Genomic DNA, 176370 nt, shown 5'->3' with positions numbered 1-176370 from the left:
CATTAATGTTGTCTGACCCACCGCCTTCGCGAGCAAGCCCGCTCCCACAGATCATGTCCTGCTACCCTTGCGCAAAATTCCCGACCGAGAGGCCCCATGGCCCTGCCAAGCCGCCATTCACTCTTCCCATTCCTCAGCTGGCTACCTCGGCAAACCCGCGCCAGCGTCGGTCGTGACCTGATTGTCGGCCTCAGCGGCGCGATTCTGGCGTTGCCGCAATCCATTGCCTACGCGCTCATCGCTGGTCTCCCACCGGAATACGGCCTGTACGCCGCAATCATCCCGGTGCTGATCGCCTGCCTCTGGGGTTCGTCGTGGCATTTGATCTGCGGTCCTACAGCGGCCATCTCGATTGTCCTGTATGCCAGCGTCAGTCCTCTGGCCGTTCCGGCGACGCAGGACTACGTCACCGTGATCCTGTTGCTCACCTTACTGGCCGGCATCTTTCAATGGCTGCTGGGTTTGCTGCGATTTGGCGCGCTGGTGAATTTCGTCTCGCACTCGGTGGTACTCGGCTTCACCCTGGGTGCTGCCGTGGTGATTGCCATCGGTCAGTTGCCTAACCTGCTGGGACTGGACTTGCCCAGCCAAGCCACCGCGCTGGATAGTTTCATCACGTTATTGCGCCATCTCGGCGAAATGGACAAAGCTTCGCTGGCGCTGGGGCTGGCAACGGTGGTGGTGGGCGTGACCCTCAAACTGTGGTTGCCACGCTGGCCGACGCTACTGATCACCCTGATCCTTGGCGGATTGCTGGTCTGGCTTTGGCCGTCGATGTTCGGCCATGTGCAACTGGTCAGCGCCTTCACCGGCAAGCTGCCGCCTTTCAGTCCGTTGCCGCTGGATCTCGATCTGATCCTGCGCCTGCTGCCCAGCGCCGTGGCGGTTGGCATGCTCGGGCTGGTCACCAGCCTGTCGATTGCCCGCTCGATCTCGGCTCGTTCGCAGCAATTACTCGACGCCAACCAGGAAGTTCGCGCCCAGGGCTTGTCGAACATGGTCGGCGCGTTTTTTTCCGGATCGCTGTCGGCCGGCTCTTTCACTCGCTCAGGCCTGAGCTATGAAGCGGGCGCTTGTTCGCCACTGGCCGGGATTTTTTCGGCATTGTGGGTTGCGCTGTTCGCGATCTTCGGCGCGAGCCTGATCGCGCATATCCCGATTCCGGCCATGGCCGGCAGCATTCTGTTGATCGCCTGGGGCCTGGTGGACCATCGCGGCATTCGCGCGTTGTTGCGGGTCAGCCGCGCCGAGTTCGTGGTCATGGCGCTGACCTGCGTCGCTACGCTGCTGCTGGAATTGCAGACGGCGATCTACGCCGGCGTACTGGCCTCGCTTTTTTTCTATCTCAAACGCACATCGCAGCCATGGGTGCAGCATGTACGTGATGGCGAGGAGGACATTCTGCGGGTCGGCGGTTCGATCTTTTTCGGTGCCAGCCACTACCTGCAAGTACGCCTGCAACGCATGCACGGCGCGCGCGTGGTGATCGAGGCGCAGCAGATCAACTTCATCGATTACTCTGGGGTGGAAATGCTGCACCAGGAGGCGCGACGATTGCTGCGCCAGGACCGCAGCCTGACCTTGCGCCGGGCCCGGCCGCAGGTGGTGGAAGAGCTGAGGAAGCTGGAAGGGGCGGAGAAATGCCCGATCCGGTTTGAGGATTGAGCCGAAATCGGTGTCGCGCCATTCGCGAGCCGGCTCGCTCCCACAGGTTCTTGGTGACCCCCTGTGGGAGCGAGCCTGCTCGCGAAGCTTTTAAAGGGCCAACTGCCGACGCAACTCAGCGAGCACCGGCGCTGTATCCGGTCGCACGCCGCGCCACAGGAAAAACGCTTCCGCGGCCTGCTCGGCCAGCATCCCCAAGCCATCCATAACCACCGCAGCCCCGTGTTCGCTGGCCCAGTGGCAGAACGAGGTCGGCTCCTTGCCGTACATCATGTCGTAGCACACCGTTTTGCCCGGTTCGATCAGGCTCGGCGCAATCGGCGGCACATCGCCCGTGAGGCTCGCGGAAGTCGCGTTGATGATCAGGTCCACCGACTCTTGCAACCAGTCGTAGCCACTGGCCGAGACCGGCCCCAGATCGCAGAACAGTTCAGCCAGCAACTCGGCCTTGTCCACCGTACGGTTGGCGATGATCACCGAAGCCGGTTGCTCGGCCAGCAGCGGCTCCAGGGCACCGCGCACCGCGCCGCCAGCACCAAGCAACAGGATGCGTTTGCCCTTGAGGCTGAATCCGGCGTTGACCGTCAGGTCCCGCACCAGCCCGGCACCGTCGGTGTTGTCGCCCAACAGACTGCCATCGGCCAGTTTGCTCAAGGTATTGACCGCACCGGCGCGCTGCGCCCGCGCCGTCAGGCTGTTCGCCAGCCGGTAGGCCTCTTCCTTGAACGGCACCGTCACATTGGCGCCGCGTCCTTCAAGGAAAAACGTCCGGGCACAGGTGGAAAAGTCGTCGAGTGGCGCCAGCATTGTGTTGTAGTCCAGCTTTTGCGCGGTCTGCTCGGCGAACAGGCGGTGGATCAACGGTGATTTGCTGTGGCCAATCGGGTTACCGAATACGACATAACGGTCCATCAGGATTCCTCGTTCAAGCTTCGGCCAACCAATCGCGGTCCTGCAGGAAGTACTCGGTCAGGCGCGCTTCTTCGCTGCCAGGCTCGGCCTTCCAGTCGTAGCCCCAGCGCACTTGCGGTGGCAGCGACATCAAGATCGACTCGGTACGCCCGCCCGATTGCAGGCCGAACAACGTGCCGCGGTCGTAGACCAGATTGAATTCAACGTAGCGGCCACGGCGGAACTCCTGGAACTCGCGCTGTTTAGCCGTGAACGCGTCGTTCTTGCGACGCTGCACGATCGGCAGGTAAGCATCGATGTAGGCGTCACCGATGGCACGCATGAAGGCGAAACTGGTGTCGAAATCCCACTCGTTCAGGTCGTCGAAAAACAGCCCGCCGATGCCACGCGGCTCGTGACGATGCTTGATGTGGAAGTAGCTGTCGCACCAGGCCTTGTAACGCGGGTAGACGTCCGGGCCGAACGGCGCACAGGCCTGCTCGGCGATGCGATGCCAGTGGATGCAGTCTTCTTCGTTACCGTAATACGGGGTCAGGTCGAAGCCGCCGCCAAACCACCAGACCGGTTCTTCACCTTCTTTTTCAGCGATGAAAAAGCGCACGTTGGCGTGGGAAGTCGGCACATGGGGGTTGTGCGGGTGAATCACCAGCGACACGCCCAAGGCTTCAAAACCACGACCCGCCAGTTCCGGCCGGTGGGCGCTGGCTGAGGGTGGGAGACCGCTGCCAAAGACATGGGAAAAGTTCACGCCACCCTTTTCAATCACCGTGCCGTTTTCAATCACGCGGGTGCGACCGCCACCGCCGGCCGGCCTGGTCCAGGCGTCTTCAACGAATTGCGTGCCACCGTCTTCGGCCTCCAGGGCGGCGCAGATACGGTCTTGCAGGTCGAGCAGGTAGGCTTTTACGGCCTCGGTGCGGGTCGTCATGTCATCACCTTGAATCGGGCAAAACTACGCGGCGCTCCATTGGAGCGGGGGGCAGCGCAAATGGGCCCGTAGCATACCATCGCAAGTCCACCCGTCGCAGTTGACGAAGATCAAGCTTAGGAGTCCGATAGGGCGCTTGGTAAAACGACCTATGGAGAGTTCCGATGGCAAAGCGTATCCAGTTCCGCGCCCATGGCGGCCCCGAAATGCTCGAGTATGTGGATTACCAACCCGCCGAGCCAGGTCCGAAGGAAGTGCGCGTAACCAACAAGGCCATCGGCCTGAACTTCATCGACACCTATTACCGTAGCGGCCTGTACCCGCCGCCATCCCTGCCATCGGGCCTCGGCTCGGAGGGTGCAGGCGTGGTCGAGGCGGTCGGCAGCGACGTGTCCCGCTTCAAGATCGGCGATCGCGTGGCCTATGGCAGCGGCCCTCTGGGCGCCTATAGCGAAGTTCATGTGTTGCCCGAGACCAATCTGGTGAAACTGCCGGACGCCATCAGCTTCGAACAGGCCGCTGGCGTGATGCTCAAGGGCCTGACCGTGCAGTACCTGCTGCGTCAGACTTATGAACTCAAGGGTGGCGAAACCATCCTGTTCCACGCCGCAGCCGGCGGGGTAGGCTCACTGGCCTGCCAATGGGCGAAGGCCTTGGGCGTGAAGCTGATCGGTACGGTCAGTTCGGCCGAGAAAGCCGCACTGGCCAAGGCCAACGGTGCTTGGGCGACCATCGACTACAGCCATGAAAACGTCGCCCAGCGCGTGCTGGAATTGACCGACGGCAAAAAAGTCCCGGTGGTGTACGACGGCGTTGGCAAGGACACCTGGCTGACGTCACTCGACAGCGCCGCACCGCGTGGCCTGGTGGTGAGTTTCGGCAATGCGTCCGGCGCGGTCGACGGCGTGAACCTGGGGATCCTGGCGGGGAAAGGCTCGCTGTACGTGACTCGGCCGACCCTGGGCACTTATGCGAACAACGCCGAGAACCTGCAACGCATGGCCGACGAGTTGTTCGAGATGATCATCAGCGGCAAGCTGACCGTGGACATCAGTCAGCGTTTTCCACTGGCTGACGCGGCGAAGGCGCAGACCGAGTTGTCGGCACGGCGTACGACGGGTTCGGTTGTTCTGTTGCCCTGAATGGGTAGTTGACTGGTAGGGCCCCTTCGCGAGCAAGCCCGCTCCCACACTGGATTTGTGAACGACAAAGATCCAGTGTGGGAGCGGGCTTGCTCGCGAATGAGGTCAACCCGGTCTCAATCCGGGCGCACAACCTTGCCGGTCGCCAGATCGCGAATCACGCTCGGGTTCTTGCGCCCGCCCAGATTGCCACCCAGTACCAGATCCAACTGCCCACGGAAGTACTGCTCGACGCGAAGCCGCGTGCGTGCCGCCGGGCGTCCCTGCGGGTTGGCTGACGTCGACACCAGCGGCCCGACCAGTGCGCACAAGTCCCGCACCAGTGGGTGATCGCTGACCCGCAGCGCCACGGTTTCATGCACACCGGTTATCCACTGCGGCAGCAGGTTCTGGTGCGGCACCAGCCAGGTGTTCGGTCCCGGCCAGGTACTGGCCATGCGGTCCATCCACAATTCGGGGAAGTCTTCGAAGAGGAAATCGAACTGACGGATGTTGTCGGCGACCAGGATCAGCCCTTTATCCTCAGACCGCCCCTTGATCAGCAGCAGACGCTCCACCGCTTCCTCGTCCCACGGGTCACAACCCAGGCCCCAGACTGCTTCGGTTGGGTAGGCAATCACCGCCCCGGCGCGAATTGCTTGCGCGGCTTGTTGCACACGCCAACTGTTGACCATGAAAAACTCTCCAGAATAAGGCTCTGCGCAGTTTACCGATCTTGTTTATAAAACCTAGCTCACCCGTGCAAACCAGCGCCCGCTTTCGCAAATAGCGCGACCGTCCATTTCCAGTTCCGTCAACGCCGCCAGCACTTTCGGTAAGGCCCAGCCGCTTGCGTCGGCCAACGCTTCACTGGTCAGAGGTGCGGCATGCAGCAACTTCAACAGGGGGTGAGTCGTTTCAGGGGTAAAGGATTCTGTGGATAACGGCAGTCGTTGCCAGCCGCGCAAGGCTTCGAGGATATGTTCGATGGTTTCCACCAGCACCGCACCGTCACGGATCAACTGATGGCAGCCGCGGGCACCGGGATGATGGATCGACCCGGGCATCGCAAACACCTCGCGCCCCTGTTCCGCCGCCAGCCTCGCGGTGATCAGTGAACCGCTGGCGACACTGGCTTCGACCACCAGCACCCCGAGGGACAAACCGCTGATGATCCGGTTGCGCCGGGGGAAGTTGCCGGCGCTGGGACCTGCATCCAGCGGAAACTCCGAAAGTACCGCGCTGCCCGAGGCGATCATGGCGTCCGCCAGGCGTCTATTGCGCTGTGGATAAAACTTCTCGAGCCCCGTGCCGAGCACACCCACCGTTTGCCCGCCGACGTCGAGCGCGGCCTGGTGTGCGGCAGCGTCAATGCCCAGGGCCAGGCCGCTGGTAATGACAAAACCAGCACCCGCCAGGCTGCGGGAAAACGCAGCAGCGGTGTCCATCCCCGGCCGGGAAGCGCGACGGCTGCCAACCATCGCCAGTTGTGGTTTTTCCAGAATGCCGGGATCGCCGGCGACAAATAACAGCGGTGGTGCATCGCTGATTTGTGCCAGCAGCGCCGGGTAGTCCGGTTGGTCCCACATCAGCAAATGCTGGGCCGGATGCTCCAGCCAGGCCAATGCATGACTAGCGCCGTCACGGATCTCAGCGCTACGCCTGGCCTCGGAACAGGCCAGTGGCAAACCCAGCGCGCGCCAGGCACTGGCCGGTGCACTGAGGGCTTTGGATGCCGAGCCGAAGGCTTCGAGCAATTTCCTGAAACGCGCCGGGCCGAGTTCCGGCAAACGGTGCAGACGTAAACGAGCTTCCAGTTCCGCGGGGGAAACCGGTGTAACGGCAGGCAGCGACATGGATCATCCTTGATCGTTATGAGCACCCGTACAAACGGGAATAAGCTGTGGATAACTCTGTTGGTAACTTGTGAAACACTCTTACGGATTTCGTACCTTATCCATCACCGACAGCGAGCGCGAAGCGCTGAGCACCAACCCATAACTGAGTTTGTCGTAGGTACGGAAAACCATCAGCAGACCGGCGCGTTCATCGGGAATTTTCAACGGCTGACCGGTGATCCGGTCCCGCACTGTTTCACCGGTTTTCATCACTGCCAGCAGATTGCCTTCGACCAGACCGTCGCGCTGCCCCTTGTTCAGCGTAACCACGTCCAACTCGCCGATCTGCGTGACCCCGCGCGGAACATCGATAATCAGACCGTTGATTTCGTGGCTCGGCGCCCTAGGCGTGAAGGTCGAGTTGATCGCGTGCTCTTCACCGCTGAACAAACGATCGCCGAGGCGGACCTCCTGGGTCGTGCGTTGCAACTCCAGAGTGGCGACGTCACCTTCGATGGCCACGACATCGCCGCCGCCGATGTCGTCGGCGTTGATCCCCAGGATTTCCTTGCTCTGCGGATCGGTGTAGACCTTGCCTTGGCGGAAGATACCGTAAGCCGGTTGCGCCGGATCGAAATGGCCACGGGCAAAGATGCGGTCACCCGCGCCGCTGAGCACCCGTTCGGAATCACCAGCGACGATGTAAGGCGCCTGGGTGAAATCCTCGGCCTTGTCGACGATGCGGTTGCTCAGCAGAAAGCTGTTGATCGATTTCAGCGCAATGCCGGGGATAACCTCGGTCACCGGGCTGCTGCGAACCTGAGGCGACAGCTTTATGGTGGGAATATCTTCCCGAAGTTGCACCTGCCCGTACGCCCAACCTGCCGAAGCCAGGAGCAGCAGGGCGAGTAGTGATTTCCTCATGCGGTGAATCCCTTTATTATGTGCATTCGCGTGAAACGCCAGAGCCGTCAGTGGCTCGCTCCCGGCATGCTTGTCAAAACTTGCTTGTCAACAGAAGGGAGCTACGTTTTACAACGGTAGCCTGCATTTCTTCGGACCCGCCAGGCCATCGACCCGACCTTACTTCACACGTGCACTGATCAAGCTTATGGCCATTTTAAACATCCTCGAATTCCCTGATCCGCGTCTGCGCACTATCGCCAAGCCAGTGGCCGTAGTGGACGACGAAGTGCGTCAGTTGGTCGACGACATGTTTGAAACAATGTATGAAGCGCCTGGCATCGGCCTCGCCGCTACCCAGGTCAACGTGCACAAACGTATCGTCGTGATGGACCTCTCCGAAGACCGCACCGAGCCTCGAGTGTTCATCAACCCCGAGCTCGAACCGCTGACCGACGACATGGGCCAGTACCAGGAAGGCTGCCTGTCGGTGCCGGGCTTCTACGAAAACGTCGATCGCCCGCAACGGGTCAAGGTCAAGGCACTGGACCGCGACGGCAAGCCCTACGAACTGATCGCCGAAGATTTGCTCGCGGTGTGCATCCAGCACGAATGCGACCACCTCAATGGCAAATTGTTCGTCGATTACCTGTCCACGCTCAAACGCGACCGCATCAAGAAGAAACTGGAAAAGCTTCATCGCCAGAACGCCTGATGCCCATCTTCAAAGGCTTGCTGCGGCAAGCCTTTTTCTTTTCAAGAGACGTCACCCATGACTGAGCCACTGCGCATTGTCTTTGCCGGCACCCCGGAATTCGCCGCCGAACACCTCAAGGCCCTGCTGCACAGCCCTTACGAGATCGTCGCGGTCTACACCCAACCGGATCGTCCGGCCGGTCGCGGGCAAAAACTGATGCCGAGCCCGGTCAAGCAGCTTGCTCTGGAGAACAACATCCCGGTGCTGCAGCCGCCAACCCTGCGCAACGAAGACGCACAAGCCGAACTGGCCGCGCTGGAACCGGACTTGATGGTAGTGGTCGCCTACGGCCTGATCCTGCCGCAAGTGGTGCTGGATATTCCGCGCCTGGGTTGCATCAACAGTCACGCCTCGCTGTTGCCGCGCTGGCGCGGTGCGGCGCCGATCCAGCGTGCCGTGCAAGCAGGTGATGCCGAAAGCGGCGTGACCGTGATGCGCATGGAAGCCGGCCTCGACACCGGGCCGATGCTGCTTAAAGTCACCACGCCGATCAGTGCCGAAGACACTGGCGGCAGCCTTCACGACCGTCTGGCCGAAATGGGTCCACCGGCCGTGGTTCAGGCGATTGCCGGCCTCGCCGCGGGTACGCTGGAAGGCCAAGTGCAGGACGACAGCCTGGCCACCTACGCGCACAAATTGAACAAGGACGAAGCTCGCATCGACTGGACTCGTCCGGCGCTTGAACTGGAGCGTCTGGTGCGTGCCTTCAACCCGTGGCCGATCACCCACAGCACCTTGAATGGCGAAGCACTGAAGGTGCTGGCTGCCAACCTCGCCGAAGGCAAGGGCGCCCCGGGTGAAATCCTCAGCGCCAGCAAGGACGGTCTGATCGTCGCGTGCGGCGAGCAGGCCTTGTGCCTGACCCGTCTGCAATTGCCCGGCGGCAAGGCGCTGAACTTCAGCGACCTGTTCAACAGCCGCCGCGAGAAATTCGCCACCGGCACCGTCCTCGGTCAAGCGGCGGACGCTCAATGAATCCGCGTCTGGCCGCCGCCAAGGCACTTGCCGCTGTCCTGAACGGAAAAGCCTCGCTCAACAGTTCGCTGCCGACGCAGTTAGACAAGGTCGAGGACCGTGATCGCGGCTTCACCCAGGACCTGGCGTTCGGCACCGCACGCTGGCAGCCACGTTTGTCGGCGCTGGCGGCCAAGTTGCTGCAAAAGCCATTCAAGGCTGCCGATGCCGATGTTGAGGCGCTGCTGTTGGTCGGCCTCTATCAGTTGCTCTACACCCGCGTCCCGGCCCATGCCGCGATTGGCGAGACGGTCGGTTGCGCCGACAAGTTGAAAAAGCCGTGGGCCAAGGCCTTGCTCAATGCGGTTCTGCGTAACGCTCAGCGCGAAAGCGAAACGATTTTCGCCGAACTGGAACGCGATCCGGTGGTGCGCACCGCCCACCCACGCTGGCTGCAGAAATCCCTGAAGGCGTTCTGGCCAGAGCAATGGGAAGCCATCTGCGCCGCCAACAACGCGCATCCGCCAATGATCCTGCGGGTCAACCGTCGCCATCACAGCCGGGATGCCTACCTCGGTTTGCTGACCGACGCCGGTATCGCCGCCACACCCTGTGTCTACAGCCGTGACGGTATCGTGCTCGAAGCCGCCGCCGACGTGCGCAGCCTGCCGGGTTTCGCCGAGGGCTGGATCAGCGTGCAGGACGAAGCGGCGCAACTGGCCGCTGATCTGCTCGATCTGGCACCGGGCCAACGGGTACTGGACGCCTGCTGCGCACCCGGCGGCAAGACCTGCCATATTCTCGAAGCCGAACCAAAACTGGCCGGAGTGGTGGCGGTAGACCTGGAAGCCAAGCGCCTGGTGCGAGTGCGGGAAAACCTCGAACGCCTGAAACTGAGCGCCGAACTGATTGCCGCCGACGGCCGCGACACGCAGGCGTGGTGGGACGGCAAGCCATTCCAGCGCATCCTGCTGGACGCACCATGCTCGGCAACGGGCGTGATCCGTCGTCATCCGGACATCAAGCTGACCCGCCAGCCCGACGACATCGCCGCGCTGGCGCTGCTGCAAGGCGAGCTGCTCGACGCCATGTGGAACACCCTGGAAGTCGGCGGCATTCTGCTATACGCCACCTGCTCAACGCTGCCGACCGAGAACACCGAAGTCATCGAAGCGTTCCTCGCCCGCACGCCGGGCGCCCGTGAACTGGACCTCGCCACGACGGCCGGCATCAAGCAGCCCCATGGTCGCCAGTTGCTGGCCCAGGAAGGCGGCCACGACGGGTTCTACTACGCCAAGCTGATCAAGATCGCCGCCGCGCGCGGTTAAACGGATTCAATGGAGTGACTGGATGAAAATCATCATCCTCGGTGCAGGGCAGGTCGGCGGTTCGCTGGCGGAACACCTGGCCAGTGAAGCCAACGATATTACTGTGGTCGACACCGATGGCGAACGCCTGCGCGACCTTGGCGACCGCCTGGACATCCGCACGGTGCAGGGCCGCGGTTCGTTTCCGACCGTGCTGCGTCAGGCCGGCGCCGACGACGCCGACATGCTGGTCGCCGTGACCAACAGCGACGAAACCAACATGGTCGCCTGCCAGGTCGCCCATACCCTGTTCCACACCCCGACCAAGATCGCCCGGGTTCGTGAGGCCGCGTACCTGACCCGCGAAGAGCAGTTGTTCCAGAATGAAGCGATTCCGGTGGACGTGCTGATCAGCCCGGAACAAGTGGTGACCAACTACATCAAGCGCCTGATCCAGCATCCCGGCGCCCTGCAGGTAATCGACTTCGCCGAAGGCAAGGCGCAACTGGTGGCGGTGCGGGCGTACTACGGCGGGCCGCTGGTGGGCCAGCAACTGCGACAGTTGCGTGAACACATGCCGAACGTCGAAACCCGCGTGGCCGCCATTTTCCGTCGCGACCGGCCGATCCTGCCCCAGGGCGATACCGTGATCGAGGCCGACGACGAGGTGTTTTTCATTGCCGCCAAAGCGAACATTCGCGCGGTCATGAGCGAAATGCGCCGTCTCGACGAAACCTATAAACGCATTGTCATCGCCGGTGGCGGGCAGATCGGCGAGCGTCTGGCCGAAGCCATCGAAAGCCGTTATCAGGTAAAGATCATCGAGATGAACCCGGCACGCTGCCGTCACCTCTCGGACCACCTCGACAGCACCGTGGTTTTGCAGGGCAGCGCCTCGGACCGCGACCTGCTGATGGAAGAGAACATTGCCGACGCCGACCTGTTCCTCGCCCTGACCAACGACGACGAAGCCAATATCATGTCTTCGCTGCTGGCCAAGCGCCTCGGTGCGAAGAAGGTGATGACCATCATCAACAACCCGGCCTATGTCGATCTGATCCAGGGCGGCGACATCGACATCGCCATAAGCCCGCAACTGGCCACCATCGGCACCTTGCTGGCCCACGTACGCCGTGGCGACATCGTCAGCGTGCACTCGCTGCGCCGTGGCGCGGCAGAGGCCATCGAGGCGATTGCCCATGGCGATGCGAAATCAAGCAAGGTGATCGGCAAGGCCATCGAGAACATCGGCCTGCCGCCGGGCACCACCATCGGTGCGATTATCCGCGACGAAGAAGTGATCATCGCCCACGACGACACCGTGATCGAAGCGGGCGACCATGTGATTCTGTTCCTTGTGGATAAAAAACATATTCGCGATGTGGAGAAGTTGTTCCATGTGGGGTTGAGCTTCTTCTGATCCGGATTTAGCGCTGGCCTGCCTTTGTAGGAGCGAGCTTGCTCGCGAAGAACCCGAGAGCGACGCGGGGTGTCTGGTTTCCTGCATTATCGTTGACGACCATCGCGAGCAAGCTCGCTCCTACAACAAATCAACGCCTGAAATGCTTCAGGCAAGGAATCCACCGATGATCGAATCCCTGGAAAAAATGCTCGCCAAGGGTGTGGATAACGCTTTGCTGCGCTTCGGCCTGGGCAAGGGTTATCTGGATCTGGGGGAGAACGCCAAGGCGGCGGAGCATTTTCAGCGCTGCGTCGAATTCGATCCGAAGTATTCGGCGGCGTGGAAACTGCTGGGCAAGGCCCATCTGGCGCTGGCGGACTTTGCGGCCGCGCGGCAGGCCTGGGAACAAGGCCTGGAAGCCGCTCGCAACCATGGCGACAAGCAGGCAGAAAAGGAAATGACGGTGTTTCTGAAAAAGCTGGATCGCTCCGTTCAGAGATAGCGCAAGCCAATCCCTTCGGCATCCACCAACACCACTTCCATGCGTACCCGCGGTGCGCCTGTGGGTAAGTCTTGCACCCGCCCGTAGACCACCGCGCCCCGGGGCAACGCCGACAGTTTCGGATGCTTGACGTAAACCCCGGTGGTCGACAGGTTGCGCGTCTGGCCCAGGCATTCGCCGATGTTTTCGTGACTGATCTTGATGCGGAATGACTTGCGGTGTTCGGACATCTTCTGCGCCCTTTGATGAACGGTTGTGGATAACCCCCGATCCCAGGGTTATCCACAGATCATGCCAATTGAATCAATACCAGCGCTCTTCACCCGGTGGCCGCTTCTTGAAGCGCTTCATGCTCCACATGTACTGGCTCGGATAGGCCCCGACATAACGCTCGACCACTTTACTCATGGCCGCACAGGACTCCGCCGTATCGGTGCTGTACATGGCCTCTGGCGCGGCTTCGAGGATCACTTTGTAGCCTGAACCGTCGGGCAGGCGCAGGGCATGCAGGAACACGCCGACCGCTTTGCCACCGGCGAGCATGTTCGGCACGAATTTGCTGGTCAGTGCCTGGGTGGCGAAGAACGGCACGAAGATCCCGGCGGATTCGGCCGGTTCCGGGTCAGCGGGAATGCCCACTGCACCACCTTTGCGCACTTCCTTGATGACGCTGAGGATGCCTTCCTTGGTGGAAGCAGCGACCTTGTTACCCAGTTGCACCCGTTGCTTTTGCAGCAACTCGTCCACCGCCTTCAATTTTGGCGGGCGGTAGAAAATGATCGGTTTGCACTGGCTGCAATAGAAGTGGTTGAGCACCTCCCAGTTACCCAGGTGGCTGGTGATGCCAACCACGCCTTTGCCGGAGGCGAGGGCGTCCTTCAAAATGTCGAGGCCTTCGACCTCGCGCACCAGGTCGATGGAGCGCTGGGCCGGCCAGATCCAGGCGCAGGCGCTTTCGGTCAGGGACTTGCCGATGTCTTTAAGGCTCTGTCCGACTAAACGTTCGCGCTCGGCGGGGTCCATGTCCGGAAAGCACTTGGACAGGTTGATCCGTACCACGTCGCGGGAACGGTTCGGGGTTTTCCACATGACCCAGCCAATCGCCGAGCCCACGGCCTGCACGGACCGCCACGGAAGCAAGGCAAACAGCCGCAGAGCGCCTACCAGCAAGGCGCCTTTCAACTTATCCACAGGTCACTCCTGATCTTGTGCTGTGCGCGAGGCGGCCATTCTAACCGCCGTTCGCCAACTGCGCGTAGCGGTCGCAGTCCCGAGTGTGATCCATGACCATGCCCGAGGCCTGCATCAGCGCGTAGCAAATGGTCGGCCCGACGAACGTGAAACCGGCTTTTTTCAGGCCTTTGCTCATTTCCACGGCGGTTGGCGTCACAGCCGGGACTTCGCTGCGGTCCTTGAAATGATTGATCACAGGCGTGCCACCGACGAACGACCAGAGAAACGCCACCGGGTCCTCAAGCGCCAGCCAGGCCTGGGCATTGCGCCGGGCCGCGTTGAGCTTGAGGCGGTTGCGGATGATGCCCGGATCGAGCATCAGTTCGTCGATTTCGGCATCGCTCATCTGCGCCACGCGCTGGACATCAAAACCAAACATCACCTGACGATAATGCTCGCGTTTGCGCAGCACGGTGATCCAGGAAAGCCCGGCCTGGAACCCTTCGAGCAAAAGCAACTCGAACAATCCCTGCGCATCGCGTAGCGGCGTGCCCCACTCCTGATCGTGATAAGCCATGTACAGCGGATCTTCGGAACACCAAAAGCAGCGTGGCATAAGGCTCCAGGGGGCGTGCGCAGCAATGAATCGGGTATACTCCCGCTCTTTAAATCGCAGCCCAAGAAACAGGTGAATTTCGTGAGCCAGCCTACGCCAGCCGTGCGTACCTTCCAAGACTTGATCCTCGCCCTCCAGCAATACTGGGCCGAGCAAGGTTGTGTGGTACTTCAGCCCTACGATATGGAAGTAGGCGCCGGCACTTTCCACACCGCTACATTCCTGCGCGCCATTGGCCCGGAAACCTGGAACGCCGCCTACGTGCAGCCAAGCCGCCGCCCGACTGACGGCCGCTACGGCGAAAACCCGAACCGTCTGCAGCACTACTACCAGTTCCAGGTGGTCCTGAAGCCGAACCCGGACAACTTCCAGGAACTGTACCTGGGCTCCCTCAAGCACGTCGGCCTGGACCCGCTGGTCCACGACATCCGCTTCGTCGAAGACAACTGGGAATCGCCGACCCTCGGCGCCTGGGGTCTGGGCTGGGAAGTCTGGCTCAACGGCATGGAAGTGACGCAGTTCACTTACTTCCAGCAAGCGGGCGGCATCGAGTGCTACCCGGTGACCGGCGAGATCACCTACGGCCTCGAGCGTCTGGCCATGTACCTGCAAGGCGTGGACTCGGTCTACGACCTGGTCTGGGCTGACGGTCCGTTCGGCAAAGTGACCTACGGCGACGTGTTCCACCAGAACGAAGTGGAGCAATCGACCTACAACTTCGAACACGCCAATGTCGACAAGCTGTTCGAACTGTTCGATTTCTACGAAAGCGAAGCCAAGCGCCTGATCGAGCTCGACCAGCCGCTGCCGTTGCCGAGCTACGAAATGGTGTTGAAGGCTTCCCACACCTTCAACCTGCTGGATGCGCGCCGGGCAATCTCGGTGACCGCGCGTCAGCAATACATCCTGCGTGTACGCACCCTGGCGCGTTCCGTTGCGCAAGCCTACCTGCTGGCTCGTGCCAAGCTGGGCTTCCCGATGGCGACCCCGGACCTGCGTGACGAAGTACTGGCCAAGCTGGAGGCTGCACAATGAGTGCTCTGGATTTTCTGGTTGAACTGGGCACTGAAGAACTGCCACCCAAAGCCCTGAACACCCTGGCCGAGGCGTTTCTTGCCGGTATCGACAAGGGCCTGCAAGCTGCCGGCCTGAACTACGAGACCAAAACCGTTTATGCCGCGCCGCGCCGCCTGGCTGTGCTGATCACCTCGCTGGCCACCCAGCAGCCGGATCGCAGCATCAACCTCGATGGCCCGCCACGTCAGGCTGCATTCGATGCCGAAGGCAACCCGACCCAGGCAGCACTGGGTTTTGCCAAGAAGTGCGGCGTCGAACTGAGCGAAATCGATCAGAGCGGCCCGAAACTGCGCTACAGCCAGAGCATCGCCGGCAAGCCGACCGCGAGCCTGCTGCCGACCATCGTCGAAGATTCGCTGAACGACCTGCCGATCCCGAAACGCATGCGCTGGGGTGCGCGCAAGGAAGAGTTCGTGCGTCCGACCCAATGGCTGGTGATGCTGCTCGGTGACCAGGTCATCGACTGCACCATCCTCGCCCAGAAAGCCGGTCGCGATTCCCGTGGTCACCGCTTCCATCACCCGCAAAGCGTGCGTATCGGTTCGCCGTCCAGCTACCTGGCCGACCTGCGTGCCGCCTACGTGCTGGCCGATGCCAACGAGCGTCGCGAGATCATCAGCAAGCGCACCGAAGAGCTGGCCACCCGTCAGGAAGGCACGGCAATCGTTCCGCCGGCCCTGCTCGATGAAGTGACTGCGCTGGTCGAGTGGCCGGTGCCGCTGGTGTGCTCGTTCGAGGAACGCTTCCTCGACGTGCCGCAGGAAGCCCTGATCACCACCATGCAGGACAACCAGAAGTACTTCTGCCTGCTGGATGCCGACGGCAAGTTGCTGCCACGCTTCATCACCGTGGCCAACATCGAAAGCAAAGACCCGCAGCAGATCATCGCCGGTAACGAGAAAGTGGTTCGCCCACGCCTGACCGACGCCGAGTTCTTCTTCAAGCAAGACAAGAAGCAGAAGCTCGAAGACTTCAACCAGCGCCTGCAGAACGTGGTGTTCCAGGAAAAACTCGGCAGCGTCTACGACAAGGCCGAGCGTGTTTCCAGACTGGCTGCGTTCATCGCTCAACGCATCGGCGGCAACGCCGCGTGGGCCGCTCGTGCCGGCCTGCTGTCCAAGTGCGACCTGTCGACCGAAATGGTCGGCGAGTTCCCGGAGATGCAAGGTGTCGCCGGTTACTACTACGCCCTCAACGATGGCGAGCCGGAAGATGTCGCCCTGGCCCTGAACGAGCAGTACATGCCGCGTGGTGCCGGCGCTGAATTGCCGTCCACCCTGACCGGTGCGGCCGTGGCCATCGCCGACAAGCTCGATACGCTGGTCGGTATTTTCGGCATCGGCATGCTGCCGACCGGTAGCAAGGACCCGTATGCCCTGCGCCGAGCGGCACTGGGCGTGTTGCGCATCCTGATCGAGAAACAACTGGACCTGGACCTGACCGAGGCCGTGGCTTTCGCCGTGGATGCGTTCGGTACCAAGGTCAAGGCTGCCGGCCTCAATGACTCGGTGCTGGAGTTCATCTTCGACCGTCTGCGTGCCCGTTACGAAGACGAAGGCGTCGATGTCGCCACCTACCTGTCGGTGCGTGCCCTGAAGCCAGGCTCGGCCCTGGACTTCGACCAGCGCGTGCAAGCGGTAGAGGCCTTCCGCAAATTGCCGGAAGCCGCTGCCCTGGCCGCGGTGAACAAGCGTGTGTCGAACCTGCTGAGCAAGGTCGAAGGTTCGGTGCCTACAGTCGTGGAAGCCAAGTACTTCGACAATGCCAACGAGTTCTCCCTGTACTCGGCGATCCAGCAGGCTGACCAGGCTGTACAGCCAATGGCCGCCTCGCGTCAGTACAGCGAATCCCTGGCACGCCTGGCTGCATTGCGCGAGCCGGTGGATGCGTTCTTCGAAGCCGTGATGGTCAACGCGGAAGACGCAAAAGTCCGCGCCAACCGTTATGCATTGCTGGCGCGTCTGCGTGGGTTGTTCCTCGGCGTCGCCGATATTTCGTTGCTGGGGTAAGACTGTTTGAAACTGCTGATTCTCGATCGGGACGGGGTGATCAATTACGACTCCGACGCTTACATCAAGTCGGTGGAGGAGTGGATTCCACTCCCCGGTTCGATCGAAGCCATCGCGCAGTTGAGCAAGGCCGGCTGGACGGTAGCAGTCGCTACCAACCAGTCGGGCATCGCTCGCGGCTACTACGACCTCGCTACCCTGGATGCCATGCACGAGCGCTTGCGCGCGTTGGTGGCGGAGCAGGGTGGTGAAGTCGGCCTGATCGTCTACTGCCCCCACGGGCCGGACGAAGGCTGCGAATGCCGCAAGCCGAAACCCGGGATGTTGAAAAGCATCGCCGCACATTACAACGTATCGCTGACTGATCTATGGTTCGTCGGCGATAGCCTTGGTGACCTGGAAGCCGCTAAAGCCGTCGATTCACAGCCAGTTTTGGTTAAGACCGGAAAAGGCGAAAAAACCTTGGGCAAGACCTTACCGGCAGGCACCTTGATTTTTGACGATCTGGCGGCGATTGCCGCAGAACTTATCCACAATTAGAGCGTTTTCGAGACTCCTGACCAGGGAGTGATCGGAAGTGCGCTTTATATAGACGGGCAAAGCCCGCACGGTAACCGTCACCATGTCGATACTGCAGGCCATCAGAACCTTCCTCTTTTACCTGCTGCTGGGCACCAGCTCCTTGCTGTGGTGCAGCCTGAGTTTTTTTATCGCGCCGTTTCTGCCGTTCAAGGCGCGCTATCGCTTCATCAACGTGTACTGGTGCCGCTGCGCCTTGTGGCTGAGCAAAGCGTTTCTGGGTATCCGCTACGAAGTGAAGGGTGCCGAGAACGTCCCTAAACGGCCTTGCGTCATTCAGTCGAACCACCAGAGCACGTGGGAGACGTTCTTTCTCTCTGCCTACTTCTCGCCGCTGAGCCAGGTGCTCAAACGCGAATTGCTCTATGTGCCGTTCTTCGGTTGGGCCATGGCCATGCTGCGACCGATCGCCATCGATCGCGACAACCCGAAAGCCGCACTCAAGCATGTGGCGCAGAAGGGCGATGAGTTGCTCAAGGACAATGTCTGGGTGCTGATCTTCCCCGAAGGCACGCGCGTTCCTTACGGCACCATCGGAAAGTTCTCGCGAGGTGGCAGTGCATTGGCGGTCAACGCAGAATTGCCCGTGCTGCCGATTGCGCACAACGCCGGCAAGTTCTGGCCGAAAACTGGTTGGGCGAAGAAGCAGGGCGTCATCACCGTGATCATTGGCACACCGATGTATGCCGAAGGCACCGGACCACGAGCCATTGCTGAATTGAACGACCGGGTCCAGGCCTGGAACGAGCAGATGCAACGGGAAATGGGCTCACTGCCACCGGCTCCGCAAGCACCGGTTTCAAACGACCAGGTGGCTGTCTGAGATTCTGTGGATAACCTGTGTACCGTTTCCTTTAAAACCGTCGTTATTTGTACGTAACTTTATGATTTTTTTACATATTTCTTAGAATGATAAATCCCATAAAAACGTGCATAAGTTTTTTTTGGACGTAAAAAAACCGGCTGATATAGCCGGTTTTTTTATGCCTGTAATGTGGATGTTTCAGGCGGTGTACAAAACGAGTCGAGAGTGAAACAGGTGGGGAAAAATCAAAAGATCGCAGCCTTCGGCAGCTCCTACAGGGATATCAATTTCTGCCTGTAGGAGCTGCCGAAAGCTACGATCTTTTGACCTCAACAAATAAAAAGGCCAACGCAAGAGCGTTGGCCTTTTGTATGGCGGGGCGACCGGAATCAGAAGTCCAGGTTAGACACCGCCAGGGCGTTGCTTTCGATGAAGTCACGACGAGGTTCGACCGCATCACCCATCAGGGTGTTGAAGATCTGGTCCGCGCCAATGGCGTCTTCGATGGTCACTTTGAGCATGCGGCGCGAGCCCGGGTCCATGGTGGTTTCCCACAGCTGATCCGGGTTCATCTCGCCCAGACCTTTGTATCGCTGGATGGTGTGACGCTTGGTGCTTTCGGCCATCAACCACTCAAGGGCTTCCTTGAACTCGGTGACCTGCTTCTTGCGCTCGCCACGCTGGATGTACGCGCCGTCGTCCAGCAAGGTGCTCAGTTGAGCGCCCAGGGAAACCACGGTCTTGTAGTCGTTGCTGCCGAAGAAGTCGCGGTTGAAGGTGACGTAGTTCGACAGGCCGTGGGAGATCAGTTCGACCTCTGGCAGCCAGACGTTACGTTCACGATCTTCACGCAGGCTGGCCTTGTAGACCAGGCCCGACTTCTCGACGGTGCGCAGACGCACTTCGTACTGGGCCAGCCAATCCTGCATCGCTGCGTGATCGGACAGTTGATCCATGCTGACCGCCGGCAGGTAGATGAAGTGCTCGGTCAGTTCCTGTGGGTACAGGCGCGACAGACGCTTGAGGGTCTTCATGACCAGACGGAAGTCGTTCACCAGACGCTCAAGGGCTTCGCCGGAGATACCCGGTGCTTCCTCGTTCAGGTGCAGGCTCGCATCTTCCAGGGCCGACTGCGTCATGTACTCTTCCATGGCGTCGTCGTCTTTGATGTATTGCTCTTGCTTGCCTTTCTTCACTTTGTACAGCGGCGGCTGGGCGATGTAGATGTAGCCACGCTCGATCAGCTCCGGCAACTGACGGAAGAAGAAGGTCAGCAGCAAGGTACGGATGTGCGAACCGTCGACGTCAGCATCGGTCATGATGATGATGTTGTGATAGCGCAGCTTGTCGATGTTGTACTCTTCGCGACCGATGCCGCAGCCGAGCGCGGTGATCAAGGTGCCTACTTCCTGGGAAGAGATCATCTTGTCGAAGCGAGCCTTCTCGACGTTCAGGATCTTACCCTTGAGGGGCAGAATCGCCTGGGTCCTGCGGTTACGTCCCTGCTTGGCAGAGCCGCCCGCGGAGTCACCTTCCACGAGGTACAGTTCGGACAGGGCAGGGTCCTTTTCCTGGCAGTCCGCCAGTTTGCCCGGCAAGCCGGCGATGTCCAGCGCGCCTTTGCGACGGGTCATCTCGCGGGCCTTACGTGCCGCTTCACGGGCACGGGCCGCGTCGATCATCTTGCCGACGACCAGCTTGGCTTCGTTCGGGTTTTCCAGCAGGAAGTCGGAGAAGTACTTGCCCATTTCCTGTTCGACCGCGGTCTTCACTTCGGAAGACACCAGCTTGTCTTTGGTCTGGGAGCTGAACTTCGGATCCGGTACCTTCACCGAAATGATCGCGGTCAGGCCTTCACGGGCATCGTCACCGGTAGTGGCGACCTTGTGCTTCTTCGCCAGGCCTTCTGCTTCGATGTAGGTGTTCAGGTTTCGCGTCAGTGCAGAACGGAAACCTACCAGGTGAGTGCCGCCGTCGCGCTGTGGAATGTTGTTGGTGAAGCACAACAGGTTCTCGTTGAAGCTGTCGTTCCACTGCAAGGCGATTTCTACGCCGATGCCGTCTTCACGCTGGATGTTGAAGTGGAACACCTGGTTGACCGGGGTCTTGTTGGTGTTCAGGTATTCAACGAACGCACGCAGGCCACCTTCGTACTTGAACAGCTCTTCCTTGCCGCTGCGCTCGTCCTTGAGGACGATGCCGACACCGGAGTTGAGGAAGGACAGTTCACGAATCCGCTTGGCCAGGATGTCCCAGCTGAAGTGGATGTTCTTGAAGGTTTCGCTGGAAGCCTTGAAGTGGATCTGCGTACCGGTGGTTTCGGAGTCGCCAACGATTTTCATCGGCTCTTGCGGAACACCGTGGACGTAAGTCTGTTCCCAGATCTTGCCACTACGGCGAACGGTCAGGACCAGCTCTTCCGACAGGGCGTTAACGACCGACACACCCACACCGTGCAGACCGCCGGAAACCTTATAGGAGTTGTCGTCGAATTTACCGCCGGCGTGCAGCACGGTCATGATGACCTCGGCTGCCGAAACGCCTTCTTCTTTGTGTACGTCTACCGGGATGCCACGGCCGTTGTCGCGAACGGTGATGGACTCATCCGGGTGGATGATGATGCTGATGTCGTCGCAGTAGCCGGCGAGCGCTTCGTCGATCGAGTTATCGACCACCTCGAACACCATGTGGTGCAGACCGCTGCCATCGTCGGTATCACCAATGTACATACCGGGACGTTTGCGTACGGCATCCAGGCCTTTCAGCACTTTAATGCTCGTTGAGTCGTACGTATTTTCTTCGCTCAATGCCTTCACTCCCGATGGTCGTGGGTCTGGGTGATACGGCCCTGTTCCACGTGGAACAGAGCGACTGGCGTTTCCGTCTGCCAGCCTTCCCTCAATAATTCGTGATCTACACAGGTGATAAATACCTGGCAGCGTAAGTCTTCCAACAAGCGGCAAAGCGCGCGACGGTGGTGCTCGTCCAGCTCGGACGGCAAGTCATCCACCAGATAAATACACTGACCGCGTCGAGCCTGGCTGACCAGGTGCCCCTGGGCAATCCGCAATGCGCAAACCACCAACTTCTGCTGGCCACGGGACAAGATGTCCGCGGCGTTGTGTGCGCCCAGTCTGAGACGCAAATCAGCACGTTGTGGTCCGGCCTGGGTATGCCCCATCTGCTGGTCCCGCTGCAGAGACCCGGCGAGCACAGCACTCAGTTCACGGTCCTTGTCCCAGCCGCGGTAATAGCTGAGCGTCAAGCCTTCAAGCTCAACCAGTTCGCTCAAGGTTTGTTCAAAGACTGGTTTCAAGGCTTTGATATAAGCGCGGCGGTATTCATCAATTTCAGCGCTGGCCTGGCACAGTTCCCTGTCCCAAACCGCTTGCGAAACGGCGTCAAGTGTACCATGCCGCAGCCAAGAGTTTCTCTGGCGCAGGGCCTTCTGCAGGCGCTGCCAGGTTGACATGAAGCGCGGTTCCACGTGGAACACGCCCCAGTCGAGAAACTGTCGGCGAATCTTCGGCGCACCTTCCAGCAATCGAAAGCTGTCAGGATTGATCAGTTGCAATGGCAGGATTTCCGCCAGTTGCGCGGCGCTGCGCGCGTTCTGTCCATCGATACGGATCTGGAATTCGCCTTGGCGATCCCGCGAAATGCCCAGGGCGCTGTGCCCACCCTCAGCCAGTTCAACCTGGCCAAAGACCGTGCATGCCAGTTGCTCGTATTGAATGACCGGCAATAGCCGGGTGCTGCGAAACGAACGGGCAAGCCCCAGCAGATGGATGGCTTCCAGAACACTGGTTTTGCCGCTGCCGTTGGCGCCGTAAAGGATATTGATGCGGGGGGAGGCGGAGAAGGTCACCGGGTGCAGATTGCGCACCGCGGTGACCGAGACGCGACTTAAGGACATCTAGCTTCTGCTGGGCATGATTACAGACGCATCGGCATGACAACGTAGGCCGAGTCGTCGTTATCCGATTCCTGCACCAGCGCACTGCTGTTGGAGTCGGACAGGATCAGACGAACCTGCTCGGTGGTCATCACGCCCAGCACGTCGAGCAGGTAGCTCACGTTGAAGCCGATTTCCAGAGAGCCACCGTTGTATTCGACGCCCACTTCCTCTTCCGCTTCTTCCTGCTCCGGGTTGTTCGCCTGGATCTTCAACTGACCGCTGGCCAGTTGCAGACGGATACCACGGTACTTCTCGTTGGACAGGATCGCGGTACGGCTGAACGCTTCGCGCAGCGCCTGGCGATCGCCCAGTACCAGCTTGTCGCCGCCTTTTGGCAGAACGCGTTCGTAGTCCGGGAATTTGCCGTCGACCAGTTTCGAGGTGAAGGTGAACTCACCGGTGGTGGCGCGGATGTGGTGCTGACCCAGAACGATGCTGACATTGCCATCCGGCTCGGTGAGCAGGCGTGCCAGTTCGAGGATACCTTTGCGCGGTACGATCACCTGGTGACGATCCGGTTGACCGATATCGGCCTGCATCGAGCACATGGCCAGGCGGTGACCGTCGGTGGCCACGGCGCGGATCACACCAGCGGAAACTTCCAGCAACATGCCGTTGAGGTAGTAACGCACGTCCTGCTGGGCCATGGCGAAGCTGGTGCGCTCGATCAGACGGCGCAGCTTGCTTTGCTCCAGGCTGCAGGTCAGCGAGCCCGGGCCTTCTTCCACGGTTGGGAAGTCGTTGGCCGGCAGCGTCGACAAGGTGAAGCGGCTACGGCCGGCCTTGACCACAAGCTTCTGCTCATCGACCTTGATGTCGATCAGCGCATCGTTTGGCAGGCTCTTGCAGATGTCCATCAGCTTGCGCGCAGGCACGGTGATGGAACCCGGATCCGCCGGCTCTTCGAGTTGAACACGACCAACCAGCTCGACTTCCAGGTCGGTACCGGTCAGCGACAATTGCTGGCCTTCGACAACCAGCAGCACGTTGGAGAGCACCGGCAAGGTCTGGCGGCGTTCGACGACGCCTGCGACCAGTTGCAGGGGTTTCAACAGGGCTTCGCGTTGAATGGTGAAATGCATGGTCTAGTCCCTTGCCTTAATTAGCTGCGCTGGTGTTCATCAAGTGGTCAGTGTACGCAGCAGGTTCTTGTAGTCCTCGCGGATGTCCGCGTCGGATTCCTTAAGTTCGTTGATCTTGCGGCAGGCGTGCAAAACAGTCGTATGGTCGCGGCCGCCAAACACGTCGCCGATTTCCGGCAGGCTGTGGTTAGTCAACTCTTTGGACAAAGCCATTGCAACCTGACGCGGACGTGCGACCGAGCGAGAACGACGCTTGGACAGCAAGTCGGAGATCTTGATCTTGTAGTACTCGGCGACGGTCCGCTGAATGTTATCCACAGAGACCAGTTTATCCTGCAACGCCAACAAGTCCTTCAGGGATTCGCGAATCAACTCGATGGTGATATCGCGCCCCATGAAGTGCGAGTGGGCGATCACGCGTTTGAGCGCGCCTTCCAGCTCACGGACGTTGGAGCGAATACGCTGGGCAATGAAGAACGCGGCGTCATGCGGCAGCTCGACTTTGGCCTGATCGGCCTTCTTCATCAGGATCGCCACGCGGGTTTCCAGCTCCGGTGGCTCGACCGCTACGGTCAGGCCCCAGCCAAAGCGGGATTTGAGGCGTTCTTCAAGGCCTTCGATTTCTTTCGGGTAGCGGTCACTGGTGAGAATGACCTGCTGGCCACCTTCGAGCAGGGCGTTGAAGGTGTGGAAAAACTCTTCCTGGGAACGCTCTTTACGGGCGAAGAACTGAATGTCATCGATCAGCAACGCATCCACCGAACGGTAGAAGCGTTTGAATTCGTTGATCGCATTCAGTTGCAGGGCCTTGACCATGTCCGCCACGAAACGCTCGGAATGCAGGTACACCACCTTGGCGTTCGGGTTCTTCTTTAATAGGTGGTTACCCACAGCGTGCATCAAGTGGGTTTTACCCAGGCCAACGCCACCATAAAGGAAGAGCGGGTTGTAACCGTGCTTGGGGTTGTCAGCCACCTGCCAGGCGGCGGCGCGTGCCAACTGGTTGGATTTACCTTCGACGAAATTCTCGAAGGTAAAGGTGCGGTTCAGGTAACTGGTGTGCTTGAGCGCACCTTCGACTTGCACGGTACGTTGCTCGGCACGAACCGGGGCCTGTTGCGAACTGGCGCCGGCCATCGGATCGAAGCTGTCACGGGAAGGTTCTTCCTCGGTGACCTCGGCCATTTTTTGCGTGGTGCGCTTGGTCGAAGCCGCAGCAGGTGCTGGCGGCGGCGGACTGGCGGGTGTTTGAGCAGCCTGGGCCTGGGAAGCGGCGGCTGCCAGGGGAGCATTTGGCGCGGCACGCGGTGCCGAACTGCGTTTGCTGCCTATTAATAAGGAAAGCGCAGGCGCCATGCCATTGCCGTGCTCATCGAGCAATTCGAGAACACGCCCCAGGTACTTTTCGTTGACCCAGTCCAGAACAAAACGATTGGGTGCATAGACACGCAACTCGTCGCCTTCGGCTTCGACCTGTAGTGGACGGATCCAAGTGTTGAATTGTTGGGCAGGCAGTTCATCGCGCAGAAGCTCCACGCACTGCTGCCAAAGTTCCACTGACACGGATATCCCCTAAGTTGAAAGCCGGTGAGGCAAAAACAAGCGGCCATTGTAGCGACCAGACGCCGACTTATCCACACGAAGGTGGTTCATCGACCAAGAAGAATCGCCGTTTCATACGCAAAAAAGACGACCAGTGGTCTGTGCATAAGCTCTGTGGATAACCGGGGTTAAGGTCATTGCACAAGTGGGGGCGAAACTCGGTGGATAACCGGCCTGTGGATAAACCGGCTTTCCACACACAGGTTATCCGATAGCGCAGCACAGGCTGAACACGGTTTTCCACTGTAGTTGTCATTCTCTGTACAGCAGGTAAAACAAGGGATAAAGGCACTTATCCACAGAAGGGTGCGGGCCTAGCTTTTATAAGCTTTACAGAAAAGCTTTAAATACTTTCCTTTCTTATTTTTATATTTACCCGCGGTTCGTTCAGCGCAAAACGCCTGGAGATCTATTTATAAGGAAACGCTGGTTGGAAATTGACCTGAAGGCTTGCTTTCTCTAGAATCCCCGGTCTCTTAAAACGGGGGCCATTCCGGCCCGTTGTGGACGAACCAGGTAACACGACAATGAAACGTACTTTCCAACCAAGCACTATCAAACGCGCTCGTACCCACGGTTTCCGTGCTCGCATGGCTACCAAGAACGGTCGTGCCGTACTGTCGCGTCGTCGCGCCAAAGGTCGTGCGCGTCTGGCAGTTTGATAAGCCGGCACTGGAGGTGAGTCAGGACTTCAGTCGGGAAAAGCGTCTGCTTACTCCCCGGCATTTCAAGGCAGTCTTTGACTCCCCTACCGGCAAGGTTCCGGGGAAAAATCTCCTGCTCCTTGCGCGCAACAACGATCTTGATCACCCCCGTCTCGGGTTGGTTATCGGGAAAAAGAGCGTAAAGCTCTCCGTCGAGCGCAATCGCCTCAAACGTCTGATGCGCGAATCGTTTCGTCTGAACCAGGATTCACTGGTCGGCTGGGACATTGTTATCGTCGCGCGCAAAGGTTTGGGTGACGTAGAAAACCCCGAATTGATTCAGCATTTCGGCAAACTCTGGAAACGCCTGGCTCGCAGTTCGCCGGTACCAGCAGTCAAAACCGAAACTGTAGGGGTAGACAGTCCAGATGCGTAAACTGGCACTCGTTCCGATCCAGTTTTATCGCTATGCCATTAGTCCCCTGATGGCCAGTCACTGTCGTTTCTACCCCAGTTGTTCCTGCTACGCGTTAGAAGCCATCGAAAATCATGGCCTTCTTCGCGGTGGCTGGCTGACCTTTCGTCGTTTAGGTCGCTGTCATCCGTGGAATCCCGGTGGTTATGACCCGGTTCCACCTATCCCTACCTCCCGTTCTTCTTCGATGGCCGAGTAATCATGGATATCAAACGCACGATCCTGATCGTCGCCCTGGCAATCGTGTCCTACGTTATGGTTCTTAAATGGAACCAGGACTATGGTCAGGCTGCCCTGCCGACTCAGAATGTTGCCACCAATACGACTGCATCGAGCCTGCCGGATACGGCATCTGGCTCCAACGCTTCCGCCAGTGACGACATTCCACGTGCTGCTAGCGACACCAGCGCACCTGCCGAAACACCGGTGGCTGTGAGCAAGGACCTCATCCAGATCAAAACGGATGTACTGGACCTGGCTATCGACCCACAAGGTGGTGATGTTGCTCAGTTGACCCTGCCGCTGTATCCGCGTCGTCAGGATCACCCGGAAATTCCGTTCCAGCTGTTCGATAACGGCGGCGAACGTACTTATCTGGCACAAAGCGGTCTGATCGGCACCAACGGTCCGGATGCAAATCCGGCCGGTCGTCCGGTTTATTCCTCGGAGAAGAAGGTTTATCAACTGGCTGACGGTCAGGACCAATTGGTCGTGGACCTGAAGTTCAGCAAGGACGGCGTCAACTACATCAAGCGTTTCACCCTGAAACGCGGCTTGTATGACGTAACCGTTTCCTACCTGATCGACAACCAGAGCGCCCAGCCCTGGACTGGTGCGATGTTCGCCCAGTTGAAGCGTGACGCCAGCGCCGATCCTTCGTCGACCACGGCCACCGGCACCGCGACTTACCTGGGCGCCGCCCTGTGGACAAGTTCGGAGCCGTACAAAAAAGTGTCCATGAAGGACATGGACAAGGCGCCGCTGAAAGAAACCGTCACTGGCGGTTGGGTTGCCTGGTTGCAGCACTACTTCGTGACCGCATGGATTCCGGCCAAGGGCGAAAACAACGTCGTCCAGACCCGTAAAGACAGCAAAGGCAACTACATCATCGGCTACACCGGCCCATCGATGAGTGTTGCCCCGGGCGCCAAGGCCGAGACCAGCGCTGTTCTGTACGCCGGCCCGAAAAGCCAGGCCGTGCTGAAAGAGTTGTCCCCAGGTCTGGAACTGACCGTCGACTACGGCATTCTGTGGTTCATTGCCCAGCCAATCTTCTGGTTGCTGCAACATATCCACGCGCTGGTCGGTAACTGGGGCTGGTCGATCATCTTCCTGACCATGCTGATCAAGGGGATCTTCTTCCCGTTGTCGGCTGCCAGCTACAAATCCATGGCGCGCATGCGTGCAGTGGCACCAAAACTGGCCGCGCTGAAAGAGCAACATGGCGATGACCGGCAGAAAATGTCGCAAGCCATGATGGAACTGTACAAGAAAGAGAAGATCAATCCGCTGGGTGGTTGCTTGCCAATCCTCGTGCAGATGCCGGTTTTCCTCTCGCTGTACTGGGTTCTGCTTGAAAGCGTTGAAATGCGCCAGGCGCCGTTCATGCTGTGGATTACTGACCTGTCGATCAAGGATCCGTTCTTCATTCTGCCGATCATCATGGGTGCAACCATGTTCATCCAGCAGCAGCTGAACCCGACTCCTCCGGATCCGATGCAGGCGAAGGTCATGAAAATGATGCCAATCATCTTCACCTTCTTCTTCCTGTGGTTCCCGGCGGGTCTGGTGCTGTACTGGGTAGTGAACAACGTATTGTCGATCGCCCAACAGTGGTACATCACTCGTAAGATCGAAGCGGCTGCCAAAGCAGCTGCCTGATTTACACTGTGGATAACCACTCAAGACGCCCCCTAGTGGGGCGTTTTGCTATCTGTCACTTTTGTCTGGATACCGGTTTATGAGCGTTCCTCGTGAAACCATCGCCGCCGTCGCCACCGCTCAAGGTCGTGGCGGTGTAGGCATCGTGCGTATCTCCGGGCCGTTGGCCAGCGTTGCGGCCAAGGCTTTCAGTGGTCGCGAGCTCAAGCCGCGATTTGCCCACTACGGTCCCTTTTTTGGTGAACACGACGAGGTGCTGGACCAGGGCATCGCGCTGTATTTTCCGGGGCCAAACTCGTTTACCGGCGAAGATGTACTGGAACTCCAGGGACATGGTGGCCCGATTGTTCTGGATATGTTGCTCCAGCGCTGCCTGGAACTGGGTTGCCGGCTTGCCCGGCCGGGGGAATTCAGCGAGCGTGCGTTCCTCAACGACAAGCTTGACCTGGCCCAGGCGGAGGCAATTGCCGACCTGATTGAAGCCAGTTCTGCCCAGGCTGCGCGAAATGCGTTGCGCTCCCTGCAAGGTGCTTTCTCGTCACGTGTGCATAACCTCACCGAGCAATTGATCGGCCTGCGCATCTACGTCGAAGCGGCCATCGATTTCCCGGAAGAGGAAATCGACTTCCTCGCCGATGGCCATGTCCTGAGCATGCTCGACAACGTGCGTGACGAGTTATCCACTGTCATGCGTGAAGCCGGGCAGGGTGCTTTGCTACGTGACGGCATGACCGTGGTCATTGCCGGTCGTCCGAATGCCGGTAAATCCAGCTTGCTCAACGCACTGGCCGGGCGCGAAGCGGCCATCGTGACTGAAATCGCCGGCACTACCCGTGACGTACTGCGTGAACATATCCACATCGATGGCATGCCGCTGCATGTGGTGGATACTGCCGGTCTGCGCGATACCGATGACCATGTGGAAAAAATCGGCGTGGAACGTGCCCTGAAAGCCATCGGTGAAGCGGATCGGGTACTGCTGGTGGTCGATGCCACCGCACCGGAAGCCCTCGATCCGTTCGCACTGTGGCCGGAATTTCTCGAAACCCGTCCCGATCCCGCGAAAGTTACCCTGATCCGCAACAAGGCCGACCTTACGGGCGAAGCCATTGCCATGGAGATCAGCGACGACGGCCACGTCACCATCAGCTTGAGCGCCAGGTCCGGAGGTGTCGGTCTGGAGCTGCTGCGTGATCACCTCAAGGCCTGCATGGGCTACGAGCAAACGTCCGAAAGCAGCTTCAGTGCTCGCCGGCGCCACCTTGAAGCGTTACGTCATGCCAGTGCTGCCCTTGAGCATGGTCGTGCCCAGTTGACCCTGGCCGGTGCTGGCGAGTTGTTGGCCGAAGATCTGCGCCAGGCTCAGCAGTCGCTGGGAGAAATCACCGGCGCCTTCAGCTCTGACGATCTGTTGGGGCGAATTTTCTCCAGCTTCTGTATCGGCAAGTAGCCCTCCTGGAATTCACAGACAGGCCGTTCGTGCCTGTCTGCTCTCTCTTTTTCTGAATAAACCCTCCAGTGCCGAGCGGACTTTGCCTGCTTGAGCGGAATTCTCGTGCCTGAATTTCGGGCAAACGACACTTTTCTGTGGATTAAGCCCTGTGAATAACCGCCGCTAAGGTCAGTTGATAACAGGGCCTGAAAACTGAACATAACCGCCTCTGTGGATAACCAGCCCTTTCATCCACAGGCTTACACCGGTTATCCAAGGGCCTCATTGGCACATGAACACAGGGTTTTGAATCGCTGTACATATTGAAAATAAAGGCCTGTAGAGATCTATCCACAGAAAGGCAGGTGCATAGAAATAAACATAAAAACAAAGATTTAATAAATTTCTCTCTTTTTAATTTCTATAACTCCGACTTTTCCACAGTTGGTTAAATTTTGTGCAAAGGGTTCTTTAGGAAGGGCGAAGTCCCTATACTTGTCGACCAGGTCCGAAAACCTGAGCTCAAACTATTCCTGAATTACCTACTTAAGCAGGCACGAGGTGCGTGGTGGATTTCCCTTCCCGTTTTGAAGTGATCGTCATCGGCGGCGGTCATGCCGGTACCGAGGCAGCACTGGCCTCAGCACGTATGGGGGTGAAAACCCTTTTGCTGACGCATAACGTGGAAACCCTCGGTGCCATGAGTTGCAACCCGGCCATTGGCGGGATCGGCAAAAGCCACCTAGTCAAGGAAATTGACGCCCTCGGCGGCGCGATGGCCATCGCTACCGATAAAGGCGGCATCCAGTTTCGTGTGTTGAACAGCCGCAAAGGCCCGGCCGTGCGTGCAACCCGCGCACAGGCCGACCGGGTTCTGTACAAGGCAGCTGTCCGCGAAATCCTGGAAAACCAGCCGAACCTGTGGATATTTCAACAGGCCGCTGATGACCTGATCGTCGAGCAGGAACAAGTGCGCGGCGTAGTGACCCAGATGGGCCTGCGTTTCCTCGCCGACTCGGTGGTTTTGACCACAGGCACCTTCCTCGGTGGACTTATCCACATTGGTTTGCAGAATTTCTCCGGCGGCCGTGCCGGTGATCCTCCGTCGATTGCCCTGGCTCACCGTCTACGTGAATTGCCTTTGCGGGTCGGTCGCCTGAAGACAGGTACGCCGCCGCGTATCGACGCCCGTTCTGTGGATTTCTCGGTGATGACCGAGCAGGCCGGCGATACGCCGATCCCGGTGATGTCGTTCATGGGTTCCAAAGAGCAGCATCCACGGCAGATCAGTTGCTGGATTACTCATACCAACGCCCGTACCCACGAGATCATTGCGGCGAACCTCGACCGTTCGCCGATGTATTCCGATGCAGGCGAGATCGAAGGCATCGGTCCGCGTTACTGCCCGTCGATCGAAGACAAGATTCATCGCTTTGCCGACAAGGAAAGCCACCAGGTCTTCATCGAACCGGAAGGTTTGACCACGAACGAGCTGTACCCGAACGGGATATCCACATCCTTGCCGTTCGATGTGCAATTGCAGATCGTGCAATCGATCCGAGGCATGGAAAACGCACACATCGTGCGCCCGGGCTACGCCATCGAGTACGACTACTTCGATCCGCGCGACCTGAAGTACAGCCTGGAAACCAAAGTGATCGGCGGTCTGTTCTTCGCCGGGCAAATCAACGGCACGACCGGTTACGAAGAAGCCGGCGCCCAGGGTTTGCTCGCCGGAACCAACGCGGCACTGCGCGCGCAGGGCAAAGACGCCTGGTGCCCGCGTCGCGACGAGGCCTATATCGGCGTGTTGGTCGACGACCTGATTACCCTCGGCACCCAAGAGCCGTACCGGATGTTCACCTCCCGCGCCGAATACCGTTTGATCCTGCGCGAAGACAACGCCGACCTGCGCTTGACCGAAAAAGGTCGCGAACTGGGCCTGGTGGATGACGTGCGTTGGGCGGCTTTCTGCAAAAAACGCGAAAGCATCGAACTGGAAGAGCAGCGCCTGAAAAGCACCTGGGTTCGCCCGGGCACCGAACAGGGCGATGCGATTGCCGAAAAATTCGGCACGCCGCTGACCCACGAATACAACCTGCTGAATCTCTTGAGCCGTCCGGAAATCGACTACGCTGGTCTGATCGCCGTGACCGGAGGTGGCGCAGAAGATCCACAAGTCGCCGAACAGGTCGAAATCAAGACCAAGTACGCCGGCTACATCGATCGTCAACAGGATGAAATCGCCCGCCTGCGCGCCAGCGAAGACACCAAATTGCCTGTGGATATCGATTACACGAATATTTCCGGTCTCTCCAAAGAGATCCAGAGCAAGCTCGGTGCGACCCGCCCTGAAACCTTGGGCCAGGCCTCGCGTATCCCGGGCGTAACGCCGGCAGCCATTTCGCTGTTGATGATTCATTTGAAAAAACGCGGCGCGGGCCGTCAGTTGGAGCAAAGCGCTTGAGTTCGTTGGTCACTTCGCAACATGCAGAAGAGTTATCCACAGGTGCCCGCCAGCTTGGCGTCACGCTGACAGAAACCCAGCACGCGCAACTGCTGGATTATCTGGCCCTGTTGATCAAATGGAACAAGGCTTACAACCTCACCGCCGTGCGTGATCCGGACGAAATGGTCTCCCGTCACCTACTCGACAGTCTGAGCGTGATGTCATTCATCGAAAACGGACGCTGGCTCGACGTTGGTAGTGGCGGCGGCATGCCCGGCATTCCGCTGGCTATCCTGTTTCCCGAGTCCCAGGTGACGTGCCTGGACAGCAACGGCAAGAAAACCCGCTTCCTGACCCAGGTCAAACTCGAACTCAAACTGGATAACCTGCAAGTTATCCACAGTCGCGTCGAAGCGTTCCAGCCTGCCCAGCCCTTCAACGGGATCATTTCCCGGGCTTTCAGCAGCATGGAAAACTTCAGCAACTGGACTCGTCACCTCGGCGACGCCAAAACACGCTGGCTGGCAATGAAGGGCGTTCATCCGGCCGATGAGCTGGTAGCATTGCCGGCAGACTTCCACCTCGATAGCGAACACGCCCTGGCCGTACCTGGTTGCCAAGGCCAACGCCATCTGCTGATACTGCGCCGCACGGCATGATTGGGAACACAAGCAAGAATGGCTAAGGTATTCGCGATAGCGAACCAAAAAGGTGGCGTGGGCAAAACCACCACCTGCATCAACCTCGCAGCATCCCTGGTCGCGACCAAGCGCCGGGTGCTGTTGATCGACCTCGATCCACAGGGCAACGCCACCATGGGTAGCGGTGTGGATAAACATGGTCTGGAAAACTCGGTCTACGACCTGTTGATCGGTGAGTGCGACCTGGCCCAGGCCATGCACTTCTCCGAACACGGTGGTTACCAGCTGTTGCCGGCCAACCGCGACCTGACCGCGGCCGAAGTGGTGCTGCTGGAAATGCAGATGAAGGAAAGCCGTCTGCGCAGCGCGCTGGCGCCGATCCGGGAAAACTACGATTACATCCTGATCGACTGCCCGCCGTCGCTATCGATGCTGACCTTGAACGCACTGGTTGCCGCCGATGGGGTGATTATCCCCATGCAGTGCGAGTACTTCGCACTCGAAGGCTTGAGCGACCTTGTGGATAACATCAAGCGTATCGCTGAACTGCTCAATCCGAACCTCAAGGTCGAAGGCCTGCTGCGGACGATGTACGACCCGCGGCTGAGCCTGATGAACGATGTTTCGGCGCAGCTCAAGGAACACTTCGGCGAACAGCTCTACGACACCGTCATTCCGCGCAACATCCGTCTGGCCGAAGCGCCAAGCTACGGCATGCCGGCGCTGGCGTACGACAAAGCGTCGCGAGGTGCCGTTGCCTATCTGGCATTGGCGGGCGAAATGGTTCGTCGTCAACGTAAAAACTCACGCATCGCCGCCGCTCAGGCAACTTAAGGAATCCCCATGGCCGTCAAGAAACGAGGTCTCGGACGTGGACTGGATGCTCTGTTGAGTGGTCCGACTGTCAGCTCGCTGGAAGAACAAGCGGCGCAAGCCGATCAGCGTGAGCTGCAACACCTTCCCCTGGATCTGCTCCAGCGCGGCAAATACCAGCCGCGTCGTGACATGGACCCGCAGGCGCTGGAAGAACTGGCGCAGTCGATCAGGGCCCAGGGTGTCATGCAGCCCATCGTGGTTCGCCCGATCGGTAGCGGTCGTTTTGAAATCATTGCGGGCGAACGTCGCTGGCGTGCCAGCCAGCAGGCGGGGCAGGAAACCATCCCGGCGATGGTTCGCGATGTACCCGATGAAACCGCGATCGCCATCGCCCTGATCGAGAACATCCAGCGCGAAGACCTGAACCCGATTGAAGAGGCGGTGGCCCTGCAGCGTTTGCAGCAGGAGTTCCAGCTGACCCAGCAACAGGTCGCCGAGGCCGTGGGCAAGTCCCGGGTGACCGTGGCCAACCTGTTGCGCCTGATTTCCTTGCCGGAAGTCATCAAGACCATGTTGTCCCACGGCGACCTGGAAATGGGTCATGCCCGTGCTTTGCTCGGTTTACCGGAAAATCAACAGGTTGAAGGGGCGCGACATGTTGTCGCACGCGGGCTGACCGTGCGCCAGACTGAGGCACTGGTTCGCCAGTGGTTGAGTGGCAAACCGGAGCCTGTGGAACCCCAAAAAACGGACCCGGATATCGCCCGCCTCGAACAGCGCCTGGCTGAGCGCCTAGGCTCTGCGGTGCAGATCCGCCACGGCAAGAAGGGTAAAGGGCAGTTGGTGATTGGCTACAACTCCCTGGATGAGCTTCAAGGCGTACTTGCACATATTCGCTGAAACATTTCCTCATGTAGCGCGCAGTCGGAAATCACTACCTGACAGTTGAATAGGGGCAGAACCGCCCCTATACTCTGCGCGCATTTTGTCGGCACAAATTATGCCAAGTTATTGAATTCTGGCAGCCGACCATTGGAGAGCAAAAGTGATGGAAACCCGCACGCCAAACCGCTTGCCCTTCCATCGCCTGGCAGTTTTTCCGGTGTTAATGGCTCAATTTGTCGTTTTGCTCATCGCTGCTTTGGCGCTCTGGCAATGGCGGGGAGTCGTTGCCGGGTACTCGGGACTTTGCGGAGGCCTGATAGCCTTGCTGCCCAATGTTTATTTCGCTCACAGGGCATTTCGGTTTTCCGGCGCCCGAGCAGCCCAGTCCATCGTCCGGTCTTTTTATGCCGGCGAGGCAGGCAAACTGATTTTGACGGCAGTGCTGTTTGCACTGGTGTTTGCAGGTGTGAAGCCATTGGCGCCGATTGCAGTATTCGGTGTCTTCGTGCTGACTCAGTCAGTCAGCTGGTTCGCTCCCCTGCTGATGAGAACAAGACTTTCGAGACCTTAGGGCGTTTGAGGCAACCATGGCAGAAACAACCGCTTCGGGCTATATCCAGCACCACTTGCAGAACCTGACCTTCGGTCAGCACCCAACCGGCGGCTGGGGCTTTGCCCACACCGCAGCAGAAGCCAAGGAAATGGGCTTCTGGGCTTTCCACGTCGATACCCTCGGCTGGTCGGTCGCATTGGGTCTGATCTTCGTTCTTCTTTTCCGCATGGCGGCAAAGAAAGCGACCTCGGGTCAGCCAGGTGCTTTGCAGAACTTCGTTGAAGTATTGGTCGAATTCGTCGATGGCAGCGTGAAAGACAGCTTCCATGGCCGTAGCCCGGTGATTGCACCGCTGGCACTGACCATCTTCGTCTGGGTGTTCCTGATGAACGCCGTCGACCTGGTACCGGTCGACTGGATTCCTCAACTGGCCATCCTGATCTCCGGCGACGCACACATCCCGTTCCGTGCCGTGTCGACCACTGACCCGAACGCGACCCTGGGCATGGCGTTCTCGGTTTTCGCACTGATCATTTTCTACAGCATCAAGGTCAAGGGCCTCGGCGGCTTCATCGGCGAGCTGACCCTGCACCCGTTCGGCAGCAAGAACATCTTCGTTCAAGCCCTGCTGATTCCGGTGAACTTCCTGCTGGAATTCGTGACCCTGATCGCCAAGCCGATCTCCCTGGCTCTGCGTCTGTTCGGCAACATGTATGCCGGCGAACTGGTCTTCATTCTGATTGCTGTGATGTTCGGCAGCGGTCTGCTCTGGCTCAGCGGCCTGGGCGTCGTTCTGCAGTGGGCGTGGGCTGTGTTCCACATCCTGATCATCACCCTGCAGGCGTTCATCTTCATGATGTTGACCATCGTCTACCTGTCGATGGCGCACGAAGAAAACCATTAAGACCAGTCTCGACTAGTCTGATGTCCTTCCCGGTCAAACGGGAAGGGGCTCTTCACGGGGCCTCTGAAACGATTTGTTTTACCGCTTTAAATTAAAAAAACCTAAACCATACGACGTAAAAGTCGGGAGGAAAGATGGAAACTGTAGTTGGTCTAACCGCTATCGCTGTTGCACTGTTGATCGGCCTGGGCGCACTGGGTACCGCAATTGGTTTCGGCCTGCTGGGCGGCAAGTTCCTGGAAGGCGCAGCGCGTCAGCCAGAAATGGTTCCAATGCTGCAAGTTAAAATGTTCATCGTTGCCGGTCTGCTCGACGCCGTAACCATGATCGGTGTTGGTATCGCTCTGTTCTTCACCTTTGCGAACCCGTTCGTTGGTCAGATCGCTGGCTAATTACTCGGATCTTCCGGGTAATTTGGTGTGATGGACAACGTAACTGCGAGGTGTTGGCGTGAACATTAATGCGACCCTGATTGGCCAGTCCGTTGCGTTCCTGATTTTTGTACTGTTCTGCATGAAGTTCGTATGGCCTCCGGTCATCACGGCTCTGCACGAACGTCAAAAGAAGATCGCTGATGGTCTGGACGCTGCCAGCCGAGCAGCTCGCGACCTGGAGTTGGCCCAAGAAAAAGCGGGTCAGCAACTGCGCGAAGCGAAAGCTCAGGCAGCTGAAATCATCGAGCAAGCCAAGAAACGCGGTACCCAGATTGTCGACGAAGCCCGTGAACAGGCTCGCGTCGAAGCTGACCGTGTGAAGGCTCAGGCTCAGGCCGAGATCGAACAGGAACTGAACAGCGTCAAAGACGCGCTGCGCGCCCAAGTGGGTAGCCTGGCCGTTGGCGGTGCTTCGAAGATCCTGGGCAAAGCAATCGATCAAAACGCGCACGCAGAGCTGGTTAACCAACTGGCTGCTGAAATCTAAGCGAGGGCGATCATGGCAGAACTGACCACGTTGGCCCGACCTTACGCTAAGGCGGCCTTCGAGCACGCTCAGGCCCACCAGCAACTGGCCAATTGGTCAGCCATGCTCGGCCTGGCAGCAGCGGTGTCGGAAGACGACACCATGCAGCGCGTGCTCAAGGCCCCGCGACTGACGAGCGCAGAAAAGGCCGCCACGTTCATTGACGTGTGCGGCGACAAGTTTGATGTAAAGGCACAGAACTTCATTCACGTCGTTGCCGAAAACGACCGTCTCCCGCTGTTGCCGGAGATCGCCGCTCTGTTCGACCTGTACAAGGCCGAGCAAGAGAAATCGGTAGACGTTGAAGTGACCAGTGCCTTCGCATTGAACCAAGAACAGCAAGACAAACTCGCCAAGGTTCTCAGTGCACGACTCAACCGGGAAGTGCGCCTGCAAGTCGAGGAAGATTCATCCCTTATTGGGGGTGTTGTCATCCGCGCCGGCGACCTGGTTATCGATGGCTCGATTCGCGGCAAAATCGCGAAACTTGCCGAAGCATTGAAATCTTGAGTTTGAAGGGGCAGCAGAGCAATGCAGCAACTCAATCCTTCCGAAATAAGTGAAATTATCAAGGGCCGCATCGACAAGCTCGATGTGACCTCCCAAGCCCGTAACGAAGGCACTGTCGTCAGCGTATCTGACGGCATCGTGCGGATTCACGGTCTGGCCGACGTAATGTACGGCGAGATGATCGAGTTTCCGGGCGGCGTCTTCGGTATGGCCCTCAACCTGGAGCAAGACTCTGTAGGTGCCGTTGTATTGGGCGCATACCAGACTCTGGCTGAAGGCATGAGCGCCAAGTGCACTGGCCGCATCCTGGAAGTTCCGGTTGGTAAGGAACTGCTGGGTCGCGTAGTCGACGCACTGGGTAACCCAGTTGACGGCAAAGGTCCGCTGAACAACACCGAGACCGACGCGGTCGAGAAAGTTGCTCCAGGCGTGATCTGGCGTAAGTCGGTAGACCAGCCTGTACAGACTGGCTACAAGGCTGTCGATGCCATGATCCCTGTCGGCCGTGGCCAGCGTGAGCTGATCATCGGTGACCGTCAGATCGGTAAAACCGCTCTGGCGATCGACGCGATCATCAACCAGAAAGACAGCGGCATTTTCTGCGTATACGTAGCGATCGGTCAGAAACAATCGACCATCGCCAACGTTGTTCGCAAGCTGGAAGAAAACGGTGCACTGGCTAACACCATCATCGTTGCAGCGAGCGCTTCGGAATCTGCAGCACTGCAGTTCCTGGCTCCGTACTCCGGTTGCACCATGGGCGAATACTTCCGCGACCGCGGTGAAGACGCGCTGATCGTTTATGACGATCTGTCCAAGCAAGCAGTGGCTTACCGCCAGATTTCCCTGCTGCTGCGCCGTCCACCAGGCCGTGAAGCTTACCCAGGCGACGTGTTCTATCTCCACTCCCGTCTGCTGGAGCGCGCATCCCGCGTTTCGGAAGAGTACGTAGAGAAGTTCACCAACGGCGCAGTGACCGGCAAAACCGGTTCCCTGACCGCACTGCCGATCATCGAAACCCAGGCTGGCGACGTTTCCGCGTTCGTTCCGACCAACGTGATTTCCATCACCGACGGTCAGATCTTCCTGGAATCGGCCATGTTCAACTCGGGCATCCGCCCTGCAGTGAACGCCGGTGTTTCGGTATCCCGTGTGGGTGGTGCCGCTCAGACCAAGATCATCAAGAAGCTGTCCGGTGGTATCCGTACCGCTCTGGCTCAGTACCGTGAACTGGCGGCATTCGCCCAGTTCGCTTCTGACCTGGACGAAGCGACCCGTAAGCAACTTGAGCATGGTCAGCGCGTTACCGAGCTGATGAAGCAGAAGCAATACGCGCCAATGTCGATCGCCGACATGTCGCTGTCGCTGTATGCCGCTGAGCGTGGGTTCCTGACCGACGTTGAAATCGCCAAGATCGGCAGCTTCGAACAAGCGCTGATTGCTTACTTCAACCGCGATCACGCCGACTTGATGGCGAAGATCAACGTGAAGGGTGACTTCAATGACGAAATCGATGGCGGCCTGAAAGCCGGTATCGAGAAGTTCAAGGCCACCCAAACCTGGTAAGCCGCAGCGGGAGCCTAGCGGCTCCCGCTTGCTAACCTGATAGGTGTTACATGGCAGGCGCAAAAGAGATTCGCAGTAAGATTGCGAGCATCAAAAGCACGCAAAAGATTACCAGCGCCATGGAAAAAGTGGCGGTCAGCAAAATGCGCAAGGCACAAATGCGCATGGCTGCTAGCCGTCCTTATGCGGAGCGCATCCGCCAGGTTATTGGCCATCTGGCCAACGCTAACCCGGAATATCGCCACCCGTTCATGATCGACCGTGAAGTAAAGCGTGTCGGTTATGTCGTAGTGAGCAGTGACCGTGGTCTGTGTGGTGGCTTGAACACCAACCTGTTCAAGGCTTTGGTCAAGGACATGGCGGTAAACCGCGAAAACGGCGTCGAGATCGATCTGTGTGTAGTTGGTAGCAAGGGTGCGGCTTTCTTCCGCAACTTCGGCGGTAACGTCGTTGCAGCTATCAGCCACCTGGGTGAAGAGCCGTCGATCAATGATCTGATCGGCAGCGTCAAGGTGATGCTGGATGCCTACCTGGACGGCCGTATTGACCGCCTGTCCGTGGTGTCCAACAAGTTCATCAACACCATGACACAACAGCCTACCGTGGAGCAGTTGATTCCACTGGTGGCAACCCCGGATCAAGAACTCAAGCACCACTGGGACTATCTCTACGAACCGGATGCCAAGGAGCTGCTCGACGGCTTGATGGTCCGTTACGTGGAGTCGCAGGTCTACCAGGCGGTGGTCGAGAACAACGCGGCTGAACAAGCTGCGCGGATGATCGCGATGAAGAACGCTACCGACAACGCCGGTGATTTGATCAGCGATTTGCAGCTGGTCTACAACAAGGCGCGTCAGGCTGCGATCACCCAAGAGATCTCGGAAATCGTCGGCGGCGCTGCCGCGGTTTAACGGTTCAAATATTCAGAGGATCCAGCTATGAGTAGCGGACGTATCGTTCAAATCATCGGCGCCGTTATCGACGTGGAATTCCCACGCGACAGCGTACCGAGCATCTACGACGCCTTGAAAGTTCAAGGCGCCGAAACCACTCTGGAAGTTCAGCAGCAGCTGGGCGACGGCGTGGTTCGTACCATTGCGATGGGCTCCACCGAAGGCTTGAAGCGCGGTCTGGACGTCAACAACACTGGCGCAGCCATCTCCGTACCGGTCGGTAAAGCGACCCTGGGCCGGATCATGGACGTACTGGGCAACCCGATCGACGAAGCTGGCCCGATCGGCGAAGAAGAGCGTTGGGGCATTCACCGTCCTGCGCCAACCTTCGCTGAACAAGCCGGTGGCAACGAGCTGCTGGAAACGGGCATCAAGGTTATCGACCTGGTTTGCCCGTTCGCCAAGGGTGGTAAAGTCGGTCTGTTCGGTGGTGCCGGTGTAGGCAAGACCGTAAACATGATGGAACTGATCCGTAACATCGCCATCGAGCACAGCGGTTATTCCGTGTTCGCCGGTGTGGGTGAGCGTACTCGTGAGGGTAACGACTTCTACCACGAGATGAAGGACTCCAACGTTCTGGACAAAGTGGCACTGGTTTACGGTCAGATGAACGAGCCGCCGGGAAACCGTCTGCGCGTAGCACTGACCGGCCTGACCATGGCCGAGAAGTTCCGTGACGAAGGTAACGACGTTCTGCTGTTCGTCGACAACATCTATCGTTACACCCTGGCCGGTACTGAAGTATCCGCACTGCTGGGCCGTATGCCTTCGGCAGTAGGTTACCAGCCGACCCTGGCTGAAGAGATGGGCGTGCTGCAAGAGCGCATCACTTCGACCAAGCAAGGTTCGATTACTTCGATCCAGGCGGTATACGTACCAGCGGACGACTTGACCGACCCGTCGCCAGCGACCACCTTCGCCCACTTGGACGCCACCGTCGTTCTGTCCCGTGACATCGCTTCCCTGGGTATCTACCCGGCGGTAGACCCACTGGACTCGACTTCGCGTCAGCTGGACCCGAACGTGATCGGCAACGACCACTACGAAACCGCTCGCGGTGTTCAGTACGTGCTGCAGCGTTACAAAGAACTGAAGGACATCATTGCGATCCTGGGTATGGACGAGCTGTCGGAAGCCGACAAGCAGTTGGTAAACCGTGCTCGTAAGATCCAGCGCTTCTTGTCGCAGCCGTTCTTCGTGGCTGAAGTCTTCACCGGTGCATCGGGTAAATACGTTTCCCTGAAAGACACCATTGCTGGCTTCAAAGGCATCCTCAACGGTGACTACGACCACCTGCCAGAACAAGCGTTCTACATGGTTGGCGGCATCGAAGAAGCGATCGAGAAAGCCAAGAAACTGTAATCCCGGCGCCCGGCAACGGGCGCTAATTTAGGTTGAGGCAATCAGATGGCTATGACAGTCCATTGCGATATCGTCAGCGCGGAAGGGGAAATCTTTTCCGGTCTGGTCGAGATGGTGATTGCGCACGGTGCACTGGGTGATCTTGGTATCGCCCTGGGTCACGCGCCGCTGATCACTAATCTGAAGCCAGGTCCGATCCGCCTGGTCAAGCAGGGCGGGGAAGAGGAGGTGTATTACATCTCCGGTGGTTTCCTCGAGGTTCAGCCGAACATGGTCAAGGTACTTGCCGACACCGTGCAACGTGCTGCCGATCTGGATGAAGCCTCCGCTCAGGAAGCCGTTAAGGCTGCCGAGAAGGCCTTGCATGAACGTGGCGCTGAATTCGATTACGGTTCTGCTGCCGCACGTCTGGCCGAGGCTGCAGCCCAGCTGCGCACCGTCCAGCAGATCCGCAAGAAGTTCGGCCACTAAGGTTGCGCTTGTTGTGCGATTGATTAAAAAGGGTAGCCTCGGCTACCCTTTTTTCTTTTCCGTTTTTTACAACCTGGTCGCAGCCGCTGACCACCCAGGATTGGTAGCCAGTCATGTCACTTGAAATCGTTATTCTCGCTGCTGGCCAAGGCACGCGTATGCGTTCAGCTTTGCCGAAAGTTTTGCACCCGATTGCCGGCAACTCCATGCTCGGCCATGTTATCCACAGCGCCCGGCAACTTGATCCACAGCGCATTCACGTGGTGATCGGCCACGGCGCCGATGCCGTGCGCGAACGTCTGGCGGCGGATGATCTGAACTTCGTCCTGCAGGATAAGCAGCTGGGTACCGGTCACGCCGTTGCTCAAGCCGTGCCGTTCATTCAGTCCGACACCGTGCTGGTGCTTTATGGCGATGTGCCGTTGATCGAAGTCGATACCCTGCAACGTCTGCTCAAGCAGGTGGGGCCAGAGCAATTGGGCTTGCTGACCGTAGAGCTGGATGACCCGACCGGTTACGGCCGCATTGTTCGTGATGTGCAGGGCAAGGTCACGGCCATTGTCGAGCAGAAAGATGCCAATGAAGCCGAGCGCAAAATCACCGAAGGCAATACCGGCATTCTGGCGCTGCCTTTTGCCCGTCTTGGCGACTGGATGAGCCGTCTCTCCAATAACAACGCCCAGGGCGAGTACTACCTGACCGACATCATTGCCATGGCCGTGAGCGATGGTCTGGTGGTGGCCACCGAGCAACCGCACGACGCCATGGAAGTGCAGGGCGCCAACGATCGCAAGCAGCTTTCCGAACTGGAACGGCATTATCAATTGCGCGCCGGTCGTCGTTTGATGGCTCAAGGTGTGACGCTACGTGACCCGGCTCGTTTCGATATCCGCGGTGAAGTCACAGTTGGCCGCGACGTGCTGATCGACATCAACGTGATCCTCGAAGGTAAGGTCGTCATCGAAGACGACGTGGTGATCGGCCCGAACTGCGTGATCAAGGACAGCACCCTGCGCAAAGGCGTGGTCATCAAGGCCAACAGCCATATCGAAGGTGCCATCCTGGGTGAAAGCAGCGACGCCGGCCCGTTCGCTCGTCTGCGTCCAGGCACCGTGCTGGAAGCCCGCGCGCATGTGGGTAACTTCGTCGAGTTGAAAAACGCGCACCTGGGCGAAGGCGCCAAGGCCGGTCACCTGACTTATCTGGGCGATGCCGAAGTGGGCGCGCGCACCAATATTGGTGCCGGCACCATCACCTGCAACTACGACGGCGTCAACAAGTGGAAAACCGTGTTGGGCGAAGATGTGTTCATCGGTTCCAACAACTCGTTGGTGGCGCCTGTGGATATCCTCGACGGCGCGACCACAGCGGCTGGTTCGACCATTACTTCGACTGTGGATAAATCCCAGCTGGCCATCGGGCGTGCTCGCCAGAAGAACATCGATGGCTGGAAGCGGCCGGAGAAGGTCAAGAAGGGCTGAGTTATCCACAATCCTCTTTGTAGGAGCGAGCTTGCTCGCGATGATTCCAAGAGCGGCGCATTTTTCCAGAAAGAATGCATTGTCGTTCACGCCCATCGCGAGCAAGCTCGCTCCTATAAGTTATCCACAGGTCTTTTCATCACTCCGCGCTTGACGAAATTTCGCCGATAGGTTTTGATTGCTTCCGTTATCTTTCGAATCGAAACTTACCAAGTCATGTCGAAGCGCAACACACCTCAACGTCGCCACAACATCCTCGCCTTGCTCACTGAGCAGGGCGAAGTCAGTGTGGATGAGTTGGCCAAGCGCTTCGAAACGTCGGAAGTTACGATTCGCAAGGATCTGGCGGCACTTGAAAGCAATGGTCTGTTGCTGCGTCGTTACGGCGGGGCGATCACCATGCCCCAGGAACTGGTGGCCGATCTTGGTCAGCCGGTTTCCAAGTACAAACAAGCCATCGCCCGTGCCGCCGTCGCGCGGATTCGCGAGCATGCGCGCATCATTATCGACAGTGGCAGTACCACCGCTTCCATGATCCCGGAACTCGGCCAACAACCCGGCCTGGTGGTGATGACCAACTCGCTGCATGTCGCCAATGCCTTGAGCGAACTTGAGCATGAACCGGTGCTGTTGATGACCGGTGGCACCTGGGACCCGCACTCCGAGTCTTTCCAGGGGCAGGTTGCCGAGCAGGTATTACGCTCCTACGACTTCGACCAGCTGTTTATCGGCGCCGATGGCATCGATCTGGTTCGCGGTACAACCACCTTCAACGAACTGCTCGGACTGAGCCGGGTCATGGCCGAAGTCGCCCGTGAAGTCGTCGTGATGGTGGAGGCCGACAAGATCGGCCGCAAGATTCCCAACCTGGAGCTGCCCTGGAGCAGCGTCCATACCCTTATTACCGATGAACGCCTGCCGCTTGAGGCTCGCGCTCAGATTCAGGCCCGCGGCATCAATTTGATATGCGCGGCTGTCAGTCAGGAGAAATAGCATGTGTGGAATTGTCGGCGCAGTCGCAGAACGTAACATCACCGCCATCCTCGTCGAAGGCCTGAAACGCCTCGAATACCGTGGGTATGACAGCGCTGGCGTGGCGGTCTACACCAACGATGAAAAACTCGAGCGCCTGCGTCGTCCGGGCAAGGTCAGTGAGCTGGAGCAGGCATTGACCACCGAGCCGCTGGTCGGTCGCCTGGGCATCGCCCACACCCGCTGGGCTACCCACGGTGCACCGTGCGAGCGCAATGCCCACCCGCATTTCTCCGGTGACCTGGCGGTGGTGCACAACGGCATCATCGAAAACCACGAAGCCCTGCGCGAACAACTAAAGGCCCTGGGTTATGTGTTCACCTCGGACACCGATACCGAAGTCATCGCCCACCTGCTGAACCACAAACTCAAGGATCTGAGCGACCTGACCGTGGCCCTCAAGGCAACTGTCAAAGAACTGCACGGTGCTTACGGCCTGGCAGTGATCAGCGCCAAGCAACCTGATCGTCTGGTCGCGGCCCGCAGCGGCAGCCCGCTGGTGATCGGCCTGGGCCTTGGGGAAAACTTCCTGGCCTCCGACCAGTTGGCCCTGCGTCAGGTCACTGACCGCTTCATGTACCTGGAAGAAGGCGATATCGCCGAAATCCGCCGCGACAGCGTGCAGATCTGGGACGTTGACGGCAAGGCTGTCGAGCGCGAAGCCGTGCAATATCGCGACGGTGCCGAAGCCGCTGAAAAGGGCGAGTTCCGCCACTTCATGCTCAAGGAAATCCACGAGCAACCGTCCGTGGTGCAGCGCACCCTGGAAGGTCGCCTGAGCCAGAACCAGGTACTGGTACAGGCATTCGGTCCACAGGCGGCCGAGCTGTTTGCCAAAGTGCGCAACGTACAGATCGTCGCGTGCGGCACCAGTTACCACGCCGGCATGGTCGCGCGTTACTGGCTTGAAGAGCTGGCCGGCATTCCTTGCCAGGTCGAAGTCGCCAGCGAATTCCGCTACCGCAAGGTGGTGGTGCAGCCGGACACCTTGTTCGTGACCATTTCCCAGTCCGGCGAAACCGCCGACACCCTGGCCGCGCTGCGCAACGCCAAGGAGCTGGGCTTCCTCGCCAGCCTGGCGATCTGCAACGTCGGCATCAGCTCGCTGGTGCGTGAGTCCGACCTGACCCTGTTGACCCAGGCCGGCCGCGAAATCGGCGTGGCCTCGACCAAAGCCTTCACCACGCAATTGGTCGGCCTGTTGTTGCTGACGCTTTCCCTGGGCCAGGTTCGTGGCACTTTGGCCAAAGACGTAGAAGCGACCCTGGTCGAAGAACTGCGTCGTTTGCCAACCCGCCTGGGCGAGGCGCTGGCCATGGACAGCACTGTGGAAAAAATCTCCGAGCTGTTCGCCGAGAAAAACCACACGCTGTTCCTCGGTCGTGGCGCGCAGTTCCCGGTAGCGATGGAAGGCGCACTCAAGCTCAAGGAAATCTCCTACATCCACGCCGAAGCCTACCCGGCCGGCGAGCTGAAACACGGCCCGTTGGCGCTTGTGGATAACGACATGCCCGTGGTGACCGTGGCGCCGAACAACGAGCTGCTGGAGAAGTTGAAGTCCAACCTCCAGGAAGTCCGCGCCCGCGGTGGCCAGTTGATCGTCTTCGCTGACGAGAAGGCCGGCATGACCAACGGTGAAGGCACCCACGTGGTGCACATGCCGCACATCCACGACATCCTGTCGCCGATCCTCTACACCATCCCGCTGCAGCTGCTGTCGTACTACGTCGCCGTGCTCAAAGGCACCGACGTCGACCAGCCGCGCAACCTGGCGAAGTCGGTTACTGTGGAATAAGTTATCCACAACGAAAAAAACCTGTGTGGCGTCTTAAAAACTGATCACCGCCTGCGTGGGGCGGTGATCAGGAGCGCTATAGTCTGTCAGTACAGCACTCAACCGATCGTAACCGCACTCAACCCTAAGATTTCATAGTGGTTACGACCATCATGTGAGCCGAAAGTCGATCCAGCCACCTCCCTGAGGTTATCCACCTCAGGGAGTTTTTTTTAAGCTACTGAGCTTCATGGCCAAAGGCGGTCAAGCTCGAATGCTCATTAGTGACTCAATTGCTTAACCGCGATTGAAATCATCTGGCAGGTGAAAGCTCAAACCCTCAAGGATTGAATCCGCAAATGCAAGGTGGCCTGGAGACTCGGAGGCGGTAACGTCCGCTGCTGTAGGACGATTGAAAATAACATGGTAGTTCTCCGGATTTTCATACAGTTTGTTAACCTTACTGAGGCTAACCGAACCTTCCAATTTTCCAGTATCGCTTACTTTTAAAGTTACAGCTCTCGCTCGCTCTAGCACAGTCAACGCCCATTCGGCTTTAGCCAAAACGGCCTCGCGGGCGTGGTAAATAGTACAAAGGACCGGACTACGGAAGCTCTCTGCTTGGCAGACTTTCTCAGCGGCCTCGTAATAAATCCGCCCTTTTTCTAGGGCACCCATGCGATAACACAACATTCCGTAGTTCGCGAGTGCCTGAGCTCGATTGGGACCACCTTCCTTTAGTTCTTCGTCGAAAAGTGACATCCATCCTGCTACTTTGTCCACGTCGCTTTGCGTTGGGCAAAGTGGGTTGATCAAGGCCAACTGTGCGTATGCGCGATTGAGCTTCAAGATCGAATTGCTTGGGTTCGCGATTAATCCTCGGTCCGTAATTCGAATAATCTGTTCATATCGGTCATCCAAGGATGCGATGTAGCTTGCTAAGACAGGTGGTTTGCTAGAAAAAGGTTCGGCCTCTAACCAGTCCAAAGAATGATTGATCGCTGACTCTGCTTCTCCGAGGATGTAGCTTTCCCTCGCTTTTGCCTCATAGGCAATCTCCAGACTCTGAACTTGTAAATGAGATGCCGATTTTATGTCGTGTGTCTGCTCTACCCAGAGGGCCTGAGCGAGGGTATTCCGATTCGGATCAAGCAGCGAATCTCTAAAGTATTTCCTCGCCCGCTTCATCGCACCGCTTTCGATTTCAAGCGTGCCTAAGGAGCTTGCGAGCTCAGTAGTGTGGCGAGGATGCAGGCCCAGTTCTTGAATTCGTCTTGCGGCCGACAAATTTCGACTTGTTCTTCCGATTAGCTGAGATACCGACAATTCCGCCGAGGCAATCCACGGGTCATGCTTGAGTCCGGGATGTCGCGCAAGTACGGAATGTGATCGATCGAATTCCTCGAGATGGATGTACAACCTTGAGGCGACTCGTGAAACCCATCGATGACCAGGAGAAAGGCCCAATGCAACTGACATGGCGCGCTCTGCGGGCTGGCCTTGACCTAGCGATATATATTCCCGTGCCAAATCTACCCACGCCAAAGTGTTACTCGGGTTGATACGAAGGCTATTTCGAATTCCTGCAATGCGGGTCCTAGCATCCGCTATCTGGGGTACGTCCTGCTCTTGATTGAGTACCTTTCGTGCCATGGAAAGCACGGATTTTGGTAAGCTTCCATCCTCAATAATCAACCTAGAAGCGGCGATTGTTCCTTCACGATTATCTTCTAATTTTGCAGCGTTTAAGAGCTCGACAGCAGTGCCTACACGCGGTGATTGTGTAAGCTCCTCCATCAACCGTCCAGAATGCGAAACCGTAGTGGTTGGGTGTTTGAGCGGTTTAATGGCCGAGTTCTCAGCAAGTGAGGAGGCCAGCTTGGATGGGTCCCAGATCGGGATCACTTTCCTGTCAGATTCTTCCTTACCGAAACTCATACTCGCTGCCTTCTGGCTTCTAAAATCACTTGTTTTTCCGCAGCAGTTCGCAAATTTTCCAGAGCACTGACAAAACGATTCAAGCCTAGTCCCAGATGATCACCTTTTCCGAGCAACTTTTTTGCGCCTCGTTTCGAGTAGTCGGGATGCGAGCATTGGGTGATCAGGTCCACTGCCTTGTCCGCTGCCCAGTCAGGCAGCGTGGCTTTACAATTCTGCAAGCCTTCATAAAACGCTGCCACCAAATACGGTAGTGCTTGGGCGTAGCTACTTTCCCCTTGCTGGTTAGGAAACCAATGTTTGGGACCAACAGATTCGGGCAGTCGTTCTTTGATCATGGTGTTGACAGTGATCCCAAACAGAAGAAAACAGACGAGTGAACCAAATTGGTAAAGGTCAGCTCGTTGCCTGCGATCTATCCACTCATTGGGAGTGTACCCATACAGCTGTTCAGGAGGAGCGTAACTGTAATCGCCGGCGATGCTTTCTTGTTCAAAGGCGCCTCTACCGAATCCTTTGATGGTCGCGCGTCCCAAATCGCCCACCTTTGCACCGAACCGGCTGAAGACCATAACGTTTGAGGGCTTGAGGTCCTGGTGACTAATGTCTTCTTCGTGCAACTGGCCAATTCCTAAAAGCACATCTTTTAGGTAGCTAAATTTTTTCGCGTAATCGTCCGTCGAGGCTTGTTTTATATGGCTACGGACATCCCCGCAATCGGCCAGCTCTAAAATCAAGTAAGCGACACGTGGCATATGGTCTTCTGGCTTACGATCTACCTTGACACTGCCATGACCAAGGATGGTTACGACCTGGCGCATCCTACTCTTGGCACAAAGCTCGTTAAGCTGCCTTTCATCACCAAAGGCCTGCGTCGCACGATTAATACTGTCAAGGAAGTCATTGTCGCCATCATCCTTAATGACACTGTCGAGATCGAGGGCTTTGAGGAAGGCCACCGCGTCCCCCCTTCGAACGCGGTATGAAACTGAAAAGGTACCGCCAGTGCTATCCTCATTTTTGCTGGCTCGACCAACAGCAAGAAGCTCTTCCACAACCCAGCCGTCGGACAGTTCCAAACCTTCCAAACGGGTTGCAGGGGTATCCAGCACTACAGGCTCTTGCATTTTGCCACCGCGAAAAATTTCTGATTAGAGAGCTACCGAGTCACAGTCTGTTCCGCGTGCTCAGTTGATTCAGGATGCCTGTAAATCTATAGCAGATAGCCAGTACATAGAATACACTCCAGCCCTAAATTTGATTGAATCGAACTCTGTTAGCCGCCGCCAGCATGTCGGCATCGCTTCAAGTGGAAAGATCATCTCATCGCGCTCTTTAGCCTCATTGCAATAAGCCAAGGCCATAACTATGGAAAGTAGACGTTCAGTTTTTCTCGCTTTTCAAGGCGGTGGCGCAAAAGGCGTAGTTCACGCGGGGGCATTGCTTGCGATCAATGATCTTGAACTTGACATCAAAGGGGTTGCTGGTACGTCTGCTGGATCGATGATCGCTGCGCTCATTGCCGCGGGATACACCGGTAAGGAGCTCGTGGACCCAGAAGGCGAAACTCACTTATTTCAGACAATCACCCCTCAGTTTGGAATTAATCGCGCGACAGACATCTTCTCGAAAGGAGCATGGCTTACTCTCAAATTTGGTCGTGCCTTGCCCGATTTTTTTCGAGGTATCAAGAGTTTTTACCTGAACAAGGTAGCACCACGTCTCAGCTTTCTGCCTCGTGCGCCTTGGGCAGGCATCGCTTTGGCGCTTTTTTTTGTAGTGCTGGCTACTTGCCCAACAATCTCCCAATACATTGCCATCCTCTCTACAATTGGAGTGATGGCGTTGTGCTTCGTCGTTCGATGGATATCGAGGGGGATTTCAACAGTTGAAGCGGTACGTCGACTCATCGACGGAGCTATTCGAGTTAAGCTGGGCGTTGATAAGGAAAGCATTACCTTCCGTGATCTTAAAGCCCATGGAGGGCTGCCCCTCAAAATTATCTCAACGAACATTCTTGGTGAATGCTTGGAGCTGTTCTGCTTTGAGCGGACACCTGATACGCCTGTCGCCGATGCGGTTGCCGCCTCAATATGTCTTCCTGTCATATTCAGCCCCTGGCCATTGAAGTTCAGGCGTGGCACTGAAAGCTTGGATCGGAATATTTCGGGCAGTTTTTTTGACGGCGGACTTATGTCCAACCTACCAGCGTGGCCATTTGACGAAGAGCGATTAATCTACCCTGGAACTACAACAATCGCCTTAGGAATCAGTCCGAACGTCATTCCTACCTCAAAGGTTAAGGCTAAACATTGGTTAGGTTCTGTGATCAACGCTATTGTTTCGGGTACCGGTGAGATCCATACCCGGGCCGTCGGTCGGATTATTAAAATTCCTCTCCGCTGCCGCCTTGGGTTGCTGGATTTCGATGCACCGATTGGCGAGATATACGATGAGGTTCTGCGATCCCGAAACCAAGTGACGCATCAACTTCGTCGAGAGCTGACGACCTACCCAGATTTAATAGACGATGCCACTACCGTTTTGCAGGCGGGGGTGATCGCACAGCTCGCGGAGTATCATGGTCGGTGGTACAGCGAGCCTTTAGCACATCACACAATTCGCGTCGCGATTGGTGCGCAGCGTGCTGGAGCGATGAATAGTTTATCTCTGGTTTCCGGGGCCGGCTTTCTAGACCACCATCCAGACAACAAAATCACCTTGCCTCTTAGCGGCTCGGCGGCAGGCATAGCTTGGTCTGACGGCGCGGTAGCGGGGACGCTCCCTTGGGATGAAGGTATGGCAATGCACGCGCTTGACCGGATGTGGGAACCGGTTAAGTGGTTTATGTGCTTTCGAGTTTGGCCCCGTGATTGGCTACCGATAGCCAAAGTCCTAACGCCGCGTCCGAAACCGCCGTTCCTCGACAAAATGCACGGGGAGATGGCGAAAATAAGACCAATTGTTATAATCATCGACGGAACCATGCCTTTGGATGATTCCCTCGAACACGCTTACGACGACATATTGGAATGCCTCGCACGCATTCAGGAGTCGGCGGTCGAATACTTACGGCAGAGAGACCTCGATTTCATTCTGCAAGGATCAAACTCATGGCTATAACCCTTTATGTTGGTGGTAAATCGGTTTATTCGAAGAAGGAGAAGCCGTCCGATGAGTACGTGCTGGATCCTATATTCGAGGAAGCAGCCCTTGCTAGCGAATTCCAACAGAGCCATCTGCGCGAATTTCTGATTGAGCGCGAACAAGAACGGGCGCAGAAGAAAAGCAAGCGCGCTGAAGCCGGTCGTGAGCATGGACACTACAGAGCTTGAACCACAGGTTTCTTTCCTTGCAGATGATCAAGAAAAACCGCCACAGATAGTGGCGGTTTTTTTTGCAGAAGCGGAGTTTCTCGTCGGTGTGATTACCGAGCTCCCCCGCACAGGCGGGTATCCCCGTCGAACCTACCAAGGCTTCTTGAGCAATCGCTTCTTCGAATCCACCCGCTTGCGATTTGCGAAGACATGTTGATAGAAAACACAGATTGTGCGCGTGACTGTTTCCGCCGACGCCGAATTGACCTAGTTACCAAGATTTGCTGACCCATTCTGATTTTCTAGCGATCATTGTCTGTACTGAATTTATGCTGGTTTGGAGATGGTTCAGTTTTATCTCGGTATGTGGGCCAAAAAAGGCTTCGGCAACACACTCACAATCACAGTATTTTGAGCCGCCAATTAGCCAGGCCTCAGGGGACGAAACCGACACCAGTTGCGCTACATACCGGTAGTTTTCGAACGAGAGTTTGACTGCACCGGTCAATTCGCCCCGCTTCAACGTTTGTGACAATCTTTATTGTTTCGTCACAAACCCCTTTTCAGGTTTTTTTCGTTTCTAGGAGAGCGTAATTCGCCGTTGCCGCCGCGTGTCCAGCAAATACACCATCACACAGGCATACAAAGTCACCAGAATGAACAACCCCATGCGGATGGCGAAGGCGGTGTAGACGTCCTTGCCCGCGGCGCTGTCCTGTACCGATTGGCCGAGCAGAATGATCAGGGTCGCCATACTGTTTAGCCAGAAACTCGGTGGTTGTCGGGTTTTGGCCAGGCCGTAGAGTTTTCTGGCCGCCAGTAAACCGAACAGCAGCATCCACAGAAAAAACATCCACAGATTCACGAACAGGCTCAGCGCGCACCAGAAAAGGATCGCCATCAAGCCGCCGAGCAGGGTCGAGCCGAGTAATTCCTGGCCGGCGTTGCGGGCGCTGGTTGCGCAGCTCTGTTGGCCGAGGCTGACGGCTTTCATGATGATCGGCAGATAGCTGGCCGGGTCGATCATGGCCAGCAGGAACGTCGGCAGCACCACCAGCGTGGCCCGTAGCGCCAGCCAGCTGCTTTCGGTGGGCGTAAGGTTCGGGCCGGGCTTGGCCGGTGGGGCGCTGGCGGGGTCGGGAAACAGCCAATGGCTGATGGTCAGTGTCGTGACGGCCAGGAACAGGCCCTTGACCAGAGCCACGATCACCTCGAGTGCCAGGGCGAATTCAGCGGTTCCGGCGGCACTGATCAAGGTCAGGCCCACCACCAGGAACGTCGCCACCAGTGCATTGCCACCGCGCAGGCCGTAACCGAAAGCCAGGAACAGGCACAGTCCGACCAGCAGCACACCGCTGAACGGGTAGTAACGCAGCAGGGGGATCAGCAGCAGGCCGGTCCCGGTGGTCAACATCAGGATCAGGATCAGCCCCAGGCTGGCCTTGAACGGCAACGGCCGGTTCATCGCAGCCAGCATCATCAGCGCCAGCATCGGCGCGAGGAACGGGATGGGCAGGGCCAGACCGAAGCTCGCCGCCAGGCACAGCGCCGTACCGAAGCCCAGGCGCAGCGCGCGCTGAACCCGGGCCGGGCGCTCAATACGCATAGGACATCCAGCTCATCAGGCGCAGAAACACGCGCCCTAGAATATTCAGCGGGTTGCCCTCGCTCGGGAAGGCCATGACTTCGGCCTGTCCGCCGGAGCGGATGCCTTGTGGACCGGTCAACTCACCGGGTTCGAACTCGATGATGACCGGGAAGCGCTGGGCCGGGCGGAGCCAGTCGCGACTGTTCTCCACCTTCGGCAGGCTGCCCGGCTGGGTGGTCTGGCCGATATCGACGCCATAGCCGACGCTGCGCACATGGCCTTTGTAGATTTTCCCTGGCAGGGCGTCGAGGACGATGGACACCGGCGTCCCGGGCTGGACACTGCCGAGGTTGTTTTCGGTCATGTCGGCGCTGATCCACACGTCGTGGATGGCGATCAGGGTCATCACCGGTGCACCGGCGGAGGCGAACTGGCCGACATCGGTACGCAAATCGGTGATCAGGCCGGCCGAACGTGCATGGACCTTCGTGTTGCTCAAATCCAGCTCGGCTTTTTCGAGGTTGCTGGCGGCGCTGAGCAACTGGGCGTTTTCGTCTTCGTTACCGCCTTGTTGTTCCCGCGCACGTTGCACTTCGGCCTTGGCCGCAGCGACCTGACTGATGGACTCTTCCAGGGTGGCGCGGGAGATCTCGAGGCGGCGCAGCGAGATGGTGCCCGGGTCTTCGCGATACAGCCGCTCAAGCCGCTGGCTATCCTGGCGAGCCTTGAGCTCATTGGCCTGGGATGCGCGCAGGGACGCTAACTTGGAGTCGACGCCAGCCGTATTGGCGCCCACCTGGCGACGTGTCGACTCAAGGTCGGCGCGGGCGCGATCGACGGCAATCTGGTACTGCTCCGGATTGACTTCAAACAGCAATTCGCCAGCCTTGACGTCCTGGTTGTTGCGTACGTGCACCTTGGTCACCCGGCCGGATACCTCGGCCGCCACCGGCACAATGAAGGCCTGTACCCGTGCCTGTTGCGTGTAGGGCGTGTAACGGTCGGCCATCAGGTACCAGACCAGGCTCAGGATGATCAGCAGTACTACCCAGTTGATGGCTTTTCTGGCCGGGTCGGCGGCGGGTGCCGAGGTGTTCTCGGCGGCCGGTTGTGGGCTGTCAGTCATGGGCACTTTCCTTCGGTTCGTCGAGCAGGTCGCCCCAATCGGTCCGTTGTTGCATCTGTTGGCGGGTGGCCGGGTCGATCATCGGCTGGTCGCTGTACCAGCCACCGCCCAGCGCCTTGTACAGGGCGATCAGGCTGTTGACGGCAGTGCCACGGTTGACCAGGTAGATATCCTGCTGGGCAAACAAGGCGCGCTGTGCATCCAGCACACGCTGGAAATCCGAATAGCCTTCGCGGTACTGGGCATTGGCCAGGGTCACCGAACGTTCGGCGGCCACCGATGCATCGCTGAGGATCCGGTCACGCTCCAGCGCCTTGATCAAACCGGTCGCGGCATCGTCAGCCTCGCGAGCAGCCTGGCGTACGCTGTCCTGGTAGATAACGATCAACTGCTGCAAGCGCGCATCCTGCACGCGGACGTTGTTGGTGATTCGGCCATGATCGAAGATGTCCCAGCGCAGGCTGGGGCCGGCCACCATGTCGAGGGTATTGGATGCGCCGTTGAGCGAACTGGCAGACCAGACGATGCTGCCCAGCAGGCTGATGGAGGGGTACAGGTCAGTCTCGGCCACACCGATCAACGCCGACTGCGCCGCCACTTGCAGCTCGGCCGCACGAACATCGGGACGCCGCACCAGCAGATTCGCCGGTACATCCTGCAGCACCGCCGTATCGAGCAATGGCACTACCCCGGTGTAGCGATCCAGGTCAGGGATGGAGCCGGGTGGCTGGCCGATCAGGGTGGACAATGCATTTCGCAAGCTCGCCACCTGGCTCTCGAAATCCGGGATGGTACTGAGGGTGCCCAGGTACTGGGTCTTGGCCTGTTGCAGGTCGAGTTCAGCCTCGGCCCCGCTTTTGAACAGGCGCTCGGTAATCTCGTAGCTGCGTTTTTGCAAGGCGGCGTTACTGCGGGCGATGGCCAGGCGTGATTCGGCGGTGCGCAAGGCGTAGTAGTTTTGCGCAAGTTGCGCGTGCAAGAGCACCAGGGCATTTTCATAGTTGGCCTGGGCGGCAAACCAGGACGCGTCGGCCGATTCGATGGCACGGCTGAAACGCCCCCAGAAATCCAGCTCCCAGCCGATATCGAAGCCGACACTGTGTTGCCAGAAATGCGTGTCCTGGGGGTTGGCACCGCCCGACTGTCGACGGTTCAGGTACAGGCTGTCGGCGCTGGCCTGCTGCAATTGTGGGTAGCGCCCACTCAGGGCGATGCCCAATTGCGCTCTCGACTCCATGACCCGCAGGCCGGCGACCTGCAGGTCGGGGTTGTGGGCATCGGCTTCGGCCATCAAGTGGTCCAGCACCGGGTCGTTAAACACGCGCCACCATTGGCGGCTGTCAGGTTGCGCGTGTTGTTGGCCGGCGAGCTCCAAGGCCGGGCTGTTCCAGTGATCGACCCAAGGCTGGGCCGGCGACTGGAAATCCGGGCCCAGTTGCACGCAGCCCCCCAGAAAGGCGGTCCCACAGAGCAGCAGCCGGCTGATGCGAGCAGGACGTGGCATCAAGCGAAAACTCCTCAGAGGGGACGCTGATCGTTCATGGTCCCGATTTGCGGTGTCTCGTTCAACGCCTCGATCTCTGGTGTTTCGTTCATTAGTTCGGCAGACGGTTGGTCCTGGACCCATTGCCAGAACAGCTGGTAGCCCACCGCCAGCGCCACCGGGCCGATGAACAAACCAATGAAACCACCACTGACCATGCCGCCCAGGGCGCCAATCAGAATCACCGGCATGGGGACATCGACGCCGCGGCCAAGCATCAACGGTTTGAGGACGTTGTCGGCCATCCCGGCGATAAGGCTATAGATGCCAAACACAACAGTGGCCAAGCTCGTCCCTTCGGTGGCGAAGACATAAGCGATCACCGGAAGGGTCACCAGCAGCACCGGCAATTGCATGATCCCCATCAGCAGCGCAACCATCGCCAGCAGTCCGGCACCGGGGACGCCCATGAGCACGAAACCCACACCGACCAGCAACATCTGAATGAACGCGATGCCTACCACGCCCTGGGCCACCGCGCGGATGGTTGCGGTGCAGAGCTCGGTGATGCGTGGGCCGCGCTCCGGTCCGGAAAGGCGTGAGGTGATGGCCAGGGCGCTTCTTTCGCCGTTTTCGCCATAGGCCATGAACACGCCGGCAATGATCAGGGCGCCGATGAACAACAGAAAACCCACACCAACGTCGGCCATTTTGCCCAACAAGGTCAGGCCGATGGACTTGATGTAGGGCATCAACTTCATGAGCACGCTGCTCATGTTGGTGGCGGCCTGCATCCAGTAGTCGTAGAGCGGCTGGCCAATGAGCGGCAGCGACGCGATTTTTTCGCTGGGTAGCGGAATATGCAGCGTATCGGACTTGAGGATCGCCAGGGTGCCCTGGATCGATTCACTGATCGAGGTGCCCAGCAGGTAGATTGGCACCATCAGCAAGGCCAGGGCGACCACCACGATCAGGGTGGCAGCGCGACCGTCCTTGTTGACCACCTTGCGCTTGATCAGTGCATGCAGTGGATACAAGGTGATCGCCAGAATCAGTGCCCAGAGCATGAGGTTGAGGAAGGGGTGGAAGATCTGGAAGCAGAACAGTACCAGCACCGTAATCAGCCCGGCGCGTATCAGTACATCGAGCAAACCCCCGGACAGTGCTCTAGCGGAAATGTTAGTGCGCAACATTTTCGAACTCCTTGCGGTGTCACCAGGTTAGCCAGCCATTTAAAGTTCACTCTTCCCTACCGGTGAATCTTGAAAGCGGGATCGATGGACCGTCGTTCCAGCGTCAACAACTAACGCCTTCTTTCATGTAGGGAAAATTCAACGAGGTACCTACTAAAACTCAATAGGTAACAGGGTGGCTTGTAGTATAGGAGCAGTCGAATATTCCGCCTGATTACTCAGGCTGGAATTCTGCCGCTGTGGATAGTGTCCGCTGACGAACCCATGCCGCAAGGGAATGGGGAGTGGAGCCAAAGGCGCTTTTTCCCGGTCTGGCATTAGCCGCTTCAGCGGGCGGGGCCGGATCATTGCGGACAGTCGCACCCGTCGCAAGAAAATAACCCTCATTAATTATCAATAATCCCCGGTCCGCTCTTTGTGGGGGCCACGCTTCGTTTTTACAGTGGAGGCGCTAGAGTGCAGTAGCCCGTTGATTTAGTTGATGGTCGGGTGCCCAGCCATGTTGTTGGGCGCCCACGCTTAACATCCCGGCCTTCGGTTGTGATTTATCTATCTGAAATGAGGACATGCCCATGGACCGCTTCCAGGAAATGCAGGTCTTCGCTGCCGTCGCCCAGGACCAGGGTTTTTCGGCGGCGGCACGGCGTTTGGGGCTGTCGGCGGCCAGTGTCACCCGAGCAGTGGCGGCGCTGGAGCAACGTATTGGCACACAACTGCTCACGCGTACGACGCGCAGCGTGTATTTGAGTGAGGCCGGTCAGCGATATCTGGAGGACTGTCGGAGAATTCTCGCCGAGGTGCAGGAAGCGGAGGACTCGGCAGCGGGTAGCCATATCCATCCTCGTGGGCAACTGACCATCACCGCACCGGTCTTGTTTGGCGAACTGTTTGTCACGCCGCTGATGGTCAGCTACCTGACGCAGTTCCCCGAGGTCTGCATTAACGCGCTGCTGGTGGATCGGGTGGTGAGCGTGGTCGAGGAGGGCGTCGATGTGGCCATCCGTATCGGCGAGCTACCCGACAGCAATCAGCATGCAATCCGCGTCGGTGAGGTGCGGCGGGTGATCTGCGCCTCGCCTCAGTTTCTGGCCAGCCATGGTCGGCCCAGACATCCACAGGAACTGGCTCAGGCGCCGATCATTGCGACATCGGCCATTGGCCAGCTCAGGAGTTGGCCATTCATTGAAGACGGCGAAACCCTGAGTGTGCGGGCTGAACCGCGACTGGTGGTGACGGCGAATCAGGCTGCCATCACGGCAGCCAGTCTGGGGTTGGGGTTCACGCGGGTGCTGTCTTATCAAGTGGCGAGCAAGGTGGCTGCCGGTGAGCTGGAGATTGTTCTGGCTGACTTCGAACTGCCGCCACTACCCATCCACGTGCTCTATCAAGGCGGGCGCAAAGCCCCGGCCCGGGTGCGCAGTTTTGTGGATTTCGCGGTCAAGACACTGCGCGAGCACCCGTCGCTTGAGCGTTGAGTTATTTCACCCAGTGAAATAATGGATTGCGTTTGCTGGTGATTCTGTTGTTTTGCTTGTGAGTGGAAGATACGACCCACCGGCGCTGGCCTTCCTGAACAGCACCACTGACCCGAGGTGTCGACCATGCAAGCGATCAAACTCTACAACTTCCCACGTTCCGGCCACGCGCATCGAGTCGAGTTGATGCTGTCCCTGCTGAAATTGCCGACCGAATTGATCTTCGTTGACCTCGCCAAGGGTGAACACAAGCAACCGGCGTTCCTGGCGCTCAATGCATTCGGTCAGGTGCCGGTCATTGATGACCAGGGCGTGGTATTGGCCGACTCCAACGCGATTCTGGTGTATCTGGCGCAACAGTACGGCAACGGCCGTTGGCTGCCGGCTGATCCGGTGGGGGCGGCCAAGGTCCAGCGCTGGTTGTCGGTGGCTGCCGGCCCGATTGCCTTCGGTCCGGCCCGGGCCAGGTTGATCACTGTATTTGGTGCGCCTTACAACGCTGAAGAAGTGATTGCCTACGCCCATACCGTGCTCAAGGTGATCGATCACGAACTGGCCGATACAGCGTATCTGGTCGGCACTGAACCGACGATTGCCGACGTCGCCGCCTACAGCTACATCGCCCATGCGCCGGAGGGCAATGTGTCGCTGGACGAGTACCCCAATATTCGCGCGTGGCTGGCCCGTATCGAAGCCTTGCCAGGTTTTGTCGGCATGCCGCGCACCGTCGCCGGCCTGCAAAAAACAGCCTGATGCTTGCGGCCCGGTGTTGCCGGGCCGCCCCGATCTGCGCCAGTGGCGCAAGGGAGAAGCCGTATGGACCGTTCACCCTGGCATGCCGGCGAGAAACAATTGCAGGCGCATGTGGGCGTTGCCGAACGAATGGAAATTTTCGGTCGTAAGGTGATTCGCAACGAGATGCCGGACCAGCACCGCACCTTCTATCAGCAGTTGCCGTTCATGCTGTACGCAGCGGTAGATACCGACGGTCATCCCTGGGCCAGCATCCTTGAAGGTCAGCCCGGATTCGCACACTCGCCAGCACCTGGCTTGTTGCAGTTCAGCAGCCTGCCTGCCTTTGATGATCCCGCGCAGTTGAGTGATGGCGCGGCCATCGGCCTGTTGGGTATCGAGTTGCATACCCGCCGTCGCAACCGCATCAATGGACATGTGCGCGCCATGACGACCGGCGGTTTCGCGGTGACGGTGGATCAGTCCTTCGGCAATTGCCCGCAGTACATTCAGTTGCGCCAGTTTCGTTCGGTGCCGCTGACCGAACCTTCGACGCGAGTCGCGCAACATTTCAACGAACTGGATGACGCGGCCAAGGCCATGATCGCCGAGGCGGACACGTTCTTCGTTGCCAGTTATGTGGAGGTCGACGGCGAGCGCTCGGTGGATGTATCACACCGTGGCGGTCAGGCCGGTTTCGTACACGTGGAAGGCAATCGCCTGACCATTCCGGACTTCGCCGGCAACCTGCATTTCAACACCTTGGGTAACCTGCTGCTCAATCCCCGGGCCGGGTTGTTGTTCATCGATTTCAATACCGGGGATTTGCTGCAGCTCAGCGGGCGCACCGAAATCATCCTCGAGGGCCCGCAGGTCGAGGCGTTCCAGGGAGCCGAGCGCCTGTGGACAATCGAGGTCGAACACGTCGTACGTCGCCCCGCCGCCCTGGCGTTACGCTGGCGCTTCGACGGCGTATCACCCACCAGTTTGCTCACCGGCACCTGGGAGCAGGCTGCGGCGCGTTTGCAGGCCAAAGCCCTGGGCGATCAATGGCGGCCGTTGCGGGTGACGCGCATTGAAGCGCAAAGCCACAGCATTCGCTCGATTTACCTGGAGCCCGCCGACGGAGCCGGATTACCGCTTTTCCAGGCCGGGCAGCATTTGCCCCTGCGCTTCAACATTGACGGTGAAGTGCACATCCGCACGTACAGTTTATCGAGCGCCCCGTCCGATGATTTTTTCCGCATCAGCGTGAAGCGCGACGGGCGGGTCTCTACCCATTTGCATGAGCGGATTCGGGTCGGCGACCTGTTGGAGGCGCGGGCGCCGCAAGGGCATTTCACCGTGGCGCCCCATGAGCGTCGGCCATTGGTGTTGCTGGCGGCCGGGGTGGGTATCACGCCGCTGTTGTCGATGTTGCGCGAGGTGGTTTACCAGGGATTGCGCACCCGCCGTATCCGCCCGACGTGGTTTATCCAGAGTTCGCGCACGCTGGCCGACCAGCCGTTTCGCGGCGAACTGGATCGCTTGCTCGACGATGCCGGTGACGCGGTTCGGGTGGTGCGTGTGCTCAGCCAACCGGAAGCCGAGGCGGTGCAAGGAGCGGACTTCGACCTCAGTGGACGGATCGACGTCGCGCTGCTCAAGGAGCTGCTGACAGTCGAGGACTACGATCAGCCGGACTTTGTCGTCTGTGGCCCCGGAAGTTTTACCCAGGCGCTGTACGACGGCTTGCGCGAGCTGGACATTCGCGACTCGCGGATTCACGCCGAAACCTTCGGCCCGTCCACCTTGCGCCGGCGTCCGGACCCCGATGCGGTGGTCATCGAGCAACCACCTGCCGCCACTACGTCGGTGCCCGTGGTGTTCCAGCGTTCGGCCAAGGAAGCGCGCTGGCAGCCGGAGGGCGGCAGTTTGCTGGAGTTGGCGGAAAGCCGTGGCCTGCGCCCGGAATTCAGTTGTCGCGGCGGCTCCTGTGGCACCTGCAAGACGCGCCTGGTCAGCGGTCAGGTGCATTACCCACTGCCGCCAGCGGAGGTGCCGGATGACGGACAGGTGCTGATTTGCTGTGCGATTCCGGCGCAGGGAGCGCAGCCGTTGGTGCTCGATATCTGAAGGAAGATTACCGCTGAACATTGCCCGCCGGTCGATGGCTGGGTAGGGTAGTGGGCAGAACGAAAAAGGGCCGCAGAGGCTAAGACCATTCGGTCAAGCCCGCTCCCACAAGGTTTGCAGCCCTTTCTGCATTTCAGGAACAGGCGTTTCAATGGTTTTTTTCACTCGCTCGATCGCCTTGCTGCTGGCGCTGGTGCTGACCGCCGGATGCGAAAGGCACGACGCACCGCCGCTGGATCAGCAACTCTACGTCTGGCAGCGGCAGTGGACGCCGGCCCACGACGCTGCCCTCAGGGAAAGCCGTGCCGACTTTTCAACGTTGCGGGTGCTGGCCTTGCAGGCCTTCCCCGAGGCCGGCTGGAGCCGCGCCCGCATTGATCCGGTATTGCTCAGGCACGATGGCCGGCCGGTGATTGCGGTGGTGCGCCTGGACGGGCAGCTCAAGGCACTCGATCAGGAAGAGGTTGCCGCGCAGATCCGCCAGGTCATCAGTGACTGGCAGGGGCAAGGGTTGAACCTCGCTGGCGTAGAAATCGACCACGATGCCGGTAATGCCCGGTTACCTTCGTACCGCGAATTTCTCGCGCATGTGCGTGAAGCATTGCCGACTTCGCTGCCGCTGAGCATCACGGCGTTGCCGTCCTGGCTCGACAGTCGCGAACTGCCGGCGTTGTTATCCACAGTCGACAGCAGCGTGTTGCAGGTGCACGCAGTGAGCGATCCGCGTCGTGGCTTGTTTGATGCCGATCAGGCCCGGCAATGGGCGAAGGCCTGGAGCCGTGTCACGACAAAACCGTTCTATCTGGCGCTGCCGGCCTACGGCGTGGCGTTGCTGACGTCGACGGACGGCGCACCGGTTGTGGAAAGTGAAGTGACGCTGGAGCGCGAAGGTCTGCGCCGGGAGTTACTCGCCGATCCGCAGTCGCTGCGCACCCTCGGCACCCAACTGCGTGCCGATCCACCCGAGCATCTGGCGGGCTTGATCTGGTTTCGCCTGCCATTAGCCAACGACCGCCGGGCCTGGAGCCTGACCACCTTGCGCGCCGTGGCGCGTGCTGATGTCCTCGACAGTCAGTTGACGCTGCAACTCTCGGCCGACAATGGCCTCTATGACATCGGCATCAGCAACCAGGGCAACCTCGACAGTGCCTGGCCCGAACGCCTGACACTCGCGGTCAGCGGCTGTGAAGGGGCCGATGCCTTGGCCGGTTACGCGTTGCAACAGCGACCGGATCTGCTTACCTTCACCCGCCTGCGCGATGGCCGGATTCCGGCCGGCGGACAGCGTGCCATCGGTTGGGCTCGCTGCGCACACATTGATCAAGGAGGTTCGAATGTTCACCCGTAACTGGCCGCGTCATTTGCTTTGCCTGAGCCTCAGCCTGCCGCTGGGCTCGGCGCTGGCCTGCGGCCCGGACTTCCCCATGCGCCTGCTGGACAATCGTGGCCAGTCGCTGGCGGAACTGCCCGAAGGCAACTTCAGCTTTGAAATCAGCCGCCTCGGCCACGCCATCAACGGCTTGAAGAACGTCACCTCTGGCGCCGACTACAGCGATCAACCTGACGCAGTAGCGCTACGGGATCAAGCCGAGCAGGCGGGACTTTCCGCTGAGCAACAAGTGCTGGTGAAACACCTGCGCGGCCTGACGGATGCTCATCAGGTTGAAACCGAAGGCGCGCAACTGCCGCCCGAGATCAGCTGGTACCTGGCCGGCGCTGTGGCATTTGGCGCGGGTGATAATGCCTTGGCCGCCGGGTATTTCAAGAAAGTGCTGGCCTTGCCTGCAGAGCAACGGGCTTCGCGCAGCACCTGGGCGGCTTACTCGCTGGGGCGCGCGTTGTTCGCCATGAGTGCTGAAGCCGATGCGGCGCCGGATCTGCTCGTACAATCGGCCAAGGCCTTCGAGCACACCCGGCAGCTGAGTATCGACGGCTTCAGCGATCCGCTGGAACTGGGCGTCGCGAGCCTCGGCGAAGAAGCCCGGGTCGTGCGCGCTGCCGGCGACTGGAACCGTGCCATCGAACTGTACGCCACGCAGAATCTGCACGGTTCCGCGGTGGGCTATTCCTCGTTGAAGCTGTTGATGGCGGACCTGATGACGCTGCCGGATGATCAAGTGGCCGAGTTGCTCAAGGGCCGGCCCGTGCAGCAGTTGGTGACCGCGTCCTTGATCAGCCGCTTGGGCTGGTCGTTTGGCGAGCAACCACCGAACGAACAGAAAATGATCAAGCTGTTGCAAAACAGCACGCGCGGAAGTCTCGAAAACGCCGACCGCCTGGCGGCGATGAATTATCAACAGGGCGATTACGCCAGCGCCAAGGCGTTCCTCGAGCATGCCGGCGATGGCGGATTGGCCTGGTGGCTACGGGCAAAACTGGCGGTGCGCGACGGCGACAAAACCGCGGCCGCCGCAGCCTATGCCAAAGCGGCCCAGGCCTTCCCGAAGAATGAATCCTGGGGCGAGCGACGCACTCCGGACTACGACTACGAAACGCTTCAGCCCAAATGCCGGGTCGAGGGTGAAAGTGCGATCCTCGCCCTGCAACGCGGGGATTACCTGCAAGCCTTCGATCAGCTGTATCGCAGCCAAAGCATTTACTGGTTCGACGCCGCCACTGTTGCCGAGCGCGTGTTGACCCTCGAAGAACTCAAGCACTACGTCGACACCCAAGTGCCGGCCCCGCCACCGCTCACCCAGCAGGAACGTGACAACTACGTGCCCTTGCCAGTGGCAGCGAGCCTACGCAATTTGCTGGGGCGGCGTTTATTGCGCGAAGGCCATTACGAGCAAGCGCTGGCGTACTTCGATAATGACGGCTTGCGGCACAAGGCCAGGTTGTACGGCGAGCAACGCCAGGCGGCAGATTCAGCCTGGTGGCCGACCCGTCGCACCGCTGCACTGTTCAATGCTGCATGGACGGCGCGTGAGTGGGGCATGGATATCCTGGGCTACGAAATGGCGCCGGATTACGCCACGTTCGGCGGCAATTACATCCTTGAAAACGCCGAACTCAAGGTCGGTCCATTGATGGCCGAGGACGAAGTGAAGCGTCAGCAGGCCAGCGCCGCCCAGCCCGATCAGCGTTATCACTATCGCTTCGTGGCCACGGCGCTGGCGAGCAGGGCGGCGGATAACTTGCCTCACACCAGTCAGGCGTTCGCGGCGGTGCTGTGCGAGGCCTCGGGGTGGAACAGCAGCCTTGAAGAGCAAAGTGCGATTTATCAGCGTTATGTCAATGAAGGGCCTTACGTGGAATGGGCCGCCGACTTCGGCCACCAATGCCCGTACCCCGATTTCGAGAACGCCGACAAGCGCTACGTGACTCAAGTCACCGACGCAGCGCGTTCGGCCTTGCGCCCGTACAAGACGCCGTTGCAGGTCGGTAGCGTACTGGCGTTCGCGGCCGCCGCGCTGTGGCTGTTCAAGCGTCGTCGCCGCAAGGCGCCCTGAGGTTCAAGCCTGTTGCACAAAGGTCAGCCGCACGGCGAAACCGATCAACAGGCTGCCGAACAACCATTGTTGCAGGCGCTGGGCTGAAGGGCTGCGTTGCAGCCAGCGGCCGAGTGCCGCGCCGATCAGGGCGTAAGCGCTGTCGAACAACAGACCGACACTGACCAGCACCACGCCCAGGGTCGCAAACTGTCCGAGCACCGGCCCGGCCTGTGGGTTGATGAATTGCGGCAGCAGCACCGAGCAGAACAACAGTGCTTTGGGGTTGAGCAGGTTGGTCAGCAATCCGCGCCGGATGGCGATGCTCCAGCGCGGTTTTTCGCCGGTTGTGTCGGCGCTTCCGAGGTTCGGCAGCATCGTGGTTCGCAGGCACTGAATGCCGATCCACAGCAGGTACGCGGCGCCTGCCAGTCGCACCACATTGAATGTCCAGGGCGCCGCCTTGAACAGTGCCGCCAGCCCCAGCGCCGCCAGTCCCACGTGACAACCCCGGGCGATGCCCAAACCCACGGCGGTGGCCAGCGCGGCACCTTTGCCCTGGCGGGCACCCGTCTGCAACAGCAGGATCATGTCAGGCCCCGGCAACAGATAGACCACCGCCAGCGCCATGAAAAACATCCAGAGTCCGTCCACGTTGCACCCCCATTCGTTGTCGATTCGGTCGTGCCAGTCTAGGGCCGGAGGGCAGGGCAGGTGCTTGCGTTGTCAGCTTCTATCGGGAGCTGTATTGGCATAATCTGCCACTTTCTTTCGCATACACCATCGGAATCTGCCAAATCATGAAACTCGACGCCTACGACCGCAAGATTCTTGCCGCACTGCAACGGGACGGCCGCCTGAGTAATGTGCAACTGGCAGACGAGATCGGCCTGTCGGCATCGCCTTGCTTGCGCCGGGTACGGATGCTTGAAGAGGCGGGGGTGATTCGCGGCTACCAGGCCAATCTGGATCGAGACGAAGTGGGGTTGGGGCTGACGGTGTTTGTCGGGGTCAAGGTCGAGCGCCATAACGATGAACAGGCCGAAGCCTTTCGCCTGGCGGTGACGGCATTGCCCGAGGTGATTTCGGCGTTCCTGGTATCAGGGGAGTCGGATTTTCTGTTGCAGGTGGTGGTGCCGGACTTGCGTGCCTATGACCGGTTTCTCACCGGGCGTTTGTTGAAACTGCCGGGTGTGAGCGACATCCGCAGCAACTTTGCGATTCATACGGTGAAGGCGCCGGGGGCGTTGCCGCTGGAGCATTTGCCGCTCTAAACCGAGTCGCCTGATTCGCGAGCAAGCCCGCTCCCACATTTAATTTGTGGCGCACACAAAACCAATGTGGGAGCGGGCTTGCTCGCGAATGCTATAGATCAGTCACTGCAACGCTTCAAGTCTTACATCTGAGTCGCCATCCCCTCCACATTCATCGCTGCCTGGCGCAACGCCTCGGAGCGGGTCGGGTGTGGGTGGCAGGTCAGGGCGATGTCTTCGGCCGAGGCGCTGAATTCCATGGCCACGCAATACTCGCCGATCATTTCGCTGACGCTCGGGCCGACCAGATGCACGCCGAGGATTTCGTCCGTGCGCTCATCGGCCAGCACTTTGGCGAAGCCTTCGGTTTCATGGTTGATCTTCGCCCGGCTGTTGGCGGTGAAGGGAAACTTGCCCACCTTGTACGCACGGCCTTCGGCCTTGAGCTGCTCCTCGGTCTTGCCGACGCTGGCCAGTTCCGGCCGGGTATAGACCACGCTGGGAATCAGGTTGTAGTTGACCTCGCCAGCCTTGCCGACGATCTGTTCGACGCAGGCCATGGCTTCGTCCTCGGCCTTGTGCGCGAGCATAGGGCCGGAGGTCACGTCACCAATCACCCAGACTCCGGCGGCCTCGGTGCGATGCCCCTTGTTGGCGAGCATGCCGCGCTTGTCCGTGGCGAGGCCGACGTTCTCCAGGCCCAGGCCCTGTGTATAAGGTCGGCGCCCGATGGCCACCAACACATAGTCCGCTTCCAGTAACTCGGCAGTGCCGCCTGCGGCAGGCTCGATGCTGAGCTGTACACCGGTGGCGGAGGTGGTGGCGCTGGTCACTTTCGAACTCAGCTTGAAGCTCAAGCCTTGCTTGCTCAGGGAGCGCTGCAGGGTTTTGCCGGCTTCGATGTCCACGCCGGGGCAGATCCGGTCGAGGAACTCGACCACCGTCACCTGTGCACCCAGGCGTCGCCAGACCGAACCCAGCTCCAGGCCGATCACGCCAGCGCCGATCACCACCAGATGCCTGGGTACCTCGGTCAGTGACAGAGCGCCGGTGGAGTCCAGGATGCGTTTGTTATCGATGTCCACGCCGGGCAGGGGAGTGGGTTCGGAACCGGTGGCGATGATGATGTCCCTGGCGCTGAGTTCGGTCTTGCCGCCGGCGCTGTCGGTCACCGTGACTTTGCCCGGCCCGTCGATGTGGCCCCAGCCCTTGATCCAGTCGACTTTGTTCTTGCGGAAAAGAAACTCGATGCCCTTGGTCAGCCCGGTAACGCTTTCATCCTTTTGCTTCATCATCTGGGCGAGGTTGAGGCTGGGCTTGACGTCGATCCCCAGATTGGCGAATTCCGCGCCCATGGCCGCGTCGTACAGTTCGGAGGCATGCAGCAATGCCTTGGATGGCATGCAGCCGACATTCAGGCAGGTGCCGCCGAGTGTGGCGCGCCCTTCCACGCAGGCCGCCTTCAGACCCAGTTGTCCGGCGCGGATCGCCGCGTTGTAACCACCGGGGCCACCGCCGAGTATCACGACGTCATAAGTGCTCATGGATGTACTCCTGGATCGAAAGGGGATGGGTAAAAGTAGTTCCTGAATAATATTACGAACGTAATATATGAGCGCCGCAACCTTTCGGTCAAGGCTTCAGGTTAGCGACAGGTTGGGCATCTTTAGATAGCGCGCTTGAATACGGAAATTTCACTATTTCCGTTATATCGTAACGAATTGTCCTGTAAGCGAAGACGCTCTGGGGTGGTATGCAAGTCGATCTCGATGTTGATGAAACGCCGCTAGCCGGGTTGCCGCGCTTTCAGCAGGCGTTCATTCAAGGGCGGCGTTTGCGCCAGTTCGCCATCGGTGCGGGCGTACTCGCCACCGTGGGTGCGTTGCTGGCGTTTTTTGCCGGGCTGTTCGCCTCGAAAACGTTGTGGCCAGCGTTGTTGCTGAATTTGAGCGCTGCGTTTGTGGTGCTGATAGCGGGCTTGCAATCGGCCGGGTGGGTCGCCCAATGGCGTGCCCGCGCGATGAATCCCGTGGCGCCAGTGATCGTTGTCGAGGAGTCTGCCGAGCCTTTGGGCTGGTATGAACGTTTGCTGGACCGGATCAGTCGGCAATCGCACAACCTGCTCGGGCAAATTGGCGCGCCGACGCTGTGGCTTGGCGGTTGGGCGTTGTTGGCGGTGTTGGGTGTCGAACAGGCCTGGGACCTTTCGTTACCCCCGGCAGGGCTGGGGCTGGCGGCCACTGTCGGGGCGGCGTTCTCGTTGCTGTTGGCCTTCGGCCTGTTGGTGATGGAGCGTCATCTGGCGCAGGAAAACACCACGCAATGGCCTGAGGCCGCCGCGTTGGCGCAATTGACACGTGTGCCGATCATCAGCCTGCTACTCGCTGCGTTTTGTCTGTTGTTTGCCGATGAATCGTCGGTATGGCCCGTACGTCTGGCGGTGTTGTCCGGACTGCTGCCTGGGTTGGTGGCGGCAGAGCTGTTGCTGCGTGCGGTGTTGTCATTGTTCAGTCCGCGCCGCGAACGCCTTGAGCCGGAGCTACTGGCGCGCAGCTTTGTCGCCGATATGCTGCGCTGGCCACCACAGCCATTGCTGGCATTGCAGCACGAATTACACAACCGCTTCGGTATAGATCTGCGGCAGATATGGGCCTTCACTTACATGCGTCGGGCGTTCCTGCCGGTTTTGGGGGTGGTTATGCTGGTTGGCTGGTCGCTGACGGGCATTCACGAAATTGCGCTGCAAGGGCGTGGCATTTATGAACGATTCGGCAAGCCGGTGGAGGTGTTTGGCCCGGGTTTGCATCTAGGCCTGCCTTGGCCATTGGGCCGGGTGTTGAGCGTCGAGAATGGCGTGGTGCACGAGTTGGCCACCAGTGTTGGCGAAACCACGCCCCCTGCTCAAACCGACCCTGCCGAAGGCCCGGCCCCGGCAATTGCCAATCGCCTGTGGGACGCCAGCCATGTGAACGACAAATCCCAAGTGATCGCCAGCAGCCGAGCCGACAGGCAGAGCTTTCAGATCGTCAACATGGATGTGCGCTTCGTCTATCGCATTGGTCTGAGCGATGAGGCGGCATTGGCCGCGACCTATAACAGTGCCGATGTGCCGATGTTGATTCGCAGCACGGCCAGCCGAATTCTGGTTCACGATTTTGCCTCGCGCACCCTCGACGGTTTACTGGGTGAGGACAGGGTAGGGCTGGCGGAAGAAATCGGCCGCGCCGTACAGGCGGACATGAAAAAACTCGACAGCGGCGTGGAAATTCTCGCCACGGTGGTCGAGGCGATTCACCCGCCGGCTGGTGCCGCCAACGCCTATCACGGCGTGCAAGCGGCACAGATTGGGGTGCAAGCCTTGATTGCCCGTGAGCGCGGTGCCGCCGCCGAAGCCACTCACCAGGCGCAGTTGCAGGCCAGCATCGCCCGCGATCAGGCGACGGCCAGCGCCCGTGAAATCAATGCTGGCGCCCAGGCTGCGGACCTGAAATTCAACGCCGAGCAGAAAGCCTATGCCAGCGCTGGCCAGGCCTTCGTGCTGGAGCAGTATTTCAGTCAGTTGTCCCAGGGTTTGGCCAACGCCAGAATGCTGGTGCTCGATCATCGTCTGGGCGGCAGCAGCAATGCGCCGACCATCGACCTCCGTACTTTCACGCTGCCGGTTGACCCCGCGCCGTCGCGTAAAACCGTTCAGCCAGGAGCTGCCAATTGAGCCAGTCCCATACGCACGATCACGATGACCTCAGCGGCCACGATCACGGCCATGGTGGGCATCACCATCACCATCATCACCACGGCGATCCGCAGGAGGCCGGTCCATTCCCGTGGCGCCGTATGGGCTGGGCGGCATTGCTGGTGGCGTTTGCAGTCGCCGCCGCGAGCCTGGTGCAGGTGCGTTCGGGAGAGGCCACGGTGATCACGCGCTTCGGCAACCCTTCCCGGGTCTTGCTGGAGCCGGGGCTGGGCTGGCGTTGGCCAGCACCGTTCGAGGCGGCGATCCCGGTGGATTTGCGGCTGCGCACCACATCCAGCGGTTTGCAGGATGTCGGCACCCGGGACGGTTTGCGCATCATCGTTCAGGCCTATGTGGCGTGGCAGGTGCAGGGCGATCCGGACAATGTGCAACGCTTCATGCGTGCAGTACAGAACCAGCCTGATGAGGCTGCGCGGCAGATTCGTACCTTTGTCGGCTCCGCGCTGGAGACCACCGCCAGCAGTTTTGATCTGTCGAACCTGGTCAATACCGATGCCAGCCAGGTACGCATCGCCGATTTCGAAGCGCAACTGCGCAAGCAAATCGATCAGCAGTTGCTCAGCACTTATGGCGTGCGCGTGTTGCAGGTCGGCATCGAACGACTGACGCTGCCTTCGGTAACGCTTACCGCGACCGTCGACCGGATGCGCGCCGAGCGTGAAACCATCGCCACCGAACGTACGGCCATCGGCAAGCGTGAAGCCGCACAAATTCGTTCTGCCGCCGAACGTGATGCGCGAATTGTGCAGGCTGATGCCACAGTGAAAGCGGCAGATATCGAAGCGCAATCACGCGTCGAAGCGGCGCAGATTTATGGTCGCGCCTATGCGGCGTCGCCGCAGCTTTACAATCTGCTGCGTTCGCTCGACACCTTGGGCACTGTGGTGACCCCGGGCACCAAGCTGATTCTGCGTACCGATGCCGCACCGTTCCGAGTGTTGGTCGACGGTCCGCCGAGCCTCGACAACACGTCCGGATCGCAGCCATGAGTTTGGTTCCACGTGGAACAAATGAGTTGAGCAGCCCCTGGATTCAGGCCGGGCGCCTGGCGTTTATTGCGTTGTATGCGGTGACGGTGTTGGCGGCATTGGCCTGGGCGTTTTCCAATGTACGGCAGATCGATCCACAACATCGCGCCGTGGTTTTGCATTTCGGCGCGCTGGATCGCATTCAGAATGCCGGGCTGCTTCTGGCTTGGCCGCAACCCTTCGAGCAGGTGATTTTGTTGCCGGCGGCGGACCGGGTGATCGAGCGTCGAGTGGAAAGCCTGTTGCGCAGTGATGCCGCGACGCAGGCTGATCGCGTGGCCAGTTTTGCCACGCCCATCAGCGATGCCCTCGCAGGCTCCGGCTATCTGCTAACGGGTGACGCCGGCGTGGTGCAACTCGATGTTCGGGTTTTCTACAAGGTCACCGAGCCCTATGCGTTTGCGCTTCAGGGCAAACATGTGTTGCCGGCTCTGGATCGGCTGGTGACCCGCAGCGCGCTGGCGCTCACGGCCGCACGGGATCTGGACACCATTCTGGTCGCTCGTCCGGAACTGATCGGTGCCGATAGCCAGGCGGCGGAACGACGCGAGCGCTTGCGCGGTGATCTGGTGCAGGGCATCAATCAACGGCTGGCCGAACTCACAGCAACAGGGCAAGGCTTGGGCATCGAAGTGGCACGGGTCGATGTGCAATCGAGTTTGCCAAGTCCTGCGGTTAACGCTTTCAACGCGGTACTGACCGCCAGCCAGCAAGCCGACAAGGCCGTTGCCAATGCCCGCACCGAAGCCGAGAAACTGACACAGACCGCCAACGAGCAAGCCGACCGTACGCTGCAAGTGGCCCATGCCCAGGCGAGTGAACGGCTGGCCAAAGCGTCTGCCGATACGGCTACCGTAATGAGCCTGGCCAAAGCCCGGCAGCAAGGTGTCGACCCGCAGATGTTGCTGCGCATTTATCGCGAGCGCATGCCGAAAATTCTCGACCAGGCAGGTTCCGTCACCACGGTCGATCCCAAAGACGATTCCCGCCTGATCATTCAGGGAGCTGCACAATGACCGCTCAAACCGCCGCCGCACCGAGCCTGTTGTCTTCGGCCGAACAGCGCCGCGCCGCACGCCAGTTGACCCTGGCCATGCTCGCATTGGGCCTGCTGGCGCTGGGCCTGATCTGGCGTTGGCTGGCGCCAGAGCAGACCGGTGTCAGTCAATTGCTGCTGGGGTTTGCTTCGTTGCTGGTTGCTGTACCGGTCATGCGCTCGGCCTGGTACAGCCTGCGTTATCCAAGCCTGCACGGCATCACCGATCAATTGATTGCCCTGGCCATGCTGGGTGCCTGGGCCACCGGGGATCTGCTGACGGCGGCCCTGTTGCCGATCATCATGATCTTCGGCCATGTGCTGGAGGAGCGCAGCGTGATCGGCTCCCAGGAGGCGATTCACGCCCTCGGCAAACTGACCCGCAGCCACGCACGCAAGATTCAGGCGGACGGCTCCATCATCGAAGTCGACAACGGCACGCTCAAGGCCGGCGATCGGGTCGAGGTGCGCGCCGGGGACCGGGTACCGGCGGATGGCCGGGTGTTGTCCGGCCAGGCCAGTCTGGACACCGCCTCCATTACCGGCGAATCGGTACCGATGGAGGTCGGTGTCGGCATGTCGGTGTTCGGTGGTGCGATCAACCTCGATGGTCTGCTGCGAATCGAAGTGACCCGCACCGGCCATGAGTCGACCCTCGGCAAAGTGATTGCCCTGATGCAAAACGCCGAGCGTTCGAAGCCGCCCATTACCCGTTTGCTGGAGCGCTACGCCGGCAGCTACATGGTGCTGGTATTGCTGCTGGCGGCCGTGACCTGGTTCATCACCAACAACGCCCAGGCGATGCTCGCGGTGTTGGTGGCGGCCTGTCCTTGTGCGCTGGTGTTGTCGGCGCCGGCCACGGCGATTGCGGGTGTGGCGGTGGCGGCACGCCACGGGATTCTGATCCGCAGTTCCGCATTCCTCGAAGAGTTGGCGGACCTGACCTCGCTGGTGGTCGACAAGACCGGGACGCTGACCTTCGGCACCTTGCGTCTGCAATCCATCGACAGCCCGCTGGAGGATCGCAGCCATGTGCTGACGCTGGCGGCGAGCCTAGGCTCGGCCAGCAGCCATCCGGTCAGCCGCGCCCTGGCGGGGTTGGTGGCCCAGGAAGATTTTCTGCTGCTGACCGACATTCATGAACGCCAGGGCCTGGGTGTGGTGGCGATGACGGGGCAGGGCGAAGCGGCGCTCGGCCGGCCGGAGTTGTTTGCGCAGCTGGGCATCAGTACAACGGCAGTTCCCGATCACGATGGTCCGATTGCCGGGCTGACGCTCAATGGGGAGTTTCTTGCCTGGCTGTTGCTGGCCGACAGCGTCAAACCCGAGGCGCAGTTTGCCTTGGGTGAGTTGCGTGAGTTGGGTCTGGGTCGCCAGTTGTTGCTCACCGGCGATCGACACAGCGTCGCACAGACGCTCGCCCGGGATGTCGGAATCAGCGACGTCGAAGCGCAAGCCCTGCCTGAAGACAAACTCAACCGCGTGCTCAAGGAAATCGACAGCGGCTTCCGGCCGATGGTGGTCGGCGATGGCATCAATGATTCACTGGCCCTCAAGGCGGGTGTGGTCGGTGTGGCCATGGGCGCGGGCGGTGCAGACATCGCCCTGGCATCGGCTGACATCGTGCTGATCGGCAGTGACCTGCGTCGCCTCGGCACCTGCGTACGCCTGAGTCGGCAGTGCCGCCAGACATTGCAGGTCAATGTGATCATCGGGCTGGGCTGGACCCTGGCGATTGTGGCCTTCGCCGCATTCGGCTGGCTCGGCGCTGCCGGGGCGATGATTGCGGCGTTGCTGCATAACTTCAGCACGTTGTTGGTGCTGGGCAATGCCGGTCGATTGCTGCGGTTCCAGGAGCCGTTGCTCAAGCTCAAGGACGAAACCTGAAGGCGAATGCTCTAAACCGGGCAATCACAGGTCTTAAACTTTTTAGAACTGTGCGCGCGGTTCGTAGTCATTGGAGATGAGGGCGCATCATTTTGTGCGTTCGCGGCGGTCGGTTCTGACGTCGCGAATCATTGAAAATGGCTATTAATTCGATAGCCAGCTATTTTTCAAGGATGGTCTACCCTCTGATCAGACGTCTGAAACAAGGGGGATTCTCCATGCTCGCGCAACTTCCACCGGCCTTACAGAATCTGCAGTTACCGCTTCGCCTGAGACTCTGGGACGGCCATGAATTCAATCTGGGGCCGACGCCCAGCGTCACGATTGTGGTCAAGGACCCGCAACTGGTCTCCCAGTTTACCCATCCAAGCCTGGATGCCCTCGGTGCTGCTTTTGTCGAAGGCAAACTGGAGCTCGAAGGCTCCATCAGCGATGTGATCCGCGTCTGTGATGAATGGAGCCAGGCGTTGCTGGACGAAGACGATGACAATCAGCCTGTTCGTAGCGTTCACGACAAAGATACAGACGCCAAGGCGATTTCCTACCACTACGACCTTTCCAACGCGTTCTATCAGCTGTGGCTCGACAGCGACATGGCGTATTCCTGCGCTTACTTCGAGACCGGCAGCGAAAGCCTCGAGCAGGCCCAGCAAGCCAAGTTCCGTCATTTGTGTCGCAAGCTGCGCCTGCAACCCGGCGAATATCTGCTGGATGTTGGGTGTGGTTGGGGCGGATTGGCGCGTTTTGCTGCGCGAGAGTTTGGCGCGAGAGTGTTCGGTATCACCCTCAGCAAGGAGCAGTTGGCTCTGGCCCGGGAGCGCGTAAAAGCGGAGGGCCTGGAGGACCTGGTCGAGCTGCAACTGCTCGACTATCGCGATTTGCCGCAGGATGGCCGCTTCGACAAGGTAGTCAGCGTCGGCATGTTTGAACACGTGGGCCACGCCAATCTCGCGGAGTACTGCAAGACTCTGTTCGGCGCGGTGAAAGAGGGCGGCCTGGTGATGAATCACGGGATCACCGCCAAGTACACCGATGGCCGTCCGGTGGGGCGCGGTGCCGGTGAATTCATCGGGAAATATGTGTTCCCCAACGGCGAGCTGCCGCACCTGTCGATGATCTCTGCGCAGATCAGTGAGGCCGGGCTGGAAATCGTCGACGTCGAAAGCTTGCGCCTGCACTACGCCCGCACGCTCGATCACTGGAGCGAACGCCTCGAAGACAATCTCGAAGCGGCTTCCAAACTGGTACCGGAACAAGCCTTGCGCATCTGGCGGCTGTACCTGGCCGGTTGCGCCTACGCGTTCGCCCGCGGCTGGATCAACCTGCACCAGATTCTCGCTGTGAAGGCCCACGCCGATGGCAGTCATGAACTGCCATGGACCCGGGACGATATCTACCTTTAAAGAATCGGCGAAATCAGCCGGGCGACCCGCATGCCGAGCTGCTGCAGGCGGTGGGTTTCCCGGCCTTCTCCTTTGGCGATTTCGTGGGCGTTGGCGAAGTCATCGTTGAGCATCTGTTCCACCTCGGCGGCAAAGACGCTGTCGACGGTCAGTAACATCACTTCGAAATTCAGCCGGAACGAACGGTTGTCCAGGTTGGCGCTGCCGATGGCGCTGATTTCGCGGTCGATCAACACCACTTTCTGGTGCAGGAATCCGGGCTCGTAACGGAACACCCGCACACCGGCGCGCACGGCTTCGAAGGCGTAGAGGCTGGAGGCGGCGTAGACGATTCGATGGTCGGGTCTCGACGGCAACAGCAGCCGCACATCCACACCCCGCAGGACCGCCAGGCGCAACGCTGCGAACACGGCTTCATCGGGGACGAAATACGGGCTGGTGATCCAGACCCGTTCCGTCGCCGCATGGATCGCTTCGACAAAGAACAGAGAACAGGTTTCGTAGGCGTCTGCCGGCCCACTGGCAAGCAACTGGCACAGTACGCCGTCTTCCGGATAAACCTCGGGCAGGATCAGTGGCGGCAGGGCATGAGCCACCCAGAACCAGTCTTCAGCGAAAGACTCCTGCATGCACGCCACCACGGGTCCGCGCACTTGCACGTGGGTATCGCGCCAAGGGGCCAGGGGCGGTTTCTCGCCCATGTATTCATCACCGACGTTGTGCCCGCCAACGAAGCCGAGAATGCCGTCCACCACCACGATCTTGCGATGGTTGCGGAAGTTCACCTGAAAGCGATTGAACCAGCCATTACGGGGGCCAAAAGCCTTGACCTCGACCCCGCCATCTCGCAAGGCCTGCACGTAGCCGTTGGGTAGGGAATGGCTGCCGATTCGGTCATACAACAGATAGATCGCCACACCTTCGGCGGCTTTTTTCAGCAGCAAAGTTTGCAGGCGTTGGCCGAGGCGGTCGTCGTGGACGATGAAAAACTGGATCAGCACGGCCTCTTTCGCCTGGCTGATGGCATCGAAGATGGCCTCGAACGTCGACTGGCCGTTGATCAACAGCCGCGTCTGGTTATTGGCCAGGCAGGGCATGTTTCCGAGCTTGGGCATCGCTCTGAGTGAGGCGTAGGCAGAAGAGGCGCGGGCGGTGAGGGCTTCTTCTACCCAGGGTCGCCAGTTGAGTTCGGAAACCGCCTTGCGCATCTCCTCGTTGGCCTGCCGCCGGGCCTTGATGTAGCCATCAAAGGTGCTGCGGCCGAACATCAGGTACGGGATCAGCGTGAGGTATGGGATGAAAAACAGCGACAAGGCCCAGGCGATCGAGCCCTGGGCGGTACGGACGGTCAACACGGCGTGGATGGCCGCGATCATGCCCAGCGAATGCAGCAGGGCGATGGTATAACCGAAAATATGCGGTCCGAAATAATCCATGGGGGCTGCCTTGCTCCTGAAGATTCAGTGCTTAACAGACCATGTTCCGTGCAGAATGTCGCTAATTAATTGGCCCCTGAACCGAAGCCTGTGGCTGACGTCTAACGGCCACTACTGATCAGGAGTTACTCGATGAACGTTCGTCTGCTGGGTTTGGCCATGGCACTGGGTTTGGCACTTCCTGTGGCGGCTCACGCGCAAATGCTGCAACCGGGATTGTGGGAGCTGACCACGAGCAACATGAAGGTCGATGAGCAGAATATGCCGGACCTGCAATTGATCCTCGGTCAGATCCAGAGCCAGATGACCCCTGAGCAGCGTGCGCAGCTGGAAAAGCAGGGGATCACCATGGGGGGCAAAGGGATCCGGGCGTGCCTGACACCGGAGCAGGTCAAGACCGATGACATTCCGCTGACCGATCCGCAGTCGGGCTGCAAGCAGGAAATCACCGATCGCTCAGGCAATCAGTGGAAATTCCGCTTCAGCTGTCCGAGAGCCCAGGGCGCAGGCGTGGCGACATTCCTCAGCGACCGCGAGTTCACCACCAAGGTCAACGGGACGTTCAACGCCACCGGCATTCAACAGAAGGGCAGCCTTGAATCCCGCGCTGTCTGGTTGGGGCAGGATTGCGGCACGGTGAAGCCGAGAGCTTAAACGCTTCGCGAGCAAGCCCGCTCCCACACTGGATTTGTGTCGTTCACAAATCCAGTGTGGGAGCGGGCTTGCTCCGGGCGGCGATCCGACGAAGGCGTCAATTCAGCCGCCCTGAATCCCCGGCTGACTCAACCACTCACACGCCGCCTCGACAGCCATCCGGCCAAAATCCTCCCCCGTGCGGCTGCGCACACTGACAAACCCCCCGGCCTGTTCTTTTTCGCCGACCACCACCAGGTACGGCACGGTCCGGCTGTGCTGGCGAATCTTGAAACGGATTTTTTCGTTGCGCAGGTCGGCCCTTGCGCGCACCCCCCTTTGGCGCAAGGATTCGGTCACCGCCTGTGCATAACTCGTCTGGCGGTCATCCATGCTGACGACGATCACATGGGGTGGAAGGCTCCAGTGCTGCAGTTCCTGATGGCTGGACCAGCATGTGCCGTAGATCCGTTGTTGCAATGTGCCGCTGATGTGATCGAGGGCGAACGCCTGCAAGACTTTGGTGGTGGGGACGTGCGGTCCATGGCTCTGGTATTCGGTGTCCCCCAGACGGTACAGCGATACCTCTTCGCGTGGTGGCCGACGCCGGATCGAGTGATTGGTCGCTGCCAGTGACTGCATGCGCGCTTCGATGAGGGGCAGGTCTGCCGGAGTCAGCGGTCGCTCGACGACAAATTCGTAAAAGAAGCCATCACCCAACTCCCTGGCCGCGCGCATTTGTGCATGCGGGTGGAGTTGCTTGACCGCCATGGCCAGCATCAAGGCACAGGAGCGGCGCAGGATCTCCAGTCCGTCCGGCTCGCGGGGGGTGACAATGCTGACCCGGGCATCCGCCTCGATCATGTATTCGCAGTCCACCAGTACACCATCGACTCGGCCCGCTACGGCCGCGCTGGCCAGTCCGGGGCCGATGCTGGCGGCCAACTCGTGCACGGACAGCGGTTGGTCGAATTCACGCAATGAACCATCGGGCAGAGTGATCTGGATCATGGTCGGCGTACTCAGGTGCTGCTAGCGAGCGTTATCGGATAAACCTAGTGCTAATTCCTTGCCGCTGTCATTAAGACCTTCGTCTTGCCAGGCAATTTGTATCGGCGCATTCACTAGCCGGCATTGCCAATCAGCACGCTGCTGATGGTCAGAACTCGTTTTGCAGGGCTTTGTAGCCGCGCACCAGATCGACGTTGGTGCGCGCCACGTCTTCGGAAAACTCCGAAGCACTGACGCTTACCGGCGGGAATTGCGAGAGATCGGTGTTGGGGCCGATCCGCGTGGTGGAGGGCACGTAGAAGGCTTCAGGCAGGTCACGCCCGTCGACCACCGAGTTGTGTCGTACCACGCAACCGTCGCCGACCACGCAGTTGAACAGCACGCTGTTGAAGCCGATGAACACCCGATTACCCACGGTGCAGGGGCCATGCACGATCGAGCGGTGGGCGATGGAACTGAATTCGCCAATGGTCACTGCCGCGCCGGATTTGGAGTGGATCACCACGCCGTCCTGGATGTTCGAGTTGGCGCCGATGGTGATCGGCTGCATGTCGCCCGATTCGTCGACTTCGTCAGCGCGGATCACGGCGTAGGGACCGACGAACACGTTCTCGCCGATCACCACTTTGCCGCAAATGATTGCCGTCTTGTCGACGTAAGCAGACTCGGCAATCAGCGGTAAATCTCCGGATGGATTCTTGCGGATCATGGTTTGCTCAATGCGTTGTACAGGTTATTGAGGTTGTCCCCAGTTGAAACGGGTCTCGGCAACGGCGTCATGGGCGTGCAGGCTTTCGGCGTGGGCCACACGAATGTGGAAGGCATTGATGCCTGTGGAGCGTTTCAGGGCCAGATTCAAACGGCGTGCGGCGTCCTCGCAGAACATCAGATTCTGACCATTGGCCAAAGCGAAGGCCTGTTCGTCGGCGCGTTTTACGGCCGTTTGAACGGCTGTGCCGAGTGCAGCTTCGGCGTCGTTGATGATGGCGATCAGAGGCAACTCATCCAGGAAATCAGCCAGCCGTACGCACAACGTTGCTTGGCTGCGTTGGCTGTGAGGTGTGGCGACGATGCCGTTCGTGGTGCCGAGCCACGCTAAAACATCAGCGTGTTGCAGTGACTTGTTGGCGAAATCATCGACGAATTGCTGCTGTATCAACTGTCGAGAAAGGGCCGCTGAGCACGGACAGGTAGAGGAATAAGGCACGTCGATTTTTAGTTCCACGTGGAACATCGTGTTTTTCAAACGCGCTTCGATGCTCACCGGATAGCTTTTCCAGCCTGCCAATGGACTGATCAGCGCCTGTCTTTTCAGCAGTACATCGGCGTGAATAGTTAAGTGCGCACTACTGGACAGGTCTTCATGACTCTCAAGAAAACGCTGCAAAACCCGTCGCAATAAAGCCGGCGAAAGGCTTTCCTGCTCCAGCAATTCAAGCGCCAGATAGAGCCGTGACATGTGAATGCCGCGCGCATTGCCATCGTCGAGGCTCACGCCGGCATCAGCCTTTGCATTCAAGCGTTGGCCATCAAACATAACGGGAAGAGCAATGCCGCACATGCCCACCCACTCCAGTGGCAGGGCTTGGCGTGAGGCCTGCGCGGCGATATCCGGCAGAGTCAGCGCATTCATGAGCAGGTCCGTCGTGGGAGTTGATTTGTCATGTTATAGTATAACAATGAAGTCGACGATGCTTTTTTCATGGATGGGTCTTCATCTTCAGGGGCGCTACTTGCTTAACCTGATTCTGGCCGGCGCGGGCTTTGCCAATGGGGGCGTCGGCTGGCTATGCAAATTCGAAGAAAAACGGGCAGGCCTAACAGCCAGTGATCCGGTTGCAGGTGAACTTCGCGCTGCTGCCACCGGAGTTGGAAAACCGGTTGATTGTGGTCCAGACGACGCGCTGGTTGTAGCCAACCCAGGTTACCCGGCCGGGCAAGAGAGGATGGCTTGTTTGCGATGTTACGGTATAACATTATATAAGCCCGGCGCAGCGACCGGGCATCCCTGTGAGGAATATGCAGATGTCCAACCGACTCCCCGTGACCGTTCTCTCCGGCTTTCTTGGCGCCGGAAAAAGTACACTTCTTAATTACATACTACGTAATCGCGATGGTCTGCGGGTTGCAGTCATCGTCAACGATATGAGCGAAATCAACGTCGATGGCACCGAAGTCCAGCGTGATGTCAGCCTTAATCGGGCTGAAGAGCGGTTAGTGGAAATGAGTAACGGGTGTATTTGCTGTACGTTACGTGAAGACTTGCTCGAGGAAGTGAGCCAACTCGCCAGGGAGGGCCGCTTCGACTATCTGCTGATCGAATCCACCGGCATTTCCGAACCGCTGCCGGTGGCGGAAACCTTCACCTTTCGCGATGAAAATGGCCAGAGCCTCAACGACATCGCGCGTCTCGACACCATGGTCACGGTGGTCGACGGTATGAACTTCCTGCTCGATTATCAGGCTGCCGAAAGCCTGGCCTCCCGGGGAGAAACACTTGGCGAAGAAGACGAACGTTCGATTACCGATCTGTTGATTGAGCAGGTCGAGTTCGCCGATGTGATTCTGCTCAGCAAGATCGACTTGATCAGCAGCCACCAACGTGAGGAATTGATCGTCATCCTCGAGCGGCTCAATGCCCGGGCGGAAATCATTGCGATGACGATGGGCGAAATCCCCTTGGATAAAATCCTCAACACCGGTCGTTTTGACTTCGAAAAGGCTGCCCAGGCGCCGGGATGGTTGCAGGAGCTGCGCGGGGAGCACGTGCCGGAAACTGAAGAATATGGCATTGCTTCCAGCGCTTACCGGGCACGTCGGCCGTTCCATCCGCAGCGTTTCTTCGACTTCATCGACGGCCCCTGGGACAACGGCAAGCTGTTGCGTTCAAAGGGTTTTTTCTGGCTGGCGAGCAAGCATATGGACGCCGGCAGCTGGTCCCAGGCCGGCGGTTTGATGCGCTATGGTTTTGCCGGGCGCTGGTGGCGTTTCGTACCGAAAAACCAATGGCCGCAGGACGAAGAAAGTACCACCGGGATCATGAAAAACTGGACCGCCGACAGCGGGGATTGTCGTCAGGAACTGGTGTTCATCGGTCAGCACATCGACTTCAAGCAGCTCACCGCCGAACTGGACGCCTGCCTGCTGACCGATGAGGAAATGACGTTGGGCGTAGAGGGCTGGCGTTTGCTGCCTGATCCATTCGGCCCTTGGTACGAAGACGCTGCCTGATCCTCTGATGGCGCTTCAAGGCTTGAGCCAGGTGCCCTGGCTCTGGGCCTCGCAGTACGGCTGCAAATATGCCGCGTCGGTGGCAACGCCGTAATAGTGAATATCCTGGCGGTAGGGCATATTGGCGACTTGAGCGTTGCTGCAGACGCCAAATGCGCCGCCGGGGCATTGATCGACATACTGCACATCGACTTTCTGCCCCGCCAGGTTCGGCTGGCAGAAACCATCGGCGAAGAGTTTTGGCGGGATGTTGCGGTTCTGCTGGCAAACCTGGACATCAAGCCGCTCGGCCTGGCTGTGAACCACGCAGGCCTGGGCCAGCGCCTCGCCTGAAACGAGTGCCAAGAGCAACGACAAGCCAATCAACCGCATCCATCACCTCCTCAGAAATCATCGACCATGCTGCAGAATATCCCCACTCATGTCATTGCCGGTCCGTTGGGCGCCGGCAAGACCAGCCTGATCAAGCACCTGTTGGCCCAGCGCCCGGCAGGCGAGCGGTGGGCGGTGTTGATCAACGAGTTTGGCCAGATCGGTCTCGACGCTGCGCTGCTGACCCGGGACGCCGATGGTATCGCACTGGGTGAAGTGGCCGGGGGCTGCCTGTGCTGCGTCAACGGTGCACCCTTTCAGATTGGTCTTGGGCGCTTGTTGCGCAAGGCGCAACCGGATCGACTGTTCATCGAACCCTCGGGGCTGGGGCATCCGGCGCAGTTGCTCAGGCAATTGAGCGAAGCACCTTGGCAAGGCGTGTTGGCTGTTCAGCCTTGTGTGTTGGTGCTGGACGCCCAGGCGCTCGCCGCTGGCAAACCGTTGCCGGATGCACAACAGCAAGCCCTGAGCCATGCGGGACTGTTACTGCTGAACAAGTCCGAAGGTCTCGAGGAAGACAGTCGCCAGCAAGTCGCTGCTCTATTGCCGCCGACGCCTCTGTGCTGGACGCAACAGGCGGTTTTATCCTTGAGCGAGTTGCCGGGGCTGAATGCCAAAGCGCTGGCAGGTGTGGATAACTTCGTCGTGCCCAAGGGATTGGCGCAGCTGCCGGCGGTCTGGAGCGATCCCGCGTTGCCCATTTGCCTGAGTCAGGAGCAGGACGGAGGCTGGAGCATCGGATGGCGTTGGCACCCAAGCCAGGTATTTGATGCCGCGCTGGTTGGCCAGTGGCTTGAAAGCCTTGGCTGGAGGCGGGCGAAGCTGGTTATCCACAGCGCCAACGGATGGATCTCGGCGAACGCGGTGGATAACTCGGCGCTGGACTGGCAGCCCAGTGAGTGGCGGCAGGATTCACGCATCGAGCTGATTTTCAGTGAACCCCAGGATGCAGAACGGTTGCAGAGTGAACTGGCAGCGTGCCGAGCCGAATCGGCTTAACGGCTTACGGCCGCCACTTGGTATGTTCCTGACGCCACTGGCTCAGCTCGATCACTTCTGCGCGAGGCTTTACCACATCGACCACCGGTTCGGTTTCGTCGAACGGGACCGGGTAGGGCGCCAGTTCAATCTGTGCGCTGTGCGCGCCGAACTGGGTGATGGTGCCGTTGTGGCGGGTTTCGCCGGTCACGGTGAACTCGAAGTTATACACGCGGGCCAGACGTCGCCGACCACTGGCATCCCTGATGAACGCGATTCTTTTCAACGCCACGTTGCCGTCCAGCAATTCGATCCCGAGCTTGGTGCAATGCTGCTTGACCCGCTCCAGCGCGCGCTCGCGCAAGCCGTGGTTGTGCCATAGCCATGCGCCGGCAGTGGCGAACAGCATCAGCACGAATATATTTCCAAGGGTCAGCATCAACAGGGTGCTCCAACAAGATAGTGTCAGCTTAACTGCGTCGCTGGTCTGTCGTACAGGCTGCGTTTAGTCGCATACTGCGCGGCTAGAATTTCAATCGTTTTACGGAAATCCACCGCATGAAACGTACACCGCATTTGCTCGCTATCCAGTCCCACGTGGTATTCGGTCACGCCGGCAACAGTGCCGCGGTTTTCCCGATGCAACGGGTCGGGGTGAATGTCTGGCCGCTCAACACCGTGCAGTTCTCCAATCACACCCAGTACGGTCAATGGGCCGGCGAAGTGCTGGCGCCGCATCAGATACCTGAGTTGGTCGAGGCTATCGCGGCGATTGGCGAGCTGGGCAACTGCGATGCGGTGCTCTCCGGTTACCTTGGCAGTGCGGCCCAGGGCCGGGCGATCCTGACGGGTGTGACGCGGATCAAGTCGATGAATCCCAAGGCACTGTACCTGTGTGACCCGGTCATGGGGCATCCGGAGAAAGGCTGCAGTGTTCCGGCGGAAGTCAGTGATTTTCTGCTGGAGGAGGCCGCCGCCGTAGCGGACTTCATGTGCCCGAACCAGCTGGAGCTGGACAGTTTCTCCGGGCGCAAGCCGCAATCGCTGTTCGATTGCCTGGCCATGGCGCGTGCATTGCTGGCGCGCGGCCCGAAAGCGGTGCTGGTCAAGCATCTGGACTACCCAGGCAAGTCGGCAGAGGTCTTCGAGATGCTGCTGGTGACAGCCGAAGGCAGCTGGCATTTGCAGCGCCCGTTGCTGGCGTTCCCGCGTCAGCCGGTGGGTGTGGGCGATCTGACGTCCGGGCTGTTCCTGGCACGCGTGCTGTTGGGTGACAGCCTGGTGGCCGCGTTCGAGTTCGCGGCGTCGGCGGTGCATGAAGTGCTGCTGGAAACCCAGGCCTGTGCCAGCTACGAGTTGGAACTGGTTCGGGCTCAGGACCGGATTGCCCATCCGCGGGTGCGGTTCGAGGCGACCCCGATCAGCCTCTGATTGAGTGTTGAGCCCATTCGCGAGCAAGCCCGCTCCCACATTTGATCTTTGGTGTTGCATAGATCCATTGTGGGAGCGGGCTTGCTCGCGAAGGCTATCCAGAAAACACCGTCAACCTGACTGAACAAACTCAGGCGTCGCCCTTGATCTCCTGATAACGTTTTTCCAGTTCCTGGCGAATCTGCCGGCGCTGCTGGGCCTGGATGAAGCGGCGCTTGCTCTCGCTGTTGTCCGGTTGCAGCGGCGGTACCTGGGCAGGTTTTCGCTGGTCATCCACCGCGACCATGGTGAAGAAGCAGCTGTTGGTGTGACGCACCGATCGCTCGCGAATGTTCTCGGTCACCACTTTGATGCCCACCTCCATGGAGGTGTTGCCGGTGTAGTTGACCGAGGCGAGAAAGGTCACCAGTTCGCCGACATGGATCGGCTCACGGAAAATGACCTGGTCCACCGACAGGGTCACCACATAACGGCCGGCATAACGGCTGGCGCAGGCGTAGGCCACTTCGTCGAGGTACTTGAGCAGGGTGCCACCGTGAACATTGCCAGAGAAGTTGGCCATGTCTGGGGTCATCAATACCGTCATCGACAGCTGGGCGTTTCCGGGTTCCATAGCATTCTCACGGGTCAAGGCCAGGTTTGAGGGATGCACCTCTGCGGGTGCCTCGGCGGTTTTTTCAAACCAACAGTTATCGGGACGCCGGGTGCGGAGTCGCCGTCACGCCGGATCGATCTGTTTCCATATATTGCACCGCCTTTCTGCCAGAAGTCGCGGTGTTACCCTGCAAAAAGCCCGGACACAAGGTCATTTCCTACGCGCAAAGCAGACTTTTGCTCGGCTTGATCAGACCATTCCTGCGTCTGTGAGTCGGGCAACTTCAATCAGGGAGCCGCTCGCCATGCATGCCATCAGTTTCATTCAGGATCTGGCAGTGATCATGTTGATCGCAGGTGTGGTGACCGTGGTTTTTCATCGCCTGAAACAACCGGTGGTGCTGGGCTACATCGTCGCCGGTTTCATCATTGGCCCGCACACCCCGCCATTCGGCCTGATCCATGACGAAGAAACCATCAAGACCCTGGCCGAACTCGGGGTGATATTCCTGATGTTCTGCCTGGGCCTGGAGTTCAGCCTGCGCAAGTTGTTCAAGGTCGGTGCCACGGCCTTCATCGCGGCATTCCTGGAAATCGTGCTGATGATCTGGATCGGCTACGAGATCGGTCGCTGGTTTGACTGGAACACCATGGATTCACTGTTCCTCGGCGCGATCCTGGCGATTTCTTCAACCACCATCATCGTCAAGGCACTCAATGATCTGAAGTTGAAGAACGAGCGGTTTGCGCAGTTGATATTCGGTGTGCTGATCGTCGAAGACATTCTGGGCATCGGCATCATCGCGCTTCTGTCCAGCATCGCCGTCAGTGGTACGGTCAGCTCGGGCGAAGTGTTTTCCACAGTGGGCAAACTGTCGCTGTTCATGATCGTCGCATTGGTCATCGGCATTCTGTTGGTGCCGCGGTTGCTGGCCTACGTGGCGAGGTTCGAGAGCAACGAAATGCTGCTGATTACCGTGCTGGGCCTGTGTTTCGGCTTCTGCCTGCTGGTGGTCAGGCTTGAATACAGTATGGTCCTCGGCGCGTTCCTGATCGGCGCGATCATGGCTGAATCCCGGCAACTGCTGAAAATCGAGCGCTTGATTGAACCGGTTCGAGATCTTTTCAGCGCGATTTTCTTTGTGGCCATCGGTTTGATGCTCGATCCGGCGATCCTGCTTCAGTACGCTTGGCCAATCGCCGTAATCACCGTAGCCGTGGTGCTCGGCAAGATGTTGTCCTGCGGCCTTGGTGCATTTATCGCTGGTAATGACGGACGCACGTCGCTGCGGGTCGGGATGGGTCTTTCACAGATTGGCGAGTTCTCTTTCATCATTGCTGCGCTGGGCATGACGTTGCAGGTCACCAGTAACTTTTTATACCCGGTGGCTGTGGCGGTGTCGGTGATCACCACCTTGCTGACGCCTTATCTGATTCGCGCGGCTGATCCATTGTCGATCAAGCTTGCGGGCGTCATGCCGGAACGCCTGGGACGGGTGTTGGGGATGTACGGCGAATGGCTGCGCAGCATCCAGCCACAGGGCGAGGGGGCGCTGCTGGCGTCGATGATCAGAAGGATTTTGCTGCAGGTCGGGGTCAACCTGGCATTGGTGATCGCGATTTTCTTCTCGGGCGCGTACTTCGCCGAACGCATGTCGGCTTACGTGCAAGGCTGGATCAGCGACCCGAGCTGGCAGAAGGCATTGATCTGGGGTGGGGCGCTATTGTTGTCGCTGCCTTTTTTGATTGCGGCATACCGCAAGCTCAAAGCCCTGTCGATGTTGTTGGCGGAAATGGGCGTCAAGCCAGAGATGGCCGGGCGCCATACGCAGCGAGTGCGCAGGGTGATCGCCGAAGTGATCCCGATCCTGTCGCTGCTGGTGATCTTTTTGCTGTTGGCAGCCTTGTCGGCCAGTATTCTGCCGACCAACAAGTTGCTGGTACTGATCGCCGTGGTCGCGGCCGCCGTGGCGGCGCTGCTGTGGCGCTGGTTCATTCGTGTGCATACGCGGATGCAGGTGGCGTTGCTGGAAACCCTCGATAATCACAAGGAGTCGTCCGGGCATTGACCACCCAGCGGCGTTGACGGAATCAGCTTTCCAGCCAGACGTCCCGCGCCCAGTGCCACACCGACTCCCAGGTCTCTTCGGCGATCAGCTCTTCTTCGGCCTGCCAAAGCACCACGGTGCCGTCCTCTTCGACGCAGTAGTAGTCGTCACCGTCCTGGCAGATCGGGATCAGGCTGCGATCGACACCGGCGTCCCAGGCGTTGGCGGCAACGTCGGGCAGGTAGGTGTGGGATTGCGGGTCAGTCACGGTGACCGGTTCCAGGCTACCGTAGACCACGTCGCTGACGGTCAACAGAAACTCTCTGAAGACGAACGGAATGTCGATGAACAGTTGTTCTTCGATTTCGACCAGCAGGTCTTCGTCAGGCAATTCCAAGGGGACCGGTACCGGTTCGTTGGCTTCACGCAGTTGTTCGATGATTTCTTCCACGTCCGGGATCCTCTTGCTTGTATGGCGCGGTTTATATGGGGCGGTTTATACAGTAGCTTGCTATAGATGCAACCGCGAAATAGAAAACCCCAGCCAGGGCTGGGGTTTTCTTTTCAGCAAGTGAAGCGCGGTGCGGGATCAGCCGTTCTGGCGGATACCTGCCACCAGCCAAGGCTGGTTTTCGCCCTGTGCACGTTCCATGTTCCAGCTTTCGCTGAAGACTTCGCCCTGGTCGAAACGCGAAGTTTTCGACACGCCGGTGAAGGTCAGGGTGGCAATGGTCTTGTCGGCGCGATCATCCACACCGTCCAGCTGTACATTGAGGTTATCAATGTAGGTGGACTGGAAACCGTCACCCAGGTCGGCACGCTCACGCTTGAGGAACTCCAGCATTTGCGGGGTCACGAACTCGGCGATCTTGTCCATTTCATTGGCGTCCCAGTGCTGTTGCAGGGACTGGAAGTGATTGCGCGCCGCTTCGACGAAGTTTCTTTCGTTGAACCAGGCTGGAGCGTTGATCACTGGACGAGCGGCAACAGGCGCTGGCGAACCACCGAAAATCGAACCGCCGGCAGGCTTTTGTTCGAACGCTTCACGTTGCATCGGTGCGTGGCCGGCCGGAGCGTAATGCTCCTGCTGCTTGCGACGACGGGCGGCGATAAAGCGGAAGACCAGGAATGCAATGACAGCCATGATCAGGATGTCGAAGATCTGCATGCCCTGGAAGCCGTCGCCCATGAACATGGAGGCCAGCAGGCCGCCGGCAGCGATACCGGCCAGAGGGCCGAGCCAGCGCGAAGCGCCACCGGCCTTGGCAGCGGCGCCAGCGGCACCGGCAGCACCAGCGGTCGCCGCAGCGCCGCCCATGCCTGGAGAAGAAGGAGCCATCTGGCTGGTCTGGTGCGTCGGCGCAGCGCCTGCGCTTTTGCCACCACCGAAGCGCTTGGCGGCATTGACGTCGAGACTCATCGTCAGGCCGATGCACAACGCCATGGCGATGCTAAGAAAACGTTTCATAAAGGGAATTCCCATTTGTGGAAGGCACGCGCGCCATGTTGCACAGCTGAAGTGTTACTGGCTAGCGGCAGAGTGTTTCGGGCTTTTGCCTGACAGGTTTTATTCAGCTTAAGTCAGTGCAATAGGGCCTTTTGACTTTGATCTGTCAGATGAGTGGATAAGTTCTGTAGGACACTCGCTTAGCGACGTAATGCCAGCATGACGACTCCGGCCGTGATCAGACCCATTGCGCCCCATTGGCGCAAGTCGAGTTTTTCACCCAGCAGGACTACGCCAAGTACGGCCACCAACACCACGCTGAGTTTGTCCACCGGGGCAACCAGTGACGCCGGACCGACCTTGAGTGCACGGAAATAGCAGATCCACGACGCACCGGTGGCCAGGCCCGACAACAGCAGGAACAGGTAGCTCTTTGCCGAGATCGATCCTAATGACTGATATTGGCCCGTGGCGTACAAAATCAAGGCCAGGCTGACCAATACCACGATCGTACGCAGCAGGGTGGCGAAGTCGGAATTGACGTTTTCGATGCCGACTTTCGCGAAAATGGCGGTCATCGCCGCGAACGCCGCCGATAACAGGGCCCAGAATGTCCAGGAGGAAAAGAAGCCTGAGCCCATGCTTTTTTGCACCTTATTCAGATCAATATCTGCAAGACCACACGGAACCCTGTGGGAGCGGGCTTGCTCGCGAATGGGTACACCGCGGTAGTGCAGTAATACCGCGTCATCGTTCTTCGCGAGCAAGCCCGCTCCCACATTAGACCTTTGGCGGTCTTTTAGATCGCTTCCAGCTTGGCGTAACCCAGCATCAGCCACTTGCTGCCTTCGCTGAAGTTCACCTGCACCCGGGCCTGAGCACCGGCGCCCTCGAAGTTGAGGATCACGCCGTCACCGAAGATCGAATGGCGTACGGTCTGGCCCAGACTGAAGCCGGTTTGCGGAATTTCGCTGCCGCTGAACAGGTTGCTGCCACTCATCGACTGGTTGCCACCGAACGGCCGGCTGACACTGTTGGACAAGCGTACTTCCTGAATAAGGCCTTTGGGTACTTCGCGTACGAAGCGCGACACCTTGTTGTAGGTCTCGCTGCCATAAAGGCGTCGGGTTTCAGCGTAGGTCATTACCAGGTTCTGCATCGCCCGGGTAATGCCGACGTAGGCCAGACGACGTTCTTCCTCAAGGCGGCCGGGCTCTTCCAGGCTCATCTTGTGCGGAAACAGGCCTTCTTCCATGCCCACCAGGAACACGTAAGGGAATTCCAGGCCCTTGGCGCTGTGCAGGGTCATCAGTTGAATGCTGTCTTCGTGCTCGTCGGCCTGCGTATCGCCGGCCTCCAGCGAGGCATGACCGAGGAACGCGGCCAATGGCGTCAGGTCTTCGTCTTCTTCGCTGTTTTCGAAGTTACGCGCGGCACTGACCAGTTCCTCAAGGTTTTCCACCCGGGCCTGGCCTTTCTCGCCTTTTTCCGCTTCGTGATAGGCGATCAGGCCCGATTGCTCGATGACGGTCTGGGTCATCAGGTGCAGCGGCATTTCCATGCACTTGGCGGCGAGGTTCTCGATCAACTCGATAAACGCGCCAAGGGCACCGGCCGCACGACCGGTCAGGCCTTTGTTGGCCACCAGTTGGCGCATCGCTTCCCACATCGACACATCGCTGTGGCGCGCATGGTCACGGATCGCTTCGACGGTTTTCTCGCCGATGCCGCGGGCCGGCACGTTGATCACCCGTTCCAGCGCGGCGTCGTTGCCCCGCCCTTCGAGCAATCGCAGGTAAGCCATGGCGTTCTTGATTTCGGCTCGCTCAAAGAAGCGCTGACCGCCATAGATGCGGTACGGAATGCGTTCACGCAGCAGCGCTTCTTCCAAAACCCGCGATTGGGCGTTGGAACGGTACAAAATCGCAATATCGCTACGAGAAAGGCCGGTTTTCAGCGCGCTTTCTATGGTTTCGACAACGTAGCGTGCTTCGTCGTGTTCGTTGAAGGCGGCATACAGATTGATTGCCTCGCCGTCGCCACCGTCGGTCCACAGCTCTTTGCCCAGGCGTCCGGTGTTGTTGGCGATCAAGGCGTTGGCTGCCTTCAGGATGCCGGCGGTGGAGCGATAGTTCTGCTCCAGGCGAATGGTTTCGGCGTCCGGGAAGTCTTCGGAATACTGGTAGATGTTCTCGATTTTCGCGCCACGCCAGCCGTAGATCGACTGGTCGTCATCGCCCACCACCATCAGGCTGTCGCCACCCTTGGCCAGCAGGCGCAACCAGGCGTACTGCACGGCGTTGGTGTCCTGGAACTCGTCCACGAGGATGTGCCGGAAGCGCTTTTGATAGTGAGCGAGCAGGCCTGGGTGGTCGCGCCACAGATCGAGGGCGCGCAGCAACAGTTCGGAGAAGTCGATGACACCGGCGCGCAGGCACGCGGCCTCGTAGGCCTCATAGATGCCGCGCATGGTCGCCAGGAACAGATCGCCACTGGCTTGAATGTGTTGCGGGCGCAGACCTTCGTCTTTCTGCCCGTTGATGAACCATTGGGCCTGACGGGCCGGCCAGCGTTGCTCGTCCAGGCCGAGTTCGCGGATCACCCGCTTGACCAGCCGTTGCTGGTCATCGCTGTCGAGAATCTGGAAGGTCTGGCTCAAGCCTGCTTCCTGCCAGTGCGCCCGCAGCAAGCGGTGCGCCAGGCCGTGGAAGGTGCCGACCCACATGCCGGCCGGGTTGATGCCCATCAGTTGCTCGATGCGCTGGCGCATCTCGGCAGCAGCCTTGTTGGTGAAGGTCACCGACAGGATGGAGTGGGGCGAGGCGTTTTCGACCTGGATCAGCCAGGCGATACGGTGCACCAGCACTCGGGTTTTACCGGAGCCAGCACCGGCCAGGACCAACTGACGACCCACGGGGGCCGCTACGGCCTGGCGTTGGGCATCGTTGAGGGAGTTCAGCAAAAGGGAGAGATCATCGCGCATCGGGGCATTCTAGGGGGCCGCGACACACCGGGCAAACTCCGCTTCGCATTAACCGATGAAAGTTACGCGAGGGACGACCGGTCGGTCATCGGCTGCGGGCGTTGGCGGGGCGTGCCTTCAGGGTTTTCAGGGAGGGGCGGCGGCTGAAAAATTTGGCGATTTATTGATCAGCAGCAGTTTGGTCCGGGCAATTGCTTGTGTATGCTCCGAGCAGTTTCGGGCCCATGCTCATCATTATAAGAACAAGAACATCGCCTATGACCCTCAGCTTCGACCTGTCGGGCCCCACTGTGGAGCCTCGGGTTATCAGAAAGCAATACGCCATGGAAATGGCGGTCGAACGCACGCGCCTGTTGTATCAGGGCTCGCTGCTGCCCACGTTGTTCATGCTGATCAATGGCCTGGTCTGTGCCGGTTTGCTCTGGAGTCCGCAGCGCTATTTCCTGGTCAGTGTCTGGCTGGTGTGGTTGTTGTCCTTGGTGGCATTGCGGGTGATTCAGGTCGCAGCCTTCGATTCGGCCATCCCCAATCGTCAAGCCCAGCCCATTTGGCGGCGGATGTTTTTGCTGGGCTCCGGCCTCACCGGTCTGACCCTGGCCGGTGCCGGCATTGCCCTGGTTCCCGCCGATAACTTCATTCAGCAAGCCTGGGTCTTCGGCCTCATCGGTGCCGCAGCGCTTTCGGCCAGCGTGGCTTATGCCGTCAGTTTGCCGGCCTTTCTGTCTTTCACCTTGCCCTGCCTGCTACCGGCCATTGCCTATATGTTTTGGGGCGGTGACGAACAGCAGCAGGGCTGGGGCTGGTTCGGGCTGATTCTGCTCGGTGCATTGAGTGTGGTTGCCTGGCAGGTCAATCGATTGATCGATCGGGGCTTGATGCGACGCTTTCAGAATCAGGCATTGATCGAACATCTACAGCAGGCGCAAAGCTGCAGTGATCAGCTCAATCAAAAGCTGGCCAAGGAGATCGAACAGCGTCGACGCGCCGAGAACGAATTGCGAGAGATCCAGGTCGACCTGGAAAACCGCGTCGCTCAGCGCAGCCTGGAGCTGGACGCCGCCAACCAGGCGCTGAGCAAGAGTGAAGCACGCCTGGCGCTGGCATTGAAGGCCAGCGAGTTGGGGTTGTGGGACTGGAATCTGCAAACCGACGAAGTCCATCACACGCAGATTCAGGAATTGTTCGGCCTGGAGCCGGACCAGGTCACGGCAATCCTGCGTCATCTCAAGCCGCGTCTTCACCCCGAGGACCTTCCAGCGCTGAAAAGGGCACTGGTCGAGCATCTGAAGGGCCGCACCGAGGACTATCAAATCGAGTATCGCGTGCGCCATGGCGATGGCCACTGGGTCTGGATCGAGGACCGTGGGCGGGCGGTCGAGCGTGCCGAGAACGGACGGGTTTTGCGCATGGTCGGCACTCGGCGCGACATCAGCGTCAGCAAAAACCTGGAAGAGCAGCGGCAACTGGCGGCGACCGTATTCGAGGCGGCCAGCGAAGGGATTGTGATTTTCGACCCGAACTATGCCCTGATCGCAATCAATCAAGCCTTCAGTCGGGTGACCGGCTATGCCATCGAAGACATGATCGGACGCAAAGTCGTTGAGTTGCCATGCAGTCGAGATGCGCGTCGGCATTATGCCGCGATCCATCAGGCGCTGGAGCAGCAAGGCAGCTGGCAGGGTGAATTGGTGGAAACCCGCAAGAACGGCGAGATGTATCCGCAATGGCTGCAATTGAATGCCGTGCGCGATAGCCGGGGAAATGTCAGCCATATCGTGGGCTTCTTCGCGGATCTTTCTGCCCGCCGGGAATCCGAAGAGCGTATGCGCTATCTGACCCATTACGACGAACTCACCGGTCTGGCCAATCGCGCGATGTTCCGCGAGCGTCTCAGCGAGGCTCATCAACGAGTACGACAGGGCGGTTATCGCAGCCTGGCTTTGCTGCACATCAATCTCGACCGGTTCAAGCAACTCAACGACAGCCTGGGGCATGAAGTCGCCGACCAGTTGTTGCAGAAAATGGCCCGGCGACTGGTGAATGCATTGCCTGAAGCAGACACCATCGCGCGCCTCTCGGGCGATGAGTTTGCCGTGCTGTTCAACGCCTACGGCAACCTTTCAAGCCTGGCCCGGGTGGCGACTCGTCTGGCGAGCAAGTTGCGTTTGCCGGTGACCATTGACGGGCATGAGCTGGTGGTCAGTGCGTCAATGGGCATCAGTCTGTTGCCGGACAGCGCCCGGGAAATATCGGCACTGGTCAGTCAGTCGAACATGGCGATGCAGCATGCCAAACACCTGGGTGGCGATAATTTCCAGTTTTACACCGACAGCTTGCAAGCCAGCACGCTGGAGCGTTTACAACTGGAAAACCACCTGCGCAAAGCCATCGAAGACAAACAGCTGAAGGTGTTTTACCAACCGAAACTGTGCCTGGCCACTGGCCGGTTGAATGCCGCCGAAGCCTTGGTGCGTTGGGATCATCCGACCATGGGCCGCGTGCCGCCGGGGGATTTCATCGGCCTGGCTGAAGAAACCGGATTGATCGGCCCGATCGGTGAGTTCGTGCTGCGTCAGGCCTGCTGGCAAGCCTGTGAGTGGCAGCGACAGGGGCTTGAGCCGATTCGGGTGTCGGTCAACTTGTCGGTGCATCAATTGCGCCAGGGCAAGCTGGTCAGTCTGGTGCGACAGGTGCTGGAAGAGACCGGGTTGGCACCGCACTATCTGGAGCTGGAGCTTACCGAAAGCCAGTTGCTGGACAGCGTCGAGCACATCATCGCAACCTTCCAGCAGTTACGTGATCTGGGCGTGAAGCTGGCGATCGATGATTTTGGCACCGGGTATTCGTCTTTGAGTTATCTCAAACGCATTCCGGTGGACTACGTGAAGATCGACCAGGCGTTTATCCGCGGACTGGGCGAGGGCACCGAAGATGCCGCGATTACACGGGCGATCATTGCCATGGCCCATGGCTTGTCGTTGAAGGTTGTCGCGGAAGGGGTGGAGCACCAGGAGCAGCTTGAGTTTCTCAAGGCTGAGCGCTGCGATGAGGTGCAAGGTTATCTGATCAGTCGGCCGGTCGAGGCGCAGGTTCTGGCCGTTCTGCTGCGAGAGAATGGTGTGGATTGACCGAAATGGCTTCCCGTCAGGCCATGGCGGTCTGACGGGAAGTTTGCAGCGGGTAATTCCTTAATCGGTGATCAGTACTTTATCAATATGGTGAAGTAACTTTCCTGCGAAAAAAATACTGACGCCGGTGACACTGGAAGGCCCCATTTTCTTATATTCGACAAACTTGTCTGTCAGGACTTGCAATGCAATTTCGTGGGTTGTTTCAAGTTCCAGGTCGAGTCGCAAATCAAAAGACTTGTCCTGGATTTCGCTCAATACCAGCCTCGGCGTAATGCCAGAGTTTGGAACGGTTACCGTGCCAAAGGCATGGAAGGAAGCCGCGCCGGGCATGCGGTCAATTTGGGCGACCCAATTTTTAGTTGTAATGGTCATTGTGTGTAACTCCTGTAATTAAGATAATTGCGTCCTGCCTGTTTAATATATCCCTCTCTGTTTGGTTGGTGGGTAGCGATACTTAACTTGTTTGTAAGTTGATGTGGGCTGTACGTTTTTGGTGAGTAACCAGTACTGACGTTTGTAAGAAAGGCACATTTTAGCCGCAGCGCCAAGTGGCGGGCATTGATAAGCAACGGGAAAGCTCGCAAATGAGCGCTACATGGAGCACGCGTGCCTGAATGCCGAGGGATGTGGTTACGCATTGAGCAGGCAAAAAGCCGATTCATGTAGTATAACTACAAGCGTGCTACATCCCCGGCACCTGCCAATAACAAAGAGTCCAGCCCTTTGAATCTGCTGCAACACATCGCCCAGTCTCGTCACCTGTTACGCAAGTCGGAGCTCAAGGTCGCCGACCACGTGCTGCTTGATCCTGCGGCCGTGATGCACAGCTCCATGGCCGACCTTGCCCACAGCGTGGGCATCAGTGAACCGACCATCGTGCGTTTTTGCCGTGCCATCGGCTGTTCCGGCTTTCAGGACCTGAAGCTGAAGCTGGCCCAGAGCCTGGCGGCCGGTGCGAGTTTTGGCCAGTTTGCGATCCACGAAGACGACTCGGTCGCCGACTACAGCCTGAAAATCTTCGACACCACCCTGCATACCCTGATGGAAGTTCGCGAGAAACTCGATCCGCTGGAGTTGCAGAGGGCCGTGACGCTGATGTCCCAGGCCCAGCGCGTCGAGTTCTATGGTTTTGGCGCCTCGGGTGCGGTCGCGGCGGACGCCCAGCACAAGTTCTTCCGCTTGCTGCTCACCGCTGCAGCGTATTCCGACCCGCACATGCAGGCGATGTCGGCCGTGACGCTCAAGCCGACCGACGTGGCGATCTGCATTTCCCAGTCCGGGCGCTCCAAGGACCTGCTGATCACCGCCAACCTGGTGCGCGAAAGCGGCGCTTCGTTGATCACTTTGTGTCCGAGCCAGACGCCATTGGCCGAGTTGTCGACAGTCAACCTGGCAATCGATGTGCACGAGGACACTGAAATCTACACGCCGCTGACCTCGCGTATCGCCCACCTGGTGGTGATCGATGTGTTGGCGATGGGCGTGGCCATGGCCCGCGGACCGAGCCTGGTCAATCACCTCAAGAGCGTTAAACGCAGTTTGCGCAGTTTGCGGTTGTCACCCAAGTCGGTAAAAGCGCTGGACGACTGACTTCAAGGCCGGCGCGGACCCCTGTGGCGAGGGAGCTTGCTCCCGCTGGGTCGCGAAGCGGCCCCAGAATTGTGCGACTGCTGCGCAGCCGAACGGGAGCAAGCTCCCTCGCCACAGGACCAAACAACATTCATCGGTCTGTAACACCCGAGCCGCCAAACCGTCATCCCTCGCGCCTATCTTGAAACTCCCGTACTCGCCTTGGGAGACTCGAAATGGCCATGCCCTACGAAGAACGCAACAGCGCTGTCAAAACCCGTCGTCAGCAGGAAGACCAGCGCCGCATGGAATTCCGTCGCGCTATCGAAGATCGCTGCGAACGCCGTCAGCTTCTGGCCGAAATTGGCGATTTTCCAGAGTTGGAACTCAACTTCTGGCAGGCATCTCCCTCGACTTCCCGTCGAAACGCTCAACCAGCGCGCTGATCTGGATCCGTTCACTGCGGATAAACGCCAGGAAGGCGTGAGCTACCGGTGACAGGCGTTTCGCCTTGGCCTGCACCAGGCACCAACTGCGGAACAGTGGCAGCTCTTCGATGGGTAGCTCGATCAACCCACCGGTTGCCAATTCAAGGTTCAGGGCGTGGCGCGTCAACAGCGCAACGCCCAGGCCTGCCAGTACACATTCTCGCTGAGCTTCGGCAGACGAGACTTCCTGAGTCTGGTTGAAGTGCACACGCTTCTCTTTGAAGTATTCTTCGCACGCCAGCCGCGTCCCGGAGCCTGGCTCACGCAGCAACAGTGTGTAGGGCTCGAGATCCTGCAAGCGCAGCGGCCCCATGTGACACAGCGGGTGATCCGGTGGCGCCACGGCGACGATCGGGTTGTTCAGGAACGGCAGGAACTCCAGGCCCATGTCCTGAGGCACCATGGACATGATCACCAGGTCGTCGCGGTTGTCCGACAGACGCCGAATCACCTGGCCGCGATTGACCACCGTCAGTTGCAGGTTCACCTCCGGATGCTGGCGTTTGAATGCGGCAAACAGATGCGGCACGAAATATTTGGCGCTGGATTCAACCGCCAGTTTCAGTTGCCCCTGCAACGAGCCCTGCATGTCCGACAGCTGCATGTCGAGGTTTTCCAGGCGTCCGAAAATATCCCGGCTGGCTCGCTGTAACGCTTCAGCGGCTTCGGTCATGTAGAGCTTTTTGCCGACGTAATCGAACAACGGCTGGCCAATCAGCTCTTCGAGCTGACGAATCTGCAGGCTGACAGCAGGTTGTGTGAGCGACATTTCGTCGGCCGCGCGGCTGTAAGAGCGCAAATCACAGACCTCATTGAAGATCTGCAATTGCCGCAAAGTCATACGCATCAATGACTTACGCATTATCCGGTCACTCTGGTCGCTGGCTGGTGAATCAACTATAAGTCTTTACTTATGCGCGACCCAATTATTATTCATTTTTGTTAATCCCTTGTGGGCGCTAGTGTGGACCTGCGACCGAACTGAAACATTTGGTCACGCGTCGACCTGGGTCTAGCAGGTCGTGGGTACCACCGGCTCAAGGGAAACTCCAAGTGATAACAAAGATCCTGATCGCCAACCGTGGTGAGATTGCCGTACGAATCGTACGTGCCTGTGCCGAAATGGGCATTCGCTCGGTCGCGATCTATTCCGACGCTGACCGCCATGCCTTGCATGTGAAGCGTGCGGACGAGGCCCATAGCATCGGTGCCGAACCGCTGGCCGGATACCTGAACCCGCGCAAGCTGGTGAACCTGGCTGTGGAAACCGGCTGCGATGCGTTGCACCCCGGTTATGGCTTCCTTTCGGAAAACGCCGAACTGGCGGAAATCTGCGCTGAGCGCGGGATCAAATTCATCGGTCCATCGGCTGAAGTCATTCGCCGCATGGGCGACAAGACCGAAGCGCGCCGCAGCATGATCAAGGCCGGCGTGCCGGTCACTCCAGGCACCGAAGGCAACGTGTCGGGCATCGAAGAAGCCCTGACCGAAGGCGATCGCATCGGCTACCCGGTGATGCTCAAGGCCACATCCGGTGGTGGTGGTCGCGGTATTCGTCGCTGCAACAGCCGTGAAGAACTTGAACAGGCTTTCCCTCGGGTCATTTCCGAAGCCACCAAGGCATTCGGTTCGGCGGAAGTGTTCCTGGAAAAATGCATCGTCAATCCCAAGCATATCGAAGCGCAGATCCTTGGAGACAGCTTCGGCAATGTGGTGCACCTGTTCGAGCGTGACTGCTCGATCCAGCGCCGCAACCAGAAGCTGATCGAGATCGCCCCGAGCCCGCAACTGACTCCGGAACAGCGCGCCTACATCGGCGACCTGTCGGTGCGTGCAGCCAAGGCCGTGGGCTACGAGAACGCCGGCACCGTGGAGTTCCTGCTCGCCGAGGGCGAGGTGTACTTCATGGAGATGAACACCCGGGTGCAGGTGGAACACACCATCACCGAAGAAATCACTGGCATCGACATTGTCCGCGAGCAGATTCGCATTGCCTCCGGCTTGCCGCTGTCGGTGAAACAGGAAGACATCCAGCACCGTGGTTTCGCCCTGCAATTCCGGATCAACGCCGAAGACCCGAAGAACAACTTCCTGCCGAGCTTCGGCAAGATCACCCGTTACTACGCACCCGGCGGTCCCGGCGTGCGTACCGACACGGCGATCTACACCGGCTACACCATTCCGCCGTTCTACGACTCCATGTGCCTGAAACTGGTGGTGTGGGCGCTGACCTGGGAAGAGGCGATGGACCGTGGTCTGCGCGCCCTCGATGACATGCGTCTGCAAGGGGTCAAGACCACTGCCGCGTACTACCAGGAAATTCTGCGTAACCCGGAATTCCGTAGCGGCCAGTTCAATACCAGCTTCGTTGAAAGCCACCCTGAACTGACCAACTACTCGATCAAGCGCAAACCCGAAGAGCTGGCCCTGGCCATCGCCGCCGCCATCGCCGCCCACGCAGGCCTGTGAGGAATAGAACAATGAGCAAGCAAATCCACGTAACCGACACGATCCTGCGCGACGCCCACCAATCGCTGCTCGCCACCCGCATGCGCACCGAAGACATGCTGCCCATCTGCGACAAGCTCGACAAAGTCGGCTACTGGTCGCTGGAGTGCTGGGGCGGCGCGACCTTCGACGCCTGCGTACGTTTCCTGAAAGAAGACCCGTGGGAGCGTCTGCGCCAACTGCGCGCCGCGCTGCCTAACACCCGCCTGCAAATGCTGTTACGCGGCCAGAACCTGCTGGGCTACCGCCACTACAGCGACGACGTGGTCAAAGCCTTCGTCGCCAAGGCCGCGGTCAACGGCATCGACGTGTTCCGTATCTTCGACGCCATGAACGACGTGCGTAACCTGCGCGTGGCCATCGAAGCGGTGAAAGCCGCCGGCAAACACGCCCAGGGCACCATTGCCTACACCACCAGCCCGGTGCACACCATCGAGGCCTTCGTGAACCAGGCCAAGCAAATGGAAGCCATGGGTTGCGACTCGGTGGCGATCAAGGACATGGCCGGTTTGCTGACCCCATACGCCACTGGCGAACTGGTCAAGGCTCTGAAAGCCGAGCAATCGCTGCCCGTGTTCATCCACTCCCACGACACCGCTGGCCTGGCTGCAATGTGCCAGATGAAGGCTATCGAAAACGGCGCTGACCACATCGACACCGCGATCTCCAGCTTCGCCTGGGGCACCAGCCACCCGGGCACCGAGTCGATGGTCGCGGCCCTCAAGGGCAGCGAGTTCGACACCGGCCTGAACCTGGAACTGCTGCAAGAGATCGGTCTGTACTTCTACGCCGTGCGCAAGAAGTACCACCAGTTCGAAAGCGAATTCACCGCCGTCGACACCCGTGTGCAAGTCAACCAGGTGCCGGGCGGGATGATTTCCAACCTGGCCAACCAGTTGAAAGAGCAGGGCGCGCTGAATCGCATGAGCGAAGTGCTGGCCGAAATCCCGCGCGTTCGCGAAGACCTCGGCTTCCCGCCACTGGTGACCCCGACCTCGCAGATCGTCGGCACCCAGGCGTTCTTCAACGTGCTGGCCGGCGAGCGCTACAAGACCATCACCAACGAAGTGAAGCTGTACCTGCAAGGCGGCTACGGCAAGGCGCCGGGCACCGTCAACGAACAACTGCGTCGCCAGGCCATCGGCAGCGAAGAAGTGATCGACGTGCGTCCAGCCGATCTGCTCAAGCCGGAAATGGCCAAGCTGCGCGCCGATATCGGTGCTCTGGCCAAGTCTGAAGAAGACGTGCTGACCTTCGCCATGTTCCCGGACATCGGTCGCAAGTTCCTCGAAGAGCGCGCGGCCGGAACCCTGACACCTGAAGTGCTGTTGCCGATTCCGGAAGCCGGCAAGGTGGCTTCGGCGGGCGGTGAAGGCGTACCGACCGAGTTCGTCATCGACGTTCACGGCGAAACCTACCGCGTCGACATCACCGGTGTTGGCGTCAAGGCTGAAGGCAAGCGTCACTTCTACCTGTCCATCGACGGCATGCCGGAAGAAGTGGTGTTCGAGCCGCTCAACGAATTCGTCGGCGGCGGTAGCAGCAAGCGCAAGCAAGCCACCGCACCAGGCCATGTCAGCACCACCATGCCGGGCAACATCGTCGACGTACTGGTCAAGGAGGGTGACACCGTCAAGGCGGGCCAGGCTGTGCTGATCACCGAAGCGATGAAGATGGAAACCGAAGTCCAGGCGGCCATCGCCGGTAAAGTCACCGCCATTCACGTGGCCAAGGGCGACCGGGTGAACCCGGGCGAGATCCTGATCGAGATCGAAGGCTGAGTTAACAGCCTCGATACAACGCTTTAAACCTCGGGGGGGCATGTGCTCCCCTTTTTTTATGCTCTGGATTTGGCGATCAGACGCTCATCCCCTGTTGTCGCGACCGACTTTTCCGGCATCGTCCGTAAGGCAATTTCTGGTTTTGTGGCTTTCGAACTATTGGTTCGGCGTGATCTGCATTATTTTGCGTTTTTTTACCACGCAAGTGGTTTGATCTGCATTTTAATACACATAGCCACTGTGCCTGCGCTCTTCGTGTGCACTATATTGCATTAATCGCGATAATCAGCCATGAGAATATGCATTTAAATGCAGGTGGTGACGACATGTACGATCTGACTCTACAGATCTATTGGGCAGGAAACTGGCACGACGCCATGATTTTGAGCTTCGACAGCCCTGAAAAAGGCTTCGAAAGTCGCTGCAATTTTGGCTACCAGCAAACGTATCTTTTTGAAAATTACGAAGATATTGGAACTCCGTTCGCCAAGGCAGTGAGCGCGAGATTCCCTTTGGATTGGGATGGCAGACGATCCAATGCGCCAGCATTTTTACATGATGTTGCACCCGCAGGTGCAGCCAAAAGGTTCCTTTTGGCGCATATAGGCAAAGACAAGCCCGCGGACGTAAGTGCAGACCTTTACCTGCTGGCCAGAAGCACACCGGCGCCGATTGGAAATATGCGGGTCAAGGCGTCTGCCGAAGCAGTGGATCAGCGTGAGCCGATTGGTTTTGAGCGCCAGGACGTCATAAGTCGCAATAATCGATTTCTTGAGTATGCCTATGAGCAGGGGGCTGCCATTGGTGGCGCAACAGGTGCAGGTGGCGAGGCTCCGAAGCTTTTGTTGGCTCAGAACAAGGCGGGGCTACTGTACCCGGATGCAGTACTTGGGGATGCCGACGTCACTCAACATTGGTTTGTGAAGTTCGCCCGCAACAAGGGGCTGGAAACTGATCAGGTAATCCTCAGAAGCGAGTATCACTACTACAGGGCGCTCCAGAGTCTGGGGATTGAAACTGTGGCCGTCGAGGGGCTTGCACTGGAAGAAGCAACCAAACCCAGCTTGTGGATGCAGCGTTTTGACCGCCAAGTGACCGACCAAGGCGTCGAGCGCTTTGCCGTGGAGTCAATTTACTCGCTGGCAAACATTACGACGCCGGGTAGTGCTTTGGACCACATGGACGTTATCCGCTTGTTGGCAGGACTATGGCGTGAGGCGGGGCAGGCGGATCAAATCCCGGATCTCGTTGCCGATTATCTTCGTCGGGATCTGATCAACAAAATCCTCGGCAACTCGGATAACCACGGACGCAATACCGCAATCATCCGAGATGACGCCTCGTTTCGCCTTGCACCCATTTATGATTTAGCGCCCATGGTGATGGACGACGAAGGTGTGACACGGACCACCAAGTGGCCAAAAGATCTGGAGAGAGCGGGTGACGTTGATTGGCGCGGGGTGTGCCGTACATTGGCCGACATCGCTGACCCGGATGATCCATTGGCCGCTTTGAGTGACGTGCAGGATCTATTTGAGCGCCTGCGTGAAGATGCAAATCGTCTGATGGCGCTCCCCGATATTCTCTCGGCCAGCGGTCTGCCTGGACAGACAATGAATCACCCACAAATTGCATTAAAAAATCTGGAGCAACGTTTGAAAGAGTGGGGCTTGAAATGAGCATGACCGTTGCTGAGCGCACAGTGCTCATAGAAAGCATTCAAGAGGCTTTAGCTCAGGGCACTCTTGAAATTGGCGAAGCGGTTCGACGGTTGCGAGTCGAAGTCACCGGCCTGCACCAGACCCAATTCGCCAAAATGTGCAGAATCTCGGTGCGCACGCTGGTGCACATTGAACATGGAGAAGGGAATCAGACACTGAAGTCTTTGAACGCAGTGTTCCGTCCGTTTGGACTGAAAATGGGTGTGGTGCGGATTCGACGGGATATCAGCTGAAACTGCTCCGATCGTACGTCCTGATTCGGCTTTATAACGCGGCATATTGAAGATCAAAGGATCGCAGCCTTCGGCAGCTCCTACAGGATATACACCGACCCTGTAGGAGCTGCCGAAGGCTCGGTCCGCGCTCGGGCGATCTTTTGCTTTTGATGCTTTTAGCCGCGGCACTCAACGAGGCTTTTCAACTGCCTCGACCCCGTCTGGTTCTCATCACTCAACCACTTCTCGAACCCGGCCCCAATCGCCGGCCATTCCGAATCCAGGATCGAGTACCACGCCGTATCGCGGTTCTGCCCCTTGACCACCATGTGCTGGCGAAACACACCCTCAAAACTGAAACCCAAACGCTCGGCCGCATATTTGGAGCGGGCGTTGGCGTTGTTGCATTTCCATTCCAGGCGACGGTAGCCGAGGGCGAAGGATTCCTTGGCCAGCAGGTAAACCGCCTCGGTGCTTTTCGGCGAGCGCTGCATCGGCGCGCCGAAGGTGACGTGGCCGATTTCGATGCGGCCCTGGGCCGGAACGATGGACATCAGGCTGAGGATGCCCTGGACCTCGCCGCTGGCGCGATCGATCACGCTGAAGAAGTACGGGTCGCTATTGGCCGCGTGGTTGTTCAGCCAGTCGTTGAAGACACTGCGCTCCGGGAAGGGGCCGTATGGCAGATAGTCCCAAAGTTTCGGGTCGGCGCCCGGGCCTTGCAGGGCTTTGAACAGGTCGTCGCCGTGGCGCGCCGGGTCGAGTTTTTCCAGGCGGATGAAGCGTCCTTCGATCAGCTGTGTCGTGGGGGCCGGGACGCCTTTCCAGTTGGCGAGTGAAGTCGACATGTTGTTCTCCTTGAACCTTAAATGGCTTTGCGAAACTGGATGAAACCGGGGCGTTCTGCAAGGTGCTCGTAGAGCTGGATCGCGGTGGCGTTGGTTTCGTGGGTCAGCCAGTGCACCTTGTTGCAGCCGTCGGCCTTGGCCGTGGTGTAGACGAACTCGATCAGTTGCCGGCCGACGCCGGTGCCTCGGGTTTCCGGGACCACCAGCAAGTCTTGCAGGTAGCAGGCGTTTTCGATGGCCCAGTTCGAACGATGGTAGATGAAGTGCACCATGCCCACGGCTTTATTGTCAGCCCAGGCGAGGGCGGCGTGGGTCGGTTCGTTCGGGTCGAGCATGCGCTGCCAGGTGCTGTGAGTGACGGCCTCCGGCAATTCGGTTTTATAGAAGCGCAGGTAGGCTTGCCACAGCGGCAACCAGGCCGCGTGATCACCGGCGGTGACTTGGCGAATGTCGATTTGACTCATGGTGATTTCCTTAGCGCATCAATTGGGCGAGGGTCTGGTCGTTGACGTCGGGGCTGGCGGCCAGGCCTTCGCGTACGCCGGCGATGTCGGCGGGGCTGCGGTTCTGGCTGAGCTTGCGCTTGCCTTCCAGACGGTCGATGGGAATGGCGAAACCGACGATGGCCTTGAGCATGCCGTCGATGTAATCGGCGGGGGCATCGGCCACTGACCACGGTTGGGCGCGGCCAGCTTCATGACGGTCGGTGAGGGTGCTGACGATGTCGAGCAGCCGCCCGCCATCGCTAAAGGTTTCGGCTCGGCCATAGGCGTGTACGGCGACGTAGTTCCAGGTTGGCACGACTTTGCCGTGTTCGGCCTTGCTCGGGTAGAAGCCGGGGCTGACGTAGGCATCGGCACCGGCAAAAATCAGCAGGGCTTCGGCACCGTCGCGCAGGTCTTTCCACTGTGGATTGGCTTTGGCCAGATGCCCGTACAACGTGCCGTTCAAGCCTTGTTCGCAATGCAGCAGCACCGGCACATGACTGGCTTGCAGGCCGCTTTCGCCGTGGGTCACCAATATGGCGAGACGGGTGGCGAGGATCAGTTCATGCAGTTGGGACAACTCGTCGATGGCAAAAGCGCGCGGCGTATACATGGAGATATTTTCCTTGGCGAATGCCTTCATCCTAGGCAGGCTATTGGTCTGTTGTAAGAGCCATTAATGACCAATTTCATAGGTCCATTGTCATGACGGATGCGCCGCTTTCCCTGTCGTTCAACCCGGCCGGTATCGAACTCGACCGTCGCCAGGGGTTGAGTCGACAGCTCTATCAGGCCTTGCGCCTGCGCGTCCTCGACGGACGATTGGCCAGTGGAACGCGTCTGCCGGCCAGTCGTGACCTAGCCGCAGCGCTGGCTATTTCCCGCAACAGCGTGGTGCGTGCCTACGATCAGTTGTACGCCGAAGGCTTCATTGAGGGGCGAGTCGGGGACGGCACTTATGTCGCGCAACTGCCTCAGGCGGCGTTGCCGGAAAAAAAACTATCCACAAAAATATCCACAGGCTTTTCAACAGGGTTATCAACAGTCTTATCCACAAATTGGCTCGATTTGCCTGTGGATCCATCCAGCAAAGTTATCCACACCGATCCGTTGGCACGGCTAAAAAACAACCATTTACCCAGTCCGCCGAGCGGTCCGCCGCGGGCATTTCGGGTCGGTGTTCCGGCGTTCGATCTGTTTCCATTCGAGGTCTGGGCCAAGCTGAACGCGGCTTTCTGGCGCAAACCGGATTTGCAGCAGCTGTGCTACGGCGACCCGGCTGGCGATGCGCGCTTGCGCGGGATGATTGCTGCGTATTTGCGCAGTTCCCGTGGCATGCAGTGCACGGCTGAACAAATTGTGATCACCAGTGGTGCGCAGCAGGGGATCAGCCTTTGTGCACAGCTGTTGGTGGAGTCCGGTGATGGGGTGGCGATTGAAAATCCCGGGTATCGGGCGGCCGGTCATGCGTTCGCCGTGGCAGGTGCGAGATTGCATGGGGTGGCGGTGGATGGCGAGGGCATCGACTGCGCTGAACTGGCACAGCTGCGTGATTGCCGTTTGACCTACGTCACCCCGTCCCATCAGTACCCCACCGGGGTGGTGATGAGCCTGGCTCGCCGCCTGGAGTTGTTGGCCTGGGCCGAACGCACCCAGGGCTGGATCGTCGAGGATGACTACGACGGCGAGTACCGTTACAGCGGTGCGCCACTGGCGCCTCTGGCGGCACTGGATCGGCAAGGCCGGGTGCTCTACGTCGGCACGTTCGGCAAAGTGGCGTTTCCGGCGTTGCGCCTGGGTTACCTGGTGTTACCGACAGGGCTGGTGCAGGCTTTTGCCCAACGCCGTGCCGTGGATGTACGCCATTCCGAGGTCAGTACCCAGGCGGTGATGGCCGAGTTCATGGCGGCCGGGCATTTCCAGCGACATATCCGCCGCATGCGCCGTGCGGCGTTGAGTCGCCGTAACACATTGCTCAATGGCTGGCCGGCGGAGATTCCCGGCGTCGGAACATTACCCAGCGTCGCCGCCGGGCTGCACATGACCGTCCCTGTCGATAGCGTTGCGCGCGAACTTGAATTGATCGAGTTGGCGCAAAGTGTCGATGTCGAGATCAACGGCTTGAGCAGTTATTGGCTGCCCGACTCCACGACGCCGATGGATCAGCGAGCGGGGCTGGTGCTGGGCTTCGCCGCCGTGCCCGAAAAGGCGATCGAGTCAGCGCTGGAGCGATTGCGGGCGGTGTGGCGTGCTGGCTGAAGCACGGGTAAAAAAAGACCTGCGTAAACGCAGGTCTTGATGATGACGGGAACGACGCGGTTGTCAGGTACCGGACTTGATCTTGGTCCAGGCCCGGGTCCGCGCACGTTCGGCATCGCGCGGCAACGGTTGCAGGGTGTAGAGCGTGCTCATTGCCGTGTCGGTCGGGTACAGGTTCGGGTTGTTGCGGATCGCCGGGTCGACCAGTTCCGTGGCGTCCTTGTTCGGGTTCGGGTAGCCGACAAAGTCACTGACCGGCGCAATCACCTGAGGTTGCAGCAGGTAGTTGATGAAGGTGTAGGCGTCTTCCGGATTCTTCGCACCCTTGGGTATTGCGAGCATATCGAACCAGATCGGTGCGCCTTCCTTCGGCAAGCGCATGTCGACGATCACACCGTTCTTGGCTTCCTTGGCGCGGTTGGCGGCTTGCGAGAAGCTGCCGGAATAACCGACCGCGACGCAGATGTCACCGTTGGCGATATCGGCCATGTACTTCGATGAGTGGAAGTAGGTGATGTACGGGCGGATCTTCATCAGCAGCGCTTCAGCCTTGTCGTAGTCCGCAGGCTTCTTGCTGTTGGGATCGAGGCCGAGGTGTTGCAGGGCCAGCGGCAAGATCTCCGAGGGCGAGTCGAGCAGGGCGACGCCGCACTGCTTGAGCTTGCTGATGTTCTCTTCCTTGAAAATCAGGTCCCAGCTGTCCACTGGCGCGTTTTCGCCGAGCACGGCCTTGACCTTGTCCGGATTGAAGCCGATCAGGATGGTCCCGTACATGTACGGGACGGCGAATTTGTTGCCCGGGTCGTTGGCCTCGATCAGCTTCATCAGCTTGGGATCGAGGTGGTTCCAGTTCGGCAACTTGCTGCGGTCCAGTGGCTGGAACACGCCGGCTTCGATCTGCTTGGCGAGGAACACGTTGGACGGCACCACCACGTCGTAGCCGGAGTTGCCGGTCAGCAACTTGGCTTCCAGTGCTTCGTTGGTGTCGAAAATGTCGTAGACCAGCTTGGTCTGGCTGTTCTGGGCCTTGAAGTCTTCCAGGGCCTTGGGGGTGATGTAGTCGAACCAGTTGTAGACACGCAATGTTCGTTCTTCAGCATGGGCAACGCCACTGAGCACCAGGGCGCCCAGGGCTGGAACGATCAAACGCTTGAGTCTTGTCATTGTTCTAATCCTCATTGGGCGCTTTCGAAACCTTCGAGAACGTTCACGGCGTTGATGCCGATTTCTTCTACCGCGTAGCCGCCTTCCATCACGAACAGCGTCGGTTTGCCGAGAGCCGCAATGCGCTTGCCCATGGCCAGGTAATCCGGGCTGTCGAGTTTGAATTGCGAGATCGGATCGTCCTTGAACGTGTCGACGCCCAGGGAGACCACGACGATGTCGGCGCCGTAGCTTTCGATCTCTTTGCAGGCCTGTTCCAGCGCCGCGCTCCAGGTGTCCCAGCCCGAACCTGCGGCCAGAGGATAGTTGAAGTTGAAGCCCTCGCCGGGGCCCTCGCCCAATTCGTCTTCATAGCCGAGGAAGAACGGAAACTCGGCTTCCGGGTGGCCATGGATCGAGGTGAACAGCACGTCGCTGCGTTCGTAGAAGATCGACTGCGTGCCGTTGCCATGGTGGTAATCGACGTCGAGGATCGCGACCTTTTTGTGGCCCTGATCGAGGAACGCCTGAGCGGCGATGGCCGCGTTGTTGAGGTAGCAATAACCCCCCATCAAATCGCTGGCGGCGTGGTGTCCCGGTGGACGGCACAGGGCGAAGGCCGAACGGGCGCCGCGCTGGATTTCCGCCTGGGCGGTGAGGGCGACTTGCGCTGCGCTGTACGCCGCCTGCCAGGTACCGGCGGTGATCGGGGCGCCGCCATCGAAGCTGTAGTAACCGAGTTCGCCATGCAGGCTGGTGGGTTTGATCCGGCGCAGGGTACGGGCCGGCCAGGTGTAGGGCAGCAAGTCACCGTCGGTGTTGAACTCGGTCCAGCGTGCCCAGGCGCCTTTGAAGAAGTCGAGGTAGTCGCGGCTGTGGATGCGTTCGATCGGTCCGAGGCCGAAATCCTTCGGCGCTTCGACAGGGCCGAGATTTTGATTTTGCACCCGTGCCAGCACGTGGTCGGCACGCGAAGGCATTTCGAAGCAGGGCTTGAGTTGCCCGTCTATCAATTCACAACGGCCGTGGTGCAAGTGGTGATCGTTCGAGTAGATCGTCAGCATTTTGTTGTTCTCCGCAGGCTGATTCGGTTGAACACAGTCTTGCGGCACGGACGATTTCGGAGAACGGCAGGAAAGGCCAAAAGGGGATCGATATGGCCAAAACATTTGACCGAAATTCGCCCCTTGCTCACGGCTGAGTTCCGGGTGAGTGCATGAAATGCTAAACCTGTGGGAGCGGGCTTGCCCGCGAAAGCGGTGTTTCAGCCAATGGAGATGTATCGGTTGTACCGGCCTCTTCGCGGGCAAGCCCGCTCCCACAGGGTTATCCGTGTGGCCGAAACTGGCTGGGCGCCACACCACTCCAGCGTACGAACGCATGGCGAAAACTCGCGGTCTCGCTGAAGCCCAGCGCCTCGGCAATCTGGTAGATCGGCAATTGATCCTCACACAGCATTTGCTTGGCCTGTTCGAAGCGCAGTTCGTCGAGCAACTCCTGATAACTGCAGCCCATGTCCTTGAGATGTCGACGCAAGGTTCGCGCCGAGCAATTCATCTGCTCGGCCAGGCCCTCCAGCCCTGGCGCCGCATTCAATTGCGCGCTGAGCAATTGGCGGATCCGTCCGAGCCAGGCCTGACGCCCGGTGAACTCAATGTTCTGTTTGCGGCAGCGCTCGGCCATGGCTTGATGGGTGATGACATCGGCCAGCGGCAACGGTTGGTCGAGCCAGCGTTTGTCGAAGGCGAAGGCATTGTTGCGCGCGCCGAAATCCAGCGGGCAGTTGAAGTGTTCGGCGTAGCTCGGTTCGTAGTCGGGTGCGGCATGTTCGAAGCGTGCGCCGAGCAAGGGCAGGGGATGGCCAAGCAGGTCGTCGCAGGTGACTTTCAGCGACACGAGACAGAATTCGGCGTTGAACACTGCCATGGCCGGGCTCTCGCGGTAATCGGCGGCGGCGAACCAGATGCGCTCGCCGTCGTCCTCCAGGCTCAGCTCGAAAAGTGTTCCCAGCAGCGCCGGGTAGCGTATCGCCAGGCGCAATGCGTCACCGAAGGTGGCACTGGTGAGCAGGGCGTAACCGAGCATGCCGTAGCAGGAAACGTGCATCCGCCGACCCAGTTCCAGGCCGATATCGCGCTTGAGGGCAACGGCGTTGGCACAGACCTGCATCTCTTGATTGGTGGTGATGCGCGTGTCGGCCCGGTTCAGATCCGCCGCACTGATGCCGCTGCCGGCCAGCAGCGCTTCACTTGAAAGTCCATCGGCCTTGAAGGCATCGAGCACCAGGGAGACGGCATTGAGGGTGGTGAGGTGGGAGTGGAGCATGAGGACTTCCAGCCTTGGGATGCTGGAATGAGGAGCAAGTTGTGTGCCGACGACCCCTGTGGGAGCGGGCTTGCTCGCGAAATCGGTCGGCCTGTCACATCAATGCTGGATGTGCCGCCGCCTTCGCGAGCAAGCCCGCTCCCACAGGTTTTGTGTTTTGTCAGCTTAGCTCGCCGCAAAGGTCGAGTTCGACAAGCCGACGGACTTCGTCCGTTTCAAGCCCTGCGCCCAGCAGTGCATGCAACTTGCCGAATGCCGCTTCACGGGTCATGCCGCCACCGGACAGCACACCGACACCGCGCAAGCGACTGCCTGCCTCATAGACGTCCAGTTCAACCCCGCCTTCGTGGCATTGCGTGACTGCCACCACCACCACGCCCTTGTCCCGCGCATGGCCGAGGCTGGCGAGGAACTCCGGGTTGTCGCTCGGCCCGGTGCCGCTGCCGTAGCACTCCAGCACCAGGCCTTGAATGCCGCTGTCGAGCAGGCCATCGAGGATCTCGGCAGCGATGCCAGGGAACAGCGGCAACACCGCAACCTTCGCCAGTTGTTTTGCCTGGTTGTAGTTCAACGCTGCTGGCAGCGAAGAGGCTTTCACACCGCCGCCCTGACGCTCCAGGCGCTTGAACGGATGACGGCCAAAACTGCGAACCTTGGCGCAACGGGTCGGGTCCAGCAGTTCGCCGTGGAAGTACAGATGCACACCCGGCGCGAGGCCTTGGCCCAGTGCAACCAGCGCGCCGCCGAGGTTCTCCCAGGCGTCGCTGTCGGTGACACCGGCCGGCAGCATGGAGCCGGTAAAACACACGCGGGCATGCAGGCCGAGCAACTGGAAGCTCATGGCGGCGGCACTATAGGCCAGCGTGTCGGTGCCATGCAGGATCAGCACGCTGTCGCAGCCCTGAACATCCACCGCATCGACCACCGCTTCACGCAACTGCTGCCAGTACGTCGGGGTCATGTTGGCGCTGTCGATCAGCGGCGACATCTCGCGAAAACGCCACTGCGGCACGACAAGTTCGGGCTGGCTGTGCAGGTATTCGCGCATCCGCGCTTCAAAGCCGGACGCCGGCGCAAGGCCGTTGGCGCTGGCTTGCATGCCAATGGTACCGCCGGTGTAGAGCACCATGACGTGCTGGGCGGCAGGATAGGTCGACGAATTCATGGAGGTTCTCCGAAACAATGACTGCCATTGTGGGAGCGGGCTGGCTCGCGAAGAGGTCAGTACATTCAACGCAGGTGTTGGCTGAACGTCCGTCTTCGCGAGCAAGCCCGCTCCCACAATGGATTTGCGCACTCTAGCTGACGGGCGCAAGGGATGCGCCCGCTTTTTACCGATCAGCGTTGCACTGCGGTCACGCCTTGCGGCTCAGCCTGACTCTGCGCGGCGGCTGGCGGGTTGGCCGGCCATGCCTGGCGATCCAGATCCAGGTCCGGGAACTTCGCGGAGTCGAACACCGGAGTCTTGATGCCAGCGGCGCGCTGGTCATCGTAGTCACGCAGGATGCGCATGCCGACCTTGAACAGCAGGAACAGCGCGATCAGATTGACGAACGCGAGCATGGTCATGGTGATGTCGGCGAAGGCAAATACGGTACCGAGGTTTTCGATGGCGCCCCAGAAGATCAGCACCAGTACCAGCGCGCGATAGCCCATCAGCGCCTTGCGGTTTTCACCGATCAGAAAGCGCAGGTTGCTCTCGCCCAGGTAGTAGTTGTAGAGGATCGAGGTGAACACGAACAACGCCAGGGCCACGGAGATGAACATCCGGCCCCAGTCACCGACCACGGCGGCCAGCGAGTTCTGGGTCAGGGCAATGCCGTCGCCTTCGAAGCCCGGGGTGTAGAAGCCCGAAAGCAGGATCAGCAATGCGGTGCAGGTGCAGATCACGAAGGTGTCGAGGAACACGCTGAACGCTTGAACCACGCCTTGCGCCACCGGGTGCTCGACCGCCGCCACAGCCGCCACGTTCGGCGCACTGCCCAGGCCTGCTTCGTTGGCGAACACGCCACGTTTCACGCCCATGACGATAGCGCTGCCGATCAGGCCACCGAAGGCCTGGTCCAGACCGAAGGCGCTCTTGACGATGGTCATCAGCATGCCCGGCACCTGGTCGAATTGCAGCACGATCACGTAAATGGTCACGCCGATGTACACCAGGGTTTTCACCGGTACCAACAGGTCGGCAACCTTGGCGATGCGCTTGATCCCGCCGATGAACACCAGACCCAGCAGCACGGCCAGACCGATGCCGGTGTAAGTGGTATCGAGGCCGAACGCGTTGTTCAGCGAATGGGTCACGGCGTGTGCTTGCAGGCCGTTGAAGGCGAAGCCGAACGTCACCAGCAACAGGAACGCCATGAGCATGCCCAGCCAGCGTTTCTGCAGACCGTGCTGGATGTAGTAGGACGGGCCGCCACGGAAGGTGCCGTCGGAGTCAGTGCGCTTGTACAACTGACCGAGGGAGCATTCGAAGAAGCTGCTGGACATGCCGACCAGTGCGGTCACCCACATCCAGAACACCGCGCCAGGCCCGCCGAGTGTCACGGCGATGCCGACACCGGCAATGTTGCCCGCACCGACGCGGCCGGCGAGGCTGAGCATCAGGGCCTGGAATGAACTGAGTTGCCCGGCGCTGCTTTTGAGGCTGTCGCGGAACACCGCGAACATGTGGAAGAAGTGACGCAATTGAACGAAACGCGAGCGGATCGTGAAGTAGCTACCGAGCCCGACAATGAGCACGATCAGTACTTTCCCTGAGAGGAAGTCGTTAATGACTTCGAGCATGGATTATTCCTCGCTGTTTTTTGTGTTGGCAAATGCTTGCCGGGCAGACACATCGAGTTACACCGGTGGGCGCACGGCACAACGGTCGGTTCGAAGTTCGTCCCGGTTTCATATCGCGGGTTTGTTATTAGTTCGGGTTTCGCATGGGTTGTGGTCTCGCTACCGACGACCGCTCACGCGAAGAGGGGCGGCACTATACCGATGACAGTGCCGTCCGTCTGCACGGTTGTGGTGCATGCGGTGAAACGAAGCCCTTGAAACACCTGACATTTTTGCTGTCAGGCTATGTGGGAGCTGCTCTGGGTGGGAGCGGGCCTGCTCGCGAAAGCGGTGTATCAGACACATCATTGTTGAATGTGCCGCCGCCTTCGCGAGCAAGCCCGCTCCCACATTGGTCAGTCCCCAGACATACGGTTTTCACTGGCAAACAGTTAAAAAAAAGGGCCTGGAGAATGATCTCCAAGCCCTCAAAAGGTGAGAGGTGTCTAGTCCCTCGACCTGGTGAGCGGTGCTACAAGTAACGCGTCGGGTTAGGCCTTCAGGGGCACCAGACGCGGAGCAATCATGTTTTCCGGGCGCAGGATGTCGGCGAGCATGGCTTCGTCGAGCAGACCTTCTTCGCGCACCAGTTCCAGCACACCGCGGCCGCTTTCGAGGGCGATACGGGCGATGCGGGTGGCGTTTTTGTAGCCGATGTACGGGTTCAGCGCGGTGACCAGGCCGATCGAGTGCTCGACCAGTTCACGGCAGCGTGCTTCGTTGGCGGTGATGCCGACGATGCAGTGCTCGCGCAGCATGTCCATGGCGCGTTGCAGCAGGCGGATCGAATCGAGGATCTTGAAGGCGATCAGCGGTTCCATCACGTTCAGTTGCAGCTGGCCGCCTTCGGCCGCCATGGTCAGCGCCAGATCGTTACCGATGACCTGGAAGGCCACCTGGTTAACGGCTTCCGGAATAACCGGGTTGACCTTACCGGGCATGATCGAGCTGCCTGGCTGACGCGCTGGCAGGTTGATTTCGTTGATGCCGGTGCGTGGGCCGCTGGACAGCAGGCGCAGGTCGTTGCAGATCTTCGACAGCTTGACCGCAGTACGCTTGAGCATGCCGGAGAACAGCACGAAGGCGCCCATGTCGGAGGTGGCTTCGATCAGGTCGGCGGCCGGAACCAGCGGCTGACCGCTGATCAGGGCCAGGCGCTGTACAGCCAAGGCCTGATAGCGCGGGTCGGCGTTGATGCCGGTGCCGATCGCGGTGCCGCCCAGGTTCACTTCAGTCAGCAGTTCCGGGGCCAGTGTCTTCAGACGGGCCAGGTCTTCGCCCATGGTGGTGGCGAAAGCACGGAACTCTTGACCCAGGGTCATCGGTACGGCGTCTTGCAGTTGGGTACGACCCATCTTCAGGACGTGGTTGAATTCTTCACCCTTGGCCGCGAACGCCTGAATCAGGCTGTCGAGGCTGGCGAGCAGGGCGTCGTGACCGAGCAACAGACCCAGACGGATCGCCGTCGGGTAGGCGTCGTTGGTCGACTGCGCCATGTTCACGTCGTCGTTCGGGTGCAGGTACTGGTATTCGCCTTTCTGGTGACCCATGGCCTCCAGCGCGATGTTGGCGATCACTTCGTTGGCATTCATGTTGGTCGAAGTGCCAGCGCCGCCTTGAATCATGTCCACCACGAACTCTTCGTGGAAGTCGCCGCGGATCAGACGTGCACAGGCTTCGCTGATGGCAGCGTGCTTGGCTTCGCTCAGGTGACCCAGCTCACGGTTGGCGTCAGCAGCGGCCTGTTTGACCATGGCCAGACCGACAACCAGTTTCGGGTAGTGCGAAATCGGAACGCCCGAAAGGCGGAAGTTGTTCACCGCTCGCAGGGTCTGGATACCGTAATACGCTTGAGCCGGTACTTCGAGGGCGCCAAGCAGGTCATTTTCTGTGCGGAATGATGCAGCGGAGGACATGATAGAAATCATCTCAATATGGACCCGGGCTGTGCCGGAACGCTGTGAATGCTAGGCTTGTGCAGGATTTTGGGCCAATGCTGTTAAACACTAGCCTATGCACATTCGGCATAATGCCCGTGTGACGCCGGCTTGACGGCGAGCGTGTGACCTAAATTGGTGCGTGTCCGGGAGGGCGTGATGAATCTGGAAAGCAAATGGCTGGAGGACTTTAGTGCCCTGGCTGCCACCCGCAGCTTCTCCCAGGCAGCCGAACGGCGCTTCGTGACGCAACCGGCGTTCAGCCGGCGAATCCGCAGCCTGGAGGCGGCGCTGGGGCTGACCTTGGTCAATCGCTCGCGCACGCCGATCGAACTGACGGCGGCGGGACAATTGTTTCTGGTCACGGCACGCACCGTGGTCGAGCAACTCGGCGAAGTATTGCGCCATCTGCATCATCTGGAGGGCGGGCAGGGCGAAGTGATGCAGGTAGCGGCCGCACACTCCCTGGCGCTCGGTTTCTTTCCGCGGTGGATTGCCCAGTTGCGCAACGAAGGCTTGAACATCGCCACGCGACTGGTGGCGACGAACGTCGGCGATGCAGTGCATGCCTTGCGCGAAGGCGGTTGCGATCTGATGCTGGCCTTCTATGATCCGGACGCCGCGATGCAGATGGACCCGGAAATCTTCCCCTCCCTGCACCTTGGCCACACAGAAATGCTGCCGGTTTGCGCGGCGGACGGCGACGGCAAGCCGTTGTTCGATCTGGAAGGCGAAGCCAGCGTACCGCTGCTGGCTTATAGCGCCGGTGCATTTCTCGGCCGCTCGGTGAACATGCTGCTGCGCCAACGGGCGCTGCGCTTCACCACGATCTACGAAACCGCCATGGCCGACAGCCTGAAAAGCATGGCCCTGGAAGGCCTGGGCATTGCCTGGGTGCCACAGCTCAGCGTGCGCGCCGAACTGGCGCGCGGTGAACTGGTGGTCTGCGGCGGCCCGCAATGGCATGTGCCGCTGGAAATTCGCCTGTACCGCTGTGCGTTGGTACGCAAGGCCAACGTGCGATTGCTCTGGCGCAAACTCGAAGGTGGCGCGGCGCAGGGCACGACCGGTTCCTGAATACCATGAAACCCCAATGTGGGAGCGGGCTTGCTCGCGAAGAGGCTGGTACATTCAACATCGATGTTGATTGAACCACCGCTTTCGCGAGCAAGCCCGCTCCCACAGGAAATTCGAGGTGTATTCCATTGACCTTCAAGTCAATAAAATCGGGGCTTTGCGGCAGATGACAGATGGTCGCAACGGGGGCTGTTTATTGGCTTCATTGAGGTATACTGCGCGGCCTTCGGCCGGTTACGACTGGCCATAATTCGTACAATCAAGCCACGCATCCTGCGTGGCTTGTTGTTTTTTGATGCGCCTGCGGGCGCCCAGAGAGAAGAGGCACGACGATGAGTGCACTGGTTGGCGTGATCATGGGCTCCAAGTCCGATTGGTCCACCCTTAGCCACACCGCCGATATGCTGGAAAAGCTCGGCATCCCTTACGAGGTGAAAGTGGTTTCTGCCCACCGCACCCCGGACCTGCTGTTCCAGTACGCCGAAGAGGCTGAAGCACGGGGCATCGAGGTGATCATCGCCGGTGCCGGTGGCGCGGCCCACTTGCCAGGCATGTGTGCAGCCAAGACCCACTTGCCGGTGCTGGGCGTACCCGTTCAGTCCGCAATGCTTTCGGGCGTTGATTCGCTGCTGTCCATTGTGCAGATGCCAGCAGGCATTCCGGTTGCCACCCTGGCTATCGGCAAGGCCGGTGCGATCAACGCAGCGCTGCTGTCGGCGAGTATCCTTGGCGCCAAGCACCCGCAGTTCCATGCGGTGCTGAAAACCTTCCGTGCTGAGCAGACAGACAGCGTCCTGGAAAATCCAGACCCACGCATCGCCTGAGGTTGTTGACGATGAAGATCGGTGTAATCGGTGGCGGCCAGTTGGGTCGCATGTTGGCGTTGGCGGGCACTCCGCTGGGCATGAACTTCGCTTTTCTGGACCCGGCGCCGGATGCTTGCGCAGCCGCGTTGGGCGAACACCTGCGAGCCGACTACGGCGATCAGGATCACCTGCGCCAGCTGGCCGATGAAGTCGATCTGGTGACTTTCGAGTTCGAAAGCGTTCCGGCGGAAACCGTCGCGTTCCTCTCGCAATTCGTCCCCGTCTACCCGAGCGCCGAAGCCTTGCGCATCGCCCGCGACCGCTGGTTCGAGAAGAGCATGTTCAAGGACCTGGGGATTCCTACCCCGGCGTTCGCTGACATCCAGTCCCAGGCCGACCTGGACGCCGCTGTGGCCTCCATCGGCCTGCCGGCGGTGCTCAAGACCCGTACCCTGGGTTACGACGGCAAGGGCCAGAAAGTCCTGCGTACCCCTGAAGATGTGGTCGGCACCTTCGCCGAGCTGGGTAGCGTGGCCTGCCTGCTGGAAGGCTTCGTGCCGTTCACCGGTGAAGTCTCGCTGATCGCCGTGCGTGCCCGCGACGGTGAAACCCGCTTCTACCCGTTGGTGCACAACACCCACGAAAGCGGCATCCTCAAGCTGTCTGTGGCCAGCACCGATCACCCGTTGCAAGCTCTGGCCGAAGACTACTCCAGCCGTGTGCTCAAGCAGTTGGATTACGTCGGCGTGATGGCGTTCGAGTTCTTCGAAGTCGACGGTGGCCTCAAGGCCAACGAAATCGCCCCGCGCGTGCACAACTCCGGGCACTGGACCACCGAAGGCGCCGAGTGCAGCCAGTTCGAAAACCACCTGCGGGCCGTTGCCGGCCTGCCGTTGGGTTCGACGGCCAAGGTCGGCGAAAGCGCGATGCTCAACTTCATCGGCAAAGTGCCAGAGACCGAGAAGGTCCTGACCATCGCCGATTGCCATTTGCATCACTATGGCAAGGCGTTCAAGGTCGGCCGCAAGGTCGGTCACGCCAACCTGCGTTGTGCAGACCGCGAGACGCTGGCTGCGCAGATCCTCAAGGTCGAAGCGCTCATCGCCGAATAGTTTCATGTGGCAGCGGCGGAACCATTCAGGGGCCGCCGTTCTCTCATGGCAGGATGCCAAAGTCTGGCTAGGCTATAGCCAATCAATCAGAGGGAAATGCCATGGGAATTATCGGAACCATCTTTATCGGCTTGATCGTCGGTCTGCTGGCTCGGTTCCTGAAACCGGGCGATGACAGCATGGGCTGGATCATGACGATCCTGCTCGGTATCGGCGGTTCGCTGGCGGCCACCTATGGCGGCCAAGCCCTGGGTATCTATCAGGCTGGCCAAGGTGCAGGCTTCATCGGGGCGCTGGTGGGCGCCGTTGTGTTGCTGGTGGTCTACGGGCTGATCAAAAAGAACTGATCCAGACGATAAAGCCCTCTCCGCCAAGCCGGTCGGGAGGGCTAGAATGTTCGGCGTTTCCTGTTCTTCCCTTTGCCGAGCACCTTCATGCGCCGTCTTTTACTGACTCTTGTATTACTGGGTACGGGCCTTGCCCATGCCGGCGAACTGCCAGAAACCGACTGGCTCGAATTGATGCCCAAGTCGGACCAGAAGGCCCTCGAGGCCATGCCCGAAATCGACCACAATTCCCCTGAAGCCAATGGCACCTTCACCGACAAAGGCGGGATGAAGCAGGCCAAAGGCTTGCCGGCGGTGATGTACTCGACCAAGACCGTTGCGTCGATGAACGACAGAAACATCCGCATTGGCGGTTATCCAGTGCCGCTGGAGTCCGACGCCAAAGGCCGCAGTACGTTGTTCTTCCTGGTGCCGTACCCGGGTGCCTGCATCCACGTGCCGCCACCGCCACCCAATCAACTGGTGCTGGTGCGTTATCCCAAGGGCTTGAAGCTGGATGATATCTACACGCCGCTGTGGGTGACCGGCACGCTGAAGATCGAAAAGGTCAGCAATGACCTGGCGGATGCGGCGTATGCGCTGGATGCGCAGAAGGTGCGGGTGGTGGAAGAGTCAGACTTGTAGAGATGTAAATGTGGGAGCGGGCTTGCTCGCGAAGAGGGAGTGTCAGTCGCCATCAATGCTGACTGATACACCGCTTTCGCGAGCAAGCCCGCTCCCACATTGGTTTCAGGTGTTATTTAGAGCGGCGCGCTACCGATGCTGACACCCAAGGTGTGGCTAGCACCTGCTGCGAGCGTCACCACATCGCCCATCACGTTCGCCGTCTCGATGCACAGCATGCGCTGCCAACCGTCGTCGGCCATGTCGCTGAACGCAGCGGCGCGGTCGATCCACGGGTTCCAGATCACTGCCGTGCGCGATCCGCTGCTGGTCAGTACGATGCGCCGTTCCCAGGCTGGATCGACGATGCTCAACTGTGGCGGGGCGTTGAGGTAGATGCGGTCGGTCTCGCCGGTAAAATGCAGATCACCGGTCTGGGTGACGGTTTTCCAGTTATCCAGGGTTTCGATGTAGTTGAGACCGTCCACACCTTCGACGCGCACATCACGCACATCGCTGACGGCAAAGTAGCTGTGCAGCGCCTGGCTGATGCTGACGGTATCAGTGCCCCGGTTGTGGCTGGTCAGCTGGATGTGTAATTGCTCATCGAGGCGAATGGTCATAGTCAAATCCACCTGGTGCGGCCAGCCAGGGAAGCCGCCTTCGGGGTAGGGCAGCAGGAATTCGACCTTCAGGCTTTCGCCTTCGGCTTCGATGCCGCCCAGTTCCCAATCCATCGCTCGCACGAAGCCGTGAGCCGACGGCGCGTCATTGCTGACACGCATCGCCTTGACACTTTGCGGGTTGCGGTCGAAGACACCGAACCACGGCCAGCACACCGGTACGCCGGCGCGGATGCTCTTGCCGGTCTTGAATACGGCCTCGTCGTTGAGCCAGATCAGCGGCGGCTGGCCGGCCAGCTGATAGCTGAGGATGTGCGCACCTTGCTGGGCCACCAGTAATTCGGCCTGACCGTGGCGGATGCGCCAGCAGTTCAGTTCATCCAGTTTTACGGCTTCAACATTGGGCGTGCTCATGGGACAGCTCTCGATCAGTAACGTGGACGACTATCGACCGCAAAACGGCTACCAGGTTTAGAAACTCTTTATCGAGCCCTGGGCGGAACCGAGCGGGTACGACCGCTGCCGTCGATGGCAACGAACACAAACACCGCTTCGGTTACTTTACGCCACTCGCTGGACAGTGGATCGTCGCTCCAGACCTCGACCATCATCTTGATCGAGCTGCGGCCGATTTCCAGGGCCTGGGTATAAAAGGAAAGCTGAGCGCCCACCGCCACCGGAACCAGAAATGCCATGCGGTCGATTGCAACGGTGGCAACGCGCCCGCCGGCGACCTTGCTGGCCATCGCAGTGCCTGCCAAATCCATCTGCGCCACCAGCCAGCCGCCGAAAATGTCGCCAAAGCCGTTGGTTTCGCGAGGGAGCGCGGTGATTTGCAGGGCCAGGTCGCCTTGCGGGATCGGATCTTCTTGTTCGAGCTCTATCATGCCGGGGGTGCCTCTGACCCGTGACTCTTCGTTGGTATTGCTGGTGGTAGCCGTCTTCGGGAAAAACGATTCAGCACCGAACATACTGCGTTCGTCACGTTTTCCATAAGGCGCCTAAAGGGAAACTCTGCGAAATCGCCTATGAACCTGACAGGCGTTTTCGCACAGCAACCCTCAAAAACCGGAGCAAGGCTGCGAGTATATCGGTCGGTAGACTCCGCGACGACCGTCCGGTTCTCATTTTGACCGTCAAAAACGCACCTCTATGTGCTTTTTCGAACAATTTGCTATCGTGCCGGACCTGCCCAGGCCTCAACCAGCGTTGTTGAGGTTGCAGATCCGACTATAAGAGAAGCCCTTGCCATGACCACAGCGCCCTCGAGCATCGCGCAGCCAGACCAACCCGCACGTCCGCTGACCCGCAACGACTACAAGACACTATCGCTGTCTGCCCTGGGCGGTGCGCTGGAGTTCTACGACTTCATCATCTTCGTGTTCTTCGCCACGGTGGTGGGCAAGCTGTTCTTCCCGGTGGACATGCCAGAGTGGCTACGCCTGATGCAGACCTTCGGCATCTTCGCCGCCGGCTACCTGGCGCGGCCGCTGGGCGGCATCGTGATGGCGCATTTCGGCGACCTGCTAGGCCGCAAGAAAATGTTCACCCTGAGCATTTTCATGATGGCCGTGCCGACCCTGATCATGGGGTTGTTGCCGACCTATGCGCAGATCGGCATGTGGGCACCGATCCTGTTGCTGCTGATGCGGGTGATCCAGGGCGCGGCCATTGGCGGTGAGGTGCCGGGGGCGTGGGTCTTCGTTTCCGAACACGTGCCGCAGCGTCATATCGGCTACGCCTGTGGCACCCTGACCAGCGGTCTGACGGCGGGCATCCTGCTCGGCTCGCTGGTCGCCACGGCGATCAACAGCCTCTATACCCCGGTGGAAGTGTCGGATTACGCCTGGCGGATCCCGTTCCTGCTGGGCGGCGTGTTCGGACTGTTCTCGGTGTACCTGCGTCGCTGGCTGCACGAAACCCCGGTGTTCGCCGAGCTGCAACAGCGCAAGGCCCTGGCCGAAGAGGTGCCGCTGCGCGCGGTGCTGCGTGACCATCGTGGCGCCATCGCCATTTCGATGCTGCTCACCTGGCTGCTGTCTGCCGCCATCGTGGTCTTGATCCTGATGACGCCGACTGTGTTGCAGACGGTCTATCACTTCTCGCCCACCACGTCCTTGCAGGCGAACAGCCTGGCGATCGTCTTCCTGAGCTTTGGCTGCATCATCGCCGGCGCGCTGGCGGATCGCTTCGGCGCAGGGCGAGTCTTCGTCCTGGGCTGCGCTGCATTGCTGGCCAGCTCCTGGACCTTCTACCACAGCCTGGCCGACCATCCGGACTGGCTGTTCCCGCTGTATGCGCTGACCGGTCTGCTGGTCGGCACTATCGGCGCGGTGCCTTACGTGATGGTCAAGGCTTTCCCGCCGGTAGTGCGTTTCAGCGGCTTGTCGTTCTCCTACAACGTGGCCTACGCCATTTTCGGTGGTCTGACGCCGATGATCGTCAGCCTGCTGCTCAAGGAAAGCCCGATGGGGCCTGCTTATTATGTGGCGGTGCTGTGTGGGGTCGGGATTCTGGTGGGGGCATATCTCTGGAAAAAAGGGCGCTAAGCGGCCTTTCTCAGCGACTGCACTGACGCCTTCGCGAGCAAGCCCGCTCCCACATTGGTTCTGTATTCGCCGCAGATCCCCTGTGGGAGCGGGCTTGCTCGCGAAGAACGATAACGCGGTATTACCTGGAAACACTGAATACTGGCCTTTCATCCAATTGTCATATTTCAGCCATAGAGTGTTCACACGGCCTGCTGATACTTGGCCCCGACTTAACACACCCTATCTGCTAGGAGTAAGGCATGAAACTGAAGCGTTTGATGGCGGCAATGACTTTTGTCGCTGCTGGCGTTGCGACTGCCAACGCGGTTGCCGCTGTTGACCCTGCTATCCCGAGCTACACCAAGACCACTGGTGTGTCGGGCAACCTGTCCAGCGTCGGCTCCGATACCCTGGCCAACCTCATGACCCTCTGGGCTGAGAACTACAAGAAAGAATACCCGAACGTAAACATCCAGATTCAGGCCGCCGGTTCTTCTACCGCACCACCTGCGCTGACAGAAGGCACCGCTAACCTGGGCCCGATGAGCCGCAAGATGAAGGACAACGAGCTGCAAGCCTTCGAAACCAAGTATGGCTACAAGCCAACCGCTATTCCGGTTGCCGTGGACGCCTTGGCCGTATTCGTGCACAAGGACAACCCTATCAAGGGTCTGACCATGGCTCAGGTCGACGCGATTTTCTCCTCGACTCGTCTGTGCGGTGCCAAGACCGATGTCAAAACCTGGGGTGACCTGGGCGTGACCGGTGACCTGGCCAACAAGCCAGTTCAACTGTTTGGTCGTAACTCGGTATCCGGTACCTACGGCTACTTCAAGGAAGAAGCCCTGTGCAAGGGCGACTTCAAGCCAAACGTCAACGAACAGCCAGGTTCGGCTTCGGTTGTGCAGTCGATCAGCAGCTCGCTGAACGGCGTCGGCTACTCGGGCATTGGGTACAAGACTGCCAGCGTGAAAACCGTTGCCCTGGCCAAGAAAGATGGCGGTGAATTCATCGAAGACACCGAAGAAAACGCCCTGAACGGCAAGTACCCGCTGTCCCGCTTCCTGTACGTTTACGTCAACAAAGCCCCGAACAAGCCTCTGGCCCCGCTGGAAGCCGAGTTCGTGAAACTGGTTCTGTCGAAACAGGGCCAGGAAGTTGTAGTGAAAGACGGCTACATCCCACTGCCAGCCAAGGTTGCTGCAAAAGCTCTGGCTGACCTGGGTCTCGCGGAAGGCGGCGCTGAAGTCGCAAAAAAGTAACAAATTGAGTCCGAGGTGAACCCCTCGGACTCACATGGGGGCGGCAGGAGTCGCCCCCATACACCTCTAATTCTCTATCCACTGCTGGTTACCGCCAGCGGCGGATTTGTTGCGTCACTGCATTGTCATCTTTCTGTCATACAGGATCGCTAGGGTGTGCGCATGAATGATCTGGCCAATTCCAACATGACTACTAATCCCCCCAAGCGAATTGACTTCAATACGCCTGAGCTACAACGCAAGCGTCGCATCCGCGCGCTCAAGGATCGCTTCACCCGCTGGTACGTCCTTATCGGCGGCCTGGCGGTGCTGGCAGCCATCACACTGATCTTCTTCTTCCTTGCCTACATTGTCGCGCCCCTGTTCCAGGGTGCCAGTCTGACCGCCAAGGACGCTATTACGCCAGCCTGGATGCAAGACGCCGGCAAGCCGCTGATGATCTCCCTGGAAGAGCAGAACCAGGTGGCGATGCGGGTTTCCGACAAGGGCCAGGCATTGTTCTTCGACATCGACAGTGGCGCCGAACTCAAGCGCGTCGATTTGCCGGTTCCGGCCGGCACCACCGTGACCTCCATCGGTGAAGACCAGCCAGGCCACCCGCTGGTGGCGGTGGGTCTGTCCAACGGTCAGGCACTGGTATTCCGTCACACCTATAAAGTCAGCTACCCGGAAGGCAAGAAAACCATCACCCCGGCCGTCGAGTACCCGTATGGCGAAGCGCCAATCGCGGTGAACGAGGCGGGTGGTACGCTGGAGCACGTCAGCCTCAACGCCAACGATTCGACCCTGATGCTGGTGGGCTCTACCGGTTCGCAACTCAATGTTCTGTCGCTGACCAGCGAAGAGAACATGATGACCGGCGAAGTCACCAACGAGCAGAAGCGCATCGAGCTGCCGCAGATGACCGAGCCGGTGAAGAGCATCTTCGTCGACCCGCGTCAGCAGTGGCTGTACGTGATCAACGGGCGTGCCCAGGCTGACGTGTTCAGCTTGCGCGACAAGAGCCTCAACGGTCGCTACAAACTGCTTGAAGACGGTGAAGCGCAAGTCACCGCCAGCACCCAGCTGGTGGGCGGCATCTCGCTGATCATCGGCGATTCCAAGGGTGGCCTGGCCCAGTGGTTCATGGCCCGCGATCCCGATGGCGAACAACGTCTGAAGCAGATTCGCACCTTCCAGATGGGCACTACGCCGATCGTTGAAATCACCGCCGAAGAGCGCCGCAAGGGCTTCGTTGCCCTGGACGCTTCCGGCAAGCTTGGCGTGTTCCACAGCACTGCCCACCGCACCTTGCTGGTGGAGCCCGTCGCTGAAGGCCAGGGCGTTTTCGGTCTGTCGCCTCGCGCCAACCGCGTAATCGTTGAAGCCGGCGGCAAGCTGCATCCGCTGCTGCTCGACAACCCGCACCCGGAAGTGTCGTGGAGCGCGTTGTGGAGCAAGGTCTGGTACGAGAACTACGACGAGCCTAAATACGTCTGGCAATCGACCGCCGCCAACACCGACTTCGAACCCAAGCTGAGCCTGTCACCGCTGACCTTCGGTACCCTGAAAGCCGCGTTTTACGCCATGTTGCTGGCCGCTCCACTGGCCGTTGCCGCTGCGATCTACACCGCGTACTTCATGGCCCCGGGCATGCGCCGCAAGGTCAAGCCGGTGATCGAATTGATGGAAGCGATGCCGACGGTGATCCTCGGTTTCTTCGCCGGTCTGTTCCTCGCACCTTATGTTGAAGGACACTTGCCGGGCATCTTCAGCCTGCTGATGCTGCTGCCGATCGGCATCCTGGTCGCCGGTTTCACCTTCAGCCGCCTGCCTGAGTCGATCCGCCTGAAAGTCCCGGACGGTTGGGAAAGTGCGCTGCTGATTCCGGTGATCCTGTTTGTGGGTTGGCTGTCGCTGTACATGAGTCCGTTCATGGAGAACTGGTTCTTCGGCGGCGACATGCGCATGTGGATCTCCCACGACCTGGGCATCACCTACGATCAGCGCAACGCTCTGGTGGTCGGCCTGGCCATGGGCTTCGCGGTCATCCCGAACATCTACTCCATCGCCGAAGACGCTGTGTTCAGCGTGCCGCGTGGCCTGACCCTGGGCTCCCTGGCCCTCGGTGCCACGCCGTGGCAGACCATGACTCGCGTGGTGATCCTCACCGCGAGCCCGGGCATCTTCTCGGCGCTGATGATCGGCATGGGCCGTGCGGTCGGGGAAACCATGATCGTGCTGATGGCCACCGGTAACACCCCGGTCATGGAAATGAACCTGTTCGAAGGCCTGCGCACCCTGGCGGCCAACGTTGCGGTGGAAATGCCCGAGTCGGAAGTCGGCGGCAGCCACTACCGCGTGCTGTTCCTCTCGGCGCTGGTGCTGCTGTTGTTCACCTTCGTCATGAACACCCTCGCAGAACTGATTCGTCAGCGTCTGCGCAAGAAATACTCGTCGCTTTAAGAAAGGTAGAAGTCTGTGAAACAGAACTCCCTGAAAGGATGGTTCAAGAGCGGCGCCCCCGGCGTCTGGATCAGCGGTGGCGCGGTATCCATCGCGGTCATCATGACCATTGGCCTGCTGGCAGTGATTGCCGTGCGCGGCCTGGGTCACTTCTGGCCGGCGGATCTGATCCACGCCAGCTACGACGTACCGGGCCAGGGCCAGCACCTGGTGATCGGCGAAATCGTACAGAAGGAAGAAGTGCCACGTGCCCGTCTGAAGAGCGCCGGCCTGCCGGTGCCTGACGAAGGCCCTGAGTTCATGACTCGCGAGCTGATCAAGGTCGGCAACCGTGACCTGAACGGCAACGACTTTACCTGGGTCGTCGGCGAGTGGCTGACCAACCAGACGACGCCGCCGGAGTTGATGGCGATCGAGCGGCGTGAGTGGGGCAACTTCTACGGTTACCTGGTCAACGTCAAACAGGACGGCAAGGTTGTCGCTGAAGGCGAAGCCGCATGGCCTGAGTTGCAAGCCCGTGTCGATCGCGTGAACAAGCTGGCCGCACAGCTCAAGAGCCTGGAAAAAACCGACATCGGCGCGATCAACGCCGGTCTTGAGCGCGTTCGCCTGCACGGTCGCAAGCTGGAGCTGGATGGCAAGCTCGACGCCGCCGCACAAGCGGACATGGAATCGGAGCGCGCCGAACTCAATGCCCGCTATCAGGATGTTGAAGCGCGCCTGAACGATCTGCATGCGCAGTTCAACCGCGACAGCCTGACCGCCCGCGATGCGAACGGTAAGGAAATCGAAATCGGCATCGGCAAGGTGGTTCACGCCTACCAGCCGAACGCCATGAGCACGACCACCAAGATCGGTTTCTACTTCAGCAAGGTCTGGGAGTTCCTGAGCGACGACCCGCGTGAAGCGAACACCGAGGGCGGTATCTTCCCGGCCATTTTCGGCACCGTGATGATGACCCTGATCATGGCGATGATCGTGACCCCGTTCGGCGTGCTGGCGGCGGTGTACCTGCGTGAATACGCCAAGCAGAACACCCTGACCCGGGTGATCCGCATCGCGGTGAACAACCTGGCCGGTGTTCCGGCCATCGTTTACGGGGTGTTCGGCCTGGGTTTCTTCGTCTATGTGCTGGGCGGCTCGCTCGACCGTCTGTTCTTCCCGGAAGCCTTGCCGGCGCCGACCTTTGGCACGCCGGGCCTGCTCTGGGCTTCGCTGACCCTGGCGCTGCTGGCAGTGCCGGTGGTGATCGTGGCCACTGAAGAAGGCCTGGCGCGGATTCCTCGCACCGTGCGTGAAGGCTCGTTGGCCCTCGGCGCGACCAAGGCTGAAACCTTGTGGAAGATCGTATTGCCGATGGCCAGCCCGGCGATGATGACCGGCATGATCCTCGCCGTGGCTCGTGCCGCGGGTGAAGTGGCGCCGCTGATGCTGGTGGGTGTGGTGAAACTGGCGCCGTCGTTGCCGGTGGACGGTAACTACCCGTATCTGCACCTGGACCAGAAGATCATGCACCTGGGCTTCCACATCTATGACGTCGGCTTCCAGAGCCCGAACGTCGAAGCCGCACGACCGCTGGTATACGCCACGGCGCTGTTGCTGGTGCTGGTGATCGCGACGCTGAACCTGTCGGCCGTCTACATCCGCAACCACCTGCGCGAGAAGTACAAAGCTTTGGACAGCTGATTTCCAATGTGGGAGCGGGCTTGCTCGCGAAAGCGGTGGGTCAGGCAACATTGATGTTGAATGTGCCGGCCTCTTCGCGAGCAAGCCCGCTCCCACACTGGACCGCGTCCACCGGAATATTGATGGGAACTGCAATTAAGCAGCGTTCCGAACCGAATTTGTTAGCACAGGGAGCCTCCCATGCAGCACGAAGCACATACCCACGGCATCAACATGTCGGCACTGGGTCGCGATAAACAGAGCCTGAGCCTCGAGCAGGAAACCGTAGCCATCGAAGTACCTGGCCTGAGCCTGTACTACGGTGAGAAGCAAGCGCTGTACGACGTCAGCATGAACATTCCGAAACAGCGCGTGACCGCCTTCATCGGCCCGTCCGGCTGTGGCAAGTCGACGCTACTGCGCACCTTCAACCGCATGAACGACCTGGTGGATGGCTGCCGCGTCGAGGGCGAGATCAACCTGTACGGCAACAACATCTACCGCAAGGGCGAAGACGTGGCCGAGCTGCGTCGTCGCGTCGGCATGGTGTTCCAGAAGCCCAATCCGTTTCCGAAAACCATCTACGAAAACGTGGTTTACGGCCTGCGCATTCAGGGCATCAACAAGAAGCGCGTGCTCGACGAAGCCGTCGAGTGGGCACTCAAGGGCGCGGCGCTGTGGGACGAAGTCAAAGATCGCCTGCATGAGTCGGCACTGGGCCTGTCCGGTGGTCAGCAGCAGCGTCTGGTGATCGCCCGCACCATCGCCGTTGAGCCGGAAGTGTTGCTGCTCGACGAACCCTGCTCGGCACTCGACCCGATCTCCACGCTGAAAGTCGAAGAGTTGATCTACGAACTGAAATCCAAGTTCACCATCGTGATCGTGACCCACAACATGCAGCAGGCGGCGCGGGTTTCCGACTACACCGCGTTCATGTACATGGGCAAACTGGTGGAATTTGGCGACACCGACACCCTGTTCACCAATCCAGCGAAGAAGCAGACCGAAGACTACATCACGGGACGGTATGGCTAGGAACAGCTGCAAGCCGCAAGCTTCAAGCGGCAAGTAAGAGCGGTCCGAGTACGACACAACACAGCTTGCAGCTTGTAGCTTGCAGCTCACAGCTATCGCGGAGCAAAAGATGATTTCGAAGGAAGGCTTAACCCACCACATCTCTGCCCAGTTCAACGCCGAACTGGAGGAAGTGCGCAGCCACCTCCTGGCCATGGGCGGGCTGGTCGAGAAGCAGGTCAACGACGCGGTCACCGCGCTGATCGAGGCCGACTCCGGCCTGGCCCAGCAGGTGCGCGAGATCGACGACCAGATCAACCAGATGGAACGCAACATCGACGAAGAATGCCTGCGCATTCTGGCCCGTCGTCAGCCAGCAGCGTCCGACCTGCGACTGATCATCAGCATTTCCAAATCGGTGATCGACCTGGAGCGCATCGGTGACGAAGCGACCAAGATCGCCCGTCGCGCCATTCAGTTATGCGAAGAAGGCGAGGCACCGCGCGGTTACGTCGAAGTGCGCCACATCGGTGACCAGGTGCGCAACATGGTCCGTGATGCATTGGACGCCTTTGCCCGTTTCGATGCCGAGCTGGCCTTGTCGGTGGCGCAGTACGACAAGATCATCGACCGCGAATACAAGACTGCCCTGCGTGAGCTGGCGACCTACATGATGGAAGATCCGCGTTCTATCTCGCGGGTTCTGAGCATTATCTGGGTACTGCGTTCGCTGGAGCGTATCGGCGACCACGCGCGCAATATCTCGGAGCTGGTGATCTACCTGGTACGCGGCACCGACGTGCGGCATCTGGGGCTCAAGCGCATGAAGGAAGAAGTCGAAGGAACAACCGGCGAAACCGCTAATGTTCCGGGCAAAACTGACGATAAGTAAGGTTGCCCAAGTAAAGCGCCCGGCCTGTTGGCCGGGCGTTTTTGTTTGTGGCCTACGCATTCGAAAAGCAGCACCCGTGAACGAAAAGTCCGGCGTGACTGAAGGTTTTTTGGCAATGTGCCATCAGCAAGGCGGTATGCTGGCCGGGATTTTTTAAAGGGGTGGTGGATGAGTAAGGTCAGTGTGTTGGTCGTGGACGACGCGTCGTTCATTCGTGACCTGGTGAAAAAGTGCCTGCGCAATTATTTTCCGGGCATGCGGATCGAAGACGCGATCAACGGCAGAAAGGCCCAGGCCATGCTGGCCAAGGAAGCATTCGATCTGGTCCTGTGCGACTGGGAAATGCCGGAAATGTCCGGCCTGGAACTGCTGACCTGGTGTCGTGAGCAAGACAGCCTCAAAGCCATGCCTTTCGTGATGGTGACCAGCCGTGGCGACAAGGAGAACGTCGTCCAGGCGATCCAGGCCGGGGTATCCGGTTATGTCAGCAAGCCGTTCACCAACGAACAACTGATCACCAAGGTCAAGCAGGCGCTGCACAAGGTCGGCAAACTCGATGTCTTGACCAACGTAGCCGCGACCAAAACCAGCCCTGCATTCGCCAACGACTCCCTGGCCGCCCTGACCGCTGGCAAGGCCCCCGTCACCACGCCAACAGCCGCACCCGCACCGTCCAAAGGCTTGCTCAACAGCCCGCCGGTCAAGGCGCCTGCGGCTTCTTCAGCACCCGCCAGCGGCCGTGGCCAGGGTCAACTGCGTTTGCCGAACGGCATCCAGCAGTGCGTGATCAAGGCCCTGAGCCTCAAGGAGGCCCTGTTGGTGGTCAAGCGCACCGAGACCCTGCCGCAGATCCTCGACAGCGCCGTGCTGGACCTGGAGCAAGGCGACAATGCCGAAATCGCCCGCCTCAACGGCTATCTGCATGCTGTCGTGGCCCACGAACCGAAGCCCGACAGCGACTGGCTGCAACTGACCTTCCGCTTTGTCGATCAGGATGCGCAGAAGCTCGATTACATCTCGCGCCTGATTGCGCGGGGGACGGCGCAGAAGCACTTCATTCCTGGCGCTTGATACAGCGTATCTGCTTGTCCGCCTTCGCGAGCAAGTCGAGTCGTCGCACCGCCGCTCCCACATTTGAAATGCATTCCAATGTGGGAGCGGCGGTGCGACGACTCGACTTGCTCGCGAAGGGGCCATTGGCTTTGTCAAAAATCTTCTGAACGGCCCATTTTGAAACATCTGCCGACTACCCGGGTCCATAGCAGCTGCTAGGCTCCATCTCAGTTCCCACTCGACAGAATCCTTGCCCATGTTCACGCGCCTGCTGTTTTTCTGTGGCCTGTTCATGGTCGCCACCTCGGCCGTGGCCATGACCATCTACAAGTCCAAAGACGCCAATGGCGTGGTTTCCTACAGCGACCGCCCCAGCAAAGGCGCCCATGTGTTCGTTTTCCGCGATGGCATGGTCGAGCACCTTGAGCGTCAGGTGCGCCTCATCATCATGAAGAAGAAAGGCGTGCACAGCGTGTATGTGCGCAATGACCTGTATGCACCGGTAGAGGTCGAACTGAGTTTTGCCGGGGTAAAGAACGCCAGCGGTGTGCCGGGCAGGACGATTCGACGCGTGATACCGATGCGCAGCAGCGTTCGCCTGGCGCAGCTCACGGCGGCCAAAGGTGGAAGGCCGCTGGCGTACGTCCCGAAGTTCAAGTATTCCCTGGGCGACCCCTCAGGACCCACGGTGGGCTATCGGTACCCGTTGCCCTGGCGTGGCGGCCCGTTCCGGATCAGTCAGGGCGCCAATGGCCCCTATAGCCACTTTGGCCCCAAGAGCCGCTACGCCATAGACATCGCGATGCCTGAGGGCACGCCGATCATTGCCGCGCGAGGCGGGGTGGTGGTGAAGACCGAGAACAGACAGAGCGGGCGCGGCACCGATGCCTCCGGCAATTTCGTGCGGGTGCTGCACGATGACGGGACCATGGGTGTTTACCTGCACCTGAAGAAGGGCTCGGTCCGCGTTCGGGAAGGTCAGCGGGTAACGGTAGGCAGTGCTCTGGCGTTGTCCGGCAACACCGGCAACAGCACCGGGCCGCATTTGCACTTCGTGGTACAGCGCAATACCGGGTTGGGGCTGGTGTCGATTCCGTATCAGTTCAACCAGCCGGTCAGCGCGCTGCCCAACTTTGCGCTGGGCAGGAAGTGAGGCGTTTCCTGGTCTGACGCCATCGCGAGCAAGCTCGCTCCCACAGTTGAAATGCATTCCAGTGTGGGAGCGAGCTTGCTCGCGATGGTATCGACTCGAATCCGGATATCTCGATCAGTCCAGCATCAACACCTTGGCCAGGACGATCTTCGGCCCCTTCATCTTTTTGATGATGATCCGCAGGCCTTCGACTTCCAGCACTTCTTCCTCTTCCGGAACGCGCTTGAGACTCTCATAGACCAGCCCTGCAAGGGTTTCGGCTTCGACGTGGTCGAGGTCGATGCCCAGCAGTCGTTCAACCTTGAACAGTGGCGTATCGCCCCGGACCAGCAACTTGCCCGGCTGATACGCGAGGATCCCGCGCTCTGCCTTGCGGTGTTCATCCTGGATGTCGCCCACCAGCACTTCCAGCACGTCTTCCATGGTCAGGTAGCCGATGATGTTGCCGTCGGCCTCTTCGACCACGGCGAAGTGCGAACCGCCCTTGCGGAACTGCTCCAGCAACTGCGACAGCGGCATGTGCCGCGACACGCGCTCCAGCGGACGGGTCAGTTCGGCGAGGTTGAACGACTCGGGAATGTGGTCCAGCGCTGCCAGTTCCAGCAGCAGATCCTTGATGTGCAGCAGGCCGACGAACTCCTGGCGTTCGCTGTCGTACACCGGATAGCGGCTGAACTTGTGGCGACGGAACATTGCCAGGATCTGCTTGAGCGGTGCGTTGAACTCCAGGGTCACCAGGTCTTCGCGGGAGTTGGCCCAGTCGACCACTTCCAGTTCGCCCATCTCCACCGCCGAGGCCAGCACGCGCATGCCTTGGTCGCTCGGGTCCTGGCCACGGCTGGAGTGCAGGATCAGTTTCAGCTCTTCACGGCTGTAGTGATGCTCGTGATGCGGGCCGGGTTCACCTTGCCCTGCAATGCGCAGGATGGTGTTGGCGCTGGCGTTGAGCAGGTAGATGGCCGGGTACATGGCCCAATAGAACAGGTACAGCGGCACGGCGGTCCACAGCGACAGCAATTCGGGTTTGCGGATCGCCCAGGATTTCGGGGCGAGCTCACCGACCACGATGTGCAGGTACGAAATGATGAAGAACGCGGTGAAGAACGAGATGCCTTTGACCACTTCGGCCGATTCAACGCCGACAGCGCTCAACACCGGCTCAAGAATGTGGGCAAACGCGGGCTCACCGACCCAACCCAGGCCCAGGGAGGCGAGGGTGATACCCAATTGGCAGGCCGACAGGTACGCATCGAGCTGACTGTGCACGGTGCGCAGGATGTGCCCGCGCCAGCCGTTTTTGTCAGCGATGGCCTCGACCCGGGTCGAGCGCAGCTTGACCATGGCAAATTCCGCCGCAACGAAAAAGCCGTTGAGCAAAACCAGGATCAGAGCAAAAAGAATCATGCCGAAGTCGGCGAAAATTGTAGCGAGGGTCAAGCCAGGGGAAGGGTCCATGATGGAGTTTTGCGGGTTCCGTGTATTCGAGAGGGAAGAAAATCCGCGCCTGAAGGGCAGGCGCAAGTCAGCCAATGTAGCGGCTGACCGGCCAGTTGCCTAGTGGCGCGTGCTGGCCGGTATCAGTCGGCGGTGCTGATAACCCGTGATTTGGTGACCTGAGCCGGGGCAAAGTGGCAGGTAAAGGTACTGCCGTGGCCCGGTACACTGCTGATTTCCATCCGTGCCCGATGACGTAACAAAACGTGTTTGACGATCGCCAGCCCCAGGCCGGTGCCACCGGTATTGGAGTTGCGGCTGGAGTCGACGCGATAGAAGCGTTCGGTCAGGCGCGGCAGGTGTTTGCTATCGATACCGATCCCGGAATCCTGCACGCTCAGGTGCGCCCCCTGGTCATCGCCCCACCAGCGAATGCGGATGTTGCCTTCGGCCGGGGTGTATTTCACCGCGTTGAACACCAGGTTGGAAAACGCGCTGCGCAACTCCGCCTCGCTGCCCTTGAGCAGAATCATCGGGTCGGCGTCCAGGGTGATTTTCTGGTTTTTCTGGCCGGACAACTGCTGCGCATCGCTCTTGATCGATTGCAGCAAGCCGTCGATCGGCACCGGCTGGTTGTCCGATGGATAATCGGTGGCTTCCAGCTTGGCCAGCAACAACAGGTCGTTGAGCAGGGTCTGCATGCGCCCGCCTTGTTGCTGCATCTGCTGCAAGGCACGGCCCCAGCGCGGGTTCACCTCGTCGACGTTATCGAGCAGGGTTTCCAGGTAGCCGCAGATCACCGTCAACGGCGTGCGCAGTTCATGGGACACGTTGGCGATGAAGTCTTTGCGCATTTGTTCAAGCTGATGGATGCGTGTCACATCGCGCACCAGCATCAAGTGTTCGTTGTTGCCGTAACGGGTGATGTACAGCTGAATGCGCACGCGGTCGTTGGTCGGCGAAGGAATTTCCAGCGGCTCGGCGTAGCTGTCTTGCTCGAAGTATTCCTTGAAGCGCGGATGGCGCACCAGGTTGGTCACCGGTTGGCCGCTGTCTTGCGGGGTCTTGAGGCCCAGCAGGGTTTCGGCGGCGCGGTTCCACCACTCCAGGTTGCCGTCGGTGTCGAGCATGATCACCGCATCCTTGAGCGCGGCGGTGGATTCCTGAACCCGGTCGATCACCGCTTGCAGGCGCCCGCGTACCCGTTGGTCGCGGCGCTGCAGGTGGTAGATGCTGTCGAACACCTCGCCCCACAGGCCGTAGCCGTCGGGCGGCGCTTCATCGGGTTTGTGCAGGCGCAGCCACTCGTGCAGACGCAGCAATTGCTTGAGGGTCCAGGCCAGGTAAAGACCCAGGCCTGCGGCGAGGCTCCAGCCGTAATAGCCGGTGATCAGGCCGATCACCAGGCAGGCGGTGACCAGTAGCAGCATGTGGCGAATCAGGGTGCCATGCCAGTTTTGGTTCACTTGACGCGCGTCCTTGTCAGCTTGTCGGGCGGTAAGGGTCCGGGTCAGGCTTTGGTAGAAAAGCGGTAACCGGTGCCGCGCACGGTTTGTACCAGATTTTCGTAAGCATCGCCGAGGGCTTTGCGCAGGCGCCGAATGTGCACGTCGACGGTACGCTCCTCGACATAGACGTTGCCGCCCCAGACCTGATCCAGCAACTGGCCACGGGTGTAGGCGCGCTCCTGGTGAGTCATGAAGAATTGCAGCAGGCGGTATTCGGTCGGGCCCATCTCGGCGGGACGACCGTCGATGGTCACGCGGTGGCTGATCGGGTCCAGCAGCAGGCCGCCGACTTCGATTGGCGCCTCGCCATCGGTCGGGCCGGTACGGCGTAGCACGGCCTTCAGGCGCGCCACCAGCTCACGGGGGGAAAACGGCTTGGTGATGTAGTCGTCGGCGCCGACTTCCAGGCCCTGGATCTTGTTGTCCTCTTCACCCTTGGCGGTGAGCATGATGATCGGGATGTCCCCGGTCAGTTCATCTCGCTTGAGGCGACGGGCCAGCTCGATGCCGGAGGTGCCGGGCAGCATCCAGTCGAGCAGGATCAGGTCCGGTTTGCGGTCGACGATAATGGCGTGGGCCTGCTGGGAGTTTTCCGCCTCCAGGCAGTCATAGCCGGCCATTTCCAACGCAACGGCGATCATTTCGCGAATAGGCGCTTCGTCGTCGACGATCAGAATGCTCCTGCCAACCATGCCCAAAATCCTCTTGTCATTTAACTGTCTTGCGCCGCATTAGATAACGGAATTATTGCAGTCGTGTGACAGTATTTTAGTCGACCGGCGATTGGCTGGATCCTGGGCTAAGCTCTAAGTCCGGATCCTGACAACCACAAGAGGAAGGTTTCCATGAACTACATTGCTCAATCCTGGAAGGCTTTGCTGGTCACTGCTGCGTTAACGCTGCCGACACTGGCCTTTGCCGCCGACCCGGCGATGATGAAAGACGGCATGATGGTCGACCATAAGGGCATGACTTTGTACACGTTCGACAAGGACACTGGCGGCAAGTCGGTGTGCACCGGCGAGTGTGCAGAGTACTGGCCGCCGCTCAAGGCAGAGGCGGGTGCCAAGGCTGAAGGTAAATGGACCGTTATCAAGCGTGACGACGGGACCATGCAATGGGCCTTTGACGGAAAACCGCTGTACTACTTCCAGAAGGACAAGGCACCTGGAGAAATGAAGGGTGACAAGATGAAGGACGTCTGGCACGTCGTTCGCGAGCATATGTAACACGACAAAAAGATCGCGGCCTGCGGCAGGAGCTGCCGCAGGCCGCGAGCTTTTCAACGGTCAACGCAACCCGTAATCCAGCACAATCCCGACGAAAATAGCCAGGCCCGCCCAGTGATTGTGCAAAAACGCCTTGAAGCAACGCATCCGGTCCTTGTCGCGGGTGTACCAGAACTCCCACGCAAAGCAGCCCGCCGCCACCAGTAATCCGAGGTGGAACCAGCCACCCAGGTCGAACTTCGAACCCGCCAGCAACAGGCAACCCAACGCCAGTCCTTGCAGAGTCAGGATGATTGCCCGGTCCGCATCGCCGAACAGGATTGCCGTGGATTTCACACCGATCTTGAGGTCGTCATCGCGGTCGGTCATCGCGTAATACGTGTCGTAACCCACGGTCCACAGCAGGTTGGCGATCCACAGCAGCCATGCGGCAGCCGGCAATTCACCGGTTTCTGCGGTGAACGCCATCGGCATCCCCCACGAAAATGCGGCGCCCAACACCACTTGCGGGTAATAGGTGTAGCGCTTCATGAAGGGGTAACTGAACGCCAATGCCAGGCCGCCCAGCGACAGCCACACGGTCGCGGCATTGGTGCACAGCACCAGCAGGAAGCTCACGCCCATCAGCAAGGCGAAGAACACCAGCGCCTCTTTCGAGCTGATCTTGCCGCTCACCAGCGGGCGCTGCTCGGTACGCTTCACATGACCATCGACCTTGCGGTCCGCCCAGTCGTTGATCACGCAGCCACCGGCGCGGGTCAGCACTACGCCCAGGACGAAAATCACAATGTTGGCCAGGGACGGCGAACCCTTGCCGGCAATCCACAGCGCCCACAGCGTCGGCCAGAGCAGCAGGTAAATGCCGATCGGCTTGTCCATCCGCGTCAGCTGAATGAAGTCCCAGGCCCGAGGGTTCAAGCGGTTCAAGGACTTGAGCAGGCTTTGGTACATCAGAGGTTCTCCGATTGGGCGCGTGCGGCGTCCCACAGGGAAGGCAGGAAGATTTCGGCCACCAGGACACTCAACGCGCCGCGGTCAAAACGTGAACGGCGGCCCCATAGATCCGGTGCCCGCACCTCGCCCGGCAGCCATTCTTGAGGATAATGACAAACCTCGATGGCCCGACGCTGAAACGCCTGATCGCAGAACAGCAATTCACCCAGGGAGCGGCTGCCCAATTCGTCCATGTGCAAGCCGTCGCCTTGCAATGCACTGCGTGCCGCTACGCTGCGGGCGAACACCCAGGCTTCACCATGACCGCGCAGATACACCTCGCGCACCCAACCTTCACTGCCGTCGGCCAGGTCCAGCGCTGCGCATTCGTCGGCGCGCAAGGTTTGCCAGCCCTCGAACATCGGCGAGACGCTGAAGGCATCATTCGACAGATGAATCAGACGTCGGGTGAGCGAGCCTTCGTCGAACAGCCAGTCCAGGATGGAAGCATCGGGGAGGGGCGCCAGTTCGCTGCGCGAGAGCCAGAGAGGAGCTGGAGAGGGGGATTCTGTGTGTTGCACAATGAGTCATTATTGGCAGCAAATGAGGCGGCGAGCTTAACATGTCAGCCACCGATATCGATTGAATTGGCCTGCCGTTGCGCTGAACACGCTTGCATCCGGCGGCACCGATCAGTACAAAACGCGCTGAGTTGGACGGCAGTGCTACAACCATCGACCGTCCGGCCGGCAAAACGCCTGAACCCTGAGGAAGTACCTGATGAAAAAGTGGCAATGTATCGTCTGCGGCCTGATCTACAACGAAGCCGACGGTTGGCCGGATGACGGCATTGCGCCGGGCACCCGTTGGGAAGACGTGCCGGAAGACTGGCTGTGCCCGGACTGCGGTGTGGGCAAAATGGATTTTGAAATGATCGAAATCGCTGCCTGAATAATTGAGGAGTAAGGAATGAACGCACCTGTCGTCATCATTGGCACCGGTCTGGCTGGCTACAATGTCGCCCGCGAGTTTCGCAAGCTCGACAGCGAAACCCCGCTGCTTTTGATTACCGCCGATGACGGGCGCTCCTACTCCAAGCCGATGCTCTCCACCGGCTTCGGCAAAAACAAGGATGCCGACGGCCTGAGTATGGCCGAACCCGGCGCCATGGCCGAACAACTCAAGGCCGAAATACGCACCCACACGCGCATCAGCGGCATTGACCCGGGCCACAAGCGCCTGTGGATCGGTGAAGAGGCGGTGATGTACCGTGACCTGATCCTGGCCTGGGGCGCCGAAACCGTGCGCGTGCCCATTGAAGGTGACGCGGCGGATTGCGTATTCCCGATCAACGACCTGGAAGATTACGCACGCTTCCGTGCAGCGGCTGCCGGCAAGCGCCGCGTGCTGCTGCTCGGCGCCGGCCTGATCGGCTGTGAGTTCGCCAACGACCTGACCCTGGGCGGTTACGAAGTGCAACTGGTTGCTCCGTGCGAACAAGTCATGCCGACCCTGCTGCACCCGGCGGCTGCGGCAGCGGTGCAGGCTGGCCTGGAAAGCCTCGGTGCACGTTTCCACCTCGGGCCGGTGCTCAACCGCCTGCAACGTGTGGCGGACAGCCTGGAAGCTCACCTGTCCGATGGTCAGGTGATCCCGTGCGACGTGGTGGTCTCGGCCATTGGCCTGCGCCCGCGTGTCGACCTGGCGGCTGCGGCCGGCCTGCAGGTCAACCGCGGCATCATGGTCGACCGGCACCTGAAGACCTCCCATGCCAACATCTACGCCCTGGGCGATTGTGCCGAGGTCGATGGGCTGAATCTGCTGTACGTGATGCCCTTGATGAGCTGTGCGCGAGCGCTGGCGCAAACCCTGGCCGGCAACCCGACTGCCGTCACCTATGGCCCGATGCCGATCACCGTCAAAACCCCGGTGTGCCCGCTGGTGGTATCTCCGCCGCCACGGGGTGCAGAAGGCATCTGGACCGTCGAAGGGCAGGGCGCCGACATCAAGGTTTTATGCCGCGATGCTGCGGGCAAGCTGCTCGGTTATGCCCTCACCGGTGCCGCCGTGATGGAAAAACTGGCCCTGAACAAAGAGCTTCCAGCCCTGTTGGCATAAATACCGGTCGTTCTGTCGGAATCACCCCCCTTTTGCCCTAACAATGGCCGCGCCGATACTGGCGCGGGGCCTCACTGCGTGCCATCCTCACTCCCGTCTGCCGCAGAGTAGAGCACCTGCGGCGCTTTTGGCGCTGCTCCACAGAGAGCAGCACGGACATAACAACAACAAACCGTCAAAGGGGCTTCACTCACATGCGTAAACCAGACCTCGCTGCAGCCATTGCTGAAAAAGCAGACCTCACCAAAGAACAAGCCAACCGCGTTCTCAACGCCGTTCTTGAAGAAATCACCGGTGCCCTGCACCGCAAAGACAGCGTGACGCTGGTGGGCTTCGGCACCTTCCTGCAACGCCATCGCGGTGCCCGCACCGGCAAAAACCCGCAAACCGGTGAGCCTGTCAAAATCAAGGCCAGCAACACCGTTGCGTTCAAGCCAGGCAAGTCGTTGAAAGACAGCGTTAATCCGTAAGCCGTTTTCGCCTCTCGCGTAGCGGGGGGTGGAATAAAAAATGGGCACGCCAACCAGGGTTGGGTGCCCATTTTTTGTACCTGAAATACCGCCTTGGAGCCGGCTTGCTGGCGATGGCGTCAGTGAGGGCGCTATCGCGAGCAAACATCGTCGGCGAGATGGCGCAGGGTTGAAGATCAAAAGATCGCAGCCTTCGGCAGCTCCTACCGATTGTGTTTCGTTTGAAGGTGGTGTGGATAATTGTGACTTGGTAGTCATCGTGAGGGTAATGGTTCTGATCTTCTTCTAACGCAAGTAGATAGTGGTGTTATCGCCTGAAGCCGTTAAACTGCCCAGGCCGTTCATTTTCCTTCTGAGGCTGTGCGCATGAAATTTCGTTTTCTGCTGTGGATGCTGGGTTTGTTGATGGGTAAGGCCAGCCGGACCAATCCGGCGTTTCAGCAGCAGTTGGGTGACAAGGACCTGGTGTTTCAGCTGCAGACCCTGGACGGGAAAGTGGCGCGGCATTTCCGCGTGAAGGACCAGCGCATCACCAGCCAATCGGGTGTGCATGCCGAGCCTGCGTTTGCGATTGCCTTTAAAGATGCCGCGTATGGCTTTGCCACGATGCAGGCGAAGAACAAGCAACTGGCGTTCATGACCGGGATTCAGGACAAATCGATTCAGATCAAGGGCAACCCCGCGCTGGTGATCTGGTTCCAGGGGCTGACCAAGTATTTGAAGCCGAAGAAAAAGCCTGTTGCTGTTCAATGACAGCCATAAAGGTTGTTGTTTCGGACTAATCTCCGTCGATTTTAGTTCGAAGAAGACTAAATGACTGTCATTCCTGACAGGTCACAGTTGCGCTTGTTGCGTGCTCCACTGTGCTGAGCATTGGGTAGTTCAGCCTTACTACACACGTGGAGTGCGATCATGAGCCAGATGCAGAGTGAAACAGTGACAGCAGGAACACTTGACCCGTCCTTTGGTAAAAATGGTGTAGTGGAAATAGAAGAGTGGAGGGCTGTTTTATATTCGGTTCTTCCGATGAATGGAAAGCTGATTTGTGCCGATCAATACCGGCGTGATGGTGTTGGTGTTGTGTCGATGAGGCTAAGGCGAATGGATGATCGTGGAGTCTTCGACACTTCTTTTGGCGACAATGGGTCGACGATCTTGCCAATTCACTGGAGCGTAGCCCCTAGATGTGGACTATTTCCATACTCGGAGGGCAAATTCCTTTTGAAAGGTACGTACCTTGATGAAATGGGGCAGCGAGATATGGTTGTTGCTCGGCTGAATAAGGATGGCCAGCTGGATACTGATTTTGGAGAGGAGGGTTATAAAAAAATAGACCCCTATAGACTGTTCTCTCGTGACGCAGCGTCATTACGCTCCCGGAAGTCATTCCCCCCCCGAAAAAATGTCGACAATACAAGTGAAGCAAAAAGTTTAACCATGGCAGCCGGATATATTGGCGGTTCTGTGTGCGTGCAGAAAGATGGCAGGATTCTTGTCGCGCACAGTGGGATTTACGGCCAGGACAATGGTCGATACTGGGTACGTGGATTGCTGATTCGACTTACGCCAGACGGCAAATATGACACGACCTTTGGTGATGGCGGTAAATTATTGATCAACCTTGATGGCCTTGATCATGAAGTCATCAGCATTGCGCTAACGGATGAAGAAAAAATTCTGGTGTTTGGTAGTTATCTTGAGGATGACTCTGAAAATGCAGCCTTAAACGCTTTTGTCATTCGTTTGGAAAAGGATGGGAAGAGAGATCGCAGCTTCAATGGTCAGAAGTTCGTTATTAAGAATGACGAACTAAAGCATATTAGGGCCGGGACAATTTCAGTCAGGAACAGCGATGGTGCGATTGTAGTGGCTGGCTCCGCTGCCAAGACTCATGATTTTGGTTTGCCATCTACCCCCTGGATTGCAGTTCTAAACGCCAATGGGTCTCCCAATTTTGGGTTTAATGCTGGCAAGCCATTGTTCTCCAGCATATTGCCCGATGGGGGGGGTTGGCAAAACTGTGCCTGGCAAGAGAATAACAACACAATCCTGGTTGCAAGATCAGTGGCAGCACGCTATTTGCCCACTGGTCAGCTTGATACTTCGTTCAACGGTAAGGGCTGGTTCGACCATAAAGGCATGTATAACCACATGGCGCTGACAAAGGACAGCAAGTTGGTTCTTATCGGGTACGCGGGGGGGTATCCGTTTGTTTTGCGTAGCCTGTTATAAAATCCAAAGCTGAAGTCGGCCCTATCGCGGGCTAGCCCGCGATGCTTTTCAGCCTTGGGTGAATTGCGACGCCAGTTCGCGCAGCAGCACTTCAGCCTCCAGCACTTTGCTGACTACGTCGTCGGCCTTGGCGCGGCTCAGGCCGAGGCGTTCCAATAGTGCGTCCGGGATGCCTTCGTCGGGGCCGGAGCCGATGCCTCGGCTGCGCAGCAGGCGCACCGACAGGCAGACCAGGTTCGGGTATTCGGCGTAGGTGCCGTCGTAGGCCGGGTCGTGCTGGAAGCGCAGCGCGGTGGACAGCTCTTCGGGCATGTCCCAGTAGCGCATCAGCCACGAGCCGATCTGTTCACGGCTGATGCCCAGCAGGTGTTGTTCCACGAAGCTGTGGCACAGGTGCGGGTTGACCTCCAGGTGGCGGCAGATCAGTGAGAAGTGTGGCGGGAACACGTGGGCCAGCAGCAGGTAGCCGAAGTTGTGCAGCAAGCCGGCCAGGTAGGTCAGGCCTGCTTCCGGGCGCTGGGTGCGTGGCATGGCGCGGGTCAGGCCTTCGATGACGGCGGCGGTGTAGATGGATTGCTGCCAGTACGGCGTGGTTTGTTGCGGGTGGTCCTTGGGCAGGCTCAGGGTTTTACCCAGGGCCAGGCCCAGCGCCAGGTTGATCACCAGGTCGAAGCCCAGCACGCGCACGATGGCGTCTTCCACGGAACGGATCTTGCCCGGCGAGGCGTAGTACGGCGACGCTGCCCAGCTCACGACTTGCGCGGCCAGCGCCGGGTCGGTTTCGACCACGCCGGTGATGTCGTCGATAGTGGCGTTGGGGTCGACACGCAGCTTGATGATCTTTTGCGCGGTTTCAGCCAGCGGCGGAATCTCGATGGTCTCTTCCAGACGCTGCTGGATGCGCCGCGCGGTAAACGCCTGGACGGCCTGGGTGATTTCCTTGCGGTCGTCATCGGGGCGGTCGAGGTTCGGACGGATGCTGGTCAGGTTTTCGCCGAAGTTGGCGGCGCTGGCCTTGGTCAGCATGGTCTTGAAGTCTTCGCTGGAGACTTCCAGCAGCACGCCCGGCTCACCAGAGTTGATCAGCAACTTCGGCTCACGCAGCAGGCTTTCGTCGTACAGGCAGGGTGAACTGGTCAGCACCGGCAGGCCCGGCAGCAAGCTGAGGTTGTGCTTGCCGAGCATTTTTGTCAGGCGTTCGGTGGGCACGGCAGTGAGGCGGCGACCGGTGAGTTCGGTCAGGCGATTGAGGTCCAGCAACTGGCTCTGCGGGAACAACACCATCAACGCGCCGACGCTGTCATCGAGCAGAACGGCCTGCACTTTGCGTGCGGCATTGAGGCCGTGATGGTCCAGCACTTCTTCGTAGGCAATGGCCAACTTGCCCAGCATCAGCCGAATAACCGACGGAGCGTGCGGGGTATCGGGTGCGAAGGCAACGTCGGTCATGGTCTGTATCCGTGATTAAACAATTGCAGGAGTATAACCAGCTTGCCTAAAGCCACGCCTCAGAAACTGTGACGCTTGTCACACTTGGCCGTATTGTTGGCCATGACGCAGCCATCGGTCGAGTAACGGGCTGACATGGGTCGGCCAGCGTTCGAGCAATGCCTGGGCGGCATCGCGTACGGCGGGTAGCAAATCGGCATCGCGCATCAGGTCGGCGACCTTGAATTGAAGCAGACCGGTTTGGCGGGTGCCGAGCATTTCGCCGGGGCCGCGCAATTCCAGGTCCTTTTCGGCGATGACAAAACCATCGTTGGTTTCGCGCATGATGCCCAGGCGCTGGCGGCCGATCTGCGACAGCGGCGGATGGTAGAGCAGCACGCAATGGCTGACGGCGCTGCCCCGGCCGACGCGGCCGCGCAACTGGTGCAGTTGCGCCAGGCCCAGACGCTCGGGGTTTTCGATGATCATCAGGCTGGCGTTGGGTACGTCCACGCCCACTTCGATCACCGTGGTTGCGACCAGCAGTTGCAGGTTTCCGGCCTTGAACTCGGCCATCACCGCGGCTTTTTCCGCAGGTTTCATGCGGCCGTGGATCAGCCCGACCTTCAGCTCGCCGAGGGCGGCGGTGAGGTCCTCAAAGGTGGTTTCGGCGGCCTGGCAGGTCAGCTCTTCCGACTCTTCGATCAGCGTGCATACCCAATAGGCTTGTCGCCCTTCGGCGCAAGCGCTGCGCACCCGTTCGATGACTTCGACCCGCCGGGTGTCGGTGATCAGCACGGTGTTGACCGGGGTGCGGCCGGGGGGCAGTTCGTCGAGGATCGAGGTGTCGAGATCGGCGTAGGCGCTCATGGCCAGCGTGCGCGGAATCGGCGTGGCGGTCATGATCAACTGGTGCGGACACATGCGTCCGCCGACGCCTTTCTGCCGCAGGGCCAGACGCTGCTGCACGCCGAAACGGTGCTGTTCGTCGATGATCACCAGCGCCAGGTTCTTGAATTGCACTTCGTCCTGGAACAGCGCGTGAGTGCCGACCACCATAGGCGTGCCGCTGGCGATTTGCTCCAGCGCGGCGGTGCGGTTCTTGCCCTTGAGCTTGCCGGCGAGCCATGCGACTTCAATGCCCAGCGGCTCGAGCCAGCGCTTGAAGGTGATGAAGTGCTGCTCGGCGAGAATCTCGGTAGGCGCCATCAGTGCGACCTGATAACCGGCCTCCAGCGCTTGCAGGGCGGCAAGGGCGGCAACCACGGTTTTGCCAGCGCCGACGTCGCCCTGGATCAGCCGCAGCATGGGCTCGTGCTGGCTGAGGTCGTAGGCGATTTCGTTGCCGACCCGTTGCTGGGCGCCGGTCGGGCTGAAGCCGAGATTGGCCAGGTATTTGGCCGGCAGCTGGGTGGCTTTGGGCATCGCCGGCGCACGCAGGGCGCGCATGCTTTCACGAAGGCGCTGTTGCGACAGTTGATGGGTCAGCAGTTCTTCGAAAGCCAGGCGGTGTTGTGCCCAGTGATGGCCGAGGGCGAGTTCATCGACGTCGGCATCGGCGGGCGGGTTGTGCAGGTAGCGGATTGCATCGGCCAGTGGAGCCAGTTGGTAGTCGCGGGCCAGCTCGTTGGGCAGCCAGTCGGGCAGGCTGCTGGGGCCCAGCAGGGTGAGGGTCTGCATGCACAACTGGCGCAGGCGCTGTTGGGTCAGGCCTTCGGTGAGCGGGTAGACCGGAGTCAGGGTTTCATCCACCGGCGGTGGTTCGTCGCCAGTGATGGCGCGATATTCCGGGTGGTAGATTTCCAGCCCCGAAGCACCGGGCCGTGCCTCGCCGTAGCAGCGAATCCGCGTGCCGCGTTTGAGGCCTTCCTTCTGTGCATTGCTGAAATGGTAGAAGCGCAGGCTGAGTCCGCCGGTGCCGTCCTGCAGTCGCACCACAAGGCTGCGCCGACGGCCCATGACCACATCGGCACCGCTGACCGTGCCTTCGATGACCGCATCCTGCCCGGGTCGCAGCGCGCCGATCGGGACCACGCGGGTGCGGTCCTGATAGCGCAGGGGCAAGTGAAACAACACGTCCTGGAGGTTTTCCAGGCCGACCTTGGCCAGTTTCTCGGCCATGGCTTCACCGACACCCTTGAGTGCCGTCACCGACACTTGCGACAACTCGCTCATGACCGTCGCTTAGCCCGCAGCAACCTGCGCCGCTGGCTTGGCCACCGAGCACAGGCGAATGGAGTCGGCGAGGATTTCAATCGCCTTCGGACGCGGGAAGCTCGCGCGCCAGGCAATGGCCACGGTGCGGAACGGTACGGGTGCCGACAATGGACGCACCTCGATCACGCCGGGGGCGTAGTGGTGGCTGTCGACTGCCGACAACGGCAGGATCGAAATCCCGAGGCCGGACGCGACCATGTGGCGAATGGTTTCCAGGGAACTGGATTCCACCGTGGTGTGCTTGGCGCCGTCGTTGCCTTTGGTCAGGGTCGGGCAGGCTTCCAGTACCTGATCGCGGAAGCAGTGGCCTTCGCCGAGCAGCAGCAGGCTCTTGTCGTTGAGCAGGTTGGCGTCGATGGACTCTTTTTGCGTCCACGGGTGCTGCGCCGGCATCAGCACGTAGAACGGCTCGTCGTAGAGCTGCAGGGTCAGCACGTCGGCTTCGCTGAACGGCAGGGCGATGATGATCGCGTCGAGTTCACCGTTGCGCAGTTTGTCGCGCAGCACGTGGGTGAAGTTTTCTTCGATGTACAAAGGCATCTGCGGGGCGACCCGGTGCAGTTGTGGAATCAGGTGCGGGAACAGGTACGGCCCGACAGTGTAGATCGCGCCAACTTTGAGCGGGGCCGTCAGCTGGTTCTTGCCGGCCTGGGCCAGTTCGCGGATGCCCTGGGCCTGTTCCAGCACTTTTTGCGCCTGGGCCACGATGCCTTCGCCGACCGGCGTCAGGCGCACGGCGCTTTTGCTGCGCTCGAAAATCAGCACACCGAGTTCGTCTTCAAGCTTTTTCACGCCCACCGAAAGGGTCGGCTGGCTGACGTGGCAACGCTCGGCCGCGTGGCCGAAGTGCTGCTCTTGGGCGAGGGTAACGATGTAGCGTAATTCTGTGAGGGTCATAGCAAGCGTCCATGTAGTTGCGGGCCAAGCATACCGGCTGCAATCGATAGACGCACGTTATCAGACTGAACGTGTCCGGTGACACCGGGCAATGCCGGTTTGCCGCTGGCAGATAAGAGAAAGGCACCTTTCGGTGCCTTTTTGGTTTGGAACGCGACCTTCCTGTTGGCAGAAATCTCTGTGGGAGCGGTGGTGCGTTTACCGACGGCGTTTTTCCAGCGAATACACAAAGGGTGCAACGATTTCGATGGAGCCATTGGTCAGCATGTCGGCCGGTGGCTTGGGCAGCGGTTGAGCGCGGCGGATCATTTCCAGGGTGGCCCGGTCCAGATCGGCAGTGCCCGAGGCGCCTACCAGCTCAAACGACAACACATTGCCTTCGGCATCCACGACGAAACGCAGGCGGTTCATGCCTTCCTTGCCCCGTGCCTGTGCACTGGCAGGGTACTTTTTGTACTTCTGCAGGTGCGCCAGCAGCGTGCCTTGCCAGCTGGCCTTGGCCGCCAGTTGAGCCGGCGAAGGACCCGGTGCAGGCTGAGCGGATTTCTCCGTTGGCGCCTGAGTCTGTTGCGTTTCGGCAGGCTTTTCTTCGGCCGGTTTTTCCTTCGGCGGTTCGGGTTTCTTCTCTACCGGCTTGGGCGGTTGTGGCTTTGGCTTTGGCTTGACGGGCTTGGGCACGGCAATCTCGGCTTTCGGCGCTTCGGCGAGCTTGGGGATCGGCAGTTCTTCAACCGGAGCCGGTGGCTGCGGTGGGGTGACGACCTTCGGCGGAGCAGGCGGTGGCGGGGCGGGGGCCGGTGCCAGTTCGACCAACATTGCCTGAGGAGGCAATTCGATGGGCGGGCGAGCGGACCAGTTCAGCGCCAGCGCAATGGCCAGCGCGTGAACGCCCAGCACCACGGCCAGGCTACCGCTGTAACGCGTCAGCTTATGGCGCGTCGTGATCATTTCTTGGCTGCCGTCTCGAGTCCGACCAGACCTACCTTCAGGTAACCGGCTGAACGCAGGTTGTCCATCACGCTCATCAGGTCGCCGTAATCCACGCCTTTGTCGGCCTGGAAGAAGATCGTCGTGTCTTTTTTGCCCTGGGTCCTGGCGTCGAGGGTGGCGCCGAGTGCTTCGGCCTTCACTTCGTCTTCACCGAGGAACAGGCGCTGGTCAGCCTTGACGCTGAGGAACACCGGTTTCTCTGGCCGCGGCGCCGGTTTGGCGGTGGAGGCGGGCAGGTCGACCTTGATGTCCACGGTGGCCAGCGGGGCTGCCACCATGAAGATGATCAACAGCACCAGCATCACGTCGATGAACGGCGTGACGTTGATTTCGTGGTTTTCGGACAGATCGTCGTCTGCCCCTTCTTTCAAATGCAGGCCCATGGCCGATTACCCCACTTTCACCATGTGCGGTTGCGAGCTGCGCTCAGGCTGGTGGTCGAGGTCGCGGCTGACCAGCAGCAGGACCTGTGCCGACGCGTCGGACACCTGAGCTTTGTAACCGGCGATGGAGCGGGCGAAGACGTTGTAGATCACGACCGCAGGGATCGCTGCAACCAGGCCCAGTGCGGTGGCCAGCAGGGCTTCGGCGATGCCGGGAGCGACGACGGCGAGGTTGGTGGTCTGGGTTTTGGCGATGCCGATGAAGCTGTTCATGATGCCCCACACGGTACCGAACAGGCCGACGAAGGGCGCGGTGGAACCGATGGTCGCCAGCACGCCGGTGCCGCTGCTCATGTTGCGACCGCAGGCCGCGACCAGGCGCTCAAGGCGGAAGCTGACGCGTTCCTTGATGCCTTCTTTCTCACGGCTGTTGACCGACAGGCGCATCTCTTCGAGAGCATCGTGCACCAGCAGGTTGGCGAGGGTGCCTTCCTTCGCCGCCGTGGCGCTGGCTTCCTTGAGAGAGGTGGATTTTTTCAGTTGGGCGATTTCACCGCGCAGGCGACGCTTGGCGCCCATCAGCTCAAGACCCTTGGCGATCCAGATGGTCCAGGTGATGATCGAGGCGATGGCCAGGCCGATCATCACGATTTTCACGATGATGTCGGCATTCTTGTACATGCCCCAAGGCGACAGGTCATGGGCCATGCCCAGGGTGTTGTCGGCTTCGAGGACTTCAGGAACGTCTTCACCCAGAGTTTCTGTCGGCGCTGCCTGGGCAGGATCGGTCGCGGCGGGAGCGACGGCCGGGGCGGCGTGATCAGTCGGTGCAGGGGCTGCGGCGGCCGGAGTTGCTGGCGCCTGGGCATCGGCGAAAGCCGCGACTGGCGCGAGCATCAGGCTGAGGAGCAGGGCGGCCACCGCGCTCCAGGCGCGAGGTCGTTTGGTTGGCGAAGCGGAGAGTTGATTACGTGTCATGCTGGCCGGACCTGAGAGAAAAAACGGGTGAAGTTCTTCCAGGCCTCGAAGGGCCGAGAACAAAAGTGGGGCGTATTATTGCAAGTAATTCTTGTTAACAGAAGTAATAGCGTCTCTTTTTTTCCTGCATTGCTAGCCGCCTGTCTGTTGCCGGCGCTAGTCTGTGGCTTTGCGATAGGAGTTTTCTGATGTCTGCGCCTACTGTTTTGATCGCCGGTTGCGGTGATGTTGGCAGCCGCCTGGCCACACAGCTGCTGGCGGCGGGATGGGAGGTTCATGGCCTGCGGCGGGATGTTTCACGCCTGCCCGCAGGCGTCATCGGCGTTGCCGGTGATTTGTTCAACAAAGACTGCCCGGCCACTTGGCCGATCGGTGCCGTGGATTACCTGGTGTATTGCGCGGCAGCCACCGATCACGACGAAGCCGGCTACCGTTCTGCCTATGTCCAGGGACTGGAGCATGTGCTGGAGTGGCTCAACGACTACGGTCAGGTGCCCAATCGCCTGTTGTTTGTGTCCAGCAGCAGTGTTTACGGGCAGCAGGATGGCGAGTGGGTCGATGAGCGTTCGTCTACGGTGGCGTCCGGTTATTCTGGGCGTGTGATGCTCGAGGCCGAGCAGATCGCGCTCAAGAGCGGTATCCCGGCCAGTGTCGTGCGACTGACCGGCATCTACGGTCCGGGGCGTGAGTGGTTGCTGACTCAGGTCCGCCGGGGTTATCGCGTGGCGGTTGAACCACCGTTGTATGCCAACCGGATCCATGCGGACGATGCCGCAGGATTGATGGCGTGCCTGCTTGAGGCGGACCGGCGTGGTGTGGCGCTGGAGGATGTCTACATCGGCGTCGATGACGAGCCGGCAGCGCTGGCCGATGTGGTGGGCTGGTTGCGCGGGTATCTGGGCGTGACTGAGTGGGACGACGATTCAAGCGTGCGGCGCACCGGCAGCAAGCGTTGCAGTAATGCGCGGGCGAAGGCTTTGGGCTGGACGCCGAAGTACCCGAGTTTTCGCGAGGGGTATGCGGCGATCATTGAAGGGCGCTGCTGACGTTACCGATTGCCACAAACCAAATGTGGGAGCGGGCTTGCTCGCGAATGGGGCATGACATTCAACATCTCTGTTGGCTGTTACACCGTTTTCGCAAGCCCGCTCCCACATGGGTTATGCGCAGGTTACTGCTTCTCGAGCAACCACTTGCGCTCACCCGGAGTGAACGAAGGCATTTCGTCCGCCTGCGCCGTGTTCACGGTCTGGAAAATCTCCAGCTCCTTGCCCTTGCGCGCAAAGATCCAGGCGTTGCCCTGGCCATTGAGTTGCAGCCACATGTTGTCATTGCCGCCGCTCATGGAGGCGCAATCGCCAGCCAGGCACAACGCATAGCGGTCGCTGCCGGGCAGACCGGTCACCTGGCCGTCGGCCTGGAATTGAACCGTGTTGCCTTCGCCGGTACCGCTGACGATTGTCCAGCTGCCGCCCATGTAGGCTGAATACAGTGCACGCTCGAAACTGGCGCCGATCGGAGCGCCGTCCGGCACTGGAATCTGGGCGCGGTCGAAAACCTGCTCGGGCTCGTTTTCGCTGGCGGACTGGCTGAGTTGCTTGCCATCACGCTTCAGCTCGCTGGCCGAGCTGCCGTAAAAGTCGATTTTCCAGGCGCCGGATTCTTCACCCAGCAGCTTGCCGTCGACGTTTTCAAAGCCATTGGTGTAGCGGGCCTGGCCGGCCTTGGTGTTGATGTCCCATTCCAGGTTCGGGCCATAGGCCTGGAGCGCTTCACGCAGGGGGACGCCTTTGGCGGCAGCATCGATCGCCACCTGATTGATCCAGGTGCCGCTGATATCACGATCGGCAGGGTTGCTGGCACATCCGCCCAGAAGCAGGGCGAGCAGCGAGAGAGCAAGCGCATTGCGCATGGTGGAATCCTTTCAAACTTTCTTTACAGCAGGGCAGTCGGCGCAGCCCCAGGCTGCGCCGTGCACATTACTCGATGACCAGGATGGCATCCATTTCAACCTGCGAACCCTTAGGCAGGGCTGCAACGCCGATGGCGGCGCGGGCAGGGTAAGGCTGGTCGAAGTACTTGCCCATGATCTCGTTGACCTTGGCGAAGTGGCTCAGGTCGGTGAGGAAGATGTTCAGCTTGACGATGTCCTTGAACGAACCACCGGCTGCTTCGGCTACGGCCTTGAGGTTCTCGAACACCTGGACGGTCTGGGCTTCGAAGCCTTCAACCAGTTCCATGGTTTTTGGGTCCAGAGGAATCTGACCCGACATGTAGACGGTGTTGCCGGCCTTGATCGCCTGGGAGTAAGTACCGATGGCCGCCGGGGCCTTGTCGCTGGTGATAACAGTCTTGGTCATGAATGACTCCTTGTAAGTGGGCTTATGCGCGCATGCGGGTGATGCGAATCACCCCGGTCAGGGCACGCAGTTTCTTGATCACGCGGGCCAGGTGCACGCGATCGTGCACGCTGACCACCAACTGGACCACGCTGATGCGACCATCGCGTTCGTCCATGCTGATTTTCTCGATGTTGCCGTCGGCGGCGTTGACGCTGCTGGCCAGCAGGGCAATCAGGCCGCGCTGGTGTTCCAGTTCGACGCGCAGTTCGACGTTGAATTCGCCGGTGACATCCTTGGCCCACGAGAGCTGGATGCATTTTTCCGGGTTGTGGCGGATTTCACTGATATTGCGGCAGTTGTCCAGGTGCACGACCATGCCTTTGCCCGCGGACAGGTGGCCGACAATCGGGTCGCCCGGGATCGGTGTGCAGCACTTGGCGTAGCTGAGTACCAGGCCTTCGGTACCGCGAATCGCCAGCGGGCCTTCCGGGCTTGGCAGCTGTTCGCCTTCGCCGAGCAGTCGGCGAGCCACCACATAGGCCATGCGATTGCCCAGGCCGATATCCTCGAGCAAATCCTCGATCAGTTCGAGGCGGTACTCGGCGAGCATCGCCTTGACGCGTTCAGCCGGGATTTTTTCCAGCGCGCTGTCGAATCCGTTGAGGACCTTGTTCAGCAGGCGTTCGCCCAGGCTGATGGATTCGGAGCGGCGTTGCAGTTTCAGTGCATGGCGGATGTGCGTGCGCGCCTTGCCGGTGACCACGAAGTTGAGCCATGCCGGGTTCGGCCGTGCGCCGGGTGCGCTGACGATCTCGACCGTGGAGCCGCTTTGCAGCGGTTCGGACAGCGGTGCGAGACGACGGTTGATCCGGCAGGCAATGCAGCTGTTGCCCACGTCGGTATGCACTGCGTAAGCGAAGTCGACCGCCGTGGAACCCTTGGGCAGCTCCATGATCCGGCCCTTGGGCGTGAACACGTAGACCTCGTCCGGGAACAGGTCGATCTTCACGCTCTCGATGAATTCCAGAGAGTTGCCGGCGCGTTGCTGCATTTCCAGCACGCCCTTGACCCACTGGCGGGCGCGGGCGTGAGTGCCTTTCGGCTGTTCGTCGCCGCTGGACTTGTACAGCCAATGGGCGGCGATGCCGTTGTTGGCCATCTCTTCCATTTCACGGGTGCGGATCTGGATCTCGATCGGAACACCGTGCATGCCGAACAGCGTGGTATGCAGCGACTGGTAGCCGTTGGCCTTGGGGATCGCGATGTAATCCTTGAAGCGCCCCGGCAGTGGTTTGTATAAGTTATGTACAGCACCCAGCACGCGGTAGCAGGTATCGACCTTGTCGACGATGATCCGGAACGCGTAGACGTCCATGATCTCGTTGAAGGCCCGACGCTTGCCGCGCATTTTCGTGTAGATGCCGTAGAGGTGTTTCTGGCGACCGCTGACCTCGCCCTGGATGCCGTCGATGGCCAGGCAGTGGCTTAAGGATTCTTCGATTTTGTTGACGATTTCCTTGCGGTTGCCCCGGGCGCGCTTGACGGCCTGGTAGATCCGCGCGGAACGCATCGGGTGCATGGCCTTGAAGCCGAGGTCTTCGAATTCTACGCGGATGGCGTGCATGCCCAGCCGGTTGGCGATGGGCGCATAGATTTCCAGGGTTTCCTTGGCGATGCGTCGGCGTTTTTCACCGGACAGCACTTCCAGGGTGCGCATGTTGTGCAGGCGGTCGGCCAGCTTGACCAGGATCACGCGAATGTCGCGGGCCATGGCCATGGCCATTTTCTGGAAGTTTTCGGCTTGTGCCTCGGCCTTGGTCTCGAAGTTCATCTGGGTCAGTTTGCTGACCCCGTCGACCAGTTCGGCCACGGTTTCGCCGAACTGCGCTTGCAGCGCTTCCTTGGCAATACCGGTGTCTTCGATCACGTCATGCAGCATTGCGGCCATCAGGCTCTGATGGTCCATGTGCATGTCGGCAAGAATATTCGCCACCGCGAGTGGGTGCGTGACGTACGCCTCGCCGCTACGACGGCGTTGGCCGTCGTGGGCTTGTTCGGCGTAGAAATACGCTCGGCGGACCAGGTTGACCTGGTCATTGCCGAGGTAGGTCGATAAGCGATCGGCGAGGGCGTCTATGCTCGGCATGATGTCTCCTGCCGTAGGCTGTGATCCCGCGCCGTGCTACGTCGACCAGGCATAGGCTTAGACGGCCTCGTTGGACTCGTCCTCGAATGCAGCAAAAAGCGGTTCATCTTCAACGATTTCGGCTTCGGCGATAGCTGCGTAGTCGATCAGGCCTTCAGCGATTTCGCGCAGGGCGACGACGGTAGGCTTGTCGTTTTCCCATGCTACTTTCGGCTCTTTGCCGCCGGTGGCCAGTTGACGGGCACGCTTGGTAGAGAGCATGACCAGCTCAAAGCGGTTATCCACGTGTTCTAGGCAGTCTTCAACGGTTACGCGGGCCATGGTCTTCCTCGTAGCAAATGCAATATGCGCGCTGCCCGGATGGGCGAGCGGACTCAACAGTTTAAAAAATCACCAGCGATTAGGGAAGCGCTGATTTTTTGACCAAGCCCTTCAACGCGCTGCAAGTGCCAATGTAAAGCCCTTGCAGCGGTTTTGGGAAGAGCTGATTAACCGAGCAATTCAGCCAGCAATTTGCCGTGACGCTGCTGCTGACGCTTCTGAATCAGCTGATTGGCGCGGAAAATTGCCTTCAGGTCGTGCAGTGCGTGGGCGAAATCGTCGTTGATGATCAGGTAATCGTAGTCGACGTAATGGCTCATTTCGCTGACGGCTTCGCGCATCCGGCCGTCAATGATCTCGTCGCTGTCCTGGCCACGGTTGGTCAGGCGCTGGTGCAGGGCCTGCAGTGACGGCGGCAGGATGAAGACCGAACGGGCCTGCGGCATCAGCTTGCGCACTTGCTCGGCACCTTGCCAGTCGATTTCCAGGATCAGGTCGTGGCCTTCGTCCAGGGTTTGCTGCAGGTGGCTTTGCGAGGTGCCATAGAGATTGCCGAACACTTCGGCGCGCTCGAGGAAATCGCCGTGCTCGATCATCTTCACGAACTCGCTGCGGTCGACGAAGTGATAGTTCACGCCATTCACTTCACCCGGGCGCATGGCGCGGGTGGTGTGGGAGACCGAGACGCGGATCTCCGGATTGGCGTCGGTCAGGGCCTTGACCAGGCTGCTCTTGCCCGCGCCCGAAGGGGCGGAAATGATGTAAAGGGTGCCAGTGCTGTGGGTCATGTCGGGGTAGCCTTACTCAATATTCTGCACTTGTTCGCGCATCTGCTCGATCAACACCTTGAGGTTGACCGCAGCCTGGGTGCTGCGCGGGTCGAAGGCTTTGGAGCCCAGTGTGTTGGCTTCGCGGTTGAGTTCCTGCATCAGGAAGTCCAGGCGCCGCCCGGCAGCGCCGCCGGATTTGAGTACCCGGCGAACTTCGATGATGTGAGTGCTCAGGCGATCCAGTTCTTCGGCGACGTCGCTTTTCTGCGCGAGCATGACCATTTCCTGCTCCAGGCGCTGCGGGTCCATCTCGGCCTTCATGTCGGCGAAACGGTCGAGGACTTTCTGGCGCTGGGTGGCGAGCATCTGCGGGACCAGTTCGCGCAGGGTCACCACGTCTTCTTCGATGGAGGTCAGGCGCTCGTTGATCAACCGTGCCAGCTCCGCACCTTCGCGCTCGCGGCCGGCCTTGAGTTCCTTGAGGCCCTGGTTGAACAGTGCCAGCGCTTCGGCGTTCAAGGCTTGCGGGTCGGAGGCGTCGCCCACCAGCACGCCGGGCCAGGCCAGGACTTCCAGCGGGTTCAGCGCGGCCGGGTTCTTGATCAGGCCGGCGATGGTCTCGGCGGCGGCGACCAGTTGCGCGGCGCGCTCCTGATCGATCTGCAGCGCTTTGCCGGTGTTTTCTTCGGTGAAGCGCAGGGTGCATTCGAGCTTGCCCCGCGATACGCCTTGGCGCAGGGCTTCACGTACCGCGCCTTCGAGGTCGCGAAAGGACTCCGGCAGGCGCAGGTGGGGTTCCAGGTAGCGGCTGTTGACCGACCGCAGTTCCCAGCTCAGGGTGCCCTGGACGCCGGCTTTTTCGACGCGGGCGAAGGCGGTCATGCTGTGCACCATGGCGGTACCTCGCAAGGCAGATCGGCGCAGAACCGTGGTTCCGGGAATCCGATATCAATGAATTAAAGCCGACTGGCAGCAAAGGCGCAGGATTGTAGCGCAGTGACGCGGATGCGCCCAAACACAGGGTGTGACAAAGAGCGGCAGGCCTGCGCCGGCGTGCAGTGCAGAGCCTTCGGTCGTCGGCGGATTTTTTTAGAAGTGCCCAGTAGCGGTCGTCGGCTCTATAATGCTCCGCAGTTTTCCGTCCCCAGTACAGGTATTCCCTATGATACGTCCAAGTGGTCGCGCTGCCGATCAGCTCCGCTCGATCCGCATCACCCGCAACTACACCAAACACGCCGAGGGTTCTGTGCTGGTCGAGTTCGGTGATACCAAGGTCATCTGCACCGTCAGCGTTGAACCGGGCGTACCGCGTTTCCTCAAAGGCCAGGGCCAGGGCTGGCTGACCGCCGAGTACGGCATGCTGCCACGTGCCACCGGCGAGCGTAACCAGCGTGAAGCCAGCCGTGGCAAGCAAGGCGGCCGTACGCTGGAAATCCAGCGTCTGATCGGCCGCTCCCTGCGCGCTGCGCTGGACATGACCAAGCTGGGCGACGTCACCCTGTACGTCGACTGCGACGTGATCCAGGCAGACGGTGGCACCCGTACGGCGTCGATCACCGGTTCCATGGTCGCGCTGATCGATGCCTTGAAAGTGATCAAGAAGCGTGGCGGCCTGAAAGGCGGCGACCCGGTCAAGCAGATGATCGCTGCTGTTTCCGTGGGCATGTACAAGGGCGAGCCTGTGCTCGACCTCGACTACCTGGAAGACTCGGCGGCCGAAACCGACCTGAACGTGGTGATGACCAGTGCTGGCGGTTTCATCGAAGTCCAGGGTACTGCCGAAGGCGCGCCGTTCCAGCCTGAAGAGCTGAACGCCATGCTGGAACTGGCGAAGAAAGGCATGAACGAGATCTTCGAACTGCAAAAGGCCGCATTGGCCGACTGACCGCACCGCTCCAGGCAAGGAGGACACCATGAGTGACGAACAACTGCCGCTGCCCACGCCGAGCCAGGAGGTGCGTCAGTGGGCGATGTTCTGTCACCTGTCCGCCTTGCTGGGGATCTGGATTCCGTTCGGCACGCTGATCGGTCCGCTGATTCTCTGGCAAATGAAGCGCGAGATGGACCCGTTCATCGACGCCCAGGGCAAGGAGGCTTTGAACTTCCAGATCACCGTCGCCATTGCCTCGGCCATCTGCTTCCTGCTGATGGTGGTGATCATCGGGTTCTTCCTGTTCGGACTGGTGGCGATAGGTGCGCTGGTGCTGACGATTATTGCCGGTGTGAAAGCCAATGAAGGGTTTCCTTACCGGTACCCGTTTACCTGGCGATTGATCAAATAACGATCGAATACCCCTTTGTAGGAGCGAGCCTGCTCGCGATGGTCGTTAATGATGACATTGGATACCTGACACCCAGCGGTGCTCTTTCGTCCATCGCGAGCAGGCTCGCTCCTACAGAGGGCGGCAATCACCGTCCACAAAAAAGCCGACATTGCTGTCGGCTTTTTTGTATCTGCAAAACGACGCTCAGATGGTCAGCGTCCAGTCGTAGTCCACGATCAACGGCGCGTGTTGCGAGAACCGCGGCTGGCGTGGCAAGCGTGCACTGCGTACGAAGCGGCGCAGGCCCGGGGTCAGCAGTTGATAGTCGAAGCGCCAACCAAGGTTGAGCATCTCCGCCTGTTCGTTATCCGGCCACCAGCTGTACTGGTCGCCTTCGCGGCTGACTTCGCGCAGGGCGTCGACATAGCCCATGTTGCCGACAATCTCGTCCATCCAGGCGCGTTCAGGCGCCAGGAAACCCGGAGATTGCTGGCTGTCGCGCCAGTTCTTGATATCCAGCTTCTGTTGCGCCACGTACAGCGAGCCACAATAGATGTACTCGCGACGTTTGCGTCGCTGTTTATCCAGATAACGGGCGAAGTCGTCCATTAGCTTGAACTTCTGGTTCAAGTCTTCATCGCCGTTCTGCCCCGAAGGGAGCAGCAAGGTCGCGATGCTGACCTTGTCGAAATCGGCTTGCAGGTAGCGCCCGTAGCGGTCGGCCGTCTCGAAACCGAGACCGCTGATGACAGCCTTCGGTTGCAGCCGCGAATACAAAGCCACGCCACCTTGGGCGGGGACTTCGGCATCGCAGGCATAAAGGAAGTATCCATCCAGTTGGAAGGCTGGATCGTCCAGTTCAAAGGCGGAGGCGCGGGTGTCCTGCAGGCAGATGACGTCGGCATTCTGTGCCTGCAGCCAACTGAGCAAACCACGCTCGACTGCAGCCTGAATACCATTGACGTTCACACTGATGATCCGCATAAATGGCCCCAAAAATCGCGTGCGTGTATGATACACGGCGTCAAGCTAATTAGCTAAATCCGTGGTATTTGGGGTTTTTCATGCAAGCGTATCAGCGCGATTTCATCCGTTTTGCCATCGATCGCGGCGTTTTGCGCTTCGGTGAGTTCACCCTGAAGTCCGGGCGCACCAGTCCTTACTTCTTCAATGCGGGGCTCTTCAACTCGGGTTCGGCCCTGGCGCAGCTGGGTCGTTTCTACGCCGCTGCCATTGCCGAAAGCGGCATTGCGTTCGACGTACTGTTTGGCCCGGCCTACAAAGGCATCCCGTTGGCGGCGACTACCGCCGTGGCTCTGGCTGAACATCACAACCGTGACCTGCCATGGTGCTTCAATCGCAAGGAAGCCAAGGCCCACGGCGAAGGCGGCAGTCTGGTGGGCGCACCTTTGACCGGCGAAGTGCTGATCATCGACGACGTGATCACCGCCGGTACAGCCATCCGTGAAGTGATGCAGATCATCGCCTCCCAGGACGGCGCCAAGGCCGCTGGCGTGCTGATCGCCCTGAACCGTCAGGAGCGCGGCAATGGCGAGTTGTCGGCGATCCAGGAAGTCGAGCGTGACTTCGGCATCCCGGTCATCAGCATTGTTTCGCTGAATCAGGTGCTGGAATTCCTGGCGGACGATCCGCAGCTCAAGCAGCACCTGCCTGCTGTCGAAGCGTACCGCGCCCAGTTCGGCGTTTAACCGCAATTCCCTTGTAGGAGCGAGCTTGCTCGCGATGCACGTCAGAGCGCCGCTTTTCGCCAGGCACCCTGCGTTATCGTTGGCGTTTTTCGCGAGCAAGCTCGCTCCTACAGGGAGTGCGGCAAAAAAAGACCCCGCTCAGCCAGGCTGAGCGGGGTCTTTTTCATTGCGCTATCGCTTAAGGACGCTTGCGATTGCTGATCAAGGTACCCACGCCGGTATCGGTGAAGATTTCCAGCAGGATCGCGTTCGGCACGCGGCCGTCGATGATCAGCGAGCTGCCCACGCCGCCCTGGACCGCTTCCAGTGCGCAACGGATCTTCGGCAGCATGCCGCCGTAGATGGTGCCGTCGGCGATTAGTTCGTCGACCTGTTGAGTCGTCAGGCCGGTCAGGACCTTGCCCGACTTGTCCATCAGGCCGGCGATATTGGTCAGCAGCATCAGTTTCTCTGCTTTCAATGCTTCGGCGACTTTACCGGCCACCAAGTCGGCGTTGATGTTGTACGACTCACCGTTGGCGCCGACGCCGATTGGCGCGATAACCGGGATGAAATCGCCTTTGACCAGCAGGTTCAGCAAATCGGTATTGATCCCGACCACTTCGCCCACATGGCCGATGTCGATGATTTCCGGGGTGGTCATCTCCGGGGTCTGGCGGGTGACGGTGAGCTTCTTCGCACGAATCAGCTCGGCGTCTTTACCGGTCAGACCGATGGCGCTGCCACCGTGGCGGTTGATCAGGTTGACGATGTCCTTGTTGACCTGGCCCCCGAGGACCATTTCCACCACGTCCATGGTCGCGGCGTCGGTGACGCGCATGCCGTCGACGAAATGACTCTCGATCGACAGACGCTTGAGCAGGTCACCGATTTGCGGGCCGCCGCCGTGAACCACCACCGGGTTGATGCCCACGGCCTTCATCAGCACGATGTCGCGGGCGAAGCCGGTTTTCAGCTCCTCGCTTTCCATCGCGTTGCCGCCGTATTTGATCACCAGTGTCTTGCCGACGTATCGGCGGATATAAGGCAACGCTTCGGACAGGACCTTGGCGGTGTTGGCGGCGGCTTCGCGTTCGAGGGTCATTCAGGGCTCCGGGTGAATCAGAACGGTAGTTGGAGATCAGGTGCAACGCGCTTCAACTGGACTTTGAAAACGTCCTTGATGCGCTGCAATTCAGCCTCGTCATCGGCCTCGAAACGCAGCACCAGCACCGGTGTGGTGTTGGATGCGCGTACCAGGCCCCAGCCTTTGGCGTAGTCGACTCGCACGCCGTCAATGGTGGTCAGGTCGACGCCTGGGCCCCACTGTGCGTCGTGCAGTGCATCAATGATGCTGAATTTGCTCTCTTCGGTCACATGGATATTGATTTCCGGCGTAGAAATATCGTTCGGGAAGGTCGCGAACAGCTCTTCGGCCGAGGATTTTTCCTTGCTGAGGATCTCCAGCAACCGCGCGGCGCTGTAGATGCCGTCGTCGAAACCGAACCAGCGCTCCTTGAAGAAGATGTGCCCGCTCATTTCGCCAGCCAGCAAGGCGCCGGATTGTTTCATTTTCTTTTTGATCAACGAGTGACCGGTTTTCCACATTAACGACCGGCCGCCGTATTCCTTGATCAGCGGAATCAGGCGACGGGTGCATTTGACGTCGAAGATGATCTCGGCGCCCGGGTTGCGCGCCACGACGTCGCGGGCGAACAGCATCAGCAGGCGGTCCGGATAGACGATACTGCCGGTGTTGGTCACCACGCCGACGCGGTCGCCGTCGCCGTCGAAGGCCAGGCCGATGTCAGCGTTGGTTTCCTTGACCTTGGCGATCAGGTCGACGAGGTTTTCAGGCTTGCCCGGGTCCGGGTGGTGGTTCGGGAAGTTGCCGTCGACTTCGCAGAACAGCGGGATGACTTCGCAGTTCAGCGCTTCGATCAGCTGCGGGGCAATCACGCCGGCCGCGCCGTTGCCGCAGTCGACAACCACTTTCAGGCGACGGGCCAGCTTGATGTCCTGGACGATTTCGGTGGTGTAGCGGTCGAGGATTTCGACCTGGGTGATGCTGCCCTGGCCGCTGCTCAGGTTGTTGGTCTTGAGGCGGTCGTGCAGGGCCTGGATCTGTTCGTTGGCCAGGGTGTCGCCGGCAATGACGATCTTGAAGCCGTTGTAGTTCGACGGGTTGTGGCTGCCGGTGAGCATCACCCCGGATTTGCCGGCCAGCACGTTGGCGGCGTAGTACAGCGCCGGCGTCGGGACCAGGCCGACATCGCTGACGTGGCAGCCGCTGTCGGCGATGCCTTTGATCAATTGTGCGACCAACTCCGGACCGGACAAGCGACCGTCGCGACCGACGGACACATTTGGCTCGCCCTGGGCCAGGCTTTGGGAGCCGACGGCGCGGCCAATCCAGTAAGCGGTCTCGGCGTTCAGGAATTCCGGGACGGTGCCGCGGATGTCATAGGCGCGGAAGATGCTGTCAGGGAACTTGGGTGCAATTTTGGCCGGGGTGTTCATCTGTGGAAATGCTCCATCTCGAAAGTGGCTGGACAGGCCGCCGAGTCATTCGGCGACAGGTTCAAACTGAAGGGTATGACGGCGTTTTCCACAGAGAGTTCGTGGTGTGAAAGGGCCATGACGCCCCTGACGGCAAGGGTTTGGCCGGGCAATGCCTTGATTTTCGGTGCTAAACGTTGCAGATGACAATTTGAATTTTGTGGCGAGAGAGCTTGCTCCCTCGCCACGATGGATCTCGATCAACGGGTACCGGTATGGCCGAAACCGCCAGTGCCGCGCTCGGTTTCAACAAACTCTTCAACCATCTCGAAGTGAGCCTGCACCACCGGCACCAGCACCAGTTGCGCCAGGCGCTCACCGACCGGCATGGTGAATTCGGTCTGGCCACGGTTCCAGCAGGAGACCATCAGCGGGCCCTGGTAATCGGAGTCGATCAGGCCGACCAGATTGCCCAGCACGATGCCGTGCTTATGGCCCATCCCCGAGCGCGGCAGAATCAGCGCCGCCAGGTTCGGGTCACCGATGTAGACCGACAGGCCGGTAGGGATCAGCACGGTTTCACCCGGCTTGATCACGGTGTCCTGCTCCAGCATGGCGCGCAGGTCGAGGCCGGCGGAGCCCGGTGTGGCGTATTGCGGCAGCGGGAATTCGGTACCGATGCGGGGGTCGAGGATCTTGGCTTGCAAAGCGTGCATGTAAATTAAACCTGGTTCAGACGTTCGGCGATAAAAGTGATCAGCTGGCGAGCAATCTTGCTCTTGCTGGTCTGGGCGAAAAGTGTGGCGTGAAGCTCACGATCGATGACGCTGCAGGCGTTTTCTTCGCTGTTGAAGCCAATGCTCGGGTTGGCGACGTCGTTGGCGACGATCAAATCGAGGTTCTTGTCTTTCAACTTGCGCGCAGCGTAATCGAGCAGGTGTTCGGTCTCGGCGGCGAAACCGACACTGAACGGGCGGTCGGGGCGGGTGGCGATGGTGGCCAGGATGTCCGGGTTACGCACCATCTGTAGCAACAAGCCGTCGCCGTTCGTAGGATCTTTCTTGAGTTTCTGTGGGGCGACGACTTCAGGCCGGTAGTCCGCGACAGCTGCCGAGGCGATGAACAGGTCGCAAGGGATGGCTGCTTCGCAGGCGGCGAGCATGTCGCGGGCACTGACCACGTCGATGCGAGTGACTCGATCCGGGGTCGGCAGATGCACGGGGCCGGTGATCAGGGTTACGCGGGCACCGGCTTCCACGGCGGCTTCGGCCAGGGCAAAGCCCATTTTCCCGGAGCTGTGGTTGGTGATGTAGCGCACCGGGTCGATGTTTTCCTGAGTCGGGCCGGCTGTGATCAGCACGTGTTTGCCGGTCAGGGCCTGACGCTGGAAGCAGTCAGCCGCGCACTGGGCCAGCTCAAGGGCTTCGAGCATGCGCCCCAGGCCGACGTCGCCGCAGGCCTGGCTGCCGGAGGCCGGGCCGAAGACCTTGATGTCGCGGCTTTCGAGGGTTTGCAGGTTGCCCTGGGTCGCCGGATCGCGCCACATGGCCTGGTTCATGGCCGGGGCAACGGCGACCACCGCGTCGGTGGCCAGCACCAGTGTGGTCAGCAGGTCATCGGCAATGCCCTGGGCCAGGCGGGCAATCAGATCCGCCGTGGCGGGGGCGATCAGCACCAGGTCGGCCCATTTCGCCAGTTCGATGTGGCCCATGGCCGCTTCGGCCGCCGGATCCAACAGGTCCAGATGGACCGGGTGCCCGGACAGGGCCTGCATGGTCAACGGGGTGATGAACTCTGCGCCGCCACGGGTCATGACCACGCGCACTTCGGCGCCCTGGTCGATCAGGCGGCGAACCAGGTCGGCGCTCTTGTAGGCAGCGATACCGCCGCCGACGCCCAGAACAATGCGTTTCCGATACAGCCGCTGCATAGGCCTGCCTTTCAATTCGTTGGTGACATACGTGGCGAAACCCCCTCCCCAGGGTGAATTCGCCCGCAAAAAAGATGGGCTACGATATCACAGCGACCGCTACGGAACAGCGGCGCCCACAGACAGGGAGGTGTTATGAGTATTCGCGATTGGCCGGCGGCGGAACGGCCGCGGGAGAGGTTGCTTGAACAGGGCTCGGGAAGCCTTTCGGACGCCGAATTGCTGGCGATATTTTTACGGACAGGCGTGGTCGGTAAAAGCGCCGTGGATTTGGCCCGACATCTGTTGAATCAGTTTGGCAGCCTGCGTTTGCTACTTGAGGCCGATCAGGAAGCGTTCAGCAAGCAGTTGGGGCTGGGGCCGGCGAAATTTGCACAGTTGCAGGCTGCGCAAGAAATGAGCAGGCGCCATCTGGCCGAGCGTGCGCGTCAAAAATCGGCACTGGAGAATCCGCAGGCGGTTCGCGAGTACCTGAAATCAATGCTGCGCCATGAGCCGCATGAGGTGTTTGGTTGCCTGTTTCTCGACTCCAGGCATCAGGTACTGGCGTTTGAGACGCTGTTTCGCGGTTCCATTGACAACACCAGCGTTCATCCGCGAGAGGTGGTCAAGCGCGCCTTGGCCAACAACGCAGCGGCATTGATCCTCTGCCACAACCATCCTTCGGGCAACAGTGACCCCAGTCAGTCCGACCGGGTGCTGACCAAGCGTCTGCAAGAGGCGCTGGAGTTGATTGATGTGCGGGTGCTCGACCATTTCATCATTGGCGATGGCGATCCGCTGTCGATGGCTGAGTATGGGTGGATGTAGGGCGTGGCCCCTTGTAGGAGCGAGCTTGCTCGCGATAAACCCGAGAACGCTGCGGGGTGTCTGGCTTTCCGCGTTATCGTTGACGTCCATCGCGAGCAAGCTCGCTCCTACAGGTTCGTGTGTCGATTATTTGAGTTTGACCTTGGAGTAATCCTGCCGCCCGAACGGGCTGACCGAATACCCCTCGACATCCTTGCGCGTCAGCGCGAAGGCCGTCGGGTGGGCCAGGGGCAACCACAGCGCCTGTTGCTGGATCTGCGTCTGCGCCTGTTCGTAGAGCTTGGTGCGCACGCCTTGCTCGCCGGTGGTCTTGCCAGCGCTGATCAGCTTGTCCAGGTCCGCATTGCAGTAGCGGGCGAAGTTGGTGCCGGACTTGACCGCGGCGCAGGAAAACTGCGGCGTGAGGAAGTTGTCCGGATCGCCGTTGTCACCGGCCCAGCCCATGAACAGCAAGTCGTGTTCACCGGCCTTGGCGCGGCGGATCAGCTCGCCCCATTCGATCACCCGGATTTCGGCCTGGATGCCGATTTCCGCCAGGTCGGATTGCAGCAGTTGAGCGCCGAGGCTCGGGTTGGGGTTGAGGAGGCTGCCGGAAGGACGGGTCCAGAGGGTGGTCCGGAAGCCTTCCTTGAGCCCGGCTTTGGCCATCAGCGCCTTGGCCTTCTCGACGTCATGCGGATACCCCGGAAGGCTTTTCGCATAGCTCCAGGTGTTCGGCGGATACGGACCATTGGCCGCTTCGGCGGTGTCTTCGAACACGGCTTTGATGTAATTGGTCTTGTCGAAGGCAAGGTTGATGGCCTGACGCACTTCTGGCTTGTCCAGCGGTGGATGCTGGCTGTTGATGCCGACGAATGCGGTCATGAACGCGTCAGTCTTTTCGACTTTCAGGGTCGGCTCTTTCAGCGCTTCCTGTACGTCCAGAGGCTTGGGCGACAGGGCGATCTGGCATTCATTGCGCCGTAATTTCTGCAAGCGGACATTGGCGTCCGGTGTGATGGCAAAGATCAGCGGATCGACAGAGGGTTTGCCGGCGAAGTAGTCGGGGTTGGCTTTATAGCGAACCGAGGCATCCTTCTGGAAGCGCGTGAATACGAACGGCCCCGTGCCGATCGGCTGGCTGTTGAGTTTTTCAGGCGTGCCGGCCTTCATCAGCTTGTCCGCGTACTCGGCCGAATAGATCGAGGCGAAGCCCATGCTCAGGGTCGCCAGGAAGGTCGAATCCGCGTGGTCGAGGGTGAAGCGCACGGTCTGTGGGTCGAGGGCGTCGATTTTCTTTATCAGCGCCGGCAACTGCATCGATTGCGCATGCGGGAAGCCGCTCTGGGCGACTTTGTGCCACGCATTGGCCGGGTCGAGCATGCGGTCGAAGCTGAAAATCACGTCTTCGGCGTTCAGGTCGCGCGTTGGGGTGAAGTACTCGGTGCGATGGAATTTTACCTGCGGGTGCAACTTGAAGACGTAGATCAGGCCGTCGGGGCTGACTTCCCAGCTGTCGGCGAGACTGGCGACCACTTTGCCACTGGCCGTGTCGAAATCCACCAGGCGGTTCATCAGCACGTCGGCCGAGGCGTTGGTGGTGGTCAACGAGTTGTACTGCACCACATCGAACCCTTCAGGGCTGGCCTCGGTGCAGACGCTCAGGGCGGCGGCAAAGGCTTGTGGGCTCAGCAGAAGCGGGGCGAGCAACAGCGGTAGGGCAGCGAGGCGCATGGTCGGCTTCCTTTACAGATCGAAGGCCCATCTGCAAGTGCAGTCTGGAAAAGACTTACCCTAGTGGGCTCTTTTGTAAATGACTATCCCCTTTTTCATTTTCAGAGGACTATAGGCGACTGATTTTGCTGTGCAGCGGTTGAGAAACCCCCTTGGTTGGCCCAATGCCCTATTCTCTGCGACGAGCGGTCGCCATCGGCGATAGCCTTTGTCCAAAGCGCTCGGAGCCGGGAAAACGGGGATTTTGTGAATTCAACGCATACTGAATGTTGTTGCTCTCCAGTCTTTCTGGTATAAAGCAGCGCTCTTTTCTAGGGGCCCGGTTCCTTCACTGTAGGTGTAGCCGGTAAGACCTCTAAAGAAACGCGGCGCCTGGCGCCAAATGACTGAGAGATTAAGCGGCCAACCCATGCCGGGTTGGGCATGTGGTTTTAGAGGGCTGAGGCATGTCTAGAGTATGTCAAGTTACCGGTAAGGGTCCGGTAACCGGGAATAACATTTCCCACGCAAACAACAAAACCCGTCGTCGTTTCCTGCCGAACCTGCAGCATCACCGCTTCTGGGTTGAAGAAGAGAAACGTTTTGTGCGTCTGCGCGTATCTGCCAAAGGCATGCGTATCATCGACAAGCGTGGCATCACTGTCGTGCTGGCCGAACTTCGCCGCGATGGCAAGGTTTAAGGGAGCTAATCATGCGTGAATTGATTCGTTTGATTTCGAGCGCCGGTACTGGTCACTTCTACACTACCGACAAGAACAAGCGTACTACCCCGGACAAAATCGAGATCAAGAAATATGATCCGGTTGTTCGCAAGCACGTGATCTACAAAGAAGGCAAAATCAAGTAATTGATTTTTCTTTCTTACGAAAAAGGCCCGTATCGCGAGATACGGGCCTTTTTTGTTGTCTGTGGGTTATGCAGTGCCTGTCAGAGCTCCTTCGCGAGCAAGCCCGCTCCCACATTCGAGCTTCGGTGAACACCATATTTGTGTCCGGCGACAACCAAGTGTGGGAGCGGGCTTGCTCGCGAAGGGGCCAGCCCTGACAACGCAGTCTTCAAGCCTTCTGTTCAAACGCTACGTAGATCTTGCGGCACGGCTCCAGCACTTCCCAGGTACCGCGAAAACCCGCGGGGATCACAAAGCGGTCGCCTGCGCGCAGGGTCTTGGCATTGCCGTCGCTGTCACGCAGCACCGAAACCCCTTGCAGGATCTCGCAGTACTCGTGCTCGGTGAAATTCACCGTCCACTGTCCGACTTCACCTTCCCACACGCCAGCATTCAACTGACCACAAGGACTGTTGTAGTGGTTGTACACCGCTTGTTCCGGGTCGCCCTTGAGCACTTTGGCCGGATCCGGACGGTAGCGCTCGGCGGCAGTGGTAGCCTGGCTGAAGTCGACGACGTTCTGGATGTTCATTGTTGTTATCTCCCCGTGATTGCGGCGCGGTTGGTTGATGAGCCCAAAGTCTATGTTTATTAAAATGAACATCGCAAGGCCGTTTGCCGGCGTTATGTCAAATATATTGAAACTTCATGTGCGGCTGGTTTAGGGTGGTGGATGCCTTCGGCCGAAAAGCAGGCTGGCCGGGCAGAATTCCTGACAGCGCCCGCGAAGAACGCGGGTGTCGTATCAATAAGAGGAGGACACTCGCATGACCACCCTGACCCGTGCCGACTGGGAACAACGTGCCCGCGATCTGAAAATCGAAGGCCGCGCCTATATCAATGGCGAATACACCGACGCCGTTTCCGCCGAGACCTTCGAGTGCATCAGCCCGGTCGATGGCCGTCTGCTGGGCAGGATTGCCAGCTGTGACGCCGCCGATGCCCAGCGCGCCGTGGAAAACGCCCGCGCCACGTTCAATTCCGGTGTCTGGTCGCGCCTGGCGCCGACCAAGCGCAAAGCCACCATGATCCGTTTCGCCGGACTGCTCAAACAGCACGCCGAAGAGCTTGCGCTGCTAGAAACCCTGGACATGGGCAAGCCAATCAGCGACTCCCTGTACATCGACGTCCCTGGCGCGGCGCAAGCCCTGAGCTGGAGCGGCGAAGCCATCGACAAGATCTACGACGAAGTCGCCGCCACCCCGCACGATCAGTTGGGTCTGGTGACCCGTGAGCCGGTCGGCGTGGTCGGGGCCATCGTGCCGTGGAACTTCCCGCTGATGATGGCGTGCTGGAAACTGGGCCCGGCGCTGTCCACCGGTAACTCGGTGATCCTCAAGCCGTCGGAAAAATCGCCACTGACCGCCATCCGCATCGCCGCTCTGGCCGTAGAAGCCGGCATTCCGAAAGGCGTGCTGAACGTGCTGCCAGGTTACGGCCACACCGTCGGCAAGGCGCTGGCCCTGCACAACGACGTCGACACTCTCGTATTCACCGGCTCTACCAAAATCGCCAAGCAACTGCTGATCTACTCCGGCGAGTCGAACATGAAGCGCGTCTGGCTCGAAGCCGGCGGCAAGAGCCCGAACATCGTCTTCGCCGATGCGCCGAACCTGCAGGAAGCTGCCGAAGCCGCTGCTGGCGCCATCGCCTTCAACCAGGGCGAAGTCTGCACCGCCGGTTCGCGTTTGCTGGTGGAGCGTTCGATCAAGGATAAATTCCTGCCGCTGGTGATCGAGGCGCTGAAAACCTGGAAGCCGGGCAACCCGCTGGATCCGGCGACCAATGTTGGCGCGCTGGTCGATACCCAGCAGATGAACACCGTGCTGTCCTACATCGAGTCCGGCCATGCCGACGGCGCCAAACTGGTGGCCGGTGGCAAGCGTACCCTCCAGGAAACTGGCGGCACTTACGTTGAGCCGACGATTTTCGACGGTGTGAGCAATGCGATGAAAATCGCTCAGGAAGAAATTTTCGGCCCGGTACTGTCGGTTATCGCATTCGACAACGCCGAAGAGGCCATCGCGATCGCCAACGACACGCCGTACGGTCTGGCCGCTGCGGTCTGGACAGCCGACATTTCCAAGGCTCACCTCACCGCCCGCGCACTGCGTGCTGGTAGCGTGTGGGTCAACCAGTACGATGGCGGCGACATGACCGCTCCGTTCGGTGGCTTCAAACAGTCCGGCAACGGTCGCGACAAGTCCCTGCACGCGTTCGACAAGTACACCGAGCTGAAGGCGACCTGGATCAAGTTGTAAGCTCGTGAGGGAGGCCTGCCGGGTAGCAAGGCCTCCCGAACGACGCAGATCCCTTGTGGGAGCGGGCTTGCTCGCGAAGGCGGTGTATCAGCCAACATTGATGTTGGATGTGATGGCCTCTTCGCGAGCAAGCCCGCTCCCACATTTGTTTTGTGTGTCCTGAAGAAAAATCAATCCACAGGAGCGTGGAACATGCGTTGGGCGACTTATTTCGCCGTCTTGGCATCTGTCCTGAGTGTCGGCCTGGCCCTGGGCGTCAGCATGCCGCTGGTGTCGTTTCGGCTGGAGAGCTGGGGCTACGGCTCGTTTGCCATTGGTGTCATGGCCGCGATGCCGGCCATTGGCGTCCTGTTGGGGGCGAAAATCTCCAGCCATCTGGCGGCGCGATTCGGCACGGCCAATCTGATGCGCCTGTGCCTGTGGGCCGGGGCGGTTTCGATCGGATTGCTGGCGCTGTTGCCGAGTTATCCGGTCTGGCTGGTGCTGCGGTTGATGATCGGGGTGATCCTGACCCTCGTATTCATTATCGGTGAAAGCTGGATCAATCAATTGGTGGTCGAGGAGTGGCGCGGGCGGCTGGTGGCGCTGTATGGCAGCAGCTATGCGTTGAGTCAGCTGGCAGGCCCGGTGTTGCTGGGGTTTCTCGGTACCGAACACGATTATGGCTTTTGGGTGGGTGTCGGTTTGCTGATGGCGGCTCCGTTCCTGTTGCTGGGCCGCAGTGGTGCACCGAGCAGCGAGGCCAGCAGCGTGACCTTGAGTGATTTGCTCGCTTTCTGTCGTGGCCTGCCGGCGATTGCCTGGGCGGTGTCGCTGTTCGCCGCGTTCGAGGCGATGATTCTGACCCTGTTGCCGGTCTATTGCCTGCGCCAGGGTTTCACCACGGAGATCGCGCTGGCGATGGTCAGTACGGTGGTGGTCGGCGATGCGGTGCTGCAGTTTCCGATTGGTGCACTGGCCGATCGCTTGTCGCGCCGGGCGTTGTTTACCGGCTGTGCAGTCGTCTTGCTGGTGTCGAGCCTGGCAATTCCGATGCTGATCGATACGCTGCTGATCTGGCCGCTGTGGGTCTTGTTTGGCGCCAGTGCCGGCGGTTTGTTCACCCTGTCGCTGATCCTGATCGGCGAGCGTTATCGCGACGATGCGCTGGTGCGGGCCAACGCGCACATCGCCCAGCTGTGGGGCATTGGTTGCCTGGTCGGGCCGTTGCTGGCGGGCGCCGGCAGCCAGTGGATCAGCGGCCATGCGTTGCCGTTGCTGATGGCAGTCGGGGCCTTGGGCGTGTTGATCGTTGTGTCGCGGCAAGGGGCGTTTGGTGCGGTGCAACCGGCATAGATCAAAAGATCAAAAGATCGCAGCCTTCGGCAGCTCCTACAGGGTTGCGACCTTTTGAGGAGGCTACAACATCCGCTCCAGCCCAACCGTATTGCTCAGCCACGCATTGAGGCGACGCCACCAGCTCCCTGGCTCCTTGGTCAGGGTGTGCATTTTTCCGTCGTCTTCTGTGCTCCAGACAATCTGACCGTTCTCCAGCTCCACTTGATAGCTCAGGGCTGGCGCCATGCCCTGCAGCGCCAGCTCACGGACCCGTGCAGCCAATTCCGGGCTGTCCACCAGCACGCCGACCTCGGTGTTCCACAGCACTGAGCGCGGATCGAAATTGAACGAGCCGATAAAGGATTTCTGCTGGTCGAAGATCATCGCCTTGCTGTGCAGGCTGGAATCGGAGCCGCGATAGGAGCTGCTGGAAAACAGATGCGGCCCGCTACCGCTGCCGCCTCCCTCGCCGGGTTGGCGACGCAATTCGTACAGCTTCACGCCATGTTCCAGCAATGCCCTGCGATAGGGCGCGTAACCACCGTGAACCGCAGGAACGTCCGTGGCTTCCAGTGAATTGGTCAGCAAACGCACCGAAACGCCGGCATCGGCGCGCCCGGTCAGGTACACCAGCCCGGGTTGGCCAGGCACGAAATAAGCCGAAATCATGATCAGCTCTTTGCGGACGCCGTCGAGTTCAGGCGCCAATTGCGTGGTCAGCAGCAACTGCGGATCGGGCTCGCCCTTGGCCAGTACCTTGCTCGGTGCATCCCACAATGCCTGGTTCCAGGCCCAGATCAGTTCGCGGCGCCAGATGTCCAGGCGCGGATGGGTGGCGAAGGTCATCAAGTGTTTGTAGAGCGCGTGATCCTGCTTGCGGGTTTCCGCCAGGGACTCTTCCAGTCGGGTGCGGGTGTTTTCCAGGTCGTGGAGGGTGGGTTTGCTCGACAGGAATTCGTCGATCGGCTTGCTCAGGGCGCTGTTCCAGTATTGGTCGAAACTGTGCCCGAGTTGCTCGGCAACCGGGCCGACACCGAGCAAGTCGATGTCAGTGAAATTCATGTTGGGCTCGGCATCGTAATACTCATCCCCCAGATTTCGCCCGCCGACGATGGCCATGCTGCTGTCCGCCAGCCACAACTTGTTATGCATGCGTCGATGCTGTTGCGACAGGTTGAGCAGTCGGCCAGTGGTACGTGTCACCCCCGTACTGCGGCCCAGGTTCAGCGGATTGAACACTCGGATCTGGATTTGCGGGTGCGCGGCGAGGGTGGCAATGACGCGGTCCAGGCCATCGCTGGTCGTGTCATCAAGCAGTACCCGCACCCGCACGCCCCGGTCGGCGGCCTTGAGCAATTCCTCGATCAGCATGCGTGTGCTGATGCCGTCGTGCACGATGTAGTACTGCAAATCGAGGCTGCTTTGGGCGTTGCGGATCAGTTCGGCACGGGCGGTGAAGGCCTCGGTGCTGTCCGATAGCAGGCGGAAGCCCGATTGTCCCTTGTAAGGCGCGGCCTGTGCCTGGACCGAGCGGCCAAAGGCTGAGTCTGAAGCCGGCAGCGCCTGGCTCGGTACACGCTGTACGTCGAGGCTGGCGCAACCGCCCAGGAACGCGGCGAGTAGCACAAGAGCAAGCAGGGGCTGTCTGACTCTCACGTGGGGTCGTTCCGTTTGGCGGCATAGTCAGGCATATGGACGCTGAATCCAGAATAAAAGTCAGTCGCTGAGCTGATCGGTTTCCGCCAGCAGTTTGATCGCTGTCGCACCGACCTTGCGCACCGCGTCTTCGATCTGCGGTGTTGGCTTGGCAGCGTAGTTCATGCGCAGGCAATTGCGGTATTTGCCGGAGGCGGAAAAAATACTGCCCACGGCAATCTGTACGCCCTGGTCGTGCAAGGCGCGATTCAGTTTCAGGGTGTCGAAGCCTTCCGGCAGTTCGACCCACAGCATGAAGCTGCCTTGTGGGCGACTGGCGCGGGTGCCGGCCGGGAAGTAGCGGGTTACCCAATCGATCATCATGTCGCGATTACGCTGGTATTGAGTGCGCATCCGCCGCAAATGCGGTTCGAAGTGGCCGCCCTTGAGAAACTCGGCGATGGCGATCTGGGGTTGCGGCGCGGTGGAGCCGGTGCTGATGTATTTCATGTGCAGCACCCGTTCCAGATAGCGGCCGGGTGCGACCCAGCCGATGCGCAGGCCCGGTGCCAGGGTCTTGGAAAACGAACTGCACAACAGGACGCGACCGTCCTCGTCGAAGGACTTGATCGTGCGCGGGCGCGGATAGGTGTAGGCCAGTTCGCCATACACATCGTCCTCGATGATCGCCACGTCAAACCGCTGCGCAAGCATCAACAACGCGCGTTTGCGCGACTCCGGCATGATGTAGCCCAGCGGGTTGTTGCAGTTGGGGGTCAACTGTATGACCTTGATCGGCCACTGCTCCAGGGCCAGTTCCAGCGCTTCGAGGCTGATACCGGTCAGTGGATCGGTGGGGATTTCCAGAGCCTTCATGCCCAGGCCCTTGAGGGTTTGCATCGCACCGTGAAAGCTCGGCGAGTCCACCGCCACAATGTCTCCCGGTTCGCAGATCGCCCGAATGCTGGTGGACAGCGCTTCGTGGCAACCGGTGGTCACTACCAGGTCGCTGGCACCCAACTGGCAGCCGGAATCTAGCATCAGGCGGGCGATCTGTTCGCGCAGTTCGAGGTTGCCGTGGATGTTGTCGTAATACAGGCCGGGCATGTCCTGCCGCCGGCTGATCCGTGCCAGGTCGCGCAACAGTGGCTTCATGGTTGGACTGGTGATGTCCGGCATGCCGCGGCCCAGTTGCACCACGTCTTTGCGCGGCACGGCGCGAATCAACTCCAGCACCTGATCCCATTGGGAGATGTCCACCGGCCGTTGGGCCGGGCGGCCGACTGCCGGCAAATCCGGCAGTTCGCGGCTGGCCGGGACGAAGTACCCGGATTTGGGACGTGGCGTGGCCAGTCCACTGTCCTCCAGCACCCGATAGGCCTGCTGCACCGTGCTCAGGCTGACGCCGTGCTCGACGCTCAGCGCCCGTACCGAGGGCAGCCGGTCACCGGGGCGATAGAAGCCCTGTTCGATACGCGTGCCGAGCAGTTCGGCCAGGTTGACGTAAAGGGTCATGGTGCAGCCTCGATAGGGAAGGTTCGGTTAACCAGTACAGATAAGATGAAAAATCGGGATTCAGTGGCGGAATCGGCAAAACTGTATGGAGTTAATACAGTCGCTTTGAATCTGTAATGCTTTTACCCGCCCGCGCATCATGGAACCTCTGGCTACCCAAGTAAACAGGAGCACCCAAGATGAACGGTTTGAGCGATGTGCGGCTGACATTACACAGTCAGGAACTGGCGACAGGGCAGAACAACGGCGCGCGGGAGGCGGGCATGCACACTGCGTCGTCCGGCCAGAGTCGTTGGGATCAGTTCTGGCGTCGGCTGCATACGCGCAAGGCGTTGCTGGCGCTGACACCGGATCAGCTCAAGGATGTCGGGCTGACGCGGGAGCAGGCGTTGGAGGAGGGGCTGAAGCCTTTCTGGCGGATCTGAATGTTGCAGTGTTCTTCAGGGCCTCATCGCGGGCAAGCCCGCTCCCACAAGGACCGGCGGTGAGCGCAAATTTTGTGAACACCATCATACCCTGTGGGAGCGGGCTTGCCCGCGAAGGCGTCAGAGCTGACACCGACAATCCTTCAGACCAACTCTTTCAGCCGATGCCACAACATCCCCAGCGCCAGCAACGGCGAGCGCAAATGCTTGCCGCCGGGGAAGGTGATGTGCGGCACCCGGGCGAACAGATCGAAGCCGCCGCTGTGCTGGCCGCTGATGGCTTCGGCCAGCAGCTTGCCGGCCAGGTGCGTGGCATTCACGCCATGACCGGAATAGGCCTGGGCGTAATACACATTCGGCTGGTCCTTGAGCCGGCCGATCTGCGGCAGGCGGTTGGCGCCGATGCCGATCATGCCGCCCCATTGGTACTCGATCTTCACTGCGCTCAGCTGCGGGAAAACCTCGAGCATTTTCGGGCGCATGTACGCGGCGATGTCTTTCGGGTCGCGGCCGGAGTAATGGCAGGCGCCGCCAAACAGCAGGCGCCGGTCCGCCGAGAGCCGGTAGTAGTCCAGCGCCACCCGTTGGTCACAGACCGCCATGTTCTGCGGCAGCAGGGCGTGGGCCTGTTCTTCGCCCAGTGGTTCGGTGGCGATGATGTAGCTGCCGGCGGGCAGGACTTTACCGCTGAGTTCCGGGTTGAGGTTGTTGAGGTAGGCGTTGCAGCCCAGCACCAGGGTCTTGGCGCGCACCGAGCCCTCGGCGGTATGGACCTTGACCTCGGGGCCATAGTCGATGCGGGTCACGGCCGACCGCTCGAACAGTCGGACCCCCAGTCGTTGCGCCGCCGCCGCTTCGCCCAAGGCCAGGTTCAGTGGGTGCAGGTGCCCCGAGCCCATATCGACCAGGCCGCCAACGTACCGTGTGGAACCGACCACGGTGTGCATCTCATTGGCTTGCAGCAAACGGGTCTCGTAGCGATATCCGAGGCTGCGCAGTTCTTCGGCATCCTCGGCGAACCCTTCAAGGTCGCGGGGCTTGTTGGCGAGGTCGCAGTAACCCCAGGTCAGGTCGCAGGGGACCTGGAAGCGCTCGACCCGTTGCCGGACGATTTCCACGGCTTCCAGGCCCATGAGTTTCATTTGCCGCACGCCTTCGGCGCCGATGACGTTGGTGAACTGATCAAGGCCGTGGCCGACGCCGCGAATCAGCTGCCCACCATTGCGTCCACTGGCGCCCCAACCCATTCTGTGGGCCTCAAGCAACACCACGCTGAGCCCGCGTTCGGCCAGCTCAAGCGCCGTGTTCAACCCCGAAAACCCGCCGCCCACCACACAGACATCGGCCCGCACTTCGCCTTTGAGCACCGGAAGTTCGGGCTGCGGCAGGCTGGTGGCGGCGTAGTAGGACGCGGTGTGGTTCAGAGCAGGCTGTTGAGCACGGGGGGGCATGTGCGTATTCCTGATTCTTGCGTTTAGAAAATTTGACGGAGCATATGCCGGACCTTCCCGTACGGGCAACATTGGTCGGCTGGTGCTGTCTGAATCGGGGCTTTTGCGTCAGAATCGCGCTCTATTCCGCTTTGGGTCACCGCTGCAATGAGCTGCAACAGCCAGACAATCCGCACATTGCGCCAACAGATTCCCTCATTCGAGTGCGTGCCCGGCTGCCATGACTGCTGCGGGCCGGTGACCACCTCGCCGGAAGAAATGTCGCGCCTGCCGCGCAAGACGCGCGCCGAGCAGGATGCCGCCATGGAGGAGCTCAACTGTGTGCATCTGGGGCCCAATGGCTGCACGGTGTATGACGAGCGGCCGCTGATCTGCCGATTGTTCGGCACCACCAAGACCTTGCCATGCCCCAATGGGCGCGGGCCGGTGGAGCTGATTCATCCGCGGGTGGAGAAACAGGTGTTCGAGTATATGGCCAGCACCCGGCAGGTGCTGGTCTAGATAGACCGAGTCGCTGCCTTCGCGAGCAAGCCCGCTCCCACATTGGATCTTCAGTGAACACAAAGTTTATGTTCGACACGGATTAACTGTGGGAGCGGGCTTGCTCGCGAAAGCGGCTGAACAGACGCCGCCAATCTCAATCGGGAATCGGCAGGGTCAGGCTCTCCTTCACTTCTTCCATCACGATATAGCTCTTGGATTCCCGCACATGGGGCAGCTTGAGCAGGATGTCGCCCAGTAACTTGCGGTACGAGGCCATCTCGGAAATCCGCGCCTTCACCAGGTAGTCGAAATCCCCTGACACCAGATGACACTCCAGTACATGGGGCAGTTTCAGCACCGCGCGTCGGAACTCTTCGAACGTATCGCCGGATTTGTAATCCAGGCTGATCTCGACGAACACCAGCAGACTACCCTTCAGGTGTTGCGGATTGAGCCTGGCGTTGTAGCCCATGATGATCCCCTCGCGCTCCAGTCGCCGGACCCGCTCAGTACAGGGCGTGGTCGAGAGCCCGACCTTTTCCCCAAGCTCGGTAAAGGAAATCCGCCCGTCCGCTTGCAGGATCCGCAGGATGTTGCGGTCGATCTTGTCCAGCTCACGTTTAGTCTGAGTGTTGGTCCGCATAGGGGATGCGCCTCCGTGAAAAGGGTTTTTGCCGAGAATTGTCGCCAAATATAGGCGCTTATATAGTGAAAAGCACTGGCAAATCTTTTTTACACTGCGCGCATCTAAAGCTCTGAACAACAAACGTCAGCGGTTAGCCGCGATGAGGGATATGAAAATGCGCGTCATGGTCTTGGGCAGCGGCGTCATCGGTACCACCAGTGCTTATTATCTGGCCCGTGCCGGGTTTGAAGTGGTGGTCGTCGACCGGCAGCCGGCTGCTGCCATGGAGACCAGTTTCGCCAACGCCGGGCAGGTCTCGCCGGGTTATGCCTCGCCGTGGGCCGCACCGGGTGTGCCGCTCAAGGCCATCAAGTGGCTGTTGCAGCGCCACGCGCCCCTGGCAATCAAGGCCACTGCCGACATCGACCAGTACCTGTGGATGGCACAGATGCTGCGCAACTGCACCGCCAGCCGTTACGCGGTGAACAAGGAGCGTATGGTCCGTCTGTCCGAGTACAGCCGTGACTGCCTCGATGAACTGCGTGCCGAAACCGGCATCGCCTACGAAGGCCGCAGCCTCGGCACCACCCAACTGTTCCGCACCCAGGCTCAACTGGACGGCGCCGCGAAAGACATCGCCGTGCTGAAAGAGTCCGGCGTGCCGTTCGAACTGCTCGACCGCGAAGGCATCGCTCGCGTTGAGCCAGCGCTGGCCAGCGTGACTGACATCCTCGCCGGTGCCCTGCGCCTGCCGAACGATCAGACTGGTGACTGCCAGATGTTCACCACCAAGCTCGCAGAAATGGCCGCGAACCTCGGTGTGCAATTCCGTTTCGGCCAGGACATTCAGCGTCTGGACTTCGCCGGTGACCGCATCAACGGTGTGTGGATCGATGGCAAGCTGGAAACCGCCGACCGCTACGTGCTGGCCCTCGGCAGCTACTCGCCACAACTGCTCAAGCCGCTGGGGATCAAGGCGCCGGTGTACCCGCTCAAGGGCTACTCCCTGACGGTGCCGATCACCAACTCGGCGATGGCCCCGACCTCGACCATTCTCGACGAGACCTACAAGGTCGCGATCACCCGTTTCGACAACCGCATCCGCGTCGGCGGCATGGCCGAGATTGCCGGTTTTGACCTGTCGCTGAACCCGCGTCGCCGCGAAACCCTGGAGATGATCGTCAACGACCTTTATCCTCAGGGCGGCGATCTGGCCCAAGCCGATTTCTGGACCGGCCTGCGTCCGACCACTCCGGATGGCACGCCGATCGTTGGCGCCACCCCGTTCAAGAACCTGTTCCTGAACACCGGTCACGGCACACTCGGCTGGACCATGGCCTGTGGCTCCGGGCGTTTGCTGGCTGACCTGATGGCGAAGAAAAAGCCGCAGATCAGCGCCGAAGGCCTCGATATTTCCCGTTATGGCAACAAAACCCAGGAGTCTGCAAAGCATGTCAGTCCAGCGCCAGCTCACCAATGAGCGCATGAGTCAGATCGTCACCCATAACGGCACGGTTTACCTGGCCGGACAGGTAGGCGACGACATGAACGCCGGGATTGAACAGCAGACCCGTGAAACCCTCGCCAACATCGAGCGTTTGCTCGATCTGGCCGGCACCGACAAGCACAACCTGCTGTCGGTGACGATTTACCTGAAAGACATCGATGCGCACTTCGAAGGCATGAACGCGGTGTGGGACAACTGGCTGCCAAAAGGCGTCGCCCCGGCCCGTGCCACCGTTGAGTCGAAA

161 protein-coding genes and 2 pseudogenes (1 of these 163 only partly in view) are annotated in these 176370 nt (G+C 59.6%); 90 read left to right on the top strand and 73 right to left on the bottom strand.

Going from position 1 to position 176370, the window contains the following annotated elements; all coding sequences use genetic code 11:
- Positions 1 to 96 precede the first annotated feature (96 nt).
- Complete coding sequence (locus BSF40_RS06120; protein WP_095964430.1) at positions 97 to 1665, top strand: SulP family inorganic anion transporter; 1569 nt, start codon at positions 97 to 99, stop codon at positions 1663 to 1665.
- A 90-nt stretch (positions 1666 to 1755) separates the two neighbouring features.
- On the opposite strand, the gene aroE is transcribed toward BSF40_RS06120, so the two are convergent.
- Positions 1756 to 2577, bottom strand: a complete 822-nt coding sequence (aroE, locus tag BSF40_RS06115) for a shikimate dehydrogenase (protein WP_095964429.1) — start codon at positions 2575 to 2577, stop codon at positions 1756 to 1758.
- Positions 2578 to 2590: 13 nt separating this feature from the next.
- Positions 2591 to 3505 (bottom strand): oxygen-dependent coproporphyrinogen oxidase, encoded by a 915-nt coding sequence (gene hemF / locus BSF40_RS06110; protein WP_015092863.1) that lies wholly within the window; start codon positions 3503 to 3505, stop codon positions 2591 to 2593.
- Positions 3506 to 3669: 164 nt separating this feature from the next.
- On the opposite strand from hemF, the gene BSF40_RS06105 reads away from it, so the two are divergent.
- On the top strand, positions 3670 to 4647 hold the full coding sequence (locus BSF40_RS06105) for an NADPH:quinone reductase (RefSeq protein ID WP_095964428.1): 978 nt from the start codon (positions 3670 to 3672) through the stop codon (positions 4645 to 4647).
- A 116-nt stretch (positions 4648 to 4763) separates the two neighbouring features.
- Here BSF40_RS06105 and BSF40_RS06100 read toward each other — a convergent pair whose 3' ends face one another.
- The 3 genes from BSF40_RS06100 to BSF40_RS06090 all read right to left on the bottom strand — a co-directional run bounded on the left by BSF40_RS06100 (position 4764) and on the right by BSF40_RS06090 (position 7388).
- Positions 4764 to 5321: an L-threonylcarbamoyladenylate synthase gene (locus BSF40_RS06100; RefSeq protein ID WP_095964427.1), complete on the bottom strand. Its 558-nt coding sequence runs from the start codon at positions 5319 to 5321 to the stop codon at positions 4764 to 4766.
- Positions 5322 to 5375: 54 nt separating this feature from the next.
- Complete coding sequence (gene dprA, locus BSF40_RS06095; RefSeq protein WP_095964426.1) at positions 5376 to 6482, bottom strand: DNA-processing protein DprA; 1107 nt, start codon at positions 6480 to 6482, stop codon at positions 5376 to 5378.
- A gap of 81 nt (positions 6483 to 6563) precedes the next feature.
- Positions 6564 to 7388, bottom strand: coding sequence for a peptidoglycan-binding protein (locus BSF40_RS06090; protein ID WP_095964425.1), 825 nt, complete (start codon positions 7386 to 7388; stop codon positions 6564 to 6566).
- A 187-nt stretch (positions 7389 to 7575) separates the two neighbouring features.
- On the opposite strand from BSF40_RS06090, the gene def reads away from it, so the two are divergent.
- The 5 genes from def (at position 7576) to BSF40_RS06065 (ending at position 12289) form a co-directional block, all read left to right on the top strand.
- Positions 7576 to 8082, top strand: coding sequence for a peptide deformylase (def, locus tag BSF40_RS06085; RefSeq protein ID WP_007969867.1), 507 nt, complete (start codon positions 7576 to 7578; stop codon positions 8080 to 8082).
- A 57-nt stretch (positions 8083 to 8139) separates the two neighbouring features.
- On the top strand, positions 8140 to 9099 hold the full coding sequence (gene fmt / locus BSF40_RS06080; protein ID WP_095964424.1) for a methionyl-tRNA formyltransferase: 960 nt from the start codon (positions 8140 to 8142) through the stop codon (positions 9097 to 9099).
- Positions 9096 to 10406 (top strand): 16S rRNA (cytosine(967)-C(5))-methyltransferase RsmB, encoded by a 1311-nt coding sequence (gene rsmB, locus BSF40_RS06075; protein ID WP_095964423.1) that lies wholly within the window; start codon positions 9096 to 9098, stop codon positions 10404 to 10406. Before fmt ends, rsmB begins: the two co-directional genes overlap by 4 nt.
- Before the next feature lie 22 nt (positions 10407 to 10428).
- Entirely contained in the window at positions 10429 to 11805 is a 1377-nt protein-coding gene (gene trkA, locus BSF40_RS06070; RefSeq protein ID WP_046042728.1) for a Trk system potassium transporter TrkA, read from the top strand.
- Positions 11806 to 11971: 166 nt separating this feature from the next.
- Complete coding sequence (locus tag BSF40_RS06065) at positions 11972 to 12289, top strand: tetratricopeptide repeat protein (protein WP_095964422.1); 318 nt, start codon at positions 11972 to 11974, stop codon at positions 12287 to 12289.
- Here BSF40_RS06065 and BSF40_RS06060 read toward each other — a convergent pair.
- From BSF40_RS06060 to BSF40_RS06050, 3 genes are all read right to left on the bottom strand, one after another.
- On the bottom strand, positions 12280 to 12519 hold the full coding sequence (locus BSF40_RS06060) for a pilus assembly protein PilZ (RefSeq protein ID WP_095964421.1): 240 nt from the start codon (positions 12517 to 12519) through the stop codon (positions 12280 to 12282). The two genes, BSF40_RS06065 and BSF40_RS06060, sit on opposite strands and share 10 nt — an antisense overlap.
- Positions 12520 to 12592: 73 nt before the next feature.
- Positions 12593 to 13480, bottom strand: a complete 888-nt coding sequence (locus BSF40_RS06055; RefSeq protein WP_095964420.1) for a lysophospholipid acyltransferase — start codon at positions 13478 to 13480, stop codon at positions 12593 to 12595.
- Positions 13481 to 13520: 40 nt separating this feature from the next.
- Complete coding sequence (locus tag BSF40_RS06050; protein ID WP_007985082.1) at positions 13521 to 14078, bottom strand: DNA-3-methyladenine glycosylase I; 558 nt, start codon at positions 14076 to 14078, stop codon at positions 13521 to 13523.
- 81 nt (positions 14079 to 14159) lie between these two features.
- Between BSF40_RS06050 and glyQ the strand changes: the two genes are divergently transcribed.
- From glyQ to BSF40_RS06030, 4 genes are all read left to right on the top strand, one after another.
- Positions 14160 to 15113 carry a glycine--tRNA ligase subunit alpha gene (glyQ, locus tag BSF40_RS06045; protein ID WP_003187265.1) on the top strand — a complete coding sequence of 318 codons (954 nt, stop codon included), beginning with the start codon at positions 14160 to 14162 and terminating at the stop codon, positions 15111 to 15113.
- Positions 15110 to 17164: a glycine--tRNA ligase subunit beta gene (glyS, locus tag BSF40_RS06040; protein WP_095964419.1), complete on the top strand. Its 2055-nt coding sequence runs from the start codon at positions 15110 to 15112 to the stop codon at positions 17162 to 17164. The genes glyQ and glyS overlap by 4 nt, the downstream gene beginning before the upstream one ends.
- Before the next feature lie 6 nt (positions 17165 to 17170).
- Positions 17171 to 17704 carry a D-glycero-beta-D-manno-heptose 1,7-bisphosphate 7-phosphatase gene (gene gmhB / locus BSF40_RS06035; RefSeq protein ID WP_095964418.1) on the top strand — a complete coding sequence of 178 codons (534 nt, stop codon included), beginning with the start codon at positions 17171 to 17173 and terminating at the stop codon, positions 17702 to 17704.
- A gap of 82 nt (positions 17705 to 17786) precedes the next feature.
- Positions 17787 to 18566, top strand: a complete 780-nt coding sequence (locus tag BSF40_RS06030; protein ID WP_095964417.1) for a 1-acyl-sn-glycerol-3-phosphate acyltransferase — start codon at positions 17787 to 17789, stop codon at positions 18564 to 18566.
- Positions 18567 to 18937: 371 nt separating this feature from the next.
- Here BSF40_RS06030 and gyrB read toward each other — a convergent pair whose 3' ends face one another.
- From gyrB to dnaA, 4 genes are read right to left on the bottom strand one after another with little or no spacing between them, the layout of a single operon-like run.
- Positions 18938 to 21355, bottom strand: a complete 2418-nt coding sequence (gene gyrB, locus BSF40_RS06025; protein WP_007969881.1) for a DNA topoisomerase (ATP-hydrolyzing) subunit B — start codon at positions 21353 to 21355, stop codon at positions 18938 to 18940.
- 5 nt (positions 21356 to 21360) lie between these two features.
- The gene (recF, locus tag BSF40_RS06020; RefSeq protein ID WP_095964416.1) at positions 21361 to 22464 is read right to left on the bottom strand and encodes a DNA replication/repair protein RecF; all 1104 of its coding nucleotides are present in this window, start codon (positions 22462 to 22464) and stop codon (positions 21361 to 21363) included.
- A 20-nt stretch (positions 22465 to 22484) separates the two neighbouring features.
- Entirely contained in the window at positions 22485 to 23588 is a 1104-nt protein-coding gene (gene dnaN, locus BSF40_RS06015; RefSeq protein ID WP_007969885.1) for a DNA polymerase III subunit beta, read from the bottom strand.
- A 39-nt stretch (positions 23589 to 23627) separates the two neighbouring features.
- Entirely contained in the window at positions 23628 to 25151 is a 1524-nt protein-coding gene (dnaA, locus tag BSF40_RS06010) for a chromosomal replication initiator protein DnaA (protein ID WP_095964415.1), read from the bottom strand.
- 566 nt (positions 25152 to 25717) lie between these two features.
- On the opposite strand from dnaA, the gene rpmH reads away from it, so the two are divergent.
- The 21 genes from rpmH to glmS all read left to right on the top strand — a co-directional run bounded on the left by rpmH (position 25718) and on the right by glmS (position 46000).
- Positions 25718 to 25852 carry a 50S ribosomal protein L34 gene (gene rpmH / locus BSF40_RS06005; RefSeq protein WP_003213577.1) on the top strand — a complete coding sequence of 45 codons (135 nt, stop codon included), beginning with the start codon at positions 25718 to 25720 and terminating at the stop codon, positions 25850 to 25852.
- 16 nt (positions 25853 to 25868) lie between these two features.
- Positions 25869 to 26270 carry a ribonuclease P protein component gene (gene rnpA, locus BSF40_RS06000; RefSeq protein WP_015097448.1) on the top strand — a complete coding sequence of 134 codons (402 nt, stop codon included), beginning with the start codon at positions 25869 to 25871 and terminating at the stop codon, positions 26268 to 26270.
- Complete coding sequence (gene yidD, locus BSF40_RS05995; protein WP_010207715.1) at positions 26263 to 26508, top strand: membrane protein insertion efficiency factor YidD; 246 nt, start codon at positions 26263 to 26265, stop codon at positions 26506 to 26508. Before rnpA ends, yidD begins: the two co-directional genes overlap by 8 nt.
- Before the next feature lie 2 nt (positions 26509 to 26510).
- Complete coding sequence (gene yidC / locus BSF40_RS05990; RefSeq protein ID WP_095964414.1) at positions 26511 to 28190, top strand: membrane protein insertase YidC; 1680 nt, start codon at positions 26511 to 26513, stop codon at positions 28188 to 28190.
- Between the two features lie 79 nt (positions 28191 to 28269).
- A complete protein-coding gene (mnmE, locus tag BSF40_RS05985; protein ID WP_095964413.1) occupies positions 28270 to 29640 on the top strand; it encodes a tRNA uridine-5-carboxymethylaminomethyl(34) synthesis GTPase MnmE in 1371 nt (456 codons plus the stop codon).
- Between the two features lie 550 nt (positions 29641 to 30190).
- Complete coding sequence (gene mnmG / locus BSF40_RS05975; RefSeq protein ID WP_095964411.1) at positions 30191 to 32089, top strand: tRNA uridine-5-carboxymethylaminomethyl(34) synthesis enzyme MnmG; 1899 nt, start codon at positions 30191 to 30193, stop codon at positions 32087 to 32089.
- Positions 32086 to 32730: a 16S rRNA (guanine(527)-N(7))-methyltransferase RsmG gene (gene rsmG, locus BSF40_RS05970; protein WP_095964410.1), complete on the top strand. Its 645-nt coding sequence runs from the start codon at positions 32086 to 32088 to the stop codon at positions 32728 to 32730. Before mnmG ends, rsmG begins: the two co-directional genes overlap by 4 nt.
- 18 nt (positions 32731 to 32748) lie before the next feature.
- Positions 32749 to 33546, top strand: a complete 798-nt coding sequence (locus BSF40_RS05965) for a ParA family protein (protein ID WP_007969897.1) — start codon at positions 32749 to 32751, stop codon at positions 33544 to 33546.
- Between the two features lie 9 nt (positions 33547 to 33555).
- On the top strand, positions 33556 to 34428 hold the full coding sequence (locus BSF40_RS05960) for a ParB/RepB/Spo0J family partition protein (protein WP_095964409.1): 873 nt from the start codon (positions 33556 to 33558) through the stop codon (positions 34426 to 34428).
- Positions 34429 to 34576: 148 nt separating this feature from the next.
- Positions 34577 to 34984, top strand: a complete 408-nt coding sequence (locus BSF40_RS05955; RefSeq protein ID WP_007969901.1) for a F0F1 ATP synthase subunit I — start codon at positions 34577 to 34579, stop codon at positions 34982 to 34984.
- 16 nt (positions 34985 to 35000) lie between these two features.
- Entirely contained in the window at positions 35001 to 35870 is an 870-nt protein-coding gene (gene atpB / locus BSF40_RS05950) for a F0F1 ATP synthase subunit A (protein ID WP_015097443.1), read from the top strand.
- Between the two features lie 134 nt (positions 35871 to 36004).
- The gene (atpE, locus tag BSF40_RS05945; protein ID WP_003097235.1) at positions 36005 to 36262 is read left to right on the top strand and encodes a F0F1 ATP synthase subunit C; all 258 of its coding nucleotides are present in this window, start codon (positions 36005 to 36007) and stop codon (positions 36260 to 36262) included.
- A gap of 58 nt (positions 36263 to 36320) precedes the next feature.
- The gene (locus tag BSF40_RS05940) at positions 36321 to 36791 is read left to right on the top strand and encodes a F0F1 ATP synthase subunit B (RefSeq protein WP_007969903.1); all 471 of its coding nucleotides are present in this window, start codon (positions 36321 to 36323) and stop codon (positions 36789 to 36791) included.
- A 12-nt stretch (positions 36792 to 36803) separates the two neighbouring features.
- A complete protein-coding gene (locus BSF40_RS05935; RefSeq protein ID WP_007985049.1) occupies positions 36804 to 37340 on the top strand; it encodes a F0F1 ATP synthase subunit delta in 537 nt (178 codons plus the stop codon).
- 21 nt (positions 37341 to 37361) lie between these two features.
- The gene (gene atpA, locus BSF40_RS05930; protein WP_007969905.1) at positions 37362 to 38906 is read left to right on the top strand and encodes a F0F1 ATP synthase subunit alpha; all 1545 of its coding nucleotides are present in this window, start codon (positions 37362 to 37364) and stop codon (positions 38904 to 38906) included.
- Positions 38907 to 38956: 50 nt separating this feature from the next.
- Positions 38957 to 39817: a F0F1 ATP synthase subunit gamma gene (atpG, locus tag BSF40_RS05925; RefSeq protein WP_007934344.1), complete on the top strand. Its 861-nt coding sequence runs from the start codon at positions 38957 to 38959 to the stop codon at positions 39815 to 39817.
- A gap of 27 nt (positions 39818 to 39844) precedes the next feature.
- On the top strand, positions 39845 to 41221 hold the full coding sequence (gene atpD, locus BSF40_RS05920; RefSeq protein WP_007969907.1) for a F0F1 ATP synthase subunit beta: 1377 nt from the start codon (positions 39845 to 39847) through the stop codon (positions 41219 to 41221).
- A 45-nt stretch (positions 41222 to 41266) separates the two neighbouring features.
- Entirely contained in the window at positions 41267 to 41692 is a 426-nt protein-coding gene (locus BSF40_RS05915; protein ID WP_007969909.1) for a F0F1 ATP synthase subunit epsilon, read from the top strand.
- A 113-nt stretch (positions 41693 to 41805) separates the two neighbouring features.
- The gene (gene glmU, locus BSF40_RS05910; RefSeq protein WP_095964408.1) at positions 41806 to 43173 is read left to right on the top strand and encodes a bifunctional UDP-N-acetylglucosamine diphosphorylase/glucosamine-1-phosphate N-acetyltransferase GlmU; all 1368 of its coding nucleotides are present in this window, start codon (positions 41806 to 41808) and stop codon (positions 43171 to 43173) included.
- Between the two features lie 216 nt (positions 43174 to 43389).
- Positions 43390 to 44166 (top strand): DeoR family transcriptional regulator, encoded by a 777-nt coding sequence (locus BSF40_RS05905; RefSeq protein WP_095964407.1) that lies wholly within the window; start codon positions 43390 to 43392, stop codon positions 44164 to 44166.
- 1 nt (position 44167) lies between these two features.
- On the top strand, positions 44168 to 46000 hold the full coding sequence (gene glmS / locus BSF40_RS05900) for a glutamine--fructose-6-phosphate transaminase (isomerizing) (protein WP_015097441.1): 1833 nt from the start codon (positions 44168 to 44170) through the stop codon (positions 45998 to 46000).
- Between the two features lie 276 nt (positions 46001 to 46276).
- On the opposite strand, the gene BSF40_RS31580 is transcribed toward glmS, so the two are convergent.
- Entirely contained in the window at positions 46277 to 47917 is a 1641-nt protein-coding gene (locus BSF40_RS31580) for a hypothetical protein (protein ID WP_141249708.1), read from the bottom strand.
- Positions 47914 to 49044, bottom strand: coding sequence for a protein kinase (locus BSF40_RS05890; RefSeq protein WP_095964405.1), 1131 nt, complete (start codon positions 49042 to 49044; stop codon positions 47914 to 47916). Before BSF40_RS05890 ends, BSF40_RS31580 begins: the two co-directional genes overlap by 4 nt.
- Positions 49045 to 49285: 241 nt before the next feature.
- On the opposite strand from BSF40_RS05890, the gene BSF40_RS05885 reads away from it, so the two are divergent.
- Together BSF40_RS05885 and BSF40_RS05880 are read left to right on the top strand one after the other, a co-directional pair.
- Positions 49286 to 51040: a patatin-like phospholipase family protein gene (locus BSF40_RS05885; RefSeq protein ID WP_095964404.1), complete on the top strand. Its 1755-nt coding sequence runs from the start codon at positions 49286 to 49288 to the stop codon at positions 51038 to 51040.
- Entirely contained in the window at positions 51031 to 51252 is a 222-nt protein-coding gene (locus BSF40_RS05880; protein ID WP_095964403.1) for a hypothetical protein, read from the top strand. Before BSF40_RS05885 ends, BSF40_RS05880 begins: the two co-directional genes overlap by 10 nt.
- A gap of 562 nt (positions 51253 to 51814) precedes the next feature.
- On the opposite strand, the gene BSF40_RS05875 is transcribed toward BSF40_RS05880, so the two are convergent.
- From BSF40_RS05875 to BSF40_RS05860, 4 genes are read right to left on the bottom strand one after another with little or no spacing between them, the layout of a single operon-like run.
- Positions 51815 to 52840: a DUF2955 domain-containing protein gene (locus BSF40_RS05875; RefSeq protein ID WP_095964402.1), complete on the bottom strand. Its 1026-nt coding sequence runs from the start codon at positions 52838 to 52840 to the stop codon at positions 51815 to 51817.
- Positions 52830 to 53948, bottom strand: coding sequence for an HlyD family secretion protein (locus BSF40_RS05870; protein ID WP_015097439.1), 1119 nt, complete (start codon positions 53946 to 53948; stop codon positions 52830 to 52832). The genes BSF40_RS05875 and BSF40_RS05870 overlap by 11 nt, the downstream gene beginning before the upstream one ends.
- On the bottom strand, positions 53941 to 55452 hold the full coding sequence (locus BSF40_RS05865; RefSeq protein WP_095964401.1) for an efflux transporter outer membrane subunit: 1512 nt from the start codon (positions 55450 to 55452) through the stop codon (positions 53941 to 53943). The genes BSF40_RS05870 and BSF40_RS05865 overlap by 8 nt, the downstream gene beginning before the upstream one ends.
- A gap of 14 nt (positions 55453 to 55466) precedes the next feature.
- Positions 55467 to 56624 (bottom strand): AI-2E family transporter, encoded by a 1158-nt coding sequence (locus tag BSF40_RS05860; RefSeq protein ID WP_095964400.1) that lies wholly within the window; start codon positions 56622 to 56624, stop codon positions 55467 to 55469.
- 572 nt (positions 56625 to 57196) lie between these two features.
- Between BSF40_RS05860 and BSF40_RS05855 the strand changes: the two genes are divergently transcribed.
- From BSF40_RS05855 to BSF40_RS05835, 5 genes are all read left to right on the top strand, one after another.
- Positions 57197 to 58099 carry a LysR family transcriptional regulator gene (locus tag BSF40_RS05855; protein ID WP_095964399.1) on the top strand — a complete coding sequence of 301 codons (903 nt, stop codon included), beginning with the start codon at positions 57197 to 57199 and terminating at the stop codon, positions 58097 to 58099.
- Positions 58100 to 58225: 126 nt separating this feature from the next.
- Positions 58226 to 58852: a glutathione S-transferase family protein gene (locus BSF40_RS05850; protein ID WP_095964398.1), complete on the top strand. Its 627-nt coding sequence runs from the start codon at positions 58226 to 58228 to the stop codon at positions 58850 to 58852.
- Between the two features lie 63 nt (positions 58853 to 58915).
- Positions 58916 to 60946, top strand: coding sequence for a pyridoxamine 5'-phosphate oxidase family protein (locus BSF40_RS05845; RefSeq protein ID WP_095964397.1), 2031 nt, complete (start codon positions 58916 to 58918; stop codon positions 60944 to 60946).
- A 151-nt stretch (positions 60947 to 61097) separates the two neighbouring features.
- Positions 61098 to 62294, top strand: coding sequence for a DUF3142 domain-containing protein (locus BSF40_RS05840; RefSeq protein ID WP_095964396.1), 1197 nt, complete (start codon positions 61098 to 61100; stop codon positions 62292 to 62294).
- Positions 62281 to 64398: a hypothetical protein gene (locus BSF40_RS05835; protein ID WP_095964395.1), complete on the top strand. Its 2118-nt coding sequence runs from the start codon at positions 62281 to 62283 to the stop codon at positions 64396 to 64398. Before BSF40_RS05840 ends, BSF40_RS05835 begins: the two co-directional genes overlap by 14 nt.
- Positions 64399 to 64401: 3 nt before the next feature.
- Here the strand turns inward: BSF40_RS05835 and BSF40_RS05830 are convergent, their stop codons facing one another.
- On the bottom strand, positions 64402 to 65031 hold the full coding sequence (locus BSF40_RS05830) for a LysE family translocator (RefSeq protein ID WP_095964394.1): 630 nt from the start codon (positions 65029 to 65031) through the stop codon (positions 64402 to 64404).
- A gap of 146 nt (positions 65032 to 65177) precedes the next feature.
- Here BSF40_RS05830 and BSF40_RS05825 point away from each other — a divergent pair, with 146 nt between their 5' ends.
- Positions 65178 to 65651, top strand: a complete 474-nt coding sequence (locus BSF40_RS05825; RefSeq protein ID WP_007969928.1) for an Lrp/AsnC family transcriptional regulator — start codon at positions 65178 to 65180, stop codon at positions 65649 to 65651.
- Positions 65652 to 65773: 122 nt separating this feature from the next.
- Here BSF40_RS05825 and lpdA read toward each other — a convergent pair whose 3' ends face one another.
- A complete protein-coding gene (lpdA, locus tag BSF40_RS05820) occupies positions 65774 to 67174 on the bottom strand; it encodes a dihydrolipoyl dehydrogenase (protein WP_095964393.1) in 1401 nt (466 codons plus the stop codon).
- A 209-nt stretch (positions 67175 to 67383) separates the two neighbouring features.
- Here lpdA and hflK (BSF40_RS05815) point away from each other — a divergent pair, with 209 nt between their 5' ends.
- The 5 genes from hflK (BSF40_RS05815) (at position 67384) to cfaB (ending at position 74738) form a co-directional block, all read left to right on the top strand.
- A complete protein-coding gene (gene hflK, locus BSF40_RS05815) occupies positions 67384 to 69342 on the top strand; it encodes a protease modulator HflK (RefSeq protein ID WP_095964392.1) in 1959 nt (652 codons plus the stop codon).
- A complete protein-coding gene (gene hflC, locus BSF40_RS05810; protein ID WP_095964391.1) occupies positions 69339 to 70373 on the top strand; it encodes a protease modulator HflC in 1035 nt (344 codons plus the stop codon). The genes hflK (BSF40_RS05815) and hflC overlap by 4 nt, the downstream gene beginning before the upstream one ends.
- Positions 70370 to 71428: a protease modulator HflK gene (gene hflK, locus BSF40_RS05805; protein WP_095964390.1), complete on the top strand. Its 1059-nt coding sequence runs from the start codon at positions 70370 to 70372 to the stop codon at positions 71426 to 71428. The genes hflC and hflK (BSF40_RS05805) overlap by 4 nt, the downstream gene beginning before the upstream one ends.
- Complete coding sequence (locus BSF40_RS05800; RefSeq protein WP_095964389.1) at positions 71425 to 73335, top strand: cation-translocating P-type ATPase; 1911 nt, start codon at positions 71425 to 71427, stop codon at positions 73333 to 73335. The genes hflK (BSF40_RS05805) and BSF40_RS05800 overlap by 4 nt, the downstream gene beginning before the upstream one ends.
- Before the next feature lie 218 nt (positions 73336 to 73553).
- The gene (gene cfaB, locus BSF40_RS05795; RefSeq protein WP_095964388.1) at positions 73554 to 74738 is read left to right on the top strand and encodes a C17 cyclopropane fatty acid synthase CfaB; all 1185 of its coding nucleotides are present in this window, start codon (positions 73554 to 73556) and stop codon (positions 74736 to 74738) included.
- Here cfaB and cls read toward each other — a convergent pair.
- Positions 74735 to 76174 (bottom strand): cardiolipin synthase, encoded by a 1440-nt coding sequence (cls, locus tag BSF40_RS05790; protein WP_095964387.1) that lies wholly within the window; start codon positions 76172 to 76174, stop codon positions 74735 to 74737. The two genes, cfaB and cls, sit on opposite strands and share 4 nt — an antisense overlap.
- Positions 76175 to 76306: 132 nt before the next feature.
- Between cls and BSF40_RS05785 the strand changes: the two genes are divergently transcribed.
- Complete coding sequence (locus BSF40_RS05785) at positions 76307 to 76828, top strand: DUF3617 domain-containing protein (RefSeq protein WP_095964386.1); 522 nt, start codon at positions 76307 to 76309, stop codon at positions 76826 to 76828.
- 102 nt (positions 76829 to 76930) lie between these two features.
- Here the strand turns inward: BSF40_RS05785 and BSF40_RS05780 are convergent, their stop codons facing one another.
- The 4 genes and pseudogenes from BSF40_RS05780 to BSF40_RS32970 form a co-directional block, all read right to left on the bottom strand.
- On the bottom strand, positions 76931 to 77818 hold the full coding sequence (locus BSF40_RS05780; protein WP_095964385.1) for a His/Gly/Thr/Pro-type tRNA ligase C-terminal domain-containing protein: 888 nt from the start codon (positions 77816 to 77818) through the stop codon (positions 76931 to 76933).
- A gap of 148 nt (positions 77819 to 77966) precedes the next feature.
- A complete protein-coding gene (locus BSF40_RS05775; RefSeq protein WP_095964384.1) occupies positions 77967 to 78527 on the bottom strand; it encodes a carbonate dehydratase in 561 nt (186 codons plus the stop codon).
- A gap of 24 nt (positions 78528 to 78551) precedes the next feature.
- Complete coding sequence (folE2, locus tag BSF40_RS05770) at positions 78552 to 79451, bottom strand: GTP cyclohydrolase FolE2 (RefSeq protein ID WP_095964383.1); 900 nt, start codon at positions 79449 to 79451, stop codon at positions 78552 to 78554.
- Between the two features lie 184 nt (positions 79452 to 79635).
- A pseudogene (locus tag BSF40_RS32970) lies at positions 79636 to 79740 on the bottom strand (glutamine synthetase); the annotation flags it as partial.
- A 103-nt stretch (positions 79741 to 79843) separates the two neighbouring features.
- Here BSF40_RS32970 and zigA point away from each other — a divergent pair.
- Complete coding sequence (zigA, locus tag BSF40_RS05760; RefSeq protein ID WP_095964382.1) at positions 79844 to 81049, top strand: zinc metallochaperone GTPase ZigA; 1206 nt, start codon at positions 79844 to 79846, stop codon at positions 81047 to 81049.
- Between the two features lie 15 nt (positions 81050 to 81064).
- Here the strand turns inward: zigA and BSF40_RS05755 are convergent, their stop codons facing one another.
- Positions 81065 to 81421 carry an NADH:ubiquinone oxidoreductase gene (locus tag BSF40_RS05755; protein ID WP_095964381.1) on the bottom strand — a complete coding sequence of 119 codons (357 nt, stop codon included), beginning with the start codon at positions 81419 to 81421 and terminating at the stop codon, positions 81065 to 81067.
- 27 nt (positions 81422 to 81448) lie between these two features.
- Here BSF40_RS05755 and BSF40_RS05750 point away from each other — a divergent pair, with 27 nt between their 5' ends.
- On the top strand, positions 81449 to 82420 hold the full coding sequence (locus BSF40_RS05750) for a GTP-binding protein (RefSeq protein ID WP_095964380.1): 972 nt from the start codon (positions 81449 to 81451) through the stop codon (positions 82418 to 82420).
- Between the two features lie 4 nt (positions 82421 to 82424).
- Here the strand turns inward: BSF40_RS05750 and BSF40_RS05745 are convergent, their stop codons facing one another.
- Positions 82425 to 82838 (bottom strand): DUF3301 domain-containing protein, encoded by a 414-nt coding sequence (locus BSF40_RS05745; RefSeq protein WP_007971681.1) that lies wholly within the window; start codon positions 82836 to 82838, stop codon positions 82425 to 82427.
- 119 nt (positions 82839 to 82957) lie between these two features.
- Here BSF40_RS05745 and pdxY point away from each other — a divergent pair, with 119 nt between their 5' ends.
- Entirely contained in the window at positions 82958 to 83830 is an 873-nt protein-coding gene (gene pdxY, locus BSF40_RS05740; protein ID WP_095964379.1) for a pyridoxal kinase PdxY, read from the top strand.
- 130 nt (positions 83831 to 83960) lie between these two features.
- Here pdxY and BSF40_RS05735 read toward each other — a convergent pair whose 3' ends face one another.
- Positions 83961 to 84443 carry an acyl-CoA thioesterase gene (locus BSF40_RS05735; RefSeq protein WP_007971685.1) on the bottom strand — a complete coding sequence of 161 codons (483 nt, stop codon included), beginning with the start codon at positions 84441 to 84443 and terminating at the stop codon, positions 83961 to 83963.
- A 286-nt stretch (positions 84444 to 84729) separates the two neighbouring features.
- On the opposite strand from BSF40_RS05735, the gene BSF40_RS05730 reads away from it, so the two are divergent.
- Positions 84730 to 86493, top strand: coding sequence for a cation:proton antiporter (locus BSF40_RS05730; protein WP_095964378.1), 1764 nt, complete (start codon positions 84730 to 84732; stop codon positions 86491 to 86493).
- A 22-nt stretch (positions 86494 to 86515) separates the two neighbouring features.
- On the opposite strand, the gene BSF40_RS05725 is transcribed toward BSF40_RS05730, so the two are convergent.
- From BSF40_RS05725 to uvrD, 4 genes are all read right to left on the bottom strand, one after another.
- On the bottom strand, positions 86516 to 86923 hold the full coding sequence (locus tag BSF40_RS05725) for an SMI1/KNR4 family protein (protein ID WP_003187120.1): 408 nt from the start codon (positions 86921 to 86923) through the stop codon (positions 86516 to 86518).
- A 138-nt stretch (positions 86924 to 87061) separates the two neighbouring features.
- Complete coding sequence (locus BSF40_RS05720) at positions 87062 to 87940, bottom strand: Tim44 domain-containing protein (RefSeq protein ID WP_095964377.1); 879 nt, start codon at positions 87938 to 87940, stop codon at positions 87062 to 87064.
- Between the two features lie 179 nt (positions 87941 to 88119).
- Positions 88120 to 88560 (bottom strand): EamA family transporter, encoded by a 441-nt coding sequence (locus BSF40_RS05715; RefSeq protein ID WP_095964376.1) that lies wholly within the window; start codon positions 88558 to 88560, stop codon positions 88120 to 88122.
- Positions 88561 to 88718: 158 nt separating this feature from the next.
- Complete coding sequence (gene uvrD / locus BSF40_RS05710) at positions 88719 to 90902, bottom strand: DNA helicase II (protein ID WP_095964375.1); 2184 nt, start codon at positions 90900 to 90902, stop codon at positions 88719 to 88721.
- Between the two features lie 257 nt (positions 90903 to 91159).
- On the opposite strand from uvrD, the gene BSF40_RS05705 reads away from it, so the two are divergent.
- Positions 91160 to 94030: an EAL domain-containing protein gene (locus BSF40_RS05705; protein WP_095964374.1), complete on the top strand. Its 2871-nt coding sequence runs from the start codon at positions 91160 to 91162 to the stop codon at positions 94028 to 94030.
- 60 nt (positions 94031 to 94090) lie between these two features.
- Here the strand turns inward: BSF40_RS05705 and BSF40_RS05700 are convergent, their stop codons facing one another.
- The gene (locus BSF40_RS05700; RefSeq protein WP_095964373.1) at positions 94091 to 94405 is read right to left on the bottom strand and encodes a hypothetical protein; all 315 of its coding nucleotides are present in this window, start codon (positions 94403 to 94405) and stop codon (positions 94091 to 94093) included.
- Positions 94406 to 94756: 351 nt separating this feature from the next.
- On the opposite strand from BSF40_RS05700, the gene hexR reads away from it, so the two are divergent.
- On the top strand, positions 94757 to 95623 hold the full coding sequence (gene hexR / locus BSF40_RS05695; protein ID WP_007954250.1) for a transcriptional regulator HexR: 867 nt from the start codon (positions 94757 to 94759) through the stop codon (positions 95621 to 95623).
- A 215-nt stretch (positions 95624 to 95838) separates the two neighbouring features.
- On the top strand, positions 95839 to 96048 hold the full coding sequence (locus BSF40_RS05690) for a PA3496 family putative envelope integrity protein (RefSeq protein WP_007971698.1): 210 nt from the start codon (positions 95839 to 95841) through the stop codon (positions 96046 to 96048).
- Here BSF40_RS05690 and BSF40_RS05685 read toward each other — a convergent pair.
- Positions 95990 to 96952, bottom strand: a complete 963-nt coding sequence (locus BSF40_RS05685; RefSeq protein ID WP_007971700.1) for a LysR family transcriptional regulator — start codon at positions 96950 to 96952, stop codon at positions 95990 to 95992. The genes BSF40_RS05690 and BSF40_RS05685 overlap by 59 nt on opposite strands.
- A 191-nt stretch (positions 96953 to 97143) precedes the next feature.
- Here BSF40_RS05685 and BSF40_RS05680 point away from each other — a divergent pair, with 191 nt between their 5' ends.
- The 4 genes from BSF40_RS05680 (at position 97144) to BSF40_RS05665 (ending at position 102333) form a co-directional block, all read left to right on the top strand.
- Positions 97144 to 98559, top strand: a complete 1416-nt coding sequence (locus BSF40_RS05680) for an acetyl-CoA carboxylase biotin carboxylase subunit (protein WP_007971702.1) — start codon at positions 97144 to 97146, stop codon at positions 98557 to 98559.
- Between the two features lie 11 nt (positions 98560 to 98570).
- Complete coding sequence (gene oadA, locus BSF40_RS05675; RefSeq protein ID WP_015097410.1) at positions 98571 to 100379, top strand: sodium-extruding oxaloacetate decarboxylase subunit alpha; 1809 nt, start codon at positions 98571 to 98573, stop codon at positions 100377 to 100379.
- A gap of 326 nt (positions 100380 to 100705) precedes the next feature.
- On the top strand, positions 100706 to 102058 hold the full coding sequence (locus tag BSF40_RS05670) for a HipA domain-containing protein (RefSeq protein ID WP_095964372.1): 1353 nt from the start codon (positions 100706 to 100708) through the stop codon (positions 102056 to 102058).
- On the top strand, positions 102055 to 102333 hold the full coding sequence (locus BSF40_RS05665; protein ID WP_095964371.1) for a helix-turn-helix domain-containing protein: 279 nt from the start codon (positions 102055 to 102057) through the stop codon (positions 102331 to 102333). Before BSF40_RS05670 ends, BSF40_RS05665 begins: the two co-directional genes overlap by 4 nt.
- A gap of 158 nt (positions 102334 to 102491) precedes the next feature.
- Here BSF40_RS05665 and BSF40_RS05660 read toward each other — a convergent pair whose 3' ends face one another.
- The 3 genes from BSF40_RS05660 to BSF40_RS05650 are packed head-to-tail and all read right to left on the bottom strand — an operon-like array spanning position 102492 to position 104261.
- Entirely contained in the window at positions 102492 to 103163 is a 672-nt protein-coding gene (locus BSF40_RS05660) for a GNAT family N-acetyltransferase (protein WP_095964370.1), read from the bottom strand.
- A gap of 17 nt (positions 103164 to 103180) precedes the next feature.
- Positions 103181 to 103627 carry a GNAT family N-acetyltransferase gene (locus BSF40_RS05655; RefSeq protein WP_095964369.1) on the bottom strand — a complete coding sequence of 149 codons (447 nt, stop codon included), beginning with the start codon at positions 103625 to 103627 and terminating at the stop codon, positions 103181 to 103183.
- 10 nt (positions 103628 to 103637) lie between these two features.
- A complete protein-coding gene (locus BSF40_RS05650) occupies positions 103638 to 104261 on the bottom strand; it encodes an FMN-binding negative transcriptional regulator (protein WP_007971713.1) in 624 nt (207 codons plus the stop codon).
- Positions 104262 to 104353: 92 nt separating this feature from the next.
- On the opposite strand from BSF40_RS05650, the gene BSF40_RS05645 reads away from it, so the two are divergent.
- Positions 104354 to 105907: a PLP-dependent aminotransferase family protein gene (locus BSF40_RS05645; RefSeq protein WP_095964368.1), complete on the top strand. Its 1554-nt coding sequence runs from the start codon at positions 104354 to 104356 to the stop codon at positions 105905 to 105907.
- A 63-nt stretch (positions 105908 to 105970) separates the two neighbouring features.
- On the opposite strand, the gene BSF40_RS05640 is transcribed toward BSF40_RS05645, so the two are convergent.
- The 6 genes from BSF40_RS05640 to aspA form a co-directional block, all read right to left on the bottom strand.
- Positions 105971 to 107071 carry a polyamine ABC transporter substrate-binding protein gene (locus BSF40_RS05640; RefSeq protein ID WP_095964367.1) on the bottom strand — a complete coding sequence of 367 codons (1101 nt, stop codon included), beginning with the start codon at positions 107069 to 107071 and terminating at the stop codon, positions 105971 to 105973.
- Positions 107072 to 107082: 11 nt separating this feature from the next.
- Entirely contained in the window at positions 107083 to 108114 is a 1032-nt protein-coding gene (locus BSF40_RS05635; protein ID WP_095964366.1) for a histone deacetylase family protein, read from the bottom strand.
- A gap of 262 nt (positions 108115 to 108376) precedes the next feature.
- Positions 108377 to 109375 (bottom strand): AraC family transcriptional regulator, encoded by a 999-nt coding sequence (locus BSF40_RS05630; protein ID WP_095964365.1) that lies wholly within the window; start codon positions 109373 to 109375, stop codon positions 108377 to 108379.
- 160 nt (positions 109376 to 109535) lie between these two features.
- Positions 109536 to 110540, bottom strand: coding sequence for an asparaginase (locus BSF40_RS05625; protein WP_095964364.1), 1005 nt, complete (start codon positions 110538 to 110540; stop codon positions 109536 to 109538).
- A 173-nt stretch (positions 110541 to 110713) separates the two neighbouring features.
- Positions 110714 to 112162 carry a sodium:alanine symporter family protein gene (locus tag BSF40_RS05620; RefSeq protein ID WP_095964363.1) on the bottom strand — a complete coding sequence of 483 codons (1449 nt, stop codon included), beginning with the start codon at positions 112160 to 112162 and terminating at the stop codon, positions 110714 to 110716.
- Positions 112163 to 112692: 530 nt separating this feature from the next.
- Positions 112693 to 114117 carry an aspartate ammonia-lyase gene (gene aspA, locus BSF40_RS05615; protein ID WP_003229645.1) on the bottom strand — a complete coding sequence of 475 codons (1425 nt, stop codon included), beginning with the start codon at positions 114115 to 114117 and terminating at the stop codon, positions 112693 to 112695.
- A 180-nt stretch (positions 114118 to 114297) separates the two neighbouring features.
- Between aspA and BSF40_RS05610 the strand changes: the two genes are divergently transcribed.
- The 5 genes from BSF40_RS05610 (at position 114298) to BSF40_RS05590 (ending at position 118104) form a co-directional block, all read left to right on the top strand.
- Positions 114298 to 115215 carry a LysR substrate-binding domain-containing protein gene (locus BSF40_RS05610; protein WP_095964362.1) on the top strand — a complete coding sequence of 306 codons (918 nt, stop codon included), beginning with the start codon at positions 114298 to 114300 and terminating at the stop codon, positions 115213 to 115215.
- A 332-nt stretch (positions 115216 to 115547) separates the two neighbouring features.
- Complete coding sequence (purE, locus tag BSF40_RS05605) at positions 115548 to 116039, top strand: 5-(carboxyamino)imidazole ribonucleotide mutase (RefSeq protein ID WP_007971731.1); 492 nt, start codon at positions 115548 to 115550, stop codon at positions 116037 to 116039.
- A gap of 11 nt (positions 116040 to 116050) precedes the next feature.
- A complete protein-coding gene (locus BSF40_RS05600) occupies positions 116051 to 117133 on the top strand; it encodes a 5-(carboxyamino)imidazole ribonucleotide synthase (RefSeq protein WP_095964361.1) in 1083 nt (360 codons plus the stop codon).
- A 101-nt stretch (positions 117134 to 117234) separates the two neighbouring features.
- Positions 117235 to 117480 carry a GlsB/YeaQ/YmgE family stress response membrane protein gene (locus tag BSF40_RS05595; RefSeq protein WP_095964360.1) on the top strand — a complete coding sequence of 82 codons (246 nt, stop codon included), beginning with the start codon at positions 117235 to 117237 and terminating at the stop codon, positions 117478 to 117480.
- 87 nt (positions 117481 to 117567) lie between these two features.
- On the top strand, positions 117568 to 118104 hold the full coding sequence (locus BSF40_RS05590) for a DUF3299 domain-containing protein (RefSeq protein ID WP_095964444.1): 537 nt from the start codon (positions 117568 to 117570) through the stop codon (positions 118102 to 118104).
- Positions 118105 to 118220: 116 nt separating this feature from the next.
- Here BSF40_RS05590 and BSF40_RS05585 read toward each other — a convergent pair whose 3' ends face one another.
- Both BSF40_RS05585 and BSF40_RS05580 read right to left on the bottom strand, forming a co-directional pair.
- Positions 118221 to 119120 (bottom strand): D-hexose-6-phosphate mutarotase, encoded by a 900-nt coding sequence (locus tag BSF40_RS05585; RefSeq protein ID WP_095964359.1) that lies wholly within the window; start codon positions 119118 to 119120, stop codon positions 118221 to 118223.
- Between the two features lie 68 nt (positions 119121 to 119188).
- Positions 119189 to 119593: an acyl-CoA thioesterase gene (locus BSF40_RS05580; protein WP_007942704.1), complete on the bottom strand. Its 405-nt coding sequence runs from the start codon at positions 119591 to 119593 to the stop codon at positions 119189 to 119191.
- 363 nt (positions 119594 to 119956) lie between these two features.
- Here BSF40_RS05580 and BSF40_RS05575 point away from each other — a divergent pair, with 363 nt between their 5' ends.
- The 8 genes from BSF40_RS05575 (at position 119957) to BSF40_RS05540 (ending at position 130721) form a co-directional block, all read left to right on the top strand.
- A complete protein-coding gene (locus tag BSF40_RS05575; protein ID WP_095964358.1) occupies positions 119957 to 121255 on the top strand; it encodes an MFS transporter in 1299 nt (432 codons plus the stop codon).
- Between the two features lie 242 nt (positions 121256 to 121497).
- On the top strand, positions 121498 to 122499 hold the full coding sequence (locus BSF40_RS05570) for a phosphate ABC transporter substrate-binding protein PstS (protein ID WP_015097393.1): 1002 nt from the start codon (positions 121498 to 121500) through the stop codon (positions 122497 to 122499).
- Positions 122500 to 122910: 411 nt separating this feature from the next.
- Positions 122911 to 124944, top strand: coding sequence for an ABC transporter permease subunit (locus BSF40_RS05565; RefSeq protein WP_172435673.1), 2034 nt, complete (start codon positions 122911 to 122913; stop codon positions 124942 to 124944).
- 15 nt (positions 124945 to 124959) lie between these two features.
- A complete protein-coding gene (gene pstA / locus BSF40_RS05560; protein WP_095964356.1) occupies positions 124960 to 126630 on the top strand; it encodes a phosphate ABC transporter permease PstA in 1671 nt (556 codons plus the stop codon).
- A 180-nt stretch (positions 126631 to 126810) separates the two neighbouring features.
- A complete protein-coding gene (gene pstB, locus BSF40_RS05555; protein WP_095964355.1) occupies positions 126811 to 127644 on the top strand; it encodes a phosphate ABC transporter ATP-binding protein PstB in 834 nt (277 codons plus the stop codon).
- A gap of 109 nt (positions 127645 to 127753) precedes the next feature.
- Positions 127754 to 128515 (top strand): phosphate signaling complex protein PhoU, encoded by a 762-nt coding sequence (gene phoU / locus BSF40_RS05550; protein WP_095964354.1) that lies wholly within the window; start codon positions 127754 to 127756, stop codon positions 128513 to 128515.
- 168 nt (positions 128516 to 128683) lie between these two features.
- Positions 128684 to 129586, top strand: coding sequence for a response regulator (locus BSF40_RS05545; RefSeq protein ID WP_095964353.1), 903 nt, complete (start codon positions 128684 to 128686; stop codon positions 129584 to 129586).
- A 238-nt stretch (positions 129587 to 129824) separates the two neighbouring features.
- Positions 129825 to 130721: a peptidoglycan DD-metalloendopeptidase family protein gene (locus BSF40_RS05540; RefSeq protein WP_095964352.1), complete on the top strand. Its 897-nt coding sequence runs from the start codon at positions 129825 to 129827 to the stop codon at positions 130719 to 130721.
- Positions 130722 to 130835: 114 nt separating this feature from the next.
- On the opposite strand, the gene BSF40_RS05535 is transcribed toward BSF40_RS05540, so the two are convergent.
- The 3 genes from BSF40_RS05535 to phoB form a co-directional block, all read right to left on the bottom strand.
- Entirely contained in the window at positions 130836 to 132176 is a 1341-nt protein-coding gene (locus tag BSF40_RS05535) for a hemolysin family protein (RefSeq protein WP_007975205.1), read from the bottom strand.
- A 122-nt stretch (positions 132177 to 132298) separates the two neighbouring features.
- On the bottom strand, positions 132299 to 133585 hold the full coding sequence (gene phoR / locus BSF40_RS05530; RefSeq protein WP_219735705.1) for a phosphate regulon sensor histidine kinase PhoR: 1287 nt from the start codon (positions 133583 to 133585) through the stop codon (positions 132299 to 132301).
- An 80-nt stretch (positions 133586 to 133665) separates the two neighbouring features.
- Entirely contained in the window at positions 133666 to 134355 is a 690-nt protein-coding gene (gene phoB / locus BSF40_RS05525; protein WP_015097384.1) for a phosphate regulon transcriptional regulator PhoB, read from the bottom strand.
- 153 nt (positions 134356 to 134508) lie between these two features.
- On the opposite strand from phoB, the gene BSF40_RS05520 reads away from it, so the two are divergent.
- The gene (locus BSF40_RS05520; protein ID WP_095964350.1) at positions 134509 to 134892 is read left to right on the top strand and encodes a hypothetical protein; all 384 of its coding nucleotides are present in this window, start codon (positions 134509 to 134511) and stop codon (positions 134890 to 134892) included.
- A gap of 60 nt (positions 134893 to 134952) precedes the next feature.
- Here the strand turns inward: BSF40_RS05520 and ubiA are convergent, their stop codons facing one another.
- On the bottom strand, positions 134953 to 135843 hold the full coding sequence (ubiA, locus tag BSF40_RS05515; protein WP_095964349.1) for a 4-hydroxybenzoate octaprenyltransferase: 891 nt from the start codon (positions 135841 to 135843) through the stop codon (positions 134953 to 134955).
- Positions 135843 to 136406 (bottom strand): chorismate lyase, encoded by a 564-nt coding sequence (locus BSF40_RS05510; protein WP_095964348.1) that lies wholly within the window; start codon positions 136404 to 136406, stop codon positions 135843 to 135845. The genes ubiA and BSF40_RS05510 overlap by 1 nt, the downstream gene beginning before the upstream one ends.
- A gap of 199 nt (positions 136407 to 136605) precedes the next feature.
- Here BSF40_RS05510 and BSF40_RS05505 point away from each other — a divergent pair, with 199 nt between their 5' ends.
- The 5 genes from BSF40_RS05505 (at position 136606) to BSF40_RS05485 (ending at position 140645) form a co-directional block, all read left to right on the top strand.
- Complete coding sequence (locus BSF40_RS05505; RefSeq protein WP_007975200.1) at positions 136606 to 136776, top strand: rubredoxin; 171 nt, start codon at positions 136606 to 136608, stop codon at positions 136774 to 136776.
- An 18-nt stretch (positions 136777 to 136794) separates the two neighbouring features.
- Positions 136795 to 137943, top strand: a complete 1149-nt coding sequence (locus BSF40_RS05500) for an NAD(P)/FAD-dependent oxidoreductase (protein ID WP_095964347.1) — start codon at positions 136795 to 136797, stop codon at positions 137941 to 137943.
- 194 nt (positions 137944 to 138137) lie between these two features.
- Complete coding sequence (locus BSF40_RS05495) at positions 138138 to 138413, top strand: HU family DNA-binding protein (RefSeq protein WP_003195589.1); 276 nt, start codon at positions 138138 to 138140, stop codon at positions 138411 to 138413.
- Between the two features lie 366 nt (positions 138414 to 138779).
- Positions 138780 to 139166: a helicase gene (locus tag BSF40_RS05490; protein ID WP_095964346.1), complete on the top strand. Its 387-nt coding sequence runs from the start codon at positions 138780 to 138782 to the stop codon at positions 139164 to 139166.
- 159 nt (positions 139167 to 139325) lie between these two features.
- Entirely contained in the window at positions 139326 to 140645 is a 1320-nt protein-coding gene (locus tag BSF40_RS05485) for a delta-60 repeat domain-containing protein (RefSeq protein ID WP_095964345.1), read from the top strand.
- A gap of 48 nt (positions 140646 to 140693) precedes the next feature.
- On the opposite strand, the gene BSF40_RS05480 is transcribed toward BSF40_RS05485, so the two are convergent.
- The 6 genes from BSF40_RS05480 to exbB all read right to left on the bottom strand — a co-directional run bounded on the left by BSF40_RS05480 (position 140694) and on the right by exbB (position 147538).
- Positions 140694 to 142094, bottom strand: a complete 1401-nt coding sequence (locus tag BSF40_RS05480; RefSeq protein WP_095964344.1) for an aminoacyl-tRNA deacylase and HDOD domain-containing protein — start codon at positions 142092 to 142094, stop codon at positions 140694 to 140696.
- Between the two features lie 78 nt (positions 142095 to 142172).
- Positions 142173 to 144248 carry an ATP-dependent DNA helicase RecG gene (gene recG, locus BSF40_RS05475; protein WP_095964343.1) on the bottom strand — a complete coding sequence of 692 codons (2076 nt, stop codon included), beginning with the start codon at positions 144246 to 144248 and terminating at the stop codon, positions 142173 to 142175.
- Between the two features lie 9 nt (positions 144249 to 144257).
- A complete protein-coding gene (locus BSF40_RS05470) occupies positions 144258 to 145187 on the bottom strand; it encodes a hydrogen peroxide-inducible genes activator (RefSeq protein ID WP_095964342.1) in 930 nt (309 codons plus the stop codon).
- A 198-nt stretch (positions 145188 to 145385) separates the two neighbouring features.
- Positions 145386 to 146135 (bottom strand): energy transducer TonB, encoded by a 750-nt coding sequence (locus BSF40_RS05465; RefSeq protein WP_095964341.1) that lies wholly within the window; start codon positions 146133 to 146135, stop codon positions 145386 to 145388.
- Positions 146132 to 146560 carry a TonB system transport protein ExbD gene (exbD, locus tag BSF40_RS05460; RefSeq protein ID WP_007975187.1) on the bottom strand — a complete coding sequence of 143 codons (429 nt, stop codon included), beginning with the start codon at positions 146558 to 146560 and terminating at the stop codon, positions 146132 to 146134. Before exbD ends, BSF40_RS05465 begins: the two co-directional genes overlap by 4 nt.
- 6 nt (positions 146561 to 146566) lie before the next feature.
- A complete protein-coding gene (gene exbB, locus BSF40_RS05455; RefSeq protein ID WP_095964340.1) occupies positions 146567 to 147538 on the bottom strand; it encodes a tonB-system energizer ExbB in 972 nt (323 codons plus the stop codon).
- A gap of 188 nt (positions 147539 to 147726) precedes the next feature.
- On the opposite strand from exbB, the gene BSF40_RS05450 reads away from it, so the two are divergent.
- On the top strand, positions 147727 to 148584 hold the full coding sequence (locus tag BSF40_RS05450; RefSeq protein WP_095964339.1) for an SDR family oxidoreductase: 858 nt from the start codon (positions 147727 to 147729) through the stop codon (positions 148582 to 148584).
- Positions 148585 to 148709: 125 nt separating this feature from the next.
- On the opposite strand, the gene BSF40_RS05445 is transcribed toward BSF40_RS05450, so the two are convergent.
- The 6 genes from BSF40_RS05445 to BSF40_RS05420 form a co-directional block, all read right to left on the bottom strand.
- Positions 148710 to 149450: a hypothetical protein gene (locus tag BSF40_RS05445; RefSeq protein ID WP_007989583.1), complete on the bottom strand. Its 741-nt coding sequence runs from the start codon at positions 149448 to 149450 to the stop codon at positions 148710 to 148712.
- Positions 149451 to 149517: 67 nt separating this feature from the next.
- The gene (locus BSF40_RS05440) at positions 149518 to 149898 is read right to left on the bottom strand and encodes a RidA family protein (RefSeq protein WP_003229509.1); all 381 of its coding nucleotides are present in this window, start codon (positions 149896 to 149898) and stop codon (positions 149518 to 149520) included.
- 22 nt (positions 149899 to 149920) lie between these two features.
- Positions 149921 to 152026, bottom strand: a complete 2106-nt coding sequence (gene spoT / locus BSF40_RS05435; RefSeq protein WP_095964338.1) for a bifunctional GTP diphosphokinase/guanosine-3',5'-bis pyrophosphate 3'-pyrophosphohydrolase — start codon at positions 152024 to 152026, stop codon at positions 149921 to 149923.
- Positions 152027 to 152083: 57 nt separating this feature from the next.
- A complete protein-coding gene (rpoZ, locus tag BSF40_RS05430; RefSeq protein WP_007921129.1) occupies positions 152084 to 152347 on the bottom strand; it encodes a DNA-directed RNA polymerase subunit omega in 264 nt (87 codons plus the stop codon).
- Between the two features lie 167 nt (positions 152348 to 152514).
- Positions 152515 to 153135 (bottom strand): guanylate kinase, encoded by a 621-nt coding sequence (gene gmk / locus BSF40_RS05425; RefSeq protein WP_095964337.1) that lies wholly within the window; start codon positions 153133 to 153135, stop codon positions 152515 to 152517.
- 12 nt (positions 153136 to 153147) lie between these two features.
- Complete coding sequence (locus BSF40_RS05420) at positions 153148 to 154011, bottom strand: YicC/YloC family endoribonuclease (protein ID WP_095964336.1); 864 nt, start codon at positions 154009 to 154011, stop codon at positions 153148 to 153150.
- A gap of 268 nt (positions 154012 to 154279) precedes the next feature.
- Between BSF40_RS05420 and rph the strand changes: the two genes are divergently transcribed.
- Entirely contained in the window at positions 154280 to 155002 is a 723-nt protein-coding gene (gene rph, locus BSF40_RS05415; protein WP_007975179.1) for a ribonuclease PH, read from the top strand.
- Positions 155003 to 155030: 28 nt separating this feature from the next.
- On the top strand, positions 155031 to 155399 hold the full coding sequence (locus tag BSF40_RS05410; protein WP_007975177.1) for a DUF4870 domain-containing protein: 369 nt from the start codon (positions 155031 to 155033) through the stop codon (positions 155397 to 155399).
- 186 nt (positions 155400 to 155585) lie between these two features.
- On the opposite strand, the gene BSF40_RS05405 is transcribed toward BSF40_RS05410, so the two are convergent.
- Positions 155586 to 156365 carry an exodeoxyribonuclease III gene (locus BSF40_RS05405; protein WP_003176915.1) on the bottom strand — a complete coding sequence of 260 codons (780 nt, stop codon included), beginning with the start codon at positions 156363 to 156365 and terminating at the stop codon, positions 155586 to 155588.
- Positions 156366 to 156445: 80 nt separating this feature from the next.
- On the opposite strand from BSF40_RS05405, the gene pyrE reads away from it, so the two are divergent.
- The gene (gene pyrE / locus BSF40_RS05400) at positions 156446 to 157090 is read left to right on the top strand and encodes an orotate phosphoribosyltransferase (RefSeq protein ID WP_007975175.1); all 645 of its coding nucleotides are present in this window, start codon (positions 156446 to 156448) and stop codon (positions 157088 to 157090) included.
- Between the two features lie 178 nt (positions 157091 to 157268).
- On the opposite strand, the gene argB is transcribed toward pyrE, so the two are convergent.
- The 4 genes and pseudogenes from argB to coaBC all read right to left on the bottom strand — a co-directional run bounded on the left by argB (position 157269) and on the right by coaBC (position 161498).
- Positions 157269 to 158174 (bottom strand): acetylglutamate kinase, encoded by a 906-nt coding sequence (gene argB / locus BSF40_RS05395; protein ID WP_015097366.1) that lies wholly within the window; start codon positions 158172 to 158174, stop codon positions 157269 to 157271.
- A 17-nt stretch (positions 158175 to 158191) separates the two neighbouring features.
- A pseudogene (locus BSF40_RS05390) lies at positions 158192 to 159568 on the bottom strand (phosphomannomutase/phosphoglucomutase); the annotation flags it as partial.
- Positions 159569 to 159828: 260 nt separating this feature from the next.
- Entirely contained in the window at positions 159829 to 160284 is a 456-nt protein-coding gene (gene dut, locus BSF40_RS05385) for a dUTP diphosphatase (protein ID WP_007975171.1), read from the bottom strand.
- 5 nt (positions 160285 to 160289) lie between these two features.
- Positions 160290 to 161498 carry a bifunctional phosphopantothenoylcysteine decarboxylase/phosphopantothenate--cysteine ligase CoaBC gene (gene coaBC / locus BSF40_RS05380; RefSeq protein ID WP_095964334.1) on the bottom strand — a complete coding sequence of 403 codons (1209 nt, stop codon included), beginning with the start codon at positions 161496 to 161498 and terminating at the stop codon, positions 160290 to 160292.
- Between the two features lie 135 nt (positions 161499 to 161633).
- Between coaBC and radC the strand changes: the two genes are divergently transcribed.
- Positions 161634 to 162308: a DNA repair protein RadC gene (radC, locus tag BSF40_RS05375; RefSeq protein WP_095964333.1), complete on the top strand. Its 675-nt coding sequence runs from the start codon at positions 161634 to 161636 to the stop codon at positions 162306 to 162308.
- Between the two features lie 126 nt (positions 162309 to 162434).
- On the opposite strand, the gene BSF40_RS05370 is transcribed toward radC, so the two are convergent.
- Positions 162435 to 164021: an ABC transporter substrate-binding protein gene (locus tag BSF40_RS05370; RefSeq protein ID WP_095964332.1), complete on the bottom strand. Its 1587-nt coding sequence runs from the start codon at positions 164019 to 164021 to the stop codon at positions 162435 to 162437.
- A gap of 446 nt (positions 164022 to 164467) precedes the next feature.
- Between BSF40_RS05370 and rpmB the strand changes: the two genes are divergently transcribed.
- Both rpmB and rpmG read left to right on the top strand, forming a co-directional pair.
- Entirely contained in the window at positions 164468 to 164701 is a 234-nt protein-coding gene (rpmB, locus tag BSF40_RS05365) for a 50S ribosomal protein L28 (RefSeq protein ID WP_007975166.1), read from the top strand.
- Positions 164702 to 164712: 11 nt separating this feature from the next.
- Positions 164713 to 164868: a 50S ribosomal protein L33 gene (gene rpmG / locus BSF40_RS05360; protein WP_003177274.1), complete on the top strand. Its 156-nt coding sequence runs from the start codon at positions 164713 to 164715 to the stop codon at positions 164866 to 164868.
- A 208-nt stretch (positions 164869 to 165076) separates the two neighbouring features.
- Here the strand turns inward: rpmG and BSF40_RS05355 are convergent, their stop codons facing one another.
- The gene (locus tag BSF40_RS05355; protein ID WP_095964331.1) at positions 165077 to 165439 is read right to left on the bottom strand and encodes a cupin domain-containing protein; all 363 of its coding nucleotides are present in this window, start codon (positions 165437 to 165439) and stop codon (positions 165077 to 165079) included.
- Between the two features lie 235 nt (positions 165440 to 165674).
- Here BSF40_RS05355 and BSF40_RS05350 point away from each other — a divergent pair, with 235 nt between their 5' ends.
- On the top strand, positions 165675 to 167168 hold the full coding sequence (locus tag BSF40_RS05350) for an aldehyde dehydrogenase (protein WP_015097360.1): 1494 nt from the start codon (positions 165675 to 165677) through the stop codon (positions 167166 to 167168).
- 192 nt (positions 167169 to 167360) lie between these two features.
- A complete protein-coding gene (locus tag BSF40_RS05345; RefSeq protein ID WP_095964330.1) occupies positions 167361 to 168503 on the top strand; it encodes an MFS transporter in 1143 nt (380 codons plus the stop codon).
- A 63-nt stretch (positions 168504 to 168566) separates the two neighbouring features.
- Here the strand turns inward: BSF40_RS05345 and BSF40_RS05340 are convergent, their stop codons facing one another.
- A complete protein-coding gene (locus tag BSF40_RS05340) occupies positions 168567 to 170141 on the bottom strand; it encodes a phospholipase D family protein (protein ID WP_095964329.1) in 1575 nt (524 codons plus the stop codon).
- Positions 170142 to 170201: 60 nt separating this feature from the next.
- Positions 170202 to 171635 (bottom strand): PLP-dependent aminotransferase family protein, encoded by a 1434-nt coding sequence (locus tag BSF40_RS05335; protein WP_095964328.1) that lies wholly within the window; start codon positions 171633 to 171635, stop codon positions 170202 to 170204.
- Between the two features lie 179 nt (positions 171636 to 171814).
- Here BSF40_RS05335 and BSF40_RS05330 point away from each other — a divergent pair, with 179 nt between their 5' ends.
- On the top strand, positions 171815 to 172060 hold the full coding sequence (locus tag BSF40_RS05330) for a DUF1127 domain-containing protein (RefSeq protein WP_095964327.1): 246 nt from the start codon (positions 171815 to 171817) through the stop codon (positions 172058 to 172060).
- A gap of 143 nt (positions 172061 to 172203) precedes the next feature.
- Here the strand turns inward: BSF40_RS05330 and BSF40_RS05325 are convergent, their stop codons facing one another.
- Complete coding sequence (locus BSF40_RS05325) at positions 172204 to 173511, bottom strand: FAD-binding oxidoreductase (RefSeq protein WP_095964326.1); 1308 nt, start codon at positions 173509 to 173511, stop codon at positions 172204 to 172206.
- A gap of 147 nt (positions 173512 to 173658) precedes the next feature.
- Between BSF40_RS05325 and BSF40_RS05320 the strand changes: the two genes are divergently transcribed.
- On the top strand, positions 173659 to 174012 hold the full coding sequence (locus BSF40_RS05320; protein ID WP_007975156.1) for a YkgJ family cysteine cluster protein: 354 nt from the start codon (positions 173659 to 173661) through the stop codon (positions 174010 to 174012).
- A gap of 136 nt (positions 174013 to 174148) precedes the next feature.
- Here BSF40_RS05320 and BSF40_RS05315 read toward each other — a convergent pair whose 3' ends face one another.
- Positions 174149 to 174637 carry an Lrp/AsnC ligand binding domain-containing protein gene (locus tag BSF40_RS05315; protein WP_007975155.1) on the bottom strand — a complete coding sequence of 163 codons (489 nt, stop codon included), beginning with the start codon at positions 174635 to 174637 and terminating at the stop codon, positions 174149 to 174151.
- A gap of 157 nt (positions 174638 to 174794) precedes the next feature.
- On the opposite strand from BSF40_RS05315, the gene dadA reads away from it, so the two are divergent.
- Both dadA and BSF40_RS05305 read left to right on the top strand, forming a co-directional pair.
- Positions 174795 to 176099 carry a D-amino acid dehydrogenase gene (gene dadA, locus BSF40_RS05310; protein WP_095964443.1) on the top strand — a complete coding sequence of 435 codons (1305 nt, stop codon included), beginning with the start codon at positions 174795 to 174797 and terminating at the stop codon, positions 176097 to 176099.
- A protein-coding gene (locus BSF40_RS05305; RefSeq protein WP_095964325.1) for a RidA family protein crosses the window boundary here: on the top strand, positions 176071 to 176370 show its 5' portion. 54 nt of this gene lie beyond the right edge of the window; 300 of the gene's 354 nt are visible here — the first part of the coding sequence; its start codon is at positions 176071 to 176073; its stop codon lies beyond the right edge, outside the window. The genes dadA and BSF40_RS05305 overlap by 29 nt, the downstream gene beginning before the upstream one ends.

It is taken from the genome of Pseudomonas sp. ACN5 (assembly GCF_002303975.1).
Taxonomy (GTDB): Bacteria; Pseudomonadota; Gammaproteobacteria; order Pseudomonadales; family Pseudomonadaceae; genus Aquipseudomonas; species Aquipseudomonas laurylsulfatiphila.
The sequence above is the reverse complement of the archived record's forward strand: the minus strand, read 5'-3'. Positions and strand labels throughout refer to the sequence as shown.

Bases quoted from the DNA above. Each gene is read 5' to 3' on its own strand.
- BSF40_RS06120 (WP_095964430.1), top strand. From the start codon at position 97: ATGGCCCTGCCAAGCCGCCATTCACTCTTCCCATTCCTCAGCTGGCTA.
- aroE (WP_095964429.1), bottom strand. From the start codon at position 2,577: ATGGACCGTTATGTCGTATTCGGTAACCCGATTGGCCACAGCAAATCA.
- hemF (WP_015092863.1), bottom strand. From the start codon at position 3,505: ATGACGACCCGCACCGAGGCCGTAAAAGCCTACCTGCTCGACCTGCAA.
- BSF40_RS06105 (WP_095964428.1), top strand. From the start codon at position 3,670: ATGGCAAAGCGTATCCAGTTCCGCGCCCATGGCGGCCCCGAAATGCTC.
- BSF40_RS06100 (WP_095964427.1), bottom strand. From the start codon at position 5,321: ATGGTCAACAGTTGGCGTGTGCAACAAGCCGCGCAAGCAATTCGCGCC.
- dprA (WP_095964426.1), bottom strand. From the start codon at position 6,482: ATGTCGCTGCCTGCCGTTACACCGGTTTCCCCCGCGGAACTGGAAGCT.
- BSF40_RS06090 (WP_095964425.1), bottom strand. From the start codon at position 7,388: ATGAGGAAATCACTACTCGCCCTGCTGCTCCTGGCTTCGGCAGGTTGG.
- def (WP_007969867.1), top strand. From the start codon at position 7,576: ATGGCCATTTTAAACATCCTCGAATTCCCTGATCCGCGTCTGCGCACT.
- fmt (WP_095964424.1), top strand. From the start codon at position 8,140: ATGACTGAGCCACTGCGCATTGTCTTTGCCGGCACCCCGGAATTCGCC.
- rsmB (WP_095964423.1), top strand. From the start codon at position 9,096: ATGAATCCGCGTCTGGCCGCCGCCAAGGCACTTGCCGCTGTCCTGAAC.
- trkA (WP_046042728.1), top strand. From the start codon at position 10,429: ATGAAAATCATCATCCTCGGTGCAGGGCAGGTCGGCGGTTCGCTGGCG.
- BSF40_RS06065 (WP_095964422.1), top strand. From the start codon at position 11,972: ATGATCGAATCCCTGGAAAAAATGCTCGCCAAGGGTGTGGATAACGCT.
- BSF40_RS06060 (WP_095964421.1), bottom strand. From the start codon at position 12,519: ATGTCCGAACACCGCAAGTCATTCCGCATCAAGATCAGTCACGAAAAC.
- BSF40_RS06050 (WP_007985082.1), bottom strand. From the start codon at position 14,078: ATGCCACGCTGCTTTTGGTGTTCCGAAGATCCGCTGTACATGGCTTAT.
- glyS (WP_095964419.1), top strand. From the start codon at position 15,110: ATGAGTGCTCTGGATTTTCTGGTTGAACTGGGCACTGAAGAACTGCCA.
- BSF40_RS06030 (WP_095964417.1), top strand. From the start codon at position 17,787: ATGTCGATACTGCAGGCCATCAGAACCTTCCTCTTTTACCTGCTGCTG.
- recF (WP_095964416.1), bottom strand. From the start codon at position 22,464: ATGTCCTTAAGTCGCGTCTCGGTCACCGCGGTGCGCAATCTGCACCCG.
- dnaN (WP_007969885.1), bottom strand. From the start codon at position 23,588: ATGCATTTCACCATTCAACGCGAAGCCCTGTTGAAACCCCTGCAACTG.
- rpmH (WP_003213577.1), top strand. From the start codon at position 25,718: ATGAAACGTACTTTCCAACCAAGCACTATCAAACGCGCTCGTACCCAC.
- yidD (WP_010207715.1), top strand. From the start codon at position 26,263: ATGCGTAAACTGGCACTCGTTCCGATCCAGTTTTATCGCTATGCCATT.
- yidC (WP_095964414.1), top strand. From the start codon at position 26,511: ATGGATATCAAACGCACGATCCTGATCGTCGCCCTGGCAATCGTGTCC.
- mnmE (WP_095964413.1), top strand. From the start codon at position 28,270: ATGAGCGTTCCTCGTGAAACCATCGCCGCCGTCGCCACCGCTCAAGGT.
- BSF40_RS05965 (WP_007969897.1), top strand. From the start codon at position 32,749: ATGGCTAAGGTATTCGCGATAGCGAACCAAAAAGGTGGCGTGGGCAAA.
- BSF40_RS05960 (WP_095964409.1), top strand. From the start codon at position 33,556: ATGGCCGTCAAGAAACGAGGTCTCGGACGTGGACTGGATGCTCTGTTG.
- BSF40_RS05955 (WP_007969901.1), top strand. From the start codon at position 34,577: ATGGAAACCCGCACGCCAAACCGCTTGCCCTTCCATCGCCTGGCAGTT.
- atpB (WP_015097443.1), top strand. From the start codon at position 35,001: ATGGCAGAAACAACCGCTTCGGGCTATATCCAGCACCACTTGCAGAAC.
- atpE (WP_003097235.1), top strand. From the start codon at position 36,005: ATGGAAACTGTAGTTGGTCTAACCGCTATCGCTGTTGCACTGTTGATC.
- BSF40_RS05935 (WP_007985049.1), top strand. From the start codon at position 36,804: ATGGCAGAACTGACCACGTTGGCCCGACCTTACGCTAAGGCGGCCTTC.
- atpA (WP_007969905.1), top strand. From the start codon at position 37,362: ATGCAGCAACTCAATCCTTCCGAAATAAGTGAAATTATCAAGGGCCGC.
- atpG (WP_007934344.1), top strand. From the start codon at position 38,957: ATGGCAGGCGCAAAAGAGATTCGCAGTAAGATTGCGAGCATCAAAAGC.
- atpD (WP_007969907.1), top strand. From the start codon at position 39,845: ATGAGTAGCGGACGTATCGTTCAAATCATCGGCGCCGTTATCGACGTG.
- BSF40_RS05915 (WP_007969909.1), top strand. From the start codon at position 41,267: ATGGCTATGACAGTCCATTGCGATATCGTCAGCGCGGAAGGGGAAATC.
- glmU (WP_095964408.1), top strand. From the start codon at position 41,806: ATGTCACTTGAAATCGTTATTCTCGCTGCTGGCCAAGGCACGCGTATG.
- BSF40_RS05905 (WP_095964407.1), top strand. From the start codon at position 43,390: ATGTCGAAGCGCAACACACCTCAACGTCGCCACAACATCCTCGCCTTG.
- glmS (WP_015097441.1), top strand. From the start codon at position 44,168: ATGTGTGGAATTGTCGGCGCAGTCGCAGAACGTAACATCACCGCCATC.
- BSF40_RS31580 (WP_141249708.1), bottom strand. From the start codon at position 47,917: ATGAGTTTCGGTAAGGAAGAATCTGACAGGAAAGTGATCCCGATCTGG.
- BSF40_RS05890 (WP_095964405.1), bottom strand. From the start codon at position 49,044: ATGCAAGAGCCTGTAGTGCTGGATACCCCTGCAACCCGTTTGGAAGGT.
- BSF40_RS05885 (WP_095964404.1), top strand. From the start codon at position 49,286: ATGGAAAGTAGACGTTCAGTTTTTCTCGCTTTTCAAGGCGGTGGCGCA.
- BSF40_RS05880 (WP_095964403.1), top strand. From the start codon at position 51,031: ATGGCTATAACCCTTTATGTTGGTGGTAAATCGGTTTATTCGAAGAAG.
- BSF40_RS05875 (WP_095964402.1), bottom strand. From the start codon at position 52,840: ATGCGTATTGAGCGCCCGGCCCGGGTTCAGCGCGCGCTGCGCCTGGGC.
- BSF40_RS05870 (WP_015097439.1), bottom strand. From the start codon at position 53,948: ATGACTGACAGCCCACAACCGGCCGCCGAGAACACCTCGGCACCCGCC.
- BSF40_RS05865 (WP_095964401.1), bottom strand. From the start codon at position 55,452: ATGCCACGTCCTGCTCGCATCAGCCGGCTGCTGCTCTGTGGGACCGCC.
- BSF40_RS05860 (WP_095964400.1), bottom strand. From the start codon at position 56,624: ATGTTGCGCACTAACATTTCCGCTAGAGCACTGTCCGGGGGTTTGCTC.
- BSF40_RS05855 (WP_095964399.1), top strand. From the start codon at position 57,197: ATGGACCGCTTCCAGGAAATGCAGGTCTTCGCTGCCGTCGCCCAGGAC.
- BSF40_RS05850 (WP_095964398.1), top strand. From the start codon at position 58,226: ATGCAAGCGATCAAACTCTACAACTTCCCACGTTCCGGCCACGCGCAT.
- BSF40_RS05845 (WP_095964397.1), top strand. From the start codon at position 58,916: ATGGACCGTTCACCCTGGCATGCCGGCGAGAAACAATTGCAGGCGCAT.
- BSF40_RS05840 (WP_095964396.1), top strand. From the start codon at position 61,098: ATGGTTTTTTTCACTCGCTCGATCGCCTTGCTGCTGGCGCTGGTGCTG.
- BSF40_RS05835 (WP_095964395.1), top strand. From the start codon at position 62,281: ATGTTCACCCGTAACTGGCCGCGTCATTTGCTTTGCCTGAGCCTCAGC.
- BSF40_RS05825 (WP_007969928.1), top strand. From the start codon at position 65,178: ATGAAACTCGACGCCTACGACCGCAAGATTCTTGCCGCACTGCAACGG.
- lpdA (WP_095964393.1), bottom strand. From the start codon at position 67,174: ATGAGCACTTATGACGTCGTGATACTCGGCGGTGGCCCCGGTGGTTAC.
- hflK (WP_095964392.1), top strand. From the start codon at position 67,384: ATGCAAGTCGATCTCGATGTTGATGAAACGCCGCTAGCCGGGTTGCCG.
- hflK (WP_095964390.1), top strand. From the start codon at position 70,370: ATGAGTTTGGTTCCACGTGGAACAAATGAGTTGAGCAGCCCCTGGATT.
- BSF40_RS05800 (WP_095964389.1), top strand. From the start codon at position 71,425: ATGACCGCTCAAACCGCCGCCGCACCGAGCCTGTTGTCTTCGGCCGAA.
- cfaB (WP_095964388.1), top strand. From the start codon at position 73,554: ATGCTCGCGCAACTTCCACCGGCCTTACAGAATCTGCAGTTACCGCTT.
- cls (WP_095964387.1), bottom strand. From the start codon at position 76,174: ATGGATTATTTCGGACCGCATATTTTCGGTTATACCATCGCCCTGCTG.
- BSF40_RS05785 (WP_095964386.1), top strand. From the start codon at position 76,307: ATGAACGTTCGTCTGCTGGGTTTGGCCATGGCACTGGGTTTGGCACTT.
- BSF40_RS05780 (WP_095964385.1), bottom strand. From the start codon at position 77,818: ATGATCCAGATCACTCTGCCCGATGGTTCATTGCGTGAATTCGACCAA.
- BSF40_RS05775 (WP_095964384.1), bottom strand. From the start codon at position 78,527: ATGATCCGCAAGAATCCATCCGGAGATTTACCGCTGATTGCCGAGTCT.
- folE2 (WP_095964383.1), bottom strand. From the start codon at position 79,451: ATGAATGCGCTGACTCTGCCGGATATCGCCGCGCAGGCCTCACGCCAA.
- zigA (WP_095964382.1), top strand. From the start codon at position 79,844: ATGTCCAACCGACTCCCCGTGACCGTTCTCTCCGGCTTTCTTGGCGCC.
- BSF40_RS05755 (WP_095964381.1), bottom strand. From the start codon at position 81,421: ATGCGGTTGATTGGCTTGTCGTTGCTCTTGGCACTCGTTTCAGGCGAG.
- BSF40_RS05750 (WP_095964380.1), top strand. From the start codon at position 81,449: ATGCTGCAGAATATCCCCACTCATGTCATTGCCGGTCCGTTGGGCGCC.
- BSF40_RS05745 (WP_007971681.1), bottom strand. From the start codon at position 82,838: ATGCTGACCCTTGGAAATATATTCGTGCTGATGCTGTTCGCCACTGCC.
- pdxY (WP_095964379.1), top strand. From the start codon at position 82,958: ATGAAACGTACACCGCATTTGCTCGCTATCCAGTCCCACGTGGTATTC.
- BSF40_RS05735 (WP_007971685.1), bottom strand. From the start codon at position 84,443: ATGGAACCCGGAAACGCCCAGCTGTCGATGACGGTATTGATGACCCCA.
- BSF40_RS05730 (WP_095964378.1), top strand. From the start codon at position 84,730: ATGCATGCCATCAGTTTCATTCAGGATCTGGCAGTGATCATGTTGATC.
- BSF40_RS05720 (WP_095964377.1), bottom strand. From the start codon at position 87,940: ATGAAACGTTTTCTTAGCATCGCCATGGCGTTGTGCATCGGCCTGACG.
- BSF40_RS05715 (WP_095964376.1), bottom strand. From the start codon at position 88,560: ATGGGCTCAGGCTTCTTTTCCTCCTGGACATTCTGGGCCCTGTTATCG.
- uvrD (WP_095964375.1), bottom strand. From the start codon at position 90,902: ATGCGCGATGATCTCTCCCTTTTGCTGAACTCCCTCAACGATGCCCAA.
- BSF40_RS05705 (WP_095964374.1), top strand. From the start codon at position 91,160: ATGACCCTCAGCTTCGACCTGTCGGGCCCCACTGTGGAGCCTCGGGTT.
- BSF40_RS05700 (WP_095964373.1), bottom strand. From the start codon at position 94,405: ATGACCATTACAACTAAAAATTGGGTCGCCCAAATTGACCGCATGCCC.
- BSF40_RS05690 (WP_007971698.1), top strand. From the start codon at position 95,839: ATGGCCATGCCCTACGAAGAACGCAACAGCGCTGTCAAAACCCGTCGT.
- BSF40_RS05685 (WP_007971700.1), bottom strand. From the start codon at position 96,952: ATGCGTAAGTCATTGATGCGTATGACTTTGCGGCAATTGCAGATCTTC.
- oadA (WP_015097410.1), top strand. From the start codon at position 98,571: ATGAGCAAGCAAATCCACGTAACCGACACGATCCTGCGCGACGCCCAC.
- BSF40_RS05670 (WP_095964372.1), top strand. From the start codon at position 100,706: ATGTACGATCTGACTCTACAGATCTATTGGGCAGGAAACTGGCACGAC.
- BSF40_RS05665 (WP_095964371.1), top strand. From the start codon at position 102,055: ATGAGCATGACCGTTGCTGAGCGCACAGTGCTCATAGAAAGCATTCAA.
- BSF40_RS05660 (WP_095964370.1), bottom strand. From the start codon at position 103,163: ATGTCGACTTCACTCGCCAACTGGAAAGGCGTCCCGGCCCCCACGACA.
- BSF40_RS05655 (WP_095964369.1), bottom strand. From the start codon at position 103,627: ATGAGTCAAATCGACATTCGCCAAGTCACCGCCGGTGATCACGCGGCC.
- BSF40_RS05650 (WP_007971713.1), bottom strand. From the start codon at position 104,261: ATGTATACGCCGCGCGCTTTTGCCATCGACGAGTTGTCCCAACTGCAT.
- BSF40_RS05645 (WP_095964368.1), top strand. From the start codon at position 104,354: ATGACGGATGCGCCGCTTTCCCTGTCGTTCAACCCGGCCGGTATCGAA.
- BSF40_RS05640 (WP_095964367.1), bottom strand. From the start codon at position 107,071: ATGACAAGACTCAAGCGTTTGATCGTTCCAGCCCTGGGCGCCCTGGTG.
- BSF40_RS05635 (WP_095964366.1), bottom strand. From the start codon at position 108,114: ATGCTGACGATCTACTCGAACGATCACCACTTGCACCACGGCCGTTGT.
- BSF40_RS05630 (WP_095964365.1), bottom strand. From the start codon at position 109,375: ATGCTCCACTCCCACCTCACCACCCTCAATGCCGTCTCCCTGGTGCTC.
- BSF40_RS05625 (WP_095964364.1), bottom strand. From the start codon at position 110,540: ATGAATTCGTCGACCTATCCTGCCGCCCAGCACGTCATGGTGCTCTAC.
- BSF40_RS05620 (WP_095964363.1), bottom strand. From the start codon at position 112,162: ATGCTCGAAGTCATTAACGACTTCCTCTCAGGGAAAGTACTGATCGTG.
- aspA (WP_003229645.1), bottom strand. From the start codon at position 114,117: ATGTCCTCCGCTGCATCATTCCGCACAGAAAATGACCTGCTTGGCGCC.
- BSF40_RS05610 (WP_095964362.1), top strand. From the start codon at position 114,298: ATGAATCTGGAAAGCAAATGGCTGGAGGACTTTAGTGCCCTGGCTGCC.
- purE (WP_007971731.1), top strand. From the start codon at position 115,548: ATGAGTGCACTGGTTGGCGTGATCATGGGCTCCAAGTCCGATTGGTCC.
- BSF40_RS05600 (WP_095964361.1), top strand. From the start codon at position 116,051: ATGAAGATCGGTGTAATCGGTGGCGGCCAGTTGGGTCGCATGTTGGCG.
- BSF40_RS05595 (WP_095964360.1), top strand. From the start codon at position 117,235: ATGGGAATTATCGGAACCATCTTTATCGGCTTGATCGTCGGTCTGCTG.
- BSF40_RS05590 (WP_095964444.1), top strand. From the start codon at position 117,568: ATGCGCCGTCTTTTACTGACTCTTGTATTACTGGGTACGGGCCTTGCC.
- BSF40_RS05585 (WP_095964359.1), bottom strand. From the start codon at position 119,120: ATGAGCACGCCCAATGTTGAAGCCGTAAAACTGGATGAACTGAACTGC.
- BSF40_RS05580 (WP_007942704.1), bottom strand. From the start codon at position 119,593: ATGATAGAGCTCGAACAAGAAGATCCGATCCCGCAAGGCGACCTGGCC.
- BSF40_RS05575 (WP_095964358.1), top strand. From the start codon at position 119,957: ATGACCACAGCGCCCTCGAGCATCGCGCAGCCAGACCAACCCGCACGT.
- BSF40_RS05570 (WP_015097393.1), top strand. From the start codon at position 121,498: ATGAAACTGAAGCGTTTGATGGCGGCAATGACTTTTGTCGCTGCTGGC.
- BSF40_RS05565 (WP_172435673.1), top strand. From the start codon at position 122,911: ATGCAAGACGCCGGCAAGCCGCTGATGATCTCCCTGGAAGAGCAGAAC.
- pstB (WP_095964355.1), top strand. From the start codon at position 126,811: ATGCAGCACGAAGCACATACCCACGGCATCAACATGTCGGCACTGGGT.
- phoU (WP_095964354.1), top strand. From the start codon at position 127,754: ATGATTTCGAAGGAAGGCTTAACCCACCACATCTCTGCCCAGTTCAAC.
- BSF40_RS05545 (WP_095964353.1), top strand. From the start codon at position 128,684: ATGAGTAAGGTCAGTGTGTTGGTCGTGGACGACGCGTCGTTCATTCGT.
- BSF40_RS05540 (WP_095964352.1), top strand. From the start codon at position 129,825: ATGTTCACGCGCCTGCTGTTTTTCTGTGGCCTGTTCATGGTCGCCACC.
- BSF40_RS05535 (WP_007975205.1), bottom strand. From the start codon at position 132,176: ATGGACCCTTCCCCTGGCTTGACCCTCGCTACAATTTTCGCCGACTTC.
- phoR (WP_219735705.1), bottom strand. From the start codon at position 133,585: ATGCTGCTACTGGTCACCGCCTGCCTGGTGATCGGCCTGATCACCGGC.
- phoB (WP_015097384.1), bottom strand. From the start codon at position 134,355: ATGGTTGGCAGGAGCATTCTGATCGTCGACGACGAAGCGCCTATTCGC.
- BSF40_RS05520 (WP_095964350.1), top strand. From the start codon at position 134,509: ATGAACTACATTGCTCAATCCTGGAAGGCTTTGCTGGTCACTGCTGCG.
- ubiA (WP_095964349.1), bottom strand. From the start codon at position 135,843: ATGTACCAAAGCCTGCTCAAGTCCTTGAACCGCTTGAACCCTCGGGCC.
- BSF40_RS05505 (WP_007975200.1), top strand. From the start codon at position 136,606: ATGAAAAAGTGGCAATGTATCGTCTGCGGCCTGATCTACAACGAAGCC.
- BSF40_RS05500 (WP_095964347.1), top strand. From the start codon at position 136,795: ATGAACGCACCTGTCGTCATCATTGGCACCGGTCTGGCTGGCTACAAT.
- BSF40_RS05495 (WP_003195589.1), top strand. From the start codon at position 138,138: ATGCGTAAACCAGACCTCGCTGCAGCCATTGCTGAAAAAGCAGACCTC.
- BSF40_RS05490 (WP_095964346.1), top strand. From the start codon at position 138,780: ATGAAATTTCGTTTTCTGCTGTGGATGCTGGGTTTGTTGATGGGTAAG.
- BSF40_RS05485 (WP_095964345.1), top strand. From the start codon at position 139,326: ATGAGCCAGATGCAGAGTGAAACAGTGACAGCAGGAACACTTGACCCG.
- BSF40_RS05480 (WP_095964344.1), bottom strand. From the start codon at position 142,094: ATGACCGACGTTGCCTTCGCACCCGATACCCCGCACGCTCCGTCGGTT.
- recG (WP_095964343.1), bottom strand. From the start codon at position 144,248: ATGAGCGAGTTGTCGCAAGTGTCGGTGACGGCACTCAAGGGTGTCGGT.
- BSF40_RS05470 (WP_095964342.1), bottom strand. From the start codon at position 145,187: ATGACCCTCACAGAATTACGCTACATCGTTACCCTCGCCCAAGAGCAG.
- BSF40_RS05465 (WP_095964341.1), bottom strand. From the start codon at position 146,135: ATGATCACGACGCGCCATAAGCTGACGCGTTACAGCGGTAGCCTGGCC.
- exbD (WP_007975187.1), bottom strand. From the start codon at position 146,560: ATGGGCCTGCATTTGAAAGAAGGGGCAGACGACGATCTGTCCGAAAAC.
- exbB (WP_095964340.1), bottom strand. From the start codon at position 147,538: ATGACACGTAATCAACTCTCCGCTTCGCCAACCAAACGACCTCGCGCC.
- BSF40_RS05450 (WP_095964339.1), top strand. From the start codon at position 147,727: ATGTCTGCGCCTACTGTTTTGATCGCCGGTTGCGGTGATGTTGGCAGC.
- BSF40_RS05445 (WP_007989583.1), bottom strand. From the start codon at position 149,450: ATGCGCAATGCGCTTGCTCTCTCGCTGCTCGCCCTGCTTCTGGGCGGA.
- BSF40_RS05440 (WP_003229509.1), bottom strand. From the start codon at position 149,898: ATGACCAAGACTGTTATCACCAGCGACAAGGCCCCGGCGGCCATCGGT.
- spoT (WP_095964338.1), bottom strand. From the start codon at position 152,026: ATGCCGAGCATAGACGCCCTCGCCGATCGCTTATCGACCTACCTCGGC.
- rpoZ (WP_007921129.1), bottom strand. From the start codon at position 152,347: ATGGCCCGCGTAACCGTTGAAGACTGCCTAGAACACGTGGATAACCGC.
- gmk (WP_095964337.1), bottom strand. From the start codon at position 153,135: ATGACCCACAGCACTGGCACCCTTTACATCATTTCCGCCCCTTCGGGC.
- BSF40_RS05420 (WP_095964336.1), bottom strand. From the start codon at position 154,011: ATGGTGCACAGCATGACCGCCTTCGCCCGCGTCGAAAAAGCCGGCGTC.
- rph (WP_007975179.1), top strand. From the start codon at position 154,280: ATGATACGTCCAAGTGGTCGCGCTGCCGATCAGCTCCGCTCGATCCGC.
- BSF40_RS05410 (WP_007975177.1), top strand. From the start codon at position 155,031: ATGAGTGACGAACAACTGCCGCTGCCCACGCCGAGCCAGGAGGTGCGT.
- BSF40_RS05405 (WP_003176915.1), bottom strand. From the start codon at position 156,365: ATGCGGATCATCAGTGTGAACGTCAATGGTATTCAGGCTGCAGTCGAG.
- pyrE (WP_007975175.1), top strand. From the start codon at position 156,446: ATGCAAGCGTATCAGCGCGATTTCATCCGTTTTGCCATCGATCGCGGC.
- argB (WP_015097366.1), bottom strand. From the start codon at position 158,174: ATGACCCTCGAACGCGAAGCCGCCGCCAACACCGCCAAGGTCCTGTCC.
- dut (WP_007975171.1), bottom strand. From the start codon at position 160,284: ATGCACGCTTTGCAAGCCAAGATCCTCGACCCCCGCATCGGTACCGAA.
- coaBC (WP_095964334.1), bottom strand. From the start codon at position 161,498: ATGCAGCGGCTGTATCGGAAACGCATTGTTCTGGGCGTCGGCGGCGGT.
- radC (WP_095964333.1), top strand. From the start codon at position 161,634: ATGAGTATTCGCGATTGGCCGGCGGCGGAACGGCCGCGGGAGAGGTTG.
- BSF40_RS05370 (WP_095964332.1), bottom strand. From the start codon at position 164,021: ATGCGCCTCGCTGCCCTACCGCTGTTGCTCGCCCCGCTTCTGCTGAGC.
- rpmB (WP_007975166.1), top strand. From the start codon at position 164,468: ATGTCTAGAGTATGTCAAGTTACCGGTAAGGGTCCGGTAACCGGGAAT.
- rpmG (WP_003177274.1), top strand. From the start codon at position 164,713: ATGCGTGAATTGATTCGTTTGATTTCGAGCGCCGGTACTGGTCACTTC.
- BSF40_RS05355 (WP_095964331.1), bottom strand. From the start codon at position 165,439: ATGAACATCCAGAACGTCGTCGACTTCAGCCAGGCTACCACTGCCGCC.
- BSF40_RS05350 (WP_015097360.1), top strand. From the start codon at position 165,675: ATGACCACCCTGACCCGTGCCGACTGGGAACAACGTGCCCGCGATCTG.
- BSF40_RS05345 (WP_095964330.1), top strand. From the start codon at position 167,361: ATGCGTTGGGCGACTTATTTCGCCGTCTTGGCATCTGTCCTGAGTGTC.
- BSF40_RS05335 (WP_095964328.1), bottom strand. From the start codon at position 171,635: ATGACCCTTTACGTCAACCTGGCCGAACTGCTCGGCACGCGTATCGAA.
- BSF40_RS05330 (WP_095964327.1), top strand. From the start codon at position 171,815: ATGAACGGTTTGAGCGATGTGCGGCTGACATTACACAGTCAGGAACTG.
- BSF40_RS05325 (WP_095964326.1), bottom strand. From the start codon at position 173,511: ATGCCCCCCCGTGCTCAACAGCCTGCTCTGAACCACACCGCGTCCTAC.
- BSF40_RS05320 (WP_007975156.1), top strand. From the start codon at position 173,659: ATGAGCTGCAACAGCCAGACAATCCGCACATTGCGCCAACAGATTCCC.
- BSF40_RS05315 (WP_007975155.1), bottom strand. From the start codon at position 174,637: ATGCGGACCAACACTCAGACTAAACGTGAGCTGGACAAGATCGACCGC.
- dadA (WP_095964443.1), top strand. From the start codon at position 174,795: ATGCGCGTCATGGTCTTGGGCAGCGGCGTCATCGGTACCACCAGTGCT.